The organism is Aquimarina callyspongiae, from assembly GCF_034322225.1.
GTDB lineage: Bacteria > Bacteroidota > Bacteroidia > Flavobacteriales > Flavobacteriaceae > Aquimarina.
Genome location: NZ_JAXLPA010000002.1, coordinates 865,072 through 1,095,757, shown reverse-complemented (window position 1 = coordinate 1,095,757; position 230,686 = coordinate 865,072). Strand labels below are relative to the sequence as shown.

At 31.9% G+C, this 230,686-nt stretch carries 212 protein-coding genes and 1 pseudogene (2 of these 213 running past the window's edge); 93 read left to right on the top strand and 120 right to left on the bottom strand.

Going from position 1 to position 230,686, the window contains the following annotated elements; all coding sequences use genetic code 11:
- A protein-coding gene (hutI, locus tag U0D62_RS11965) for an imidazolonepropionase (protein WP_322287525.1) crosses the window boundary here: on the bottom strand, nucleotides 1–1,119 show its 5' portion. The gene continues 132 nt to the left of window position 1, outside the view; the window shows 1,119 of its 1,251 coding nt (coding positions 1–1,119); it begins with the start codon at nucleotides 1,117–1,119; the stop codon falls past the left edge of the window.
- 46 nt (nucleotides 1,120–1,165) lie between these two features.
- Nucleotides 1,166–2,746: a histidine ammonia-lyase gene (gene hutH / locus U0D62_RS11960; RefSeq protein ID WP_322287524.1), complete on the bottom strand. Its 1,581-nt coding sequence runs from the start codon at nucleotides 2,744–2,746 to the stop codon at nucleotides 1,166–1,168.
- Between the two features lie 103 nt (nucleotides 2,747–2,849).
- Here hutH and U0D62_RS11955 point away from each other — a divergent pair, with 103 nt between their 5' ends.
- A complete protein-coding gene (locus tag U0D62_RS11955; RefSeq protein ID WP_322287523.1) occupies nucleotides 2,850–3,728 on the top strand; it encodes a LysR family transcriptional regulator in 879 nt (292 codons plus the stop codon).
- A gap of 66 nt (nucleotides 3,729–3,794) precedes the next feature.
- Here the strand turns inward: U0D62_RS11955 and U0D62_RS11950 are convergent, their stop codons facing one another.
- From U0D62_RS11950 to U0D62_RS11925, 6 genes are all read right to left on the bottom strand, one after another.
- Nucleotides 3,795–4,163 (bottom strand): SnoaL-like domain-containing protein, encoded by a 369-nt coding sequence (locus U0D62_RS11950; protein WP_322287522.1) that lies wholly within the window; start codon nucleotides 4,161–4,163, stop codon nucleotides 3,795–3,797.
- 104 nt (nucleotides 4,164–4,267) lie between these two features.
- Complete coding sequence (locus tag U0D62_RS11945; RefSeq protein WP_322287521.1) at nucleotides 4,268–5,575, bottom strand: cryptochrome/photolyase family protein; 1,308 nt, start codon at nucleotides 5,573–5,575, stop codon at nucleotides 4,268–4,270.
- The gene (locus U0D62_RS11940) at nucleotides 5,575–6,276 is read right to left on the bottom strand and encodes an SDR family NAD(P)-dependent oxidoreductase (protein WP_322287520.1); all 702 of its coding nucleotides are present in this window, start codon (nucleotides 6,274–6,276) and stop codon (nucleotides 5,575–5,577) included. Before U0D62_RS11940 ends, U0D62_RS11945 begins: the two co-directional genes overlap by 1 nt.
- Before the next feature lie 13 nt (nucleotides 6,277–6,289).
- Entirely contained in the window at nucleotides 6,290–6,784 is a 495-nt protein-coding gene (locus U0D62_RS11935; protein WP_322287519.1) for an SRPBCC family protein, read from the bottom strand.
- 79 nt (nucleotides 6,785–6,863) lie between these two features.
- Nucleotides 6,864–7,220, bottom strand: a complete 357-nt coding sequence (locus tag U0D62_RS11930) for a hypothetical protein (protein WP_322287518.1) — start codon at nucleotides 7,218–7,220, stop codon at nucleotides 6,864–6,866.
- Nucleotides 7,221–7,417: 197 nt separating this feature from the next.
- On the bottom strand, nucleotides 7,418–8,077 hold the full coding sequence (locus U0D62_RS11925; protein ID WP_322287517.1) for an MIP/aquaporin family protein: 660 nt from the start codon (nucleotides 8,075–8,077) through the stop codon (nucleotides 7,418–7,420).
- A 122-nt stretch (nucleotides 8,078–8,199) separates the two neighbouring features.
- On the opposite strand from U0D62_RS11925, the gene U0D62_RS11920 reads away from it, so the two are divergent.
- Nucleotides 8,200–9,042, top strand: coding sequence for a DUF2911 domain-containing protein (locus U0D62_RS11920; RefSeq protein ID WP_322287516.1), 843 nt, complete (start codon nucleotides 8,200–8,202; stop codon nucleotides 9,040–9,042).
- A gap of 61 nt (nucleotides 9,043–9,103) precedes the next feature.
- Here U0D62_RS11920 and U0D62_RS11915 read toward each other — a convergent pair whose 3' ends face one another.
- From U0D62_RS11915 to U0D62_RS11905, 3 genes are all read right to left on the bottom strand, one after another.
- Nucleotides 9,104–9,304 carry a helix-turn-helix transcriptional regulator gene (locus U0D62_RS11915; protein ID WP_322287515.1) on the bottom strand — a complete coding sequence of 67 codons (201 nt, stop codon included), beginning with the start codon at nucleotides 9,302–9,304 and terminating at the stop codon, nucleotides 9,104–9,106.
- Complete coding sequence (locus U0D62_RS11910; protein ID WP_322287514.1) at nucleotides 9,294–9,761, bottom strand: hypothetical protein; 468 nt, start codon at nucleotides 9,759–9,761, stop codon at nucleotides 9,294–9,296. The genes U0D62_RS11915 and U0D62_RS11910 overlap by 11 nt, the downstream gene beginning before the upstream one ends.
- Before the next feature lie 115 nt (nucleotides 9,762–9,876).
- Nucleotides 9,877–10,857: a Gfo/Idh/MocA family protein gene (locus U0D62_RS11905; protein WP_322287513.1), complete on the bottom strand. Its 981-nt coding sequence runs from the start codon at nucleotides 10,855–10,857 to the stop codon at nucleotides 9,877–9,879.
- Between the two features lie 218 nt (nucleotides 10,858–11,075).
- Here U0D62_RS11905 and U0D62_RS11900 point away from each other — a divergent pair, with 218 nt between their 5' ends.
- Complete coding sequence (locus U0D62_RS11900) at nucleotides 11,076–11,414, top strand: hypothetical protein (RefSeq protein ID WP_322287512.1); 339 nt, start codon at nucleotides 11,076–11,078, stop codon at nucleotides 11,412–11,414.
- Nucleotides 11,415–11,501: 87 nt separating this feature from the next.
- Here the strand turns inward: U0D62_RS11900 and U0D62_RS11895 are convergent, their stop codons facing one another.
- The 3 genes from U0D62_RS11895 to U0D62_RS11885 all read right to left on the bottom strand — a co-directional run bounded on the left by U0D62_RS11895 (nucleotide 11,502) and on the right by U0D62_RS11885 (nucleotide 18,232).
- Complete coding sequence (locus U0D62_RS11895; protein WP_322287511.1) at nucleotides 11,502–13,214, bottom strand: sodium:solute symporter family protein; 1,713 nt, start codon at nucleotides 13,212–13,214, stop codon at nucleotides 11,502–11,504.
- Nucleotides 13,215–13,412: 198 nt separating this feature from the next.
- On the bottom strand, nucleotides 13,413–15,911 hold the full coding sequence (locus U0D62_RS11890; RefSeq protein ID WP_322287510.1) for a PIG-L family deacetylase: 2,499 nt from the start codon (nucleotides 15,909–15,911) through the stop codon (nucleotides 13,413–13,415).
- A gap of 149 nt (nucleotides 15,912–16,060) precedes the next feature.
- The gene (locus U0D62_RS11885; RefSeq protein ID WP_322287509.1) at nucleotides 16,061–18,232 is read right to left on the bottom strand and encodes an endonuclease MutS2; all 2,172 of its coding nucleotides are present in this window, start codon (nucleotides 18,230–18,232) and stop codon (nucleotides 16,061–16,063) included.
- Between the two features lie 86 nt (nucleotides 18,233–18,318).
- Between U0D62_RS11885 and U0D62_RS11880 the strand changes: the two genes are divergently transcribed.
- Nucleotides 18,319–18,984 (top strand): uracil-DNA glycosylase, encoded by a 666-nt coding sequence (locus U0D62_RS11880; protein ID WP_322287508.1) that lies wholly within the window; start codon nucleotides 18,319–18,321, stop codon nucleotides 18,982–18,984.
- 17 nt (nucleotides 18,985–19,001) lie between these two features.
- Here the strand turns inward: U0D62_RS11880 and U0D62_RS11875 are convergent, their stop codons facing one another.
- Both U0D62_RS11875 and U0D62_RS11870 read right to left on the bottom strand, forming a co-directional pair.
- Nucleotides 19,002–19,181, bottom strand: a complete 180-nt coding sequence (locus tag U0D62_RS11875; RefSeq protein ID WP_322287507.1) for a hypothetical protein — start codon at nucleotides 19,179–19,181, stop codon at nucleotides 19,002–19,004.
- A 338-nt stretch (nucleotides 19,182–19,519) separates the two neighbouring features.
- Nucleotides 19,520–20,371: a substrate-binding domain-containing protein gene (locus U0D62_RS11870; RefSeq protein WP_322287506.1), complete on the bottom strand. Its 852-nt coding sequence runs from the start codon at nucleotides 20,369–20,371 to the stop codon at nucleotides 19,520–19,522.
- 156 nt (nucleotides 20,372–20,527) lie between these two features.
- On the opposite strand from U0D62_RS11870, the gene U0D62_RS11865 reads away from it, so the two are divergent.
- Nucleotides 20,528–20,674, top strand: coding sequence for a hypothetical protein (locus U0D62_RS11865; protein WP_322287505.1), 147 nt, complete (start codon nucleotides 20,528–20,530; stop codon nucleotides 20,672–20,674).
- Nucleotides 20,675–20,823: 149 nt separating this feature from the next.
- Here U0D62_RS11865 and U0D62_RS11860 read toward each other — a convergent pair whose 3' ends face one another.
- The 5 genes from U0D62_RS11860 to U0D62_RS11840 all read right to left on the bottom strand — a co-directional run bounded on the left by U0D62_RS11860 (nucleotide 20,824) and on the right by U0D62_RS11840 (nucleotide 25,628).
- Entirely contained in the window at nucleotides 20,824–21,885 is a 1,062-nt protein-coding gene (locus U0D62_RS11860; protein ID WP_322287504.1) for a hypothetical protein, read from the bottom strand.
- Between the two features lie 522 nt (nucleotides 21,886–22,407).
- Nucleotides 22,408–23,280 (bottom strand): nucleoside phosphorylase, encoded by an 873-nt coding sequence (locus U0D62_RS11855; protein WP_322287503.1) that lies wholly within the window; start codon nucleotides 23,278–23,280, stop codon nucleotides 22,408–22,410.
- 1 nt (nucleotide 23,281) lies between these two features.
- Nucleotides 23,282–24,220: a DUF1835 domain-containing protein gene (locus tag U0D62_RS11850; RefSeq protein WP_322287502.1), complete on the bottom strand. Its 939-nt coding sequence runs from the start codon at nucleotides 24,218–24,220 to the stop codon at nucleotides 23,282–23,284.
- Nucleotides 24,221–24,298: 78 nt separating this feature from the next.
- Nucleotides 24,299–24,631, bottom strand: coding sequence for a translation initiation factor (locus U0D62_RS11845; protein WP_322287501.1), 333 nt, complete (start codon nucleotides 24,629–24,631; stop codon nucleotides 24,299–24,301).
- 46 nt (nucleotides 24,632–24,677) lie between these two features.
- On the bottom strand, nucleotides 24,678–25,628 hold the full coding sequence (locus U0D62_RS11840; RefSeq protein WP_322287500.1) for an isopenicillin N synthase family dioxygenase: 951 nt from the start codon (nucleotides 25,626–25,628) through the stop codon (nucleotides 24,678–24,680).
- 278 nt (nucleotides 25,629–25,906) lie between these two features.
- Between U0D62_RS11840 and U0D62_RS11835 the strand changes: the two genes are divergently transcribed.
- A complete protein-coding gene (locus U0D62_RS11835; RefSeq protein ID WP_322287499.1) occupies nucleotides 25,907–27,889 on the top strand; it encodes an alpha-ketoacid dehydrogenase subunit alpha/beta in 1,983 nt (660 codons plus the stop codon).
- Between the two features lie 123 nt (nucleotides 27,890–28,012).
- Here the strand turns inward: U0D62_RS11835 and U0D62_RS11830 are convergent, their stop codons facing one another.
- On the bottom strand, nucleotides 28,013–29,125 hold the full coding sequence (locus U0D62_RS11830; protein WP_322287498.1) for a DUF3103 family protein: 1,113 nt from the start codon (nucleotides 29,123–29,125) through the stop codon (nucleotides 28,013–28,015).
- Nucleotides 29,126–29,508: 383 nt separating this feature from the next.
- On the opposite strand from U0D62_RS11830, the gene U0D62_RS11825 reads away from it, so the two are divergent.
- From U0D62_RS11825 to U0D62_RS11770, 12 genes are read left to right on the top strand one after another with little or no spacing between them, the layout of a single operon-like run.
- Nucleotides 29,509–30,507, top strand: coding sequence for an SDR family oxidoreductase (locus U0D62_RS11825; RefSeq protein ID WP_322287497.1), 999 nt, complete (start codon nucleotides 29,509–29,511; stop codon nucleotides 30,505–30,507).
- 35 nt (nucleotides 30,508–30,542) lie between these two features.
- Nucleotides 30,543–31,823, top strand: coding sequence for a nucleotide sugar dehydrogenase (locus tag U0D62_RS11820; RefSeq protein ID WP_322287496.1), 1,281 nt, complete (start codon nucleotides 30,543–30,545; stop codon nucleotides 31,821–31,823).
- Nucleotides 31,824–31,868: 45 nt separating this feature from the next.
- Nucleotides 31,869–33,383 (top strand): lipopolysaccharide biosynthesis protein, encoded by a 1,515-nt coding sequence (locus tag U0D62_RS11815; protein WP_322287495.1) that lies wholly within the window; start codon nucleotides 31,869–31,871, stop codon nucleotides 33,381–33,383.
- 5 nt (nucleotides 33,384–33,388) lie between these two features.
- Complete coding sequence (locus tag U0D62_RS11810) at nucleotides 33,389–34,669, top strand: hypothetical protein (RefSeq protein WP_322287494.1); 1,281 nt, start codon at nucleotides 33,389–33,391, stop codon at nucleotides 34,667–34,669.
- Between the two features lie 56 nt (nucleotides 34,670–34,725).
- On the top strand, nucleotides 34,726–35,706 hold the full coding sequence (locus U0D62_RS11805; RefSeq protein ID WP_322287493.1) for a polysaccharide pyruvyl transferase family protein: 981 nt from the start codon (nucleotides 34,726–34,728) through the stop codon (nucleotides 35,704–35,706).
- Between the two features lie 4 nt (nucleotides 35,707–35,710).
- Nucleotides 35,711–36,817, top strand: coding sequence for a glycosyltransferase family 4 protein (locus U0D62_RS11800; RefSeq protein WP_322287492.1), 1,107 nt, complete (start codon nucleotides 35,711–35,713; stop codon nucleotides 36,815–36,817).
- A complete protein-coding gene (locus U0D62_RS11795; protein ID WP_322287491.1) occupies nucleotides 36,814–38,028 on the top strand; it encodes a glycosyltransferase in 1,215 nt (404 codons plus the stop codon). The genes U0D62_RS11800 and U0D62_RS11795 overlap by 4 nt, the downstream gene beginning before the upstream one ends.
- A complete protein-coding gene (locus U0D62_RS11790) occupies nucleotides 38,029–39,117 on the top strand; it encodes an EpsG family protein (RefSeq protein WP_322287490.1) in 1,089 nt (362 codons plus the stop codon).
- A gap of 18 nt (nucleotides 39,118–39,135) precedes the next feature.
- The gene (locus tag U0D62_RS11785) at nucleotides 39,136–40,134 is read left to right on the top strand and encodes a glycosyltransferase family 2 protein (RefSeq protein ID WP_322287489.1); all 999 of its coding nucleotides are present in this window, start codon (nucleotides 39,136–39,138) and stop codon (nucleotides 40,132–40,134) included.
- Between the two features lie 12 nt (nucleotides 40,135–40,146).
- Nucleotides 40,147–40,551: a thiol-disulfide oxidoreductase DCC family protein gene (locus U0D62_RS11780; RefSeq protein WP_322287488.1), complete on the top strand. Its 405-nt coding sequence runs from the start codon at nucleotides 40,147–40,149 to the stop codon at nucleotides 40,549–40,551.
- Nucleotides 40,552–40,589: 38 nt separating this feature from the next.
- Nucleotides 40,590–41,057: a hypothetical protein gene (locus U0D62_RS11775; protein WP_322287487.1), complete on the top strand. Its 468-nt coding sequence runs from the start codon at nucleotides 40,590–40,592 to the stop codon at nucleotides 41,055–41,057.
- Between the two features lies 1 nt (nucleotide 41,058).
- A complete protein-coding gene (locus tag U0D62_RS11770) occupies nucleotides 41,059–41,976 on the top strand; it encodes a hypothetical protein (protein WP_322287486.1) in 918 nt (305 codons plus the stop codon).
- Nucleotides 41,977–42,039: 63 nt separating this feature from the next.
- Here the strand turns inward: U0D62_RS11770 and U0D62_RS11765 are convergent, their stop codons facing one another.
- Nucleotides 42,040–44,013, bottom strand: coding sequence for a right-handed parallel beta-helix repeat-containing protein (locus U0D62_RS11765; RefSeq protein ID WP_322287485.1), 1,974 nt, complete (start codon nucleotides 44,011–44,013; stop codon nucleotides 42,040–42,042).
- Between the two features lie 345 nt (nucleotides 44,014–44,358).
- Between U0D62_RS11765 and U0D62_RS11760 the strand changes: the two genes are divergently transcribed.
- The 12 genes from U0D62_RS11760 to U0D62_RS11705 all read left to right on the top strand — a co-directional run bounded on the left by U0D62_RS11760 (nucleotide 44,359) and on the right by U0D62_RS11705 (nucleotide 56,934).
- Complete coding sequence (locus U0D62_RS11760) at nucleotides 44,359–45,510, top strand: glycosyltransferase family 4 protein (protein ID WP_322287484.1); 1,152 nt, start codon at nucleotides 44,359–44,361, stop codon at nucleotides 45,508–45,510.
- Between the two features lie 28 nt (nucleotides 45,511–45,538).
- Nucleotides 45,539–46,591 carry a sugar-transfer associated ATP-grasp domain-containing protein gene (locus U0D62_RS11755; RefSeq protein ID WP_322287483.1) on the top strand — a complete coding sequence of 351 codons (1,053 nt, stop codon included), beginning with the start codon at nucleotides 45,539–45,541 and terminating at the stop codon, nucleotides 46,589–46,591.
- Between the two features lie 41 nt (nucleotides 46,592–46,632).
- Nucleotides 46,633–47,940, top strand: a complete 1,308-nt coding sequence (locus U0D62_RS11750) for a phenylacetate--CoA ligase family protein (protein WP_322287482.1) — start codon at nucleotides 46,633–46,635, stop codon at nucleotides 47,938–47,940.
- Between the two features lie 114 nt (nucleotides 47,941–48,054).
- Nucleotides 48,055–48,669 carry a sugar transferase gene (locus U0D62_RS11745; RefSeq protein ID WP_322287481.1) on the top strand — a complete coding sequence of 205 codons (615 nt, stop codon included), beginning with the start codon at nucleotides 48,055–48,057 and terminating at the stop codon, nucleotides 48,667–48,669.
- Nucleotides 48,647–49,246: a formyltransferase family protein gene (locus U0D62_RS11740; protein WP_322287480.1), complete on the top strand. Its 600-nt coding sequence runs from the start codon at nucleotides 48,647–48,649 to the stop codon at nucleotides 49,244–49,246. The genes U0D62_RS11745 and U0D62_RS11740 overlap by 23 nt, the downstream gene beginning before the upstream one ends.
- Nucleotides 49,247–49,252: 6 nt before the next feature.
- Complete coding sequence (locus U0D62_RS11735; RefSeq protein ID WP_322287479.1) at nucleotides 49,253–50,350, top strand: hypothetical protein; 1,098 nt, start codon at nucleotides 49,253–49,255, stop codon at nucleotides 50,348–50,350.
- A 15-nt stretch (nucleotides 50,351–50,365) separates the two neighbouring features.
- The gene (locus U0D62_RS11730) at nucleotides 50,366–51,865 is read left to right on the top strand and encodes an AMP-binding protein (RefSeq protein WP_322287478.1); all 1,500 of its coding nucleotides are present in this window, start codon (nucleotides 50,366–50,368) and stop codon (nucleotides 51,863–51,865) included.
- A 31-nt stretch (nucleotides 51,866–51,896) separates the two neighbouring features.
- Entirely contained in the window at nucleotides 51,897–52,136 is a 240-nt protein-coding gene (locus U0D62_RS11725; protein WP_322287477.1) for an acyl carrier protein, read from the top strand.
- Between the two features lie 30 nt (nucleotides 52,137–52,166).
- Nucleotides 52,167–52,778: a sugar transferase gene (locus U0D62_RS11720; protein ID WP_322287476.1), complete on the top strand. Its 612-nt coding sequence runs from the start codon at nucleotides 52,167–52,169 to the stop codon at nucleotides 52,776–52,778.
- 84 nt (nucleotides 52,779–52,862) lie between these two features.
- A complete protein-coding gene (locus U0D62_RS11715; RefSeq protein WP_322287475.1) occupies nucleotides 52,863–54,098 on the top strand; it encodes a GNAT family N-acetyltransferase in 1,236 nt (411 codons plus the stop codon).
- A 43-nt stretch (nucleotides 54,099–54,141) separates the two neighbouring features.
- Nucleotides 54,142–55,890: a NeuD/PglB/VioB family sugar acetyltransferase gene (locus tag U0D62_RS11710; protein ID WP_322287474.1), complete on the top strand. Its 1,749-nt coding sequence runs from the start codon at nucleotides 54,142–54,144 to the stop codon at nucleotides 55,888–55,890.
- A gap of 6 nt (nucleotides 55,891–55,896) precedes the next feature.
- A complete protein-coding gene (locus U0D62_RS11705) occupies nucleotides 55,897–56,934 on the top strand; it encodes a GNAT family N-acetyltransferase (RefSeq protein WP_322287473.1) in 1,038 nt (345 codons plus the stop codon).
- A 9-nt stretch (nucleotides 56,935–56,943) separates the two neighbouring features.
- Here U0D62_RS11705 and U0D62_RS11700 read toward each other — a convergent pair whose 3' ends face one another.
- Together U0D62_RS11700 and U0D62_RS11695 are read right to left on the bottom strand one after the other, a co-directional pair.
- Nucleotides 56,944–57,915 carry a hypothetical protein gene (locus tag U0D62_RS11700; protein WP_322287472.1) on the bottom strand — a complete coding sequence of 324 codons (972 nt, stop codon included), beginning with the start codon at nucleotides 57,913–57,915 and terminating at the stop codon, nucleotides 56,944–56,946.
- A gap of 6 nt (nucleotides 57,916–57,921) precedes the next feature.
- Nucleotides 57,922–59,373, bottom strand: coding sequence for an MBOAT family O-acyltransferase (locus tag U0D62_RS11695; RefSeq protein ID WP_322287471.1), 1,452 nt, complete (start codon nucleotides 59,371–59,373; stop codon nucleotides 57,922–57,924).
- A gap of 719 nt (nucleotides 59,374–60,092) precedes the next feature.
- Between U0D62_RS11695 and U0D62_RS11690 the strand changes: the two genes are divergently transcribed.
- The 4 genes from U0D62_RS11690 to U0D62_RS11675 all read left to right on the top strand — a co-directional run bounded on the left by U0D62_RS11690 (nucleotide 60,093) and on the right by U0D62_RS11675 (nucleotide 66,384).
- Nucleotides 60,093–61,226, top strand: a complete 1,134-nt coding sequence (locus U0D62_RS11690) for a DegT/DnrJ/EryC1/StrS family aminotransferase (RefSeq protein ID WP_322287470.1) — start codon at nucleotides 60,093–60,095, stop codon at nucleotides 61,224–61,226.
- A complete protein-coding gene (locus tag U0D62_RS11685; protein ID WP_322287469.1) occupies nucleotides 61,223–63,151 on the top strand; it encodes a polysaccharide biosynthesis protein in 1,929 nt (642 codons plus the stop codon). Before U0D62_RS11690 ends, U0D62_RS11685 begins: the two co-directional genes overlap by 4 nt.
- 81 nt (nucleotides 63,152–63,232) lie before the next feature.
- Nucleotides 63,233–64,024, top strand: coding sequence for a polysaccharide biosynthesis/export family protein (locus U0D62_RS11680; protein WP_322287468.1), 792 nt, complete (start codon nucleotides 63,233–63,235; stop codon nucleotides 64,022–64,024).
- A 5-nt stretch (nucleotides 64,025–64,029) separates the two neighbouring features.
- The gene (locus tag U0D62_RS11675; RefSeq protein WP_322287467.1) at nucleotides 64,030–66,384 is read left to right on the top strand and encodes a GumC family protein; all 2,355 of its coding nucleotides are present in this window, start codon (nucleotides 64,030–64,032) and stop codon (nucleotides 66,382–66,384) included.
- Here U0D62_RS11675 and U0D62_RS11670 read toward each other — a convergent pair.
- The 5 genes from U0D62_RS11670 to U0D62_RS11650 all read right to left on the bottom strand — a co-directional run bounded on the left by U0D62_RS11670 (nucleotide 66,381) and on the right by U0D62_RS11650 (nucleotide 70,211).
- Nucleotides 66,381–67,109 carry a tyrosine-protein phosphatase gene (locus U0D62_RS11670; protein WP_322287466.1) on the bottom strand — a complete coding sequence of 243 codons (729 nt, stop codon included), beginning with the start codon at nucleotides 67,107–67,109 and terminating at the stop codon, nucleotides 66,381–66,383. The genes U0D62_RS11675 and U0D62_RS11670 overlap by 4 nt on opposite strands.
- A gap of 159 nt (nucleotides 67,110–67,268) precedes the next feature.
- The gene (locus tag U0D62_RS11665) at nucleotides 67,269–68,003 is read right to left on the bottom strand and encodes a head GIN domain-containing protein (protein ID WP_322287465.1); all 735 of its coding nucleotides are present in this window, start codon (nucleotides 68,001–68,003) and stop codon (nucleotides 67,269–67,271) included.
- Nucleotides 68,004–68,026: 23 nt separating this feature from the next.
- A complete protein-coding gene (locus U0D62_RS11660; RefSeq protein WP_322287464.1) occupies nucleotides 68,027–69,118 on the bottom strand; it encodes a DUF4097 family beta strand repeat-containing protein in 1,092 nt (363 codons plus the stop codon).
- Nucleotides 69,099–69,659 carry a hypothetical protein gene (locus tag U0D62_RS11655; RefSeq protein WP_322287463.1) on the bottom strand — a complete coding sequence of 187 codons (561 nt, stop codon included), beginning with the start codon at nucleotides 69,657–69,659 and terminating at the stop codon, nucleotides 69,099–69,101. The genes U0D62_RS11660 and U0D62_RS11655 overlap by 20 nt, the downstream gene beginning before the upstream one ends.
- Nucleotides 69,660–69,662: 3 nt before the next feature.
- On the bottom strand, nucleotides 69,663–70,211 hold the full coding sequence (locus U0D62_RS11650) for an RNA polymerase sigma factor (RefSeq protein ID WP_322287462.1): 549 nt from the start codon (nucleotides 70,209–70,211) through the stop codon (nucleotides 69,663–69,665).
- Between the two features lie 219 nt (nucleotides 70,212–70,430).
- On the opposite strand from U0D62_RS11650, the gene lon reads away from it, so the two are divergent.
- Nucleotides 70,431–72,881, top strand: coding sequence for an endopeptidase La (gene lon, locus U0D62_RS11645; RefSeq protein WP_322287461.1), 2,451 nt, complete (start codon nucleotides 70,431–70,433; stop codon nucleotides 72,879–72,881).
- A gap of 73 nt (nucleotides 72,882–72,954) precedes the next feature.
- Here lon and mreB read toward each other — a convergent pair whose 3' ends face one another.
- Nucleotides 72,955–73,995, bottom strand: coding sequence for a rod shape-determining protein (gene mreB, locus U0D62_RS11640; RefSeq protein ID WP_322287460.1), 1,041 nt, complete (start codon nucleotides 73,993–73,995; stop codon nucleotides 72,955–72,957).
- Between the two features lie 346 nt (nucleotides 73,996–74,341).
- Here mreB and porQ point away from each other — a divergent pair, with 346 nt between their 5' ends.
- Both porQ and cmk read left to right on the top strand, forming a co-directional pair.
- Entirely contained in the window at nucleotides 74,342–75,361 is a 1,020-nt protein-coding gene (gene porQ / locus U0D62_RS11635; RefSeq protein ID WP_322287459.1) for a type IX secretion system protein PorQ, read from the top strand.
- Entirely contained in the window at nucleotides 75,362–76,075 is a 714-nt protein-coding gene (cmk, locus tag U0D62_RS11630) for a (d)CMP kinase (RefSeq protein ID WP_322287458.1), read from the top strand.
- Nucleotides 76,076–76,080: 5 nt separating this feature from the next.
- Here cmk and U0D62_RS11625 read toward each other — a convergent pair whose 3' ends face one another.
- A complete protein-coding gene (locus tag U0D62_RS11625) occupies nucleotides 76,081–76,437 on the bottom strand; it encodes a hypothetical protein (protein ID WP_322287457.1) in 357 nt (118 codons plus the stop codon).
- Between the two features lie 522 nt (nucleotides 76,438–76,959).
- On the bottom strand, nucleotides 76,960–77,337 hold the full coding sequence (locus U0D62_RS11620; protein ID WP_322287456.1) for a LysM peptidoglycan-binding domain-containing protein: 378 nt from the start codon (nucleotides 77,335–77,337) through the stop codon (nucleotides 76,960–76,962).
- A 170-nt stretch (nucleotides 77,338–77,507) separates the two neighbouring features.
- Between U0D62_RS11620 and U0D62_RS11615 the strand changes: the two genes are divergently transcribed.
- The 3 genes from U0D62_RS11615 to U0D62_RS11605 are packed head-to-tail and all read left to right on the top strand — an operon-like array spanning nucleotide 77,508 to nucleotide 80,082.
- Entirely contained in the window at nucleotides 77,508–78,296 is a 789-nt protein-coding gene (locus tag U0D62_RS11615; protein ID WP_322287455.1) for a tRNA pseudouridine synthase A, read from the top strand.
- A gap of 4 nt (nucleotides 78,297–78,300) precedes the next feature.
- Complete coding sequence (locus tag U0D62_RS11610) at nucleotides 78,301–78,951, top strand: MOSC domain-containing protein (RefSeq protein WP_322287454.1); 651 nt, start codon at nucleotides 78,301–78,303, stop codon at nucleotides 78,949–78,951.
- The gene (locus U0D62_RS11605; protein WP_322287453.1) at nucleotides 78,952–80,082 is read left to right on the top strand and encodes a flavin-containing monooxygenase; all 1,131 of its coding nucleotides are present in this window, start codon (nucleotides 78,952–78,954) and stop codon (nucleotides 80,080–80,082) included. It begins immediately after the preceding gene.
- A 160-nt stretch (nucleotides 80,083–80,242) separates the two neighbouring features.
- On the opposite strand, the gene U0D62_RS11600 is transcribed toward U0D62_RS11605, so the two are convergent.
- The 17 genes from U0D62_RS11600 to U0D62_RS11520 form a co-directional block, all read right to left on the bottom strand.
- Nucleotides 80,243–80,611, bottom strand: coding sequence for a nuclear transport factor 2 family protein (locus tag U0D62_RS11600; protein WP_322287452.1), 369 nt, complete (start codon nucleotides 80,609–80,611; stop codon nucleotides 80,243–80,245).
- Between the two features lie 10 nt (nucleotides 80,612–80,621).
- Nucleotides 80,622–81,365, bottom strand: a complete 744-nt coding sequence (locus U0D62_RS11595; RefSeq protein WP_322287451.1) for an SDR family NAD(P)-dependent oxidoreductase — start codon at nucleotides 81,363–81,365, stop codon at nucleotides 80,622–80,624.
- Entirely contained in the window at nucleotides 81,362–81,556 is a 195-nt protein-coding gene (locus U0D62_RS11590) for a tautomerase family protein (protein WP_322287450.1), read from the bottom strand. The genes U0D62_RS11595 and U0D62_RS11590 overlap by 4 nt, the downstream gene beginning before the upstream one ends.
- A gap of 119 nt (nucleotides 81,557–81,675) precedes the next feature.
- Complete coding sequence (locus U0D62_RS11585; protein ID WP_322287449.1) at nucleotides 81,676–82,239, bottom strand: Crp/Fnr family transcriptional regulator; 564 nt, start codon at nucleotides 82,237–82,239, stop codon at nucleotides 81,676–81,678.
- Nucleotides 82,240–82,392: 153 nt separating this feature from the next.
- Nucleotides 82,393–83,496 carry a S53 family peptidase gene (locus U0D62_RS11580; protein WP_322287448.1) on the bottom strand — a complete coding sequence of 368 codons (1,104 nt, stop codon included), beginning with the start codon at nucleotides 83,494–83,496 and terminating at the stop codon, nucleotides 82,393–82,395.
- A 245-nt stretch (nucleotides 83,497–83,741) separates the two neighbouring features.
- On the bottom strand, nucleotides 83,742–84,143 hold the full coding sequence (locus tag U0D62_RS11575; RefSeq protein WP_322287447.1) for a DUF3592 domain-containing protein: 402 nt from the start codon (nucleotides 84,141–84,143) through the stop codon (nucleotides 83,742–83,744).
- 48 nt (nucleotides 84,144–84,191) lie between these two features.
- A complete protein-coding gene (locus U0D62_RS11570) occupies nucleotides 84,192–84,581 on the bottom strand; it encodes a hypothetical protein (RefSeq protein ID WP_322287446.1) in 390 nt (129 codons plus the stop codon).
- A gap of 33 nt (nucleotides 84,582–84,614) precedes the next feature.
- Nucleotides 84,615–88,091 (bottom strand): T9SS type A sorting domain-containing protein, encoded by a 3,477-nt coding sequence (locus U0D62_RS11565; protein WP_322287445.1) that lies wholly within the window; start codon nucleotides 88,089–88,091, stop codon nucleotides 84,615–84,617.
- A 290-nt stretch (nucleotides 88,092–88,381) separates the two neighbouring features.
- Complete coding sequence (locus U0D62_RS11560) at nucleotides 88,382–88,954, bottom strand: hypothetical protein (protein WP_322287444.1); 573 nt, start codon at nucleotides 88,952–88,954, stop codon at nucleotides 88,382–88,384.
- 321 nt (nucleotides 88,955–89,275) lie between these two features.
- Nucleotides 89,276–90,046: a hypothetical protein gene (locus tag U0D62_RS11555; protein ID WP_322287443.1), complete on the bottom strand. Its 771-nt coding sequence runs from the start codon at nucleotides 90,044–90,046 to the stop codon at nucleotides 89,276–89,278.
- Nucleotides 90,047–90,313: 267 nt separating this feature from the next.
- Nucleotides 90,314–91,042 (bottom strand): LytR/AlgR family response regulator transcription factor, encoded by a 729-nt coding sequence (locus U0D62_RS11550; RefSeq protein ID WP_322287442.1) that lies wholly within the window; start codon nucleotides 91,040–91,042, stop codon nucleotides 90,314–90,316.
- Nucleotides 91,035–93,149 carry a tetratricopeptide repeat protein gene (locus U0D62_RS11545; protein ID WP_322287441.1) on the bottom strand — a complete coding sequence of 705 codons (2,115 nt, stop codon included), beginning with the start codon at nucleotides 93,147–93,149 and terminating at the stop codon, nucleotides 91,035–91,037. The genes U0D62_RS11550 and U0D62_RS11545 overlap by 8 nt, the downstream gene beginning before the upstream one ends.
- A 359-nt stretch (nucleotides 93,150–93,508) precedes the next feature.
- A complete protein-coding gene (gene cysE / locus U0D62_RS11540; RefSeq protein WP_322287440.1) occupies nucleotides 93,509–94,249 on the bottom strand; it encodes a serine O-acetyltransferase in 741 nt (246 codons plus the stop codon).
- Nucleotides 94,250–94,268: 19 nt separating this feature from the next.
- Nucleotides 94,269–95,333, bottom strand: coding sequence for a ribosome small subunit-dependent GTPase A (gene rsgA, locus U0D62_RS11535; RefSeq protein ID WP_322287439.1), 1,065 nt, complete (start codon nucleotides 95,331–95,333; stop codon nucleotides 94,269–94,271).
- An 11-nt stretch (nucleotides 95,334–95,344) separates the two neighbouring features.
- On the bottom strand, nucleotides 95,345–96,136 hold the full coding sequence (locus tag U0D62_RS11530; protein ID WP_322287438.1) for a GNAT family N-acetyltransferase: 792 nt from the start codon (nucleotides 96,134–96,136) through the stop codon (nucleotides 95,345–95,347).
- Entirely contained in the window at nucleotides 96,126–96,674 is a 549-nt protein-coding gene (locus U0D62_RS11525) for a TetR/AcrR family transcriptional regulator (RefSeq protein WP_322287437.1), read from the bottom strand. Before U0D62_RS11525 ends, U0D62_RS11530 begins: the two co-directional genes overlap by 11 nt.
- A 205-nt stretch (nucleotides 96,675–96,879) precedes the next feature.
- The gene (locus U0D62_RS11520) at nucleotides 96,880–99,534 is read right to left on the bottom strand and encodes a choice-of-anchor L domain-containing protein (protein ID WP_322287436.1); all 2,655 of its coding nucleotides are present in this window, start codon (nucleotides 99,532–99,534) and stop codon (nucleotides 96,880–96,882) included.
- Nucleotides 99,535–99,915: 381 nt separating this feature from the next.
- Here U0D62_RS11520 and U0D62_RS11515 point away from each other — a divergent pair, with 381 nt between their 5' ends.
- The gene (locus tag U0D62_RS11515; RefSeq protein ID WP_322287435.1) at nucleotides 99,916–100,707 is read left to right on the top strand and encodes an aldose epimerase family protein; all 792 of its coding nucleotides are present in this window, start codon (nucleotides 99,916–99,918) and stop codon (nucleotides 100,705–100,707) included.
- Nucleotides 100,708–100,724: 17 nt separating this feature from the next.
- Here the strand turns inward: U0D62_RS11515 and recQ are convergent, their stop codons facing one another.
- The 11 genes from recQ to epsC form a co-directional block, all read right to left on the bottom strand.
- Complete coding sequence (gene recQ / locus U0D62_RS11510; protein ID WP_322287434.1) at nucleotides 100,725–102,848, bottom strand: DNA helicase RecQ; 2,124 nt, start codon at nucleotides 102,846–102,848, stop codon at nucleotides 100,725–100,727.
- A 98-nt stretch (nucleotides 102,849–102,946) separates the two neighbouring features.
- The gene (locus U0D62_RS11505; RefSeq protein ID WP_322287433.1) at nucleotides 102,947–103,990 is read right to left on the bottom strand and encodes a hypothetical protein; all 1,044 of its coding nucleotides are present in this window, start codon (nucleotides 103,988–103,990) and stop codon (nucleotides 102,947–102,949) included.
- A 313-nt stretch (nucleotides 103,991–104,303) separates the two neighbouring features.
- A complete protein-coding gene (locus U0D62_RS11500; protein WP_322287432.1) occupies nucleotides 104,304–105,632 on the bottom strand; it encodes a cytochrome P450 in 1,329 nt (442 codons plus the stop codon).
- A gap of 218 nt (nucleotides 105,633–105,850) precedes the next feature.
- Nucleotides 105,851–108,340, bottom strand: coding sequence for a zinc-dependent metalloprotease (locus U0D62_RS11495; RefSeq protein ID WP_322287431.1), 2,490 nt, complete (start codon nucleotides 108,338–108,340; stop codon nucleotides 105,851–105,853).
- A gap of 115 nt (nucleotides 108,341–108,455) precedes the next feature.
- Nucleotides 108,456–109,001: a hypothetical protein gene (locus tag U0D62_RS11490; RefSeq protein WP_322287430.1), complete on the bottom strand. Its 546-nt coding sequence runs from the start codon at nucleotides 108,999–109,001 to the stop codon at nucleotides 108,456–108,458.
- Nucleotides 109,002–109,040: 39 nt separating this feature from the next.
- A complete protein-coding gene (locus tag U0D62_RS11485; protein WP_322287429.1) occupies nucleotides 109,041–109,790 on the bottom strand; it encodes an SGNH/GDSL hydrolase family protein in 750 nt (249 codons plus the stop codon).
- Nucleotides 109,791–109,848: 58 nt separating this feature from the next.
- Nucleotides 109,849–110,331 carry a TlpA family protein disulfide reductase gene (locus U0D62_RS11480; RefSeq protein ID WP_322287428.1) on the bottom strand — a complete coding sequence of 161 codons (483 nt, stop codon included), beginning with the start codon at nucleotides 110,329–110,331 and terminating at the stop codon, nucleotides 109,849–109,851.
- A gap of 42 nt (nucleotides 110,332–110,373) precedes the next feature.
- A complete protein-coding gene (locus U0D62_RS11475; RefSeq protein ID WP_322287427.1) occupies nucleotides 110,374–110,886 on the bottom strand; it encodes a GNAT family N-acetyltransferase in 513 nt (170 codons plus the stop codon).
- 83 nt (nucleotides 110,887–110,969) lie between these two features.
- Nucleotides 110,970–111,425, bottom strand: a complete 456-nt coding sequence (locus U0D62_RS11470) for a DinB family protein (RefSeq protein WP_322287426.1) — start codon at nucleotides 111,423–111,425, stop codon at nucleotides 110,970–110,972.
- Between the two features lie 215 nt (nucleotides 111,426–111,640).
- On the bottom strand, nucleotides 111,641–112,525 hold the full coding sequence (gene cysM, locus U0D62_RS11465) for a cysteine synthase CysM (protein WP_322287425.1): 885 nt from the start codon (nucleotides 112,523–112,525) through the stop codon (nucleotides 111,641–111,643).
- On the bottom strand, nucleotides 112,525–113,316 hold the full coding sequence (gene epsC / locus U0D62_RS11460) for a serine O-acetyltransferase EpsC (RefSeq protein ID WP_322287424.1): 792 nt from the start codon (nucleotides 113,314–113,316) through the stop codon (nucleotides 112,525–112,527). Before epsC ends, cysM begins: the two co-directional genes overlap by 1 nt.
- 187 nt (nucleotides 113,317–113,503) lie before the next feature.
- Here epsC and U0D62_RS11455 point away from each other — a divergent pair, with 187 nt between their 5' ends.
- The 4 genes from U0D62_RS11455 (at nucleotide 113,504) to U0D62_RS11440 (ending at nucleotide 118,000) form a co-directional block, all read left to right on the top strand.
- Nucleotides 113,504–114,181, top strand: coding sequence for a DUF2461 domain-containing protein (locus U0D62_RS11455; protein WP_322287423.1), 678 nt, complete (start codon nucleotides 113,504–113,506; stop codon nucleotides 114,179–114,181).
- Nucleotides 114,182–114,263: 82 nt separating this feature from the next.
- Nucleotides 114,264–115,253, top strand: coding sequence for a type I glyceraldehyde-3-phosphate dehydrogenase (gene gap, locus U0D62_RS11450; protein WP_322287422.1), 990 nt, complete (start codon nucleotides 114,264–114,266; stop codon nucleotides 115,251–115,253).
- Nucleotides 115,254–115,260: 7 nt separating this feature from the next.
- Complete coding sequence (locus U0D62_RS11445; protein WP_322287421.1) at nucleotides 115,261–115,617, top strand: hypothetical protein; 357 nt, start codon at nucleotides 115,261–115,263, stop codon at nucleotides 115,615–115,617.
- A gap of 157 nt (nucleotides 115,618–115,774) precedes the next feature.
- Entirely contained in the window at nucleotides 115,775–118,000 is a 2,226-nt protein-coding gene (locus U0D62_RS11440; RefSeq protein ID WP_322287420.1) for a DUF5916 domain-containing protein, read from the top strand.
- Here U0D62_RS11440 and U0D62_RS11435 read toward each other — a convergent pair.
- Both U0D62_RS11435 and U0D62_RS11430 read right to left on the bottom strand, forming a co-directional pair.
- On the bottom strand, nucleotides 117,990–119,096 hold the full coding sequence (locus U0D62_RS11435; protein WP_322287419.1) for a sensor histidine kinase: 1,107 nt from the start codon (nucleotides 119,094–119,096) through the stop codon (nucleotides 117,990–117,992). The two genes, U0D62_RS11440 and U0D62_RS11435, sit on opposite strands and share 11 nt — an antisense overlap.
- Nucleotides 119,080–119,871 (bottom strand): LytR/AlgR family response regulator transcription factor, encoded by a 792-nt coding sequence (locus tag U0D62_RS11430; RefSeq protein WP_322287418.1) that lies wholly within the window; start codon nucleotides 119,869–119,871, stop codon nucleotides 119,080–119,082. The genes U0D62_RS11435 and U0D62_RS11430 overlap by 17 nt, the downstream gene beginning before the upstream one ends.
- A 218-nt stretch (nucleotides 119,872–120,089) precedes the next feature.
- Between U0D62_RS11430 and U0D62_RS11425 the strand changes: the two genes are divergently transcribed.
- Together U0D62_RS11425 and U0D62_RS11420 are read left to right on the top strand one after the other, a co-directional pair.
- Complete coding sequence (locus U0D62_RS11425) at nucleotides 120,090–121,226, top strand: T9SS type A sorting domain-containing protein (RefSeq protein ID WP_322287417.1); 1,137 nt, start codon at nucleotides 120,090–120,092, stop codon at nucleotides 121,224–121,226.
- A 55-nt stretch (nucleotides 121,227–121,281) separates the two neighbouring features.
- Nucleotides 121,282–121,464, top strand: coding sequence for a hypothetical protein (locus tag U0D62_RS11420; protein ID WP_322287416.1), 183 nt, complete (start codon nucleotides 121,282–121,284; stop codon nucleotides 121,462–121,464).
- 97 nt (nucleotides 121,465–121,561) lie between these two features.
- Here the strand turns inward: U0D62_RS11420 and U0D62_RS11415 are convergent, their stop codons facing one another.
- From U0D62_RS11415 to U0D62_RS11395, 5 genes are all read right to left on the bottom strand, one after another.
- Nucleotides 121,562–122,311: an SDR family NAD(P)-dependent oxidoreductase gene (locus tag U0D62_RS11415; protein ID WP_322287415.1), complete on the bottom strand. Its 750-nt coding sequence runs from the start codon at nucleotides 122,309–122,311 to the stop codon at nucleotides 121,562–121,564.
- Between the two features lie 48 nt (nucleotides 122,312–122,359).
- Complete coding sequence (locus U0D62_RS11410; protein ID WP_322287414.1) at nucleotides 122,360–122,941, bottom strand: TetR/AcrR family transcriptional regulator; 582 nt, start codon at nucleotides 122,939–122,941, stop codon at nucleotides 122,360–122,362.
- A 73-nt stretch (nucleotides 122,942–123,014) separates the two neighbouring features.
- Complete coding sequence (locus tag U0D62_RS11405) at nucleotides 123,015–123,542, bottom strand: GNAT family N-acetyltransferase (protein WP_322287413.1); 528 nt, start codon at nucleotides 123,540–123,542, stop codon at nucleotides 123,015–123,017.
- Between the two features lie 14 nt (nucleotides 123,543–123,556).
- Nucleotides 123,557–124,306 (bottom strand): C40 family peptidase, encoded by a 750-nt coding sequence (locus U0D62_RS11400; RefSeq protein WP_322287412.1) that lies wholly within the window; start codon nucleotides 124,304–124,306, stop codon nucleotides 123,557–123,559.
- A gap of 125 nt (nucleotides 124,307–124,431) precedes the next feature.
- A complete protein-coding gene (locus tag U0D62_RS11395; RefSeq protein ID WP_322287411.1) occupies nucleotides 124,432–125,610 on the bottom strand; it encodes an acetyl-CoA C-acyltransferase in 1,179 nt (392 codons plus the stop codon).
- Nucleotides 125,611–125,791: 181 nt separating this feature from the next.
- Between U0D62_RS11395 and U0D62_RS11390 the strand changes: the two genes are divergently transcribed.
- Both U0D62_RS11390 and U0D62_RS11385 read left to right on the top strand, forming a co-directional pair.
- Entirely contained in the window at nucleotides 125,792–127,837 is a 2,046-nt protein-coding gene (locus tag U0D62_RS11390) for an HD family phosphohydrolase (RefSeq protein WP_322287410.1), read from the top strand.
- 150 nt (nucleotides 127,838–127,987) lie between these two features.
- A complete protein-coding gene (locus U0D62_RS11385; protein WP_322287409.1) occupies nucleotides 127,988–128,218 on the top strand; it encodes a hypothetical protein in 231 nt (76 codons plus the stop codon).
- 132 nt (nucleotides 128,219–128,350) lie between these two features.
- Here U0D62_RS11385 and U0D62_RS11380 read toward each other — a convergent pair whose 3' ends face one another.
- The 5 genes from U0D62_RS11380 to U0D62_RS11360 form a co-directional block, all read right to left on the bottom strand.
- Complete coding sequence (locus U0D62_RS11380) at nucleotides 128,351–128,641, bottom strand: DUF3817 domain-containing protein (RefSeq protein ID WP_322287408.1); 291 nt, start codon at nucleotides 128,639–128,641, stop codon at nucleotides 128,351–128,353.
- Nucleotides 128,642–128,670: 29 nt separating this feature from the next.
- A complete protein-coding gene (locus U0D62_RS11375; RefSeq protein WP_322287407.1) occupies nucleotides 128,671–129,912 on the bottom strand; it encodes a mechanosensitive ion channel family protein in 1,242 nt (413 codons plus the stop codon).
- Nucleotides 129,913–129,980: 68 nt separating this feature from the next.
- Complete coding sequence (locus U0D62_RS11370; protein WP_322287406.1) at nucleotides 129,981–130,595, bottom strand: YqaA family protein; 615 nt, start codon at nucleotides 130,593–130,595, stop codon at nucleotides 129,981–129,983.
- Between the two features lie 228 nt (nucleotides 130,596–130,823).
- Nucleotides 130,824–131,189 (bottom strand): hypothetical protein, encoded by a 366-nt coding sequence (locus U0D62_RS11365; protein ID WP_322287405.1) that lies wholly within the window; start codon nucleotides 131,187–131,189, stop codon nucleotides 130,824–130,826.
- Nucleotides 131,190–131,660: 471 nt separating this feature from the next.
- Complete coding sequence (locus U0D62_RS11360; protein WP_322287404.1) at nucleotides 131,661–133,355, bottom strand: alpha-amylase family glycosyl hydrolase; 1,695 nt, start codon at nucleotides 133,353–133,355, stop codon at nucleotides 131,661–131,663.
- Between the two features lie 229 nt (nucleotides 133,356–133,584).
- Here U0D62_RS11360 and menA point away from each other — a divergent pair, with 229 nt between their 5' ends.
- The 8 genes from menA (at nucleotide 133,585) to U0D62_RS11320 (ending at nucleotide 144,326) form a co-directional block, all read left to right on the top strand.
- Nucleotides 133,585–134,553 carry a 1,4-dihydroxy-2-naphthoate octaprenyltransferase gene (gene menA, locus U0D62_RS11355; protein WP_322287403.1) on the top strand — a complete coding sequence of 323 codons (969 nt, stop codon included), beginning with the start codon at nucleotides 133,585–133,587 and terminating at the stop codon, nucleotides 134,551–134,553.
- A gap of 30 nt (nucleotides 134,554–134,583) precedes the next feature.
- Nucleotides 134,584–135,264, top strand: a complete 681-nt coding sequence (locus U0D62_RS11350) for a metal-dependent hydrolase (RefSeq protein WP_322287402.1) — start codon at nucleotides 134,584–134,586, stop codon at nucleotides 135,262–135,264.
- Nucleotides 135,264–136,304 (top strand): o-succinylbenzoate synthase, encoded by a 1,041-nt coding sequence (locus U0D62_RS11345; RefSeq protein WP_322287401.1) that lies wholly within the window; start codon nucleotides 135,264–135,266, stop codon nucleotides 136,302–136,304. The genes U0D62_RS11350 and U0D62_RS11345 overlap by 1 nt, the downstream gene beginning before the upstream one ends.
- Before the next feature lie 9 nt (nucleotides 136,305–136,313).
- On the top strand, nucleotides 136,314–137,261 hold the full coding sequence (locus U0D62_RS11340; protein WP_322287400.1) for a CPBP family intramembrane glutamic endopeptidase: 948 nt from the start codon (nucleotides 136,314–136,316) through the stop codon (nucleotides 137,259–137,261).
- A 37-nt stretch (nucleotides 137,262–137,298) separates the two neighbouring features.
- Nucleotides 137,299–138,435, top strand: coding sequence for an AMP-binding protein (locus U0D62_RS11335; RefSeq protein ID WP_322287399.1), 1,137 nt, complete (start codon nucleotides 137,299–137,301; stop codon nucleotides 138,433–138,435).
- Between the two features lie 105 nt (nucleotides 138,436–138,540).
- Nucleotides 138,541–140,652, top strand: coding sequence for a YfbK domain-containing protein (locus U0D62_RS11330; protein WP_322287398.1), 2,112 nt, complete (start codon nucleotides 138,541–138,543; stop codon nucleotides 140,650–140,652).
- 102 nt (nucleotides 140,653–140,754) lie between these two features.
- Nucleotides 140,755–142,992: a TonB-dependent receptor plug domain-containing protein gene (locus U0D62_RS11325; protein WP_322287397.1), complete on the top strand. Its 2,238-nt coding sequence runs from the start codon at nucleotides 140,755–140,757 to the stop codon at nucleotides 142,990–142,992.
- A gap of 17 nt (nucleotides 142,993–143,009) precedes the next feature.
- On the top strand, nucleotides 143,010–144,326 hold the full coding sequence (locus tag U0D62_RS11320) for a M24 family metallopeptidase (RefSeq protein ID WP_322287396.1): 1,317 nt from the start codon (nucleotides 143,010–143,012) through the stop codon (nucleotides 144,324–144,326).
- Between the two features lie 87 nt (nucleotides 144,327–144,413).
- On the opposite strand, the gene U0D62_RS11315 is transcribed toward U0D62_RS11320, so the two are convergent.
- The 13 genes from U0D62_RS11315 to U0D62_RS11255 all read right to left on the bottom strand — a co-directional run bounded on the left by U0D62_RS11315 (nucleotide 144,414) and on the right by U0D62_RS11255 (nucleotide 160,292).
- Nucleotides 144,414–145,217: a hypothetical protein gene (locus tag U0D62_RS11315; RefSeq protein ID WP_322287395.1), complete on the bottom strand. Its 804-nt coding sequence runs from the start codon at nucleotides 145,215–145,217 to the stop codon at nucleotides 144,414–144,416.
- Between the two features lie 216 nt (nucleotides 145,218–145,433).
- The gene (locus tag U0D62_RS11310) at nucleotides 145,434–145,637 is read right to left on the bottom strand and encodes a hypothetical protein (RefSeq protein WP_322287394.1); all 204 of its coding nucleotides are present in this window, start codon (nucleotides 145,635–145,637) and stop codon (nucleotides 145,434–145,436) included.
- 250 nt (nucleotides 145,638–145,887) lie between these two features.
- The gene (locus U0D62_RS11305; protein ID WP_322287393.1) at nucleotides 145,888–148,107 is read right to left on the bottom strand and encodes a S8/S53 family peptidase; all 2,220 of its coding nucleotides are present in this window, start codon (nucleotides 148,105–148,107) and stop codon (nucleotides 145,888–145,890) included.
- 38 nt (nucleotides 148,108–148,145) lie between these two features.
- Nucleotides 148,146–149,156 carry a shufflon system plasmid conjugative transfer pilus tip adhesin PilV gene (gene pilV / locus U0D62_RS11300; RefSeq protein WP_322287392.1) on the bottom strand — a complete coding sequence of 337 codons (1,011 nt, stop codon included), beginning with the start codon at nucleotides 149,154–149,156 and terminating at the stop codon, nucleotides 148,146–148,148.
- Nucleotides 149,157–149,264: 108 nt separating this feature from the next.
- Nucleotides 149,265–149,888: a hypothetical protein gene (locus U0D62_RS11295; RefSeq protein WP_322287391.1), complete on the bottom strand. Its 624-nt coding sequence runs from the start codon at nucleotides 149,886–149,888 to the stop codon at nucleotides 149,265–149,267.
- Between the two features lie 254 nt (nucleotides 149,889–150,142).
- Nucleotides 150,143–151,738, bottom strand: a complete 1,596-nt coding sequence (locus U0D62_RS11290; protein WP_322287390.1) for a T9SS type A sorting domain-containing protein — start codon at nucleotides 151,736–151,738, stop codon at nucleotides 150,143–150,145.
- Between the two features lie 185 nt (nucleotides 151,739–151,923).
- Complete coding sequence (locus U0D62_RS11285; RefSeq protein ID WP_322287389.1) at nucleotides 151,924–153,648, bottom strand: AraC family transcriptional regulator; 1,725 nt, start codon at nucleotides 153,646–153,648, stop codon at nucleotides 151,924–151,926.
- Between the two features lie 185 nt (nucleotides 153,649–153,833).
- Nucleotides 153,834–154,538, bottom strand: a complete 705-nt coding sequence (locus tag U0D62_RS11280; protein ID WP_322287388.1) for a TapB family protein — start codon at nucleotides 154,536–154,538, stop codon at nucleotides 153,834–153,836.
- A 6-nt stretch (nucleotides 154,539–154,544) separates the two neighbouring features.
- Nucleotides 154,545–155,246 (bottom strand): VWA domain-containing protein, encoded by a 702-nt coding sequence (locus tag U0D62_RS11275; RefSeq protein WP_322287387.1) that lies wholly within the window; start codon nucleotides 155,244–155,246, stop codon nucleotides 154,545–154,547.
- Between the two features lie 26 nt (nucleotides 155,247–155,272).
- On the bottom strand, nucleotides 155,273–155,905 hold the full coding sequence (locus U0D62_RS11270; protein ID WP_322287386.1) for a hypothetical protein: 633 nt from the start codon (nucleotides 155,903–155,905) through the stop codon (nucleotides 155,273–155,275).
- 131 nt (nucleotides 155,906–156,036) lie between these two features.
- The gene (locus tag U0D62_RS11265) at nucleotides 156,037–156,789 is read right to left on the bottom strand and encodes a LytR/AlgR family response regulator transcription factor (protein ID WP_322287385.1); all 753 of its coding nucleotides are present in this window, start codon (nucleotides 156,787–156,789) and stop codon (nucleotides 156,037–156,039) included.
- 19 nt (nucleotides 156,790–156,808) lie between these two features.
- Nucleotides 156,809–158,653 carry a tetratricopeptide repeat-containing sensor histidine kinase gene (locus U0D62_RS11260; RefSeq protein WP_322287384.1) on the bottom strand — a complete coding sequence of 615 codons (1,845 nt, stop codon included), beginning with the start codon at nucleotides 158,651–158,653 and terminating at the stop codon, nucleotides 156,809–156,811.
- Nucleotides 158,654–158,663: 10 nt separating this feature from the next.
- A complete protein-coding gene (locus U0D62_RS11255; RefSeq protein WP_322287383.1) occupies nucleotides 158,664–160,292 on the bottom strand; it encodes an acyl-CoA carboxylase subunit beta in 1,629 nt (542 codons plus the stop codon).
- Between the two features lie 235 nt (nucleotides 160,293–160,527).
- Between U0D62_RS11255 and U0D62_RS11250 the strand changes: the two genes are divergently transcribed.
- The 6 genes from U0D62_RS11250 to U0D62_RS11225 all read left to right on the top strand — a co-directional run bounded on the left by U0D62_RS11250 (nucleotide 160,528) and on the right by U0D62_RS11225 (nucleotide 166,031).
- Entirely contained in the window at nucleotides 160,528–161,937 is a 1,410-nt protein-coding gene (locus U0D62_RS11250; protein ID WP_322287382.1) for a DNA/RNA non-specific endonuclease, read from the top strand.
- A 207-nt stretch (nucleotides 161,938–162,144) separates the two neighbouring features.
- Nucleotides 162,145–162,327: a CAL67264 family membrane protein gene (locus tag U0D62_RS11245; protein ID WP_322287381.1), complete on the top strand. Its 183-nt coding sequence runs from the start codon at nucleotides 162,145–162,147 to the stop codon at nucleotides 162,325–162,327.
- A gap of 51 nt (nucleotides 162,328–162,378) precedes the next feature.
- On the top strand, nucleotides 162,379–164,070 hold the full coding sequence (gene ettA, locus U0D62_RS11240; RefSeq protein ID WP_322287380.1) for an energy-dependent translational throttle protein EttA: 1,692 nt from the start codon (nucleotides 162,379–162,381) through the stop codon (nucleotides 164,068–164,070).
- An 86-nt stretch (nucleotides 164,071–164,156) separates the two neighbouring features.
- Nucleotides 164,157–164,849: an HAD family hydrolase gene (locus U0D62_RS11235; RefSeq protein ID WP_322287379.1), complete on the top strand. Its 693-nt coding sequence runs from the start codon at nucleotides 164,157–164,159 to the stop codon at nucleotides 164,847–164,849.
- Nucleotides 164,849–165,481 (top strand): chloramphenicol acetyltransferase, encoded by a 633-nt coding sequence (locus U0D62_RS11230; RefSeq protein ID WP_322287378.1) that lies wholly within the window; start codon nucleotides 164,849–164,851, stop codon nucleotides 165,479–165,481. Before U0D62_RS11235 ends, U0D62_RS11230 begins: the two co-directional genes overlap by 1 nt.
- Nucleotides 165,482–165,662: 181 nt before the next feature.
- Nucleotides 165,663–166,031, top strand: a complete 369-nt coding sequence (locus U0D62_RS11225; RefSeq protein ID WP_322287377.1) for a hypothetical protein — start codon at nucleotides 165,663–165,665, stop codon at nucleotides 166,029–166,031.
- 89 nt (nucleotides 166,032–166,120) lie between these two features.
- Here the strand turns inward: U0D62_RS11225 and U0D62_RS11220 are convergent, their stop codons facing one another.
- Both U0D62_RS11220 and U0D62_RS11215 read right to left on the bottom strand, forming a co-directional pair.
- The gene (locus U0D62_RS11220; protein WP_322287376.1) at nucleotides 166,121–166,699 is read right to left on the bottom strand and encodes a pseudouridine synthase; all 579 of its coding nucleotides are present in this window, start codon (nucleotides 166,697–166,699) and stop codon (nucleotides 166,121–166,123) included.
- Between the two features lie 167 nt (nucleotides 166,700–166,866).
- Nucleotides 166,867–167,988, bottom strand: coding sequence for a histidine decarboxylase (locus U0D62_RS11215; protein WP_322287375.1), 1,122 nt, complete (start codon nucleotides 167,986–167,988; stop codon nucleotides 166,867–166,869).
- Between the two features lie 295 nt (nucleotides 167,989–168,283).
- On the opposite strand from U0D62_RS11215, the gene U0D62_RS11210 reads away from it, so the two are divergent.
- The 3 genes from U0D62_RS11210 to U0D62_RS11200 are packed head-to-tail and all read left to right on the top strand — an operon-like array spanning nucleotide 168,284 to nucleotide 170,138.
- On the top strand, nucleotides 168,284–168,721 hold the full coding sequence (locus U0D62_RS11210; protein ID WP_322287374.1) for a GNAT family N-acetyltransferase: 438 nt from the start codon (nucleotides 168,284–168,286) through the stop codon (nucleotides 168,719–168,721).
- Nucleotides 168,722–168,773: 52 nt separating this feature from the next.
- The gene (locus U0D62_RS11205) at nucleotides 168,774–169,619 is read left to right on the top strand and encodes an alpha/beta hydrolase (protein ID WP_322287373.1); all 846 of its coding nucleotides are present in this window, start codon (nucleotides 168,774–168,776) and stop codon (nucleotides 169,617–169,619) included.
- Nucleotides 169,620–169,646: 27 nt separating this feature from the next.
- Nucleotides 169,647–170,138 carry a DUF7000 family protein gene (locus U0D62_RS11200; protein ID WP_322287372.1) on the top strand — a complete coding sequence of 164 codons (492 nt, stop codon included), beginning with the start codon at nucleotides 169,647–169,649 and terminating at the stop codon, nucleotides 170,136–170,138.
- A 22-nt stretch (nucleotides 170,139–170,160) separates the two neighbouring features.
- Here U0D62_RS11200 and U0D62_RS11195 read toward each other — a convergent pair whose 3' ends face one another.
- The 3 genes from U0D62_RS11195 to U0D62_RS11185 all read right to left on the bottom strand — a co-directional run bounded on the left by U0D62_RS11195 (nucleotide 170,161) and on the right by U0D62_RS11185 (nucleotide 172,096).
- Nucleotides 170,161–170,964 (bottom strand): MBL fold metallo-hydrolase, encoded by an 804-nt coding sequence (locus tag U0D62_RS11195; protein WP_322287371.1) that lies wholly within the window; start codon nucleotides 170,962–170,964, stop codon nucleotides 170,161–170,163.
- Between the two features lie 111 nt (nucleotides 170,965–171,075).
- Entirely contained in the window at nucleotides 171,076–171,831 is a 756-nt protein-coding gene (locus tag U0D62_RS11190) for a sulfite exporter TauE/SafE family protein (RefSeq protein WP_322287370.1), read from the bottom strand.
- Between the two features lie 82 nt (nucleotides 171,832–171,913).
- Nucleotides 171,914–172,096, bottom strand: coding sequence for a hypothetical protein (locus U0D62_RS11185; protein ID WP_322287369.1), 183 nt, complete (start codon nucleotides 172,094–172,096; stop codon nucleotides 171,914–171,916).
- Between U0D62_RS11185 and U0D62_RS11180 the strand changes: the two genes are divergently transcribed.
- A complete protein-coding gene (locus tag U0D62_RS11180; RefSeq protein WP_322287607.1) occupies nucleotides 172,020–173,684 on the top strand; it encodes a SulP family inorganic anion transporter in 1,665 nt (554 codons plus the stop codon). The genes U0D62_RS11185 and U0D62_RS11180 overlap by 77 nt on opposite strands.
- Nucleotides 173,685–173,700: 16 nt before the next feature.
- On the opposite strand, the gene U0D62_RS11175 is transcribed toward U0D62_RS11180, so the two are convergent.
- Entirely contained in the window at nucleotides 173,701–174,666 is a 966-nt protein-coding gene (locus U0D62_RS11175) for a peptidase associated/transthyretin-like domain-containing protein (protein ID WP_322287368.1), read from the bottom strand.
- Nucleotides 174,667–174,989: 323 nt separating this feature from the next.
- Between U0D62_RS11175 and U0D62_RS11170 the strand changes: the two genes are divergently transcribed.
- The 3 genes from U0D62_RS11170 to U0D62_RS11160 are packed head-to-tail and all read left to right on the top strand — an operon-like array spanning nucleotide 174,990 to nucleotide 177,464.
- Entirely contained in the window at nucleotides 174,990–175,319 is a 330-nt protein-coding gene (locus tag U0D62_RS11170; protein WP_322287367.1) for a helix-turn-helix transcriptional regulator, read from the top strand.
- A complete protein-coding gene (locus tag U0D62_RS11165) occupies nucleotides 175,313–176,599 on the top strand; it encodes a type II toxin-antitoxin system HipA family toxin (protein ID WP_322287366.1) in 1,287 nt (428 codons plus the stop codon). The genes U0D62_RS11170 and U0D62_RS11165 overlap by 7 nt, the downstream gene beginning before the upstream one ends.
- A 31-nt stretch (nucleotides 176,600–176,630) precedes the next feature.
- On the top strand, nucleotides 176,631–177,464 hold the full coding sequence (locus U0D62_RS11160) for a DMT family transporter (RefSeq protein WP_322287365.1): 834 nt from the start codon (nucleotides 176,631–176,633) through the stop codon (nucleotides 177,462–177,464).
- A 93-nt stretch (nucleotides 177,465–177,557) separates the two neighbouring features.
- Here the strand turns inward: U0D62_RS11160 and U0D62_RS11155 are convergent, their stop codons facing one another.
- The 3 genes from U0D62_RS11155 to U0D62_RS11145 all read right to left on the bottom strand — a co-directional run bounded on the left by U0D62_RS11155 (nucleotide 177,558) and on the right by U0D62_RS11145 (nucleotide 180,158).
- Complete coding sequence (locus U0D62_RS11155) at nucleotides 177,558–177,809, bottom strand: hypothetical protein (protein ID WP_322287364.1); 252 nt, start codon at nucleotides 177,807–177,809, stop codon at nucleotides 177,558–177,560.
- 181 nt (nucleotides 177,810–177,990) lie between these two features.
- Nucleotides 177,991–178,842 carry a 23S rRNA (adenine(1618)-N(6))-methyltransferase RlmF gene (gene rlmF / locus U0D62_RS11150; protein WP_322287363.1) on the bottom strand — a complete coding sequence of 284 codons (852 nt, stop codon included), beginning with the start codon at nucleotides 178,840–178,842 and terminating at the stop codon, nucleotides 177,991–177,993.
- Between the two features lie 119 nt (nucleotides 178,843–178,961).
- Nucleotides 178,962–180,158, bottom strand: a complete 1,197-nt coding sequence (locus U0D62_RS11145) for a hypothetical protein (RefSeq protein WP_322287362.1) — start codon at nucleotides 180,156–180,158, stop codon at nucleotides 178,962–178,964.
- A 230-nt stretch (nucleotides 180,159–180,388) separates the two neighbouring features.
- On the opposite strand from U0D62_RS11145, the gene U0D62_RS11140 reads away from it, so the two are divergent.
- Nucleotides 180,389–181,420 (top strand): sensor histidine kinase, encoded by a 1,032-nt coding sequence (locus U0D62_RS11140; RefSeq protein WP_322287361.1) that lies wholly within the window; start codon nucleotides 180,389–180,391, stop codon nucleotides 181,418–181,420.
- Nucleotides 181,410–182,189: a LytR/AlgR family response regulator transcription factor gene (locus U0D62_RS11135; protein WP_322287360.1), complete on the top strand. Its 780-nt coding sequence runs from the start codon at nucleotides 181,410–181,412 to the stop codon at nucleotides 182,187–182,189. The genes U0D62_RS11140 and U0D62_RS11135 overlap by 11 nt, the downstream gene beginning before the upstream one ends.
- A 9-nt stretch (nucleotides 182,190–182,198) precedes the next feature.
- On the opposite strand, the gene U0D62_RS11130 is transcribed toward U0D62_RS11135, so the two are convergent.
- Together U0D62_RS11130 and U0D62_RS11125 are read right to left on the bottom strand one after the other, a co-directional pair.
- Complete coding sequence (locus U0D62_RS11130) at nucleotides 182,199–182,909, bottom strand: LytR/AlgR family response regulator transcription factor (protein ID WP_322287359.1); 711 nt, start codon at nucleotides 182,907–182,909, stop codon at nucleotides 182,199–182,201.
- Nucleotides 182,906–184,150: a sensor histidine kinase gene (locus U0D62_RS11125; protein ID WP_322287358.1), complete on the bottom strand. Its 1,245-nt coding sequence runs from the start codon at nucleotides 184,148–184,150 to the stop codon at nucleotides 182,906–182,908. The genes U0D62_RS11130 and U0D62_RS11125 overlap by 4 nt, the downstream gene beginning before the upstream one ends.
- 201 nt (nucleotides 184,151–184,351) lie before the next feature.
- On the opposite strand from U0D62_RS11125, the gene U0D62_RS11120 reads away from it, so the two are divergent.
- Both U0D62_RS11120 and U0D62_RS11115 read left to right on the top strand, forming a co-directional pair.
- Complete coding sequence (locus U0D62_RS11120; protein WP_322287357.1) at nucleotides 184,352–185,239, top strand: ABC transporter ATP-binding protein; 888 nt, start codon at nucleotides 184,352–184,354, stop codon at nucleotides 185,237–185,239.
- A gap of 3 nt (nucleotides 185,240–185,242) precedes the next feature.
- Nucleotides 185,243–188,800, top strand: a complete 3,558-nt coding sequence (locus U0D62_RS11115) for an ABC transporter permease/M1 family aminopeptidase (protein ID WP_322287356.1) — start codon at nucleotides 185,243–185,245, stop codon at nucleotides 188,798–188,800.
- Nucleotides 188,801–189,107: 307 nt separating this feature from the next.
- On the opposite strand, the gene U0D62_RS11110 is transcribed toward U0D62_RS11115, so the two are convergent.
- The 3 genes from U0D62_RS11110 to U0D62_RS11100 all read right to left on the bottom strand — a co-directional run bounded on the left by U0D62_RS11110 (nucleotide 189,108) and on the right by U0D62_RS11100 (nucleotide 194,036).
- On the bottom strand, nucleotides 189,108–190,235 hold the full coding sequence (locus U0D62_RS11110) for a PQQ-dependent sugar dehydrogenase (protein ID WP_322287355.1): 1,128 nt from the start codon (nucleotides 190,233–190,235) through the stop codon (nucleotides 189,108–189,110).
- 331 nt (nucleotides 190,236–190,566) lie between these two features.
- Nucleotides 190,567–192,780 carry a hypothetical protein gene (locus tag U0D62_RS11105; protein WP_322287354.1) on the bottom strand — a complete coding sequence of 738 codons (2,214 nt, stop codon included), beginning with the start codon at nucleotides 192,778–192,780 and terminating at the stop codon, nucleotides 190,567–190,569.
- A 155-nt stretch (nucleotides 192,781–192,935) separates the two neighbouring features.
- Nucleotides 192,936–194,036: a hypothetical protein gene (locus tag U0D62_RS11100; protein WP_322287353.1), complete on the bottom strand. Its 1,101-nt coding sequence runs from the start codon at nucleotides 194,034–194,036 to the stop codon at nucleotides 192,936–192,938.
- Between the two features lie 271 nt (nucleotides 194,037–194,307).
- Between U0D62_RS11100 and U0D62_RS11095 the strand changes: the two genes are divergently transcribed.
- A complete protein-coding gene (locus tag U0D62_RS11095; RefSeq protein WP_322287352.1) occupies nucleotides 194,308–194,733 on the top strand; it encodes a hypothetical protein in 426 nt (141 codons plus the stop codon).
- A gap of 209 nt (nucleotides 194,734–194,942) precedes the next feature.
- On the opposite strand, the gene U0D62_RS11090 is transcribed toward U0D62_RS11095, so the two are convergent.
- Together U0D62_RS11090 and U0D62_RS11085 are read right to left on the bottom strand one after the other, a co-directional pair.
- Nucleotides 194,943–195,566 carry a hypothetical protein gene (locus U0D62_RS11090; RefSeq protein ID WP_322287351.1) on the bottom strand — a complete coding sequence of 208 codons (624 nt, stop codon included), beginning with the start codon at nucleotides 195,564–195,566 and terminating at the stop codon, nucleotides 194,943–194,945.
- Between the two features lie 29 nt (nucleotides 195,567–195,595).
- A complete protein-coding gene (locus tag U0D62_RS11085; RefSeq protein WP_322287350.1) occupies nucleotides 195,596–197,095 on the bottom strand; it encodes a matrixin family metalloprotease in 1,500 nt (499 codons plus the stop codon).
- 421 nt (nucleotides 197,096–197,516) lie between these two features.
- Between U0D62_RS11085 and U0D62_RS11080 the strand changes: the two genes are divergently transcribed.
- The 3 genes from U0D62_RS11080 (at nucleotide 197,517) to U0D62_RS11070 (ending at nucleotide 200,160) form a co-directional block, all read left to right on the top strand.
- Nucleotides 197,517–198,038, top strand: a complete 522-nt coding sequence (locus tag U0D62_RS11080) for a hypothetical protein (protein WP_322287349.1) — start codon at nucleotides 197,517–197,519, stop codon at nucleotides 198,036–198,038.
- A gap of 165 nt (nucleotides 198,039–198,203) precedes the next feature.
- Nucleotides 198,204–199,853, top strand: a complete 1,650-nt coding sequence (locus tag U0D62_RS11075; protein WP_322287348.1) for a hypothetical protein — start codon at nucleotides 198,204–198,206, stop codon at nucleotides 199,851–199,853.
- Nucleotides 199,854–199,977: 124 nt separating this feature from the next.
- A complete protein-coding gene (locus tag U0D62_RS11070; RefSeq protein ID WP_322287347.1) occupies nucleotides 199,978–200,160 on the top strand; it encodes a hypothetical protein in 183 nt (60 codons plus the stop codon).
- Nucleotides 200,161–200,365: 205 nt separating this feature from the next.
- Here the strand turns inward: U0D62_RS11070 and U0D62_RS11065 are convergent.
- The 4 genes and pseudogenes from U0D62_RS11065 to U0D62_RS11050 all read right to left on the bottom strand — a co-directional run.
- A pseudogene (locus U0D62_RS11065) lies at nucleotides 200,366–200,902 on the bottom strand (DUF4494 domain-containing protein); the annotation flags it as partial.
- 560 nt (nucleotides 200,903–201,462) lie between these two features.
- On the bottom strand, nucleotides 201,463–202,278 hold the full coding sequence (locus U0D62_RS11060) for a carbonic anhydrase (RefSeq protein WP_322287346.1): 816 nt from the start codon (nucleotides 202,276–202,278) through the stop codon (nucleotides 201,463–201,465).
- A gap of 7 nt (nucleotides 202,279–202,285) precedes the next feature.
- Nucleotides 202,286–202,996: a DUF2490 domain-containing protein gene (locus tag U0D62_RS11055; protein ID WP_322287345.1), complete on the bottom strand. Its 711-nt coding sequence runs from the start codon at nucleotides 202,994–202,996 to the stop codon at nucleotides 202,286–202,288.
- Between the two features lie 113 nt (nucleotides 202,997–203,109).
- A complete protein-coding gene (locus U0D62_RS11050) occupies nucleotides 203,110–203,490 on the bottom strand; it encodes a hypothetical protein (RefSeq protein ID WP_322287344.1) in 381 nt (126 codons plus the stop codon).
- Between the two features lie 177 nt (nucleotides 203,491–203,667).
- Here U0D62_RS11050 and U0D62_RS11045 point away from each other — a divergent pair, with 177 nt between their 5' ends.
- A complete protein-coding gene (locus U0D62_RS11045) occupies nucleotides 203,668–204,597 on the top strand; it encodes an FAD:protein FMN transferase (RefSeq protein WP_322287343.1) in 930 nt (309 codons plus the stop codon).
- 4 nt (nucleotides 204,598–204,601) lie between these two features.
- Entirely contained in the window at nucleotides 204,602–205,978 is a 1,377-nt protein-coding gene (locus U0D62_RS11040) for a Gfo/Idh/MocA family oxidoreductase (RefSeq protein WP_322287342.1), read from the top strand.
- A 265-nt stretch (nucleotides 205,979–206,243) separates the two neighbouring features.
- Here U0D62_RS11040 and U0D62_RS11035 read toward each other — a convergent pair whose 3' ends face one another.
- The 5 genes from U0D62_RS11035 to U0D62_RS11015 are packed head-to-tail and all read right to left on the bottom strand — an operon-like array spanning nucleotide 206,244 to nucleotide 210,400.
- Nucleotides 206,244–206,972 (bottom strand): LytR/AlgR family response regulator transcription factor, encoded by a 729-nt coding sequence (locus U0D62_RS11035; protein WP_322287341.1) that lies wholly within the window; start codon nucleotides 206,970–206,972, stop codon nucleotides 206,244–206,246.
- Between the two features lie 40 nt (nucleotides 206,973–207,012).
- Nucleotides 207,013–208,062, bottom strand: a complete 1,050-nt coding sequence (locus U0D62_RS11030; protein ID WP_322287340.1) for a sensor histidine kinase — start codon at nucleotides 208,060–208,062, stop codon at nucleotides 207,013–207,015.
- Between the two features lie 25 nt (nucleotides 208,063–208,087).
- Nucleotides 208,088–208,438, bottom strand: a complete 351-nt coding sequence (locus tag U0D62_RS11025; protein ID WP_322287339.1) for a DUF4907 domain-containing protein — start codon at nucleotides 208,436–208,438, stop codon at nucleotides 208,088–208,090.
- Nucleotides 208,439–208,497: 59 nt separating this feature from the next.
- Nucleotides 208,498–209,511: a Kelch repeat-containing protein gene (locus tag U0D62_RS11020; RefSeq protein ID WP_322287338.1), complete on the bottom strand. Its 1,014-nt coding sequence runs from the start codon at nucleotides 209,509–209,511 to the stop codon at nucleotides 208,498–208,500.
- Nucleotides 209,495–210,400: a DUF6268 family outer membrane beta-barrel protein gene (locus U0D62_RS11015; RefSeq protein ID WP_322287337.1), complete on the bottom strand. Its 906-nt coding sequence runs from the start codon at nucleotides 210,398–210,400 to the stop codon at nucleotides 209,495–209,497. Before U0D62_RS11015 ends, U0D62_RS11020 begins: the two co-directional genes overlap by 17 nt.
- 218 nt (nucleotides 210,401–210,618) lie before the next feature.
- Between U0D62_RS11015 and U0D62_RS11010 the strand changes: the two genes are divergently transcribed.
- From U0D62_RS11010 to U0D62_RS11000, 3 genes are read left to right on the top strand one after another with little or no spacing between them, the layout of a single operon-like run.
- A complete protein-coding gene (locus U0D62_RS11010) occupies nucleotides 210,619–211,929 on the top strand; it encodes a DUF4270 family protein (RefSeq protein ID WP_322287336.1) in 1,311 nt (436 codons plus the stop codon).
- Entirely contained in the window at nucleotides 211,922–213,172 is a 1,251-nt protein-coding gene (locus U0D62_RS11005; protein ID WP_322287335.1) for an OmpP1/FadL family transporter, read from the top strand. Before U0D62_RS11010 ends, U0D62_RS11005 begins: the two co-directional genes overlap by 8 nt.
- A gap of 12 nt (nucleotides 213,173–213,184) precedes the next feature.
- Nucleotides 213,185–213,547: a hypothetical protein gene (locus U0D62_RS11000; protein WP_322287334.1), complete on the top strand. Its 363-nt coding sequence runs from the start codon at nucleotides 213,185–213,187 to the stop codon at nucleotides 213,545–213,547.
- 24 nt (nucleotides 213,548–213,571) lie between these two features.
- Here the strand turns inward: U0D62_RS11000 and U0D62_RS10995 are convergent, their stop codons facing one another.
- Nucleotides 213,572–213,934 carry a DUF3307 domain-containing protein gene (locus U0D62_RS10995; RefSeq protein ID WP_322287333.1) on the bottom strand — a complete coding sequence of 121 codons (363 nt, stop codon included), beginning with the start codon at nucleotides 213,932–213,934 and terminating at the stop codon, nucleotides 213,572–213,574.
- A gap of 236 nt (nucleotides 213,935–214,170) precedes the next feature.
- Between U0D62_RS10995 and U0D62_RS10990 the strand changes: the two genes are divergently transcribed.
- Both U0D62_RS10990 and sthA read left to right on the top strand, forming a co-directional pair.
- A complete protein-coding gene (locus tag U0D62_RS10990; RefSeq protein ID WP_322287332.1) occupies nucleotides 214,171–216,141 on the top strand; it encodes an adenylate/guanylate cyclase domain-containing protein in 1,971 nt (656 codons plus the stop codon).
- Nucleotides 216,142–216,148: 7 nt separating this feature from the next.
- Nucleotides 216,149–217,576 carry a Si-specific NAD(P)(+) transhydrogenase gene (sthA, locus tag U0D62_RS10985; protein WP_322287331.1) on the top strand — a complete coding sequence of 476 codons (1,428 nt, stop codon included), beginning with the start codon at nucleotides 216,149–216,151 and terminating at the stop codon, nucleotides 217,574–217,576.
- Between the two features lie 113 nt (nucleotides 217,577–217,689).
- On the opposite strand, the gene U0D62_RS10980 is transcribed toward sthA, so the two are convergent.
- Complete coding sequence (locus tag U0D62_RS10980; RefSeq protein WP_322287330.1) at nucleotides 217,690–218,448, bottom strand: LytR/AlgR family response regulator transcription factor; 759 nt, start codon at nucleotides 218,446–218,448, stop codon at nucleotides 217,690–217,692.
- Between the two features lie 83 nt (nucleotides 218,449–218,531).
- Nucleotides 218,532–219,557 carry a sensor histidine kinase gene (locus tag U0D62_RS10975; RefSeq protein ID WP_322287329.1) on the bottom strand — a complete coding sequence of 342 codons (1,026 nt, stop codon included), beginning with the start codon at nucleotides 219,555–219,557 and terminating at the stop codon, nucleotides 218,532–218,534.
- A gap of 592 nt (nucleotides 219,558–220,149) precedes the next feature.
- On the opposite strand from U0D62_RS10975, the gene U0D62_RS10970 reads away from it, so the two are divergent.
- Complete coding sequence (locus U0D62_RS10970) at nucleotides 220,150–220,518, top strand: hypothetical protein (protein WP_322287328.1); 369 nt, start codon at nucleotides 220,150–220,152, stop codon at nucleotides 220,516–220,518.
- Nucleotides 220,490–220,678: a hypothetical protein gene (locus tag U0D62_RS10965; RefSeq protein WP_322287327.1), complete on the top strand. Its 189-nt coding sequence runs from the start codon at nucleotides 220,490–220,492 to the stop codon at nucleotides 220,676–220,678. The genes U0D62_RS10970 and U0D62_RS10965 overlap by 29 nt, the downstream gene beginning before the upstream one ends.
- A gap of 27 nt (nucleotides 220,679–220,705) precedes the next feature.
- On the opposite strand, the gene U0D62_RS10960 is transcribed toward U0D62_RS10965, so the two are convergent.
- A complete protein-coding gene (locus U0D62_RS10960; RefSeq protein WP_322287326.1) occupies nucleotides 220,706–222,067 on the bottom strand; it encodes a glycoside hydrolase family 113 in 1,362 nt (453 codons plus the stop codon).
- Nucleotides 222,068–222,246: 179 nt separating this feature from the next.
- On the opposite strand from U0D62_RS10960, the gene U0D62_RS10955 reads away from it, so the two are divergent.
- A complete protein-coding gene (locus U0D62_RS10955) occupies nucleotides 222,247–222,813 on the top strand; it encodes a hypothetical protein (protein ID WP_322287325.1) in 567 nt (188 codons plus the stop codon).
- Nucleotides 222,814–222,918: 105 nt separating this feature from the next.
- Here the strand turns inward: U0D62_RS10955 and U0D62_RS10950 are convergent, their stop codons facing one another.
- The 5 genes from U0D62_RS10950 to U0D62_RS10930 are packed head-to-tail and all read right to left on the bottom strand — an operon-like array spanning nucleotide 222,919 to nucleotide 225,556.
- Nucleotides 222,919–223,335 carry a DUF3995 domain-containing protein gene (locus U0D62_RS10950; protein ID WP_322287324.1) on the bottom strand — a complete coding sequence of 139 codons (417 nt, stop codon included), beginning with the start codon at nucleotides 223,333–223,335 and terminating at the stop codon, nucleotides 222,919–222,921.
- A 39-nt stretch (nucleotides 223,336–223,374) separates the two neighbouring features.
- The gene (locus U0D62_RS10945; RefSeq protein WP_322287323.1) at nucleotides 223,375–223,950 is read right to left on the bottom strand and encodes a DUF998 domain-containing protein; all 576 of its coding nucleotides are present in this window, start codon (nucleotides 223,948–223,950) and stop codon (nucleotides 223,375–223,377) included.
- A gap of 49 nt (nucleotides 223,951–223,999) precedes the next feature.
- A complete protein-coding gene (locus tag U0D62_RS10940; RefSeq protein ID WP_322287322.1) occupies nucleotides 224,000–224,578 on the bottom strand; it encodes an NAD(P)H-dependent oxidoreductase in 579 nt (192 codons plus the stop codon).
- A 5-nt stretch (nucleotides 224,579–224,583) separates the two neighbouring features.
- The gene (locus U0D62_RS10935) at nucleotides 224,584–224,922 is read right to left on the bottom strand and encodes a hypothetical protein (RefSeq protein ID WP_322287321.1); all 339 of its coding nucleotides are present in this window, start codon (nucleotides 224,920–224,922) and stop codon (nucleotides 224,584–224,586) included.
- A gap of 52 nt (nucleotides 224,923–224,974) precedes the next feature.
- A complete protein-coding gene (locus U0D62_RS10930; protein ID WP_322287320.1) occupies nucleotides 224,975–225,556 on the bottom strand; it encodes a Crp/Fnr family transcriptional regulator in 582 nt (193 codons plus the stop codon).
- 459 nt (nucleotides 225,557–226,015) lie between these two features.
- Between U0D62_RS10930 and U0D62_RS10925 the strand changes: the two genes are divergently transcribed.
- From U0D62_RS10925 to U0D62_RS10905, 5 genes are all read left to right on the top strand, one after another.
- Entirely contained in the window at nucleotides 226,016–227,317 is a 1,302-nt protein-coding gene (locus tag U0D62_RS10925; protein WP_322287319.1) for a cation:proton antiporter domain-containing protein, read from the top strand.
- 12 nt (nucleotides 227,318–227,329) lie between these two features.
- Nucleotides 227,330–228,010, top strand: a complete 681-nt coding sequence (locus U0D62_RS10920) for a helix-turn-helix transcriptional regulator (protein ID WP_322287318.1) — start codon at nucleotides 227,330–227,332, stop codon at nucleotides 228,008–228,010.
- Nucleotides 228,011–228,170: 160 nt separating this feature from the next.
- Nucleotides 228,171–228,485, top strand: a complete 315-nt coding sequence (locus U0D62_RS10915) for a hypothetical protein (protein ID WP_322287317.1) — start codon at nucleotides 228,171–228,173, stop codon at nucleotides 228,483–228,485.
- 161 nt (nucleotides 228,486–228,646) lie between these two features.
- Nucleotides 228,647–229,447 carry a DNA alkylation repair protein gene (locus U0D62_RS10910; RefSeq protein ID WP_322287316.1) on the top strand — a complete coding sequence of 267 codons (801 nt, stop codon included), beginning with the start codon at nucleotides 228,647–228,649 and terminating at the stop codon, nucleotides 229,445–229,447.
- A gap of 217 nt (nucleotides 229,448–229,664) precedes the next feature.
- A protein-coding gene (locus U0D62_RS10905) for a glycogen synthase (RefSeq protein ID WP_322287315.1) crosses the window boundary here: on the top strand, nucleotides 229,665–230,686 show its 5' portion. Its footprint extends 397 nt past the window's final position; only the first 1,022 of its 1,419 coding nucleotides appear in the window; the start codon lies at nucleotides 229,665–229,667; the stop codon falls past the right edge of the window.

Sequence of the window (230,686 nt, the reverse complement as noted above, 5' to 3'; positions counted from 1 at the left end):
GTTTCCTCTGTCTTTTAGGTTAAGTGCGGCAGCAGCTCTTATGGTTATACCTGCTAATAACTCGGCATTAGAAAGCTTTTGATAAGTCCCTAAGATACTTGCTTGTGTTAATAGATCACCCATAGGAGCAGAACCAGGGTTCCAATCACTCGCAATTGCTAACGCACCTCCAGCATCCAAAATCTTTCTGGCTGGAGTAAAATCGCATCCTAATCCTAATGATGCTCCAGGTAGTGCCACAGAAATAACATCACTTTTTGCTAACAACTGTACTTCAGAAGAGGTGCTAGCTTCAAGGTGATCTGCACTGATGGCATTAAATTTTACAGCTACTTCGCTGCCTCCTGTACTGAATTGATCTGCGTGAACCGTAATATCAAACCCGTTTTCTTTTGCGGTATTAAAATATGATTCTATATCAGAAGCTGAGAAAGCACTTTGTTCTATAAATGCATCGATTCTGTTACTTAAGCCTTCTTTCTTTAAAATAGGGAAGAGGTTATTGCTTATTTCTTGTAAATATTCTTCTTGGGTACCATCAAAATCTTTTGGTAGCATATGCGCAGCAAGACAGGTGGCAATTAGATCATTATTAGTTTTATCATTAGCTTTTTTAATTGCTCGAAGCATTTTTAGCTCTTCATCAATAGATAACCCATAACCACTTTTTACTTCGACTGTAGTAATGCCGTTTTTTAATAATTGATCAGCACGTTTTTGAGTGTTGTTTATTAATTCATCTAAGGATGCCTGGCGTGTTTTGGTTACTGTATCCCAGATACCACCACCAGCTTTTGCAATTTCCAGGTAAGACTTACCTGCATTTCTCATAGCATAATCGTTTGCTCTGGAGCCTGAAAAACAAATGTGGGTATGCGCATCAATAAAACCAGGAATTGCTACAAAATCTCCATTTAGAGATATAATCTCTGCATTGTTTTCTTTTGCTATTACCAATAAATTTGAGAATTTATCGATACTGTGGATATTTTCTCCTTCAATCAGGATACCTGCATCCTCAATGATTATAAGATCCGCATCTTTTATAGCTCCTTTTATAGCTATATCATTCATCGGGATCAATTGTTTTATGGGGCCTATAAGTTTATAGTTGCTCATGTCTGCTTTTTGTTTCGATTCGTTGTTATTAGAATGTAAAGGAGTCTTAATATACTTCGAATTCATTAGAAAATGAGGTCTCTAAGGATACGTTTTCTTGTTCCGCTATTTCTTGAGCCACTTTTATAATATTAGTGTTCTGGATCATTTTTATACCTTTTTCAATATCGTCGGCAAAGACACGGTCTTTATCTGCAAATGATACGTGTGTTCTGATCATTTTGTGTATTTCATCAAGTATAGCTCCTGATTTTAAAGGCTTTCTAAATTCAAATGCCTGGGCAGCGGTTAATAGCTCGATAGCTAATATTTTTTCTACATTTTTAATTACCCTTAATGCTTTTCTACCTCCTATAGATCCCATACTTACATGATCTTCTTGCCCTAAAGATGTAGGAATGCTATCTGCACTTGAAGGGAAACATAATCCTTTGTTTTCACTCGCTAATGCCGCTGTTGTATATTGTAAGATCATGTATCCTGAGTTGATTCCTGTATCTTCCATCAATAGTTTAGGTACTCCAGGAGAATTACCTTCTAAAGCGAGATAAATTCGTCTATCAGAAATATTGCCTATTTCTGAAGCTGCTAAACACGCATAATCAATAGCCATTGCTAGTGGTTGTCCGTGAAAACTACCACCACTAATGGTTAAATCCTCATTAATGATAATCGGATTATCGGTAACAGAATTTAATTCTACTTCTAACATTTCTTTAAGGTGTAGCCAGGCATTTCGAGATGCTCCGTGCACTTGAGGGATACATCGAAGTGAATATGGATCCTGAACACGATCACAATCAATATGATCTTCCATGATCTCAGAACCTTTAAGCAATGATTTTACTCTAGAAGCTACATGTATATTACCTTTGAATGGTCGAAGCTCATGTAATTCTTTATAAAAAGGTTTAATAGAGCCTTGTAATCCTTCAATCATCATAGCTCCTATAATATCGGCTTGAGAGAGACAACTATGTAGTTTTTCAACAACTTTTACTGCATGCGCGGCAATAAATTGAGTTCCGTTAATTAAAGCTAACCCTTCTTTAGGACCTAAATCAACTGGTTTTAATTCATGAATTTCGAATAAAGTAGCCGTACTAATTACCTGTCCTTTATACAATACTTTGCCTAATCCTATTAGTGGTAGAAATAGATGTGAAAGAGGAGCTAAATCTCCAGAAGCTCCTACAGATCCTTGACAAGGTACAATAGGAATAGCATCGTTTTCTATGTGCCATAAGATTCTGTCAAGGGTTTTTTCTGCAATACCTGAATATCCTTTAGATAAAGATTGTATTTTTAATATCAACATGAGTTTAGCAATCTCAGAGTCGATTGGATCTCCAACACCAACACTATGACTTTGTAGAATGTTACTTTGCAGGATGTTGGTTTCTTTTTTGGATATTTTTGTAGTACATAATGGCCCAAACCCCGTGTTAATGCCGTATACGGGATGTCCTTTTTCTACAATGTTTTCAACAATTTTGCGGCTTTCTTGAATTTTTTTTCGAGAAGTTTCAGAAATAATTCCTTTTGTTTCACCTCGAGCTATTCTTAAAGCTATTCCTGCTGTAAGGTGATCTTCTCCGTATGAAAAATGATGTGATATATCAGACATATGTATGTTTTTATAGTATTCTGGGTAATTTCAATTTGATGATACTAAATTAATAGTTACTTTTAATAATTGGAAATACCATTTAAATCAAGAATTAATAACTATGAGTTATCAGTTAGAACTACGGCATTTTACTTATTTTTTGGCTGTAGCCGAAGAATTACATTTTAGAAAAGCTTCAGAACGACTATTTATTTCTCAGCCGGGATTAAGTAGACAGATTAAACAAATGGAAGAGATTATTGGCGCAACTTTGTTTGTTAGGAATAAACGTAATGTTAGTCTTACAGTAGCTGGTCAATATCTTAAAAAGGAGCTGGAGTATATATTTAATCATATCGAGTTTACTGTAAAACAAACTCATTTAATTGATAAAGGAAGAGATGGAGAGGTACGTATTGGTTTTTTGGGTTCTGCAATGCAAGTAGTGATACCAGAATTATTGATAAAGTGTAATGAAGCATTCCCAAATATTCAATTTAGTTTAGAAGAGATGTCTAATTATCTTCAGGTAGAAGCAATAGAGAAGGATCAATTGGATATTGGGTTTGTGAGATTATCCAGAGTACCAAAAGGTCTGAAAATGAAAACAATACATACTGATACCTTTTCTCTGGTATTGCCTGAAGATCATCATTTAACAGAAAAAACTTTTAAAACCATAAAACAAGTATCTGAAGAAAATTTTATTTTATTTTCATCTGATTATAGTTCGTTGTATTATGATAAAATCATGAGTATTTGTGAAGATAAAGGGTTTACACCACGAGTTTCTCATAAATCTGTACATGCACAAACTATATATAAACTTGTAGAGAGTGGATTAGGAGTTGCGATTGTACCTACTTCTTTACAAGATGGATTTGATCTTGGGGTGAAGTTTCTTGAAATTCCTAAAATTAAACAAAAAGCAATGTTATCTGTAATATGGAAAGAAGATAACCGAAATCCAGCATTACATCAGATAATGAAGTTTTTGTAATCTTTATCATCAAAATCTACTTTGTTTAAACTCCCGATTTTGATGATAAAGAAATAGAATGTATGATTATTGTCCAGGCATTGCATAGAAGAATTGCTCTTCTACGATTTTTCCATTATTTACTTTGTAAACATTTACTTCTTCTATCTGCATACGACCTTGCTCTTTGAACGTACAGTCCATTTTCATTTTACAGGTAAAATGGTTTCCTGCTACAATTGGATCTGATATTTCACCGCCGTGAAATTCTTCTACCGATGCGTACCAATCTTCACTTTTTTTGATAACAGCATCTTTTCCAGAAACCACTTCATTAGGCATTCCGGGCATTTCTTTGCTTACGACATTTTGATCGTATAATTCGCTAACAGCTTGCATATTTTCTCCTAATCTGCATAGTTCTACTAAACGATTGGCTACTTCTTGTGTATTCATTGGTTTGAAGATTTAAAAAAATATTAATGTTCTAAATTAAAAAGTTCTTTTAAAATACAAAAAAGTTTAATTTACCAGATTAAAGAAATGTTATAATTTGTTTATTATAGAAGAGCTTCTTTGTAGGTTTTCAAACAACGTTCACGAGCAATTTTATGATCTATGATTGGTTGAGGATATGTAAAGTCATTAAGGTCTTTTACCCAGGTTTTGATATAGTCTAGTTTTTTATCAAATTTTGCGATTTGTGTGGTTGGGTTAAATATTCTAAAATAAGGTGCTGCATCTACACCTGATCCTGCTGCCCATTGCCAATTACCTATGTTAGCAGCCAGGTCATAATCCAATAACTTTTCGGCAAAATATGCTTCTCCCCAACGCCAATCTATTAATAAATGTTTACATAAAAAGCTAGCAACAATCATTCTAACGCGATTATGCATATATCCCGTTTGATTGAGTTGTCTCATACCTGCATCAACCAATGGATATCCAGTTTGTCCATTTTTCCATTTGTTAAACTCTTCTTCATTATTGCGCCATTGAATCCTATCATATTTTGGCCTGAATGATTTGTTCTTAGTATGTGGGTAATGCCAAAGGATTTGCATAAAAAATTCTCGCCAGATAAGTTCTGACCAAAAAACTTGATTTTCTTGCGAAATGGCAAGATTAACAATATTTCTAATACTTACAGTTCCAAAACGCAGATGAGGAGAAAGGAGGGAAGTGCCATTTGATAAACCAGGAAAATTTCTTGTAGCTTCATAATTTTGAATCAATCTTGCTGAAACATCATAATCTCGTACTTTTATAGAGGATTGAGTAAATCCTATGTCATTAAGTGTAAAAAAAACAAGGTTTTTATCCTTAATAAAGTTATGGGTGTTTCTTGTAATTGAAGAAGCCTCTAGTTGAGATTTGCTAAAAAGCTCTTTCCATTTATTTTTATATGGGGTATACACTACGTAGGGTGTACCATCAGATTTTACAATTTCATCTTTCTCAAAAATAACTTGGTCTTTAAATGTTGAGAATTCAATATTGCTTTTTGATAATATTGTTTTGATATGTATATCTCGTTCTGTAGCGTATGGTTCATAATCATGATTCGTATATACGCATTCGATTTCATATTTAGAAATCAAATGTTCAAAAACTTTTTTGGGTGTATCGTAGAATAAAGCTAAAGAGCTATTATACTTAGCTTGTAATTCTGTTTTTATTTTATGTAATCTTTCATAAATGAAAGAAACTCTGGGATCATCTTTGGGCAAATGATCGAGAATGTTTTTATCAAAGATAAAAATTGGTAATACGGGATTACTACCCTTTAAGGCTTCTGATAATCCAGTATTATCTTCTAATCTAAGATCACGTCGAAACCAGAAGATAGAAACTTTATCCTTCATTATTGATTGACTTGTAAAGTAGACATTCCTCCATCTACACCAATAACTTGCCCAGTAATCCAACTACTATCATCACTTAATAAAAATTTGGCAATGTTTGCAATGTCTTCAGCTTGCCCTACACGTTTCAAAGGATGACGGTTATTCATTAACTCTTTCTTTTTGTCATTACTTAATAAACGTTTTGCTAATGAGGTTTCAGTTAAAGATGGAGCGATTACATTTACTCTAAAATGTGGTGCATATTCTGCGGCTAGCGCTTTAGCGAATCCTTCTATAGCTCCTTTTGCGGCTGCAATACTTGTGTGAAAAGGCATTCCAATTTTTACTGCTACAGTGCTAAAGAAAACTAAGCTAGCTTGATCAGAGTTTTGTAACTTGGGTAATAATACGTGGATTATACGTACCAAAAACATAAAGTTTATCTGCATATCTTCTTCAAAAGTTTGTGGATCTAAACTTTTAAAAGGTTTTAAATTAATACTACCCGGACAGTATATAAAACCATCTATTTTTTCAGGAAGAAGAGAAATATCGATCTCATCTTTTGATGCATCATATGGGATGTGGGTTACTTCAAGATTACCAAGATTCTCGCAGGTTCTAGAAGCAATAAAAATATTATGCTGATCATATAGTTTAAGTGCAATTTCAAACCCAATTCCGTGACTACCACCAATAAGTAAAATGTTTTTGCGCATTGTATTTATAATGTTATATAAATGAAATTTGATTATTAGTTTTTGGTTCTAATTCACCATATATTTCGATTAATTTCTTTTTGCGATATTCAAAAATTTCTTTCAATTTTGGCTTTACAAGAAAAGGATGCATTAATTGACCAAGTATACCAAAAGGGATTTTATAATCGATAACATCTTCCATTTCAACGCCACCAGGTACTTCTTTTAAAAAATGTTTATGATGCCATAATGAATAAGGACCAAAACGTTGTTCGTCAACAAAGTACTCTTTATCCTTTACATGAGTGATTTCTGTTACCCATTTGTTTTTGATACCAGCAATAGGAGTTACTATGTATTGAATGATCTGACCTGGATACATGGTTCGATCTGCACCAGATATAATATTAAACCTCATATAACTGGGAGTAATCGTTTTTAGGTTTTTTGGATCAGAAAGAAACTCCCAGGCTTCATCGAGAGTTATTGGGAGGTTTTGCTTAGCAATTAGTGTGTATATTCTCATATAATATAAAAATGAACACTAAAATACTAATATTTTGTTTAACTTATGTGGTAAAATGATTAAACAAAATAAATATTATTTAAAAATAACCTTCAGCCCAAGATTTTGCTCCTTCTAAATTATTAAAAAATGCAAATGATTTACCGTAGAGTGGTTGCTCCATAATAGCTTTATCACGTTCTTCATCACTACTAGAAACAATAGCTAGCCCTTTCATGTTTGGTAATTGTCCTTGCTTATAAATATCTATAGAAACGTCATGTTTATATTTTCGATAACTTATCATTACAAAATCCTTTGATTTGTAATAATCTCGAAGTTTATCTCTAAGGATTGTAGCTTTTTCTAAAGTGAAGTTTACATTTTCATTTATTATAAGAATCGTATAACGATCATATAATTCCATTTGGCAAAATTCATTCGAGTAGGGCTCCATCTAAATCACATTAAATACTTTTATAAAGATATGTTAAATTAGACTAATTTTCCAAGTATAGTAGGCAAAAGAAATGGTTTGTTGAAAAAACAATAACTACACAATAAACATTTTAAATGCCGAAAGAGTTTAAAATTTAATAGTTAAAAAACTTTATAAAATTGATGTTTAAATATAGGATGTTGATAATGTGTTGTTTAACAATCATCACAACAATTATCTGGTTTTACTAATTTGCAAGTTAATACAGCGAGTATTGCTCCAAGTACAGGTGCTATAAAGTATAGCCATTGATGTTCCCAATGACCAGAAAGTAATGCTGGACCTAAAGATCTGGCTGGATTCATAGAGGCTTTGGTCATAGGACCTGCAAACATAGCTTCTAACAATACAACACCACCTATTGCAATTCCGGCCATAGTACCGATTTCTTTTGAACCTGTAGAAACATTAATAATAACAACCATAAGGAAATATGTAAGAAGCAGTTCTAAAATAAAAGCTTTAAAACTATCAAGTGCAGGTATTGTAGCTCCAAGATATTCACTTTCAGGAAATAAAAAGAGTAATACACTACTGGCAGCAATTGCTCCAATACATTGAGCTAGAATATATTTTGGTACTTCTTTCCATTCAAATTTTTTAGCATATGCAAAAGCAATAGTAACGGCTGGATTAAAATGTGCTCCGGATATTTCTCCAAATGCATAGATCATAGCCATAACAATTAATCCCCAAGTAATAGCAACTCCAACGTGGGTAATGTCTCCTCCGGTGACTTCGTTAATTGTCATTGCTCCTGTACCACAGAATATTAGACTAAATGTTCCTATGCTTTCTGATATATATGTTCTCATGATCACTATAAAATATGGGCAAATATACCATTCCTTATTTTAAGTTTTTGTTAACTCTAAATGCATGTGTATTCATTATTTTCGTTGTACATAAATTAAAATCACTAACTAAATTTAATACGATGAAAAAGATTATCTTATTTCTTTCTGTAGCTTTATTCTCTTTTGGAATTGAAGCTCAGGTAAAAACCCCACAACCTAGTCCATCATCAAAGATTGAACAGGTTATTGGATTGACAGACGTGACTGTAGAATATTCCAGACCTAGTGCACGAGGAAGAGCAATTTTTGGAAACCTTGTTCCTTATGATAAACTATGGAGAACCGGAGCGAACAAGAATACACAAATAACTTTTAGCGATGATGTAAAAATAGGAGGTACCGAACTTAAAAAAGGTAGTTATGCAATTTTTACGAAACCAGGAAAAGCTAATTGGGAAGTAATTTTTTATAGTGATACCAATAATTGGGGTACTCCTCAAAAATGGGATGACAGTAAAGTTGCTGCTAAAACTACAGTTAAAGCAAATGAACTACCATTTAATGTAGAGACTTTTACTATTATGTTCAGTGATTTTAAACTGGATGGAGCAACAATGAATATTGTTTGGGCAAATACTGAAGCTGCAGTTAAAATTGATGTACCTACAAAGAAAAAAGCTACTGCTAGTATAGAACAAGTTATGGCTGGGCCATCCGCTGGAGATCACTATCAAGCTGCTGTGTTTTTTAAAGACGTAGAAGAATATGCAAAAGCAAAACAACATATTGATAAAGCAATATCACTACGTAAAGAGCCTGCATTTTGGTACCATAGACAGCAATCTTTGATCTATGCAAAAAATGGAGATAAGCCTGGTGCAATAAAAGCAGCAAAAACTTCGTTAGAATTAGCAGAAAAGGCAGGTAATGCTGACTACGTAAAATTGAATAAAGATTCCCTTGCAGAGTGGGGAGCTAAATAATCACTCTTTTTCACACACAAATTATTAAGAAGCGTCTGCTATAGCAGACGCTTTTTTGTTTTTAATCATTCTCTTCTAAAAAGAAAATCTCTTCAACAGGTTTTTTAAACAATTTAGAAATCTTTAAAGCCAATACGGTAGATGGCACATATTTATTCTTTTCCATCGCATTAATGGTTTGTCTACTTACTCCAATTTTTATTGCCAAATCTGCTTGGGTCAGCTCATGAATTGCTCTTTCAATTTTTATCTTATTCTTCATGGCTATTTTTTTTATAAATCACATAATTAAAACGCAGTACAAATATGATTAATGGAGTAAACATATTAAAAACTAATACATTAAAATATTGGATATCATAAATGAAAATTGTTGCAAATAAGAGAATAAGATAATTTACCAATATTGCCCATACAAATGAGTCTAATCTTATTTGGGTAATAAATTCATCCTCAATCTTTTCTTTTGATAAACTTACTAAAAGACCTCCAATGATTATCATAAGAGTTATCAGTTCATCGACAATACTGTTTTCTAAGATACGAATGACTCCATCTTCGCTACCAAAAAAAGTATTCTTATGAAATAGAGAAATCACTTTTGTAGTTAATAAATCTGATTCAAAATCATCTATTAGATGTATAACTCCTAAAATGATTCCGATAATAAATAAAAACCAACCTGGTTTTTTGAATTTGTTTGATAATAGATATTTCATCTTGTTCGATTTTTGATTAACAATCCAAATGTATTAAATTTTTTACTAAAAGTAAAATAAACTTTACATTTTGTAATGTAAAATTGTCTAAATCCATTTTGGTATTTATTTTTAGTTACGTGTAATGTAACCCGATTTTGTTTCGAACGGTATCTAATAATTGAATCAACTGAAGACTTTTTTCAAAAGTCATAATGGTACTTTCAGTTTTATCATTAAGTAACATTTCCTGGGCATGAATGGCTTCAAAACTATACCCATTTGTCAGTACTTCGAAGTGAATAGTTTCTGATATACCATCTTTTTGAATTGTAATGGAGGAGGGTTCATGAAAACGACTATGAATATAAATACTTCCCTTATCAAATTGAATATTAGCGGTAGTAGTAGTTTCTTCATCGATGGCACTAAACAAAGATGCTTGAACTCCATTTTTATATTGTAGTGCCATAGTGCAGTTTTCATCAACACCGGTTTTTCCTATATGAGCTTTTGCTTCAATTTCTTCTGGGTAGCCTAAAATACTTAGCGCTGCAAAAAGAGGATATATCCCTACGTCTAGTAAACTTCCGCCTCCTAGTTTTTTGTTGAATACTCTACTTGTTGCATCAAAATCTGAAGCAAAACCAAAATCAGCTTTTAAACTTTTTACTTCACCTAGTTCTTTTGATGCGATAACATTTAGAACATATTGATAATGGGGAAGAAAATAAGTCCAAAGTGCTTCCATCAAAAATACATTCTTGTTTTTTGCTAAAACTATCATTTCTTCTACCTGTTTAATATTCATGGCAAAAGGCTTTTCACATAAAACGGCTTTGCTATGATGAAGGCACATCATGGTGTTTTCAAAATGGAATACGTGTGGAGTAGCAATGTATATAATATCTATATTTTTATCTTGAGCTAATTCTTGATAAGAACCATAAAAAACTACACTATTATATGCTTTCCCAAAATTTTTTGCTTTTTGAAGATTACGACTGGCTGTAGCATATATAATTGCATTAGGGATTGACATTAAGTCTTTTGCAAATTTATGCGCTATTTTACCGCATCCCAATATTCCCCATTTTACATTTTTATCCTGATTCATAATTTTTTATTGATCAAATCAAAAATAGTTAAAAGCTTAAATTTATAATACATTCTATTTTAGAGAAATTTGTACTGATTATTTTTTTGTCATAATGACAATAATTACCCCAATTTATTGATATACAGATAAATATTTCTAAGCAATTGATCTAGTATTTGATGTTTTGGGGATAATTCCCTATATTTATTTTACTCGCTAATTAAAACCTCACTGTAATGAAAAACATTAGTACCCCTTCAAAGACTTCGTTAAACAGAGAACCTCATTATTTAAAACTAAGTCTTATGGATAGCGAACTTTCTAGAATGTTATCCAGATTACACTCATATCGTTGTGCTCCCTGTACTTCTGATATGTATGAACAGTTTTTAGAACTAGATGATTATGGTCGTTTGCTCAAAAAAACCATTGATAAAACTTTAAATACCGTTCAAAACCCTGTGATATTCTCCAAGAGTATTGGTGATAATGAGATCGTTGATGTTATTAAGAAATATCATATATTTCAAAAGAATCTTTCTTTATATCTAAAAGAAGCAATAGTACATCATTAGTATTATAATTGTAATACATTAATTAGTACATCGCCTTTTCTATTTCTTAGCTAAAGGTCAATATCAGGCGTGTTTTTTTTTAATTCTTTATGCTGTTAATCCTTCTTGTTCTGGGCTTTGATTATTTGGAGTAACTCCTTGAAGAAGTATAGCTAAGAACATAACAATACCACATCCTAAAGCATTTAACCAAAGAAAAGGAAGCCAATCTTGCCACCATACAAAAATGATAACTACTTGAGTGATAATAGCAGCAATAAACGTAGCATTGCTTTTTACAAATTTGACAAAAAAGGCGAGTAAGAAAATACCTAGAACATTGCCATAAAATACGGAACCAATAATATTAACTAATTGTATTAAGTTGTCAAATAAGTTGGCAAAGCAGGCCACAAAAATAGCTAATAGTCCCCATAATAAAGTAAAAAGCATTGTAATTAATACATAGTGTTTTTCGCTCTTTTCTCCTTTTATATTGGGTTTATATAGATCAATTGCTGTAGTTGAGGCTAATGCATTTAGCTCTGAAGCGGTAGAAGACATTGCTGCTGATAATATTACTGCTAGTAATAAACCAACTAATCCTTTAGGTAGATTATTGAGGATAAAATGAATAAAAACATAGTCCTTATCATTAGTTTCAATTTCGGGATTAGCTTTAGTTATAAGAGCCTTAGCAGCTTCACGTGTTTCTGTTTCTTCTGTATTAAGTTTCTTGATATAATTTTTAGCATCAGATTTCCTTATGCTTTCTGCTTCTTTGGCAGAAATATGATTATTTATAAAATCTTCTTTCTCCTGTTGAATCTCAGTTAGTTTATTCTCTAATTCTGTATACTCCTGTTGATATGCTGAAGAACTTATGGCTTCTTTTGCTGCGGGGTTAAAGTTTAAAGGAGCATTGTTAAACTGATAAAAAACAAATACCATTATACCTACCAGTAGAATAAAAAATTGCATAGGTACTTTTAGTAAACCATTGAACAAAAGACCCCATTGACTTTCTTTTAAAGATTTTCCTGAAAGGTAACGTTGTACCTGGCTTTGATCTGTACCGAAATAGGAGAGGGCAAGAAAAGTTCCTCCAATGATTCCTGTCCAGAATGTATATCTGTTGTTTAGGTTAAAAGAGAAATCAAGAACCTCCATTTTACCACTAGCACCTGCAATATCTAATGCTTTAGAAAAAGTAATTCCGTCTGGTAAATAATATAAGATGATAAAAAAGGCGACGAACATTCCAAAAAATATAATCCCCATTTGATACTTCTGAGTAACACTCACAGCTTTTGTACCACCCGAAACAGTATATATGATAACTAGTAAACCAATGATTATATTGAGTATAGTAAGATTCCAGCCCAATACTGCAGATAGAATAATAGAAGGAGCAAATATTGTAATCCCTGCTGCTAAACTCCTTTGAATTAGAAAGAAAATTGCGGTAAGTGTTCTTGTTTTTCGATCAAATCTACTTTCGAGATATTCATAGGCAGTATATACGTTTAATTTATGATATAACGGTATAAATACTGTACATATAATCACCATTGCTAGTGGAACTCCAATATAGAATTGAACAAATCCCATTCCGCTATGAAATGCTTGTCCTGGTGTAGAAAGAAATGTGATCGCACTGGCTTGCGTGGCCATAACGGATAATCCAATTGTCCACCATTTTGCTTCATTACCTCCACGAATGTAGTCTTTTACGGTAGAGCTACCTCTTGTTTTCCAGGCACCGTATAAAACGATGAATAATAAAGTTCCGGCTAGTACTATCCAGTCTATAAATTGCATATGCTAATTAATCAAATGGTTAATGAATAATGAGATAATGAAAATGATATTATCATGAATATGCATTGGTGATTAAGTAGAATATCAAAATATAAATTGCATTAACAATAAGTAAAGCAGTATATATTTTTTTCCAAACAATTTTTCCACTAGGTCCGTTCATATTCTTATTGGTGTTGTTTTGTTCTTTTGTATTTGCTATTTCCCTAAGGATAGCATATTGGCAAATAGACGATAAGCTCCGGGAACTCCTGCAGGAAATTCTCTAAAGAAACTTAATCCAGTATATACATAATACCCTTTGCCATATTTTGCCACTAGTAATGGTCCTTTCTTTTCGGATTCTCCTTTATCATTAGATGCTAGAATAGGGATGTATTCTTTTGACCATTCATTAGGGAAATATAATCCACGTTCTTGAACCCATCCCTTAAAATCAGCTTCTGTAATTTTATTTGGCGAATTTAAAACCAGGTGCTCTGGAGAAAGAAAAGTTATTTCTGCATTTTCATCTGTAACTCGATCTCTCGATAGCTTTATAGGATATGGACCTAAATCTTCCTTAACTTTTAAACGGTGACTAGTATTGTATTGAACGATGAGATTACCACCATTTTCTACATATTTTAAAAGATACTGCTGTTTGAATTTTAATTCTTCAACGGTATTATAAGCTCTAATACCTACGACAATCGCGTCAAAAGATTGTAGCTTTTCTAGTGTAATAGATTCAGGATCTAATAAAGTTACCTGATATCCTATTTGTCGTAAACTTTCTGGAACAACATCTCCTGCGCCTTCAATATATCCAATGTTTTGACCTTTCTTTTTAATATCCAATCGTACAACCTTGGTTTCTGAAGGTAGTATTACTGTTTGAAAAGGAATGTGATCATAATCTATTGTTACAACGTCTGTTGAATAAGTATTTCCGTTTACGTTAAGCTTTGGAATGATATATCCTTCACTCTGATTTTTTGGAGCGGTAAGTGTAAATACAATTGTTTTTTCTTCTCCTTTTTGTGATAATTTAAAATCTATATTTTTTGGGGATACCTGCCAACCTTCAGGATGTGATAAAGAAGCGGTACCGCTTATTCCAGGTTTGCCAGCTTTTATAGTCACAGGAATTTGCTTAGATGGGCCATTTGCAAAAATGATCACTTTATCTTTTATCCTAGCTGAAACTTCAGGAATAATTTCAAATGGCTTGTATATTTCACCTTTTACTGGGTCATTAGTTTTATAAACAGCATTTTTGATGTAAGGTATAGTTACTCCTTCGATATCTATTGTAAAGGTTGCACTTAAGCTATGATCAGTTTCAGGTTTACCAATCATTTGTCGATCACTAACGTCATACATTCCTAAAGTACCTTTTTTATTAAGCCAGTAGGCATTAGTGTATTCATAATTAGCAGGAATTGATCCTTTAAATTCAAAGTTGTTTCTGATATTATTTATAAGACCTTTTTCTGAGACATCGTTTATACCAATAGCATCAATTGAGATAGACTTTAAAGTCATATTACACTCGCTTCGGTTAATAGCTTCAAGTCTTAGATTGATCTCACTTCCTTTGGTAGTATTTGGTTCAGTTACCACAGCTTCAAGATAAAGACCAGAAGCGGCAGCAATAATATTTTTAATTTCTCTGGATTTAATTTCTTTCCAATGTTTATCTTCTAATAGCTGAATTAATTGATACGCCTTTACTAATTGAGGGATAGAGCTAGAAGGTTTTCTGAAATCAAAATCCTTTTCTACCTGATATAAAATATCTCCAATAGCTTTTCCTCCTTTTACTCTGTTCCAGGAAGTGTCAATCCCTTCAAAAATATTGATTTTATCTTTTGGTAATTCTCCTTTTATTAACTCAATGTATTCAGTTTGTGCTCCTCTGGTACCTGTACTCCCAAATCCTTGAGACTTATGTTGACTACGACTTAATGATGCTATTTCTGTATTAGAAAGTCCAGAAGAAGGATAATATACTCCTGTTTCTAGCTCAAGAATGTTAGTTTTGTCTGCTTTTTCAAAGTTTTCTCTACTACCATAAAACCACCAGGAAGTATTAAAGAATAATCTTTTGGGTTGCCAGGTATCAACATATTTTAGTTGATCTTGATATACTGTTTTATCATTTGTTAGATCGAATGCTTCTATACTCAACATGGCAGAAGAGGTGTGATGTCCATGTGTAGTACCTGGAGTTCTGTGATTAAAGCGATTGATAATTACATCAGGCTGAAACTTACGTATTGCCCATACTACATCACTAAGTACTTCTTTTTTATTCCAAATACTTAAAGTTTCATCAGGATGTTTAGAATACCCAAAATCATTTGCTCTAGTAAAAAATTGTTCTCCACCATCTGTTCTTCGCGCAGCTAGTAGCTCTTGGGTACGAATAACACCTAATAATTCTCGTATTTCTGGTCCAATAAGATTTTGCCCACCATCACCACGAGTTAAAGAAAGATATGCGGTTCTCGCTTTTACTTGATTAGACATATATGAAATAAGTCTTGTGTTTTCATCATCAGGATGCGCTGCCACATATAATACAGAACCTAAAAAATTAAGTTTTTTAATAGATTCGTGGATTTCTGCTGCGTTCGGTTTCTTTGGTTTTTGCGCATTCGTTGTAAATGGCAATAGGATACAGATACTAACGATGAGAAGTAATTGTCGCATAATATTGGGTGCAATTTTTAATGGAATTTCGTCAAATATATAAAGATATAACTCTCAGAATTATGGTTTAAGGATACTTTAACAGGAATGATATGGCTACATTCTTGATATAAAAATTAGAATTAAGAGTTAACGTATAAAGCTAGTAATTACTTGGAACGCTCAACAAACTCAAGCTGGTCGACTGCAACATTTGTAGTAAAAATTCCATAGTTAACAACAGCTTTTCCTTTTTCTAAATTATCAATAGTACCAACAGATTTTCCGTCTATCATTCTAACACGATCCCCAATCTTTAATATTTTTTTTGGTTTTTGCTCTATAATTTTTTCTTCTCGCTTTTTCTCTTCTTTTTTCTTCTCTCGTATTACTTCAACTTTTTTCTCTACTTCTTTTACAATTCTTTGCTCTTTAGCTTTTGCTGCTTTACGTTTCTTAACGGGTTCTTTTTTGCGTTTAGAGTTTTCTACCTCAACAATTTTCAAGAATTCATTAATAAGATCTCGTTTCTTCTTATTGTTAAAATATTTTTCACTCAGATCATCTATTTTTTGTCCTAGATAAATCATACGTTGATTACTGTCATATAATTCCTGATAGCTCTCAAGCTTTTGCTGTATACGTTGATTCGTCTTTTCAAGACGTTCTTTTTCTTCTTCAGCTCTTTGCTCTTTGGTTTTAAGAGATGAAGTAGTTTTTTGAAGCTTAGACCTTTCTTTCTGGAGGTTGGCTATACTTTTATCAAAACGTATTTTGCCGCGTTCTACTTTTTTCTTGGCTTTGTTAATCAAACTATAAGGAATCCCGTTTTTTTGTGCTACTTCAAAAGTAAAAGAACTTCCTGCTTCTCCTAAGTAGAGTTTAAATAAGGGTTCTAGTGTTCTGGAATCAAACAACATGTTTGCATTGGTCATATTTGGAAGCTCATTTGCCAACATCTTTAAATTAGCATAATGAGTTGTGATGATTCCAAAAGATTCTCGATCGTAGAATACTTCAAGAAAAGCTTCGGCTAGGGCACCTCCAAGTTCGGGATCACTACCAGTGCCAAACTCATCTATAAGAAAGAGCGTTTTGCTATTACATTTTCGCAAAAAGTAATTCATGTTTTTAAGACGATAACTATACGTACTTAAATGATTTTCTATAGACTGGTTATCTCCGATATCTGTAAGAATAACGTCAAAAAGGCACATTCTACTGTACTCGTGTACAGGTATTAACATACCACTTTGTAACATTATCTGAAGTAAACCAATTGTTTTTAGAGTAATACTTTTACCTCCTGCATTGGGTCCAGAAATAACAATGATTCTATTATTTTGATTTAAAGAAATTGTTTGCGGATGTGTTTTTTCTCCTTTGGCTTTATTATTAAGATAAAGGAGAGGATGGTAAGCATCTTTAAGAGTAAGTTCTCGATCTTCAGAAATTTTTGGTAACGTAGCATTTAACTTCTCTGCATATTTTGTTTTTGCCGAAACGACATCAATATCACTCAGGTATTCTTGATATTGCTGTAGTAGTTCTATAAATGGGCGTAATTGATCAGTCAGCTGTTTAAGAATCTTTACAATTTCTTCACGTTCTTCATACTGTAAGTTACTTAGCTCTCTACTAAATTGTAATGTAGCTTCGGGTTCAATATAAACAATACTACCGGTTTTAGAGTTGCCCATAATTGCTCCTTTAACCTTTCTTCGATACATAGCTTTTACAGCTAGAACTCTTCGGTTATCAACAACACTTTCTTTGATTTCGTCTAGGTATCCCAGGCTATTGTATCTGGTTAAATCTTTACCAAAACTTCCATTTAATTTTCCTTGAATAAAGTTGATCTCCTTTCTTAGGTTACTAAGAGTAGGAGAGGCGTTATCTTTAATCTCACCAAACTTGTCTACGACGGCATCAATAAGATTAATTACTTCGTTAGTCAATCGTATTTGAGAAGAAGTTTGATGGAGAACAGGGTATAGCTCGGTATTTTTTCTAAAGAAGACTAATAGTTCATTAGTAGTTAAACTGATTGAAACTAATCGTTTTAAATTTGAAGCTTCTAGAAAAGTGTTTTCAATATTTAATAATTGAATTTCTCTGTCAATGTTGTCGAAACCATGGTTAGGAATTCGAGTGTCATTAAAATACGAAGATTTGTATTCGGCTACCTGTTGTAGTGCGACGTTAAGATGTTCTTTGGTGCTAAAAGGAACAATTTGTAATGCTTTTGATTTACCATAATCTGTATTACAGAATTCTGCAATATGATTTAATATAGTATCAAATTCTAAGTCATCAAGAGTTTTTTGAGAAATGCGGATCATACTTTTTTTTACCCTTTTTTTGGGTTATATTTCACTTTTTGCAACGAGGCAAAAGTACATAATTGCTATATTTTTTTACTAAGTGTATGAATGTAAATATCGAATCAGGTTGGAAACAGCAACTTACAGAAGAATTTAACAAACCTTACTTTACCCAATTGACGGATTTTGTAAAGGTAGAATATAAAACTCAAAAATGTTTCCCTAAAGGTTCTGAGATTTTTTCGGCTTTTGATTATTGTAATTTTGATGATGTTAAAGTCGTTATTATCGGACAAGATCCTTATCATGGTGTTGGACAAGCCAATGGTTTATGTTTTTCTGTTAATGATGGAATTGATATGCCTCCATCACTGATAAATATTTTCAAAGAGATCGAATCTGATATTGGTAATCCTTTTCCTTCAAACGGAAATTTGCAACGATGGGCCAAGCAAGGAGTTTTATTATTAAACGCAACACTTACTGTAAGAGCGCATCAGGCAGGATCACATCAAAAAAAAGGTTGGGAACATTTTACAGATGCTGTAATTCAAACTATCTCAAATAAAAAGGAAAATGTTGTTTTTTTGCTTTGGGGAGGTTACGCAAAGAAAAAAGGTGCAAAGATTAACAGTTCAAAACACTGTGTACTAACTAGCGGTCATCCATCACCATTAAGCGCAAATAGAGGGTATTGGTTCGGGAATAAGCATTTTAGCAAAGCCAATGCATATCTCAAAGAAACTAACCAGATATTAATAGACTGGTAGTGCAGTACGATTAAGTACTACGCAGCTTTAGGAATTCCAGTCGATTTAGTTTTCTGAGAATTAGCGTTGTTGTTAGTGATTTGATTGTTTTTAGTTTTTAGCTTCTTTTTATCAGCATCTACTGATTGCATACTGAATTTTAATAAAAGGAAGTTAAATACTATTAATCCACCTAGTATAAGCAAGAAAGTTACCATAATTGATTCGTTCGTTAATTATTAGATACATCGGTTGTTAATTGGTTGCGTATGTGTCAATAACTAATTTATTTTATTTGGGGGTAGGCACTGCAAATGTACAAAAATATTTTAGTTATTAAATACGGTAAAACCTTCAAACAACCGTTATTAGGGATTTGATCGACAAAATCCCTTTTGGTATTCGAAAATGTTAATGATTTTCTAAATTTTTTGAATACCTTATAGGTTATGTTCTATTTATATAACGGTTAAGAAGTGAAAAACCCTACTGTTTACAGTAAAAAAAGATGATTTTATAACCTCTGGGTTACAATTTGATCATATTTTGCATCCTTTTACAGTGAGAATTTGATGTTTTTTGGAGGAATTTTTTTATCAATAATATCAAGTTTGAATAATTGATCCTGAACTTCTTGTAAGATGTTATCATCAATTTGAGATTGACTCCACTCGGTTATAGTAAGCCATTTTTGAATATCCTCAAGTCTTTGATCATATCGATTAGCCAAAGTTTTATCGATATCCGGAATTTCTTTAAAATCAGAAGTAATAGTATTTATCACTTCCAGGATGGATTGTATTTGGTTTTTATTGGTTCTTAAAACATCTTCTCTAACAGCAACAACAAAACAAGGCCACGGCGTTGGACAATCTGCAACTCTTCTAAAAGTTCCTTCATCAACTAGAGGTTTTGTTGTAAAATGTTCCCACATAAAATAATCTGCTTCTTCATGAGTCAAAACTTTAATAGCACCTTCTAGGTTCTTAACAACTTCGAATTGAAGATCTGTTGTATCCCAATTTTGATATTGTGCATTAATATATGCCATTAAATGAGAACCCGATCCGTATCTGCTAATAGCAGCTTTTGTGTTTTTTAACTCCGAAAGATCAGTGTATTTTGATTTTGCTCCAACGTGAATTCCCCAAATCAAGGGAGTACCAATATATGTTTGAACAATTCTAGTGGTATTACCTTCGATAATTTCTTTTACAATACCCTCTGTTAATAATATAGCGATATCAATATCTTTATTTTCTAAAGCCTCACTCATGGCTCCAGTTCCTCCTGGATAGTCAATCCAGTCTAATTGAATACCTTTTTCTAAAAAATTGCCATTCTCAATGGCAAGATGCCAAGGTAAATTGAAATGTTCAGGAACACCTCCGATTTTAATTCTAAACATGCTTTTTAACTAAAAACGATTCTAAAATTGTATTTCGTCGATTATTTTTGTTTTTAAACGATGAAATATAATTATTTTGTTTATCTTTGAAATATTCTTCTTCCAAAAGAAGGTATATTTGGTATAAATTAAAAGCAAAGTAAAAACAATATTGCTATGAAAAAGAATCTTTTTAAGAATAAAAATGTTTATGTTAAAGTTGCAAGGTTAAAAAATAACCCTTTAGAGAATGGAATTGTTGTTTTTGTGGCTGTATTGTTACTAGCTAACTTATTGATTAGTCTTAAAATATTATTTGGATAATATTTCATCTTTTTTTAGGTGAATATTTCTATAAGATGCCCCTAAATACTATATTAAAAAAGGATAGATTAAGTTTCTATCCTTTTTTGTTATGTCGTTATCTGGTTAAACAGTGATAAATGTATTTGCCAGGAACAATTATCAATTTATTAAAAACTAACTGTAGTTCCTGCGGCATCATGACCATCGATCAACTGTTCTCCTTTTGAGAAGTTATCTCCGTTTTTAATTGCTTTATAGATATCTGTTCCAATATCTAACACTTCAAAACTTCCATTTTCCAGACAGGTTTCAGAAGAGGAGGAGCCTTTGTAAAAACATTTTTTGAATCCGCTATTATTTTCTAATATAAATACCTTCATTCCAGAACTTCTAACATAACCGGCATCTATGATTTGTTTCTTGTATAGTAATCGGCCTTTTTTATCTGCATTTTCTTTAGCTTTTCTATCTGCCCAGTATTTATTATTAGTTGCTTCAGTATCTCCATACCAACCCATTAATCTTCTATGGCGATTTAATTCGTCTTCGGTTGGAGTGTAAGCTTTTCTTTTTTTACGAATATTTGTTATATACTCACTAATGATATTTTTAAGATTTATACCTTCTAGAACTAATGTAGTTGATTTGTTTTTCTTTTTTTTACGTTTCTTTTTCTTTTTAGAATTAGTGTCGTCTGAGTTATCAGATGATGTTGTGTTTAATCTGTCAAAAATCTTATATCCTGTATTGCCTCCATTTGCTAAGTATACTTCGCCAATATCAAATGTTGAAGCATCTTCTGTTAAATTATACACACGAATAATAGCATCAGGAAGAACAATCCACCCAAAAGGATATGCTCTTTTTGTTTCTTTATGCCTTAAATAAGCAGGAAAAACATCATCATCATATTTGACAGTACCTCTTTGATCAACGTTTATGGTTCTTGAATCCATTGGCCCGTCAGATTTTGTAATCCCTCCAATGATATTGTCAAACTCTTTAGGCCCCGTTCCGCTGGTGACCCAGGTTCCAAAAGTAATTTCGTTATAATCCCCTTTTGATAAAATATCTTTGTTTTCGGTATCTGATTTTGTTTTGTTATAGTCAAAGTAGGTGAACAATGTCTTATTTGTCTCATGTTCTACAAGCATTTGATTGAAAGATTTTTGTGCTTGCAGTGTGTAACACATAAAAAGTAAAATAGATGATGCTAAAAGTTTTTTCATAATTTTTAATTTTTAAAACCCTAATTCTTTCACTTTTACTAGAAAACTTTATAAAAGATCTGGATTAAGATTTAGTTATTTGAGGTTATTTTATTATTTGATAAATCGTTTTGTTTTTGAATTCTTTCCTTACTGCTCCATCTTGGAGTAACCATTTGGGAAATAGTAAATGCATAACAGGTTTATTTGTAATACATTGGTAAAGATGTCGATTAGGAGCTGACCTGCTTTTCTTTTCTTTCTGAAAGTGTACTTTTTTCTTCTAAAAGATTCTTTTTAGAAAAACTCTTGCTAATTAAGAAGGGTTTGATCTTTTATCTATGATGATTTTATTATCACAGTGTTATGTGTTGATAATCAGGTAAAACCACTTTTTAATGATGATTTAGGATTTTGATTAAATGGTGTGGTAAATCAGACCAACATTAAATTGGGTTGAAATGAGGTAGAAATTATCAGTTAAAGGTTAGTTTTTGAAAACTATACCTTTAAGAATATTTTGTTTTTAAAATTATGATGGTTTTACAATCTTGAAATTTTGTCTAAAGTATATTGTATAAGTTGATCAACCACTATTTTTGGGTCTTTACTAAATTCTCCAGTGGATCGATTGGCAAGTATAGCATTCATAGATACCGCTCGGTGCCCTAGAAGTTTTGCCATTCCGTAAATTCCAGCAGTTTCCATTTCAAGGTTAGTTATCTTTTTATTGTTGTGAATAAAAGAGGCTATTTTTTGATTGAGCTTATCATCCTGAAGAGGTAATCTTAGTACCCGACCTTGCGGGCCATAGAAACCAACATTTGTTATAGTAACCCCTTTTTTAATTTTATCGCTTAATAAGTAATCAGTAAGATCACTATCAGATGTCACAGTATAAGGAACAGATTTGTTAGCATCCCAATCCAGGTGTTCTATAAGAGCTTTTGAAAATTCTGGTAGCTGTACATCAGTACTATCATAAAAATGTAAAAGACTGTCAAAACCTACTGCTATTTCTGAAATTATAAAACTATTGATAGGAATATCATTTTGTATAGCTCCAGAAGTACCGATTCTAATAATATCTAAACTAGTATGCTTTTCTTTCACTCTACGACTGTCCAAATCAATATTTACCAACGCATCTAATTCGTTAAAAACAATATCGATATTATCTGTACCAATACCTGTGGATATAACAGTTATTCTTTTTCCTTTATAAGTACCTGTTTGTGTATGAAACTCTCTTTTGTGAATACTAAATTCTACACGATCAAAGTATTGTGTTACCTGACTCACACGATCTGGATCTCCTACGGTTATGATAGTATCTGCCAGATGTTCTGGCTTAAGGTTTAGATGATATATACTACCATCGTTATTAAGGATTAGTTCTGATTGGGCTATAGCCATATTATAATTTTAATAAAGAGTGTGTTTGATCATTATAGAGGTAATCGTATTTTTTGACACCTCCATAATACCAATCCAGTTTTTGAGTATTGTAAAAGTTTTTTTGATGTTTTAGTGCTAATTTTCCTCTATCAGTTAAAACAAGACGATCTTTGGTTTGATCCAAAAACTGAAAAAGTCGAGCAATTACTCGTTTCATTTGCATATCACCATATCCATAGTACCCTTGATATTCTAATGCATATCCCATCAATTGTTTTACATTTTTAATTTGATATTTTTCGATCATTTCCAAAATGTTATGCTCTAGTACATTAAGTCCTGTGAGCATATTAGGAAAACGTTGAAGATGAGCTCTTAAGCAAATGGATAAGTATTCAAAAGAAGATTGTTTCTTGATTTGTCCTGCTATTTTTTTGGGGTTTGATTCACAATATAATGTCCAGACATGAGAAGCAAGTTCTAAATCATCAAGTGTGAGTTTAATTTTGTTTAGATAATGATTTTTTAGTTGATTATCAGATAATTCTGAAAGTCCTAGGCATTTTTTTTCATTTTCTATTCGACCGCTACAAACCAGATATATCGGGATTTCTTCAATTTTATGATCAAGTAAAATACTTATGGCGGCAATCATATTAATCTGACAAAAAAGATCATATTCAAACCATAATATAATTTGATCATATTCTTTTATTGTTTCTAACTTTTTAATTTGAGACACAAATTTCTCCTCATAATCATCAGGAGTAATTCTATAATATTTCTCAAAAAATGCTTTTCGTATCTGTATAGAGTTTTCTGATGCAATTTTAATTGTAGTTGGGCCTTCACATAACATTTCACGCCAAATGAGAAATTCTCCCTTTACAAGGTTTAATTCTTGCAAACGTTGCGTGATACTATCTCCATTGGTGATATGTAATGTTCTTTCCCCCAAAAAATATTTATTTAAATCTTCTTGTATTTTAAAATCTTCCCCAATAAAACTATTGGGGAATTATATAAACTTTGAATGTTATCCTCCTACACGTTTTACTTTAAACCCCATTTCTTTAAGTATATCCATGATTTTATCACGATAATCTCCTTGGATAATGATGCTTTCATTTTTAAAACTTCCTCCAACACTAAGTTTTGTTTTTAGTTCTTTTGCAAGTTTTTTAAAATCTTCATCAGCTCCTGTGTATCCTTCTAATATGGTTATAGGTTTACCTTTTCTTTTTTCATATTTGCATATGATTGGGTCATCCTGCATCCATATTTTATCTTCAGCATTATCATTAGAGATTTCTTTTTCTTCAAATTTATGATCAGGGAACAAGTTTTTAAGTTGATCTTGTATATCCATGAGAAAATAATTATTCTGTTATAAAGGTAATCTTCGAAACTACCAATTACTTTTTTATTAATCCAATTTCTACCAATCTTTGATGTAAAAATTCTCCTGCAGTAATATCATCATACTGTTTAGGGGTATCTTCGGTAATACATTCTTTTAAACAATTAAGTTTCATATCACTTCTAGGGTGCATAAAAAACGGAATTGAATACCTTGGTTTTCCCCATTGTTCTTTGGGAGGGTTTATTACTCTATGTATTGTAGATCTTAATTTATTATTAGTATGTCGCTCCAGCATGTCTCCAACATTGATCACCAATTCATCTTCTTGAGGAATTGCATCAATCCATTCTCCATCTTTACGTTGTACTTGTAATCCTCCTGTAGAAGCTCCCATTAATAAAGTAATCAGGTTAATGTCTCCGTGAGCTCCAGCTCTTACAGCGCCTTTAGGTTCTTCAGATATAGGAGGGTAGTGAATAGGTCTTAAAATACTATTACCATTACTTGCCCAATGATCAAAATAATGTTCATCAATACCTATATATATAGCTAAGGCTCTAAGAACGTATATCCCTGTTTTTTCTAACATTCGATACGTCTCCATTCCGGTAGCATTAAAATTGTCTAATTCATTGACAATAACATTAGGCGGATAATCTTCACTTAAATTAGCATCTTTATCTGGTTCTTGACCAAAATGCCAAAACTCTTTTAAATCACCTTCTTTCTTTCCTTTTGCATGTTCTTTTCCAAAAGAAGTATATCCACGTTGTCCACCTAGACCTTCGATCTCATATTTCTCTTTTGTCTCTACAGGGAGATCAAAAAATGACTTAATATCTTTATATAAATTTTCTATTAATTCATCACTTAAAAAGTGATTCTTAAGTGCTACAAAACCTATTTCTTCGTATGCTCTTCCTATTTCGTTGACAAATTTCTGCTTGCGTGAGGGGTCATCAGATAAAAAATCTGCCAAATCTACGCTCGGTATATTATTCATAATCTAGTGTCTTAAATTGAAAAACTAAAATAATTGTATTTGACCAAAAATACCTAATAGTCTTTCATAAAATTTAGTAATAGTTAAAAACTGATCAAATTAGTTATTTCTTAATATTTAAATTAAAAATCATAGTAAATTTAACTAATTCACAGAATTGTTTAAGTTAAATTAACAACTACTTAATAATATTACTATTTGAGATATATGAACTGAACTAAAAATAATTACATTTACGTAATTAATTTTATAGTATGAACCATATTTTAAAGGGAAAAATGCAAATTCAATTTGATAGAAAACATTATGATAATGATCTATTAATCTCTTTGTATAAAAATATGCTCAAGCCAAGGCTTATCGAAGAAAAAATGCTGGTATTACTTCGACAAGGTAAAATATCAAAATGGTTTAGTGGTATAGGTCAGGAGGCAATATCTGTGGGTGTTAGTAGTGTACTGAATAAAGATGAGTATATATTGCCAATGCATCGCAATTTGGGTGTGTTTACTACACGAGAAATCCCTTTATATAGATTATTTAGTCAATGGCAAGGAAAAGCTAATGGGTTTACTAATGGGCGAGATCGTTCTTTTCATTTTGGAACCCAGGAATATAACATTGTCGGAATGATATCGCATCTTGGCCCTCAGATGGGAGTTGCTTGTGGGATAGCTTTAGGAAACCTTTTAAAGAAAAACAATAAAGTTACTGCTGTATTTACAGGAGAAGGAGGTACAAGTGAAGGAGATTTTCATGAGGCTTTGAATATCGCATCTGTTTGGAATTTGCCAACATTATTTTGTATTGAAAATAATGGATATGGATTGTCCACTCCAACCAGTGAACAATACAATTGCGAAAACTTAGCGGATAGAGGAGTAGGGTACGGAATAGAATCACATATCATCGATGGGAATAATATTTTAGAAGTATATCATGTTGTAAATGAATTGGTTAATAGTATTCGCCAAAATCCAAGACCTATTCTATTAGAATTTAAGACATTTAGAATGCGTGGTCATGAAGAAGCAAGTGGAACTAAATATGTTCCTCAAGAGCTTATGGATCATTGGAAAGTTAAAGATCCTATTGAAAACTATAAAGAATATTTAATTGAAGAGGGAATACTTTCTTCGGATAAAGACCAAGAACTACAATCAATACTTAAGGAAGAGATAGAATCTCATTGGCAACAAACTGTAGAAGAAAAAAGAATATCAATTGATCTTGAAAAAGAGCTTGGTGATGTTTATAAAGATTTTGATTATAAAGAAATTAAACCTGGCCAAGAAACAAAAGAATTACGCTTAATAGATGCAATCTCGGATGGTTTAAATCAATCCATGAAACAATATGATAATCTTGTAATAATGGGGCAAGATATTGCAGAATATGGAGGAGTGTTTAAAATTACAGAAGGTTTTGTAGAAGTATATGGTAAAGATAGAGTTCGTAATACTCCGATTTGTGAGTCAGGTATTGTTTCTACTGGATATGGACTTGCTATTAATGGAAATAAGGCTGTGGTAGAAATGCAATTTGCCGATTTTGTATCATCAGGGTTTAATCCTATTGTTAATCTTCTGGCAAAATCTAATTATCGCTGGGATCAATCTGCAGATGTAGTGATTAGAATGCCTTGTGGTGCAGGAGTAGGTGCCGGTCCATTTCATAGTCAAACTAATGAAGCCTGGTTTACTAAAACGCCAGGACTCAAAGTGATTTATCCAGCTTTTCCTTTTGATGCAAAAGGATTGTTAATTACTGCAATAGAGGATCCGAATCCAGTATTGTTTTTTGAACATAAAGCGTTATATAGAAGTATTCGACAAGAAGTTCCAGAGGGATATTATAATTTGCCAATAGGTAAAGCTTCAGTTTTAAAAGAAGGAAGTGATGTTACTATTATTAGTTATGGAGCAGGAGTACATTGGGCGCTAGAAGCATTAGAGAAAAACCCTAAGGTATCAGCAGATTTAATTGATTTAAGATCTTTACAACCTTTGGATGTAGATACAATTTACCAATCGGTTAAAAAAACCGGAAAAGCAATTATCTTACAAGAAGACTCTATGTTTGGAGGAATAGCATCCGATGTTTCTTCTTTGATTATGGAAAATTGTTTTAAGTTTTTAGATGCTCCTGTTAAAAGAGTAGCAAGTCTTGAGACACCAATACCATTTGAGCCAGGTTTAGAATCTCAATATTTAGCAAAAGAAAGGTTTGAAAAAGAACTAATAGAGCTAATAGCATTTTAGATATAAAATAATTGTTTAAAAAGGATACCCCAATATTCAACTTCATTTGAATATTGGGGTATTGTTTTAGGTGTTCTTAATTAAAAAAAATCTGAGTGTTTAATGATTAAGAAACAAGGCCTTTTAGTTTTCTAAAACTGTAAAAGGACTCATGTTTACTTTTGCATTTCCGGAAGCTCCGTAATAATTGTTGTAGGATTTATTTTTTTCGATAGTATAAAAAGAATCTACATAGTCATCATCGTCAGTAAGCCAGGAATCAGGCAAAGCATTGATAATGGCAGAACCAATAGTTCCTAAGGCATTTACCCAAGATTGACCACTAAGAGTTCCGGCAATTTGAGCAACACCATCAATAATGATGCTTAATAAATCTCTGTAATTGTAATTAGAATCTTGTTCAAACAATTGAATGTTAGCAGCTTGGTACTTATATTCATCCCAGAATAATAAAATTTGATTTGGATAGTATGCTTGATCATCATGATCTAGATAATACATTGGGATTACTTTTAGCTCAGGTGAGTTGTTGGTATCTCTAATGCCAGAGGTAATTGCATAGATTTCAGCACCACCTTTGATCCAAGGCTCTTCATCATCTCTTAGTTCGATTCTATCAAGTTTTGTGGTTTCTAATGAAGCTTTTTCAAAAGAAGAATAAGTATCAAATGTATGAGCACCTTTTGATTGTAAACCAGCCTTTTTTAAAGAAGCATTCATAGCTTGAGATCTTAGCTGTAAAGCGTAGAAACCATTTTTTTCAATAACTATCACGGGTACGTCAGGAGCTTGTTTTGCATCAAGTAAAGTTTTGTTTCCCTGTAAATCAAAAGCAGTAATATGCTCTAAGTTTTCAGCATTTTCTGGAGCAATAGCAACTAGTACATTGTCAAAGTTGGTTATGCTTTTATTTGCCTGTAGCCAAAACTCATAGGATTCAAGATTGTTACTATTTCTGGTTCTTTGAATATTATCGACAAACGGAACACTTTTTTTTGAACTGATCTCAGTAGAGAATAAGGTTTCAAGAGAAACAGGTAGTGAGTTTTTTGATAATAGATCAATGACTTTGGTTTTGTTGTCGGATTCATTCATGATATCGATAAAATCCAGAACAATCTCATTGTTGAGTGATTGATTAGAATCAATTTCTGGTGTTACAGAATCATCTTGTTTTTCGCAGCTAGTAAAAAAAAGGCATAGAGCTGCGCTAATGGTTAGAAATGTTTTTTTCATTATTAATTTGGTTTTAAGATATATGCTAAAAGTAATTTTAAGATTTAAAAAATAAAAATTTATCTTCATTGTATATTTTAAAATAATTATTATAGTCCACGGCCAAAAGTGAGGTAGGTACAAACACCTGTTTTAATGTTACGAAAACGTTATTGTTGATAAAAATCGAATTTTATTTATCTGTGTGATTATCAGGTATTTGATGTGTTTTTGTTAGACGAAGTGATTACTTTTAACGTTAACGGAATAACCTTTACTTTATATAGGGGGTAAAATCCCCTTTAACATATGTTGCGAGTTCTAATCGGAAACCTTAATTTCGCGCTGTCTATGTTAAAAACATGGGCAAGGGGACTAAAAAACAAGGGGTTAATACAAAATTCATGAACACTATTCAACGAGAACATCTGCGTTCTTCGAAAATCCTGGTTACAGGTGCGGCAGGCTTTATAGGATCAAATCTTTGTGAAGCATTACTAGAAATTGGTAGTACCGTGGTTGGACTGGATAATTTTGCAACAGGACATAAAAAAAATCTTACAGCTATTCTAGATCATCCTAATTTTACCTTTATAGAAGGTGATATCAGGAATATAGAAGATTGTCATCGAGCTTGTAAAGGGGCTGATTATGTTTTACATCAGGCAGCATTAGGATCTGTACCAAGATCTATTAATGATCCTATTACATCAAATGATGTTAATGTCGGAGGTTTTTTAAATATGCTAGTAGCATCTAGAGATGCAGATGTAAAACGATTTATTTATGCTGCGAGCTCATCAACTTATGGAGACTCTAAAGCATTACCTAAAATAGAAGAAAAAATAGGTAAGCCATTATCACCATATGCAATTACCAAATATGTAAATGAACTCTATGCAGATAATTTTAAAAAAACGTATGATCTAGATACTATTGGACTGCGTTATTTTAATGTGTTTGGACGTAAACAAGATCCCAATGGTGCCTATGCCGCGGTGATTCCAAAATTTGTAATGCAGTTTATGGAATATGATGCTCCAGTAATCAATGGAGATGGTTCTTTTTCAAGAGATTTTACATATATCGATAATGTTATTCAAATGAACATTAGAGCAATGATCAGTGATAATGAAGAAGCACTGAATAACGTATATAATACTGCTTTTGGAGAGAGAACAACGCTTAACGAGTTGGTTACATTGTTAAAAGAGTATTTGTCAGACTTTGATCCGGCGATCAAAAATGTAGAAGTAAAGAATGGACCAGAACGTAGAGGAGATGTACCACATTCATTAGCCTCTATAGAAAAAGCTAAAACACTTTTAGGATACGAACCGGAGTTTGATATTAAATCAGGTTTAAAAGAAGCTGTTAAATGGTATTGGGAAAACTTAAAATAACACAATATTTTTGAGTAAATATAAATAACCAACTTATGACTAACATTAAAATTGCCGTTATCGGCTTAGGATATGTAGGGCTTCCATTAGCCAGACTATTTGCTACTAAGTATCCCGTTATTGGTTTTGATATCAATCAAAAAAGGATTGATGAACTTCGTTCAGGAACGGATACAACTCTAGAGGTCGAAGACGAGTTACTTCAATCTGTATTAAAAGATAATTCAAATATTGATTTGGGTTTATTCTGTTCTGCCAATCTTGAGGATATTAAGGACTGTAATTATTACGTAATAACAGTTCCAACACCAGTAGATAAAAATAACAGACCAGACCTTACTCCATTGTATAAATCCAGTGAAACTATAGGTAAAGTATTAAAAACAGGAGATATTGTTATATATGAATCTACAGTATATCCAGGAGTTACAGAAGAAGAATGTGTTCCTGTATTAGAAAAAATTAGTGGATTGACTTTCAATAAGGATTTTTATGCTGGATACTCTCCAGAACGTATTAATCCAGGAGATAAATTGCATACGGTAGAAAAAATCTTAAAAGTTACAGCTGGATCTACTCCTGAAATAGGAGAAAAAGTAAATGATCTATATGCTTCGGTTATTAGTGCAGGGACTCATTTAGCGCCCACGATTAAAGTAGCAGAAGCTGCAAAAGTGATTGAAAACTCGCAGCGTGATATCAATATCGCTTTTGTTAATGAATTAGCTAAGATCTTTAATCTTATGGATATCGATACCAATCATGTATTAGAAGCCGCTGGAACTAAATGGAATTTTCTTCCCTTTAAACCGGGACTAGTGGGAGGACATTGTATAGGCGTAGATCCTTACTATTTGGCGCAGCGAGCTCAGGAGTTTGGGTATCATCCTGAAATTATTCTGGCTGGGCGTAGGCTTAATGACAGCATGGGACAATATGTAGCCTCAGAAGTTATTAAACTGATGGTTAATCACGATATACGGATCAAAGGAGCTAATGTTTTAGTTTTAGGAATTACGTTTAAAGAAAACTGTCCAGATGTAAGAAATACAAGAGCTGTTGATGTAATCAATAACCTTAAAGAATATGGGACAGAAATTACAATTTATGACCCTTGGGCAGATCAAGATGAAGTAAGACACGAATATGGTTTAGAAACTGTAAATAAATTACCAGATGCTACTTTTGACGCAGTGGTACTTACGGTTGCTCATAAAGAATATCTGGATTTAGATCTTAAATCATTATTGATGCCTAATGGTGTTTTATATGATGTAAAAGGTATTATTACAGAAGAAGTTCACGGTAGATTGTAGAATTTACTTAAGCTTATAACAAATAACCTAAATAAATCAACCACTTTGAGTCAGTTAAAAAAGGGAGCTGTTCTAAATTATATTACTATAATACTAACCAATGTAATAGGGTTAGTGTTAACTCCTTTTATTATAAGTAAACTAGGCAACGCAGAATATGGTGTTTATACGGCTATTGGAGCGTTGGTAGGAACCATTTCGGTGCTGGATTTTGGGTTAAATAATACTATAGTAAGATTTGTAGCAAAATATCAGGCAGAAAAAGATAAAAAGAGTGAACAGAATTTTTTGGCCACAGTTTTATTAATTTACCTTTTTATTTCTGCACTGATTGTTATTATCGGTACCATATTTTATATGAATATTGATAATTACTTTGTAAAAATGTCTGCAGAAGAGATAGAGATCGCAAAAACTATGTTTTTGATTCTGATTTTTAATCTAGCTATTCGATTACCTGGTGGAGCGTTTACAGGAATCTGTTCTGGATATGAGCAATTTGTATTTCCTAAAACAGTTAATATTGTACGATATGTATTACGATCATTATTAGTTGTTGGATTACTATTTATGGGAGGGCGTGCTATTTCAATCGTGATTTTAGATACAATACTTAATCTTTTGATTATAATTATTACTGCATTTTTCGTGCTTAAAAAGTTAAAAGTAAAAATTAAACTTCACAGCTTTAATTATCCATTTATAAAGAAAATACTTGGATACTCTGTATGGGTATTCATATTTTCACTTGTTGGAATGTTTCAGTGGAAAGCAGGTCATGTAGTTCTTGGTGGTATTGTGATTTCTGAGGTATTGGCAATTTATGGTGTAGGTATTATGCTTGGAACTTATTACGGAGCCTTTTCTACTGCAATCTCTAGTGTGTTTTTACCGCGTGCTACCAAAATGTCAGTAGGTAATGTAACAGGAGAAGAGCTAACCGATATGATGATCAGGGTAGGTAGAATGTCATTTATTGTATTACTTTTTATATTAAGTGCTTTTATTCTGTATGGTAAACAGTTCGTATTTCTTTGGGTAGGAGAAACATATTATGATTCTTGGATAATAGCCATGTTAATTATGATTGCCTATACAGTACCATTGGTTCAAGGATTTGGAAATTCTATTCTGGAAGCAAAAAATAAACTTTCATTTAAAGCAATTTTATATTTGTCTTTTATGTTTGTAGGTGTGGGAATCGGGGCATTTTTAGCTAGAACACATGGCGCTATTGGTATGATTTCAGGTTCTGTAATCGGATGGCTTATCGTTCAGAATGTGATGAATTTCTATTATCATAGAGTCATTAAACTAAATATTTTAAGGTTCTTTAAAGAATTGTTTAGTAGAACTTTGTGGGTAGGTCTGCTCGCTGCTGGAATAGGTTATTTGATTAATTATTTACCAGGAGAAGGTTGGATTAATTTTATAGCCAAAGGAGTTTGTTATAGCATAGTATATGCAATTTTGATTTATTCTTTTGGGATGATAGCTTCAGAAAAGAAAATTTTCAGTGATATGTTTGGAGTGGTAACTAGAAAGTTTAAAAGAACTTAGAAAACATGTTTAAATTAGAAAACATACAAATAGAAGAGGGAAAAAAAATTTCCTATCAATATACTGTAGATAAACAGATTCAGGAATATTTTGATCTTAATAATTTATATTATGTTCTTTATGATCAAGACATAAGTCAAACTCCTATGAGTTTAGCTGTTATTCCTTTATTGGCTAATATTATGCCTATCTCATGGTTTGTAGGTTTTGATGTTTATATAGACGAGATAGATGAAACTTTTTATGAATCTCTTAAAGAGCTTAAAAAACAGTTTATTAAGTTTCATCCAGATAAAGAAATTAAAGGAACATTACATGTTAATACTATAGTCAAAAATGAATTTAAAGAAAATAATACTTCACTATTATTTAGTGGAGGGTTAGATTCTTATGATTCTTTGACAAGGCATTATGATAAGAATCCATACTATATTTCTATTCATGGAGCAGATGTGAAAATTGATGATACTGTGCGATGGAATGAATTCAAGAAATTTAATTCAGAAGAAGAGATTCTAGATCAGTCCAGGTTATTTTATGTTGAATCTAATTTAAGAGAGTTTTATACATACAAAATAGATTTGTTGGTTGATCATCTTGGATGGTGGGGTGCAGTTCAACACGGAATGGCATTACTAGGTGTATTATCTCCTTTAAGCTATAAATATGGAATAAGAGATATAAATATTGCCGCTTCTGCTACAAACGAAGTTACCTATAGCTGGGGATCATCACCAGCAATTGATGAAAATATGAAATGGGCAAATACAACAGTGACCCATGATGGATATCAATTTAGAAGAACTGATAAAACAGATAATGTTGTACGGTTTGTGAATAATTCAGAACATACTATAAAACTTAGAGTATGTTATGCAGATGAAAGAACGGGCTATAATTGTAATGTATGTCATAAATGTCAACGTACTACTTTAAGTTTGATCCTTTCAGGAGCTAACCCTAAAGATTATGGGTTAGATGTACCTGATAATTTTTATGATTTAATATTTAAGAATTTTGGTGAAGATTGTGTGATGACCAAAGGAATTAAATATCAATGGACCTGTATACAGGACAAAGCAGCAGAAGTAAATGATTTCTTTGTTATAAAAGATAAAGAAAAAGAACAGCAAGCTATTCAACGTTTTATTGACCTGGATCTTGACGAAATAGTCAATAAGAATGAGGCCAAAGTAAAACAGGATAAAAGAAGGAAGTTTGTGTTAAGACAAAAGTTTCCATTTTTATATAAAGTATATAGAATTATCAGATATCAAAAAATATAAACAGATGAAATCGTTAAAGATTCTATCTGACCTTTGAAAACAATAAATATAAACAGATGAAATACGGATTATTAACATATCAAGAAGGCAAGGAAAAATATAATGTTGGTGATTATGTGCAGAGTCTCGCCGCAAGACAATTTCTTCCTCAAGTAGATCAATTTATGAATCGTGAGAAATTAGGTGAGTATAAAGGAGATCCTATTCAGCTAATTATGAATGGTTGGTTTACTCATAATATTCATCATTGGGTACCTTCTGAAGAGATAGATCCTTTAATGGTATCTTTTCATATGAACTCTACGGCAGCTCCTTTTATGTTATCAGAAAAAGGAATAGCCTATCTTAAAAAACATGGACCAATTGGTTGTCGTGATAAGTATACAGTTAAGATTCTTAAAGAAAAAGGAATCGAGGCTTATTTTACTGGTTGCTTAACTTTAACATTAGATAATTATAAGGTTGATGATTCAGAAAGAGGAGATGATATTTACATCGTAGATCCATTTTATAACTATCCTACTTCTGATAAATTGTTTTTAACCCCAAAACATTTTGTAAAAGGTGTATTAAAAGGAGATGCATTTAACCTTAATAAAATTCAGAAACAGCTCAAGAAAGTAGTTGATGAAGATTTGTTGACTACAGCAAAATATGTAACTCAGATTCTACCAACAGGAAAACAAACCGATGAAGAGAAGTTTGAGTATGCAGAAGAATGTTTAAAAAAATATGCTAAAGCTAAACTAGTAATTACTTCACGAATTCACTGTGCATTACCATGTTTAGCAATGGGCACACCAGTAATATTCCTTAATGCGTTTAACACTTTTGTAGATACTTGCCGTTTTGATGGTATTGCAGAGCTATTCAATAGAGTAGATGTTGCAGATGATGGAAGTTTTACGGCAAACTTTGATCTTCCAGGCAAAATTAATAGAGATACGATGGTTACTAATTTAGGATTGCACCATGCATTGGCTGAGCCTCTAAAAGAAAAATGCAGAAATTTTATTAAAACAGCTTCTGCGGTATAGAGAAATGAAACTTCTTTATATAACAAATCAAATTTCTGGAGCTGCAGGCTTAGAACGAGTTCTTTCTATAAAGGCAAGTTATCTGGCTGATAAGTTAGGATATGAAGTACATATAATTACTTTAAATCAGGGTGATGTTCCTTTGTTTTATGATTTTAGTGATAAACTAATATATCATGATATAAAAGTATCAGGGAATCCTATCAAATACCTGAGAACTTATAGAAATGTATTGAGAAATAAAGTGAAAGAAATAAAACCGGATATCATATCAGTATGTGATGATGGTTTGAAAGCTTTTACCCTTCCATTTATTCTTAGAAAACCGTGTCCTATGATATACGAAAGACATGTTTCTAAAAATATAGAGGTACAGACTGAACAAGCATCGATTTTGAAAAAAATCAAAACCAAACTTGTATACAGTCTAATGAGTTTTGGGGGTAAACGATACGATAAATTTGTAGTCTTGACTAAGGATAATCTCCAGGAATGGAATCTACCTAATCTTAAGGTGATTTCTAATCCATTATCATTTTATCCAGAAGAAACCTCAAATGTGACTAATAAAAAAGTATTAGCGGTAGGGAGACAATGTTTTCAGAAAGGATACGATCGTTTACTAGAGAGTTGGAAAATAGTTTCTGAAAAATTCCCTGATTGGAAATTGGAAGTATACGGTAAATTTGAAGAAGGAGCACCTTATCACCAATTAGCAGAAAAGTTAGATATAGATAACAGTGTATCATTTCATAAACCGGTAAAAAATATAGGAGAGGTGTATAAAGAAGCTTCTATTTATGTAATGTCTTCAAGGTTTGAAGGATTTGGGATGGTACTAATAGAAGCTATGGCTTACGGAGTGCCTTGCGTTTCTTATAATTGTCCTTGCGGGCCTCAGGAGATTATTTCAGATAAAAAAGATGGATTTCTTGTTGATAATGGAAATATTACGGCATTTGCAGATCAAATAGAAACCTTAATAAAGGATCAGAGTCTTAGAGAAATTATGGGTAAAGAAGCTAGAGAAAAAGCATCTAGATATCTGCCAGAACAAATTGTTCCTCAATGGGATGCGTTGTTTACACAATTAACTAAAACAACATCATGAGAAATATTTTACTCATAATGCCATATGGTAGTGTAGGAGGTATGGAACGATTAGCTTTAACCTTTTATAATCATTATAAATCAAAAGGATATCAGGTTAAAGCCTTGAAATTTATTAAAATGGAATCTGATATCATCAATTTTGGTGAAGATGAATTGTTTTTTAAACCATACGATTTTGTAAAAATGTCAAAGGTAGAAAGAGCATTATTCTATTTTAAGGCACCTTTTTTAATACGTAAAATAATACGTAAACACAACATAACAGATTCGATCGCTTTTGGTGATATGGCAAATCTATTTAGCTCGTTGTCATTTACCAAAGAGTTCAAAGTAGGAAGTATCCATGCTCTTAAAAGTGTAGAATTTAGTAACCCTACTTTTTTTAACAAAATCTTCAAAAAAAGCTACCGCACTTCATATAAGTATCTTGATAAAGTTGTGTGTATTAGCAAAGCAATTAAACAAGATTTAATAGAGAATTGCCAGTATAAGTTTTCCAATTTGGAGATTATTTATAATCCTCATAATATAGATGAAATTGTTAAAAGAAGTAAAGAGGTTATAGATGATCAGAAGGAATTAGAAGTTTTTTCAAAACCTGTAATTCTTTTTTTAGGGAGAATGTCTGTTCAAAAATCACCTTGGCATTTAATAAGAGCATTTTCATTGGTTCTTAAAAAGAACCCTGATACTAATTTGGTTTTTATTGGAGATGGAGACGGAAGAGTTGTAGATCATATTGAGGGGTTAATAAAACAATTCGATTTACAAAATAATGTATTTCTTCTTGGTAGAAGAAGTAACCCATATAAATACTTAGCAGCGGCAAAAGTGTTAGTTCTTTCTTCTCATTATGAAGGTACTCCCAATGTAATTGTAGAATCAATAGGTGTAGGTACTCCGATTGTATCTTCATATTGCACTAAGGGAATTATAGAACTTATGAGTAGTTCTGATCATCCAGAAAGTGATCAAAATATTAAGACAGAATCGGGTATAGTTACTCCTAATCTTTTTAAAGGAATATTGGGAGTTCCAGAAACTGACCAATGGATTTCTGAAGAAGAAAAATTGGCTGAAGGCTTATCTTTGGTTCTTACAGATGATAATTATAAAACAGATTTGAAAAAGTTCAGATCGGATTTATTGTCTAAATTTGATTTAGAAAATGTAGCCAAAACCTATATAGAAAAAACAAAGACTGCGTAGATGATTGATTTTGTTCCATTAGAATATTACTACCCGTTATATATCAATGGAGCACTTGCTATTGTATTGTTTACAATGATTCATACCTGGATATTAGAGATGAATGATAGCAGAAATATATCCTATATCAAAGCTATTGGTCTTTTTATTCTTGTTTTCTTAATTATTTATATAGGATTACGCCCGGTAAGTGGTAAGTACTTTATAGATATGCGTACATATGCCAGGCATTTTGAGCATTACTTATATGGAGGCGATGTTATTGTAGATAAAGATGTCATTTTTCATATGTTTATGAAATTTTGTGCTACGTTTTTATCCGTAAATGGATTTTTCTTGCTCTGCGCTTTCATATATATTTATCCTATGTATAGGGTCTCTAAAGTGCTGTTTAAGGATTACTGGTTTTACTCTTTCTTTATGCTAGTGATCTCCTTTTCGTTCTGGACTTATGGCGTAAACGGTATTAGAAACGGAATGGCTACTTCTTTGTTTTTAATGGCATTATCGTATCCTAATAAAAAGGTAATGCAGATATTGTTTTGTGTATTGGCAGCACTATTTCATAAAACACTATTGCTTCCGATAGGAGCTTATATTCTTACATTCTTTTATAATGCCCCCAAAACATTTCTTATTGGATGGCTTGTTGCCATACCAATGTCTATAGCATTAGGAGGTTTTTGGGAATCTCTTTTTGCTTCAATGGGATTTGCAGATGATAGATTAGGAGGATATTTGACAGGAGGAGAAACTCAGGGGAGATCTGGTTTTAGATATGATTTTTTGATATATAGTGCTTTCGCCGTTTTTGCAGGATGGTATTTTATTTTCAAAAAACAATTTGAAGATAAGTTATATTTTCAAATATTTAATGTCTATGTAATGGCAAATGCTTTTTGGATATTGGTGATTAGAGCAAATTTCTCTAATAGATTTGCTTACCTGTCCTGGTTTCTAATGGCAGTAGTAATTGTATACCCCTTTTTAAAACAAAGATTTTTTAAAAACCAACATATATTGTTAGGTAGAGTAGTGTTCTTATACTTTGCTTTTACCTACTTTATGTATTTTATATATTATGATTAATAGAATCATAAAATGCTCATGAAAAAAATAAGTGTTATCGTACCTATGTATAACGTAGCTCAGTATTTACAAAAATGTGTAGATTCTGTATTGCAACAAAACGTAGGGCACGAAGAGATAGAGATAATAATGGTTAATGATGAATCGCCAGATAATAGTCTGGAGATTGCTAACCAATTAGCAGAGGAACATTCGTGTATTAAAGTAGTTTCTCAAAAAAATAAAGGATTAGGAGGGGCTAGAAATACAGGTGTAAGCAATGCAACAGGAGAGTATATTGTATTTCTTGATGCAGATGATTGGTTGGTTCAGAATTCATTAGATAAGTTGCTTAAGCTGGCATCAGATAACAATTTGGATATCCTTGAGTTTGGAGCAAACCTGGTAAATGAAGATGGAGAAATAACGAGTACGGTTGCCACAAATAGTGAAGGCAAATTGTATACTGGAGTTACGTATTATAATACTATAAAATACTCAGGTTCTGCCTGTAATAAATTATATTCAAGGTTGTTCTGGGAGCGTCATAATCTGGCTTTTCTAGAACAAATTTATGGAGAGGATTTTGAGTTTAATACTCGATCTTTCTTTTATGCTCAGCGAGTAATGGCCACAGAGATAATAGGAGCAGAGTTTTTACAAACTTTTAATTCTATTACCAGAAATAGTGATCGATCTAAAAAAGATAAATATGCCAGAGATTATATAACCATATTAACCAGTATACGAGACTTTTTTGAGACTCATAGAGATGATGAAAATAAAGAGATCATCAAATTCTTTACAGAAAGGTTAACCATGGTTAATGTAAATGCTTTTTATCTATTGTTTAAAAATAACTATTCTTTTAGAGAAATTACTAATTATAGAAGAACCTTGAGAAAGAATGGATTATTGTTTATAACGCATGAAATAGCTAATAAAAAGAAAAACCTTTTTAGAAAAATAATGATAAATAATAGTTACCTGTTTAGATTCTCTCAACCAATCAAAAAGTTACTCAAAATCACAGGTTAACCCAATCATACAATGGAAGAAAAGAAAATAATATTTTTTGACGGTGTTTGCAATCTCTGTAATAGTTTCATTGATTATGTGATCAAAAGAGATAAAGAAAAAAAGATTTTTTATTGTTCTCTTCAATCAGAAGAAGCACAAACAATTCTTAAGCCTTTTGAGATAGATTTAGAAAAAGGATTATCTACTATATATTATTATGATAAAGGCAAGTTGTACAAGCGATCAACTGCTATTTTAAAAATATATAAAGAACTATCAGGATTTCCAAAATTTGCATCCGGAATAGCTCTTATTATTCCAGCATTTTTAAGAAATGTAGTATATGATTTTATTGCAAAAAATCGATACCGGTTCTATGGCAAAAAAGAAACCTGTAGATTACCAAGCCTAGAAGAAAGAAACCAATTTTTATAAAACTAACAATATTAGACGATCATTTAAAAATTAAACTTGTGAAAAAAATAACAATACTTAAATACTTAGTACCAGCCGTTATGATATTCTTTTTTGTGAGAAATGTCGTTTTGGTAGAAACTGACGGAATGGACAGTTGGATGGGAGGAGGCATGAGAATGTTCGGAAAAGTAGATAAAATGCTATATAGAGTATCAGGATTTAATGTCGAACATAATGGTAATGTATATTTTGTAAACCTTCGTAATGTCCCTGAACTTGAAGATGAAGATGTAAAAGCACGTATTTTACCCAATGATAAAAGATTGAAGAGTATTTTAGGAAAAATCAAAACATATTCCTGGTGTTATGATAGTATTTCAGATTCAGTTGTTCTAAGGAAAGATGGTACCTGTATAAGCATTGATAAGGGTGCAATCAAATCTGTTGAAGTATATCGTATACAATATGATGAGTCTTCTAAAAAAATTAATTTAAATCAGATTAATGATGTTCAAAGCAAGTAACATGAAAACAAAAATAAACTCATATATAAATCTGATTGACCAAAGCCTTGGATTACAGAACCCAGAACAACTTTTGCATTTATTCTTACGCCTGATGCTGATATTGTTGTTATTGTTTATGAATGACAATGCGTACTTATCTATTTTTATGCCTGTATTCTTAGTGCCTGGTATATTGTTTAAGAGTATCGCACATAACAAATACTATTGGTTATTATTATCTGTAATAAGTGCTTTATTTTATCTAGTATTGGATTTAGTAGGATACGTTCCAAACCATAAACATATGTTTGCTTATGCAATTATTGCAGTAACAGCAGTTTTGTTTATGAATGAAAAGGCTCAAGTATTATCATCATTAGGATTACAATCCAGATTCATTATTGGATTATGTTTTTTGTTTGCTACAGCAGGAAAATTTCTGGCACCTGAGTTTCTGGATGGAAGATTCTTTGATTTTACCAACACTACAGATCCAAGATTTTTTGGAGTTACCTCTATAGTAGGAGATATAGATAAACAACAATTAATATTAAATGAATCAAATTTGAGGAATTTAATCAACTCTGGGAACCCTAATGGTTTTTTTACATTGAATATAAATGATAAAGTATCTTTTCTGGGGATGATACTTTCCTATTGGACCATATTTATAGAAGGAATGATTGCGATATCATTTTGTTTACCAGAACGATTTAAATTGTCAAAATATAGAAATTGGTTTTTAGTAGCATTTATACTAACGACCTATCCAATTGCAACTGTTGCAGGGTTTGCCATTATTCTTACCGCATTAGGTTTTATGCAATCTATAGAAGATAATAAAGTAACGAATTATTCTAGATTCTATCTTTTAGTTTTTCTAGTATTACCATTAATAGATATTCCGTTTTCTAGAATTTTTAAAATATTCCTATAAAATAAATAAAAGAGGCTGATCAAACTGATCAGCCTCTTTTATTATAATGTTATAATTTTTTTATTATCTAGCTTCACAACTATTATTAGATTCAGAAACTTCACTTGAGTTGGTAGTAGATTCAATCTTAATACACTCAGCATTACCTGTTACCTGAATCGAATTATTGGTTATAGTAATATCTTGATTAACATCTCTTAAATGAATACCATTAGAGCTTCCAGAGTCAATAGTATTTCCTGATAGACTAATATTAACCGAATCATAGATAGATGTGCTTACATTTACAATGTTCTCATTAAAGTTTAATCCAACAGTTTCTTCTATATTGGCTCTTCCCGAAGAGTCAAAATTGTTATTTCTAACCGTAAACTGGAAATTATTAGCTTCAGCAGCGGTATTAACTCTTACAAATTTATATGGATCAGCCGTAACATTGGTTTCATTGTCATAAATCTCAACATTATCTAGAGAGGTTACGTGTGCAAATATACCTTTACTACTAGCAACATTACTAGTAATCTTGTTTCCATAGATTTGAGAATCTATAAGTGACCTTAGGAAAATCCCTTGTTCACAGTTCTCAATTGTATTGTTGTATACTTTATTTTCTCTACTAAAAACTGTAATTCCGGATTCATATCCTCGGATTGTGTTTCCGTATATTTCATTACCAAAAGTAGTAGCGGTATTATCAGATCTACCACCAACGATACCAGATCTACCTACCCTGTTAGGATTAGCAGTTAAGGTATTGTTTCTAATTTTGGTTCCAGTTGTATAACTCCAAGAGATACTTGTTTCAATATCATTATCTTCTACGATTACATCTTCTCCAATATATACAGCAAACCCACCAGCAACACTAGCACGTTCAGTATTATTTCTTAACGTAATATCTCTAGCTCTCTCATAATATACAATCTCACCATTATCAGCTCTTTCTCTATGAGCTTCAATATCAATTGCAAATTTGGGAGGCGTTCCTGTAGAAGACCCAGTATCAATTCCTGCATTAAGAAAGGTGTTGTTTTCGATTAAAATATCAAAACCATCTGTAATGGATAAGTTATTTCTTCTGTTACCATCAAATGTACATCCGGTAACTACAATATTATTAGAAGGTTTATAATTACTTTGAAAAGTAAAATTAAGACTGTCTATTTTCATACCATCACCATTAGCATGAAACATCTTTAATCCGGTAATGGTAACATTTACTGCAGCGTGAAGATGCATAAGGTGACCTTTTTCATGAGTTCCTCCATTGGTAAAAATATGATTGTCTCTATCACCGTGTAGGTTACCACCTGTAATAGTAACATTAGCAGCATCTCTAATGGCTAATAAAGCATACCTGGGATTATCATTAGGAAAAACACGTAAATGTGTGTTATCCGTCATTACTAAGTTGAAATCTGACGGAACGTTAATTCCTTCTTCAGAAGGGTAAAAATTTTGATTTGTTGTAGTACTGGTTACTTTTCCAACTTCAAAATAAGCATCAAGCTCATCTATTTTAAATGTTGTTCCTTCTAAATTTTTGATTATTAAGAACAAGTTTTCTAAGAAATCATTGTTTTCCTGTGCCACACTAGAAGTGGTTTCTCCTTGAACAATATCCCAACGAGAAGCTACAAAGTTAAAAGTAGGATCTTTTAAACGAGCATCTCCAGAAACTGTTAATTTAGAGTTTAGTAGATCACCATCAATATAACCTCCAGAGAAGTTAAGTGTACCATTGATAATTCTTCCACCATCGTAATCAAAATTTACATTGGTTGGAAGATCAACAGTTCTACCTTCAAGATCTAATACACAATCAATTGTTATAGTACTATTGGCAGTAACATCAGATAAATCAAAATCACACGGAGTATCCGTTGCATTTCCATCCGGATCATCATTGTCAGGATCCGTTGTATCTGGATCAGGGTCAGTAATTTCATCAGAAATAATTTCTTCTATACTTTCATTACTACATGAAATAGAACATATAGCAAAAGTAATTAAGAGGTAATAAATTAAGGTTTTCATCGGGGGTTATTTAATTAAATAGTAATGAAACTTTTTTGGTTTTATAATTTTAAGAAACGTATTTTCGTCGAGACTATTGTGCATTATGTCGATAAAATAGTGTTAAAATTATCTTAAATATTTTATTTAACATAATAAGCTTTAAATTATTACGGAATAGCCGTAAAATCTATCCATTTCGCGTTCTTAGATTTAACAAAAGTTAAATTTATAAATTATTTTTTTCTAAAAAATTAAATCTATGTTATGCTATAAGAAAAGATAGAATAAGTCGTTAAACAGCTAGTCGATATCTCTATATTTGCAAACTAAATTAATAAAGGTATACCAAGTATTCATAGAAAAATGCACAAAATTATTAGAATTACCACAGTTCCTGTTTCATTAGGAGGGTTGTTAAAAGGGCAATTGAAGTTTATGTCTCAATATTATGATATTGTTGGTGTATCTAGTAAAGGAGGTGATGTGTTAGATTATGTTTCTGACCAAGAGGGGATTAGAGTGATTCCGGTAGAGATGACACGCAAGATTACACCATTTAAGGATATAAAAGCAGTATATCAATTATATAAAATTTTTAAGAAAGAAAAACCTGATATTGTTCATAGTCATACTCCTAAAGCAGGTACTTTATCCATGATTGCTGCAAAACTAGCCGGCGTACCTCATAGGTTACATACTATTGCTGGATTACCTTTATTGGTTGCAACAGGAGGAAAAAGAAAACTATTGGACGCTGTAGAAAAACTCACTTATTCTTGTGCTACTATGATCTATCCTAATTCATATGGTTTAAAAGATATAATCATTGAGAATAAATATACTAAAACAGATAAATTAAAGGTAATAGCAAATGGAAGCTCTAATGGTATAGATACTTCTCACTTTGATCCTTCGCATTATTCTGAAGAGGATAAGCAGGCTTTGCTTAATGAATTAAATATTAAACCCTCTGATATCGTATTTGTTTTTGTAGGTCGCTTAGTAAAGGATAAAGGGTTAAATGAGCTGATAGAAGCATTTATCAAACTTAATAAAGAATATTCTCAAGCAAAATTATTGTTAGTAGGGACTTACGAAAAAGAGTTAGACCCATTATTACCTGCTTCTGAAAATGAGATTAATACTAATAAGAGTATTATTTCGGTGGGTTGGCAGAAAGATGTGCGACCATACTTTGTGATATCTGATGTGTTGGCTTTTCCAAGTTATCGTGAAGGATTTCCTAATGTGGTTATGCAAGCTGGAGCTTTAGGATTACCATGCATTGTAACCGATATTAATGGATGTAATGAGATTATTTCTGAGGGAGAAAATGGTTTGATTATTCCTGTTAAAAATACTGATGCTCTGTATAATAGTATGAGAAAAATAATAGAAGATAAAAATTTATTACGTAATTTGTCAAAGAAATCCAGATCTAGCATTAAAGAGTTGTATGAAAGACAACATGTATGGAATGCACTCTTAGATGAATACAATGAATTGATGAATTAACCTATGCCGCAATCCCCATTTCCCCCAAATGAAACGAAAACTCTTTTTATTACAAAAAAGAATCAATGTAGTCCTTAAAGATAAAAATAAAAAAAAGTTTCTTCAGATTTTAAAAGAAGCGATTATCTTTTGGATAGTGAAAAAAGAATTTCCCAATTTTTATTTTGGTAAATTCTTGTATCGTGAAGATATAACTAACTATAAGGACTATTTGAGTAGCAAAGAAATTGATAAGGTTACGCTATCTAAAAATCTACATCATTTTCAGTACACATCTCTTTTAAGGAACAAATTAGCATTTGCCTATTATATGGAGCACAATAGTCTTCCTGTGCCTTCATTGGTTAGCCATAATTTAGAAAATCGCTTTTTTTTCAAAACTAAAGTGTTTTCGGTGTATAACAAATTAGATTTAGTAGCTTTTTTTGAAACCGTTTTTAAGGAAACGAAGAGAGAAAATCTTTTTGTAAAAGAGATTGATGAGATGTGCGGAAACGGTTGTTACCTTATTACAAAACAAACACTAAAAGAAGATATGGATCGATATGGTGATATGATTCTTAAAAGTGATTTTATTCATCAGGAGCGCGTGATACAGCATCCACATATAAATTCTATGTATGCACATAGTTTAAACACAATTAGATTTGATACTTATGTTGATGTAGAGAATGAGGTTCATATTTTGGCAGCATTTATGAGATTTGGTAGAGGAGGTAGTGTAGTAGATAATACTTCTCAAGGAGGTTTTTTTGTTCCTGTTGATGTTGAAAAAGGAAAGTTAAAAGGAAAAAGTCTTTTACAAATGAAGTACGGAGGGGAACAATTGACAGAACATCCAGATACCAATACGGTTTTTGATAATTTTGAAATTCCTTTTTATCAAGAATCATTAGAATTAGTAAAAAAGGCTGTTACATTTATCCCAGATCGAATAATAGGTTGGGATATTGCCATAAGCGAAAACGGACCTGTTGTTATAGAAGGAAATGATAATAACTCGTTTGTTACCTCTGATATGGCGTACGGAGGTTATTTGAAACACCCTATATTTAAAGAGATTATAGAAGAAGCATATTAGATTAGATAAAAGAATTATCAATTTTCAGAATTAGAAACCCCATGAAGATATCTGAGTTTTTGAGAAATAAAGTATTTTGGTCGATAGACAAAATTACTGGCAAAAGAAAGAAAAAGCATTATAATGAAATAAAATATATTGCAGAAAATCAGGATGATCCTGAGATTAAAAGTATAATAAAAAACAACTTGCAAAATATTTTACAACATGCACAAAGTTCAACTCCGTTTTATGCTTCAGTAAAAGCTAATTCTTCAATAGAAGATTTTCCTGTTATTCATAAAAACCTTATAAGAGAGAATTTTGAGGATTTTAGATCAGAGAAATTCCTTGATAAACCAAAATTTGAGGTTACAACTAGTGGTTCTACTGGTACTCCTTTCATGGTGTATCAGGATCAATTGAAAAAACTTAGAAATACTGCAGATAATATTTACTTTTCAGAACTGGCAGGTTTTAAAATAGGATACAAACTACTGTATTTTAGATTTTGGAAAGCTTTCGAAGAAAAGGGAGTTATCATGAAATGGCTACAGAATATCCAACCTATAGATGTTTTTAGTCTTAATAAGGATGATAAAAAGAAAGAAGTTTTTAATCAGGTACAGAAAAACTCATCTTCAATTAGTTGGTTAGGATATGCTTCTGCTTTTGAGGAGATGTGTAAGTTTATGGAGCGTAATAATCATGCTCCAATACGCAATAAAGTAAAATCAGCTATAGCTATATCAGAGAGTTTAAATGACTATACTATTGCAGGTTTACGTAAATATTTTGGAGTTACTGTAGTTTCGAGATATTCTAATGTAGAAAACGGAATTATTGCTCAGCAATTGATAGATAACGAAACTTCATACTTTATTATTAATCAAGCAAGTTATTATGTAGAGATTTTAGATATGAACTCGGATACACCAGTTAACGATGGAACTCCAGGTCGTATAGTTATTACAGATCTTTTTAATTACTGTATGCCAATAATTCGTTATGACACCGGTGATATAGGAACAAAAGATATTATCGATGGTAAAGCAGTGTTAACTAGAGTAGAAGGACGAAAAGTAGACCTTATTACCAATACAAAAGGAGAGATTATATATAATAACCTAATGCTTATTGTAATTAAGTATCCATTACTCAAACAATGCCAACTTGTTCAAAAAGAAATTAAAAAATATCTCTTAAAAATTAATGTAGAAAACGGGTTTTCTAGAGAAAATGAGTTAGTCAACGAGTTTAAAGAGTATTTGGGCGAAGATGCACAGATTACTGTAGAATATGTTGATGAAATTCCGTTACTTGCATCTGGTAAAAGAAGAGTGATCGTTAACGAAATGGTTAGCGTTTGACTTAGTTAATTGGGGGATAATCTGGGTACATTTGTTTCGCTTTTTAATAAAAGGTATATACCTTTGTTGACTTCAATTAAGCATAGATAATTAGAGAAGTAAAATTGCAATAAAGTGTATACTCATTTCCTTAAAAAAAGCTTAGATGTTGTTTTAGCACTCATTCTTCTTGTAATTATTTCTCCAGTTTTTTTTATTATCATTATCGTTTTAAGTATAGCCAATAACGGTAATCCTTTCTTTGTTCAAAAACGACCAGGTAAAAACGAAAAGATTTTTAGTATCTTAAAATTCAAAACCATGAATGATAAGGTCGATAAAGAAGGAAATTTGCTACCGGATAAAGATCGTTTAACATCCATAGGTAAATTTGTTAGAAAGACTTCATTAGATGAAATACCTCAATTGATAAATGTTGTTAAAGGAGATATGAGTTTTATTGGACCACGCCCTTTATTAATCCGCTATTTACCATATTATACTCCTGAAGAAAAAATACGTCATTCTTTAAGACCTGGAATCACTGGATTGGCTCAAGTTTCTGGTAGAAACCTATTGAATTGGAATGATAGATTAGCTGCAGATGTGAGTTATGTACAGAATGTTTCATTATTATTGGATATAAAGATAATTATAAGAACGATAAAAAATGTTATAACCTCAAAGGATATAGCAGTGGATCCTAACTCTGTAATACAAGATTTAGATGAGTACAGAAGAAAAAATTAATTGGGCAATACTTGTCACAGGTTGGGGGCGTAATGCTCACGATACTATTGAAGCTTTTAATAAGGGTAAACTTCATAAAAGCAATATTTCTCTTGTGATATATGAACAAGAACCTTGTGGAGCTGCAGAGTTGGCAGAAGAAATAGGAATTGAAACTATTCAGATTTTCAAGAAGGATTTTTCGAATCTATTCACCTATCAAAAAAAATTGATTTCAGAAATTGAAAAAAGGAATATTGATTATATCTTTATGCTCAATTTTAAGTACATTATAAAGGATGAAATGTTAACTGCTTTCCCTGACAGAATAATTAACATTCACCCTTCGCTTTTCCCCAGTTTTTTAGGTACTAAAACAGCTATTCAGGATGCATTAGAGTATGGAGTTAAGATCACAGGTATCACAACTCATATTATTGATGACAAACTGGATGAAGGAACGATTCTTTGTCAATCACCAATTAAGGTAAAAGACAACGATACCTTTGATACTTTGTACCCAAAGTTTGCCAAAAAAGGTAAAAAACTCATAGTAGAAACTATTAAAGAAATAGAAAAGTTACATTTTAAGAAATAAATTGGGATGAGTAAGGATTTTAGAACCATTCAGGTCACAAAATCAGATTTAGAAGAAGCATTAAAAAATAATACTTTTTGGAGTAAAAAAGCTTCCTTTATACCATTTACAAAAAGTAAAGCGCAGTGGTTACTGGATAATCCAAGAATGGATAAAAGCGATGTATGTGCAGTTATAGGGTACGAAGGAGATGAAATGGTTGCATTTGTTTATCAGGTACCTGATTGGATTAAAACTTCTCAAGGCAATAAAAAAGTTTATTGGTGTAGACGCTGGTGGGTAGCCGATCGATATAAAAACTCGGTCTTAGCAACATTTGTTATGAATGAAGCTGTAACAGCTGTAGATAACCAGGTTTTGATAAAATTTTTAGGTAAAGAGGTTGAAGAGTTTTATACAAAACAACCATATACCAATTTCTCAGAACGTATCAGATACTTTATACTTTTTAGCGTAGATGCAGATTTATTAGTAAGTAAAATAAAGCTATTTAGATTCTTTAGATATCCAATTAAAACGTTGGACGTTTGGTCAAAAAAAATAGTGCAGATCTTCAATAATCTAAAATTAAAAAAATTCACAAAAAACTTAGTGTATGAGTATATCACTAAGATTGATGAACCTACTTGGCAATTTATAGAAGAAGCCTGTAAAAATGATTGCATCATTAAAGATGCAACATATATAAGTTGGCAAATACGTAACGATCAATATACTCAAACACCAATAGAAAATAGATATCCATTTAAATGTCTAATAGCAGGAGCTTCCTATAGAATATATAGTACTAGTTTTAAGGTGTTGTTAGATAATAAGATCATTGGTTTTATTTCGGCAATTGTAAGAGGTAATGAATTTGATATAAAATATTTCATTGCGTCTGATGGGCATTATGATATATGTATTGCCGCTTTGATAGAAAACTTTAATCGTAGCGGAGCTAATACTATCCATACAGAAAATGAAACTTTAGGTAAAAAAATAGTCAAACAATATACATCAATCTATACCGATAAAAGAAAATTAAATGCATTAGCACATAATGATATAGATTTTGATTTTAAACAAGTTACCGTATATGATCAGGACGGGCATTTTGCATAAATAGTAATAGATAAAATGAATATAATAAACCAAATAGCAAAAAGTTTTGATCAACATCAAAATAGAGATGCGTTTTGTATTAATACTGTAAAATATACGTACGGGGATTTAAAAAATGCTATTTCTGGAATACGATTATTAATACAAAAGGAAATTTCTAAAGATCAAAAAAATGTTGGATTGATCGCTAATGATGATATTCAAACCTATGCTTCTATTTTTGCATTATGGTTAGAAGGTAAATCATACGTGCCGATAAACCCGGATGCTCCTTATGAGCGAAATTCTTTTGTGTTAAAAGAAACGAATAGTTTTGCAATTTTGGACTCTGCAAAATCTTCATTGTATACCACAGATTTCAAAGTTGTTGATACTTTAGAATCGCCAGAAACAGAAATTAATCTCGAACCATCTAATTTTTCTGAAGATAATTTAGCCTATATTCTTTTTACATCTGGATCTACAGGACTTCCAAAAGGTGTTCCTATTACTTTTAAAAACCTAGGTACATTAATGGGGGCCATGGAGGCAGATGAAAATCATAAGATATACCCTGATGACCGCTGTTTACATATGTTTGAATTAACCTTTGATTTTTCATTGGTAACTTTTCTAACACCTTTATTATATGGAGCTTGTGTATACACTATACCTAAGAATCAAATCAAGTATTTTTACATATACAAACTTATTGTAGAAGCAGAGCTTACATACCTTATTATGGTACCATCTGTTATACATTATTTAAGGCCTTATTTTGAAGAGATTAACGCGACATCAGTTCGTTATTGTTGTTTTGGAGCAGCTCCATTACATATTGATATAGCTAATGAGTGGAGAAACTGTGTTCCTAATGCTCAAGTCTATAATTCTTACGGACCTACAGAGTTTACGGTTACAACTACATACTATTCTTTTGCAGAAAACGACACGCCAAGAACAAGAAATGGTGTAGTGTCATTGGGAAAAGTATTACAAGGAGTAGAGGCTGTAATTATTGATCAAGAAGAAAATGTCTTAGGCGTTGATGAAGAAGGAGAACTTTGTTTGGCTGGTGAACAATTAACATCTGGATATTGGAATAATGAAAAGAAAAATAAAACTTCCTTTTTTTACCTGGAAATCAACGGAAAACAAACACGATTTTATAAAACCGGAGATTTATGCGTAAAAGATGAAAACGATTATTTAATTTTTATAGGAAGAAAAGATTTTCAAGTAAAAATAAGAGGATATAGAGTAGAACTCTCTGAAATAGAGTTTTATGCCAAAGAAAAATTGGATAAAATAAATGTTCAAGCAATTGATATCGTTAATAATCTTGGAAATACAGAAATAGGTCTGGTACTAGAATCAGAAGAGTTTGATACGAATACTATGATAACGCATATGAAAAATAAATTACCAGATTATATGATTCCTACTCACATACGATTTATTAACGAGTTTCCTTTAAACGGAAATGGTAAAATAGATAGAAAACAATTAAAAACATATTTTGATTTAAACTCGTAAAGAGTTAATTATTGACTAACATATAACCAATATGACTAAAGAAGAAATCTTAAGTAAAGTAAAAGAATCTTTTGTTTCAGTTCTGGAACACAATAATTTTCAACTCACAGATGAAACAACAGCTAATGATGTTGATGGATGGGAGTCTATCACACATATGATGATTATTTCAGATATAGAAAAATCATTTGATATTAAATTTAAATTGATGGATTTAATGAATATGAATAATGTAGGTGATCTTATTAAAACGATCGAGTCCTCGATTTAAATCAGTCAATAGGTTAATTAAAGTTTTGTTATGTACAAACTATTTATAAAAAGAATCTTGGATTTTTTTGCTGCATTAATAGGTTTATTAGTGTTATCTCCAGTTCTAATAACTGTAGTGATTATTCTGTTATTTGCTAATAATGGAAAACCGTTTTTCTTTCAAACCAGGCCAGGAAAGAATGGGAGACTGTTTAAAATTATCAAACTTAAGAGTATGAATGATAAAAAAGATGAACATGGAGAATTACTTCCTTATGAGTATAGAATTACCAAAATAGGAGCATTTGTAAGAAAATATTCTTTAGATGAGATTCCACAATTATTTAATGTTCTTAAAGGGGATATGAGTGTTATTGGACCAAGACCTTTATTGGTTCAATATTTACCATTGTATAACGATCAGCAAAAGCGTAGACACGATGTAAAACCAGGAATAACTGGATGGGCACAAGTAAATGGTCGTAATGCTATTAGTTGGAAACAAAAGTTTGAATATGATGTTTGGTATGTTGACAATATATCTCTAGGATTGGATATAAAAATCATTATAAAGACAATTAAGAAGGTTTTGATCAAAGAAGGAGTAAATAGCCAGGACAACCTTAATATGCCTGTGTTTACAGGAGGAGATGACGAATAGTCTATTTAAAATCACTTTTACCCCATAACAAGAACAAGATATACATGATTTGAACACATAATTACAGGAGTACGTACAAAAGCAATGAAGGATAACCCATTTAATTCAAAAATATTTATTGACAAATGGAATAAACATTTTAATAAATCCAAAACTATACACAGATTTGGTTTTATAAGTCAGTTGTCATTTGTAAGGCATACATTTTTTCCTGTATATATTAATGTTGGCAAAAACTTAACCAAAGGAGTATCTTACATTGTTTCCAGTACAATAGAAGAAAAACTTAAAAATAAAGTATTCCTGATATATGATGTGCCAGATTATTTTAATGTATCAGCTGTAGAGACAAGTTCATCTTTACAACAAATAGAAGTTGAACAGTATGAAGGATTTTTGGTAAATACTCAGAAATATTCTGATATTGAAAGTTATAGAAAAAGTAAATTTGGGAAGAGTAGCTTATATAAAATTAGAAAATATCAAAGAAGATTAGAGAGTTGCTTTGATATCAAATACAATATGTATTTTGGAGAGATTTCCAGAGAAAAATATGATTTAATATTCAGTACCTTTAAAAATTTGTTAGAACGTCGATTTTCTAATAAACAAGTTTATAATAATAATCTAGATCAGAAGGAGTGGGATTTTTACTATGATTTAATCTATGATATGGTGTTAGAGAAAAAAGCATCCATATTCGTGATCTGTGATAGAAATATCCCTATAGCTGGATCAATAAATTATCACTCTGATGAGATTGCTATAGGAGCTATTACAGCTTTTGATACTGATTACTCTAAGTTTTATCTTGGGTTTACTATTATCAATAAACTTTTAGAATGGTCAATAGATAATAAATTGAAGATTTTTGATTTTTCTAAAGGTAGGTTTGGTTATAAAACACAATGGAGCGATGAAGCATATAGTTTTAAGTATCATATTTTGTATAATCGAAAATCCTGGGTAGGAGCTTTCATTGCTTTCATGATAATACATTATTTTAGGTTTAAAGCATTTTTAAGATCTAAGAATATGAATGAAGTGTTCAATAGGATTTTGTTTACTTTAAAGATTAAAAACAAAAAGACATTTCAAGAATATAAGGTTGTAGAATATAAAGAAAACATAGAAAATAAAGACCTGATAGATGTAAATATCAATACGGAAACCTTTTCTTTTTTAAAAAGACTGGTTTATGATTTTTTATACTCATCATCAGAGAAAATAGAGGATATTAAGGTTTATAGAATGATAAATCAAGAAAAAACATACCTAATTAAAGGAAGAGTTAATGCACAAAAAGTGAGTGTGGCATGAAGATACAATTACCATTATAACAAGATTGTAAAAAAACACAGAAATGGATAAAATTCTGGTCATAGGAGCATCTGGTCATGCCAAAGTTGTGGTAGATACTATAGAACTTGGAAATGAATATAAAATCGAAGGTTTTATAGATTCATTTAAACCTGAAGGAGAAAAAGTGCTTGGGTATGAAATTTTAGGAAAAGAAGAAATAATACCAGACTTAATAAAAAAAGGTATTCGCAAGGGGATCATAGCTATTGGAGATAATTGGACGAGGTACTCTATGTATTCTAAAATAAATGAAATGGCACCTGATTTTGAGTTTGTTTCATTAATTCATCCATCTGCTATTGTAAGTAAATATGCAACTATAGGAAAAGGCACTGTAATCCTTACGGCAGGTAAAGTAAATGCAGATGCCGATGTTGGGGATTTTTGTATTATAAATACAAATGCCAATTTAGGTCATGATTGTATAATGAAAAACTTTTCAAGTCTGGCACCAAGCGTAACGGTAGGAGGTACAGTAACCATTGGAGAGTTTTCAGCAATATCCTTGGGAGCTAATATTATTCAAAATTTGTCAATAGGAAACCATACCGTGATAGGTTCTGGAGCAGTAGTTACTCATGATATAAGTGATCATAAGGTCGCCTATGGAATTCCAGCTAAAGTAATAAGAAAAAGAAAAGAAGGTGAAAGTTATTTAAATCACATGATTTTATCCACAAAATTCAAAGTACATAAGATTAAAGATGAAATAGGGTTAGAGAAGTATAAAGAGGCCCTTCAATCACTCAATAATTCTAATCCATTCTATAAAACAGAGTTACTGGATACTACCGATATGAATAAGTATCAATTGAATTATTTTGTTTTAGAAAAGAGTGAAAAGCCAATAATTGTAATGCCTTTTTATATAAGAGAAATTACAATTGAAGGTGAAGAAACGGTGCATTATGATATTACATCACCCTATGGGTATAGTGGTCCTTTGTTTGATACAGAAGAAGTAAATGATCATCTTATCCAATATTTTTGGCAACAGACAGATCAGTGGTATCGGAGAAAAAAAGTAGTGAGTGAATTTATTAGGTTTAGTCTCAATGATAATTTTAATGAATATTCTGGAGTACTGGTTCCTTCTTTAAAAAATGTAAAAGGTGTTATTCTTGATAAAGAAGAACAATGGAACAAGTTTAAACCAAAAGTAAGGAACAATTATAGAAAAGCAATTCAAGAAGGCTTGGAAATTGTAGTATATCAAAACCCGATTTCTGAAGAAATTATAAAAGATTTTTATGATATCTATATCCAAACCATGCAACGTAATAATGCTCATTCTCAGTATTTTCACTATATAGATTATTTCAGAAATTTTATTTTAGAAAACCCCGATTCAAGAATTATTGCAATGGTGTATAAGGATTCGGTTCCTATTTCGACAGAGTTAATATTGATTGGTGGGGATACCTTATATTCTTATTTAGGAGGGACATTATCCGATTACTTTTTTACCAGGCCCAATGATTTTCTAAAAATAGAAGTAATGAACTGGGCAAGAGATAATAATTATAAATATTATGTGCTAGGCGGTGGAAGAGAAAATGGAGATGGTTTATATAAGTATAAAAAGTCATTTTTTCCGAATGATGAAGATGCTATTTATTATACAGGTCGAAAAATTGTTGATCGTACCGCATATGATGAATTGATTGAAAAAAAATGCAACCCAGATGGTATGAAGTGCCTTGAGGATACGGATAAAAGTTTTTTTCCATTATATAGACAAAATGATTAATAAATAATGAGTTCGTTAGCAGCACATATTAATGTCCTGAAAAATAAAAAAGATTGGCATGATTTGCTAGAGAATGTTGGGTATTATGATTTTTACCATACATATGATTATCATCATTTGTCAAAATCTGCTGATGAGACACCAATATTGATTAAATATGAAAAAGAGGATAAAATTATAGGGCTTCCTTTGTTACTCAGAAAAATATTTGACACAGATTATTACGATATCACTTCGGTTTATGGATATGCAGGGCCAATCCAAAAAAATATAGATAATGCTTTTGATAACTTAGATTTTAGAAATCAACTTCAGCTTTTTTTTAAAGAGCAAAAAGTTGTTTCGGTATTTTCTAGATTAAATCCTTTGATTCAAAATCAGCAAGAAATACTTGATGGGTTGGGGGAGATAAAAAAATTAAGCCAGGTAGTTAATATTGACCTTACGTTGGATCCGCAAATTCAACGAAGTCTTTTTTCAAAAACTACTAAGCGATACATAAATAAAGCAAGAAAACTTTGTTCTATTAAATCAATAACATCAAAAGAAGATATTTCTATTTTCATGAAGTTGTACTATGAGAATATGGATAGGGTACAAGCTCGAAAATCTTACTATTTTGATAAAGATTATTTCTATAGTTTTATAAATAGTACAGATTTTGATACAGAAATATTATGTGCAGTTCATAATGAGACAGAAGAGGTCATTTCTGCTGCAATGATGGTTAAAACCAATGACATTATACAGTATCATATATCAGGAACTCTTAACGATTATCTACATCTCACTCCAATACGCTTGCTAATTGACGAAATGAGAATTAAAGGTACAGATAAAAAGTATCGATATTTTAACCTGGGTGGTGGTTTAGGTAGTTCAGAGGATTCTTTATTTAGGTTTAAATCATCATTTTCTAAAGATTATAAAGATTTTAAGATTTGGCGATACATTGTAAATAAAGAAGTGTACAAAGAGTTATCAGCTACGTATTCAAACATTGAAGAAGATAGCGATTTTTTTCCTAGATATAGAAAAGAATAGATAATTAGTCTATTTATTGGTAATACTATTTTTGCTTAAATATTCTGAAATAAGATTAGCAATAATATCTCTTCCATGATTGTTCCAATGTCTGTCATAGATGAGTGTAGTAGGCTTTTTTGATGCTTCCATTGCTTGAGAAAAATCTATATAATTAAAATCATTTTTATCAAGATAAGAAAGAAAGGTTTGACTAGTTACCTTAGAATCTAATAATAATGTAAACTTTTCTTTATCAAAGCCATATGTAGCAACTAAGCTTTTGAAATTTTTTATATATTTTTTTTCTTTTTCAGCTTTAATACGAGCCGTTTTTTCAGAATCTGTTTTAGTTTTTTTCTTTTTATTATTAACGGTGTTAATCACTTTTGAAATGAGTCTTTTAGGAGGATCTAATATTCCAATGCTCTTGCAATAAACAAGTAGTTTGCTCTTTTTTAATAATTTATTTAATGGAGATTCTAAAGCGAGTCTCTCATGAATCACTTCATATTTATTACGGGTTAAATCATTAGAAAATTTAAACCCCAGTATTACATGATCAATGAGTTCAAATTGATCTTTATATGCATTAATAAGATGTAACTGATCAGCCATATCATATCCAGCATACCCATATTCAAAGATATCTACTTCAGATAAAATGCTTTCTATTTTTTTTCCGATAGAATTATAATAATTTTGATGAAACCCTTCTATAAAAGAATCACCTACTAATGCAATCTCAATCTTATCTTTTGTCGGAGTAAATTCTCTGTAAGAGTTATACCCCGATTCATTAATACGATATTCGGCAAAGTTTTGTTTTCGATTTCCTGTAACCGAAACTCCATTTTGATTAGGCTTCCATTTTTCTACATTATACTCATCTAAATAGCGATTAGGAGTATCTTTTCCTAAATGAAAAACCCTTACTAAACCTTCTAACGAAAGAAGGATGAGTGTGCTATACAATATACTTTTGCCAATAAGTTTTTTCATTATTTACTAAAATTGAAAATATATAAAGGACCTATCTATTTGATCATCAAAAAATAGTAGCATTCCTAAAATTACTAATGTATATAGGATAAATCGTACAATCTTTGATTTAAATTTAAAAGGAGCTCGTTCATCTCTTCTAATTCTGAACTCATATAAAACAAAAAGTCCCAATAGGATAAAATAATCTATCATACGATATCCTAATGGGTGGTGATAAATTTCAAATGAAAAGTTGTTGTATAATTGTTTTAAAAAACCAAAAGCATCGGTAATAGATTCGGATCTAAAAAATACTCTTGAAAACGTTACCAAAGAGAAGGTTAGTAATATTTGTAATATTTCTTTAAAAGATGGAAACCAACTATTTTCTGCAACAACATTATTCATATAAATACGATTTCTACCCATCAAAAATACTGGAATGTATAATACAGCATGGATAGCTCCCCAGGTAATAAAAGTCCAGTTAGCACCATGCCAAAAACCACTTACCAAGAAGATTATAACGATATTTCTTACTGATTTAAGCTTGCTTACCCGGCTTCCTCCAAGTGGGATATATACATAATGTCTAAACCAGGTGGATAATGATACATGCCATCGTTGCCAATATTCTGCGACATTTCTGGAAAAGCTTGGAAACTTAAAATTTGATCTCAATTCAATTCCAAAAAGCTTGGCAGTACCGATAGCAATATCTGAGTATCCACTAAAATCACCGTAAACTTGAAAACTAAATAAAGATACCCCTAATACTAAAGTAGAAGCAGAGAAATCAGAATAGTTGCCAAAAATATCATCTACAATTGGAGCAATAGAATCTGCGATTACAATTTTTTTAAAGAGCCCCCAAAGTATAAGTTTTACCCCTTCCTTACATTGGATATAATTAAAAGATCTCTTTGAGGTAATTTGAGATAACAAGTTAGAAGCTCTTTCGATAGGTCCAGCCACTAATTGAGGAAAGAAACTAACAAATGTAGCAAATGAAATAAAGTTTTTGGTAGGTGTAAGTCTCTTGTAATAAATGTCTAATGAATAAGACATGGTTTGAAAAGTATAAAAAGATATTCCAACAGGTAAAATAATCTGTAATGTCCAGGAACTCTTTAATTCATACCCAAAAAATGAAATGAAATCTACCCAAGAATTTATAAAGAAATTATAGTATTTGAAGAATCCCAGAAGTCCAATGTTAAAAATAACACTTACCCAAAGCCAGGCTTTTCTCTTCTTCGTATTTTCATTAGCGTGTATTAACTGTCCTGCAAAAAAATCAACAATAGTGCTGGCAAGAATAAGAAATAAAAACCTCCAATCCCATAATCCATAAAACACATAGCTGGCCAGAAGAACAAAGCCGTTCTGAATCTGAACTTTTTTATTAAAAATATACCAGTAAAGAATAAAAACAACTGGTAGAAATATGAAATATTCTAATGAATTAAATAACATGTATTACTATTAAAATAAATTTCGGGGAGAGATTACTTAAACAAAAATCACTACATACATGATTTTTATTATTGAACGGGTGTAAATTTTATGTATTTAATTAAATAAATCAAACATTCTGCAAATTATTTTTTGATTTTATCAATTTTTAAAAGCATAAAAATAGGAATTAATAGAATTTAGAATAGGGGGAAAGAACCCAAAAATAATTAGGTATAAAACTTGTGTTTAACTGGATTATGATCACTATACTTGCCCTTGTAAAAATGTTAATTAAGAGGGGAATTAAGAATAGTAGAATAAAGATTACAAGGGTTGAGGATTTTTCTTATTAAAATTTGTTAAAAAGATTAAATGTTTAAGTAAAAGGGAGTTAATTGGCACTATTTGTTTATTTATACAAGTAAAATAAATGTAGGGGCTTGGATGTTTTTCCTACGAAACATAATTATTTTAGCAGGTTAATGAGAATGACTTGAGTCGTTAAACGTTTTTTTTAAGTATTCTGTCTAAAAAATTAAATTTTAAGCTGATAATTAATCCAACTGAACTATTTTAGCTATTGGAAAAAACAGTAAGAGTTTAATTCGATTTTTGGAAGTTTCTACCCCCTTCTTCCTAATATTTTTAGATTGTCATGAAAAAGAAATTGATCATGGGTTATTTTTTAATCTATTGATTGAACAGGTAAATTATTGTTCATTATTAATGGGGAGATTATGAATATAATTGATTCGAAAAGAATATGGCTTTCTTCACCGCACATGGGAGGAACCGAACAAGATTTTGTTAAAGAAGCATTTGACACAAACTGGGTCGCGCCATTGGGTCCTAATGTTGATGGGTTCGAGAGAGATCTTGAAACATATCTTGATGAAGGCGTTAACGTAGCAGCACTTAGTTCTGGAACTGGAGCACTTCATTTAGGATTGCAACTATTAGGTGTCTCCAATGGGGATGAAGTTTTGTGCCAAAGTATGACATTTGCTGCTTCTGCCAATCCAATAGTATATTTGGGAGCTAAACCTGTTTTTATAGATAGCGAACGAAGCACATGGAACATTTGTCCGGAGCAGTTAGAAATTGCTATTAAAGATAGAATTAGTAAAGGAAAGAAGGTAAAAGCAATCATAGCTGTGCATTTATATGGAATGCCGTATAATGTAGAAGCAGTACATAATATTGCTGCAAAATATAGAATTCCTGTATTAGAAGATAGTGCAGAAGCTTTAGGGAGTTCATATCACGGAGTAAAATGTGGTACTTTTGGAGATATAGCAATCTTATCATTTAACGGAAACAAGATTATCACAACTTCGGGTGGTGGAGCATTGGTTTCTAAAAACAAACAACATAAAGATAAAGCAATATTTCTAGCTACTCAAGCTAGAGATAATGCACCACATTATGAGCATTCTGAAATTGGATACAATTACAGAATGAGTAATATTATAGCGGGTATAGGAAGAGGGCAGATGCAAGTATTGGATACCCATGTAAATAGAAGAAAGAATAATTATAATTTTTACAAGAAACATATTGGAGATTCTTCTGAAGTTAAGTTTCTAGAAGAACCATTAGGATTTTATTCTAACCGATGGTTGACTTGTATAGAAACAAGTTCTTTTGAACTAAGAGAAGAAATAAGGCATTTATTAGCTCAAGAAAACATAGAATCAAGACCTTTATGGAAACCCATGCATCAGCAAGCTGTTTTTTCAGATTGTGATGCCTACCTCAATGGAATTTCTGATGACCTATTTGATCGAGGACTTTGCTTACCCAGCGGATCCAATCTCGAAGAAGAAGATTTATATAGAATTGTATCGGTAATTAAAAAAGTATTGAGATGATAAAAAATTTCTTAATCAATAATTCACATAAACATGCCTCTAAGTGGTTAGTGCTATCTATTGATATAGCAATTACGATGCTTAATTTCTTTATAGCGTATGTTATTAGATTCGGTATCACACTTGATTTTGATACTACGAATATGTTGTTTCAAATGCCAGTGATGGTAGTGCTTGCAGCAATTAGTTTTCTACTTGTTGGTTCTTATAAAGGAGTAGTTAGACATACGGGTATGAGAGATGCCTATAATCTATTTTTATCAGTTACAGTTCTAATTGCTTTAAGTGGAGGGTTAATGGTTTTTAGTAGATTATCATTAATACCAGAATTATTAAACATTCCTGTCTCAATTATATGTGTTCATTATCTATTGAACATCATTACTTTGACTACTAGTAGATTAGTGTTTAAATATTGTTATTACTATATAAAATCAAAATTAGGAGAGAATTCACGAATTATGATCTATGGAGCAGGAGACTCAGGTCTTATTACACTTGCTGCTATCACTAATGATTCTCAGAGATCTATTACTGTTGTTGGTTTTGTAGATGATAACCCACAAAAAGTAGGTAAAACAATTAATGGGATAAATGTTTATAGTTCTAATTCTGTGAGCGGGAACTTTATTTCTAAGCACAATATCAACGAGATTATTGTGTCTATACCACATATTAATAAAAAACGATTATCTGAAATCTCTGATGAATTATTAAAGTTACCAGTTAAAGTAAAAATAATTCCTGCAGTTAATGATTGGATAGATGGTAAATTAAAAGTTTCTCAAATAAAACAAATTCAGATTGAAGATTTACTTGATAGAGCTCCTATTTGTATGGAGAATGAAAATATTAAGAATGAACTTCATGATAAAATAATACTTATTACAGGAGCTGCCGGTTCTATCGGTAGCGAGATTGTAAGACAAGCTTCGTATTATAGTTATAAACATTTGGTTTTAGTTGATCAGGCAGAATCACCGTTATACGATCTACAGCAAGAACTTTTAAGTAAAGGAGTGTCTAATTTTACTCCAATTGTTGCAGATATTAGAGATCATCAAAGGGTTGAAACAATATTTGAGAAATTTAAACCAAATATGGTGTTTCACGCAGCAGCATATAAGCATGTTCCTCTTATGGAGAATAACCCTTGTGAAGCCATTAAGATTAATGTATTAGGAACACGTAAGCTTGCAGATTTATCTATAGAATATGATGTAGACAAGTTTGTTTTTGTCTCAACGGATAAGGCTGTAAACCCTACCAATGTGATGGGAGCAACCAAAAGAGTTGCAGAAATGTATATCAAATGCTTGCATAAAAGAAGCAATACAAAATTTATCACTACTCGATTTGGTAATGTGCTAGGATCAAATGGATCTGTAATACCTTTATTCAAGAAACAAATAGAAAAAGGAGGACCGTTAACAGTTACTCACGAGAGTGTTACTCGTTTCTTTATGACCATTCCAGAAGCTTCTCAGTTAGTTATTGAGGCTGGAACAATGGGTAATGGAGGAGAGATCTTTATTTTTGATATGGGAGAATCTGTTAAGATTTTTGATCTTGCTAAGAAAATGATACGTTTATCAGGGTTAAATTATCCAGATGATATTGATATTGAAATAACGGGATTACGACCTGGAGAGAAATTATATGAAGAACTTCTTGCGGATACAGAAAATACCTTACCAACATATCATAAGAAGATAATGATTAGTAAGTTTGATGATGCTGATTGCCCAAGAGTAAGAGATAAAATTGAAGATTTGTGTATTATGAATTTATTTAATCAGGATGATCTTATCGTTGGTAAATTAAAAGAAATAGTACCAGAATATATATCCAATAATTCTACTTTTGAAAGTATCGACAAGGAAAATAAAGAAAAGGAGCAAAAAAGACAAAAGACACTAGTATAATAATACTTTGTAAACTCTTGTCTAAAAAAATAATATTATATTTTTGTGACTTATTTGAAATATTTTAAAGCATTTATACCTATGCAATCCTATAAACCGTTACTTTTTCTTATAATTTCAGTTCTTGTTTTTTCTTGTAAAGCACCTGCTGATGTAGTGTACTTTCAGAATTCTAAAGATTTAGAACAAATTCCATCCAAAAATTCATTTACTCCAGTTTTTAAAGTAGATGATGTAATAAGTATTCTAGTTTCGGCATCAGATATGGATGCAGCACGTCCTTTTAATTTAATGCAAGGATCTTCGATTACAGCTGGTATTTCTGGAGAGAATGCAGCATCTTCTGGCGCAGGTACTGCAGAACCTACTTATCTGATTGATGAACAGGGAAATATAGATTTTCCCGTTTTAGGAAAATTAAAACTTGCTGGTTTAACAAGGGTTCAGGTAAAAGAAATGATAAAAGAAAAATTAAAAATTTATATTAAAGATCCTATAGTAAGTATTAGACTTAAGAATTTTAAGATTACTGTAATGGGAGAAGTAAATACTCCAGGATCTTTTACAATACCTAATGAAAGAATTACCATTATTGAAGCTTTGGGATTAGCAGGAGATATGACTATTAGAGGAAAAAGACAAAATGTAATGATAATTAGAGAAAATGATGGGGTAAATACATATCACAGAATAGATCTTACTTCTAAAACAATTTTTGATTCACCAGCTTATTATCTTGCACAAAATGACGTACTTTATGTAGAACCCAATGAATCACAGGTTAGAAGCTCTAGAACTAATAATAATGTTTTTGGGATCATTCTTAGTATAGTTGGGGTTACTTTAAGTGCTTTAGCACTGATTCTAAGATAATATTTATGATTAGCGATAATAATCAAACTAAAGATAATTTTTTACCACCTTCAACGGGATCTGGCTTCAATTTAAGAGATCAGATTATCAAATATCTAAGAAAATGGTATTGGTTTGTACTTAGTGTAGTGGTGTTTGGTGTATTAGCATATATGTATGTTAGATATACCATTCCTAAGTATAATGTTTCAGGGACTATTATGATTTCACAAGATGAAAGTATAAGTGAGTCTGAACTTTCTGCGTTTAAAGATTTGGGGCTTTTGGATAATACCCAAAATAAAATCGAGAATGAAATACAAATTCTAAAATCCAGAACCTTAATTACTAATGTGGTTAATAATCTGAATCTGAATGTTAGATATTTTTCTGAAGGCAGGTTGTTAGAAATAGAAAACTATCCTAAATCACTTGTTGAAATTAATTTTTTATCACCTGATTCTATTGTAGATACAAAAGATAAAATCTTTAGAGTACTAATAAATTCGGGAACTTCTTTTTCATTTGTAGATGAGAAAAAACAAAAAATAAGTGATCATTCTTTTGGAAAAACTATTAATACCAGCATTGGAGATATTGTTATAACTCCAAGTGTAGAAGATTTAGAATCTAATGTAGGAAAGGTCATAAAAATCAAAATCAGCCCTGTAAAATTTATAGCAGAGAGGTATCGAAGCAGAATATCAATTTCTACGGCAGGTAAGAATTCTTCTATTTTACGAATTTCTCTTAATGATGCAGTTAAAGAAAAGGCAAAAGATATCATTAATGACCTTGTAAAAGAATATAATAAAGCAGCGGTAGAAGATAAAAAGCAAACGTCTGCAAGAACAGCTGATTTTATAAATGATCGTTTGGATCTTATATCTGGGGATCTTTCAGAAGTAGATGATGAAGCCGCAGGTTATAAATCAAAATTCGGACTAACTAATGATGTGGCTGCGCAAACACAAAGAGTTGCAGATATAGATTCTAGAAATATCCAGGAGATTTCGAGATATTCTACGCAATTAAGTTTGATCGAATCTATGCGTAATTTTGTACTAAGTCAAGAAGGAAGAAATGATCCAATACCTTCTAATTTAGGTTTTGATGACCCAAATATCTCTAATACAGTAGCTCGATATAATGGGTTGATTTTTCAACGTAAACGACTTTTAAAAACATCTAGTGAGCAAAATCCAGTTGTTGTTAATATCGATGAACAATTAGATGGATTAAGACAAGTGCTGATAGGAAGTTTGAATAGTGTAAAAAGCACTATTAATATTAGATTAAATAGCTTAAGAACACAGGATAAATACTTTAGTGGTAAATTATATAATGCACCTATACGTCAAAAAGATTTAAGAGTTATAGAGCGAGAACAGACTATTAAAGAACAATTATATCTATATCTATTACAGAAAAGAGAAGAAGCCGAAATCACAAGTCATATAACACTTTCTAACGCAAGAGTGATTGATAGAGCTACTACCATAGGATCCTTTCCTGTTTCTCCTAATAAGAAGATGATCTATTTTGGAGCAGTGTTTTTAGGATTACTTCTTCCGTTTTCTATTATCTACTTAGGAGAATTGTTTAATGTTAAAGTAAATTCAAAAGAAGATTTAGAAAAAGTACTTTCTATGCCTATATTAGGATCTATACCTAAAACCAAATCTAAGAAAAGTACTATTGTTATTTCTCGTAACAGTAGATCAGGTATTGCAGAAGCGTTTAGAATTCTTAGAACTAACTTAGATTTCTTAATGGCTGGGATAAATAAAAATACAGGTAAAGTTGTATTTGTAACTTCTACAGTTTCTGGAGAAGGTAAAACATTAATATCTTCTAATTTGGCAAAAACCTTAGCAGTTTCTGGTAAAAAAGTTGCCTATGTAGGAACAGATTTTAGAGATCCTAAATTTCATAAGTTTCTGGAGCTTCCTAATGGTAAGGATACTATAGGATTCACAAATTATATTATGAATACAGATCTTGAACCAAAAGATGTGATTTATAAACAAGAAGGAGATGATCCAATATATATATTACCTTCAGGAGTTATTCCTCCTAATCCAGCAGAGTTATTGATGCAGGATAAGGTGAAGGATATGTTTAAGTATCTGGAGAAAAATTTTGATTATATTGTAGTAGATACAGCTCCTGTTAGTTTGGTTACAGATACTTTACTTATTGCTGAATTAGCAGATTTAAGTATCTATATAGTTAGAGAAAACTATTCTGATAAGAGAGTTCTACAAGTTCCTGAAAACTTTTATAGAGATCGTCGTTTGCCAAATATGGCTGTACTATTGAATGCAGCAGGTAATAGTACCGGTTATAACTATGGGTATGGTTATGGGAATAAAAGTTAGAGGAATTTTGAGTTCCTTTCCATTATAGGAATTATCTTTTTTGCATATTTTGGAAAGAATCCTTTTTCTAATAATTCTAACTGACTGTAATTATGAACATCAGTTCCACAAAAATCAATAGCACCTTTTGATAAAAGGTACATGGAGATATCTTGAACTTTCTCACCATAGAACCCAGAAAGAGACAATAAATTAAGTTGAAATAAGATTCCAGCTTCTTTAAGTTCTTCATATTTTTTTAAATCGTTATGATAAAAAGAATATCGTTCCGGATGAGCAAGAATAGGAGTATACCCAGTTAGTTTTATTTCAAATAAAATTTCTTTCAGATTAATAGGAGGGTTAAATGTAGACATCTCTACCAAAATATAATTATCATACAAAGGGATAATATCTTTGTTTTTAAGTAGTGTATAAAACAAATCATCCATCATATATTCTGCACTTACCGAAAAATCAATATCTGTCACATTAAGTGTCTTAAGAACACTTTGCATTTCCAGATGCTTTTTTCTTATAATTTCAGAACTATTTGGCCAAACCTCTTGCATCACATGAGGTGTTGTGATTATTTTTTTAAACCCAAGCTCTTTAAATCTTTCGATGATGTAGGTTGATTGATATATAGTTTTTACACCATCGTCAATACCTGGAATCAAATGTGAGTGGATATCTACATAATCATCTGGAACGATTTGAAAAAACGGAATTTCTTTTTTGGGCAAAAACAACAATACAATTACAATTTGAAATGAACGATACTATGCGTTTATAACGTATAGTATACTAAATAATTTGTAAAAATAGAGATTATTATAATTAAAAACTGCTTAAGAGCATATTACTCTTAAGCAGCTTTTAATTATTGAAGTATGGATATTGGATTATTTTTTAGTAATATCCCCTGATCCGCTTACACTTTTATCTTCTTTTTCCGGATTACCACGGTAATAAATATCACCAGAACCAGATACTCGTGCTTTTAAGGAATAAGTAGCAGTAACTTCTACATCTCCAGAACCAGCTACAGCCGCAGTTACACTTTTAGCTTTCAAATCAAATGCTTGAAGGTCACCTGATCCAGATACTTTACCCTGAAAGTTTTCTGAAGAACCACTAAGAACAAGATCTCCACTTCCTGAAACCTGACCCCAAGTATTTTGTGCATCTACCACTAAGGTTACATCACCAGAACCAGAAACCCCAGTTTTAAAATCAGAAGCTTTAATAGTATCTGTACTATAAATATCTCCAGAACCTGATAAAGTTACTGCAGAAACATCCTTAAAAGGTACAGTTATCACTAATTTTTTCCCTCTAGAAGGTTTTAAGTAATACCCTTTTTTTACGTAGATCTTTAAAGCATCACCTTCAACTTCTGTCATAATATATTCAATAAGGTTATTTTCTCCTTCGATCATAATATTACCTTCTGTTCCAGATATCAAGGATACATCAAGACTACCTTTTACTTTGATTTCATCATAGTCAGAAATATTTCTGTTTTTGGTAACCATGTTACCATCTCCTTGTATTTTTTTCCCATTTCCCCACCATTGTGCTTGTAATGAAGTAATACTGCATACGGCGAGACATAAAATAATTGCTACTGTTCTCATAATTGATTGAATGATTTTTGTTATTAGTTTTTTCTTAATTTGATTCCTCCGTAACTGGAGTATATATTGATAGTATTACCACTATTTTGTTGTCCGTTATAACCTTCATATTCTTTTCTAGAATCTTTTTTAGACTTTTTCTGTACCGTAATACTGTCATCTAAACTGATTCCTCCATATGAAGTTTTAATAATAAAATCGAAATTATAACCAGATTCATATCCCATATCTACACTGGTATAATCAGTTTTTATTGTAACATTTTTTGTAGAGGACTTTAAGCTTTTTACACGTATTGATCCATAGTCCGAAACGATACTCAATCCGCGTGATACATTACCAATTTTTGTATCTAAGTAATCTCCATTTCCTGTCATTTCGCCAACATTATCAACTTTTATTCCGCCATAATCACAATTGTAATCCAGGTTTTTAACCGAATTTATTTTGGATTGCGTATAATCTGCGTTAAGATCTAAGTCTAAAGATTCACCTAATTCAAAATCAGAATAATCAGCGTTGATTTTACCGCTTTTCATATACTTTATTGTACTATTATTGGTATAATCAATATTAATACTATTGTCAGAATTCAATAATTCTCCTATAATTATTTGTCCATAGTCACAATTAATTCTAGCAGCACCTTCTATTTTGTCTAAGGTAATACTTCCGTAGTCGTTATTCAAATCTACACGATTAGTTACAGGAACTTTTACAGTATAGTTGATTTTAAGATTTAAGTTATTGCTCCATCCGCTGGTAAACTTATCCCACCAGGATTTGTTATTTTTATTAAATGTAGTTCGAGCGCTAACCATTTGAGAAGTAGATTCAAATTCTACATCGATACTCTCAAGTTTTTTGATTACTTTTTCTTCGTCATTTCCACTAACTTTAATGCTAATTTCCATTACGACTCTATTTTCATTCCAAGAGGTAATATCAAGATTTCCGTAATCATTACTTATTTTAAGTAGTGCATCTCTATCAACAGAGAATTCTTTATTTAAGGTCTTCTCTTTGGTGTATTTGCCTTTTAGTTTCCCATTGTTGGCAACAACCATCGCTGGGAGGAGGAGAAGTATAATTAGGTTAAAGTATAGAGTTTTCATTTCCAGATAATTTTAAATTGTTAATGTCATTTATTTTTTGGAGTACATCCTCCAACAAATTAGCACGTTTTTGAAAGTTCTTGATCATAGCACTGATTACGCGTTTATCATTCCCGCTACGTACAAGATCTTTTTTCAACGTTTCGTAGTCAGATTCTAATTTCTCCAGTTGGCTCATAGCATCATTAACTAAAGCTGATGTTTGGGTAGATGAGGCTTTATCAATTTCTTCTAATTGAATTTGAATCGCAGAGGTGAAAAAACTTTGAGTTTCTTGCATCTGTGGCGAAACGCTTGCCAAATCTGCTTCATTTTTATCATCAAACATAAAGGTCATAGAAGCGATTCCAAACAATATTGTTATAGAAGCAGCAATTGCAAATACTTTATACCAATTTTGTTTTTCAGGTTTTAACTGTACAACTTTATTTTGTTGAGCAAGTTTTTCTAAAAACTTAGTTTGATGATCTGGAGAAGGTTCAAAAGTGTCTAATTGATCCTTCATACGATCGAATAAATTTTCTATTTCGTCTTTATTCATAATTCAAGCATATTGTAATTTCTTTCGTAAACTTTCTTTTGCGCGCGAAACAAGTGTACGACAATTCGAATATGATATATTCATAATTTGACAGATCTCTTCATAATCATACCCTTCAATTAAGTGTAACGATAATGCAGTGCTATAACTGTCTTTTAGTTCATTTAGTTTATTTAATACAGTATTAACTTTTACCTTAGTTAAATCCTCTTCTGCAACTCCATCAGTATCAGTAAGTGCATATTCTACAGTTTCTAGCGATACTTCTCGATGGGCATCATTTTTTCTTGAGGCTGTAAGACTCGAGTTAATAACAATCCTCTTTAACCAAGCACCAAACATTCTGTCATCTTCCAGCATTTGTAATTTGGTGAAAGCAGTCAAAAACGCTTCTTGCATAATATCTTCTGCTTCTGCAGCATCTTTTATAATTCTAAGAGCTGTATTAAACATTGCTTTGTAATAGCGATTGTAAATCTCAAGTTGCGCATTCTGATCTTGCTTGCGACACATGGCTATTAGCTGCTCTGTATTTTGTTGGGTTAGTGACAAAAAAATCGATTTACTTTTACATAAAGATATAGATACATATAGTTTGTTACAGTTTTTTAAATTTTTTTTTATGGTTTATGGCATAACAATTGAAATATACTTATCAGAAGTATTATAAATACCTTATTTTACAGGCATTAAATACTATTTGAACCAGTTTGAACAAATTTTAAAAAAATGTTATTAGGTCTTATGACAAAATGACTTTGATATACACATATGGCTAAAACCAAATTTACAACACTTGACAGTTTGTCATTCCAAGGAATTGATGAGGATGCAGAATTAATCCCTTTAATGACTCCTGAGGATGAAGAAGAGATTAATAAAGAAGATTTACCCGATATATTACCAATTTTACCATTACGGAACACTGTTTTGTTTCCTGGAGTTGTTATACCTATAACAGCTGGTCGAGATAAGTCTATTAATCTTTTGAATGAAGCTAATAACGGAAATAAAACGATTGGAGTAGTTTCTCAAATTGAAGAAGATGTAGAAAATCCTTCTGCAAAAGATATTAATAAGGTTGGGGTGGTAGCTCGTATTCTTCGTGTATTAAAAATGCCAGATGGAAATACTACTGTGATTTTACAAGGAAAGAAAAGGTTTAGTATTGATGGAATAGTTGAAGAAAACCCTTATCTGAAGGCTAAAGTAATTGAAGTTCCAGAGGCAAGGCCAGCCAAAGAGAATAAAGAATTTAGTGCTATAATAGATTCTATTAAAGATCTTGCTTTAGAAATTATTAAAGAAAGTCCTAATATTCCTTCTGAAGCATCATTTGCTATTAAAAATATAGAGAGTAATTCTTTTTTAATCAATTTTGTCTCTTCTAATCTTAACCTTCCTGTAGAAGAAAAACAAAAACTGCTAGAGATTAATGATTTAAAAGAACGTGCTTTGGCAACACTCAAGTATATGAATCTTGAGTTTCAAAAACTCGAACTTAGAAACGATATTCAGAATAAGGTTCAGAGTGATATGAGCCAACAACAAAGAGAATACTTTTTGCATCAACAGATGAAGACGATACAAGAAGAGCTTGGTGGAGTATCTCATGAAGATGAAATTGAAGAAATGCGTTTGCGTAGCAAGAAAAAGCAGTGGGATAAAAATGTTAAGAAGCATTTTGATAAAGAACTGGCTAAGATGCAACGTATGAATCCTCAGGTGGCTGAGTATTCAATACAACGCAATTACCTGGATTTATTCCTGGATTTACCTTGGAATGAATACAGTAAAGATAAATTTGATCTTAAACGCGCAAAAAAGATACTAGATAAGGATCATTATGGTCTTGATGAAGTAAAACGCCGTATTATTGAATACTTGGCAGTACTCAAGCTTCGTAATGATATGAAATCTCCTATACTTTGTCTTTACGGACCTCCAGGTGTTGGTAAAACATCATTAGGAAAATCTGTTGCAGAGGCTTTAGGTAGAGAATATGTGAGAATCTCATTAGGAGGTTTACGTGATGAAGCAGAGATACGAGGACATAGAAAAACATATATCGGAGCAATGCCAGGAAGGATTATTCAAAGCCTTAAGAAAGCTGGAACGAGTAACCCTGTATTTGTATTGGATGAGATTGATAAATTATCAGTAGGAAACCAGGGAGATCCATCATCTGCCTTATTAGAAGTTTTGGATCCTGAGCAAAACTCAGAATTCCATGATAATTTCCTTGAAATGGGATTTGATTTGTCCAAAGTGATGTTTATCGCTACTTCAAATAGTTTAGGTACAATACAACCAGCACTACGTGACCGTATGGAGATTATTAACGTAACGGGGTATACTATTGAAGAAAAGGTAGAAATTGCAAAACAACATCTATTACCTAAACAATTGGTAGAACATGGGATGAATAGTTCACATCTTAAAATTGCAAAACCACAGTTAGAAAAGATAATAGAGGGATATACCAGAGAATCAGGAGTAAGAGGTCTTGAAAAACAGATTGCTAAAATGGTTCGATTTGCTGCTAAAAATATAGCAATGGAGGAGGAGTATAATATCAAAAGTACAAATGAGGATATTATAGAAGTATTAGGAGCTCCTAAATTAGAACGTGATAAATATGAAAATAATGATGTTGCCGGAGTAGTTACAGGATTAGCCTGGACAAGTGTTGGTGGTGATATATTATTTATAGAATCAATTCTTTCTAAAGGAAAAGGTAGTTTGACAATTACAGGTAATCTTGGTAAGGTGATGAAAGAATCTGCTACTATCGCAATGGAGTTTATTAAAGCGAATGCTGATAAGTTAGGGATTGATTCAGATATTTTTGACAAGTATAATGTCCATATTCATGTTCCTGAAGGTGCTACACCTAAAGATGGTCCTAGTGCAGGAATTACCATGTTAACATCTTTGGTTTCATTGTTTACACAGCGTAAAGTAAAGAAAAGTATTGCAATGACAGGTGAGATTACTTTAAGAGGTAAGGTTTTACCAGTAGGAGGTATAAAAGAAAAAATACTAGCAGCCAAAAGAGCTAGAATAAAAGAAATATTACTTTGTGAGGATAATAAACGAGATATTGATGAGATAAATCAAGATTACCTTAAGGGCTTAACGTTTCACTATGTAAAGGATATGACCCAAGTGTTAGATTTGGCACTTACAAATAGCAAGGTAAAGAATGCTAAGAAATTATAAGAAACCATTCTATAATACTAAAAAAGCCAATCGATATCGATTGGCTTTTTTTATGTATACCCGTAGTAGACAATTATACCAATGGTTTTTTTACTAAAACCTGATTGTATTGGTTGATGTTTTTAAGAACAATCTCGCTACCTTTTACCACTGCTTCGAGAGGATATTCTCCTTTATGTACTGGTAATTCTGTAGTTCTTGATAAACGATCATCAAGACCACGTAGCATAGATCCACCTCCAGTAAGATAAATACCAGAATTATAAATATCAGCAGAGATTTCTGGTGGTACTTCTGATAAAGTCTCGATGATGCTGTTTTCTATATGAGCAATTGACTTATCTAAGCTTTTAGCAACTTCTCTATAGTTTATTCGTACTTGTTTCGGTTTACCCGTTAACATATCTCTCCCTTCAATTTGTATGGATTTTGGTGTTGTTTCCAATTTATTTACGGCAGAACCAATATTAATCTTTATTTTTTCTGCCATAGATTCTCCGATATGTAGATCGTGTTTATCACGTATGTGGCTGATTATATTTTCATTAAAAACATTGCCGGCAATTTTTACAGATTGACCACTTATGATTTTTCCAAGAGAAATTACAGCGACTTCTGTGGTACCTCCACCTATATCGACAATCAAATTTCCTTTAGGTTCTAATACATCTATACCACTGCCAATTGCAGCAGCTATTGGTTCGTGAATCAAAAAAACCTTTTTTGCTTTCAATCGTTTTGCAGATTCTTTTACAGCTCTCATTTCTACTTCGGTACTCCCGCAAGGAATAGAGATGATCATATTATATGATGTAGAAAATGAAAAAGGATGCAGGGTAGATAATTTCTTGATAAAAGTATTAAGCATTTTTTCTGCTGCATCAAAATTGGCAATAACTCCATCTTTAAAAGGATAAAGTGTTTTTATATTGTTATGTATTTTACCACGCATCATATTGGCTTCTTTACCAACAGCGATTATTTTTCCAGAGATTCTATTCATAGCAATAATTGAAGGAGTATTAATTGCTATTTTTCCGTTATGAGTGATAAGAGTGTTTGATGTACCTAGATCTATTGCAATTTTTTCAGTTAAAAAATCGAAAAAGCCCATAGTTATTGTGTTAAGTTAATTATTGATTTGTGTTATAAGTTGGTTTATTAATAATATATAATATTATCAATATTGGGGCACTAATATTGTATAACTCAAATAAGATTCAAATATTGTTTCTTGTATTTTAGTATATTGATAATCAGTGTTTTAGTTATTATCTGCATTTGATGTTAATGGCATGGTGTATATTTTGATGATATTTGTATTCTACTATACAATGTTTCAATAATTAAAAGGTAATAAATGACTTTAACAGGGTAAGTTTTTTCTTTTCTATGTATGACTGTAAAATTTTTTACCGTAACTATCGTTTTCCAGATAGTTTCTTTTATTTTTGCTGCTAATGATTCGCAATTATTTATTTCTAGTATTATTTTTTATAACAATAAGTTCCTTTGCACAGATAGGAGGTAGGTATACGTATCAGTTTCTGAATCTGGTTTCTTCACCTAGACAAGCGGCTCTTGGAGGTAAGTATGTAACAGGTTACAATACAGACCCTACATCAGCAATGCTTAATCCAGCTTCTATAAATAAAGAAATGGATCGACAACTAGCTGTAAATTATGTAAACTATATAGCTGATGTTAATTATGGATCAGTCGCTTATGTAAGATCATTTGGTGAAAAGGAAAGAGTATTTCACGCAGGAATTACATATATTAATTATGGTAGTTTTGATGGTTTTGATGAGTTTGGTAATGAGACAGAGGATTTTAGTGCAGGAGAGGTAGCTGTTTCTGTAGGATATGCTTATAATATTCCTAATTCTGATATCCATGTTGGAGCAAATGCTAAATTTATTTCTTCTAAATTAGAAGAGTTTACTTCTATAGGTGGTGCTTTGGATTTAGGACTGATTTATCATAATCCGGAAACCAAATTTGATTTTGGACTTGTAGTTCGCAACTTGGGGACTCAATTCACTACGTATGCTGATACTAGAGAAGATTTACCATTATCGGTAGATGCCGGAATAGGTCAAACACTTAGTGGTGTTCCTGTTCGTTGGAATCTTACATTAGAGAATTTACACGTATGGGATATAGCTTTTAGAAATCCAGCAAGAGATTTAACAGATCTTGAAGGAAATGTAGAGGCAGATGACCCTAGCTTTTTTAATAATGCGTTAAGACATGTTGTATTAGGTTTAGAATTATTTCCTGAAAAAGGATTCAATATTAGATTAGGATATAATTTTAGAAGATCTGAAGAGTTACGTATTGTTGATCAACGATCATTTGCTGGGTTGAGTGGTGGATTTGCGTTAAAGCTTGGAAAATTTAAATTTGCATATTCTTATGCTAGGTACAATTCTGCAGCAGCAACCAGTACTTTTGGTATTAATGTTAATCTTCAATAATTGAGCACTAAAAAAATTATTATCGCGATAGATGGGCATTCTTCAACAGGAAAAAGCACCGTTGCCAGGCAATTAGCCAAAGCTTTGGGGTATATCTATGTAGATACAGGAGCTATGTATCGAGCAGTGACTTTATATGCGATGAGAAAATCTTTTATTACTGAATCTAATTTTGATCAACAATCAATAGAAAATGTTCTTAAAGAGATTAATATCCGATTTGAAGTGAGTTCTAAAACGGGTCTTGCTGAAGTTGTTCTTAACGGTGAAAATATAGAGCGCGAAGTTAGAACACTTGCTGTTTCAAGACAAGTAAGTAAAATTGCTGCCATATCCAAAGTTAGAAGAAAACTTGTTGAACAGCAACAAGAGATGGGTAAGGACAAAGGAATTGTCATGGATGGTAGAGATATAGGAACTGTCGTTTTTCCAGAAGCAGAATTAAAATTGTTTATGACCGCTACAGCAAAAGATCGGGCAGAACGTAGGTTTATCGAACTCAAGGATAGAGGAGAAGATGTTACCTATGAAGATGTACTTAAAAATGTAGTGAATCGTGACCACATAGATAGCACAAGAAAAGACTCTCCGCTCCGTAAAGCAGAAGATGCTATAAAGATAGATAACTCAAATCTTACCCTTGATGAACAATTTGATCAGATATTAAATCTGGCAAAAAATACAATAGAAAGAACTCTAGAAAAATATAACTAAAAGAGTTATAGATCGGTTATATCAGTTTTTGGTGATTTAACACTACTTTTTGATTGTTTGAATTGATAGAAAGTGACTTTGTCTTTTGTCCATTCAATTAACTCTCTATATTCTTTGTCTTTATCGTTTTGAATTTTTAAAATACGATTTAGACTCATTATATTCCCATCAACTTTACGAAACCTTAGAATAGAAGTGTCCTTTATTTCATAAAAAGGAATTTGTCCTGTAACCTGGTACTGTTTTCCATTATTTAAAACAATAATATCCTTATATTCATAAATTATCTGAACCTTGGATAGACATTGTCCATATTGTTTGATCGAAAAAAGTATTAAAACCAATAAAGTAATTTTCCTCATAACTCCCCAATTTTATGTTTTAACTATTATTAAGTTAAGTGAAAACCGTAACATAAACAAAATTCTCGACGGTTTTAGCCCGTATTTATTATAAAATACAAGTATAGTTGATTGATTTGCAGGTTTTTACATGTATAAATACCATTGAAGACATCAATTTAATGGTATTTTTGATTTGTTAAGAGGCAACCCAAAAATATAAGATTTAGTTATTAAACCGATATATTTATTGAATTTTTTTTTAAATCAATAACTCAAAGGCATCGTTTTTTATGAGAAGATTGATTTGAGAGAACACTAAGCTTATCATGAATAAGCTTATAATTAATGATAATCGTGTTTTCATTATTAGTGATTTTCATAATTTAATATAGGTAAGAGATACTGTCTAGATAAAATCTCAAATTAGAATTGCTTTGGGATTAATGAAGATTAGAGAACTAAGAAAAAAATAAGGCAAAGTTTATATATAATAAAAGACTGCTTAATGCAGTCTTCTATGTATTATCGTGAATTAATATTTTACAAATTTGGGATCACAAGTTCCTGATCGGGGTGAATAAGATCTGGATTTTTAAGAATATTGGTATTAGCTTCAAATATTGCTTTGTACTTCATAGCATCACCATAATAATGCTTTGCAATTTTACTTAGTGATTCTCCGCTTTGTACCACATGTCTGTGATAAACAGAAGTATCAGCTACATTAATATCAGCCACAATATCTGAAGGAGATTCTCCTCCTATTTCTTTAATCTTATCCCAAAGTTGATTCTTTTCATACTGCGTACCAGCAGTACCTTTTATTTTTAGAGTTCCGTTATCTTCAGATACATCACCGTCTTGAATATTTAGTTTTTGTCCCAGATCAAGAACTTCTTGATATTTAGCTTTTACCATAACTAAGTTGATTTTAAATTATTAATTAGATTTAGAACTTGAGATAAGTTCCTTCTCAAATATAGCAAATAATAGAATGATTTTAATATAATTTTTAGATTAAAAAACGATGAAATATCGTTGAAATGCATAAATTATCTATATTCGGTTATTGATAAAACTAGCACTATATGTTTCGAAAACGATTCTATTATATTATAGAACTTCAATACCTGGGTTTCAGGTATCATGGATGGCAAAAACAACCTCAGGTAAATACATTACAAAGAATGGTAGAACGTACGATAACGTATGTTTTAGAACATAAAGATTTTAAAGTATTGGCTTCTGGGCGTACAGATGCCAAAGTATCTGCCAACCAAGCTTATGTTGAACTATTTGTAGACCATCAGCCATTAGAATTAAAAGACTTCTTTTTATTGTTTAATAAAAACCTACCACAAGATATAAAAGCGTTAAGTATAAAGGAGACTAATGAAGATTTTAATATAATCCAGTCTCCTAAGATCAAAGAGTATTTATATCTCTTTTCTTTTGGAAATAAAAACCATCCTTTTTGCGCTCCTTTTATGTATAATATTTTAGAGCCTATTAATATTTCTGCCATGCAAGAAGCAGCGGGTTTATTTGAAGGAAAACACAATTTTAGATCTTATTGTCATCGTCCGTCAGAAAAAACAGTGTTAGAAGGTGAAATTATCAATTGTGAGATAGAAAAAAATGATGTGTATACTGCCAGTTTTTTCCCGGAAGAGAGTTATCTTTTACGAGTAAAAGGAGAAGGGTTTAAAAGAAACCAAATACGATTGATAATGGGGGTTTTATTAGATTTAGGTAAGGGAAAGATAGATTTGGATTTTATAAAGAAAACATTGGATCCAGATGCTGAAGAAATAAGACTCGAGCATATTGTACCAGGCTCCGGATTAATATTAAATGCTATAGAATTTAAAAATTAAATAAATGAAAGTTATTTCTACCAATATTGGAGAACCAAAAGTTATTTCCTGGAGAGGAACTGATGTAAAAACAGGTATTTATAAATATCCTGTAGATAAAGGAATATTTTTGGGGTTAGAAGATGTCAAAGATGATCATGTGGTCGACAGAAAGGTACACGGAGGTGTTGATAAGGCATGTTATTTATATTCACTTGATCATTATCCTTATTGGAAAGAAAAATATCCAGATCTGGAATGGAATTATGGGATGTTTGGTGAAAATATAACTATTCAAGGATTAGATGAGAGTACAATTAAAATAGGAGCAATCTATACTTTAGGAAAAGCTGTAGTTCAAGTTTCACAACCCAGACAGCCTTGTTTTAAATTAGGAATTCGTTTTGGAACCCAATCAATACTTAAAGAATTTATAGGTTCTTTATTTCCAGGAGTATATCTTAGAATAATAACTCCTGGAGAAGTAAAACCAGGAGATTTGATGGTACTAAAAAAAGCACATAATGATGGAATAACGATACAAGAGATGTATAAATTATTTTATCATGAAGTAGAATCCGAAAGTTTAATAACTAAAGCGATTAATGATCCATTCATAAAAGTTAGTCACAAAACCAGAGTATTAAACAGGTTTGGAAGTTCTTTTTCAAAATAAATGGATATAAAGAATGTCAAAAATCTGATTATAGGAGCAGGCCCCGCAGGTCTGGCAGTAGCTGGTCGTTTTAGGAAAAGTAATATTTCGTTTGAAATAGTAGAACAAACAGATAAGATTGCCTGGAGTTGGCATAATCATTATGATAGATTATTGTTACATACAGTTAAAGAGCTATCATATTTACCACATTTAGAGTTTCCGAAGGAATACCCTAGATATGTTCCTAAAGACAGTCTGACGGCTTATTATGAGAGCTATGCAAAACATTTTAAAATTCAGCCACATTTTAATACAAAAGTTCAGAGTATTTATAAAGAAGGAGATCAATGGAAAGTCATTACAAATGATCAAAATTTCTTTGCCAAAAATGTTATCATAGCTACAGGAGTGAATAGAGTACCTTTTTCTCCGGTTTGGAAAAACCAAGATACTTATAAAGGAGTTGTGGTACATAGCCGGAATTATAAAAATGCGAGCCCTTTTAAAGCGCAAAAAGTTTTAGTGGTGGGAATGGGCAATACCGGTGCTGAGTTAGCGCTTGATCTTAGTGAGTCTGGTACAGATGTAACTATATCTGTAAGAAGTCCATTGTTGATTGTTCCCAGAGATATAAATGGAAACCCCGTACAAATTACTGCCAAGAAATTAGAGAAGTTACCTTTTGGATTAGGAAGATGGATAGGTCAGAAAGTTCGAAACATAGTTATCGGAGATCTCTCAAAATATGGAGTTTCTATTTCAAAAGAAGATCCAATAGATCATTTAAAACAAACTGGTAAAACTCCTGTAATAGATTTGGGAACTGTGCAAGCTATAAAGGAAGGAAAGATTAAAGTGATTGGTGATATAGTTTCTTTTTATGAAAAAGGAGTGGTATTAGATCAAGCAATACACAAAGAATTCGATAAGGTTATTTTGGCAACTGGATATAGAGCTATTATAGAAGAGTTTATAGATAATACTGAAGGATTGTTAGATTCTTATGGAGTACCAAAAGATGTAGTAGGTAAAGGGCAACATCAAGGTTTGTATTTTATCGGCTTTGATAATTATAAATTAGGAGGAATATTGGGAACCATTGTGGCAGATTCTAAAACAATATTAGATGAGATTATTAAAAGTAAATAGGAACTTTATTTTATGCTTTAAATTTGATCATTTTGATTTTGATTAAAATCCTTTCAACTTTTTAAGAATATAATTAACGTTTCTCTTCTGATTTAATGTTCTTTATAATAACAATGAGGACTAAAAATATCTTTTAACCCTCATTGTTATTAAAACTTAGTTATTCGACGTGAGTAAATAATTTATTTACAATTTTCCATTCATTATTGATTTTAGCTAATGATAGATAATCATAATAATTATATCCTAGCATAGGGAGATGTAATTTTGCTGACGCAATTTTGCCTATAACATCTATACCAATAATACTCATTTTTAAGGTTTCACCTTGCTCTTTAGGGCTCTGTCTATTTTTTACTCCTTCAAGGTATTCTTTTACACTTTTAGAATATTCATCACCTTTTATATCTCCATAAATATCTACGTTTTTATAAAAACAGTTTTCAAGCTTGAGGGTATCTCCATAGAAAATACCTTTGAAATAATTTTCTACTAATTTTTCGATTTCTATAACACTCTTTTTGTACATAATTGTCTTTTTAAGCAGTGTGTCCTACAGTATGACCACCAGCTACATTAATAGTTTCACCCGTTATAAAATCTGCTGTAGCCAGATAATATGCTGCCTCTGCAATTTCGTTTGCTTCTCCAATTCTATTTAATAAATGTAATCCAGCAAGGCTATCGGCGTTTTCAATTCCAATTTTCTCTTGCAATGGACTTCTTATTATTCCTGGAGCAATTGTATTAATTTTTATATTGTTTTTACCAAACTCGGCAGCTAATTGCCTAGTCAGTGTATGAATTGCTCCTTTGCTTACCAGCGGAGCTGTTGCCGGGAATCCATCTATTGCATGTTCTACAAGAACTGTCCCGATATTTATAATAGAACCGCTTTGCTGCTTTATCATTTGAGGAATAACTGATTGAGAAGTAAAGTAAGTTCCTTTGAGATTTACGTTCCAGTAAAGATCTAAATCTTCTTCTTTAACATCTAGAAAAGGTTTTGGAGAAAATATTCCTGCATTATTAATTAATACATCTACGACACCAAATTTTTCTATTGCCAGATGTACTAATCTTTGTCCAGTTTTTTGTTTACTGATATCTCCTGCGTGATATATAACATTTGATGGAGAACCAAATTCTTCATAAGTGTTTTTTAGTTTTTCTTCATTAGAAGAATTCATAATAACATTGCTATCTCTTTCTATAAAGTATTTTGCTATTTCTTTGCCAATACCTGTAGATGCACCTGTAATGATTACTGTTTTGTTTTTCATTTCTTAGTTCCTAAATATTGTTTTCCGTTTACTCCCCAATTTTCAATTGGTATTTCTTCGATAACCACATGAGTGGTTTCTGGATTTTTGTTGAGAATATCAACAACTAATTGTGTTGCCCCTTGTATTAATAGGCGTTTTTGATCTTTTGTTACTTGTTCATCAGTAACTTTAATATTAATGTATGGCATATTTATATTGAATTAATTACAATACAAAGTTGCTACTAAAGGGTAGAATATATAGAGGAGGAATGTCACTTCTTTGAAGTGATGTATATCACATAAATGAAGAAGTATAAAAACCGAAATTATGAATTTAACCTACTAAGTGTTTCTCTGGAAACCCCTAAATATGAGGCAATCATTTTCTTAGGGACACGTTGAAAAAGCTTTGGATATTGTTCCAGAAGTAACTCATATCGCTCTTTGGTAGAGTTTTGTAAAAGAGAGAGGATTCTATTTTGAAGCGCAATTCGACCAATCTTACTTTTTTTTGCCCAAAAACGCTCCATTTTATGCATTTTAGCAGATAGCTGTTCTCTATTGTCGTAAGTAATAAATAGTAACTCACTATCTTCAATACAATCTATAGATGTTTTTGACTTGGTTTTTTTAACGAAAGATTCATAATCAGTAATCCACCAATTTTCCATCCCAAACTGAAGAATATGTTCTTTATCATTATCATCTGTAAAATAACTTTTTAAACAACCTTTTATTACCCAATATTCTTTATCAACAATTTCTCCTTGTTGAACTATGTATTGATGTTTACGTTTTTTGATGGGTTCAAAATGACTTAAAACAAAATCGAATTCTTTATCAGTAAGGGTAACTATTTCTTCAATGTGTTGTCTAAGAGGATGGATCATTTTAATTATTTACAGAGCACTTTTTTGTGTCATCAAAGATAATTAATACCACTGAATAAAATACATCTTGATTCTTTCCTTACCAATAAAGTAAGGAAAGAGGTTCATCCGGTTTAATCGATAACTAACTATTTTAAAGGAATAAAATATTAGTTATAGAGTTTGTAATGCTTTTAATAACTTTTGGCCATTAGGAATTCCTAAACCAGTACAGGCATCCCATCCAGCTTGGGCAACATATCCATTACCTGCTTGATTTTGACCTGCCGGTGGAATGTTACAACCGTTGGTAATACTTTTAAAAGCTCCTGATGAAGAATCAAGAGAATATATTGTATCATGAATATCACCAACACGAGTTTTTAATTGACTATTAATGCGTACTATCATTGAAGCCATAGTTGGGGTGGCAGCACTAGTACCTTTATCATTATTTAAACCTTGTGCAAATGCTGCTATATCAGGAACACCTCTCCCATGTGTTGTAACTCCGTTTACAGGAAATGAAGTAGGATTTATTGATTTCTGATATGATGGTACATCATAAATTGTACTAACTCCACCTCCAGAACCCCACCAACTTCTAGAATTTTGTTTTCCTGGATAGTTCCACCATACTTGTTCTTCATTTATAGGCGTACTCCCACAAGTAGTAGGAGAAGCAGGATCTTCTGTTGGAATAAACGTACCACCAACTGCTAGTGCATTTGGGTGTCCAGCAGGAAATACAACGCTATCTACAAATTGCCCTGATCCTGCACCTGAATCACCAGAGGCAAAACATGTAGTTACATCATTCGAAGCTGCATACACTAATGCTTTATCGATGTCTTCTACAAGGTTTTTATCATGAATCCCAAAACTGGATGTAGTTACTGAACAACCATCTACTACCGCTTGATGAATAATTGTATGTACAGTTTCAGGAGTTGCCATGTAAATAATAATTGTTGCTTTAGGACAAAAATTACTCACTATTGATACATCCATATTAAGCTCTCCACCATTAGCTTTAATATGTGTTTGGCCACCTTCAAACTTTAATTGATAATTAGGAATCGGTAACCCACTATTTTTTAAGGATTTTTTGATGTCCTCAAGATCTAAATTTATACCACCTGGTGGTTGCCATGCTAAAATACCAATAGTAACGTCTTCTCCTTGATTATCAGGAAATGAGTAGTGGCTTGCAACTTCGTCAAACGTAAATGTTTTAACAGGTGTAGTAGGAGGTAAGCTATTTGTTATTGTTTTCATGGTTTTAAGAGTTTATTAATCATGACTTATGGATATGTAATGCTAATATAAAATCCCAATACAATTTTCTAAACCTATTTTGAAAACATAGCTTAGAAAGGTAATCAGGTAAAACACCTAAAATTAAAAAGTAACTTTAAAATGTTGTATAGGTATATGTACCTGATTATTCAAAAGTGAATTCCTTTCTTAAAATAATTTTATCTTTTTAATCCCTAAAATGGATAAGATACCTTGAAAATTTTTCAAGACTTGCTTCTAAATTTTTGAGCTTTTAAAATGTTCTTTGCAGAAAATATAATACCCAAAGCGATTAAAATATATAATCCATATTGCGAAATAAATTTGCCCGATTCTGTTTTTGCAATGGCTGGATTGTTTTTGTCATAATGTACACTGATCGTTTCTCCTTCAGATTTAAAACTTCCTAAAAATGGTATTCTAAATAGTTCTATATAAGTGCTAATGACCTCTTTGTTTTCTGTTTGAAACTCTACCGTTGCTATTTCTCGTGTTTTCCTTCCAGAACGCTTTACTTCAATTTCTTTTATCAGGCCTTCTGTCTTTACCCATTCTGTGGTATCTTGTGATAATAAGATGCACGGTAATAATAGTAGTATTGATACAATGATTTTACTATTTATCATCTTGTTTAATTTTATTGTTTCTTTTAGATTAATTATATTTTATTGCCTTTATTGTATCGTAATTTCTTCAAATACTTGTTCCATTTCATTAAATGCTTTTTTCTGAGAGTTAACAAGAAGCAGGTCCTTAATTTTTCCGATAACTATTTCATCAATCCTTCTATATTGTTGTTTGCTTTTCCCAAGATAAGCATAGAGTAGCATATTTGGTATGGTATGGCTAATTTCTATCTTGTTCTCACTCAAGAAAAAAACCTGAAGACCATGCATTGCACTTTTCTTGATAAGAATACATTGTTGAATCTTTCCATTAGAATCTCTTCTTACTTCCCATTTATCGTGGTTTATAGAGCAATCATATTCTGATTCTTTTTCCAGATATTTAAGTAATTTATCTAAAGAGTTATATTCGTTTTTAATCGTCGCTATTTTTTCCATGGTATAGATTTTTAAGTTTTGGATAGATTTTTTTTACTCTTTTATCAGCTTTCTTGAAGTGACTCCTTGAAGTGTTTTTATGTTTAGTATATATGTTCCTTTACTAAGTTTGGAGATGTTTACCGTGCTATTTTCTTGCAAGTTCTGTGATAACACCAATTTGCCATCCAAACTAAATACCTTAACTGTTTGCAGTTTTTCTTCTACACTAAAATTGATGCTATTTTTTGCAGGGTTAGGATAGAATGTGATGTTATTTGAATCCAATGCTACATCTTCAATATTTAAAAATGGATCATAATTTATACTGAATTGCGAAGCAGCCACGTTTCCGTTACCAGCATCATCGGTAACTCTGTTTTCTGCTATATCTACTGTAATTGCTCCTAGAACCGAAGGAATCACATCGATCGTATATATTGCTCCAGAACCGTTAAGGTTTCCAAAACTTACATTACTTGAAATATCTGTTAAAGTAAAGTCATTTACGGATTCAGAAAATGTAATAGTTATAGGAATAGGGTTTTCACCCGTTGGTCCTGGACTTAAAGGAGATGTAATCGTTACAGTAGGTCTGGTTTGATCTTCTATTGTAATGGTAAAGGTTTGATTAGCTGAGGTATCAACCCCACCATTAGCAGTACCTCCATCATCAGACAAATTTACAGTTACGGTCGCTGTTCCTGTTGTATTAATTGCAGGTGTATATGTAAGATTTCCCGTTGCAGTATCAATAGAAGGTTGCACGCTAAATAGTGAATTGTTATTATTAGATACATTAAACATTAATGCCTGAGTCATATCTGAATCACCATCATCAATTCCTGAAGCGAATCCGTTTACTATTTGTATACCAGCATTTTCGTTAACTATTTGATTGGGCACAGCAGGTAAATTAAATATCGGGGCATCATTTGTGGCTGTTATTTGTATTTGAAAAGTATCTGTTGATTGATTTACTCCTCCATTGGCTGTTCCACCGTCATCTGTTAATGTTACTGTTATGTCAATGTTTCCTATTACATCATCCGCAAGGGTAAATGTCAAATCTCCGGTTGTTGCATCAATAGCAGGAGCAACACTAAATGGATTGCCGCTAAAAGATGTATTAAATGTTAAAGCCTGAGTCACTTCAGGATCTCCATCATCGATGGATATTGCATAGCCTGGTATATTTGCACTACTAGATTCAAATACTCCAATATTTCCACGTAAAGCAAATACCGGTGTATCATTTACAGGATTTACTGTAATAATAAAAGTTTGATTTTCCGAAGTGTCTGCACCCCCATTTGCTGTACCGGCATCATCTGATAGATTAACTGTTATCGTAGCTACTCCATTTGCATTTGCTGCTGGGGTATAAGTTAGATTTCCTGTCGCTGGATCAATAGAAGGTTGTATACTAAATAAGGCATTATTGTTATTAGACACATTAAATGTTAATGCCTGAATCATATCTGTATCACCATCATCAATTCCTGAAGCAAATCCATTCACTGTTTGTACTCCTGCATCTTCGTTTACCGTTTGATTGGGTGCTGCTGGTAAGTTAAATACCGGAGCATCGTTTGTAGCTGTTATTTGTATTTGAAATGTATCTGATGATTGATTTACTCCTCCATTGGCTGTTCCACCATCATCTGTTAATGTTACCGTTATGTCAATGTTTCCTATTACACCATCTGCAAGCGTAAATGTCAAATCTCCCGTTGTTGGATCAATAGCAGGAGCAACACTAAATGGATTGCCGCTAAAAGATGTATTAAATGTCAAAGCTTGAGTTGCCTCTGGATCTCCATCATCGATAGATATAGCGTATCCAGGTATATTAGCACTACTAGATTCAAATACTCCAACATTTCCTCTTAAGGTAAATATTGGTGCATCGTTTACAGGTATAATGACAGGAGTAATCGATGCTGTATTAGAATTAGTGAATCCATTGTTAGAAACGAACTCTATAGTAGCTGCATTTCCTCCTGATAGGTTAGGAGTTGGAGTAAAAGTAGCTGCATCTAATGCAGTATTAATGGCAGCTAAGGTTCCTTGTGCTTTAAAGCTCGAAGAACCATTTGAACCTTCACTAAAAGTAATACCTACATCTCCAATAGTTAAAGCACCTCCAGTAATAGTAAAGGTTACTGTCTGATCATTATTATCTACATCTGTGATTTCGATATCATCTCCTAAAGGAACATCAGTAGTGTCTTCAAATAGGTTGGGAGGTATTGGAGCGATTGCCACAGGAGTACTGAAAAGTTTGTATATCCGTACATGACCTGAACTGGCTCCGTTACCATCATTTAATCTGGCTCCAATAGCTATTCTTTTGCCATCACCACTCATGCTAATCGCTGCTCCTGAAGCATCTGATTGTGCTTCACCATCAATATCAATTCCTAATTGTACCCATTGATTACTATTGGTTAATTCATAAATACGTACATGACCGGCAAAATCCCCATTACCATCATTAAACGGTGCACCAATAGCCACTCTAGTACCATCATTACTTATACTTACGGAAGATCCTGATTGATCATCTGCTGCTTCACCACTAATATTTCCTCCTAATTGTACCCATTGATTACTTGGGTTTAATTGAAATACACGCACATGACCAGATAAATTACCGCTATCATCATTAAAGGTAGCACCAATAGCCACTGTAGTACCATCACTATTCAAGCTTACAGAAGCTCCAGAACGATCTCCAGCTATTTCACCATCGATATCATCTCCTAATTGCACCCATTGATTTGTTGCGTTTAATTGAAATATACGTACATGGCCAGAACCATTTCCGTTACCGTCGTTGCCTGTTGCACCGATAGCTACTGTAGTGCCATTACTACTCATGCTTACAGAAGATCCAGAATTGTCGTTTGCGGCTTCACCATCGATATCACTTCCTAACTGAACCCATTGGTTACTAGCATTTAATTGATAGATGCGTACATGGCCAGAATCATTTCCATTATCGTCATTAATTGTTGAGTTAATGGCTACTATTGTACCATCACTACTCAGGCTTATAAAAGTTCCTGATTGATTTACTTCTGCTTCACCGTCGATATCTCCTCCTAATTGCACCCATTGATTACTGGCATTTAATTCATAAATTCGTACCTGACCTGATAGATTTCCGTTATCATCGTTAAAGGGGGCTCCTATAGCGACTCGATTACCATTACCGCTAATACTTACAGAAGCCCCAGCTTTATCTCCTATTGCTTCACCAGTAATATCTGCTCCCACTTGAATCCATTGATCACTTGCATTTAATTCATATATACGTACTGTACCGGATTGGTTTCCATTACCATCTGCATTGGGAGAACCTATAGCTACTCTACTACCATCCGTATTTATACTTACCGAAGCTCCTGATGTGTCTAATTCTGCTTGACCATCAATATCTCCACCTAATTGTTCAAAGCTTTGACCGTAGATTAAACTCATACTTAATAATAAGATGGTACTCATCAATTGTAATTTTGTTTTCATTATAACTGTTTTTGTTTACGTTATTTAAAAAATGGGTATTAAGATTTTTTGATTAGGGTAGTTTTATAATTCTTGTTTTAATAGAGACAAAACAACATCAAAATCAATGATTCAATGTCTCACTGCTTCTAAACAGACAAAAAGGTGACGGAATTATGTTTTTTGGTATGATCTTTAGAATAAAAAAGAATTCTCTCAATATTTTTATCGGGATGATTTTGAAATATAGATACTAATGGAGTAAAATTTGTGTAATTTTTAGATATATGATTATAGTTTTTATACTCATTTTAGTAAGTGAAATCTTTTAAATTACCATCAAAATCATATGTAAAATAAAATGACGTTCCTCCATTTTCAGGTTCTAATGTTAGGTTATATGCCATTTTGGATTTATCACCATTATCAGGCGCATCAATTCTAGCTAGACTTAATATTGCCTCTATATCTTTTTCTTCTTTTAATTTTTGTTTTGAGACTTCTAGTAATTCTCCCATTTTCGAGATACTGATTTGATCATTAAGTATAAACATGAAGTCTTTGGGTTTGCCACCAGTTATTTCTAGTGTTATTTCTGATTTTTGAGTCCAATCATTTTTGACCCAATTCCATTCTTCAAGTTTAAGAGAAGAGGGATCTTCTGTAGCAGCAGCATCTAGTAGTAAACCTAATTGTTTGGTATAAGCAATAGATATGTTCGTATAGTAGGCATCATCTCCAAACTTACTTTTTAATTCGCTTTCTATTTTTTGAAACCCTGCCTTATCATCAGATAGATTTCCTCCACAAGAGCTTAAAAACAGTGTTCCTAATGTTGCTATTAATAAACTTGTTTTTCTGATGTTTAATTTGATTGTTCTCATAATTAGTTTAGTTATTTTGATCAAAAGTAGATGCTATAACTGTCGAGTGAGACACCAAATCTATATTCGTTGAAGATGAATATATATTCGTTTGAGTTTTATATAATTATTGAATGGATATAAATTCGATATAATGAGATAGAGTAGTGTTAATACCTTATTAAAGATCTACTTATTTTCTGAATGAAAACATATAATTATGTAATAAACCACTGATTTAAGAGAGGTTAAAACTTAAGTCAGTGGTTTATGGTATCACTAAAATCTACTATGTATTTATATACGTACTATTATAAGTATATAATAAATTGGGTTATGTTCTTACCTTTTCCAGGTTCTTCCTCCAAATCCACCTGTTGCCTGAGTTCGTGATATGGTGTTAGCATCATCAACTTTAAGAACTAATTTTCCATAACCGCCATTATTCCCTTTAGGTACATCTATCCATTCTAAGTTTATTGTATTTCCTGATCTGATGCCAAAAGCTACATTAGACCAGATTGGGCGGCCATTTTTGTAATCCTGCTCTCCAAACCACATTATACGATTTCCGATCTGACGGATATAATAAAAACCTCCGTCATTTGCTTTCCATCTAGCGGTAAGGTCATTAATGTTATTATTATTTCCAAAACCTTGAATACGAGTGCCTGGTAATTCTGAAGGACGATTTGCTTTGGTTAATACATTACCTCCAAACCCAGGACCAAATGTTTTTTTTATTACATTTCCATCACTGCTGATAGAAAAGGTTAGTGCTCCGTAAGCTACATTTCTTCCTTTGGGGACATCGTAAAATGTTCCCGAAAGTGTGTTTCCATCAAGAGTACCTTTAAATGTGTTTGCCCAAATTCCTGAAGGATCTTCTCCAAACCAAAAAATATCATTCCCGATTTGTTTTATATAATAAAGACCTTTATCACTTCCGTTATAAAATCCGGTCAGATTGAATGTTTTCTTAGATAGCGATGAGGTTGTTTCCTGAAAAACATCTTCTTGATTTTCTTCTCTTTCACAATTGGTAAGTAAAAAAGCTGAGATTAAGATAAGAGATAATCTATAGAGTTTTGATAATGATTTTGTTATTGTCATTTTTGAATTTTTTTGTGTAATAATTTTTAGTGATATATAGTATGTATAACTATAAAACATGCAGATTTTAGTGATATTATCGCCTAAAAGTAGTTATAGAAGACCTATGAAGAAACAGGGAATTTATATCCGTTAGGAATGAATCGATATTCGTTATTATTTTATATCATTTGATAATTTCAAAAGCATAAAATAATACTACAAAAAAGAATGAATTTCTATAATAAGTGTAATTATAGAAAACTTATTTAGATGAAAAAATATTACTTAATCACGAGCCAGTAACCTGTTAAGAAACTCTTCTTTTTTACGAATCGATACTGGAATTTTTTGATTACCTCTTAAGATAACTACACCGCTTTTATCATATCTATCTACATAATCAAGATTAACTAAACAAGATTGATGTGTTCTCACAAACTTAGAAACCGGGAGTTTATCTACAAAGTATTTAATCGGTTTGGATGCTATTATTGATTTGCTATTGGATAGATAAAATGTGGTGTATCCTTTATCTGATTTACAAAACATCAACTCGTTGGTATTGATCACCTGATAACCATCGTGTAAGCTGACCACTAATCTATTAGTATCTAATTGTTCTTTTACAACGCGTATTTGCTCTTTATGAGTTAGAAGATTAGTATCTATAACTTTATCGATTGCAGTTTCAAGCTCTTCGATATCTACAGGTTTTAAGATATAATCTATTGCACCTAATTTTAAGGCTTGTAAAGCATATTGATCATAAGCCGTTATAAAGATTACCTTAAATTCTAATTCTTTGGTTAATTCTAAAAAGTCGAAAGCATTTCCATCCGGAAGATTAATATCTAAAAAAATTAGATCTGGTTTACAGGCCTTAACTACTGTAACAGCTTCTGCTACAGAACCACATTCTCCTATAATTGTAAGATCTTTATCTAAAGTATTGATAAGAGAGATTAAACCTTTTCTTATATAGGATTCGTCTTCAACCAGTATTGTTTTAATCATGTGTAACCCTTTTATATGGTAATATTAATGTAACCATTGTGCCTTTTTCATTACTATGTTTTCTATCTTCTATAGTAATATTTGTTTCTACTTTAAATTCTTTGGATAACATTTGTAGACGTTCTGCCGTGATTGTGGTAGCCAGTGATGTTTTATCAGTAAGTTCTTTATCTGTTTTTGCATCAATCCCAATCCCGTTATCTATAATAGAGCAAATGAGTTTATCATCAACAAATTTTAATATAATGGTTATTTGTTTATCATTATCTTCTTTACGAAAAGCGTGTTCAATAGCATTTTCTACAAATGGTTGAATCATCATAGGAGGAATGAGTATTCTATTTTTATCAATATCATCATCTATTTCTATGATATAATTATATGGAATTTCTGCACCTAAGTTTTGTACAATTAAATAATTTTCAATTGCTTTAATTTCATTCTCTAATACTACTGTTTTGTCTCTTGAATTTTCGAGAATGATGCGTAATAACTTAGAAAATTTTGACAGATAAGTTATTGCTTTTTTTGATTCTTTGTTAAGGATGATTCCTTGTAAAACTGATAATGAATTAAATATAAAATGTGGTGTCATTTGAGAACGAAGTAATTTCTGTTCGATCAAAATATTTTGATTAACTGATTTGATATTACGTATTCTTAGTAAGAATATTCTGGTTCCTAGAATGATAGTAACTATTAAAAATCCAATGACAGCTAAAAGCATATATCTTTGTGATTCTGCAAGGTTTTTATCTACAGTTTCAATTCTTTTGGTAAGTGTTATTTCTCTGCGACTGGCAGAATCCAGTTCTTTTTGATACTTGTATTCATATTCTAACTGGGTTAACTTTTGAATATTCTTTTTGTTAAAGATGCTATCATTCAGGGTTTTATATTCTCGATAGTTTTTATAAGCTTCTTTATATTTTTTTTGACCGTCATAAATCTCAGAAAGTAATCTAGAGATGCTTCTTTGTGGTTTTAAAGCTTTTATTGCTGTTGCTATTTTTTGTCCTTTTAAAGCATAGTCCAAAGCATTTGAATATTGCTCTCGTTTATAATAAATAGTCGCAATACCTATATACGGACGTAAATTACCAATTTCGTATCCTATCGCTTTATTGATGGTTAAGGCTCTATTATAATTTTGAAATGCCTTATCATATTCTTTAAGCAAGATTTGTACATCTCCTATATTGCTTAAGGATATTATTATTCTGGATTTCTCATTAATTTGCTCATTTATTTTTAGGGCTTCATTAAAAAAGGATAATGCTTTTGTATAATTAGCTTGCTCTTTATAAATACTACCAATGTTATTTGTGTATCGGGCTAAGGCATTTTTATTACCTTGTTTTTTATTGAATTCTAAACCTTTATTATAATACAATAGTGCTTTGTCCAGATCGCCATTAGCTTTGTATATAAAACCAATATTGCTTAATAGGGTAGGAGATTTAAGTTCGTTTTCAGGTTTCTCATATATATTTAGAGCCTTATGAAAATATTCTAAAGCTTTTGGAAAATTACCCTGCTCACCATAGATACTGCCTATATTATTATATCCCAAAGCAACACCATAATCATTATTTAATTGTTGTTTAACTTCTATTGTTTTAATGTAATATTCAATAGCTTGATCATAGTTTCCTTGATCAGCATATATATTGCCAATATTGTTATAACTACCTGAAATACCATTTAAATCATTACGTTCTTTATCAATATCTAAGGATTTCTTATAATACTCTAATGCTTTAGGAAAATCACTCTGATTATAATAAAGCATACCTATACCATTAAGACAGTACGATACTCCTTTTTTTTGACCCAAAGATTCATACATTTTTAAGGATTGATTAAAGTAATTTAATGAACTAGTAAGATCCCCTTTAATCAATTCTATATGCCCTTTCCTATAAATTATTTCGGCTTTTCCTTTTTTAAAATCTAGCTCATTTGCTAATATTTCAGCTTCTTCTGTCAATGTTTCAGCAAGAGCTAAATCAACATCATATATTTCATAAATTAGTGAGTTTAATAACTCAATCCTTATGGTATCTCTAGCAGTGTAACTAGCTAATTCATTTTTTAAACTATCCACTTTGGGTGTTTGTGCTAATATGAGGTGATTACTAAAAAAAACTAGGATGATCAGTTTTATTACTAAATCAAATGTTTTTGTTTTACTAAGAGTTCGGTTCATATATGAATGAAATAAAGAATTACTTATCAATATGTAAATACTAAGTGTTCTTACAAATTGAAGTGACGAATATACATTACTTTAATGGTTTGATTATTTATGTTGATTTTATTTTATTATCTATTAAATAGGAAAGAATGTTTAATTTAGGTTTATTAAGTATACATAATCTTGTATCCATTATAAACTAAAGAAAGACTGTTCTATTCTGAACAGTCTTTCTTTAGTTTAGTATTAGTTATTTTAACTAAGTCTTTCTATTGTAATTTTTTTGCTTTACCTATCACTTTAGCAGGAATGCCGGCTACAGTTGTGTTTTCTGGTACTTCTTTAGTAACCACGCTTCCTGCAGCTATATTTGCATTATCATTAATTACTATATTTCCTAGAATAGTTGCTCCGGCACCTATAAACACATTGTTTTTAATTTTTGGATGTCTGTCTCCTCCCTTATGACCAGTTCCGCCTAATGTAACATTATGAAAAATAAAGGCATTATCGCCAATTTCAGCAGTTTCTCCTATTACTAATCCTATACCGTGATCAATAACGATTCCTTGTCCTAATTTGGCATTTGGATGAATATCCATTCCGAAGACATCAAAAATTCTATTCTGAAAAAACTTGGATGTTAATTTTTGATTATTCTGATAATAATATCGTGCTATCCGATATGCTGTAACGGCTTGAAAACCTCTATTAAACAAAATAACTTCTATATATGTCTCACAAGCAAAGTCACGTTCGTAATATGTTTTAAAATCCGTAATAATTTGAGTTTGGATTTCGGTATTTTTAGTTAGTATTTGACTAATCAGGGTTTGTAATTCTGATTGAGATATATAATTATTAGCTAATAGATTACTCAATATGAATGCTATTGAGATCCAGAAGTTTTCTTTTTTATTAATAGTTTGATCAATTACTTTTTTTATGATTGATTCATCCTTTGATAAAGCTTCAGATTCATTCAATATTTTTTTCCAGATATCTTCCATTTATTTGTAAGCGTTACTTTTAGTATTTATTTCTTTTTCTTTGTTTTTGAACGTTTTTAATCAATTTCCCTAAGTTTTTATCTTTCTTTTTTCTTTCTTCTTCACTAGAATTAAAAAAAGCTCTTTCTCGCTCCATTTTTTGAAAGTTTTCATAAGCATCTATATCAATTTCTCCTGTTTCAATAGCCCTTAAGATAGCACAACCTTTCTCATTGATATGTGTACAATCATTAAATTTACAAGTTTGTGAGAGATTTACAATTTCATCAAAGGTTATTTCTAAACCTTTAGCATCATTTGTCATACCCACTTCTCTCATTCCTGGATTATCAACTAAAATTCCGTTTTCAGAAACTAATAATTCTCTATGTGTGGTAATATGTTTTCCTCGATCAATACTTTTACTAATTTCTCCTGTGGCCATTAACTCTTTTCCCATTAAATTATTGATAAGAGTTGATTTTCCTACACCAGAAGATCCCAGTAAACAATATGTTTTTCCGGTACTTAATTTAGATTTTATTTCATCTAACCCAATGTGAGAATGATTGCTTATTGCTACAATTGAAACATTCTTTATTCTTTTATGGATGTTATCAAGTATTTCTTCAAGATCTGATTGTTCAATCAAATCAATTTTACTTAGGACTATAATAGGAGTGATTTTGGCAGTATTACAAATTGTTAAATAGCGTTCTATACGATTAATATTAAAATCTCTATTTACAGATTGAACAATTAAACCATAATCAATATTTGCTGCAATTATTTGATTTTTGCTTAAGGTGCCTACTGCTTTTCTTTCCAGAATTGAACTTCTGGGGTAAACAGCATGAATTAAAGCTTTATTCTCATCATATTCAGAAAAGGCTACCCAATCTCCAACACAAGGGAGATCATATTTTGATTGGGCCGTAAACCTCAAATTTCCGATAAGTTCTGAATCATATTCATTCTTATCGTTTTTTACAACATATCTATCTTTGTGTTCTAAAATTACTCTCCCAATTTCAAAAGAATCTAAGTTAGATTCTTTTCTATGTTTTTCTATTTGAGTATTATACCCTAAATCTTTAAGTGTCATAAGATCCATTTTTAATTGGAATTAAAACGTATATCAAAAATGATATTGGAACAGTAGAAACCAGCTTTTTCGATTGCTTTTTTTGATCCTATATTATCAGTTGTGGTAGAACAAATAGGTTTTTTATTTGATTGAAGGACTCTTTGAGCTTGTAATTGCAAAATTTGAGTCGCAATCCCTTTTCCCTGATGTTTTTTGTGTACTATTACTCCCAAATCTGCAATATCAAGTTGGGTATCACTCCATCTGCACTCGCTTGTTGCGATAATCTCACCAGACTCTTCAAGCATATAGATTTCTTTTCTATTTACCAGATTTTCCGTATATCCAAAAGTATCATCCATTCCTATTTGTTCTTTAAGAAAAGATTTAATTTTTGAGATGTTATTTTCTGAAACTAATTTTAAGTCTATTGAAGTATCTGTTTTTTTAATGATGTTGGAATGCTGAAAACAATAGGTGTTAGGTTCAATTGATTTTGAATGTAATAAGCAACTGTTAAAAACTTTGGGCTCGTTAGAGCTTAGTCTTGCAGAATTAATCAATTTGGATTCTATTAATGATTTAATTGTTAGATCTACATGAACATTATATTCTTTTAGCAGAAATAATTGTAATAGGTTTTTGTCATTATCAATACAACAATATCCAATAGTTTCATCATTTTTTTCGATTATATAATTTTTTGAAGAACCTATATAAAGTAGCTCCCACATAGCATCAATAGGAGCGGTGAGTTGAAGATATAATTGAGTTCTTAAATGTTTTATATCATCTTCATTTTCTGTTATTCTAAAATTCATCACTAGTATATTTTTTTATTAATTTATCTTTAATTTGATCTAATGGATAGTTATCAAAAATTCCTAAAAAGTTTAAGGCGATTCCATCTAGCTCAGCAATAAATAGATAGCTGTCAATCAATGCATTTTCTGAATCAATTTGCTTAAAAATGGATTGAACCGAATCTAGTATAAAAGAGGATCTTTCTTTTATTAAATCGTTTAACAATTCCCTGGTTTTTGGTTGCGTCATAACATTCAGGTTTAATTGAAAAAACATTTTATCTTTTTTTAATTGCTCAAAAAAAGCTTCTAACAAATCTAATAACTGTTGAGTAGGGGGTTGAGTTGATTTTGTTGACTGATTCATTTCAACAATTAATTGCGTAGTACTGGCAAATATTTCTCTTAGTAAACCGTCTTTAGATTTAAAATGATGAAAAACAAGTCCTTTTGAAATGTCAGCAACTTCACATACTTTGGAAATTGGAGTGTTTTCATAGCCTTTTTCAGAGAATAGCCTTGTTGCGATTTCTATAATTTGAGATTTTTTATCCATATAATATTTGTTGACTGACCGTATAGTCAGTGCAAATATATTAATAATATTTGAACCGCAAAATATTAGTGATAGAGGAGTAGTTCTTTTTGTACAACGATACGTTAAGATGTAACTATGAATGAGTTAATAATATCTTGAGAAATAAAATGTATACTATTAATCGAAGTATATCTCAATTATTCAAATATTGATATGAATGTAATTAACGTATTAGTGCAAAATGATTGATATAGGTAGCAGATCCATCTAATAACTCGGCTTTGAACCAATACTCTGTAGAAGGCAGAATCTTGCCGTTATAAGTACCATCCCAACCTGATCCATTGGGGTTTAGTTGTTTTAGTAGCTTTCCGTGTCTGTCAAAAATAAATATATTCATATCTGGTAAGTCAAAATCAGCAATAACATTCCAACTATCATGAAATCCATCTCCATTTGGAGTAAAGAATTTAGGAAAACCTACCACAAATATTTCCTCTGTAATTGATCCACAACCATTAGTGTCAAATGCCGTAACTTCATGAAGCCCAAGCCCAACGTTTTGAAAAACATTACTCTCTTGTGGATCTCCATTGTCCAGAATATATTCATAATCTCCATCACCGGTAACCGTGGCAATAATATCATTATTTTCTGCAAATGCCCCCATCGACAATTGTAGATTTAAAGCAGTAGGAATAGTTGCCGTTTCAATAATAATACTAGAACTACCAGAACAATCTGAAGAAATATCTTTATAAGTAACTGTATACTCACCAGGGTTTTCTACTGTGATGCTTGAAGAGGTTTCATTAATAATAACGACTCCGTTATAGCTCCATACAAAAGAATACTCATTATCATTAAGTAATGTATTGATAACCGGAAAATCACCATTATCAATTGGGGTTCCATCACTATCAACACAAATCGATCCGCTTGATTCGAGGGTTATTTCAGGAATTAAAATGATATTGAAGCGTACGTCTACAATATCACTAACACATTCTGAAACGATATCAACGGCTTCTACACTATAAATATAATTTCCAGCTACATTATTTGTAGGAGTATAGGTCGTACTATTTGAAATTAGTAAATTACCTTCATCATCATACCAATTAGCAGTTTGACCAGTTAAAACATCGACTGACAACTGCGGAATAGTTTCTCCGCTACAAATACTCATATTACTTGGATTAGTAGGCACTGCTATTATAGGGCAATCGCAATCAGGAGATGTAACAGATAAAGAAGCTTCACAATTACTATTATTAGGATTGATTGCTGTTATTATTATATCTGTACCGCTTGCTATTTCTGTAATGGTAGTATTAGGAATATCGATAACTCCTGCATTTGGAGGATCAATGGTGATATCCCAAGACCCATTTGTACTAAATGTAACATTATAAGTAAGCTGATTATCGGCACAAACTGTAGTGTCAAGAGTTAGGGTAGGAGTAATATTTACTGTGGTCGTTACTGTTGCTGAGTCATCAGGACAGTTTGCAGATCCATCTCCTGATACTGTGTATGTATATACTCCGGCTGGATCAGCGGTGGGATCAAAAATACCAGTACCACTTTGTAGAGCTGGATTCCAGCTACCTCCAGCATCAGGGTTATCGGTTAGAATAGAAAAAAGATCAACTGCTACATCTTCTGAGCATAGTATAATTTCGCCAGAAGTTCCTGCATTAGGCGGAGTAATAACAGTAACAATAATCGTATCTTCAATTGCAATGCCTAAGTCTGTTACAATTACTTTATAGGTACCGCTTTGAGTTACGGTTAAAGTTGGAGAAGTCTCACCTGGTATGGTAACTCCATCTCTCTGCCATTCATAGGTTTCAGAACCTGAAAACGGATCATCGACATTGGTAGCTGTTAATATTTCTGAATCGCCTTCACATAATGAAAAATTAGCTTCAGAATCGTCCTCATCTAGAATTACTACATTAGACTTCACTGAGAATCCTCTTATAAAAACAGCAGAATCTAAATCTGCATCGCCGCGATCAGCAATAACAAATTTTATAGTATACGTTTCTCCAGGAACTACAATAGTTTCTGTGTTTAATATTTGAGTATATCCATCAAACTGCATGATATTGGTATTATTGGTCCCAGAATTACTAACGTATAGCTCGGGAAAAAAATTAACACCTAATACTTCACCACCACACCTGAAAGGATTTCCTTGCGCATCAGTATCCACATGAATTGATCCTGTATTTACTACAATATTATTAGAGCCTGGTATCGCAGCAATATTACTACCACCAAAAACAGTTCCGGAATCATCAGGTATTCCTGGACCTTTAATCAAAAAAGCAAAACCATCTCTTACACTGGCACTACATTCATAATCTCTTTCATATTCTTCTGATGCAAAAATAAAATCAAAAACCAGGGTGTTTCCTTCTGGGATAAAATCAAATTGAAATGTAGTTGCATTAAAAGTTTCAAAGTCATCTCCGTTTGTGTTGTCCAGTATTGTTTTAAGATCATCATCACCAATCCAGGATTGCAATCCGGCACCATTAAAAAAGCTATCATTTGGACCTTCTGATTCGACAGCTATTCCCGTGGTAAGAACTATTCCTTCGTCAAAAGGAAAATCGCTTTGTGCTTTGGTAAAATAACCCCAGCTTCTTCTTTGAGGGTCTCCGATGCTTTGTGGATCTTCTGCAACAATAATGGTGGTTGGGTCAAAAATGATTCCATCGTTAGCAATCAAAACATCACGTACAAGTTCTCCAGCAGTTAAATTAGTAATGGGGTTTCCTTCTGGATTTACATCTATAGATTCTTGTGAAAATGTAATATAATTGCATACCAAAATCAATAGTGTGAAAATTGATTCTTTTCGCATGTTGGTTAAGTGTTGAGTTTGTCTACACTAATCAACGTATATGATATGCCTATTAGTATTCATCTAATTTTTGGTAAATATTGAAGATGTAAGTCGTTGGTTTCAAGTTGTTTTTGTGAAATGTAAAAAGTGGTTATTGATAGATGAAACAGGTTGTTTTATCAGATAAAATAGATCACTTTTTATCTAATTTAAGACTAAAATAAATTGGTTTATTTTTATTCTTCTTACTCCACTTTTCTCTTTTTAAGAATGTGTTAACGATATATTTATATTTTCTTAAGAAATTTAAAATAAGGTTAATTGAAATTATTGAGAGATTTGTATTTTCAGTTTTTATTAGAAAACATAAATGCCTTAGTGATATTTTAAATTTAATGAATGAAAATACAATTAGTTAAGGAAGAAAGTAATGTTATTATTACAATCGATAAAGGTGAATTGATTAGCTATAAAGTAACTAGTATTGAATTGATGCATCAAAAAGATGATAAAGGATGGGGTAGTACCGAAATTGAAATGTTTCCTATTATTGGCCCTACAAAAGACAATGATTTTTTAGTAGAAACACCAAAGAAGGATGCATCTCTTGATCAACACGGAATACTAAGAGCCTTGTCTTATGAACTATATATTCAAGAAAATGATAAAGTAGTTTATCGTAAGAATTATAAAGTAGGTACTCTTATACCAAATCCAAAGTTTCCTAATAAGTCTACACTTGAATATATGTCTTGGCCATATGATTTTGAATTTTTTAAAACTTTTGAGTTAAAAGAAGATTCTCTTACAATTTCTTTTGAAATAAAATCTGAAAAAGAGATGCCTTATATGTTAGGGTTTCACCCAGCTTTTAAAGTATATAATGAGGATGTAAAAATTGTATCTAACAAAACAAAATTGACTTTAACCGATGTTTTGAATGTTGGAGCAGCTGCATATTTGGTTAATAATAGTAATCAAATTTCTTTAGAAAATAATGGCTCCGTTGGTGTTACCATAGAAACCATAGGATTTGATCATGTAATGTTATGGACTGAAGTGTCGAATATGATATGTATTGAACCTATTACCTTTTACCCATATAGTGTTCCTTCAAAAGAGTTACATAAGGGATTTCGAAAAAGTACGGGAAATGAGAAACTTGAAGTTAAGATTATTCCTGTGTTATAAGTAAATATGCTTAGAAATTAGTTATCTCCTTTGTTATTTAAAATTGCTAGTGCTAAACGTATCGTATCATACCTAATAGCTTCTTCAAAATATTCAAAATATGGTTTTAATCCTTCTGGGTTATTAAGAGTTTCTCTTGCTTTTTCGACCATATTAAGATCTTCTTTATCTATAAATTGACGAAGATCAATGTTCTCACCGTTTTCGTGTAATTTCATGATATGCGAAAAAATGGTAGAAGCAGCTAGTTTTCTTTTAACAGAAATTTCTTCTATAGATAATCCATCCTGGTAGAGTGCCAATGTTTCTTTAAGTGTTTCTCCTTTTTTGGCTCCTTTCTTTTTTTTCTTTTTAGTTTTTTCTGAAGAAAAATCAATAATCGCCTTGATAAACTGATACCCGTAATTTTGCATTTTTTGTCGCCCGACACCACTAATCTGCATAAACTCTTCATCTGTCATGGGGCTCGATTTTTCCATTTCTTTTAGTGTTGCATCACTAAAAATTTGGTAAGCAGGAATACCAGCTTCTTTTGACAATTCCAGTCTTAATAAACGAAGTTTTTCAAATAAATCAGGAGTAGATTTTTTACCTATTTGTTCGGCTATAACTTCTTTTTTCTTTTCAAACTCTACCAGATTGGCGAGACTTACTTTTTCACCTTCAAATAGTACTTTTTTTGACCTAGAAGTTAATTTAAGCTTATTGTTTTGATGAAAAGCTATTTCAATATACCCTTGATTAATTAATTGAATTATATATTGTTGCCAATCTTTCCAGGCAATATCTTTGGCAATACCATAGGTTTTTATGTGTTGATATTCTTTGTCAAAAACGGCTGCATTTTGCGCCCCGCGAAGAACATCTATAACAGTACCTATTGGTTCTTCTTCTTTGACTCTAACTATTGTAGATAATGCTTTTTGAGCAATAACGGTTCCATCTATAAAACTAGGAGGATTTTTGCATACATCACAGTTGCCACAATCTTCTGTAATGATTTCTCCAAAGTAACTTAATAAGATTTTACGTCTACAACTTAAAGAATCAGCATATTGTTTCATACGATCCAGTTTAGCCAACTGTACTTCTTTGTTACCTGACATATCAGCAAACTTTTGTAGTTGTACTACATCTGCATAACTATGAAAAAGTAAAGTAGAAGAGGGTAGATCATCTCTCCCTGCCCGACCTATTTCCTGATAATACCCTTCGATGTTTTTTGGTAGATTATAATGAATTACCCATCTTACATTTGATTTATCTATTCCCATTCCAAAAGCAATAGTAGCACAAACTATTTGGACAGTGTCATTAATAAAATCTTCCTGGACTTTGGACCTTTTTTGATGATCAATACCTGCATGATATGCTTCTGCCTTAAAACCTTGTTGCTGCAATTTCTCTGCAAGCATTTGAGTAGTTTTTCTACTTAAACAGTAAATAATTCCGCAATCGTTAGGATTATCTGCCAAAAAGCTAGTGATTTGCTCTATTCTTTTATTTCCAGGTCTAACTTCTAAGCTTAGGTTTTTACGATCAAAAGATGCTAAATGTTGTATCGCATTTGGGATGTTAAGTTGATTGCAAATGTCTTGTCGGGTTGCTTTATCAGCTGTCGCTGTTAATGCTATCAGGGGAGTGTTTTTAAATTTATCCTTAAGGTATCCCAATTGTGTATATGCTGGTCTGAAATCGTGTCCCCAAGCTGAGATACAATGCGCTTCATCTATAGCAATTAAACTTATTTTGATTTGAACAAGTATAGCATCAAGAAAACTAAGACTCTCTGGAGCAACATAAAGTAATTTGATCTCTTTGTCTAATAACTTTTGATAGATTTCTTGTTGCTCATTTTCAGTTTGGCTACTATTTACAAATGCAGCCTGGATTCCGTTAGCCAAAAGACCATCTACCTGATCTTTCATTAAAGCAATTAGAGGAGAAATAACCAAGGTTATTCCAGGTAATAATAGGGCAGGAAGTTGATAACAAATAGATTTACCACCACCAGTAGGCATAATGACAAGGTTGTCATTACCAGTAAATATTGAATCAATGATTTCTTGTTGTAATGGTCTAAATTGATCGTAACCAAAATACTCCTTTAATGTATGTAAGATCTCTTTTTGTTCTGGCATAAATGCAAAGAAAGGAAATACTTTAAAAATATGTGCTAATTAATAGTTTTGATTAATCCAAGGATCTTTTTTTTGTGATGTTTTTTATTCGATAACTGCTAAGAAAAAAAGGATTGAACTATACTGCTTAACAAGGGGATAATAATAGAAAATATTAGCTTTATATCATCAATAGATTCTTCACCCAATTTCCACCAGCTAGTTGGACTTTTTTTAACCTGAGAATAGGTTCCTTCTTTTTGTTTGTAATACTTTAGATATCCCAATGATGGTAGAAAAAATAGTGCTAAAATTAAGGTAAATGATATGCCATATCCATAAATAAACTCATCAGGAAAAATTTCTTTAATGTTATAGATTTGCTCTGCAATCATATCTCTTTGTAACCGTGTACTTATAATCGAAGAGCCAACTAAAAGCCCTATAAAAAGTGCAAAAACATTAAGCTTATCTTTTAAACGTTTATAATTGATTTGCCAGTTTTCTTTTTGCTTTGTTGTATTGAAATTAAAAGCATTTCTGATTGCTATATTGATAAAAAGTATACCGATGAGAGGAACGACTCCAACAGCAAAATATACTGTCAAAATACTGTTTACTATAGTTTTTGGATTATAAAAGATAATATCAAAGAGAGTCATTAGTTTTGCTCCTCCCATAATACGTTGATGATCTTTTGCAAAAAACATTAATGATAAAACGGTTAAAGTAATTAGTAATAGTATGGGAATTAGAGTTTTAAAGGATTTTTTAGAGAAAACAATGATATTAAATTGTTTTTTTATTCTATAGATCAAGAATATTAAAAATAGTATAGAAGCAGTAGCAAGGGAAAGAACGATACTGTGAAATAGTATCCAGGTTAGTGCAGCTGGATGCGTGTTTACATACAACTGGTTTTTTATATTAGTATGATCAAGGTTGGTATTACTAACTTCGATGCCTTTTATAGCTAATTCACTTACAGACAAAACGTGTTTTGTAGAATCTCGTTTTAGTACCAATTGTGTTTGTTGTCTATTTTCTTCAAAATCAGGATGAAATATGATCAAATCATTTAACAAGCTATTTGAAATAACGATATAAGTCAATAAACCGATAAAAATTGATAGTACAAGAAATGTTGGGATATGATTTTTCATGGTAATAACTTATTTACTCTTATTTATGCTTTTTTTGTTCATAATTAAGAACGTATTACTACTATTATTTTAAATGGGGTATTAACCTGGGGAAGGGTTTCGAATACTAAAATTAGGGGATTATTCGTAGAAAAAAAACAATGTTCGTATAAATTCTGGTTTTATGAGTTTTGAAAAGAGGTAGTTAGTACTAAATGACTATTGACTAATACAATGATCCTTAATAGTAAGGTGTTCAATTTTCATATTCCAACAAAAAAATGAATCCAAGAACACTACGGTAAAAGGCTTCATCTTTTGCATCGCATAATAATCAATTGATTTTTTTCATACTTACTGGTAACCCATCTTCTGGAACCTGTAAAGGAACCGGTTTCACAGGCATTTCATAATTTTCAGGAACAGACCATTCGTGTGTTAGTAATAGTTGACTAATAACATATTTTATTTGCATTTCTGCAAATGCAAAACCAATGCAGTAATGGGAGCCTGCACCAAAAGGAGTGTAGGTATAAGGACATTTAGTATGCTCGCTTCGTTCTTTTGAAAAGCGATCTGGATCAAAACTACCAGGGCAGGACCATACTTCGGGATTATGATGATTTTGATCAATATCAATAGATACTTGTGTACCTTTTTGAAGTTGATATCCTTTATATTCTAACTCTTTGGTAGCAACCCTTCCTATTGAGACCAACGGAGGAAACATGCGTAAGGTTTCTTTAAGAGCCAAATTCAGGTGCTCGAGTTTTCTCAGATCTTTTACCTTGAAATCATCTTTATGTTCTTTATAGAATAAACGGGCTTCTGTTCTAAGTTTGTTTTGCCATTCGGGATATTTGGCGAGAAAATAACAAAAACTAGTTTGAGTACTAGCTGTTGTATCGTGGGCCGCCATTAGAATAAATATTAGGTGATCTATAATTTGTTCATCATTTAGAGATTGTCCATCTTCATTTTTTGCAGTGGCCAGAATACTAAAAAGATCTTTTTTAGGGTGATTTTTTCTTTCGGGTAATAATTCCTTGAAAAATTTGACTAAATATTTCCTGGCTTTTATCCCCTTGTTATACGCTGTAAAAGGTAATTTAATGGGTAGGGCAGAGCTTGCATCGACAATATTACTAATAGCTTCATTAATTTTTGGAAATTGTTGATTTTTATCAATTCCGAAAAACACCTGTAAGGCTATTTTTAATGTAAACTCTTTTAATAATGGAAATATCTTGGGGTTAGGATTATTCCAAGAATTTATATGAGAAGGTACAATATCTTTCATCATCTCCAGATACCCTTCCATAGGTTCTTTTTTAAAAGCTTCTGCAATGATAGAACGATGGTCCTTGTGTGTATCACCATCCATAAGCATAAGTCCATTAGGGAACAAATCTTTTAGTATAAGCTCCCAAGCTTCTTTACTGTTAAAATCTTTTGCGTGTTGGACTAAAGTAAAATTTACAGATTCTTTATCATGTAAAGTAGAAATCTCTTTGTTTAGAATTTTGATTTTATATATCTCCCCGTATTTCTCAATTTTTTTCTGTTTGAATTTATGATAATCCTTAAAAAAAGACATAAGATCTCCCCAAGGAAGAATAGAAGTGGTTTTTCCGGGGATTTCTGATTGTACAGAATCTTTCATAGTTAGAGTTTGTGAGTTGTGTTATAATCTCATAAAGCTACTAAAACTAAAGGAAACCTGAAATATACTTTTGACTATTTAGACAATAAGATAAAAAGAAGTTTTTATATAATTATGGTTAAATACTTTATTTATGTTAACCATTAAATGTATACCAAGATTGATTTTATGGTATACAAAACCCTCCTGAAATTATAAATAACAGGAGGGTTTTATTTTTAGTTTTTAGGATCTAAAATTGATGAAATACGTTCGGTAATATCTCTAAGGTGATATCTAGTCATAGTATCAGAGGTTCTACCCACAGCATTTCTAACATCACGACGTAATGTATTAAGTTCTGCACGTACTAAAGCTCTAATATCACTTTGTGAAGCATTAACATTAGTTCTTACTACGAATCTTCTAAAGTTCTCAGGGATTTTAGGTTGATCTTTGGTCATTAAAAACTCCATTCGATCGATATAGGCTCTTTGCAAATTACGGCGATAAACATCAATAGTTTTTCCATTTCGTAATTCTGACCATAATCCAGATCTCAATTCACTCATCATATCAAGTAGAGAATAAGATTCTTGTGCATTTAATGCTTCTCCTTCAATTAACCTTGCCATTCTACCGTGATCTAACAGGTTATTTAATGTTCTTACCTGCATATTACGAATACGTTCTATATTTCCTGCAGATTCAATCTTGTCAAAAATAGTTTTATCGATTAACCAATTAGGAGTATCAAATAATTGTTGGTGTAAGAAATTCATCGCACGTTTTTGATTTTCTTTAGTAACGTGGGAGTAAACAGCACCTTCCTGATCATATGTTTTATAATATTCATATACTCCTCCGATATTAGAAGATACATGTCCCATATAACGATTAAACTGTCCTAATACTTGTCGGTACATGGTTCCGAGATCATCATAATTTTTCCCATCTTCTGAAGTCCAGGTAATAAGATTAGGAATGATTCTTTTTAGATTCTTTATTCCATACGTACTTGCATTTACTGCATCATCACCTAAATCTTCAGTTTGAGAACTTGGATCAATTACTCCAAATTGCTGTCTCCCAAATCTATACATTGGATCATTTTGATGTTTTAATATCCAGCTGTCCAAAGTTTTCTTTTCTCCTTCTGCAGTTTGATCAAGAATAGGACGATATCCCCAACGGATAGCATACTTATCATAGATACCAATATTTGGCATTAAAGCCACATCACCATCTCCTGGTTGAGCAACATAATTAAACCTTGCATAATCCATTATTGAAGGAGCAGTCCCGTATTTTTTAGTAAACTCAGGATCTCTTAAAGATTCTACGGGATATGCTACACTACTTCCCATATTATGAGGTAAACCTAGTGTGTGTCCTACTTCATGAGCAGAAACAAATCTAATTAGTCTACCCATAATCTCATCTTTAAAGGCTATACTTTGAGCTTCAGGATTAATAGCAGCTGTTTGTACAAAGAACCAGTTACGTAATAAGGTCATTACATTATGATACCAATTGATATCACTTTCTAATATTTCTCCAGATCTTGGGTCACTTACGTGTGGACCATTAGCATTTGGTATAGGTGATGCCAGATATCTTACTACAGAATATCTAATATCTTCTGGACTCCAATCAGGATCTTCTTCTGGAGTAGGAGGATCTTTTGCGATAATTGCATTTTTAAAACCTGCTTGCTCAAAGGCAATTTGCCAGTCTTCGATACCTTGTTTTATGTATTTTCTCCATTTCTTTGGAGTCGCTCGATCAATATAATAGATGATTTGTTTTTTAGGAATAACAAGCTCACCTCTCTTAAATTTTTCAAGATCTTCATCTTTTACTTCTAATCTCCATCTATCTAAGTATCGTACTGTTTTACTTTCTTGTGCTTCTAATCCATAATCCACCTGTCCACGGGCGAACCATCCTACACGTTGATCAAAATAACGACGTTTCATAGGAGTTTCTGGCAATAAAATCATAGAATTACTGATCTCTAATGAGATAGAACCTGTACTGGCATTTGAAGGTGGTTCTGCTGCATCATATGTTTTTACGTGACGAACCTCTATATTTAAAGGATAACTCCTGATAGTATCAATATAAGATCGGTTGTTATCTAGTTTTGAAATTTTAAATTGTTTACGTCTGGTACTAGGGAATCCTAATGCTTTTACATCTTTTTTGTACAAATCAGTAACATCAATTACCGTTGCATTGTTCACAGAGTCTTTATGAAAGGCTTTGATTGGAAAAGCATATAATATTGGTTCAAAATTAGAATTTACCACAGCTTCATGAATAGGAAGAGAATCTGATGCTATGACTTGATGAGAAACTACTCTTAACAATATTTGTTTGTTTTTTCGTTGCCATCGTAAAACTTGCGTGTTTTGTTTTCCTCCACCAAAACCAATGCCAGAAGCAGTTTTGGCAATACGAGTTACCATTAACATTTCTCTGTTTAGTAATGAATCGGGGATTTCATAATAATACTTATCGGTTATATTATGAACGGTAAATAAACCTTTATCAGATTTGGCTTCTTTGGTAATAACCTGATCAAAAGGTTTTATACCATCTTTCTTTTTACCAGGCTTTTTTGCCTCGGCTGTAGGGGTCTTTCCTTTTTGGGGTTGAAAAACGGAACAACTTGTAGTTGTTATTGCTACTGTAAATAGCAGTAGCTTCAGTGTATTCTTGAGCATGTGATGAATTTTTAAACGGCGGAAGGTAATAAAAGTTCAACAGCACATATGTGAAGGGAAGGTTAAAGCTATATACTATTAAGAAGGTTTTAACTGTTACCTTGATATATATAAATTAGAACCGTATTTCTGTAGTAGGAAGCATAATATCTTCAAAGTTTTTTTGCCATATTCCATTTACGAGGTTTTCTCCATACTCGTTAAATTCTCCATTATCAGTATTTCTAAAAATAAACCTTCTCTCCTCACTAGCCCAGATGGTCAAGGTTTTTCCTTTTACTTCACCTTTATACTGATTTGGTGTTCCTTTTCCTGTTAATGGTATGTATGTATAACTATCCTTTTCTTTGTCATATTGTATAACGGTGTGTAGACTTAATAAAGGTTTTCCGTCTTTTACAGAACGTAGTTTTAGTACCAAAAGTTCTCCAGTCAAATCATAATAAACCTTTGTCAAAACCGAATAAGATTCCCATTCTTTATTTTGATTTAAATATTTACCTTCTCCTTTCCAGTCCCCAATCATGAAAGAGAGTTTTGCCATTGCTTTTTGTTCAATACTTTGAGCATTTATTACATTTTTAGTAAATAAGAAAAAGACAATAGTTACAAATAAATAGATTCTATGGTTTTTTATTTGAGTATATTTAATGGAGTACATAGCAACTTTATTGGTTTGGAAATTGAATAGTCGGATTATTTATTGTTTTCTTTCTAAAAATGCATCGATCGCCTGATAATATCGATCTGCAATGATTTTTGCTCCTTCTTCATTATAATGTACATCGTCAGCCAGATAAGAATCCATCCAGTCAGTAGCCATATTAGTTATGATAACTCTTGAATTGGCATTAGTTTGTTGAGCCCCAATAGTAGCAATATTATTATTAAATTCATTAAACAATAAAGTACGTTCGGCAGTCATGATATCTGACCTTCCAGGAGCTATTTGCTCTAAAAATATGGTGATATTATTATTACTATTCTGTAAAATATCTATAATTTGATTTATATTATTAATTGCGGTAGAAACAGAAACCTCTCTTAATAAATCATTACCTCCAATACCTAACAAAACTACATCTGGAACTCCTGAACTAGCAATTGCATTGCTAAGGTTATTTAATATATCCTGAGTTTGAAAACCACCAACACCTGCGTGATCAGTGTCGAAATTCATATTCATAAATGTGGGATAACTAGCAATATCAATAATAGGTCCGATAAAATCAAAATCCCAATTATTGCTTACTAGGTTTTTCCATAACTCATAACGGTAACTTTCAAACAGTGGTCTGGCGCCTTGCACTCGAGAATCTCCTAATGGTAAAATTTTGATACCTGTTGTTTGAACAGGATCTATTGTTGTAGTTTCATCACTTTGCGAGCAGCCAAATAGAGTGATTAAACCAACGAATAATAAAAATTTAATATATGTGGTAGATTTCATAACTCAAGTAGTTTTAGGTATAACAGATCAAAATGTTTTTACCCTACCTTTTGATTCTTTAAAAATCTTGTAATAGTTCTGCTATTTTAAAATCTAAACGTAATAATGCATTGTTAGGATCAGATCCAAAAATAGAGTACGATACATTTCCGTTTTTATCGACTAAAACCCAATGTGGTGTACCTCCAGCGCCATAATCTAAAAATGTAGTATTATAATTAGCATCTTTGTAAAAAGGGAACCGAATATAATATTCATTTTTTGCACTAATAAACTGTTCTTTAGTGAAATCAACTCCTTCAAAATTAGTATGTATTCCTAAAACGTTAATCAGATCACTTTTTTCATAAACGATTCTATTGGCATAGGGTATGGCTCTTCCTAAACAACCCGGACATCCTAAACTAAAGAATAAAATGAGTAATGGTTTACCAATAAATTCGTTTTTCATAGGAACCTCATTGTCAAAAATCTTTTCTAACCACCAATCAGGTAGAGGTTGCCCAAGTGTTATTAAATTATATTGCAATCTGTTATTCATATTTTGAGAAATAAGATTATCTGGTGTTTAGATTGTTAGCTTTCACCAAGGTAAACCATTTAAGTTAATTTCTTTAGGATTTATTTTTTTAGAAGTAGACAAAAACATAGTATTAGCTTTCCATAATCTCTCACCACTTGACTGTTTAAAATATACTGGACAATTGACTTTGTACCAATTTAATCTTTGATAAAAAGCAATTAAATCATCTGCACAGAGCAAAACTCCTAAATCACATTTTAAATCTTTAAAAATTAGATATTCTGTAGTACTTAAAGCCTTTGAGGCATATCCTTTTCCTCGAAACTCTTTTGGGGTAATAACATTATTAATTCCTGCGGTTTTATACTTTTTATTATCAATTAAGATTTCTCTGAGTACAATATTATAGAAAGTAGCAATCTGTTCGTTTTCATAATAGATTATTGTCCAATCAGGTATGGCCCATTCTGTCTCGATTACAATTGGTATATGTCCAAATTCATTATTGATATAGAATTTCAATTCTTCAATAGTATGCTTAGATAATTCGGTATATTTTTTTACTTCAAGCACTATTCCTTTAAACTTTATAAGATTGTAATTTTTTTATAGTGTTGATTATTAGGTTTGCAAGTAAGATCAAAGGTGAATCCTGCTTATTCGTCTAATAACCTTCTATGATAATTTATCTGACCAAGATGATAGGTTAGGTGAGTGGCTAGATGTACTAACATATATTCTGTAGAAGCTTTTTCTTCTGCAATTAACCTGGGATATTCTTCTCTTAATTGTTCTATTGATAATTGATCTAATGATTTTTCAATTTCATTAATTGTTTCATCAATCATACTTTCTAATACAGACCTAGATACATTTTTATCTGTAAATTCGAGTTCCCTGTTTCTTATATACCCACTTTTTCCAATTTGAGCAGCTATAAATGTATTAAGATTTCCTATTAGATGTAGACATAAGTTACCGGCAGAATTAGTAACACCTTTTTCAACTTTCCAAAGTTGTTTTTCATCTTTATATAAGGCTATTTCTGTTTTTAGGCTCTCTAAGTTTCTCTTAAAAATTTTTCTAAATACGTCTATTATAGATTTATCCATTTATAAGGCTTTTTTTATTTATTATTAGGAAAAAGAATAAGATTTCATTTTCTAAATAAAAATAAATAATATCCTCTGTGTCTATTGATGAAAATATATATTTAACATATTATTTCCATTTTAAAGAAGGATGGCCACATCAATAAATAGATGAAAGGAAGTCTATATAAAAGGAATAAAGATTTAGGTTTTACTAACTTGCGGTTAGATAAAGTTTATTCGAATAAATCTGAACTCAAGTATCGATCACCTCGATCACAGATAATTGCCACCAAAACTCCACTTTTTAAAGTTTTAGCTAGTTTTACTGCTGCTGTTACAGCTCCACCGCTACTCATTCCAGAAAAAACACCTTCTTCTTTGGCTAATCGTTTTGCCATAGCTGTAGCTTCTTCCTGACTAACTTCAATAACTTGATCTACTTTGGAAGGGTTGAAAATTTTAGGTAAATATTCTTTTGGCCATTTTCGAATTCCAGGGATCCTTGATTCATCTGTGGGTTGTACTCCTACAATTTGTACTGCTGAAGATTGTTCTTTAAGATACGTAGAGGTTCCCATAATAGTTCCGGTAGTACCCATTGACGATACAAAGTGTGTAATCTTACCTTTTGTATCATTCCATATTTCTGGACCAGTGGTTTTATAATGGGCTCTCCAGTTGTCGTCATTTGCAAACTGATTAAGCATAATAAATCCATCATTATTTACTTTGGCTTCTGCATAATCTCTTGCTCCTTCTATACCTACTTGTTCTGAAGTCAAGGTTACTTTGGCACCATATGCTCGCATCGTTTGCACACGTTCTTTAGTAGAATTTTCTGGCATAACGAGCTCGATATCCAGATTAAAAATACCAGCAATCATAGCTAATGCGATACCCGTATTACCACTAGTAGCTTCAATAAGTTTTGTGTTTTGATCAATATCCCCTCGATCTAAAGCAGATTTAATCATATTATATGCTGCACGATCTTTAACACTACCGCCAGGATTATGTCCTTCGAGTTTTAAATATAAAGTAATATTTGGGTTATCAATTAAGGAAGTTGCCTTCACCAAAGGCGTATTTCCGATAAGGTCTAAAATGCTATGTGACATTATACCACTTTTTTAATCTTAATTTCAGATGTGTTTGAGATGATTGAATCTTCTGGAACAGAAGAAGTAATCCAGGCGTTACCTCCAATAGTACTGTTAGCTCCAATAACGGTGCTACCACCTAGAATAGTAGCGTTAGCATAAATGGTAACATTATTTTCTACGGTCGGATGGCGTTTCACATTTCGTAGTTTTCTATCTACATATAAACCACCAAGTGTAACTCCTTGATATATTTTTACATTATCTTTTATAATGGCTGTTTCACCAATCACAATACCCGTAGCATGATCAATAAAGAACGATTCTCCAATATCAGCACCAGGATTAATATCAGTACCGGTCAAACGATGTGAGTACTCCGTCATAAGCCTTGGAACTAATGGTAAACCAAATTTTAATAATTCATGACTAAGCCTATATATAGCTATAGCGTAGAATCCAGGATATGCTAGATAAATCTCTTCAATAGAGTTTGCTGCAGGATCACTTTGCATAAAAGAGGCAGCATCTTTATTAAGTTTATTGAGTATTTCTGGCAATTTTTCAAGGTAAGATTGCCATATAGTACTACAAGGTTTTTCAATTTCCCAACAGGCGAGATCAATTAGTTCTTCAAAGGTCTGTTCTAGTATATCGATGTTTTTCTCTACTTCGGTATCAGAATCAAACAAAGTGTAAAAAAGGAGGTTTGTAAAATACTCGGTTCTTTCTTTAAGTTTTAGCTTAAGATTAGGGTTTTTTTTCTGTTTTTTAATCTTAGCTATGATTTGATCTCTTTCTTTGGTCATAATGCTTTTTTCAAAAGTCTAGTAAATATATAGAATAAAGAGGACATAGGTCAAAATAAGTTTTAAATCCTTACATTTTTCTGATAAAAATAACAACTTAAGGTCAAAAGTAAGATATATGCATAAAATTAAGTTAAACTTGTATGAAGGATATAGAATTTAGTAATTTTAAAACAAAATCAATACTATGAGCATACCAAAGTCAGCATTCGATTTTCTGTTAGACTTAAAGAAAAACAACCACAGGGATTGGATGCAAGAGCACAAGAAACGTTACCAGGCTAATGAAAAGGAATTAAAGAAATTTTATGCTGAGATAGTAGAACGACTCAAAGAAAAGGACGAAATCGAAAAAACGAAAGTATTTCGTATCAATCGTGATGTTCGTTTTAGTAAAGATAAAACACCATACAATGTACACCGAAGTGTAAGTTTTAGTAGAGCAGGTGCGCATCGAAGAGGTGGGTATTATTTACGATTAGAACCGGGTAATTCTTTAATGGCGGGTGGTTTTTTTAGTCCAGAACCTAAAGATTTATTACGTATTCGTAAGGAGTTTGAAATGGATGATCAGGAAATAAGAGATATACTTGATCAAAAGGATTTTAAAAAAGCATTTGGAGGTTTTAATACAGAGTTTCAAGTAAAAACAGCTCCCAAAGGTTTTAGTAAGGATCATCCAGCTATAGATTTAATTAAAAACAAGTCGTTTTTTGTTTCTCATAACTTTACAGATAAGGAGGTTTTTACTTCAGATTTTATAGATAAGGTAGTATACCATTTTGAGTTATTAAGACCCTATTTTGATTATATGAGCGATGTATTAACTACAGATCTTAATGGTGTATCATTGATTGATGATTAATAGATAGAAAAGTAATTTTAATCCTTTTTTAACGACTTAGCCGTATATAAATTTTAACCACATTTAACCAACAAAAAAAGAAATGAAGAGAATAGCTATAAATGGATTTGGAAGAATAGGAAGAGCAGCATTAAAAGTAATAATGGAAGAACCAGGATTACAGGTTGTTGCTGTAAATGACCTAATGTCTATTGAAAATGCACGTTATTTATTAAAATATGATAGCGTTTATGGAATTTATAATAAAGATGTAAGTATTGAAGATGATCATCTCCAGGTTGATGGACAGAAAATATTATATCTTAATCAAAGAGATCCAGAACAATTACCCTGGAAAGAAAATAATATTGATATCGTAATTGAAAGTACTGGTTTTTTTACCAATAGAGAAGATGCAGAAAAGCACATTCACGCAGGTGCAACTAATGTTGTAATTTCTGGACCTACAAAAAGTAAGGATACTCCAACAGTAGTACATGGCGTAAATACGGCTGATGGTAAAGCTGCTATATTTTCTTGTGCGAGTTGTACAACTAATAACATTAGTCCAGTTGTTGAAATATTAGGGCGTACCATTGGTATAAAAAAAGCCATTCTAAATACTATCCACGCGTATACTGCATCTCAAACACTAGTAGATGGGCCTTCTAAGAAAAATCCAAGAATGGGTAGAGCAGGAGCAGTAAATTTGACACCTACTTCTACGGGCGCTGCTATTGCAACTACTAAAGCGTTACCTCAATATGAAGGAAAATTTGATGGAGTTGCAGTTCGAACTCCTGTACCAGTAGGATCCGTGAGCGATGTTACTTTTGTGGCAGAGAGAAATACCAGTGCAGAAGAAATCAATGAAATTTTAGAAAAAGAAGCAAAAACTGATCGATATCTTAAAGTATTGGATGTTACTTATGAGCCTATTGTATCCTCAGATATCCAAATGAATCCTTATGCTTCTACAGTAGATGCATCTATGACGAGAGTTGTTGATGGAGATTTAGTAAAAATTATGATCTGGTATGATAATGAATGGGGATTTACTAATCAAATGATAAGACAAATCAAAGAGTTGTAGTTAATCTATGGTATTTCCATATGATTTTATACTTGAAGAACTTTATCCACTTCAATTACGTCACAAAAAGATGTTTGGAGTGGATTCTTTTTATTATGGAGAAAAAATTGTTTTTGCATTACGTAAACAAGATAATTATCCTAATGATAATGGGATATGGATCGCTACCAAAATTAAATTTCATAAAGAGTTAAAACTTCTGATAAGAGATCTGAAAGCTATTGAGGTTTATGGGCTAAAAACCTGGCTAGTGCTTCCGGAAAGTTCTGATCATTTTGAAGAGGGAATAATTAAAATTGCAGAACTTATTAAACAGCATAGCTCTTTGATTGGTAACATCCCAAAGGTTAAAAAGAAAAAATGATCTGATTGATAAAAATTCAATAATTGAGGTTTTAATATAACAGATTATGATTTTGTTTGTAATAATTTTAACAAAAACTAAATTTTCATATTCTATTTTTAAGCCTTTAAAAATGTAAGAATTTTATGAGGTGTAACATCAATATGAAGATTTCTTTATGAGGTTTTTGATTTTTTTGATCTGCATTGGCTCAATTATGATGAGTCAGGCACAAGTAAATATCAATGAAAAGAAGTCATTTGTCGTAGGTACTACTACAGAAAGTATTGAGATTGATGGTGATTTAAAAGAAGCCATTTGGAGTAAACTAACACCTGCAAAAGATTTTATTCAGTATTTCCCTTCAGATTCTTTACCAGCAAAAGCAAAAACCGAAATATACATGTGTACAGATAAGAAAAATCTTTACATTGGTATAAAATGCTATTCGACCGGAAATGATTGGATTGTAAATTCTTTGCGAAGAGATTACCGTGCAGGCGGATCCGACAACATAACTTTATTGTTTGATACATTTGATGATGGTACTAATGCACTTTATTTTGGAGTAAATCCAGAAGGGGTACTTAGAGAAGGAATTATTAGTAATGGAGGAAGTGTAATAAGGGATTTTTCGACTTCCTGGGATAATAAATGGAGAGGAAATGCTAAAAAATATGATGGTTATTATACTGCAGAGTTAGAAATCCCATTTAGTACATTGCGTTACCCTACGCCATCAAAAAAATGGGGGTTTTCTTCTTATCGATTTGATAGTCAAACAAACGAGATTAGTACATATTCCCGAATACCGCGAAATCAGATTGTTTTTACGCTTGCGTATATGGCAGATATGATCTGGGAAGAAGAGTTGAATACAAAAAGTAGTGCTGTTTCTTTGATTCCGTTTGTTTCTTCAGGAATTAATAAAGACTATGAAGATGATACGCCTACAGATAATTTTTTTGAAGTAGGAGGTGATGCTAAAATAGCATTGACTCCTGGATTGAATCTTGATCTAACCGTAAATCCTGATTTCTCACAAGTAGAGGTGGATGAGCAAATTACTAACTTAGATAGATTTGAAATCTTTTTCCCCGAGAGAAGGCAATTCTTTTTAGAAAATGCAGATTTATTCGGACAATTTGGTTTTGCTAATATCAACCCTTTCTTTTCGAGACGTATTGGTGTGGGGAACGATGTTAGAACAGATGAATTAGTACAGAATAGAATATATGGGGGATTACGTATTAGTGGTAAACTGGATCCAGATACAAGAATTGGACTGTTAAATATGCAAACAGCTTCTAGCTCAACCCAAGGAATACCTAGTATTAATTATGGAGTTGCGGTAGCACAACGTAAGTTAGGAGCACGTTCTAATATTGGTTTTATCGCAGTAAATAAACAAACTGTTGATTTTGATGAAAACTTAGATACGCTGGATATTAATAGATATAACAGAATGGTAGGAGTAGATTTTAATTATGCTACCAGAGATAATACATGGTCAGGAAAAACTTTTGCTCATGGTACTTTTTCTCCTAATACATCACTTGCAGTTGCTCAAGGAAGCACATTAAATTATAATACCAGGAAGTACGGAGTACTGTGGAAACATGAATATGTAGATGAAGATTATAATGCCGAAGTAGGGTTTGTTCCTCGCAAAAATTATTTTAGAATCAATCCTGTAGCAGAATTACGATATTATCCGCAAAATGACTTGTTAAATCAACATAATTATCGAGCAGAAGCAGATATCTTTTGGCGTCCTGATTTTGGTAAAACAGATCATTTTCTCTCTGCAGGTTGGGGAGGAGAGTTTACTGAGCGATCTACATTTCGGCTTAATCTAAACCATAACTATGTATATCTTTTTGATTCGTTTGATCCTACAGGAACAAGTTCTTTAGAGTTAGATGCAGAACAGGATTTTTCTTATGTAAGTTTTACAGGAAACTACAGAAGTGATCGTCGCAAGGTTTTTAGCTGGAGTGTAAGTCCTTATATAGGAGAGTATTTTAATGGATGGCGATATGGTACCAGAGGTAGTTTTAATATTAGATACCAACCAAGAGGTTCTTTTTCTTTAAATTATGCGGTAAATTATTTTGATTTACCACATTTGGATGGAGGTCGAGAAACCTTCTTAATCAGCCCTAGAGTAGATTATACATTCTCTAAAAGTTTATTTACTTCACTTTTTGTACAATACAATTCACAAAGTGATAATACAAATATTAATGCCAGAATCCAGTGGCGATTTGCACCGGTTTCTGATCTAATTCTGGTATATACAGATAATTATTTGACTGGTGATGTGGATCCTTTGGATAGATTTGCTTTTAATGTAAGAACCAGATCTATTGTTTTAAAAATTACCTATTGGCTTAACTTGTAATCAATTGTTCAGTATTTTCTATAGGAATTTTGATAATGGTTTCAACTCCTACATCATTTTGTGATGATCTGAATACAAAATCATAGTTGTTGTTATACAACGTCAATAACCTTTCTTTAATGTTTTTAATCCCTAATCCTTGTGATGATTGATGGTGATCTAAAGCTTCACCATTATTTGTGATGTTAATTATCAATTCCTCTTCTTTTTTAGTGATTTGTAGTTTTACTTTTAAATCAGTTGTATCATAAGAATATCCGTGCTTAAAAGAATTTTCGATAATTGGTTGTATAATCATATTAGGAACCAATACTTCTTTTATGCCATCTTCAATTAAAATATCTATAGTTAAATGATCAGAAAAACGAATTTTCATGATATCTATGTATTTATTAAGTATAGAGATCTCTTTATGCAGCGGAATGAGATTTACGTCTTTGAGAATGAGCACTTCTCTTAATAAGTCACCTAGATATGCAATCATATCTTGTGCTTTCTTCTGATCTTCTTTAATTAGTGCAGAAATACTATTAAGAGTATTAAACAAAAAATGTGGATTTAATTGTGATTTTAAAGCTTCCATTTTAACCTGCAGAAGTTGTTCTGATAATTGAGTTCTTCGCAGTTCTGTTTTTGCGGTTTTTTCTATATAGAAATAAGAATAAATAATACTTACAAACCCTACATACCCAAGAAAGTGTAAGTTTGAGTATGTGATAAGCTCAATAAAAAAATCTTTGGTATCAAAAATATCCCAACCTCTTTTATCAACTACTGCGCGATACGTATATGAAAATATGTATAGTATAAACGTATAAATAAAGGAAAAGAAAAAATGAATACCAATAATATATTTCCATTTATAATTTTTATTAATCATCATTTTGGTTATAATAAGAATGATGATTACAATAGGAGGAATAACAATACTATTTCCTATAACTGGATCTAAAATAATTCTTTTCCAACTAGCATTATTATAGATAGCTACCTCACTTAATTTTAACAAGACATTTCTTAAAACATAAACAACATTATATGCTATAACATACCCTATCAGGATATAAAAAAGTTTTTTATCAATGTACTTTTTCATTTTTTAACCCCATTTTAATTAAGAACTCTTTTTTATAACTTTTACTAATTCTGAAAAGTTTATGATCTTTCATTTTAACATCAATTGCACCATATCCAGAACTGATTAATTCTTGAGCAAATTCTATATTAACAATCGTTGATCTATGAATACGAATAAAAAGATCTGGGTTTAATTGCAGTAGCATATTATACATAGATTCTCTGAGTAAGTATTTACCACTTTGAGTATATATCTCGGCATAATAATTAGAAGCAGTAATGTACATGATGTCATCAGGATTAATAAATATCGTTTTGTTTTTTAATGGAACAGGAATCCTTTTAATGAAATTGATATTAGAATTCTTGTCAGAATCCTGGATATAATTGAGGAGATCATCTACTTTTTTTTGAAGCTGTGAAGTATCTTTTTTATTAAAAGTTTCAATTGCTTTATTTACCGAAGTATAAAACCGTTCTTCGTTAAATGGTTTTAATAAATAATCAAATGCAAAAAAGTTAAATGCTTTTAAAGCATATGAATCAAATGCAGAGACAAAGATCACAATAGGAGTTTTTACCGAAATCTTTTCAAGAATATCAAATCCAGTCATATCCTTAAATTTAATGTCCAGGAATAACAAATCTGGACGTACTGTATCAATGGTAGTAATAGCTTCTTTCCCCGTTTTGCAATGACCAATTACTTCGATTTCAGAAACCGTAAGCAATAGATTTGAAATTAATTTTCGTGCCAATGGCTCATCATCAATGATCAATGCAGAAATTTTCATGTATAAATTGGTTATAAATGATAATAGATTTTGGAACAATTTAGAGAAAATAATATTGTTAATTTTTTAATAGTTCCGTTTACATCAAAATATGAGTTATTCACTTCAAAATAATAACGATATACTTCAAAGTGATTAAAATATAGTTGTTTATAAGATAATTTTAGAAAGGTAAATCATTGTCATAAACTGTTTTTTAACTCTTAAAACACAAAAAAATGAGGAAATTTTATCTTTTATTATTAGTAATAATTTCTATTGCAGGAAATGCGCAAGAGGTAACTACAATTTTGGATTCTCAAAATGCTGATGTAGATGATGCATTGATAATAGACTCTAAAGGAAATTTATATGGTTCTAATTTTATAGGTAGTACAGTATATAAAATTACACCTTCTGGAGAAGTAAGTGCCTTTATAACTGGATTAAAACATCCCAACGGACTCGCTTTTGATTCTGAAGAGAATCTTTTTGTATCAGAATACGGTGCGTCTATTATTCATAAATATGATAAAGACGGAAATTTAGTGCAAAGTTATCCAGTAGACGGTGTTCCCTCAGGAATGGTTAAATCAAGATATCGTAATACAATTATTTATACTGATGTTCGTAACAATAGTATCAATGAATTGCTGTCTGATGGAACCGTAAAAGAATTGTATAAAGGAGAACCTCTAAATATTCCAGTGGGTTTAACCTTTGATAGGAAAGGAACCCTCTATATCGGAAACTATTTGGATAGAAAAATTTATAGACTTACCTCTAGAAATTCAGAACCAGAATATGTAGCTACTGTTCCTGATTCGGGAACAGATTTTCCTTATTTAGCTTTTATAACTTATGCAAGAGGATATGTATACGGTACTAATTATGGAGAACACAAAATTTACAAAATCAACCCCAGAGCGGTAGATGATGTAGAGATATTTGCAGGGAGTACCAACGGAAACAATGATGGTGATATTTCTGAAGCGACATTTTCATATCCAGCTGGAATTATTGCTAATAGATCGGGTAATGCTCTCTTTGTATCAGAATTTAGTGGTGTAGGAAATATCAGGAAGATATCGAATAGGAGAGAAAGATGTGATTTTAATATTCGTCTTAAAACATACCCTAATCCAGTTTCTGATGAATTAAATATTGCTGTAAGATTGCCTGAGGTTGGTAGTTTTAATATCAAAGTATATGACTTTTACGGTAGAAATTTAATATACCAAAGCACAGAAGTTTCTGAAGAAGAAAATTTCTTAAAAACAATTTCTGTAAAAGACTGGTCTTCTGGTTTATATATTCTTCAAGTATCTAAAGGTAGTTGCAAAGGATATAGGATAGTACTTATAAAACAACCATAGTATATTTTACACACAACGATCAAATCATTAATATTAATCTAAATATAGTACACAAATGAAAAACATTTTAAATTTAAAGAACATCACATTGTTAAGTAAAGAAGATCAAGGTAAAATAACCGGAGCTGCGCGTTCTCAATGTTATCAAAAGGATTATAGATGCTGTGTAGGAACGCCACACGGAGAATTATGTGATGCTGGTATATGTAAAAGTAATGGATATTGTTTTTATTATTAAGAATTATTCATTTACTACTTTTTGATAATTTAAAAGCTGAATTCTATAGTATAAAACATTAGAATTCAGCTTTTTTAATATATAATTTGGTTTAGTCTTATATCTGACTCAATCCACCATCGACTTCCAATTCAACTCCATTAATATAAGAAGCATCATCAGAAGCTAAAAATAGAGCGGTCTTTGCAATTTCTTCAGAAGTTCCAAAACGTCCTAGTGGTACTTGCTCAGCAAAACCTTTACCCATCTCTGAAACCACATCTTCTGGCAACCCCATTTTTGCATAAATAGGTGTTTCAATAGGTCCCGGAGCAATCGAGTTTACTCGTATTCCTCTTGGTTTCACCTCTGATGCTAAAACTCTTTGATATGAACGTAAAGCTCCTTTTGAAGCAGAATATACTCCTAATCCATCAAAACCTTTTTGGTTTACAATTGAATTAGTAAAAAGGATGGTTCCTCCTTCATTAATGTGTGAAAGCGCTTCTTTTGTTGCCAAAATAGGTCCTTTAACATTAATATTAAAGGTATAATCATAATGATCTTCACTTACTTCATGAGCGGGAGTAGGGATTGCAACTCCGGCATTAAGAAATAAGATATCGATCTTACCATATTTATTGGTGGCTTCTTGTATTAAACGCTGATTATCTTCTGCTTTAGATACATCAGCTTTTACAGTAATAAAATCACCATCCAGTTCTTTAGCTACTTCATCAAGAGCTTCCTGACGTCTACCTGAAAGTACGACTTTTGCACCTTCCTGAAGATATAATTTGGCAGTTGCCAATCCAATTCCGCTATTAGCTCCGGTAATAACAGCTACTTTGTTGTTTAATTTTTTCATTTTGTGTAATTTTATTTGAAACAATCGTTTCAAAATAGGTTAAAAAAATTATAGAAGTACTTTTGTTGTTGATTTTACAATACTTCTAAGTTCGTTTTCATTTTTATTTAATATACCAACCATTCTTAATCCTTGGATTGCAGAGAAGAGATATAAGGCATATTGTGTTGCGGTTTGATCATTATTAAATACTTTTTCCATTTGTCCTTTATTTACAATATCTTCTAGCACCGCTAACATTCTATCTTGATTCTTTTCCATAAAAGCTTTGATAGATAGCTCCTGATTGGCCATTTCAGCTTTGCAATTGACTATCAAACAACCTTTTTGATTATCATCAGTTAGAATATCGTCTATATATAATTTAAATATAGTATCAAGTCCTTCTGCTGCATTATATACATTTGACAGTTCTGTACTAAATTTTTTATTATAAATAGATTGATAATGGGTAAGTACTTCTAGAAACATACTAAGTTTACTACCAAAAGAATTATAGATACTTGATCTGTTAAGTTCAGTAGCATCAACTAAATCCTGCATAGAAGTACCGTTGTATCCTTTATTATGAAATACTTCGGTTGCTTTTTGCAAAACTACTTTTCTGTCAAATGACTCTACTTTTGGCATAATCTTAATGAAATGATCATTTCAAAATTAAACAAAATATAAACTTGCAGATGTTATTAAAATCATAAAGTTTTTAGATAGCTAATTTCATCAAGATATCTGTCTGTAGATCAGTTCCTAACATAAAATCATGCTGATCAAAGGCTACGAACCCCTGTCTTTGATAAAATTTTATGGCTTCTAGATTCTTATCCCAAACACCCAACCAGATATATTCTAATTGTTTGTTTTTTGCCACTTCTAATGTTTTATTGAATAGGTGTTGACCGATCTTATTGCCTTGATACTCTTTTGCCACATAGATACGTTCTATTTCTACAGTATTACCAGGTACTTTTTCGGTCTGAGCATTTCCATAGTTTAGTTTGAGATATCCGGCAATTGTATCATTTAGTTTGGCAAAATAAAATTGAGACTCTGGGTTATTAAGTTCTTTATCGATTTGTTCTATAGTAAACTTATCATTCAAATACCTCTGAATATTATCTTCACTATTAACGGGAGGTCCAAAAGTATCATAAAATGTTTGCCAACCAAATTTTAATAGTTCTTGATTTTCCTGAGGTTGCACAGGCACTATTTTTAGTTCTTTAGAAGGCATATCCTTATTTAATATTATATAATACGTTTGATAACTCTTAGTTTATGAGTATGCATTCGTTTCTCATTATTGTAGATTCCGGTATGGTCAATACGATCTACACGAACTTTACCGTGTGCATGAATAATATAATTATCTTTCATCATAATCCCAACGTGGGTAATAGCTCCTTCTTCATTATCAAAAAAGGCAAGATCTCCTGGTTCGCTTTCTTCGATAAAGCTTAAAGGATCACCTTGTGTAGCTTGTTGAGAGGCATCGCGTAATATTTTATAGCCATTAAGTTTATACACCATTTGTGTAAAACCGCTACAATCTATTCCAAAATTTGTTTTACCTCCCCATAAATAAGGCGCATTAAGGAAGAGAAAAGCAGTTTCAACAAGTTTTTCTTTTGATTGTTGCTCTATAATTCTGGTGCCTTCATATTGATGTTTAAGAAAGTCTAAAGCTCCCAGAGAAGCACCTAATGGGATGGGCATAAGTTGATCTTGTTCGCAACTTACAAATTCTACCATATCTCCAACCAAAGAAAGAGGTTGGTTTTCAAACTGTTTATAATCACTTTCAGTGATTTCTATATATTGTTTATTATCAATCCAACCTTCATATTTATCAAATGCCAAACGGATACGGCTCCACTTTTTTCGTTGTTCAAGGACTTTAAAATGTTCGCCGTACAAAACTTGGGAAACCAGTTCACTGGTATCTTGTGGTTCGAAACGTAAAGGAATAATACTAAGATTACAAATACCGTATTGCATGAATTTTTAGTATAGAAACTAGATAGTTAGAAATTAGATATTAAACAAAAAAAGTTCAGAATTATAAGAAAAAGAAAAGAGTATCAATTTTTCTCATAATTCTAAACTTCGAAAGATTTATAATTTTAGATACGCTCAATAACCATTGCGGATGCACCACCACCACCGTTACAAATAGCAGCAGCACCTATTTTGGCATTATTTTGATCTAAAACATTTATCAAAGTAATTAAAATACGAACTCCTGAGCATCCTAATGGATGTCCTAATGATACAGCACCTCCATTAACATTAGTATTAGAATCATTTAATCCTAATATTTTCATATTGGCTAATCCAACTACAGAAAAAGCTTCGTTAAATTCGAAGAAATCTACATCATCAAGAGTAATACCAGCTTTCTCTATTGCTTTTGGTAAAGCTTTTGCCGGAGCTGTTGTAAACCACTTTGGTTCTTGAGCAGCATCAGCATAACTCTTTATTCTTACTAATGGCTCTAATCCTAATTCTGCAGCTTTTTCTGCACTCATAACCACTACTGCACCAGCACCATCATTAATAGTCGAAGCATTTGCAGCTGTAACTGTTCCTTCTTTAGTAAAAGCTGGTCGTAGTGCAGGAATCTTCTCCATTTTTACATTCTTATATTCTTCATCTTCAGTAACCATAACTGGTTCACCACGACGTTGAGGCACTGCTACAGGAACAACTTCATTATTAAATTTTCCATCAGACCAAGCTTTTGCAGAACGCTCATATGATTGGATAGCATAGGCATCTTGATCTTCTCTTGAGAAATCATGTTCAGTTGCACAAAGATCTGCACAAGTACCCATTGCATTTTGATCATAAGCATCTACTAGACCATCTCTTTGCATACCATCTTCAAGCGTTTGAGGTCCAAATTTATGCCCAGCTCTTAATCTTACATAATGAGGAATCAAACTCATATTCTCCATTCCTCCAGCGACAACGATATCTGCATCTCCCAATGCTACAGCTTGAGCAGCATGCATTACGGCTTTCATACCACTAGCACATACTTTATTAACGGTTGTACAAGGTACAGTGTCTCCAATTCCGGCAGCCAAAGCAGCTTGTCTTGCTGGCGCTTGACCATTTCCTGCCTGAACGACATTACCCATGAATACTTCTTGAACTAGTGAAGGATCAAGATTAATTTTATCTAATGCACCTTTAATAGCAGTAGCTCCTAATTGGGTTGCAGGAACAGTTGATAAACTTCCTAAAAAACTACCGATAGGTGTACGTGCTGCAGATACTATTACTACTTCTTTGCTCATTATCAATATTTTAAAAATGTGTGTATTGTTATTCTGCGAATTTAATGATTTTTAAAGGATATTAGAACTTATGTTTAGAGAGTTTTATGATCATAAAACTAATAGGTTCATAACTCTCAATCTGTAATACACAATTGTAAATTTGATTTATTACTTTTGAGTAATCTATAGCACGTTACTAGTGAAAATATCTTTAAACAATCTTTATAAAAAACAATCTTCTATTTATAGGGTTTTTCTATTTATATGTACCACGGCACTTATTGTATACTTATTTCCGAAAGGTGGGATTTTTAAATATGAATTTGCCAAAGGAAAACCTTGGCAGTACGAAAACCTATATGCTCCCTTTGATTTTGCAATTGCCAAAACAGATGAAGAAATAGAGGCTGAGAAAAAGAGGATCACCGATAATATTATTCCTTATTTTGAATATGATACCATTGTTGCTAATACAGCAAGAGATACATATGACTCGGCTTTTGCCAGTTATTTAAAAGTATTGGATCAAAGCAGTTCTAGTGAGCAGGCCAAGCTTTTTGGTAAAATTGTTTTGAATGATATATACAGATATGGCGTCTTGGCAGAAGGTTATTCTTATGGTAACAAACGACAAATATTTCTAAATAAAGGAAATAAAGCTGAAGCTATTACTTATGGGCAAATCCTTACTACCAGTGCACTTACCAAATTAATAGATTCTCGCATAGATAAAAGTGAGTATGTTAAGTTTAAAAGTGATTTTATTGCTTTGTTTTATGATTTGGTTAAACCCAATGTGCGATTAAATGATAAACTTACTGAAAGTACTTTAGAAAATGAATTGGCTAAGGTGCTAACAACTAAAGGTGGAGTTACAAGAGAAAGTAGAATTATTGCTAAGGGAGAAGTGGTCGAAGGTGATAAACTACAAATTCTAAACTCTTTAAAAGCAGAGTATGAATCTCAGGTATGGAGTGAAAAGAATTTTTACTGGATTGTTTTCGGATATATTATACTGGTTTCTCTGGCATTGATGATGCTTTTACTTTTTATAAGAAAATACAGGAAAGATATTTATCAGAATAATACACAGGTTACTTTTATAGCTTTTAATATTTTATTTATGGTATTGATAACCACTTTGGTGGTTAAGTATAAATCAGATTATATCTACATTGTACCATTGTGTATCCTTCCGTTGGTTTTAAAAGCATTCTTTGATTCTAGATTAGGATTGTTTACCCATGTTATTACCGTACTAATTCTTGGGTTTGTAGTACCCAATAGTTATGAATATACTTTTTTACAAATTATAGCAGGTATAGTTACGATATTGACTATTTCAGAATCTTTTAGGCGAGCTAATCTTTTTATTTCGGTTGCTCAGATTACATCTATTTATATTTTGGCCTATATTGCTTTTCATATAATACATGAAGGAAGTGTAGGTAATATTGATTGGATTACTGTAGGACTCTTTGTTCTTAGTGGATTAGCAACTTTAATAGTTCATCCTTTAATTTATGTGTATGAAAGGATTTTTGGACTAATCTCTGATGTTTCTTTATTAGAATTGAGCGATACTAACTCTAAACTGCTTAAGGAGTTATCTAATAAAGCACCAGGAACTTTTCATCATTCTCTGAATGTAGCTAATATTGCTGAAGCTGCTGCGCAAGAAATAGGTGCTAATGCAATGCTGGTAAGAGTAGGAGCCTTGTATCATGATATTGGTAAAATGGCAAATCCTATATATTTTACAGAAAACCAATCTGCATCGGGTAATGCACATGACGTATTGTCTTCAAAAGAAAGTGCTCGTATTATTATAAATCATGTGATTTTGGGAATAGAGATTGCTAAAAAAAATAAACTGCCAGATCGTGTTATTGATTTTATAAGAACGCATCACGGTACTAGTACAGTCTATTATTTTTATAAAAAAGAAAAAGAAAACAATGAGAATGTAAATATTGAAGATTTTCAATATCCAGGCCCTAAACCTTTTTCTAAAGAAACGGCTATTCTTATGATGAGTGATAGTGTAGAGGCAGCTTCAAAAAGCCTTAAGAATCCAACGAGTAGTCTTATAGATTCATTTGTAGAGAAAATAGTTAATAAACAAATGGAAGAAGGACAGTTTTTAAATGCTAATATTACTTTTAAAGAAATCCAACAAATTAAAAAAGTATTTAAACGAAAGTTGACAAATATCTATCACTTACGAATCGAATATCCTGAGTAATTTTATAATTAAATCATAATTTATGTTAAACTATCAACGTATAGGGTAACATATCTTATCCAATAAACATTAATAGTACGTTTTAGCTTTTATCATAGTATTAAAGCTAATATTATTATTTAAATATTCTTAAACCTAAAATTACTTATTATGTCAAAAAAGATTTTAAAATTAGAAACAGCTAGAAAACTATCTAGAGAAGAACAAAGAAGTGTTAACGGAGGAAGAGGTTTAGAGCGTTGTTCTGGTTCAGGAACCGGAGGAGTGTCTACCGTAGGATACTCTCAAGCTTGCGTGGGAAAAGCTAATGGAACTAGATGCACAATCAACGGTTACCAGGCTGGATGCACAGGTATAGGTGGTGGTTTTTGGTTTTATTAATGGCCATTGTATTATCTAGACCTTACTTGTTCTTAATTTGATAAAAAAGAACATAAGTTAGATAAGAATAGAAAAAGGTTATTGATTTGATATCAATAACCTTTTTTATATGATGAATTCTGAGGTAAAACTTTAAGAAGCTGAGGAAGACGGTTTTAGATATTTTTTATCCATCCAAAACGTTCCAAAAGGAATGATAGAGCAAAGTAGTACTATCCCCAGAGTTTTAGAATCCCATTTTTTTTCAGGCTTTATTACAATAGCAAAAACAATATACAATAGGAATAAAAGTCCGTGAGCCATCCCAATCACTTTATTGGGTTCTGGAGATGAAAAAAAATATTTTAACGGCATTGTTACAAAAAGAATAAGTAAGTAAGAAATACCTTCAAGGTAGCTAATAAGTCTAAAGCTAGTAGTCATATTATTTGTTTTTTTAACAAGAGAATATATTATTTATTTTCAATTTTATAATCAAGTTCGAATACTTCTAAATTGAAGTATGGTATTGCCGATAAAAGGTGATCAAAGATATCTGCCATAATATTTTCATAGTTCTTCCATATCTTATCATTACTAAAAGCATAAATTTCTAAAGGAGTACCTTGTGCTGTAGGTGCTAATTGACGGCTCATTATGGTCATTTCCTGATTAATGTATGGGTGGTTTTCTAGATAGGATTCTACATATTTTCTAAAAACTCCCATATTAGAAAGGTTTCGACCATTGAGTAATATACTTTTATCGATATTATGTTCTTGGTTATAAGATGTTATGGCACCGTGTGCTGTTTTTAGGTAATCCGTTATTAAATCAACCTTCATCAAGGTATCAATATCTTCTTCAGATAAAAAAGTAATACTAGAGGTTTTAATTAAAATAGACCGTTTAATCCTTCTACCACCAGAGTCCATCATTCCTCTCCAGTTTCTAAAAGATTCTGAGGTTAGGTGATACGTTGGTATCGTAGTGATAGTTTTATCAAAGTTTTGCACTTTTACCGAAGACAAATTAATTTCTACAACGTCACCATCAGCTCCATATTTACTCATCGTAATCCAATCTCCAATTCTTACAGTATCATTAACTGCGACCTGTATACTAGCCACAAATCCAAGAATAGTATCTTTAAAAATCAATAGAATCACTGCAGACATTGCTCCAAGCGCAGTAAGAAACGTCCAGATAGATTTACCGGTTATTGAAGAGAAAATAAAAATAGCTCCTATTGCCCAGGCAAAAATCATAAATACCTGAACATAACTATCAATAGGTTTGTCTTTGAAAGAAGGTAATGATTTCAAAAAATCTCTAAAAGTTCTTAAAATACTTCGAACAATCCATATGGTTAACACTATAACCATAATATCAAATAAAACTTCTATGTATTTTTCTGCTGTCGGAAAAGCAATAAAAAGCTTAGGAATTACCCATATAATTATGGATAGGGGGATAATATGTGCCAGATAATCAAAAGTCTTGTTTTTTACCAAATAATCATCAAAGGTATTTCTTGACTTCGAAGCGTATCCTTTAAAAATAGCAAGCAATACTTTTCTAACAACTAAATCAACAACATATACAATGAGCAGTAATATGCCAATACCGATTAAAACATTAAGATATTCTGCAAGAGTTTCAGAAACTCCATTTGAAACCAAAAGGTTATAAAAATATCGTGTCAATTTTTCCATAGGTACCTCAAATTTATTTTACTGCAAAATTCGGTGTAACCCTTTGTAAAAACAAATTTTATTTAGATTTAAATTAGATTAAAAATTGCAATGGCATATAAATAGAAACGAAGAAATCTAAGTAGTCCAAACAACAAATAATTAGTAAAAGGATATTTGATCATTCCTGCTGCAATACTGGTAATCGAAAAAGGAATTGGTAATAATGCACCAACTATAATTAGAAACCCTCCCCATTTTCTAGTATTCTTAATATGCTTGGCCATTTTTACTTCAAGGTAATTATGAACTGAAGGTATTTTGGTAATCCATTTTCCTAAAAAATAAGAAATAATACCACCCGCATATGATAAAGATGCTAATATGGATAGATATAATATAGGGCTAGTTGATTTATCCGTCCAGGCGATAAAGATTTCTGGCGGAATTAAACCTAACAGAGATTCTGAAGCAAAGAAAACTCCAAATACTACATAATCAGAATAATTTTCGGTTACATAAATCAATAAATCATTGATATTAATCACAAAATAATTAACTATCACTAAGGCGCCAATAAATAAAAGAATAGGAGGGAGTGCTTTTTTAAGACTAGTGCCTAAAAATTTATAAAAGCCAGTATAGCTATAATATTGATGTAATAATTGTAAACGCGTTTTCTTGACTGACGATCGAGACTTCATTTTCTGTAAATTCTTCAAAAAGGCTGTAAAAATAAGTTTTATATTGTTTTTATTCGTTTAAAAAATCATAAAGTTTGTCTATGAATACTAACAATTCTTACAAAAAAGGTTTAAATTTTATGAATAAAGGCTGATAAAAACAAAAAATAAAAACCTTAGAGAACATAAAAATTATTATCTCTAAGGCTTAATATAAATGTATATTGTTAACTACTTAAAATGACTTTTTTAAAATTCATTTAAGGCATTTCTATAGTCTTTAAGATCAGAAATATTCATTCTATTATTAAGATCTTTGATTAATGACAACATATAGGATAAACTCTCTACCGGATCTAAGGTAGTTTCAGAAACAGTTGCTACTTCTTGGTCTTCAATCGGTTCATCATCCGGGATAGGTATCATGAATGAATCATTTTCTTCGATATGTTCATAAGTAAGACGAAGTACTTTTACTACTAGAGGAACTTGTTGCTCCAAAGCATAAGTTCGCAGTTCTTTAAGATCATCGATCATTGAATCCGTATTAATTCCGGATGCATCCAGATTGGATATAATTTTATCAATTAATTTAAGTGCCTTTTTATTTTCCAAAGATTATAGAATTATTGAGATTAAAAAATGAGTGTGACAAATTTAGTGGTTTAGGTATATCTTTAAAATCTTTTAAGTTAATTTATTTTGATTTTGTTAAACAAAAGAGAGAAATAACAAAATTAACATATTAAATCATTTTATGTAATGTGTTGATAATCAACGTTTTAAATTGTAAATATTTGATTTATACTAGTATTCCTGCTAAAGTTTGAGGTAAAACCGTAACCTACATAACTACAATCCTTTTTATCTTTGAAAAGTATTCCAATTACAATTTTTCCCTTACTTTTTTTGTTTTCCCCAACACTTACCTCCTTGAATACAGGAGGTAAGTTCTTCTTATACCATTTCTAAATTAAAATAATTTTACTTTGTTGGTTGTTGTAAGTATCAGTTATATAATAAGTTAAAACGACTTAAAATACATTTTAAGCCGTTTTAAACATAATGATTTGATTAAATATTCTATTATTTTTGCTCCAAAAGAACGATCTGATATTCAGAATTTATACTTATTGTATTTCCTGATACAGTAGCTTCTTCACCAGAATAAAGGTCTTTTATTTTGGATCCTTCGGGAAAAATTTCCCCGATTCGTATCAATTTTTCTCCTTTTGGAAGATCTAATCCAATAATTACTTGATCAGAATATCCATTCTTTATATAAGATCTAGAAAAAATATAAGGCGAAGAGGATAATAATTTATGCTTTCCAGCTCCAATGGCAGGATGATCTTTTCTAAATGTACCTAGTTTTTGCCAATGTGATAATAACTTTTTAGTTTCTGGATTTTCTAATGCTTCCCAATTCATATAAGAACGTAAAGTTGCATCCCCTTCTGTATCTGCAATAATAAGAGGTCTGGCGGTTTCATCTCCATAATATATTTGAGATATCCCTGGCGTTAACAAAAGTTTGGTAGCAGATTCATATGAATTGAGTCGTTCTTTGTCAAAAGGATCTCCGTCATCATGAGATGTTATATAGTTCATTACACTTTTTCCAATTAGACTGGTGTGTAGTAATTCACTATACTTACTAAACAAATTATCATAATCACTTTGTCTGGCATCATACTTAAATTGAAAATTGATCATATTATCAAAACCATTGGCAAAATAATCAACTCTTTTATCGCTAAAGTGATAAAAACGCTTTCTGTTTACTCCATAGCCATATAATTCTCCTAGCATATAAAACTCATTATCATCTAATACTTTATTAGGGTTTTTAGATTTCCATTCAGAAAAGGCAGATTTTGCTTGTTCTGCCAAAACACTCCAAGCACTTTCTTCAACGTGTTTTACAGTATCTACTCGATATCCGTCGATACCTAATTCACGTACATAATCTGTTAACCATTTAATGATATAATTTTTTGGAGATCTTTTAAGACCTGTTTTAGTAAAGAAGATATCCAACTCTGCTATTTCTATTTCTAATCTACCTTCAGATTTCCATTTATTAACTAAAGCTGGCGGTAATTCAACATCTTCATTATTTTCTGTCCTAATATCTGGAAGGTTTTTTACCAGCGTACAAGAAACTGCGCTTTCATAATCTTTATAAGTACATTGTGGTGCAGTGCGTACCCAATTATCTGGCCAAACAGGATCCTGTTTTGTTACTGGACCGGTATGATTCATAACTACATCCATTAATATTCTAATATCATTGTTATGAGCAGTTTCTACTAATTGCTTAAGATCTTTCATGGTACCAAAATTGGGATCTATTTTTGTCCAGTCTTTTGCCCAATATCCATGATAGGCATAAGTATTTCCGGTACCTTCATCAACACTACCATGAATTTGTTCTACAACAGGCGTAAACCAGATGGCGTTAACACCAAGGTTTTTAAAATACCCTTCTTCAATTTTTTGAATAATACCTTTGATATCACCTCCTTCAAAACCTCTTAATTCGCCAGTTTTTTTGGTGCGATCTAGAACTTTATCATTGGTCGGATCACCGTTATGAAATCGATCGGTTAAAAGAAAGTATACATTTGCGCCTTCCCATACAAAAGGAAGTTCTTTTGCAGTAGTATTGTTTTCTTCAGAACTCTTAGGCTGTATATTTTCTTCCTTCTTAGTATCATTTTTACAAGCAATTACAGCACACAAGAGTAAAACAGTAATAATTCTTTTTAAATAGTTCATAGGTTATTAGTGGTTTAAAAAGGCTAATCTATAAAAAAGTCTTATAAAACGATAAATTGCGTAATTGCTAAATTCATAAAAATAGCCTACTTAATAACCTATTATTAAATAAAAAAAGTAGAATATTGCGTTTTAATAAAATCAAAAGGGTTTCCTTAACATTAATTGATTAATTAATTTTTATTTTTTTCTCAAAATGGTGTTCCTTTGAAAAACTAAATATTCTATAATGACTAAATTCAAAGCCTGGATTTCTGCTGCGCGATTGCGTACTTTACCTTTATCCGTTTCTGGAATAATCGTTGGTGCAGTTTTAGGGCATAGATATTATTTTAACCAGAAAATTGAATTATTAGATCGTGAACTTGATGGTTTGGCAAGTATGGCTCACGAAAGCTTTGTAGAAACTTTAATATTTTGGTTAGCTATAGCTACAACATTAGGGCTTCAAATACTTTCTAATTTTGCTAATGATTATGGAGATGGTGTAAAAGGTACAGATAATGAAGATAGAGTAGGACCACAAAGGGCATTACAGAGCGGCGCTATTACTAAAAAAGAAATGTTTAAAGGAATAGTAATTACTGCTATACTAACACTTATTGTTGCCATAGCATTAATTTATGAAGCCTTTGGTGCCACTTACTTCTTCTATTCTGTATTTTTCTTTGTATTAGGTTTGGCTTCTATAGCAGCAGCTATAAAATATACAATGGGTAACACAGCGTATGGATATAGAGGATTAGGTGATGTATTTGTTTTTATCTTTTTTGGGTTAGTAAGTGTTGTAGGTTGTTACTTTTTATATACCAAAAACCTGAACTTAATTATTTTCCTTCCGGCAATTGCGATAGGGTTGTTAAGTGCAGCGGTACTTAATCTTAACAATATGAGAGATCACGATAGTGATAAAAAAGCTGGAAAAAATACATTGGTAGTAAAACTGGGGATTCAAAGAGCTAGAACCTATCACTTTTCTTTAATTATATTGGCAATGATTGCTATGCTAACCTTTTTATACTTTACCTATGAAAACACAATGAATTTGTTATTTTTAATAGCTTTTATTCCATTATTGGTACATATAAGAAAAGTTGTTGTTACCAAAAAATCAGAATTATTAGATCCAGAACTTAAAAAAGTTGCATTGTCAACATTTTTACTATCTATTTTAATTAGCATAGGTCAAATTTTCTGATTAGTTCATATTAATTTAATATACCACACAATGAAAATTACATTTTACGGCCAGAATACTTTATTAATCGAAATAGAAAATACTAAAGTATTGGTAGATCCATTTATTACAGGAAATCCTCTATCCAAAGATATAGTAGATATTAATGACCTTAAAGTAGATTTTGTTCTTTTGACGCATGCACATCAAGATCATACGCTGGATGCAGAGGCAATTGCAAAAAACAGTAGTGCAACCATTGTGTCGAATTATGAAATAGCAATGTATTATCAAAATAAAGGTATCGAGGTACATCCAATGAATCATGGAGGTAGTTGGAATTTTGATTTTGGTAAAGTAAAATATGTTAATGCGATACATACCAGTAGTTTCCCTGATGGAACCTATGGTGGACAACCAGGAGGATTTGTGATAGAAGGAGAACATAAAACCATTTACATTGCAGGTGATACGGCATTAACAATGGATATGAAACTCATTCCTTTAGGTAATACATTAGATCTTGCAATACTACCTATTGGAGATAATTTTACGATGGGAGTTGATGACGCAATTATAGCAAGTGAATTTGTAGAATGTGATAAAATACTTGGAGTGCATTATGATACTTTTGGATATATAGAAATAGATCATGATGATGCTAAGAAAAAATTCTTTGAAAAAAATAAAGATTTGATGTTATTAGAAATAGGAGAGAGTATCGAGCTATAATGACTGCAACTTATCATAAACATATACTAGAGTTTAAAAGACCAAGTGGTACTTCAAGAGGAGTTCTAAAAACCAAAGAAACCTGGTTTATAGTGATTTCTTCAGAAGGTAAAAAAGGAATTGGAGAATGTGGGATATTAAGAACTTTAAGTATCGATGACAGACCCGATTATGAAGAAAAGTTAGAATGGACTTGTAATAATATTCATCTGGGAGTTGAGAAATTGTGGAAATCATTAATTGAATTCCCAAGTATTCAATTTGGAGTAGAAATGGCATTTCGTTCATTAGAAAGTGATTCACCATTTATATTATTTCCATCTGATTTTACCGATGGTATCGATCATATACCTATTAACGGATTGATATGGATGGGAGATAAGGATTACATGAAAACTCAGGTAGAAGAAAAACTAGGTCAGGGTTTTGATTGTATCAAGATGAAAATAGGAGCAATAGATTTTGATACAGAATTAAGCTTGTTATCTTCTATCAGATCTCAGTTTCCTTCTGATGTAATCGAGTTGAGGGTAGATGCAAATGGCGCTTTTAAACCAAATGAAGCATTAGAAAAATTGAAACAACTTTCTATTTATAATTTGCATAGTATAGAACAACCTATTCGCCAAGGCCAAACAGAAGAAATGTTTGAACTTTGCAAAAAAAAACCAATACCTATTGCCTTGGATGAAGAATTAATTGGGGTTTTTAATGTAACAGAAAAGAGAAAGTTGCTACAAACAATACAACCACAATATATTATTCTTAAGCCAAGTTTGATAGGAGGGTTTAAAGGAACCACAGAATGGATAGATCTGGCAAATGAATTAGAGATAGGATGGTGGATTACTAGTGCTTTAGAGAGTAATATAGGTTTAAATGCAATAGCACAGTTTACCTATATTTTAAATAATAGTATGCCACAAGGCTTAGGAACAGGAGGTTTGTATACTAATAATATCGAATCTCCATTGGCGGTAGAGCAAGGTTCTTTAAAATATAGAGCTAATAAAGAATGGAATATTAATTATATTAACTAAATAAGATACATGTACATAGCACAAGCTTTTAATATAAAACATGACTGGTGGAGATATTTTGTGGGAGCACTCATAATTTTTATTTTCTGGCAAATAATTGGACCTATACCTCTTACCATTACTGCATTTATAAAAGCAGGTAGCTTAGAGAGTTTTACCGAGGCGGCAACAACAAATTTTACTTCTTTGGGTATAGATTCTAATTTATTTTTATTCTTGGTAGTTCTTAGTTTTGCAATAGGGTTATTAGGAATATGGTTGGTAGCTAAACTATTACATAATCAAAAATTTAAAGAACTTACTACTTCTCGTAGAAAAACAGATTGGAAACGAATATGGTTTTCATTCTTCTTAGTAACTTCAGTGAGTATTGTATTTTTTCTTTTAAGCTATTTTGCTGAACCAGAAGTATATCAATTAAATTTTAAGCCTGTTCCCTTTTTAATATTGGCTGCAATCTCATTACTTTTATTGCCTTTTCAAACGAGTTTTGAAGAATATTTTTTTCGAGGTTATTTAATGCAAGGGATTGGAGTATTAGCAAATAATAAATGGATTCCATTGGTTATTACTTCTGTTACCTTTGGTTTATTACACGGATTAAATCCTGAAGTTGAAAAACTGGGTAGCATTATGATGGTGTTTTATATAGGGACTGGTTTCTTATTAGGAATTATGACGTTAATGGATGAGGGAATGGAGTTGGCACTAGGGTTTCATGCAGCTAATAACATTATTGCAGCGATGTTAGTTACTACAGATTGGAGTGCTTTTCAGACCAATGCTATATTTCTTGATACTTCAGAACCTTCAGCAGGAATAGATATCATTATGCCAGTAATTATACTTTATCCAATATACCTTTTAATAATGGCAAAGAAATATAAATGGACAGATTGGAAAGGCAAGCTATTTGGTAAAGTAAGAGATTATAATACAACCAGGGATTTAACGTAATTTTAATATATTCTTTACGTATTTATAACCTTATGGTATGATAGAAAGTAGAAATTTGAGTATGCAATCTATGAGTACATTTTCTATACCCAAAATACACGATAAATTTGCTATAAATCAGCAACTTGCAGATAATGAACTTCTGAAACGTATCGCTTACAATTTTGTTAAAGAGGGTGAGGTTTACGAACAGGAGGCAGGAAGTTTTTTGCTTGATTGGCTTAATGATAAAGATTATATACTTGTTAACACTTCAGGTTCTACCGGAACCCCCAAAAGAATTAAGGTGTATAAACAACATATGATTAATAGTGCAAAGGCTACCGGTAAGTTTTTTAAGGTAGAAGAAAGTACAACAGCTTTATTGTGTCTTTCTGCAGGTTATATAGCGGGAAAAATGATGTTGGTCAGAGCGATGGTTCTGGGATGGAAAATTGATATGGTTCCTCCACGTACAAACCCTTTGGATACGTTATATAAGCAATATGATTTTTGTGCAATGGTCCCTCTTCAGCTTGATAACTCCTTAAATAGACTACATCTTATTAAAAAGTTAATCGTAGGAGGAGGAAATGTTTCAGAAAACCTTAAAGAACTAGTGCAAGGTATTAAAACCAAAGTTTTTGAAACCTACGGAATGACAGAAACGGTTACTCATATAGCTGCCAGAAGGGTTAACCCTAAAAAAAAGGATAAAAAAGACGCTAAATATTTTAAAGCACTTCCTAACATTACTCTTTCAACGGATGATAGAGATTGTTTGGTTATAAAAGCACCTCAGCTTAATGATGAAACCATAGTGACAAATGATATTGTTACGTTAAAAACATATAAAAAGTTTATTTGGAAAGGTCGATATGATAATGTTATTAATAGTGGAGGTATAAAATTGTACCCTGAAGAGATAGAAACCAAATTACAGCAACTAATAGGACAACGGTTTTTTATTGCCGGTATTGCTGATGATGCTTTGGGGCAAAAAGTTGTATTGATTGTAGAACGTGATTATGATAAAATCGCATATCTCACATTAAAAGAAGCATTACATTCACTGAAAAGTATGTCAAAATATGAAATCCCAAAGGATATCTTCTTTATTTCACAGTTTATAGAAACTGAAACCGGTAAAATACAAAGGAATAAAACTTTGGAGTTGGTTTTAAGTGATATTTAAAAATAGTAGTGCTTTACTCATTGATAGTGTGTCTTCCCTCATTTCACGTTGTTATCTTGTGATGTGAAATTTAGTTTTAACTCATAATTATAAACTAATTGAATTATGAGACAACTAAACTACTTATTGATTTTACTGTTTATAACAGGAATATCATATGCACAGCAAATAAAAATTTCTGGTACTGTTAGCGATGAATCAAATATTTCATTACCTGGAGTAAATGTTGTAATTAAAGGGAGTACCATTGGTACGCAAACCAATTTTGATGGAAAGTACACAATTACGGCCAATGTTAATGATATCCTGCAATTTGGTTTTATTGGATATGAATTACAGGAAGTAAAAGTAACTTCAGAATCTAAGGTAATAGACGTTCAAATGGTTCCTTCTTTATCACTTCTAGAAGAAGTTGTTGTTACTACTAAAGCAGTGAAAAGAACAAGAAAATCTTTAGGGTATACGGTATCTAAAGTTGGAAATCAATCTATTTCCAGACGTAAATCAAACAGACGTAAAAAGCGTATAAAAACAAACCTCAATGGTAGAGTTTCTGGAGTAGCTATCTCCCAAAATTCAGATAGCAAAAGTGTAATGATCAGAGGGTTGAGTTCTATTTCTAATAATAAACAACCTTTATATATTGTAGATGGGGTACCTATAGAGAAGAAGGATATCGAAGCCATCAGAGTATTGAATCCTGATAAAATTTCAAAAGTCAAAGTTTATAAAAGAGCACAGGCTTCTTCTATTTTTGGGAGTAAAGCAAAACATGGCTGTGTGGTAATAACCACTCATGCAGGAAATTATAGAGTGAATAATGAATCTTATAAAGAGATTATTGAGAATGATTTTAAAAGAGTACATACAACGCCACTTTCAACCTTTTCTATTGATGTCGATAAAGCTTCTTATAGTAACATTAGAAGAATGATCAATGCAGGTGATAAAATACCTGCAGATGCAGTAAAGATTGAAGAAATGGTAAATTATTTTTCATATAACTATCCACAACCTACAGATGTTCACCCATTCGCAATACATACAGAATATTCTGCATCACCGTGGAATAAAGGAACGCAATTGGTAAAAATAGGATTAAAGGGGAAAGAGGTTCCAAAAAATGAAATTCCAGCATCAAACCTTGTTTTTCTGATTGATGTATCCGGATCAATGGGGAGTTCTAATAAATTACCACTTCTTAAAAACGCTTTTAAATTATTAGTAAATCAATTAAGAGAAAAAGATAAGGTATCGATAGTAGTGTATGCAGGAGCAGCAGGAATGGTTTTAAAACCGACTTCTGGAGCTCATAAAAATAAAATTATAGAATCTCTTCAAAACCTGGAGGCAGGAGGCTCTACAGCTGGAGGAGAAGGTATCAAACTAGCCTATAAAATTGCAAAAGAGAATTTTATTAAAAATGGTAATAATAGAGTCATTTTGGCAACAGATGGTGATTTTAATGTGGGTATGAGTAGTGATAAGGATATGAAAGATCTAATTCTGGAAAAACGTCAATCAGGAGTTTTTCTTACCTGTCTTGGCTTTGGAATGGGGAATTATAAAGACAGTAAATTAGAAACGTTAGCAGATAAAGGAAATGGAAACCACGCTTATATTGACACTATGCAAGAAGCTCAATTAGTTCTGGGGAAAGAATTTGGAGGTACATTATATACGATAGCAAAGGATGTTAAAATCCAGGTAGAATTTAACCCTGGTAAGATACAAGCATATAGACTGATTGGATATGAGAACAGACTATTAGCAGATGAAGATTTTATTGATGATACTAAGGACGCTGGAGAACTAGGTAGTGGTCATACAGTGACGGCATTGTATGAAGTTATACCAGTTGGAGTAAAAAGCGAGTATGTCAAAAATGTTGCTAATCTCAAATATACTGAAGCAAAAACAAATACAGCGTATGGAGATGAATTGCTGACCGTTAAATTTAGATATAAAAAACCTCAAAAAAATAGAAGTGTAGAGATGACACATGTCTTAAATATAAAGGAGAACCCAACAGTTTCAGAAGATTTTAAATTTGCTGCGTCTGTGGCTTGGTTTGGAATGCTATTAAGAAAATCAAAATATGTAAAAAACCAGAATATTGAAGATATTACTACTCTTGCTTCTTCTAATAAAGGTAAAGATGAACAAGGGTATCGAAGTGAGTTTGTTAGATTGATAAATAGTTATCAAGGATTGTAATACGATAGTGTAAGTAATCTGCTTTAATAAAGGAAGCGTCTGTATAGTTTTGCAGGCGCTTCTTTTTTTACCTATATTTATTTTTTAACACAAATTTATACTATGAAAAGGCTATTGATATTGTTAGTTATTTCTTTCTGTATTTCTGGAGTTATGGCTAATAACGGAATCTTAAAACAAAAAGTTAATAGTATAGTTGTCTATTGGGATGCTTCTCTTTCGCAAAAAGATAAGAACGTTCAAAAAGAATTTGAATTTCTTGATGCCTTTTTTAAAGCAAATACTATTTCAAAAGTACAGGTTGTTATTTTTAACTCCTCAGTAGTTTCTAATAAAGAAATCACCTTAAAATCCTCAGATTGGTCTTCTTTGCGTAACCAACTTAGTAATGTAATATATGATGGAGGATCAGATTTTAAATTAGTCAATACAGAATTAACCACAGATCTATTATTTTTATTTACAGACGGGAAAAGTAATTTTGGGGATTTTGAAGCAAGCCTATACAGTCCTAAAATTATTACGGTAAGTAGTCAAGCTAATATTAATAAAAAATTCTTGCACGAAACAGCATATTATAATAGAGGATATTATATTAATTTGTTAGAGTCTGATATTCCATCTTCTATTAAAGCACTTAAGGAAGAGAAAACGCTGCCAAAATTAAAATTCGTAACTAAAGTAGAAGTTGATAAGAACTATATTCAAGGTATAGTTAGTGATGAACTGGGAGTATTAAGAAACGCAAATGTTATTGTACAAGGTAAAAATATAACAACTATAACGGCAAGTGATGGTAGCTATACTATAACAGCAGAACCAAAAGATGTATTGACTTTTAGCTATCGTAACAAAAAAAACGCCACAATAGAGCTGGGAAATGAGAAAATAATTAACGTGCAATTACAGGATGTTGATAATGAGTTGGATACTGTATTTATTAAAACCGTAGAAAGTAAAGAAGAAGATAAAAAAGTTAATGTTGGGGATAGAATAGTTGATAAAAAATCATTGGGATATAGTGTACAAAGTATAGACTCTGATGATATTAGTGGCGATGAAATAGATTTAGGAGAATCTTTGGCCGGAAAAGTTTCTGGATTACAAATGGGTAATAACAATGATCCGGGACAGGCAATTATACGTGGGTTTGATTCATTTATAGGAAGTAATCATCCTCTATTTGTTATAGATGGTGTTCCTTTACCACAAAGTGGGGTAAGTCAAGCTAACAAGAAACCTACCGATGTTGTTGATCCCAATAATATTGCAAACATTACTGTGTTAAAGGGATTGGCAGCTACTAACCGTTACGGAACTACGGGCCGGAATGGAGTTATTTTAATTACTACCAAAACATCAGTAAACAAATATACAGGGGCAAAAGAAGAAACAGATGAACCTCTTAAAATAGAGTATAAAATGTTTACATCTCCACTTACGATTGCAAACCAACAAAACTCTGGTTATATCAAGATGTTAAAAAGTATTACAGATATAGATAAAGCATATACCCATTATCTTGATAAACGAGAGCAAAACATTGATAACATTACATATTATGTAGAATCATCTTTGCACTTCTTTGATGAAGGAGAGAAAGAAAAAGGAATAAGAATTTTATCTAATTTAGCCGAAAAATATCCTAATGATACTTCAGTATTAAAAATTATGGCTTTTAATTTAGAGAATCATGGATTATATGAGGAGGCTATGATGGTTTATAAACGTATTGTCAAAATTTCTCCTTCTTTATCACAAGCACATTTGGATCTGGCAAACATATATTCTAATGGAAAAGAATATCAAAAATCTATCGATTTATTCAAAAAAATAACAAATAATAAAATACAAGATATCATTTCATTTAATGGGTTACAAAATCAAATATCTAACGATTTTAAAGGTTTGCTATTCAAAAGAGATAATACTTGGAAAACAAAAAAAATTGACCCTAAATATTTTACGATTCCAAAATACGATCTTAGAGTAGTGGTCAATTGGTCTCATCCGCAAACGGAATATGAATTACAATATATCAATCAAAAAAAACAATATTTTATATTAAGCCATACGTTAGAAAAGAATAAAAATGTATTAGCACAGGAACTTAAAGAAGGGTATAACTCAGAAGAATTCGTGTTATCTGATGTTGAGAAAGGAGAGTGGTATCTCAATTTAATAATTCCTAATCAAAAGACTCCTGATATAAAATATCCTAAATTTCTTAAAATAAAAGTATATACTAACTATGGTTATAAAGAAGAAAAATTAAACACATATATCATCAATTTAGAAAGAATTAGTAATTCTAAACTTTTTGCCTCTTTTAAAATTTAACCTATACTCAATAACAAATGAAAAAACTCTTAATCATTACTTTACTTTTTATGTCAACTATGCAAGCTCAAATTCTTTCAGAAAGAGATAGAGCAGATGCTATAGATATGATTCTATCAGACAGGTTTAATACTCTTTTACCTCAATTGATGGATAAAACAGAGTTTGACATGTGGATTTTAATATCACGAGAGTATAATGAAGATCCAGTACTTAAAACGATGCTGCCAGCGTCTTGGTTAAATGCCAGGAGAAGAACTATTTTAGTTTTTTATAGAGATAAAACTAAAAATACAATAGAAAAATTGGCCGTCGCCAGGTATAACGTGGGTAAATATATCGATTCTGCCTGGGACAAAGAGAAAGAACCAGATCAATGGAAAGCTTTAGTAAATATTATCAAAGAAAGAAATCCTCAAAAGATCGGGATCAATTATTCTAAACATTTTGGTATTGTAGATGGTGTTGTAAAAACAGATTATGAAGAGTTTATGGCTGCTTTACCAGAAGATTATAAACCAAAAATCACTTCGGCAGAAAAATTAGCTATTGCCTGGATTGAAACCAGAACACCTCAGGAGATGGAGATTTATAAAGAATTGGTAAAAATAACTCATGATATTATTGCAGAAGCGTTTAGTACAGCTGTAATTAAACCAGGTACTACTACTACAGATGATGTAGAGTGGTGGCTTCGACAAAAGGTTACTGATATGGGGCTTAGAACTTGGTTTCACCCTACAGTAGATATTCAAAGAACTGGAGAGAATTTAGAAAGTCATATTGAATCTTTTTCAAATAGACCTGATGATAAAATCATTATAAAAGGAGACTTGATACATTGTGATTTTGGGATTACATATTTGAGACTGAATACTGATTGTCAACAACACGCATATATACTTAAGAATGAAGAAACCGCTCCACCAGGATTTTTAGTAAAAGCTTTTGCAGATGGTAATAGGGTACAGGATATTTTTACTGCCAACTTTGAAACTGGAAAAACCGGAAATGAGATCTTGTTAAAATCTTTAAAAGAAGGGAAAGAAGAAGGATTGAAACCAGCTATATATACGCACCCTTTAGGATTGTATGGACATTCATCTGGAACAACAATTGGGATGTGGGACTCTCAAGGCGGAGTTCCTGTAACAGGAGACTATCCATTATATGAAAATACAGTGTATGCTATTGAATTAAATACAACGGTCACCATTCCAGAGTGGAAAAAAGATATTAGAATCATGCTTGAAGAAGCTGGATTCTGGGGAGATAAAGGATTTAGGTATGTTAATGAAAGACAAACAAAATTAATTACGATACCTAAACGTTAAAACACAAGTATTAAAAAATCCGTAGTTTAAAAAAACTACGGATTTTTACTTATTTATCTAGAGGATGGCTATATCACCTTATTTGGTTTATAGCTCAATTTCTTCAGAAGTTCCATCAGGATAAGTTACCGTTGCTAAATTATCACAAGTACCATCACCAAAATTGATGGAAGCGGATACTCCATTCTCTGTCATAATTAGAGTACCAGTTGTAATATAATCACAGCTAAAAGTTCCTTGTAAAGAAGGATCTGTAGATAGAGAATAACTATCATCTCCAATAGTTACAGTCCAGTTACCAGTAATAGTATAACTAGCATCAACAGAATTTAGATCAGTAATTTCATACGTTTTTGTTCCACTTTCAGAAGCTGTTGTACCATCTTCAAAAGTAATAGACAGATCAGAAGTCACAGAATAACTAAAACTTCCTCCATCTGTGGTATTTAAAGTATATGATGTTGTTTTACTTCCGTTAAGAGTATTTCCACCAAATGTTAAGTTATCAAAGGTAATAGTAGAAGTAGTAGTGTTGTTATCAATAACAATGCTTACGTTAATGGTACCATTTATAATTTCACCATCACCAGCATCACAATTGTCAAAAGTGAGAGTATATCCATTTTCTGTAACACTAAAATCTGGACATCCTGGTTGACTAAATCTAGAATTTGTTTTAGAACTAGATCTATTCATAGAAAGATTGTCAATACTCAATCCATCGATAAAATTAGAAATTCTATCTACTTCAAGCCCTCTTTTTACCTCAGCTTGGGTAATCTCCTGTGATTGGGGGTTGTTGTTAGAGTCATCATCACTACAGCTAGTTACAAATAAGAAAGAAACCAGAATAGTTGCTAAGAAGCTAATTTTTAAAATACGTTTGTTCATTTTATTGCTTTTTTATGTATTCAATATTAACAGAATATTGAGATTTTTAGTATGCCAGCAAATGTGAAATTTTTATAATATCATGTTAAACAGTTGTTATATCCATATTAAAATACGTATGAAATTTGGTAGTTTTTCAAAAGATAGAGAAATAAAAAAAGGATAGTCCAAAAGTTTTTTGAACTATCCTTTTATTGTTTTTACGTTGTCGTGAATTTAGTAAGCGCAGATATCAAGAAAATAATCTACTCCATTAGCATTTATTGTCACTCCACAAGGCGTACAAGGACAATCACGATCAGAATTACATTGAATAATTTGTGGTTGGCAACCAAAACCAAATCCACCTCCATTTACAAATTTTTGCTCTTCTTTTCTAAGAATTTTTACTCCATTCAAGTTTAAAATGTTCTTTTTCATTGTGTATATATTTAATTATTAAAATTGGTATAAGCTAAATGTATAAATTTTGATTGTTAATAGGATTTAATGTTCCTTTTTTTAGCAACACTTTAGCAATTTTAATCCCTGCTTTTAAATAAAATTATATCAAAATGATAGAAAATTAACCTCGCTATTTTTGTTACAAGATAGTTCTGTACGGGTTTTGTAACATAATAGTTGTTTATCAAATTAAACAAAATGCGGTACTATAATCAATCAAAAAAAACTATCTGGAAATCAATATCTCTTTTGTGATTAATTTGGTATTATCAATAAATTTTACAAAGTATAAACCATTAGAAAGATCTGATAAATGTATAATGTTATCTTGCTTCTCTACTTTGTGAGATATTATTTTCTTACCTAAATAATCATACAATTCAACAGTATATTGATTATCATTTTTAAATGGGTAATCAATTACTATTCTGTCTTTTGCAGGATTTGGATATATAATTAGATCGTTATCGGTATTATAATTGACTGACGCTGACTTTTCATTTTCAATAAAAGCATACGTTATTTTGCTTTTTTGACGAGCACTTATAACTTCATTTTGAGTATTTGAGCATTCACCAATTAGAGCTGTAAAGTCTGCTCCAGAAGCTGCATCAAAATTTGGTAATAGAGTAACTTCGAATCCCGCTTTATAAGAAGCAGTTGCATTGTTAAAAATTGTGTTTTTAGCTATTATTGAGTTTGATGCTTCATGCGTATCGTTTTGTCCTGCGCTTACATTTTGCGTAATAATAATATTCTCTTCACATTCTGAAGTTTGAGCTGCCAATACTGCTTGATAAGCATCTACTAAACCGTACCCCAATTCATTATTCCAGATTCCATTGGGTCGACCTCCTGTATTAGTATAGACATATTGATCCGTTCTTATCTTTTGTGCAGATTGTTCTATGATTGTATTTACCTCTTGGACGGTTAAGCCTGGATTTTCACTTAAAACCAATGCTGCTACGCCTGCTACAAAGGGGCAAGCTGCAGAAGTCCCTCCGAAATCCAAAGTATAATCGTTATTAGAGTACCCTGCATTGCCTTGTAAATCTGTAGTTGGTACAGTAGTTCCACCACCTACTACATCAAGTGGAAGACCAAAACTACTTCCCTGGCGGCAATTTGAACACCAAGGATCGCAAGAATCAGGAACAATATCTATTCTTCCTGATCGTATTCCACATCGATCAATTGCTCCAACACATAATATCAGGGGATTTGAATTGGAAGGATACTGAGCACCATTTACATTATCATTTCCGCTAGAAAAAACCACAATACTTCCCAAGCCATTTCGTCCAAGAGCCAAGGCACTATCTACTGCGTCATCAAATATACTACTAGGTGTTCCTCCTCCCCAGGAGTTACTGATTACATCTGCACCATTTTGCCAGGCCCAATTCATGCCATCTGCTAACATCTGATAGGTAGTACCAGAAAAGCTCACACTTATTGAAATTAAATCTGAAGAGGGGGCAATTCCAGCGACTCCAAGTTGGTTATCCGTTATAGCACCAATAATTCCGGCACAGGCAGTCCCGTGATTTCCTCTTACCATGGATGGCGTAGAGTTAGTTTGTGCATCAAATCCAGCACCTAGTATATTAGCTTGGAGATCAGGATGCGTCATTTCGATTCCTTGATCTATTACTGCAACAGTAGTATTGTTACCGGTGGATAGATTCCAAGCTTGTTCAACATTAATATCAATACCCTTAACTCCACCATTTTGTCCAGTATTATTCAATGTCCATTGATTATTGAATAATGGGTCATTAGAATTTGCAAGGTCATGACATATAAATGCAGGCTCTGTAGCTTCAAAAACTCCAGATTCATAGAATATATTTGCCATATGTAGTGCATTCAGTTTTGAATCCTCCTTTATGGATATAGAGAACCAAAGTGGCATAAATTTATTGTGACCTAATATTTCTACATTTTCTACCTCTGCCATCTTATAAAGCTTGTCGATGTCCTTTTCCGTTTTTAGTTTGACGTAAAAATTACTTGACAAACCAATTTTATTCCCTTCTTTATTAATAAAAGTTGGAGAGGCATACAACACATTTGGATGAGATTTATAAGCCTTTATCTCCTCATAATAGCTGTTTTGGGATAATTGATTTCCATAAAGGGTTTCTAAATAAAAGGTTTTAATATTACTATGCTGACTCGCTAATTGATCTACAATAACTACATTACTCCTGGTGTAATCCTCAATAATTTCTGTGGTTTTTACATTTAAAGATTGATTTGAATTGAGAAAATTTACTTCTGGTTTTTTTAAGCTAACCGAAATGGTGCTATAATCAACCTCTAAATAAAATTTTTCTCCTTTGTAATAATAGAAATTCGTTTCAGAAGAAACTTGAGCTTGTATACTAGAACTCCCTAAAAAGAGAAACACAGAACACAACAAAAAAAATAGTTTTTTCATAATACATAATTTTAATTCATTATTAAATTATTCCAATCCTAGTTTCCTGTCTTTATGGAATTCATCAACGAAAGGTTAGATTTCTTTAGAGACTCAATATCTTTTTGTTGTTTGATAAGGTATAATGTAAGTTCCTCAATTTTTTCTAAGAGCTTAGCATTCATTTCTCCCACACTTATTCCGTTATCTTTAATTTCTTTTGCAGACGGTATATTAGGTAAATGACCATTTGTATTAATGTGGTTTTCTACTTCCTGTAGTGTTTTTAATTTATAATTGTGATTAAATACATAATCAGGCCAGTTTGCATATGTTCTTATTTTAAGTTCTTCTGCAAGTACCTTTCCTTTTACCGCCAATTTATAGTTACTGGTATCTGCGCCAGTTCCAATACCTACATTACCATTTTGATTAACAATAAAACGATTTCCAGCTGGTCCTACCTGTAGCTGTCCATCTGTTCTCATTACACCAGTATTATGATAAAAGTTCTTATTACCATAAGTCCTGATCCAATTACCATCAGTCATACGAAAACCACCTCCGTGAGATTGAAATAATATTCCGTTATTTCCAGATGCTCTTAACCAACCCCCGTTAGCATAGATATCTCCTTGGGCTTGAAATTTATAAACAGGATTAGAGGTTCCAATTCCTACATTACCGTTATTTTTAATTCGCATTCTTTCGGTTCCATTAGTAGAGTTTGAAGAGGCAAGAGTACCAATAACGATATCTCTTCCGCCGGCACTGCGGATATTAAAATCCCCAGAAGAAGAACTTGAATGATAATGTGCACTACTAGTTGATAAACCTATGGCTGCAACTCCAAAACTTGCTGTTGAAGTAGGAGAGAATAATATACCAGGAGCCGTTCCCGATAACAAGGTAAAAGAAGCAGGATTTATTGAGTGTACATGTAGTTTTTGTTTAGGACTTGTGGTTCCTATTCCAACATTTCCATTTGAAGGAAAAGTATTTTGTGCATGGATTTGTATCCCTGAAAATGTAATGAATAATACGATGATTATAGTGAATATATTTTTCATGTTTTGGTTATAATAAATGATCCTTACTCTGTTAAGGCTTTTCTGGAACCGCCTTTGTGTTTTCAACAACTTATACCAATTCTATTGGTATAAGTTGTTGAGTGTTTATTATGGACAAATAGGATCACAAGGTGGATCAATATGATCGTTAGGTCTTCTTACGGTTCTACCATCAGCCCATTTTCTGGCTTCTGGATTAACTACCCAAATTCGTAAACCACGACTTGCAAATTCTGTTCTTTCGAATGCACTTCCTAAACGCAATGTTATAACATCTTGCCCTTGAGCATTTACATATTGCTGGCGATTAGAACCTCTATAAGTACCAATGATACTAGAGCCTGTAGTAGTACGAATATCGACATAAGCATTGCTTTCAAAATTGTCTCCAACGATCCATATACAATAGTTGTCATCACATCCAGCACCTGCTCTAAATATTTTTGGAGTACCATCTCTAGAAACTATGGCAGCATTATATCTACCTAAGAATAAATTTACATTAGGACATCTGGGTATGGTTAAATATTCTTCAACCTTAAACCCTGGCGGAATTCCGTCAATAGAACATACAACTTGTACATCATTTGCACTTTTTTGCGAATCTAATTCAAGGTTTTCATTTTCAATAAGAGATTCATTTTCGATAAAAACATCATCTTCTTTTTGACAGCTGATAGCTCCTATCAGTAGTGTTATGATAAACACTATTTTGATTGCATTTGTTTTCATAATTTATAATTTGTGTTTTAAAAGTTTATGATTCTCGTCGACTAGAATGCTTTTGTAAAACTATATGCAAATCATTGATTTTAAAAGGGTAGGTGAGTCAGTTTTATAAATTTGACGTTATTGTTTATTGAGAAAAATTAAGGTATGAAATATGCTTTATGTATATTACTTAAAAAGGTTGTCTAATGATTTTTAGACAACCTTTTTAAGTAAATTTATAGGTAAATTAAATGTATTATTTAGTTCTATTTAAATCATTTTTTTAAAATAGATCCTTTATATAGTTTATCATCAATTTGTAAATGATAAAAATATAATCCTATGGGTAAATCAATATTTTGATACGTTATTAGTTTCCTCTTATCTAGCTGTTTTTCTGGAGAAAATTGATCAACAATCATCCCTTTTGAATCATAAATAGTAAGAATTATAGTGGATTTTTTGTTTAATACTTTAAATGAAAATGTAATTTCTTTTGTAAAAGGGTTTGGATAAGGCTGTTGTATAGTATTTGAAAGTAATTGAGGTTCTTCTTTTTCTATATTTGATAATTTAAAATTTGAATTTGCTTTAAAGTCGTTTTTGCCTCTAATAAATGGAGCATAAAACTTTTCAATGTTATTATTTTCATTTGTTTCAATAATTTGTTTATCACTATCAATTGTAATACTTAGTATATTTCCTGCCAAATAAGTGATATAATAATCTTTATCAATATAAAATATTACGCTTTGTTCATTATTTGCCATAACAGGTTCTAGTTTTTTGCTTTCTAGTAACTTAGGACGTGTAGAGTTAGAATCATTGAGGTATAAATTGGTTATAGAAATATCTAAAACAGGAAGTTCTTCGTTATTTTTTACTGTACAGATAATAGGTACTTTTGATCCTGTAGGGCGAGAAACCGTAATGTTTTTTATTTCTAAGTCTTTAAATGAAGTAATGAAGTGACTAAGTGTGTTGTTATTTTCGTTCAATTCGTCAATAATATCTTCTCCATCTAACTTGCAAATAATATTAAAACCTATTAGTTTTTCATGGGTTAATTTGTCTACCTCCAGATCCATTTCGACATAATCAGAATTACTAATTCTCCTTAAAACTTTGGTTTCAAACAATACATCTTGATTATCTAATTTTGTATCTACAGATTTATAGAAGTGAATTTTTGAAGATTGGTTAATAGGATCTCTTGCTCCATTAGCAATTATATATTTTATAATAAAACTGTCTGGAGTATCATGAGGAATCCAATAGCTTGAATCAAAATACAAATCTACCAGGTCATACACTTCAAAACGAGCGCTATTTCTATCGATTTCATTTTCTGGAGGTAAATCATCAGTACTATAACAATCTTTACGAATGTCGCATTTTTCTAGTATAAACCTCATAGTATGGTTACCTGCACTTAATCTGCTTCCATCAATATATTTTGTGAGCCAAACATTTGATGAGTCATTTTCATTATCAGCGGTATCAGCAATAAAAGTTGATGGCGGTGGAGGCGGAGGCGGAGGTGGTATTTTTACAGGAACCAAGGTGGTGCCAGGAGACCTTATCGCCAATCGAAAATCACCAAGATTAGTACTTGTTACTTTATAATCTAAAGATATTCTAACAGGAATATTATTGAGTCGCGCTATCCTTACGTTGGTATAATCAGGGGTAATAATTTTTGCTGTATTTTGATATATTTCAATTGTTACGTCTATAAACCTAGTTTCATGGTTGACAAATGGACTATTTGGTTTTAACGGTTCGAAACAAAATTCAGGCGAATTAGAAAAAGAATAGGGAGTTATTGCTAAAACAAGGAATAGCAAAAAATAAGAAATTCTTATTTGCATTAGACTTAAGTTTAGAGTTTGATATTGTTAAGCTATTGTAATGGAGTGTAGGTTAAAACACCACTTTAAAATATAATCATTTAAAAGTACAAGATTCTCAAAAACAGAAGATATATTCTATAATTAATTTCATCAATTTTATAAAATTGACACTATTTTGAATTAAAAAATACTCAAAATACTATCTAACTTTTTTGTATTTGCTTAATGTAGTATGAATGTGTCAAACCCGTATGTTTCTTGAAGGCAGAAGCAAAGGTGTTAACGCTTTTATAGCCCAATTCACCTGCTATAGCTTTAATAGTGTATGACAAAAATTTTTGATTCGTATTTAACTGTTGACAACAGTGTTTTATTCTTAATTCATTAATGTAATCATTGAATGATTGTTCTCTGTATTCATTCATGATTTTTGATAAATATGTAGTATTTGTATTTATCTTTTTTGCGGTTGTATATAAATTACAATCTTGAGCCAAGAAAAAATTAGTAGATTCTAATGTTTTAAGTTGGTCAAAAATTTCTCGAACCTTTTTATCTGTAACAAACTCTTTTTTTGCTGTAATAATCGGTTTGTTAATAGGTTCTTCTATTTTATTTTGTAGCTCTTTGAACGCTAATTTATTTTGGTACTGTTTTCTGTTATGATAAAATAATAGAACAATAATCAATAGGAGGGCAGTAATAAGCCCAATAATATATACGGAGTTTTGAGACAAAAGATCTTTATTTTTTTCTTCTAGGGTAATCAAATTGTAGTCATATAATTGATCTCTTGTTTGTATATCGTCCTTATGCCTTAGATCAATGATTCTTTTATATGCATTACCAAAATATATTTGCTGATTTACATCTCCAAGTTTTTCTGAACAACGCTGGGCTAAATCATACATGTCAGTAATTTTCTCTATTTGTTTTTCATTTTCTTTAGAATCAATTGATATGAAGTTTTTATTTAAATAATCGAGCGCTTTTTTGTATTCACCTTTTTTAAAAAATACAGTTGCCAGATGATAATTAAGTGTATAGAAATATGGATCAAATATTTTATGCTTACGATTTATTAGTTCTTCAGCTTTATTAAGATATGATAGTGCTTGATCATACATGGTTTTTTCTGTATATGCTTCTCCAATGGTCATATTAAAAACAACTTTGTAAATAGTTACTTCTAACTCATTAGATAACTTATAACCTTTAGAATAATATTCTATAGCTTTATCATAATTCTTTAATTTAAAATTGCATACTCCAGCTCCAAGAATAGAAGATAAATAGGTTCCATAATAATTATCAATAGTTTTATTTTCTTTTTTGTCTAATAGGTTTATGATTTCTTCATAAGAAGCTAATGATTCTTCGTATAAACCAATTTTTGTTTTAGAATTACTGATATTGGTGAGTAATTGAAATTTATGATCGATGAAGTTATTGTTCTCAACAATTTTATAGGCATTCAGGTATTCTTTGAGTGCATTTTCATAATATCTGATTTCGAAGTAAGAATTACCAATAAGATTATGAGCAGTTACTTTATTGAGATCGTTTTTTTGTTTTTCAGCTAGTTCAAGCATAGTCTTTCCATAACGTATTGCCAAAATATAGTTACCTTTTGTATACGCTATATCTCCCAAATAGTAGTTTGATATGAATTGTATGTGGTCATCATTTTCTCGAATACCTCGCTCTAAATAGATTTGAAAGTATTTTTGACCAAGATCTTGATCAGTTTGAATCACCTTTTCTAAGGCTTCTTGTACCTCTTTATAACTTTCTTTTGTAATAAAAGAAGAATCAATTTTAACCGAATCAGTCGCGAGTTGTTCATTTTGTGAATAGATATTTCCTAATGATAGATAAGACACCAACAAATGAGTAAAAAGAATTATAGGTATAGTAATCTTTCTCATGACGTGTGTGATTAGGTTAATAAGAATATATACAAAAGTATAAAAGCTCAAATTTCTATATAATTATATAGAGATTTGAGCTTTTAATGTGGTGCCTAAATTATAAAGAAAATATGAGTTTTAACCTCTTTTGATATTAGTAATTTATTATCATTAATTAAATCGTTTATAATAAAGTTTTATACTCATTGAAGTCCTGTTAATTCTGTATACCCAATGAGTTTTCCTTTTTTGTTATATGATTCTGATTTAATAATAACTACATTATCGTGATACCATTCTACACCTGTACCTTTTACTTTTATAATACCAAATTTACTTTCGAAATCAAAGGATACTTTCTGACATAAAAATGTGCCGGCGGGAGTAGTTATGTTTTCTTCACTAACTATTTTTCTATTAAAAACATTAAAAGTAAGAGTTACCAGAGTAAATCCCTTATTGTTAACTTTGATATTAATGTTTCCATCACCTAACTGATCACCTACTATACTGTTATAAGGAAACTCTAAGACATCTCCATCAATCTTGAGTTCTAAGCCTTTATCTTTATACTCTGCAAGTTTATCATAATTAAAGAAACGAAGCATATCCATTGTAAACAACCCATCTTGACAAGTAGCACCATATTGTGTACTAAAAGTTTCTTGGTCTTTTTCGTTTTTTACTTGAGCTTCAATAAGTATCTTGTACAGACCCTCATTTTCTGATACAGATAGTGTTTTATGAGTAGTAGAACTAAGTTTTTTTCCTTTTTTGTTATACTCTGTGTATGTTAATACAGCTCCTTCTTTTGCAAAAAGTGTTGCTTTACATTCTTGTGCTAATAAAGATGACTTTAATCCAAAAATGAATAGTATTAGAAAACCTGTTTTAAGTAAATTATTCATGTTTATCTACATTTTTGAGGTTACAAAAGTTCCATTGTTTTGCTGAGCAAGAGTTCTCATAAAATTATGATCAGCATCTTCACCAAATGCTATGGTATGAATAATAACATTATTAGTGTTTAGCACCTTGATTTCCTGTAATACTTGTTCAGGACCTCCATTGGGTAAACCATCACTCATTAATACAATTTCTTGAACATTGTTTACCAGCAATGCTTCTTTTAACCCTTCAAGAGTATCAGTTCCTCCTCCAGCTTTGAGATTATCGACAAAAATGTTAGCTGCCGTTCGATTTGTATTATTAGCTGCTGTAAATTCTTGTTTGTGTTTTTTTACATCATCTTCATAAGCAAAAACTACAAATTGCTTTCCATCAGGCAAACCTTTTATTGCCGGAATAAGTTTTCTTTTTACTGCTCCTAATTTGGTTGCTTGTTTAGTGATTTGTTTTCCGAGTAGGTTTCCTATTTTTCCACCTACTGCATCACTTACTACATTACCAGCTTTGTTACTGGCTTCTCTCATTACCTGATCTTTTACAGAGCCTTCATCAATTCCTTCCATACTTCCAGAAATATCTATTAAATATAGAGTATTGCTATTTGATGTATCAATACCATAAAAATCAGAAGATTTTTGCATTACATAACACGATTGAAATAAAGTAAATAGAATACAGATTGATGATATAAATTTTAATTTTTTCATTGTTTAATTCCCCCTTTGATAATTATTTAATTAGCTTTTCTTTCCAGTGTTTTAAGGTTAATCTCATCGACAGCCTTTTTTAATTGATTTATAGAAACTCTTTCTCCTTCTAGTGAAACCATAAAACGATTAGCTATCAAAAGCTCAATTTTAGAATTTTCGCTATCATCATATTGATTACGCTCTATTTCTTCCACAGCCTTATATCCTTGAATAGTTGTTGATTTTCTGAATCCCCAATCTGTTTGCTCTTCAAAATCTCTGGAGAATCCTAAACGTGCTAGTGTAATCATTGCGCTACCTGTTTCTCCAGCACCATCAATAATGGAGAAGGAGATGATAGCACCTTCTTCATCCTCATATTCGGCTTCTGCCATATTCATATCAGGCATAAACTGATTTCCTATAGAGAATTTTTTTCTGGATCTACCTAGAATAGTTTCTGGTAAAAGTGCTTTCAATTCATCTTTAGAAATTGGAGTTGCTTTTAATAACTTATCGTTTTCTTCTTCTATTTTTTCTGCTTCCTTAGCCACTTTTTTAAGGTCAGAAACACCTTCTATAAGATCAAATAATCCAGGTTCTTTTTCTTTCTCTTTATCCCTTCCGCAAGAGAATATAACCATTAGAACTATGGTTATGGTGATTGTTTTTTTCATTGAATTTTTTTGTGTTTGATAGTGTGAATAATTAGTTCTATGAACTAAATTAAGACATATCAAAGAGTGATTTTTTGTAAATGAGAATTCAATGGAAGGTTTTTAGAAAACAGCTTGTTTTTATGAGAATTCTAAAAAAGAGTATCTAGATAGTCAATTAAACTCTTTTTTCTGCTCTGCGCTACAGGGATGCGATGTGATTGTTTTAAGATTACTTCTTCATTACGTTTGTCAAATAAAGATATATGGATAAGATTAATCAGATAACTTTGATGAACTCTAAAAAAACCAGAGTCCTTTAGCTTTTTATCGTATGATTTTAAAGGTTGTGAGACTAATATTTCTGTTTTACCAGAGAGGTGGAAAGTGGTATAGTTATTATCTGATCTAGCAAATAAAATATCTTCTAGCGCTATTACGTGAATAGCATCCGCATTTTTAAGAACTATTTTTTTGAGAGTTTTAGAATTAGAAAAATTGTGTAGTAAAGTATCTAATTGTATCTGATAGTTCTTTTTATGAAGATCTTCAGAAACTTTTTCTAAAGCTGTTAGTAGTTCATTTTTATCATAAGGTTTTAAAAGATAATCTATTGCGCTAAATCTAAAAGCATCAATAGCATATTTTGCAAACGAGGTAGTGAATATAATTCTGAATTCTATATTGTCGAATGATTTAAGAAAATCAAAAGCAGTACCATCTGTAAGAAATACATCAAGTAGAATAAAATCAGGTTTTATTTTTTTTATTAGAGAAGCAGCTTCATGGATACTTTCTGAATGACCTAAAATATCAATTTGGCCATATTCTTGAATAATAGAAGTGGCGTATTGTAATGCTTGTGGATCATCTTCAACAATAAAACAAGATATAGGGTTGCTCATAAAGTAAATATACTACTCTTTATTTGGGAGTATCTGTGAAGCGTAAAACAATTTTTGTTCCAGAAGAAGAGGAATGAATAGAAATATCTCCTTGAAAACCTCCAGATGTTTTATTTAGATTTTTAAGTTGTTCTTCTATGATATTCATACTCATTGATTTGTGAAGTGTTTTGGATTCCTGATTTTTTATTTCAAACCCTTTTCCATTATCACTAATAGATACGCATAACGATGTATTTTCTTTATAATATTTAATTATAATCGTACCACCTGTAATTCCTTTGAGTCCGTGCAATACTGCATTTTCTACAAAAGGTTGCGTAATAAGCGTGGGAAGCATTTCAAAATCTTCATCAATATCATCTTGAACATCAATTGTATACGAAAAAGAATTATTGTGATTAAGCTGTTGAAGGTTTAGATAAGATTCTAATGCCAATTTATCTTCTGCCACATTAATAAAATGATCATCAGATTTTTCTAAAACAAGTCGTATTAACTTTGAATAACTAGCTAGATAAGAAGCGGATTTTTCTTTCTCGTTTTGATAAATAAAGTTTTGGATACTCTGGAGTGCATTAAACAAAAAATGAGGATTAAGTTGAGTCTTTCTTAATTTCTGTTGAAGTAAAACTGTATTTAATTTTTGTTTAGTTTTATAACTTTTAAATCCAAAATAGCTGATAACTATTATAAGAATAACAAAGGCTGAAATAATCAGTAAAAGATAGTTTTGTTGATTAATAGTAAGCTGTTGTAATTTGTTTTCAGTATCAAGAATGTCAATTTGTTGCTGCTTCTTTTCTGATTCAAATTTTTCAGTTAATTCTGCAACTTGCTCTTTTTGCTTTTTATCATTTATTGAATCTTTAACCTGATCCTTTAATTCTGCATAGGATAAAGCTTTTTTGTAATTGTTGAGACCTAGATACGATTCTTTTAAGTTATTATAAACATAGGATTTAAGCATTCCTTGTGAGGTAGGTAAGGCACTATCTAGGTAAGTAATAGCTTTTCTATATTCCTTTTTCTTTAAATAAGAATGCCCCAGATTATTATAGGTTACGTCAAGAGTTTGAATAAAATTCAATTCTTTTTTTAACAGAATAGCCTTTTCTCCATAAGTAATTGCACGATCATAATCAGCACCTTCTACAGCAAAATAAATAGACAAATTTGTATAGATTACAGATAAAGCATTTTTGGCCTTATATTTTATGGCTAGCTTTTCTGCTTCAAAAATGTTGTTTTTATATTGTTTAAATAATTTTTGTTCAAAGTAAATGTTACAAAGATTTACTAATATTTGAAGTCTTAGTATTTCATTAAAATCACTTAATGGCAGAGCTCTTTCTAAATAAATACGGGCATTATCAAAATTTTTAAGAGATGCGTTAATTGACCCAATATTTGCATAAGTGTTTACAAGTTGTTTAGAGTTTCTTGCTTTTTCAAGAACTTTGGCAGCTTTTAGATAAATATCCAGTGCTTTTTTAAAGTCTTGCTTATAATATTGTATGGTTGCCAAATTATGCAAGGTTTGCCCTTCGATATGTACAGGAAGCTTTTTACTTAAGTTATTTTGAAGTAAAGAGTCAGCATCAGAAAATTTTTTCTTATAAATAAGAGCGCTACTCTTTTGCAAATAGGATTTTGCGATAAGCGTATCATTTGCAAGCCGTTTGGACAATTGTAATGCACTATCAGAATAGTACAATGAACTATCTAGGTTCTTTTGAATAAGTTCTTTTGAGCGTTTTAAATCTTGCTCAACTTGTGTTGTTTCTTGTAGGTTTTCTTGTGCGTATATATAAATAGGCGTATTTATAAATACGCACACTAAGGCCAAATAGATTTTTTTCATTTATAATGAATTACACCTGGATAACACCTAGGTTAAATTTCTTTTCGATAGGAGCGTGGTTTGCTGCTTCTATACCCATAGATATCCATGTTCTGGTATCTAACGGATTAATAACTCCATCTGTCCAAATTCTTGCTGCCGCATAATAAGGAGAAATTTGTTTATCGTATCTGGCTTTTATTTTATTAAATAAGGCTTTTTCATCTTCTTCAGAAAGTTCTTGATTTTTCTTTTTCATAGAAGCTGTTTCTATTTGTAATAAAACTTTAGCCGCTTGTGCACCACCCATTACAGCCAGTTCTGCACTTGGCCAGGCACAGATTAACCTTGGATCATAAGCTTTACCACACATAGCATAGTTTCCTGCGCCATAAGAATTTCCAATTACAACTGTAAACTTAGGCACAACACTGTTACTTACGGCGTTTACCATTTTGGCTCCATCCTTAATAATACCACCGTGTTCACTTTTACTACCTACCATAAATCCAGTTACATCCTGTAAAAAGACTAATGGTATTTTCTTTTGATTACAATTGGCTATAAAACGAGTAGCTTTATCTGCAGAATCTGAATAAATTACACCTCCAAACTGCATTTCACCTTTTTTGGTTTTTACGATCTTTCGTTGATTGGCTACAATCCCTACAGCCCATCCATCAATGCGAGCATACCCTGTAATAATGGTTTGCCCATATCCTGCTTTGTATTCTTCAAAATCTGAATCATCAACCATACGTTTAATGATTTCCATCATATCGTATTGCTCGTTTCTGGCTTTAGGAAGGATACCAAATATTTCTTCTGGATCAAGTTTTGGCTTTACCGGCTTAATTCTGTTATAACCGGCTTGTTCAAAATCTCCGATCTTAGACATTATATTTTTAATTGTATCGAGAGCATCTGCATCATCTTTTGATTTATAATCAGTAACCCCAGAAATTTCGCAATGAGTAGTTGCTCCACCCAAAGTTTCATTATCGATACTTTCGCCAATTGCGGCTTTCACCAGGTAACTACCAGCAAGAAATATACTTCCTGTTTTATCTACAATTAATGCTTCATCACTCATAATTGGCAGATATGCTCCTCCTGCAACACAGCTTCCCATTACTGCAGAAATTTGAGTAATTCCCATGCTGCTCATTATAGCATTATTTCTAAATATTCTTCCAAAATGTTCTTTATCCGGAAAAATTTCGTCTTGCATAGGTAAATATACACCAGCACTATCCACAAGGTATATGATAGGTAACTTGTTTTCTATGGCTATTTCTTGCGCTCTTAGATTCTTTTTACCGGTAATAGGAAACCAAGCTCCTGCCTTTACAGTAGCATCATTAGCAACAACGATACATTGTTTACCGCTTATGTATCCAATAACTATAACAACTCCACCACTGGGACATCCTCCATGATCTTCGTACATATCTTCTCCAGCAAAAGCTCCAATCTCTATGCATTTTGCATTCTTATCTAAGACATATTCGATTCGTTCGCGAGCAGTCATTTTACCCTTTGCGTGGTGTTTTTCTATTCTTTTTTCTCCTCCGCCAAGTTTTACTTTTGCCAGTTTTTGACGCAGTTCTGATAATAAAAGTTTATTGTGATCTTCGTTCTTATTGAAGTTTATATCCATTTGTGTGTATTGTTTGCACGAAAATACAAAAAAGACTCATTTTATGAATTGCAGGACATCATTTTATCAAGCCTGACTCAAAGAGAGGTAGATGTAAAATTATTATACTTGTAATTATCTGATTAATAACATTTTACTAACATTTTATTGGTTAAAAATTAACAATAGCATGCTGACTTTAGGGTTACATTGAGTACTAAATTATAAAACAATTAACAATCAACTTTACTCAATTATGAAATACTCTAATCTAATTCACTCAGTTTTTATAAGTTTTACAGTGCTAATTATTACTTCTTGTAATACAGATGATCAAGAAATTTATTCCCCGGTTGAAGCAATTCCGTTAAAAATTGCAGGCGAACTAAAAACAGAAACTTTTTTTTACGATAACCAAGGACCACACGAACATAATCATTCAGGTAAGAGAATAGATGGTTTTACAGAAACGTATGAATCGGGTACCAAAGGTAGTTATGCAGCAGCAAGTGTTAGTCTTTCCTCAGGTACTTGGTATTTAAGTGATGCACTTTTAGGAACATTATCAAATGACAGAAAGTTTGGCTCCAAATCTGTACGTATTCGTAATACTGGATATGCGACTATGTCTTTTAATATGGATAATGGCGCAGAAACAGTCAGCATCCGCCATGCTAAGTATGGAAATAATGGAAACTCTACCTGGAGATTAATTGCTTCTTATGATGATGGAGCTTCTTGGTTTTATGTGGGTTCAACCATAACAACTAGTTCAACCACTCTAAATACGGTAACATTTAATGTAAACGAAACCAGTAGTGTAAGGTATGGGGTACAGAAGATTTCTGGAGGATCAAATAGAATAAATATTGATAATTTTGAAATTACTACTGCTACTGGAGGTGGAGGATCTGCTTCGCAAGACAGTAATTTAACTTTCGGTAATCCATCTGATGCTGGATCTAGTTCAAATAATTATTTTTTATCTAAACCAGATTTTACATTATCATATAATAATAGTAAAGGAACTGCTAATTGGGTAAGCTGGCATTTGAGTACTGCCTGGACGGGTAATACACCTCGTTGTAACTGTTTTAAAAGGGATACTGAGCTACCAAGTAGTTTTTACAGACCTACCTCTGGTGATTATACAGGTTCTGGTTTTGATAGAGGTCATCTTTGTCCTTCTGCCGATAGAAATGGTAGTGCAGACTCTAACGAGAATACCTTTTATATGTCTAATATCGCTCCACAAGCACCAGATAATAACAGGAGAACCTGGGCGAATTTTGAAAATTATTTACGATCATTGATTTTAGATGGTAACGAGGTTCATATTGTAGCAGGAGTAATTGGGAGTGGAGGTACAGGAAGCAATGGCTTTACATCTACTATAGACGGAGGAAATATAACGGTACCAGATTCTTTCTGGAAAGTAGCAATTATATTACCTAACGGAACGAATGATATAAATAGAGTCACTACTTCAACAAGAATGATTGCTGTAAATGTACCTAATGACCAGGGTATTAGTACTGATTGGAGTCAATTCAGAACATCGGTAAATACTATCGAAAATCTTACCGGGTATGATTTGTTTGAAAACTTGCCTAATTCGATTGAATCCGTTTTAGAATCTAATGTTGATAACGGACCATCCAATTAATAATAATTAATGACTTAATTAGACGGATATTTGTTGTTCAAATATCCGTTTTTTAATAAAACGTGATCTTTAAAATGCTGGTAAACAACATATAAACTATTTAAGGTTCTTAAGAACTCTATAAAAACATATATTTTGACGATAAAATACCGATATTTGTACTCGGTTTTGATTAAATTTTTGAAAAACCGAACTAAATGACACTTTATGGGAATGAATAAAAATACGGTATTGGCTTGGGCCACCTTCATTATGATTATAATGGGATTAGCATTGATAGCTTTAGGAGCATTTAGATACAGAGATGTATCTGGATATGGTTTTGCAGCTGTTGGTGTTGGCTTTTTTGCTATCGCCTGGGTTTTTAATGCTTTAAAAGGAAGGGTATAAAACTTTTCAGAAACACAAATAATAACTAATCAATAAATTATTAATGGGCTTATGGCAGATGATAAGAAAGTAATCTTTTCGATGTCGGGAGTAACAAAAACGTTTAAAACCGCAAATACTCCTGTTCTTAAAAATATATATCTAAGTTTTTTCTACGGTGCAAAAATTGGTATTCTAGGACTTAACGGATCAGGTAAATCTACATTGTTAAAGATCATTGCTGGAGTTGATAAAAACTACCAGGGAGATGTTGTTTTTTCTTCAGAGTATTCTGTTGGATATCTAGAACAAGAACCACAATTAGATCCCGATAAAACAGTTTTAGAAATTGTTAAAGAAGGTGTAGCAGAAACAGTAGCAATACTTGATGAGTATAATAAGATCAATGATATGTTTGGCTTGCCTGAAGTTTATGAGAATCCTGATAAAATGCAGGAACTCATGGATAAACAAGCAAATTTACAAGATCATATTGATGCGACTAATGCTTGGGAGCTAGACACTAAGCTTGAAATAGCTATGGATGCGCTTCGAACACCAGAACCTGATAAAAAGATAAGTGTATTATCTGGAGGTGAACGTAGGAGAGTAGCGCTTTGTCGTTTACTTTTACAAGAACCAGATGTCCTTTTATTAGATGAGCCTACCAACCACTTAGATGCAGAATCCGTTCATTGGCTAGAGCATCATTTACAACAATATAAGGGAACGGTAATAGCTGTTACACACGACCGTTACTTTCTTGATAATGTAGCTGGTTGGATATTAGAATTAGATAGAGGAGAAGGAATACCTTGGAAAGGTAACTATTCTTCTTGGTTAGATCAAAAAGCTAAGCGATTGGCTCAAGAACAAAAACAAGCTTCTAAACGTCAAAAAACATTAGAAAGAGAGCTCGAATGGGTGAAAATGGCTCCTAAAGGCCGACAAGCAAAACAAAAAGCTCGTTTGAGTAATTACGATAAATTAATGAGCCAGGATCAAAAGCAAGTTGATGAAAAACTTGAGATTTATATTCCTAATGGTCCAAGATTAGGTGTCAATGTTATAGAGACAAATGGTGTTAGTAAAGCATTTGACGATAAATTATTATATGAAGATTTAAACTTTAAATTACCACAAGCAGGAATTGTTGGAATCATTGGTCCAAATGGAGCGGGAAAAACGACCATTTTTAAAATGATTATGGGCGAGGAACAACCTGATAAAGGTTCTTTTACAGTAGGTGAGACTGCAAAAATTGCTTATGTTGATCAAAGTCATAGTAATATTGACCCAGAAAAGACAATTTGGCAAAACTTTAGTGATGAACAAGATCTTGTTATGATGGGAGGACGTCAAGTCAATTCCAGAGCATATCTAAGTCGTTTTAATTTTAGTGGTAGTGAACAAAACAAGAAAGTTTCTGCATTATCAGGAGGAGAACGAAATCGTTTACACCTGGCAATGACATTAAAAGAAGAAGGTAATGTTCTTCTTTTGGATGAGCCTACTAATGATCTTGATGTTAATACCTTAAGAGCTTTGGAAGAAGGACTCGAAAATTTTGCTGGATGTGCCGTTGTTATATCTCACGACCGTTGGTTTTTAGATCGTATTTGTACACATATTTTAGCATTTGAAGGAGATTCTCAGGTATATTTCTTTGAAGGTAGTTTTTCTGATTATGAAGAAAACAAAAAGAAACGATTAGGAGGAGATCTTATGCCAAAACGTATCAAGTATAAAAAGCTAGTTCGTTAATTACTTGGTAAATAAATTACTGTTTTTGAATGCCTATAATGCTCAGTGAGTTAATACTAATCTTATAGAGAAATACTAAAAAATCAATGCCACTTTCAAAAATTAAAGCTATTGCTTTTGATGCAGATGACACACTTTGGGTTAATGAAACTTTTTTTAGAAAAGCCGAAGAAGAGTTTTGCGAGCTTTTAGAAGATTATATGCCTAAAGAAGAAGCTAATAAATTGCTTTTTGAAGTAGAGATGCAAAACCTACCGTTGTATGGTTATGGTATCAAGCCTTTTACGCTATCGCTTATCGAAGCAGCCATCAAAGTTTCTAATGGAAATATGAAAATAGAATTGGTGCAGCAATTAATTGATAAGGGAAAAGAGATGCTTGATGAACCTATTGAGTTAATTGACGGTATTGATGAAACATTACGGGAGTTATCAAAAAAATACAGACTCGTTATGGCTACCAAAGGTGATCTCCTGGATCAAGAAAGAAAATTGATTAAATCTGGCTTAGAGAAATACTTTCATCATATAGAAATTGTATCAGATAAGACAGAAAAACAATATCAAAAATTGGTAAATCATCTTGATATAAAAGTAGAAGAGTTTTTAATGATAGGAAATTCTTTAAAATCGGATGTTTTACCAGTTTTGAATATTGGAGCACATGCATTTCACATTCCTTTTCATACAACTTGGGCTCACGAGGTTGTGAATGGGGATGTTGAACATCCTAATTTTAGAAGTTTTTCTAAAGCAAGTGAATTATTACAAATTTTGTGATGAGAAAAGAACTAGATCTTGATAATTGGAATAGAAAAGAACATTTTGAATTTTTCGGATCTTTTGACGAACCATTCTTTGGAATTACCACTACTGTAGATTTTACTATTGGATATCAAAAAATAAAGGATTTAGGATACCCTTATTTTTTATACTATTTACATAAATCCCTTGTTGCTGCAAATGCTATCGAAGCTTTTAGATATAGAGTAGAGGGTGATAAGATATATGTATATGATAAAATTCATGCTTCTCCAACTATAGGAAGAGAGGATCATACTTTTGGTTTTTCTTTTTTAGAGTTTGAAGCCGATTTTAAAGTATTTCAGGATAAAGCACAAAAAGAAATAAAAGAGGTTAAAAACAGCAAAGGCCTTCGACATACAGAAAATACTAAAAGGATAGATACTGTACATTTTTCTTCAATCCCTTGGTATAACTTTACCGGTATTACACACGCTAGACATTTTCAGTTTAAAGATAGTGTTCCTAAGATTTCTTTTGGTAGATATGCTAAAGACCATCTAGGAAAAATAAACCTTCCCATTGCTATTAATGTGCATCATGGGTTAATGGATGGGTATCATGTAGGCGAATATCTTGAAAAATTTCAGACTCTTTTAAATAGTTGATACCAGTTTTATTTATTGTAAAAACGGCAATTTTGAATTCTTTTAGGTTGTTTTAACATTTTTTTTATAACTTTATAGAAACGTAATTACCCCTCCTTATCTTTTGAAAAGTAATCTCGAGAGAGTTAAATCTTTTCGTAAAAGAATTGTCATTTACACATATAACATTAAAAACTGAATCATGATTACAAAGAAGTTTTTATTAATTGCATTTATTTTTGGGTATACCGTTATAGGTTTTGGACAAGATGAAACCGCTAAAACCGATGAAAATAAAAAGATAGAAAAACCCAAAAAAGTAACTGCGAAGGATGAAAAAAATAGTAAAGCAGTTATACTAACAAAAAATAACACTAAAAACAACATAAAAAAAGGAGTAGAGTTAACACAGTTAAAAGATCCTAAAAAAAACAGTGCGATATCTCAAAAAGATGAAGGAGTAAAGACCGAGGGAGAAAATTTAAAAAATAATAATGAAACCGAGAAAAAGGTTTCGACTGTTAAAAAAGCTAATAGAAGTAAGAAAAAATCTATCAAAAAGAAAAATTAAATTTTGGCTAATTAACTATTATATGCCTTGTGATTTTCAACTATGATCACAGGGCATTTCTTTTTGTACCTCTGTTATTAAATTTGTTATTAATATAAGATTTCATTCAGTTCTATAACTTCTCCTATTTGCATTTTGTTAAGATGAATATTTCCTACTCTTACTCTTACCAGTCGCAATGTGGGAAAACCAACGGCAGAAGTCATTTTTCGTACTTGTCTAAACTTACCTTCCTTAAGAGTAATAGAAACCCAACTAGTTGGTCCATGTCTATCATCTCGTATTTTACGCTCTCTTTCTGGAAAATTTGGTAGTGTTTCCAGAACTTTTACCGCACAGGGTTTGGTAATGTATTTTTTTCCTTCAAAACCAATTTCTATACCTTGAGCTAAGCTTTTAATAGCATCTTGTGTTATAATTCCGTCTAGTTGTGCATAATATTCCTTTTCAACATTACCACTACAAATTTCATTGCTTATTTTTCCATCGGTAGTAAGAAGTAGTAATCCTTCGGATTTTTCATCTAACCTGCCAATTGCCATAGTTCTATCAGGAAAATCATATAATTGTCCTAATAACCTTTTTGAGCCTTGTTTCTGACCATTATTGACAAATTGACTTAAGTATCTATAAGGTTTATAGATCATAAAATGTCTATGTCTTGTCATTATAAATATTTATTTACTGAGCGGGTTCAAGAATACACACTTTTATTTAGAAATACTATTATTGCTATTGGTTTTTCTTGAGCATTGAAGTGCTTATAAAGACTAGTATAAGAATGAATTATACTTGATTGTAAATGTTATTTCTTAAACCGAAATATTATGGTTAACTAAACAGCACACATTTCTAGCTCCATATCCTCGATAAATTTGTCAATCTGTTCATAAGAAACATTTGGCATACATATGATATGAGATTGTCCTTTTTCTGTTGCTAATTGCCATTTATCTATAATCTCTGGGTTTGGTGCTGGAAAAACTATAGTAATAGCATTAGGGTTTCTCCAGGCATTAATGCCCAGGTTTTTTAATCTACTTTCTGTATAAGAAGCTACTGCTAAACTATGTTCTGTACGTTTTTTAAACCCTTCAATTCCTAATTTTTTAATGGCATACCATAAGAATAGAGGAGTATGCCCATTCCTAGAGCCTGTTATAGTGGCATCAGAACTACCGATGTATGCAATTCTTCTGGCAATTCGATCTCTGTTATCTTTTTTTACAATTACTACTCCAGATGGCATCGGAGACCCTATAAATTTATGACCACTAATCGAAATACTATCTATGCCATCCTGAAAATCAAAACGAGGACGTGGTGTTATAAATGGTGCAAAACCTCCTGCCAGAGCTGCATCTGCATGAATATAGCTTTTTTCTACCGCCATATTTTCTAGTATTGATTTTATTTTCTTTGTATCGTCTTTGGCCTCTGTCATTGTGGTACCAATGTTAGCCACTATGATCGCAGGCCTGTGTCGTTGGTATCCAATAGCTTCTTTAAGATCATCATAATCCATCTCGCCATTGGCTTGTGATTTGACAATAACATAATCTATATTAAGTAATGTTACATTTTTTTGAATGCTATAATGAGTAGCTTCAGAAAAATATACCATTCCTTTAGGGTACAATTCTCGTGCTACATATAATCCATATAAATTCCCTTCAGAACCACCATTAGTAACATATCCCCATATATTATCTTGATGTGCTCTGAATAAATTTGCAAAGAAATTGACAACTTCACGTTCCATGCTTCTTGAATCTACACGATATGTGGATTCGCTAAAAGGATCTCCCAAATTGTTTAGGGGGAATTGAAGAAAAGGCATCAATTCTGAATAATCAAAATCTTTTGAAACCGGATACCCTAAAAAACTATGAGTTGTATTTTTAATAGTATTGTATAATTGCTCTAACTGTTGTTGCTCTATATTGTGTAGTTTCATTATCTTTTCTAATTTAAAGCAAAATTAAGTACTAAGGATTAATTTTCTATTTATGTTGCTAAAAACAGATTATTAATCTATAAGTGTTTGTTTTTTGTGCTTTTTATTCCTTTTATAAGCTCATTTTTTCGTTTTCACAGAAAATCATTCTGTTATTATAAATGTCATTGCTTGTCTTTATATTAAGAATTAGAAGTTGTAATATTGAATAAAATGTACAAACGTTGCTGATGTAATGACTAAATAATCAACTTTATTTTATATAATACGTAATTTCTAATGTAAAACCTTAATAATGATTAGAGCTTATAAAATCTCAGATAAAGATCAGTTAGTAGAAATTTTTAAACTTAATACTCCTAAATATTTTGATGTAAAAGAGGTTCATGATTTTATAACATACTTAGATCAAAAAAAAGAAACCTATTTAACGATAGAGGTTGATAATAAGATTGTTGGAGGAACCGGATATTATGTAAATAAAAATGATAATTCGGGAAGAATCACCTGGATCTTTTTTGATCCCGAATATTCAGGGAAAGGATTAGGTAAGCAATCTGTAAAACGTTGTTTAGAACTGCTATCTGAAGATGATAGAGTAGAAAAGTTTGTGGTAACAACATCACAATTGGTTTATAGATTTTTTGAAAAATTTGGGTTTGTTATTACAAAAACTAAGAAAGATTACTGGGGAGAAGGGCTTGATTTATATGAGATGGAAATGACTCGATAGTATATTACAAGAAAATAAAGGACTATTCAATAAAATAAACTGCTTTTAAATAATGAAAAACACTATATTTTTAATCATTTCCCTATTCTTATTCTTTAAAATTAATGCCCAAGATAATTTTTGCGTATCCCCTATAGATATGCATATTATTGACTCTAAAGAATTAGGAGAGCAAAGAGAATATTGGGTTAGCTTACCTATTGATTATAAAGATTCTTTAAACTACCCTGTAATTTATGTTTTTGATGCAGAATGGAGATTTGGTTTGATTCGAAACATTACGTTTGATATGGGAGGAAATAATAAAATAAATAAATCAATTGTAGTTGGTATTCCTCATGTAGAATGGGAAAAGAAAAGAGGAATAGACCTTACTTTTAGTCAATCGAGGATCGAATATGATGGAGATACAGTTGATGCTACCTGGTATAATGATTCTAATTCTGGAGGAGGATATAAGTTTTATTCTTATTTACTTAAAGAATTGATACCTGATGTTAATAAAAGGTATAGTACTAATGAACATGAAACTTTGGTCGGGCATTCTTACGGAGGCTATTTTGGGGGTTATTTGCTATCATTAGACCATCCTTTTGATGTTATTCATATGTATGATCCTTCAATATGGTTTAGTGATGGAGAGGTGATAACTCGATTAAAAGAAAAAAAACATAATAAGAAAAATGTAAAACTCCATATTACATACCAACCTGTCCCGGTTTTTCATAGAAATAAAATAGAAACATTGATAGAAGAACTAAAGAAAATAAAAAACTTTGAAGTATCCGTAGTAAGATATGATGATGAAACACATAACTCACTGTTTTTAGATAGTTTTATAAAAGGAATTCAAACAACTAATAAACTAGAAAACAATAAGAATTCTGAACAACATTAAATAAATACCATTATAAATATACTAAATATGAAATCCTTTAATGAATATATAGAAATATATCAAAAACAACTAGAAAAAGGGGATATAAAAGAAGCATATACAAGGTTAATGACGTATATGAGAGAATTAAAAACTCATTTTGCAACCCAATATCTTGATTATAATATCTCTAATAATGTATACCAGGGTGTTATGGATATTTCATATTTTTCTATAACATCTAATGCATTAAAGAATAAAAAATTAAAAGTCGCTATAATCTTTAATCATAATGAAATAAGGTTTGAAGCGTGGTTGGCTGGATATAACAAACAGATACAGGCAAAATATTGGAAGATATTTAAAGATACTTCTTTTGCTAAGTACCGTCTAACAGATGATATAAAACAACATATCTCTATCCTTGAACATGTTTTGATAGATAATCCTGATTTCAATAATTTAGAAACACTTACAAAAGAGATAGAAAGAGAAACACTAGAATTTATAAGTCAAATAGAAAATGAATTGTATTCATAACCTGATGTAAAAACTAAGTTCTCTATTTTCCTTTTTCAGGATACCAATGCAATTGTTCTACTTTAATATTTGGATCATTGGTGTTTACAATCTCTTTAAATTTTGCAACATCGCTATATTTTTCTTTTCCACGATAATGATATGGATATACAATTTTAGGTTTAAACTCCAGAACAGCGTCTGCAGCGTTTTCTACAGTCATTGTCCAAGGTAAATTCATACATACAAAGGCTCTATCAATATTTTTAAGATTTCTCATTTCTGGAATATCCTCCGTATCACCAGAGAAATAAAATCGTTCATCCCCTAAAGTAATTACATACCCGTTTCCACGTCCTTTTTTATGAAACTTTAAAGCTTCTTCTCGTAAATTATACATTGGGACCGCTTCAATCTTTATTCCTTTGACTTCCTGGGTTTCTCCATTATTCATAATTACCAGTTGGTTGGTGTATTCTGCAGGAAGTTTTTCTGCAACAGCAGCTGGGGTAATAATTTTGGATGTAGAAAGGTTTAGACTATCCAGAGTTTCAATATTCATATGGTCTCCATGGATATCTGTGATTAAAACCAAATCAGGTGCTTCAGAACCGTAACGCTTTACTTTTCCTGCTGGATCTATGTAGATTGTTATATCATTCCATTCCAGAACTAATGAAGCGTGTTCTATGGGGAGAATAGTTAGTGTAGATACTTTCTGAGTTACAGCACTGGTTTGAATATCTTCGGCAGAACTGTTTGAAGGAGTATTACTGTCTTTTTTTTCCGTTTTACAACTAAGAATACACAAGCTTAATGCAAGGAGTAATATAACGTGAAATTTCATTTTTAGTAGTTTTAGTTAGTGAATTCATACTTAGTAAAAACATTTCACAAAGATGAATGGAGAAAACAAGGTATAAAAAGAAGAGAATCTCCAAAAGATTTTAATGTAAGATTAACTATCTATCCATAATTTAATAGCCATCGCAACAACCATAATAACCAGGAATATTTTTACAATACCATCTCCTTTTTTTACAGACCATCTACTCGCTATCCAACCGCCAGCAGCATTACCGGAAGCTAATATGAGGCCATATAAATAATCGATTTGATTATTATAGATAAATATAGCCAAAGCTCCTATGGTATAGATAAAAACAACTAATACTTTTATTGCATTGGATTGAACTAATCCTAATCTGTTAATTGAGGTTAATGCTAATAATATGAATATTCCAACTCCAGCTTGTATAAACCCTCCGTAGATGCCGATAAAGAAAAATGCTAGTATTGATAACCAACGATATTTTCCACTCATTCGTTCAGTTACATCTTCAAGTTTTACTTTGGGTTTAAAAACCATAAATATAACTACGGTAATCATTACAACTGCCAGGATTTTATTAAAGGTATCTCCTTTGATATCAATAGCTATTTGCGCTCCAATCAATGAACCAATCAATGCAGATATACCCAGGTATATACTTAAGGAAGATGGAGAGATCCCTTTACTCTTGAAACCAGCAACTGAAGTAATACTTTGGATAAAGATTCCAATCCTATTAGTTCCATTAGCAATGGCAGGAGGGAGTCCCATAAATATTAACATAGGTAATGTAAGTAAAGATCCACCACCTGCAATGGTGTTAATAACACCAGCTATAAAGCCAATACACGCAAGAAGAATGAGAAGTAATGTTTCGTTCATTTTATAGTATGAGTTCCAAAAATAAAGAAAACAAAAGTTTATATGAATCTCATTTGGTATAAACAATCAAACTATCGTAGATTTACCATATCAACCAAAAACCAAGTACTGTTAAAACATTACATAAAATAGTTCCTATTCTGCAATCTCTTAAAGGGTATAATGCTTCTTTATTCGGATCTGATGCTATCGCAGGAATCACGGTTGGAGTAGTACTTATTCCGCAAGCAATAGCATATGCATTACTAATGGGTGTGCCACCCATTTATGGTTTGTATGCTTGTTTAATCCCTTTAATTCTGTATGCTTTTTTTGGTACATCCAGGCAACTTAGTATTGGTCCTGTTGCAGTAACTGCAATACTGGTAATGAGTGGGGTGAGCCAGCTAGCAACCCCGTTTACTGAAGAGTTTACAACACTTGTATTGTTTTCAGGTTTTTTGATTGGAGTATTACAAATTGCTTTAAGTGCAATGAGAATGGGCTTTTTGGTAAATCTTATCTCACAACCTGTGATTTCAGGTTTTATTTCTGCCGCAGCCATCATTATTATTGTATCTCAATTCAAAGAAGCTTTAGGAATTCATATTCCGGATTTTAAACATTTATATCAAACATTATGGTATACAATCACTCATATATCAGAAGTGCATTGGATTACTTTTGGGATGTGTTTGTTTGCAATTCTAACTATGGTAATTCTAAAAAGATGGAAGCGTTCATTTCCGGGAGCTCTTTTTGTGTTAGTAATTACTACGTTAGCAACATATCTGTTGAAATTAAAGGATAGAGGAGTTGCAGTTATTGAAGATGTGCCTAGTGGTTTACCATCTTTTAACATACCTCAAATGGATTATGATACTATGATTGCTTTAATACCATCAGTATTAACGGTGACATTTATAGGTTATGTAGGAAGTATAGGTATTGCTAAATCTTTGGAAATGAAAAATAGGGACCACGTAGTGCGCCCTAATCAAGAATTATTTGCTTTGGGTATTGCAAAAGTAATTGGCGCGTTTTTTCTATCAATTCCTTCTTCAGGAAGTTATAGTCGTTCTGCGATTAATGATGAAGCAGGAGGAAAGACTACCGTATCATCAATTATTACCGTAGTAATGGTTGTGATTTCTTTACTTTTTCTAACTTCATTTTTTTACTATGTCCCTAAATCTGTTCTTGCAGCTATTATTTTAATTTCTGTTTTTGGATTAATCAATATCAATGAGGCAAAATATTTACTTACGTTACGAAGAAGAGATTTTCTAGTAATGCTTATTACATTTATAGGAACTTTAATTTTTGGAGTAGAAAAAGGTATTTTTATAGGAGTTATACTTTCTTTTATTTTTCTTCAATATTATAGTTCTCGTCCTCATGTGGCAGAGTTGGTTAATATTCCTGGAACTCGCTATTATCGTAATATTAATAGATTTCCTGATGCTTTAAAGTCAGAAACATACCTTATCATACGATTTGATGATCAATTGTATTTTGGAAATACGAGTTACTTTAAAGATGCGATTTTAGAATACCTTTCAAAGAGAGATTCGTTACCTAAATTTCTAATATTAGATACAACGAATATACACGATATTGACAGTTCAGGAATTCATGTGCTTGAGGATATTCATCAATACCTTGAAGACTGTAAGGTGCAACTTATTATTTCTGGTACTATTGGACCTGTAAGAGATTTTTTAAAAAGATCTGGTTTTACAGATAAATTAGGGCCTCAGCATAATTTTCTAAATATTTCTGATGCTGTTGATTATACAGAGAATAAGACGGCATACAAAAAAGGACTTGAAGCAGCCGTTCAATATAACGAAAGAAGGTCATTTTTGGATTAAGGTAGCGTAACAACTTCTAATCATCATCATATAAGTGTAATTTTAATCCCATTCCGTAATTAGTATGATTACTTTGAATAAGTGTATTGTTCTCACTATATTCATTGTCAAACCGCTGCCATGTTCTATTCTTAAAAAAGATTCTACGAGTAAAAGTGAGGTAATTTTTGATTTTGTCAGTAAAAGGAAGTAAAGGTCTGAATGTAGTTGAAACTTTGACAATTCCTTTACGAGTTTCTATTTCGCTATATTTTTTTGTTTGTTGCAATTTCCCTTGCTTATCAGCATACCCTAGTACCTGGATTGAAACAAAAATACCTTCCTTTGGAATATATACCTTGTATTCAGAAATATCCAATTCAAAATTAGATTTGTCCTTGTTTGTGATATTAAAGATAATGTCATCATAAGATAATCGTTTTCCTGGAGTACCTTTATTGTTGCTGTAAAACTGCATTTTAAAAAGGGTCGAAAAAGATTGTTTTCTTGTTGAATTTCTGTTAGAGTTTTCCATTTTTACTGGCAAATAGACAGAAGCAATTTTTGTTGACTTATCGGGGTCTCTAGTAAAGAAAACAGCAATTTCAGATTCTACGGTTGGTAACCAACATTTAAAATAATTATCATGAATTGTAGAAGGTCGTTTTTTAGTTTTATATTTTCGTTTTCTTTCTGCAGTAATCAAAACCTCTTTGAGCTCAGATACGTCTTGAAGTAGTTGTATGTTTTTTGATAAATTATTGACGCTTACTGCCAGTTCTTTATATCCAATTGCCGAAATGTATAATGAATCTATATCTGGATACCATTTCTTAGAAAACTTAAATTGACCATCAGCATCAGCAAAGGAACCATTTCCGTTACCAAAAGAAATAGTAGCGTAAGATACAGGAGAGTTTTGAACAGAATCCTTTATGGAATAGGTCTGACCGTAGATAAACTGTGCTAAAAAAAGCAGTAGCGTAGGTAACAGCTTTTTCATGAATATGGGGATTAGGGATAACTAAATTAATAAATTATAATTTACTATTCCCATTTATTGTACCAAAGGTTTTAAAACCCGTAAGAATATAACGTAAATTCTAAAGATGATAATGTATGTTCTTATAAATATTATAAAATTAAATGTTATAATTAATGTATATTAAAATATACTTTGTGAGTATTTAATGTATTTTAAGGTATATTTTTGTATACTTTATGTGTTTTATTACTATCTTTGTTTTACAAAGTATAATTATATATACATTGTAATAATATTAAATATCTATCGTATATTAAATTATACGATATACGCTAAATGATATGAGTTTAAATAATCTTTCAGACGAACAAATTTTATCAGAACTAACGCAAAGGGTAAAACAGAAACGTCTTAATCTTAATATAACGCAAGAGGAACTCTCTAAGAGGGCAGGTGTTCATGTGCAAACGATTAAGAATTTTGAATCAGGGAAGACAACCACACTGTTGACATTTATACAAATTGTTAGAGCATTTGGAGAGTTAGATGCATTAGATTCCTTTTTTCCGGATCCGGGCATTAGTCCAATAGCATTACTAAAACTTAAAGGAAAAGAGAGAACAAGAGCTTCTGGTAGTTCCAGATCTAAAAAACAAGATCCGCTATGGTAGATGTAATAAAGATTACCTTATGGAATGAGGAGCTAGGAGCCCTAATCTGGGATAAAAATAGAAATTTTGGATCTTTTGAATTTTTCCCAGAGTTTCTAAAAAAGGGTTTAGACGTTTCACCGGTTCATATGCCTATTCAAAATGCAGCAAGAAAAATCTATAGTTTCCCAAATCTTAATGAAAATACATATCGAGGTTTACCAGGGATGTTATCTGATGTGTTGCCAGATGATTTTGGAAATCGATTAATTGATCAATGGTTGATTCTTAATGATATCCCAAAATCAGAGTTTACTCCTTTGGATCGTTTGTGCTATATTGGTTCAAGAGGAATGGGAGCTTTAGAGTTTCAGCCAGCAAAGGATGTTGGAGAGCCTGGTACCACACAACTTGAGGTAGATCAATTGGCACAATTAGCCGAAAAAGTATTGAATACACGAGAAAAGCTTGAGCTTAACCTTTCAGAAACAGAACACCTTAATGAATTGATTAAGGTAGGAACTTCTGCTGGAGGACAAAGAGCAAAGGCGATTATTGCTTATAATGCTGATACCAATGAGATTCGTTCTGGACAAACCGTTGCTCCAGAAGGATTTGAGTACTATATCTTTAAGTTTGATGGTGTTCAGGAAGCATCGCTCGGCGACCCTCAAGGATATGGTAGGATAGAATATGCCTATTACTTGATGGCTATAGATGCTGGAATTGAAATGGAAAAATCACGCCTCTTTGAAGAAAATGGAAGAGGGCATTTCATGACAAGACGCTTTGATCGCATCGGTAATCATGAGAAAGTACATATGCAAACCTTATGTTCATTAGCACATTTTGATTATAAATCTCCTGGAGCATATTCATATGAAAATGCTTTTGAGGTTATGCGTCAGCTTAGATTACCACATACAGATGCTATACAGCTGTATAAAAGAATGCTATTTAATATTATCGCTCGTAATCAAGATGATCATACCAAAAATATTTCCTTTTTAATGAATAAAGCAGGAGTTTGGAAACTTTCTCCAGCCTATGATATTACGTATTCATATAATCCTTCAGGTATATGGACTAGTTTACATCAAATGTCTGCAAATGGTAAACGAGATGAATTTACTATGAAAGATTTACTTAAAGTAGGAGAGAAAATAAGTTATAAAAATCGAAAGGAAGCTATACAAAAAATAAAAGAGGTAATCTCTAATTGGCATAGGTATGCCGAAAAAGCGGGAATCCCAAAAGAACAAGCAAGTAAATTACAGAAAGCATTTAGAATGAGTTTGTAAAACTTACAACCCCAGACATCCCAAAAGGCACATGAAAAAAGCCATTTATTATATGTTGCTCAGTGCAGTTAGTTTTACTGCAATGAATTTATTGGTAAAAGAACTATCAAATTTTGGAGGAGGACAACTGGTGTTTTTCAGAGCTATAGGTTCACTTGTTTTTACAATGAGTTATCTTCTATTGAATAATATTTCTGTTTTAGGGAATCAAAGAAAGTTATTAGTATTAAGGGGATTTGTAGGAGTAACTTCTATGGGACTATTCTTCACATCTGTTGAATACTTACCCATTGGTTCTGCAGTATCATTACGATATATTGCACCAATTTTTGCAACTATCTTTGCGGTGTTTTTGTTAAAAGAAAAAGTGAGGCCATTGCAGTGGTTGTTTTTCTTAATGGCTTTTGGAGGTGTATTATTGATTAAAGGTTTTGATACTAATATAGAGACTTTAGGTCTGGCGTTGGTGTTATCTTCAGCGGTATTTAGTGGTTTGGTGTATATTATAATTAATAAAATAGGAAAACGTGATCATCCTGTTGTAGTGGTTAATTATTTTATGTGGATTGCTGTAGTGGTAGGAGGAGTGCTTTCTATTTTTAACTGGACTACACCAAAAGGCCTGGAATGGGCATTATTACTTAGTTTAGGAGTGTTTGGGTATTTTGGGCAATTATTTATGACCAAAGCTTTTCAGTCGCAAGCAACAAACAAGATTGTATCACTCAAATATGTAGAAGTAATTTTTACTATGATATCAGGAGTGTTTTTGTTTGGAGATAGGTATCCTTTTCTGAGTCTTGTAGGAACGTTTCTTGTAATTACAGGTTTAATCCTAAATATATGGTACAGAAAAAACAGGTAGTAAAGAATGGGGTAAACGGGGGCTATTATAATGGTAAAAAATAATCCCACATTTCCTTACTACCGTTGTTGGTTATCTAGTATTAAATAGTATTTACGAAAAGTCTTCTTGTAAATAGAATAATAGCTTCTTGATATCTGTAAAACTCTTAATCATAATGATTTCATCATTAATTTTATTATAGACGACTTCTGCGAATAAAAAGTCTACATAAAAAACGCTGTAGTAAAAATCACGATTGCCATCATTAATCGTTTTGAGGTGGATACCTCTGTCCCAGATATTTTGGTATTTTCCTGTTAAGTTTTGGGCATTAAACTGCTCCTCCAAAGTAGTTTTTTGCATAGGTTATCAATTTTAGATTTAAGGGATGACTAAAGTATGGAAAAACCGTAGAATTTCAAAATAAAAACCGTATAAAACGTTGAAATACAGTTTAATGATGTGTAAACCAGTGTATTCTAGGGGGAATTATCCCATAAAATTGTTAAAAAAAGCTAAAAAAAATTCTAAAAAAACAAATCAATTAAAACTTCCAGGCGATAAATCGACTTCGTTTATTGCCTTGTTCCATTTCTATTGTTTTATGAATAGCATTTAGTTTATTGAGTTGTTTATATAATTTGGGCAGATTTTCTTTTTTTGATATTAAACTCGTAAACCATCCAACTTGTGTTTTAAAAGAAGTACTTTGTTTGATCATTCTTTTAACGAATAGAGCTTCTCCGCCATTACACCATAACTCATTTGCCTGGCCACCAAAATTAAGTCGGTCAGATTGGTTATTTAGATTTTTAATTTTTCGTAAAGTTCCTTTTGTTGCGGCTTCCTTTGAAGGATGAAATGGAGGGTTACAGATGCTAAAATCATAATATTCTCCCGGTTTGATGATCCCTTCAAAAATGTGGGAAGGATCTTTTTGGTGTCTGATCTCTAAAGTGTCTGATAGCTTTGGAGTAGCTAATATGTTCTTTTTTGCACTTTCTACAGCAATGGTGTTAATATCTGCACCCACCATTTTCCAATTATAGATTTGCGTTCCTAAAATAGGGTAGATGCAATTGGCACCTACTCCAATATCTAATCCGCGTATCTTTTCTTTTGTTTCATTCTCCTGTAGTAAATCAGCAATATGATGAATATAATCTGCTCTACCTGGAATTGGCGGACATAAATAATCCTTAGGGATATTCCAATCAGAAAGATGATAATGATGTTTTAGAATCGCCTTATTAAGATGTAATACTGCATCGGGATTAGAATAGTCAATACTTTGGTTTTTATATGAATTGACAATTATATAATTGCTCAGTTCAGGATGTGAAGCAATTAAAGCCTTAAAATCATATAATGAATTATGAATGTTTCTTGGATGCAAAATCTGGTGGAATAGCTTTTATAAGGCACAAAGATATATAAAGGTATTTTATCTCACTAAACCAACAAATCAATAAACTATAAAAAGCTCTGTGTTTTTAATAAACTAAAGAATTTAGATTAAAACCCTTTAAACGGTTCGCAATTACTAACTAATACCAGAACATCATAGCCAAAAATTACATTTTTAAAATCTTGTGAGAATTTTTTACCATATCCATGCTTTCTTAATGATACCAGATCCAGCACATAATACTTTTGGGTAATAGTAGGTAATACTTCTTTTATTTCGTCTGGAAATTTCTTAGTATTATCAAAAGGAATTACTGGATGCGGAATAAAAGGATTTCCGGTTGCAGCTTTCCCTGTGATCCCCATAACGAGGTAATGAACAGAATTTTTGTTATTGGTGGCTGCAATTTCGCTAACCATATTTGAAATGTCATAGATATTAGTTCGAGTTAGTCCTTTTGCTGCGTGATTAGCTCCAAGTTTAAAGATAACCTTGGGGATAGCTTCTGCTTTATTTGCTTCATTATAATAACGCATAAAATTACGTTTCATCAATTGCCCGCGAGTATTATTGTTTTTATAATATTCTTTAGTGTGGTTATAGGTATAAATCTCTTTGGTTTTCCAGAGTTGGTTTAGGATTTCAAGTTCCTTTGGATCAGTAGTTAATGTTAATAGCTCTCTATGTAAGGATTCGTTATACTTAAAAATGTAAGGAGCAGTAAAATCCTTTTTTTCAATGGCTTGGGTATAGGATAGATCAGCCTCTTGTTTTAAAACTATTAGTTTATTTTTTAGAAGTGTATTGCTAGTCGTATTTATTATATAATCAAAATTGAGTCGAAACTGAACCATAAAAGTTTGATCTATTCCCCAAATAGCTCCTTTTTTTGAGGTCACATTAGTAAACAATGTATAATCATCTTCATTATTATAAAATGGTATTGAAAACGGAAAGTCTTTATGAATACTCTTTGCTTGTTCAATAGGATTTCCAGAAGCAGCCATTTTTTCTATTTTTTCTGCGGCGATAGCGTCAGTCTCAATACATAATGTTTTATAGCCAAAAGGTTGTGATATATCATAAATAGCATTGGTTAATTCTCCTACTTCTTTGATGCCATGTTGTTCTCCTATCATAATAAACTGACTATTGTCTAGTTGTTTTTGATTAAAAGAGATGAATTTTTCATCAGTAAGAGCTGTCACCTCAAAACTATAATCAGATAAACTGATGGTATCCTGTGCATTGAGATGATAGAATGATAAAAAAATACTAAGGCAAAAAAGAATAGGACTTTTCATAACGCGTCGTTTTGTAATTGATGATTCAAAATTACCTTGTTTCAATATGCATTTTTAATGAAATATCCCGAATCGCTATATTATCCTTATGAACTTTTATATATAGTTATTCAATCTCGATATAATTTATCTGAAACCTATTATAAAACCCAAATATCAAAGAATAACAAGGGTTGATCAAAAGTATTTACAGGACAATTGCCTATTTTTATTCTTACAATATTGATTATATGGATATACAAACACCCAAACTACCCTTATTCTGGAGATGCACGGTTGTGATTACGGTTGGAGTAGTGATGTTCGGGATTATTGCAATTGCTTCAAGGTTTAGAGAGGCTCCTAAGTTTTATCCTGCTTTTGTTCTTTTATGGGGATTTATTATGTATCTGTGTTTTGAATCTATTAGATGGTTTCAGAGAAAGATGACTCAGACGAGTTATGGAAATGCAATGATGTTTTTCTTAAGTATTTTGGTAGGAACCATTGCCTATAGCATATTGTTTTATTTATATAAATGGTTGGATCATTTTGTTCTAGGAAGCGAGGTTCCGATGCTTCAGCATATGGTGTTTTCTGCATTGGTAGGACTGGCAATTTCTTCAATTTTTAGTTTGATATTACAGGCATTTAACTGGAAAAATCAATATTATGTTTCACACATCCAAAACGAACAGTTCAAAAAAGAAATCATAAAAGCGAATCTGGCATTACTCAAAAATCAATTGGATCCTCATTTTATGTTCAATAACTTTAATACGTTGTATTATTTAATAGATGAGGACAGTGATTTGGCACAAAAATTCCTTAAAAACATTTCATCTGTGTATAGATATATTCTTCAGAATAATGAAAAATCAATGATTCCGATATCACGGGAGTATGAAATGGCCAGGCAATATCTATTATTGATAGAGCAACGATACAAAAGTGCTCTTAAGGTAAATGATACTATAGATGAAGAATTATTTAGGTATAAAAGTGTTCCTCCATTGGTTTTACAGCAATTAATAGAAAATGCAGTAAAGCATAATAGAATTGATGAACAATTACCTTTACATATTCATTTTGAGATTAATGAAAGGTATTTTACTGTAAAAAACAATAACAACCCAAAACGCACTAAAGAAACTACTGGAACCGGATTAGAAAATATTACCAAACGCTATGATTTTCTAACAGATGATAAAGTGATTATATCAAATACTAACAAAGAGTTTAGTGTTTCTATTCCCTTAATTCCTACTGCATATGAAAATTAATGCTGTACTACTAGAGGATGAGGCAACCGCCAGGGATCATTTGATGAAACTTATTGAACAACTGGATAGTCAAATAACAGTAATAACATCTTTATCTACCGTTACAGATTCGATTCATTGGTTTCAATCGAACGAATCTCCAGATCTAATTTTTATGGATATTCATTTATCAGATGGTATTTCATTTGAAATTTTAGAAGAGGTAGAGATAAACGCTCCAATAATATATATTACTGCTTATGACGAATATGCTATTAAAGCTTTTAAAACTACTGGGATTGACTATTTGCTAAAACCTATCACAAAGGAAGATCTGAATATTTCTTTAGAAAAATTCTTTAAGACGATTGCTCAAAAACCAGTAGATTTTGAGATCGATAATATGAATCTGATTCAGTTGCTGCGCAAACATGATCGTCCATCATATAGAGATCGTTTTTTATTAAAATCAGGAAACAGCCTGGTACCGGTACAAACTTCAGATATAGCTTATTTTTATCGTGACGAATTGGTTTTTGCAAAATTAAAAGACGACAGATCATTCCCGATAGATTACTCATTACATCAGTTACAAACTTTGTTGGATCCGGCAAAATTTATTCGGTTAAACCGTCAGTTATTGGTAGGTGTTAATTCTATACAAAAGCTTATCCCGTCTAAACCAGGGCAATTATCTGTCACTCTATTACCATCATATCATACAGATATTTTACTAAGTGGCGAACGATCAAGATGGTTAAAGTTTATTATGGATGGAGGAGAGGTATAGCATATATCCTTAATTACCTAATAAACGATTAATATTTATTTTATATACTTTACCAATAGGTACCTGATATTTATCAATAAAGATCCTGTTACCTTCAATACTATGAATGTGTTTATGAGCAACTACAAAAGACTTATGAACTTGGGTGAAATCAGTTTCAGGAAGTATTTGCATCAGTGTAGATATTTTCTCTCTGGTTTTGATAGTATCATTTTGTGTATACACTTTTGTATAATTTCCATAAGCCTCCAGATACAGAATAGTATCAATAGCTAATTGTATATGTCTTTTATCACCTTTTAGAAAAATACGCTGAGAATCATTTACTATAATTGAAGGGTTTACAATCGTAGAAACATTTGATTGCTCAATGGAGTGAATAGTTTTATTTACAGCTTTTATAAAACGTTCAAAACTAAATGGTTTTAATAAATAATCAGATATGTTTAACTCATATCCTTCTAGGGCAAATTCTTTATAAGCTGTAGTGACAATTACTTTTGGGGGATGTGTGAGTGTTTTTAAGAGTTCAAACCCTTTTAACTTGGGCATATTAATATCGAGAAACATGAGATCTACAGGATGTTCATTCAGGTATTTCAAGGCTTCAAAAGCATCATAACAATGCTGTTTGAATTCAAGATTAGGCAATAGGTCACCATATTCTTTAATAATATCGTGGGCAATAGTTTCATCATCGACTATAATATATTTTATCATACTAATTGTATCTCTAATGTTGCTTTATAAATAGTATTGGTGGTTTCGATATGTAGCTTATGTCTTTCTGGATACATCAGGATTAATCGTTTTTTAAGATTTTTTATACCAATACCGGTCATTTGAGAACGTTCGGTATGATCATAATTATTTTCTATGTCAAATCTAATTGTATTGTTTTTAAGAGCTAAATGCATATGAATATAGGCATTCTTTCTTAAGTTTTCTACACCGTGTTTAAAAGCGTTTTCTACTAGAATAATAAATAATAAGGGCATTACGCGACAATTGTTATTTTCTATTTCGGTTTTAAACTGAATATCAATATGTTTATGATATCGTTTTTGATGAATGGTGATGAAATTTTTTAAGTAGGTGACTTCTTCTTGTATAGGTACGGATTCTTTTTGACCTTCATATATGGTATAACGCATCATATCAGAAAGCTCTAAAACAAGTTCACGAGCATCATCAGGGTTTTTACGAATCAATCCATAAAGGTTATTGAGTGTATTAAAAAAGAAATGGGGGTTTACCTGGCTTTTTAGATGTAGTAATTCTGCTTGTGCTTTTTCATTTTTAAGTTTTCGTATGGCTTTGTACTCCTTAAGAATCCAGGATAATACAATATATGCTATAGTTAATATGAAGATGATAGACCAGAGGTCAAAAAGGTATTCATATGTGGGATGTTCCTTATGACTTAGCATTAAAATAAAGCAGGCGAATAATAGAATACCTAGTATGATATTCTTGATATTATTTTTTATGAAAGCTAAGATTCTTAAAGGTTTGGGAATTGATATATTCCTGAAAAAGTAATACCAAACAAATCCGATTAACAATATAAATACACCCAAATAGATATAAAACATTATTGGATATAACTCATAAGTTTCATCTATAGACACAAACAAAACCAGGGCAAGTAGGAAACTTGCTAATAGTATTTCTTTCTTTCTCCAGCCTATTGACGGGTTTATCAGGTCTTTCTTTTCCATAAAAAAAACGAGTACTGGATAAAAAACCGTAATAAATAAACCCGCAAAATGATTATTAAACAAGGTATTTATAAAAACATTGACCTCTCCAATAGGACGATTAATAGTTTTTGCATATGCAATCCATTGATCAAACTCTACAAGTGTTTTATAATACCCGTTAATACATCCTACTACAAATAATAAGATCAGAAATATCCGGATTAAAAGGCGAGTACGTTTGCTTAATTGTGTAACCATAACCCAAAAGTAAACAAGTGGTACCAAGGAAACAAAACAGTTGGCAAACGACCCGCATAAGATGTCAAACGTTCATTAAATAGTGATCAAGGAGCTATATATTATTATTTTTTGATTGTAACATCATATAGACGTCGTTTATCCCAAATTATTGAAACTGAATAGAGGCAAGGGTAGATTCGTATTTAAAATAAATATGATATGAATACTCTCACGATCAAAAACCTTTCTAAAACCTATCCTAATGGTGTAAAAGCTCTTGATGCCATTTCGTTAACAATATCTGATGGTATGTTTGGGTTACTTGGGCCTAACGGAGCAGGAAAATCTTCTTTAATGCGTACCATCGCAGCTTTGCAGGAACCAGGAGAAGGAAATCTATACTTTAATGATATAGATATTTTACAGCAACCTCAAAACCTCAGGAATATCTTAGGCTATTTACCACAGGAGTTTGGTGTATATCCCAGGTTCTCTGCTTATAAATTATTGGACCATATTGCAATCCTTAAAGGAGTTCTTAATAAGGGAGAGAGAAAGGATCAGGTTGAGGCCTTATTACATCAAACCAATCTATATACTCATCGCAAAAAGTCAGTAAGTACATTTTCTGGTGGGATGCGACAACGTTTCGGAATTGCACAGGCATTATTAGGTGATCCTAAACTCATTATTGTCGATGAACCTACAGCTGGATTGGATCCTGAAGAACGCAATCGGTTTCATAATCTATTGAGTGATATAGCTTCATCAAGAATTATATTGCTTTCTACTCACATTGTAGAGGATGTTAGGGATTTGTGTACCCAAATGGCTATTCTTAAAGAAGGGCGCATTGTTGCCAAAGGAGTTCCTGCTGAATTAATCAAAACACTTAACGGAAAAATATGGTCAACAACTATTGATAAAGATAAATTGCCTGAATATCAAAACAGTTATCAGGTAATCTCATCACAATTGTTTGCAGGAGATACACATATCCATGTGTATGCTGATATGCAACCATCTTCAGAATTTGAACCGATCGTTCCGGGTCTAGAAGATGTCTATTTTTCAACATTATACAGTCACCAACCTCAAAAACTATAAGCCATGTTTATAAAGTTACTTCAATTCGAACTTGCATATCATAAAAAACAATTGGTGTATTATGTATTACTCATATTATTCTTTGTGATTGGCGCAAGTATGTATGTAGATCTTAATACGGGTGGTATTAATGATAATGCTCCTTATAAACTCAATTTTATTATTTGTGGTTTGAGTTTGGGTAGTATATTTCCGGTACTTTTTTTTACGATACAATCCTTACTTAGAGATACTACCTATAAATATGATGCTATTATTTACAGTACAGCAATTACCAAAACAAAGTACTATTTAAGTAAGTTCATAGGTGTTTATATTTCTTCATTAATGGTTGTCAGTTTTGGAGTATTGGGATTATATCTCGGTCAGTTTATGGATCATAATATACGTATGGGGGATTTTAGTATTTGGCATTATCTCTGGCCGTGGTTGCTGTTTATCGTACCTAATACATTTATTATAGCAGGTATTCTTTTTGTCACCACTTTGTTTTCCAGAAGTTCTGTTATTACCTATGTAACAGGAGTATTGTTATTAGTTGTGTTCTGGATAACCAGTTTTTATATCAACTCTCCGTTTACCGGTGGTCAGGTACTTTCTAAGCCTAATATCCTTGGTGTAATTGCAATTCTCGATTATTTTGGTCTAGCAGCTTTTGCAGAACAAACCCAATTCTGGACTCCGTATGAAAAGAATCATGAAATCATTGCATTATCAGGATCTGTACTATTAAATCGATTGATATGGAGTATAGCCGGTTTATTCATCTTGGGTATAGGATATCGTTTGTTTTCATTTAGAAAAGAGAATATCCAAACCAAGAAAACCGAGGTATCAGAAAATACAGTTACGGTACAGAAATATAAATCTGCATATACATCTTTTAACACCTTTACATCTAATTTAAGGGCTTTTTATACACAATGTAGCGCAGATACATTAGGAGTCTTTAAAAGCATTCCATTTGTTGTCCTGATGCTTGCCTGGATGACTCTTATTGCCTTGGGAATGTTTTTTATGGTAGAAGGTAGTGGAGAGTTTGGAGGTCGTTATCCCAACACTGCTTTATTAGTGAGCTTAATCTCTGAACCTTTTTATATGTTGGGAGTGTTAATTGTGATCCTTTATTGCGGTGAGTTGATTTGGAAACCCAAATCCTATAAATTCAATGAAATCCTTTATAGTACACCTACACCCAGTTATATTTTTTTATTATCAAAATATATGATCATTATACTGATAGTCTTCTTTATGCTTACTATAGGTGTATTGATTGGTGTTATTTTTCAGGTGATTCATAGTTATATCCCAACAAATTTTCAGCATTTTCTGTCTATATACTATTTTGCTGGGGTACCTGTACTTCTGGTAGCTTTCTTTGCGGTATTTATGCAAGTATTAATCCCTAATAAATATGCAGCTATGGCAGGAACAGGGATTATTATAATATTCTTTAAATTTCTGGCTCCAGAATTTATTTTGGAAGAACGATTACTTCGCTTTTTGGATTTTGGACGGATCTATGCTTATTATTCTGATATGAATGGATATGGGCAATATGCAAAACCATTCTATATATCCACAATCTATTGGCTAGCATTGACTATACTTATGATCTTTTTTAGTATCCGTTGGTTTAATAGAGGAACGACAAGTTCTTTAAAATATATTGCATCTTCATCCTCAAGATCTTTCTCAGGTATAGAAAAGGGAGTTATAACTTCTTCTATCATCATCTTTCTTATTAGCGGAATCTATATCTATTATAATGAACATATACTTGATCCGATAGCTTCTCATCAAAAAGACGAACATTGGTTTAACGAACAATATGAACGGACCTTTAAGAAATACGAATCTTTGTCTATTCCGGAAATAGTAGAAGTGAAAACCAAAGTAGATATTTTTCCCCAGGAGAAGAGATACGTTATTGAAGCAAATTATAAAATCAAAAATACGAGTGATGAAGTAATGAAAGAGGTATTTGTAACAACTCCTAAACACTTCAAAATACTTAAAATAGAAAATAGTAATTTAATATTAAAAGATTCATTGTTAAAATCTTATATGTTTCAATTTAAACAAAAACTTCACCCTGGAGATACTCTTGGTTTGCATTTTGTTTTAGAAGAAAAAATACAAGGTTTCCAAACAAGTCGATCTATAATGAACAATAGTACATACATTTCTCATAACCGATTTGATCCGTTATTAGGATATGTGGATTTACTAGAAATTAATGACCCTGAGGAACGTAAAAAGAGAGGATTGCCTGCACGAGAAAAACTTCCTTATAACGATCCTCATTTACAGGATAAAGGAAAGTTTTCTACCAATAGCGTACAATATGAAACTATCGTTTCAACCACTCAAGATCAAACAGCAATAGCCTCTGGAGAGCTAATAAAGCAATGGAAAGAAGGTGATAGAAACTATTTTAAATATCGAACGAAGACAAATGTCAAAAAAAACATGACATATTTCTCAGCTCGTTATCGAAAGAGAGATCTTTCTCATAATAACATAGATATTGAGATGTATTATCATGCGGGGCACTATCATAATATTGATTATATGGCTGGTATTGCTGGTAGGACCTTGGATTATATGACTAAAAACTATACGCCTTATCAACACAATCATCTTCGTATTGCCGAAGTATCCAAAGGAAGAAGTTTTGGTGGACAGGCCATGCCAGGAACGATTAGTATGAACGAAACGGCGATGTATACCAAGGATATTCGTAATCCCGAAAAAGGAATCAATGTCGTAGCACGTAGAACCATTCATGAGGTAGCACATCAGTGGTGGGGACATCAATTAACTCCTAAAAGGGTAGAAGGAGCCCATGTTATTTCTGAAGCGTTATGTAAATATACTGAGGCTGTCGTACTAGAAGAATTGTATGGCAAAGGGATGGTTAGAAAGCTATCTGATTATACGACTAGAAGATATTTTTCAGGACGATCCTATGCTCGTTCTGTAGAACCTCCTTTATATCTTTCATCCAGACAACCGTATTTGGGGTATAGCAAAGGGTATATTGTCTTAAATGCCTTAAGAGAGGTTCTAGGCGAAGAAACTATTAATAAGGCCTTAAATCAATTGTTAGAAGCTAATAGCGGTAGTTCTGAAGCTACTTCTATGGATTTGTTGAATGAACTTTATAAGGTAGCTCCTCAAAAGTATCATGCGCTAATTGATGATTGGATGAAACGTGTGATTCGTTACGACCTTAAAATAAAGAAGGTTAACTATGTCAAACGAACTGATGGAAAATATGAAATTATCATTGAAATAGAGGCGAATCGTTTTGAAATCCAGGAATCAGGCAAGGAAATAGCTATTGATATTAATGAACCTATTGGGATAGGCTTGTTTAACAAACATCCAGATGAGTTAAAAAAGGGTGATGATATTATATACTTTGAGAAACACTTAATTAATACTAATCAAACTACGCTAAAAGTTATCGCTGATAAGATACCTGAGTATGTGGGTATAGATCCTTTTCTAACCAGGCCGGATGAGAATAGAATCGATAATTTAAAAAGGTTTTAAAGCATTTAATGTGACGTTGAGGTATATAACAAACACTCCCGTTAGGTTGAGTCGCACGCGATAACGTGTTGTATCGAGATCTTTTTAGAGTATTATAGCTTTGATAACATCTCGATACAATTTTTCTTCATTGCATTACAAAAAATCACTCGATGTGACGATTAAGTATAAAACAAGAACGCCCGTCAGGTCGAGTGGCACGCGATAGCGGGTTGTATCGAGATCTTTTTAGAACTTGATAGCATCTCGATACAATTTTTCTTCGTTACACTTCAAAAAATCACTTGATGTGACGTTGAGGTATAAACTATTGGATTCTGTTGATTTCAATAATACGATGTGTATTGCTGGTATCGCCATATGAATCACCATTTGTGGCAATAAATACACGACCTGTAGGAGAAACTGCAATATCTCGTAAACGTCCAAAATCATCATTAAAGAATACTTCTTCATTAGTGATCGAGTTTCCATCAGCACTTAAAGTAAGTGCAATAATACGTTTCTCTTTTAACACTGTCATGATTAGTTTATTGGTCCATTGTGGTATACGATCACTGGAGTAATATACGAGATCAGAAGGAGCAATAGTTGGTGTCCAGTTAAAAATAGATTCCGTTACTGTTGTATTGGCAGCAAAAGCTTCTTCATTAGGTGTATCGATTAATCCACGTACTTCTGGCCATCCGTAATTGGCGGCAGGTACAATTTTATTAATTTCATCATCAGTACTAGGTCCATGTTCAGAACTATAGATAGTACCATTGGTATGTAAAGTCAATCCCTGTGCATTTCTATGACCAATGCTATAGATATAACTATTAGAAAATGGATTATCATTAGGGATACTACCATCGAGGTTTAATCGTAATATTTTTCCGGCAAGAGAATTCATATCCTGGGATAGGTTTGTATTTCCGGCATCTCCTGTTGTCATTAACAAATGCGAATCTGGAGTAATTAACAAACGAGATCCGTTATGGATAGAATTCGCAGGGATATTATCCAGTAGCGTTGTAGCTTGTGATAATGTATTATTACCATAGGTATAACGTACTAATCGCTCTAACAAACCACCACCACTATTGTAAGTATATACTATGTATACATATGGATTATTAGTAAAATCAGGGTGTAATACCATGCCTAGTAATCCGCTTTCTTGTACCTGAGCTACTTCTGCAATGGTTATTATTTGTTCTTGTACTCCTGTATCTGGATTAATCCTGCTTATGGTACCATTACGTTCGGTTACCCAAAGAAAATTATCAGGTCCCCATTGCAGTTCCCAGGGTACACTTAATGTACTTGCCAGGGTTGTGAAGTCATCAGTAGGTTCTCCTATATCTGGATCTTGAGTAGAATCATCACTTGAACAATAAAATAAAATAACCGACATGGCTAAAAATGGTAAGAATTTCAATACTCTTTTCATAGTATGAGGCTTTAAGTAATGAACGCGGATATATAGGATAACTCTTGGATCCTTAATTTATTATATCGTAGAAAAGACTTATGAGTGTTAAATGTATAATGAGCTGAAAATTTGTCTTTCAGTTACAAAAACCTGCTAACTTGAGTTTGATGTTAGTTAGAATGGTATAAAAGCGTCTATTCGAGTAATTTTTCTCTGTTGAATCACTCGAATAGACGTGATTCTCTTATATAAAATTCAGGTTACGGATAATTTTGAATCATAGATAGAAGCATTTCCCTTCCGAAGAAAGGAAATGTAATAATTATTATCAGAGTTAAAGTTTTTAATATCACTGCAGTTCTACACGTTGAGAGACTGCATCCAACCAGATATAACTTAGATCGGCACCAGCACTTCCGTGACAACTCATACAGCTTCGATTACTAAATTGTTTTGCTTTACCATTTTGATTGCAGTATGCAGACATGTATGATTCAATCACGCTATTGCGCAAAAACCGTGGAACCATGGTAAAACACTCATTTCCGATTCCATTGTCTTTACAGTTTAAGGAACTCACACTTCCATTTTGTTGTCTGCCGTTTAGAGGCCATTGTGTATTTACCAATATATAATTGGCAAAAGGAGAATCAATTTTTGTAAGTTCTTCCTGAAATGAAGCATTAAGTTGTTTTGCAGCATTATCTATAGGAACCAATCGGGTAAGTTGATTGGGGTGGTTTGTTAACTCTTTTACAAAACGATTAAGATCAACATTCGGGCATCCCGCTATGGCAGGGTTTTTATACAAAAAAGGAAGTTGATAACAGTCTTCAGGTTCCTTAAGTTTAGGGTTATAAAAAGTACCTGTTGGGTTTTCTTGTCCAGCATCTGGCACATTATCTTTATGTTCAAAGGTAATCCAGATCCATTGTGGTGCAAAATATGTTTTACGGGCGATATGGAGACCCACAAGAGCCATAGGAGCACGGCGACAGGAGGTAGAATCTGCATTATAAATCAAAGCATTGCGAACTAAGAACTTCTTTTTAGCCGCTTCCAGATTTTCTGCATCTCGTTGATTACAATCAGCAGTCAGGCATAACTCTTTCCAGGCAGACTTTATTTCCATAGCACCTTGTTTGTAGGCAGTGTCATCTTTGGTGTCAGGAAAATTAACCTTATTGGCTTCTCCTTTAGGACCACTAGGAGTAAGATTTGTTGTGGTTGCTCTTCCATTGCTTATCAGATACTCGAATTCGGTTCTATTAAAAAGCACTTCATATCGTACCCTGCTGCTATCCTGATCCACAAGATAGCCAAAGGTGCCCGCAAAGGCTTGCCCGGTTTCATTAACAACATCTCGCGCTTTGGATTCCATGGTAATTACAAAATCGTGATCCTGACGTTCGCAATCCGCTCCTTTAGGTGTCCTGGGAAACTGATTCCAAGGTTGATTTTTAGGGTCCCAATTTTTAATATTGGGTTGAAATACTTCAAATGTAGGTTTGTAGGTTTCCCAAACCGCAGCTTTATCTTTGTTATCCAGAAAAGAAAGTTGTTTATCTGGTTCGCCTCTTTGAGGTTTTTTGGTATTGGGGTTTATACCTTTATTGGGCCAGTTTAAGGCGATAAAAGATTTCCAGGCATAACTGTCAAACATTAATTGTGTAACCTCTGGACCCAAATATTTAAAAACCTTCGTAGGATCTACTGGTACATCTACCGGTAAATCCGGGCTAATAGTAGTGTTTTTTATATAATTCTCTACAGTTTGAGAAAATTGATCTGGATTATCTGGTTTTGTAACTGTGAGCAAAGCGGCATCTTTTGGAGGTTTGGTATTAAAAGCATCACAATAAGCTGTGGTACTTGGTTGTCCAAACGGATTGAGAATATTATCTAACGAACGCACATAATCTGTATTAAAACCAGGAGCATGACAGTTAACACAAAAAGTGTTTACATTTTGCTGTACTACCAGGGATTTATCACTAATAGCTCCATCATCCATATCTTCTTGAAAAAAGAAACCATAAAACCACTCACCACCTAAACAATCACTACCGTTATATGGATTAAGACTTGACGTCGCACAATAATTAAATGTAGGATCAGGTTTGTAGAGTACGGTAATAGCGCCCAATGTACTTCGATCAGGGCTAATACCAGGTATGGTATCAAAATTAGAACGATAATTTTGTTTAACAATAAATGAACCAATAGGAAAATCCAAAGGTTGCTGGGTAGGAGAGTCAATTACTTTTGTTAAAAATTTAAAAGCCTTATCGTTAACATATGTTCTAATCCAACGACCATGAACAGGTAATCCTAACCTTTTTAACGTATCTGATCCAGGAGAAACGTCTGTACCCGGAAACAAATGCCAATTAGGATTGTTGGCATAATGTTCCTTCTTCAGAAATTTCATTACAGAATCAATTTTAGGAGGAACATTTGCATAATCAATTGTTGTATACGTACTATCTTTTTTACAAGAAAAACAAAAAAGAAGTGCTGCGGTGATACATAATATTGATGTACCGATTTTTGGAGTTTTCATAGGATTAAAGAGTATGTTGGTTTAGTATATAACTTGTGTCAGGGTAATCCAGAATAAAAAATCCCCATTAAGTCAATATGAATTTACATCGACTAAATGGGGAAATTATCCTTTACAAGATACGTAATTTTTCTCAGAAAAGAGATAGGAGAGTATTACTTAATATATGACTTTCGGTTTTCGAAATCTTCTTTTTTCAGTGTATTTATCTTGATGTCTGTAAAATTGTATTGCCATAGCTGATCACCTTCTTCTATCGTTAATTTATAAAAGACCTTAGTGTCTTGTAGAGATTTCCAATCGTCAAAAATTACTTTGACCATATTTTCCTGGCTATCTGTAGCACTTTCGAATCCTAATGGCAGATACGATTCAAAATCATAATAAAAATAGGCATACCTACCTAAACCATCATCAAAACGTATTTTGAAAGCGGTTCTATTGGTAAACTCTGTAAATTCTATAAACACAGGATTACTAAAACGATCTTGAGGACGTAAACTTAACCAATGAAATTCATGTGCTTTGATAAAGTACTTGGTAAAATCCTCTGGGTTTTGATTTTCTTTTTGTGAATCTACAGAAAATGTCCAGGAGTTTGTTTTTCCGTGTTTACGTATAGAGTGACCGTTAACACTGCGTTGCTCCATTCTACCATCAGATACTCCAGAGAACAATAAGGTTTTAAAATCTCCTATAGGGCCTTTGCAATCTGCCATAGCATATACAGTACCTTCTTGGGGTATTATGCCTATAGCTTCCTGAGCTTTTTTTAGGATAACACTAGCATCCTTAGCAGATGCTTCGGTATTAGCTGTGCTAATGATTTTCCATTCATTATTTATTTTTTTCAGGACACTCTGCCAGGACACTACCCAAAATATAGGGTTCTTGTTTAATCTTCCTTTTACAACTATAGCACCAATATAACTAGCCAGAGTTCCATCATGGGAAACCTCGATAATGGGTGGATGTGTATCTTTGAGTTCTATGAATTCCATATTGTTGAGATAGGATTGAGTACCATCAATCTTATCGGCTTTAGATACACTTTGCACTTGTCCTTTTCTTACATCATACCAGCTATCAGAATTTGGAGCGAAAAATAGCACTGCATCTTTTTTGAAATGTGCTTCTCGTACCGATTCCATAAGATTGAGAATCTTTTTCTTTTCGGCCTCCTTATCGATAGATTGCTTACAGGAAACAGTAATTAATAATAAGGCGGTAATAATACTGATTAGATAGGGTTTCATATGTGTTTATTGATTGATTGTAACCAAATATAGTATTAGGATATAAGAGATTATGTTAAGCAATCCACAAAATAAGGATGATAGAATGGTACTGTACTTTAAAATTCGCTCGTATTTATTGAGGGAATAATCAACTTAGAGTAGCAAATAAATTAATTTCAATGCTGTTATGTGCAGATAAATTTGTAAATTATGACGTCTGTCCATCCCCTTAAAACTAAATTAAATGATTGCTTCATAATATCACTAGCGATATTGTGACTATATAAGTATGGGATATATTAGAGACTCTTCTTTTTATAAGGATGTGATACAGGAACTTGAATTTTCTTGTGGCACGTATTACCTGTTTGACACTTTTATTGTTTCTGAGGTTGATGAGGGTGTAGTATATACCTGGGAGGATCATGGGAAACCTATTGTAGAAGAACTGACTTATTTGTATGAAAATAATGGGGAAGACCTTGTATATATAGCCAATCGCGTACATTCATATTCTGTAAAAGCGAATGACTGGATTAAGTTTTTTACCAGCAACTACAAGCTTAAAGGCTATGGTATTGTTAACTATTCTTCTAAAGGTATGTTGGCAGCATTGGTAGAAAAACTCTTTATGCGCAATAGCTTTAAAAATTTTGATAAGCTCGAAGATGCCATTGCCTGGGCAAGGAGTCTATCAAAAAAAGAAGCTTCATAACCTCAAGTTATTATAATCAAAAAATTATCCTCAATACAATTTTCTTTCGAAAATCACTATTCTCGATACAATCCTCCTATGTCGGATCACTCGAATTGACGTGATTTTCTTACGTTGAATTCGGGTATTGTAAGGATTCCTCTTAAAAAAACAAAGAGGATATCGTTATTACAACATCCTCTTTACCTTTGGCTAATTCAAATAATATATTACCCTCTTTTGGGTCCTATGTCACGATTCTTTATTCTATCGGTTTCCTCTGTAGGCATTTCTAGAATTTCTGGTGTAGCATCAATATACTTCAGTTCTTCAGCTTCTATCTGGAGTAACTCTTTGGTATGATCCAAAGCTTTTTTCTCAAACTTCTGTATCCCTGATTTAAAATCCTTTAGTGTAATTCCCTCTTTGCTCGCTGCTAATTTTGAGGTATATAGTTGTTTATGTAGATCGGTAGACCCGTGTAACTGGTTATTTTTTCCAATTTCAAAACAACTGCAATACACTGGATTAAATTGTTTTTTGGTTTTGCCAGGACCTACATCTTTGCCCAAAAACAGTACATAGTTTTGACCTTCAGTAAGAAGCATAGTCTTTTCAGTCGTGTATCCTTCGGCTTCGCCGCCAACGATAGTAAGTTCTAATTCTTTGTTTTTATATTCACCAGATAGTACATCATTTACTGCAATTTTATAAGTAGTTTGTACAATCTTAGAGTCATCTTCACCTTCTATAACAGAAGTTGCAATACGATCAATAATCTGACCATTAATGATGATATCGGCTGTTTTTATCTGATCCTGGATGGATGGATTTTCGTTAAAATGTGTTGCCATTTTTATATTTTTTATTGTTTTTATATCGATTATTCAAAAGCATACCATAATACTAATTCTTCATTCTCATCAGAGTATGCAAGGGCAGGAGCTACATCACTACGTTTATCAGACAGATGTACTTTTCCAGACCAAGAGGTTGCTGTAGTACCTTTACTCACCACATTAAGCGTAGTATTAAAGTTCTGACCTCTCCAGGCCATAATAAATTTACTGAATTTACTGTCATATGCCACCGCGGGTTGTATTCTTGTTGTTTCGTTGGTCATAATAGTTCGATCAACTCTTAGTTGTCCGCTATTTATAGAGCAATTAAAGGTTCTGATCCTATTAACTTTGTGTTTTTGAGAATTACTATTAGGTGCCCAGGCAAAAGCCACTACAATGTGGTTATTGGCATCTGCCGCTACAGAAACTCCTGATAATACCTTATAAAAAGAACTCAATCGCACAGGAGTAGACCAGGAGCTACCATCATTGGTAGATATACTGGCATAGATATGCCCGGCTTTACTGCGGTCTGATCGGTCTAATTGCGACCATACCAGGATCCAGGTGTCTTGTCCGCCCACTTTGGTATGACACAATCCAGGTGTACCATAGGTATTGGCATTTGCTGGAGTACTGGCCCAGAACCAGGAGAAACCATGATTGGTGGATCGTACTAATTTTATGGTACCGTTATCATCGTTATCTACCCAGGCATATAACATATTGGCATCCTGATCAGATGCAAAAGCGGGGCCTAGGATAGAGTTTTGACCTCCGTATACAATCCAATGGTTAGTCATCATATGACCACCGGTTCCTCTTAAATAAATTGGTTTTTGGTTTAAAGAACTATACCCTAATACGTATAACCCAGAATTAGGAGTAGCCGCAACTCCAGGAGTAATATTGGTTCTGGCATCGTTGTGGTTATGGTTGGTTAGGTTGTTATTAACTGTGGACCAAGAAGTCCCGCCATTAGTAGAGCGTAGTTGTCGTAAGCGGTTTTTATTATATGGCGAATATACATTCTGTAAATCATCAACGTCTTTTTTATAAAGTCCGAATCGATGATGCCATCGATGTCCACCGGTCATTACATCATCAGTATCAGAAGAATGATCTAATCCCAGACAATGTCCAAATTCATGTACTAGTATTGTATACATATCAAATTCATTGGTATTACCATACCAGATAGAAAAATTCCAGGGTGTTAAATCACTTCCTCTTTTTCTGTGAAATACAATTTCTAACTTACCATATCTACCAAAGGTAGAAGCGAGCCGAGTCGAATTGGCATGTCGCTCATTCATTTTGATTAATAGTTCTCCATTTCTTGCGGATGTTCTTTCTGTGTAGTTCCAGAATTGAAAACGTAAATCCACACCTGCCATATTCATCCATCGGGTATAGGCATTGATTACTGCATTCTGAAAAGGAATTTTCCAATCTGAAGGAATTCCCCAATCTTCAAAAGATTTCCAATTGATGAAGACTTTTGGCCGTGTACCTTCATCGTACCATTTTTGATCTGCCATTTTGTATAATATTTATTGATTAATAATTAAAATGCTTATCAAGGTCTTGTTACTACTATTAGGGAGATCATAAACAACAAGAATGGGGATATTTTACCTTTAGTGTGCGTAGAAAAAAAAGGTTAACATATAAAGGGAAGTTTCTTGAGTATTTGTGGTATCAAGTGGAATAGAAGAGATGTACATTCTGGAAAATTTTGAAAAAGTAGAATTAGATACTAGAATGATTTTTTATAAAAGAAGAGCCTCTCTGTAGCGATATGACAAAACTAAAGGTGAAATTAAGTTTTTTAATATGCTTCGAAAGTATCCAATTAACAGAGAGGAACTAAAACCAATTAGGAAGGATTATTCGAACATATGTTTATAAAGAAGAATAGTTGTATACTTGTACAATTAACTCTTTATTTCACAAAATTAAATGTCTTTTAATCAGATCCTAACAATCCTCATAATTTTGGGAGTATTGATGAGTCTTACAGGATTAGGTTTATCAAACTTTACTGTTGAAACAGAAAATGATTTTCTAGGTGCTATTGGTTTATGGTTACTAGAAGTATCAGGCATGTTTTTATTGTTACGTAATGGTACATTTCTTAAAACCAGATACTTTAGTGTTGTTATAGGGTTGATCGTTATCATGCTTATCGGATCACTGTTTAAGATTATGCATTGGCCTTTTGGGATAGAAGTAAATATTGTTTTAAGTATTATTTGTATAAGTATCCTGATAATGTATTTTTTACACTTTATTAAAAAACCTATCAAAAAACGATTAGATTATTTAAAGCTAGCTTGGGTATTAGTATTGTACCTGGGTGCAACATTAAAACTACATCATATCATTTCCAGAGAATATAGAATTCTTACCACCGTATTAATGATCTTAGCTCTTATGGAATATATGTTACCTAGGATTAAGAATAAAACTTTATTTGAATGATAAATATATAAAATAAAAGAATTTTATGGATTTGTATTGTATAACCTAAAAACAAAAGCATATGTAAAACTTACTACACAAAAACGGTAATAACTTAACGTAAACCATACTTTTCAACCCCACATTGAAAAGAAAATCAATTATTAATCAATAAGCTATTACCAAATGAAAAAATTATATACTTTTTTTTTACTAATTCTTAGCAGTTCACTTTTTGCACAGCAATATACACTAGATTTTGATCTAATTGATCAATATACAGATAGTGATAAAGTAAATATTATTATTTCTGCGAATATTGATACTGATGGGTTTTATATTGTTGAACTTTCTTGTGAATGTTCGGATAATGAATCGTTTAAATTGAAGCCGTTGTCTTTTCCAAATTTTCAGGTAAAGTTGGAAGAGAAAATTAAAAAAATTATAAGATCTGTAAAAGATGATCAAAATGAACCCTTAACGATCAAAACAGAGCAAAATAGGACCTTAATAGAAAATAGAACAGCTCAAGTATTTGCTCGTATTGTGACGTTTTTTAATACAGAAGAAGAAAGACCTCATGTAGCTACTATTAAGTTAAAAAATGAAGAAATCCCAGTATACTTTAACTCTAACGATGACAATATACGTGAGATTCCTTTGGTTGATAAACTAAAAGACCTTTCAGTTGAAATATCTTTTTTTGGAGGGTTTATAGAAAAAATACAAGTAAACGGAACCTTTAAGGAAGAGGAATATTCCTTTAATAACAAATATTCTATAGGTATTAGTTCAACTAGAAATATACAGCAATTATCAGAATATAGTCTATACTCCAATGAAAAAATTCGAGCAATTATTAAGGAAGGCGAGGATATAAAACTTTTGGGAGAGAATGAACCACAACTAAAGAATACAGATAAAAGAAGCCTTTTTATTAAGGTAGATGATGTGATTCGATACATTAAAAAAGTAGATGTAAATGCGAATGATATCAGCCCTGTACCTCAAGTAGTGATTTTAGATAAAAATCAACGACAAAGTAAATTGTATCGAGAAGAATCTTCAAAGTTGTTTGAGGCAGTTGCGTATACAGATTTAATAGGATTATTTGATGAAGAAAACCCTAATGGACTTGTACAATTAGAAGTTAAAAAACGTTTTAATCTCAATACACGAATGTTAGAAGGAAGGTGGTTAAATGTAGTTTTTCCTCCATACTATTTTTTTGAAGGAATAGGATTTATTCAAAATATGGATGTTTTTTTTCAGTATTCAAAAATTGAAGAAAATAATAAGTTTCTAGTGCCCGTAAGTGTAGGGAATGATAATATTTTTACACCTATTTCACTCATGCAATATCGTAATTTTGCGGTAGGAGGTACTTTAAATTTAGTAACTTTTGAAAATCAAAATACTAAATTAAACATGTATCTAAATGCAGGAGTATTATATGGACGTACGGGAATTAAATCGGATTCTAATGCTGAAGTAGGGGAATTTTTTAATAACATAGAAGTTCCATTAGAAGCTTCAGTACTTATATTACCTGAGAAACGAGTGAGCTTTGGTTTTACAAATAGATTATCCTGGTTTGAAACCTTAAATGAGGATATTTCAATAAAATCTATTGAAAAAGGAGAAGCTGTTTCGAAAAACAGATGGATTAATAGCTTTAACCTTAATTTAAATGTAGATGTCTCTTCCTCTGGTAAATTATTTTTAAGATATAAATTGGTTCATGAATTGGATAATATCAATAATAACTTTTCACAGTTACAGTTTGGTTATAGTTTTTATATCCTTAAAAATAATGGCGTAAATAAAAAGAAGTAAGACTAATTGGGCGTGTTTCTACCCCCAAAAACTTTATAGAATAATTATAATAATCACACACAGGATTTTGAGCTGAATTAAGTATCTTGTTTTGATACGTTTAACTCTTAAAATAGCATAGATTATGGAGTTTATGGAAATTAAAGATGAGGATGGTAAAATGCATCTAATAAATCCCGGTCATATATCTGCCATCACAGAAATTAATGGGCAATGCAAGATTAATTTAATGGGGCAGGACTATATGCTTACCGCAGAAAGCCTCAAAGAAGTAAAGCTACACCTAATGTCCTTTAAGCATTGGTAAGATGAGACTAAATAAATTTTTCCTCTTGTTACTATCTACAAAGTTGTAACAAGAGGAAAGGTTATAGTATTTATTCTTCTTCATCAAATCCAAATGGAATTGGCTCCATATTATCATGGATAATCTCAAAAGTACTAGTGGATTCTTCTGTAGATTCACTTTCACTTTCAGTTTCAATAACTTCTTCGTCATCATCAGAAGAGCTTTCTAATAAAGTATCTACTGCTTCTTCTGATACTTCTTCAACTACTTCTGGAACAGAATCCTTTTTTGCATTAAATCGCTCTAGTTTAGATAAATCATCTTCTTCTCCAGAGAAATAAGGGAATACATCCATAATCGGAGACTCTGCAATAGCAGGTATAGTATAATCCCCCATCGTACCATTCATCACCGCATTGGTATTATCAAAAGCTTCTTTTACATCATTGGCTTGTATCAATAGATACATATTTGATTTTCGTTCTTTACCACTTTCTTCATCATAAGCGATTAAAGATACTTTGGATTTAAACCAACGGTCGGTATTTTCAAACGGGTGAATCTCAGCAAAATTAGCGACTTTTATGTTTGTGATTTTAAACTCATCACTTATATAGGCAGACATCTCTTCATTGATTCGGCTTTCAGCTTCAGTATAGGAAACTGCATCAACCAAATAAGGTTCTGTCGTTACCTTTTGTGCTCCGGATTCATCTATTTTTCTATATTTCACTTTACATTCGTACCAAGTTGCGCTCATATCTAATTTTTTAAGGAGGCCAAATATAGAATTTCCAGAAATTGGATTTACCGATTCTTAAAATAGATATTCACAATTTGTATTTAGGTTTATTATGCTCTTTATTTTAAGATAAAACAACGGATTTATTTATCACTTTGAACTTGTCGAGCAATGGAAGGTTTTAACTTCGACAAGTTCAAAATGATAAGGTTTTTATACAAATTCAATGATTTGGTTTAATCTTCTTTTCATTTTCTTTGCTTGCCCAAAGAAAACGAAACAAAAGAAAAGGCACTTTTTCAAGGTATTTTTCAGCTTCTCTGAAAACCAGAATTGTTTTGCTAAAATCTTTCCAAGGCTTCAAGATTTTTAACACAAAACAATTCTTATACTGGTGAAAAAGATTTTCAAAGCCCTGCTTTGGAACGTTATCCTAATTACTTTATGAAGTTTTGAGATAAAAGGATAATTGGATGTGATATTATGTCAAGCTCAAGATGACAAGGCTTTTGGGCCAAAATCACTTTGTTTTCGATACATTCTGAAACGAGTTCAGAACACTCAAACTGACTTGATTTTTAATAAGCTGTCATTTTTACAATTCTATCATTGAGCGGTTGCTCGTTTCTAAAATTATCCAAAGGCATCAAATCCCGTAAAATCACCACCTGTTTTAGTGAAACAGTAATGGGTTCTTTAAATACAAACCAATATACATCTTCTGTACAAGGAGGTGTGGTCAAAGAACCTGTATAGGTGTAATATCCTCTATTATTAGGGAGGTTTTGCGTTAAATCAAAAGCACTATTGATAGTTTTTGTTTCTCCTTTTTTGAGTGGTAGATAGTTTTCCAGGAACTCAAAAGGCTGGCTGTTCTCTCCTTCTTTTACCATCACTGCTAATACGAGATACTCTCCCTGTTTATTGGTATGTACCATATGGATAGCCAGAGGATAACGAATACCGTTGATCGTATGTTCTGCGCTTTCGTGAAAATGAATTTGTTTTAGGTCAAACCGATCCCCTTGATAATTGATATAATCGCCTTGCTCAAAATTATACTGGATAGAATGTCCGTTATTAATAACCTCATAGATTTTTGTTTCTTTAGAATACTGTATATCCAAAGGGTTTAGATTTGAATCTTTTTTTACATCAATCGTTACAATATTAATAGGAGATTGATGCTGACCACCACAATCTGCATCTTTTATAAGTTCGGCCCAATGTTCTGGACCTACTTCGCCACTATATTCCCAATGTGTTTTGTGGTCTTTGTTATCGGTAGATTTTTGTGCCTGAAGATTTGATGTCTCGGTACTATTCTGCTTGTGTTTACAGGATATACTGATCATTGTCAATACGATCCCTACTATGATCACTTTTGTTTTCATAAGTCTTTTAGTTTATATGATAATTTAATGTAGTTTGTAAAATGGTATTTGTTTTATGCGTAGCATCTGTAAGTGTTGTATAATCGCTCATAAAGCCTATCCCTAACTTTCCTTTTTTTAGAATAGGATAAGTGAGTCCAGCATACAACCAGTTTTGATTGAGTGATTTGGGAACAATTCCTTTATCTGTATTGAGCCATATCTCATCAAAAGCAGTAAAACCAATCTTTTTATGATCCGTTACTTTTAATAGGGGTAAACTGAAGGTAAATCGATACCTAAACCTGGTACTAAAATGAATACCATTACTATGATAAATTCCGGGAGACACTAATTGCACTTGTTCTATAAAACGTTCTTCATATCTAAAGCGATGTTTAAACTTTAGGATACTTGACTTGTGAGATAATAGTACTTGTTGCCAAAGATTGTTTTCATCAAAATCTTTAGCGGAATTATAATTCCTGGCATACGAATATCCTGTTGCCAAATCCACTTCATTGTTTAATTGATAATGAATAGAAGGACGTATGAGTATTTGTTGCCAATTACTTAAATAATTAGTTCGCCTGAAATGCGCTTCGTTCTTTATATAAAAATGATCATTGATATGGTAATCAAGGATTAAAGAATTCCAGGAACTGTATTCGTTGCCAGATTTTTGCGAATAACAAAATAACGGAAGATATAGCAATAGTATATATGCTATCTTTTTCATAATACGGTGTTTAATAAATTAAATAAATGAGAGCTTTGGAGTATGCAAAGTTCTCTGAATAGTAAATATTAGTATTTGGAGTGTGTCACAAATACCCAGTTAGTAGTACCGTATTATGCGCCTAGCTTTAACCGCAAATAAAGAATGTAGATTTTCTGCTTAGAACATCTGGGTGTCTGATATCCTAATTTACCAGAAGTGTCTTTAAAATGCTTTAGAGAGTGAGTAGAGGAGACCGAGTATATATTAACATCATCTTGATCTTCTTCTTCCTCTTTTTCGTCCTCAATATTCTCAGAATCTACAACAATATACCTGTTTTCCTGAAAGTCATCTTGATCCTCATTATTGGTTAAGGAATTGATTTCATCAAAATGTGATATGAGAGTTTGGTAAGGAGGTGTAGTAGAAGCATAGATCGAATTGTTAGTAAATACCAATACTAACAAATACGATAATCGAATGATATGATATAATCTATGTAAAGAATTCATACGTATTCTTATCTGTTACGCACCACAAAGTTAAGAACCTTTGCAGGTAACTAAAGTAATATTTAGAATATTTTATTATTTACAATGTTATAAAAGAAGATGTAATATTTAAATATTTCATAAACCCCCTTCATATCCCTTTGGTTTTTAGTAAATTTCAAGAACAATTCATCTTTAATGACTGTTCTTCACAAATTAACCAACCAACTATATAGCTTTGAGCATGCAGCTATGGCTACCCAGTTTTTTGTTAAGATACTACATCACGATAAAGAATATGCACAAAGTGTTGCAGATCAGTGTTTTGGTAGAATTGATGTTTTAGAACATACATTAAGTCGTTTTATACCTGATAGTGATATCTCCAGGATCAATAAATTAGAAGAAGGAGCTCATGTGCTGATTGATCATGAAACCCACGAATGCCTTAAAATTGCCATAGAAGTGATGGCACTTACTGAAGGGGTTTTTGATATTGGGATGGCAGAGGCGATTGATGTTTTTAGAGGATATAAAAAAGGAATTTTAAATGCTACAGAGTATACAGAAGCATTGAAACAGGTGTTTTTGAAAAAGAATGCCGGAAGTTTATATATAGATCCGGAAACTCCAAAAGTATATTGTGTTAAAGAAGGAATACAAATCGATTTGGGCGGTATTGGTAAAGGTTATGCTCTGGATCAACTTACTTCTATTCTGGATGCACACGATATAAAAACATATGCACTGAGTGCAGGAGATAGTACATTGTTATTACGTAATGACCCCACGCAAAAACCATACTGGAACTATACACTTAATAGCACAAAAGAAGAAAAGTTGCTTAATTTGAGTAATACCGTTATAAGCGCTTCTGGATTGTATTGGAGTGATAAGCATATTTTTGATCCCAAAACAGGAAGTAACGATATAACCACTTTATACCAGCGTATGTGGATCAGTGCAGATAAAGCGGTATATGCAGATGCTTTTTCGACTGCCTTTTTTTTAATGCCAATTCAACAGATTAAAGAAACTTGTAAAATTACTCCAGGTATTGATTGGGTTGCGTATAGTCAAGATGGAAACATCCAATATAGTAAACACCCTAACCACATAAGTCAATAATAGCATGAATACCAAACCATCAAAAAATCCGGAAGATCAAAAGGGGAGAAGAGACTTTATAAAAACTACCGCTTTGGCAGGTACTGGTATTATTCTGGCAAGACCTTTTGGGATCAGGGCAAGTACCTTTTCTGTTTTTGACCAGGTAAACATTGCCGTAGTAGGTTGTGGAGGACGTGGTAGTGGTATTATCTTTAATAACATTCCTAAAATTGAAGGATGTAACCTGGTGGCAGTTTGTGATGTGATAGAAAGCCGAAGAGATAATACAAAACGTCGATTTAAAGAACGACACGGTAAAGCGATTAATACCTATGAAGATTTTTATGAAATGCTGGATAAGGAAAAGCTGGATGCTATAGCACTTGCTACTCCCGATTTTTGGCATGCACGACATGCAATTGATGCGATGAAAAAAGGAATTCATGTGTATTGTGAGAAAGCAATGTCGAATCGTATTAAGGATGCAAAAGCCATGGCAACGACTATGAAAGAAACAGGAACATATTTGCAAATAGGAAGACAACGACGTAGTAATGATAGATACCGATTTACATATAAAAACCTGATCCAAAAAGAAAAAATGTTTGGTAGGTTGACTCATGCAACCGGTCAATGGAATCGCTCTAAAATATGGACACAACGTCCTAATAAAAATGATCAGATTGATCTTGCTAAGCTAAAGAAATATGGATTTGAATCTATAGATCAGGTATATAATTGGAGAAATTATAAAAAACTGGGTGGAGGCGTAGTATCTGATCTGGGGTCACATCAGATCGATATTTTTAACTGGTTTTTTAATGCTTTTCCTAAAACGGTCTATGCTACCGGTAACAATTCTTATTTTGGTTTTGAACAAGCAGATACTATGGCTACTATTTTAGAATATGATACGCCTAATGGTCCAGCAATCGCTATGTATGAGAATATATCAAACTCGAGAGCTATTGGCGTATATGAACGTTTTATAGGAGATCAGGGAGCTTTTATCATTTCTGAGGGTAAAGAGAATAAAATATATCGAGAATCTAAAGTAGCTGCAGAAAAGTGGCAACAGTATATTGATAAAGGGTATATACAAAATGAAGCTGGATTGGCTAAATATAAAGCCAAAGAAGTGGGAGACTCTGGTATTAAAGAAACTGCTCCTCAGGTAAGTTATCAGATTGATAAAATTAAAGATATGGATGTGGTGTATAATTTACCGGCACATACTGCACACCTTAAGAACTTTATAGAAACGGTGCGAGGTAATGAAACCTTAAACTATGATGCCATAGAATCTTATAGGAGCGAAGTATGTATCTATAAAATCCATGATGCGATTAATAACGGTGGTAAAAAAATAAAGATCAAACCATCAGAATATATGATTTAAAGTTCGTTGTAAAAATATTTAAACCCTCTCAGGAAAAGGAGAAGCTGATTACCCTGTATTAATAATTAATATATAAAACCTTTCTTTTTTCCTTCTTGAGAGGGATATTACTTTAAACCAGTCAATGCCTGGCATGAAGTTTTTGGCATGCTATCGAAAAAGCAAGAGTGGAAGTATGAAAAAATTAATTATTACACAAAATAATTAAGGTGCACACCGTAACCCCTCTCAATGGGGAAAAACTAAATCTATCTGTAGTTGTTGTTTATATACCTATACGTTTAGTAAATTCTACTTTATAACTATCACCTATAGGAATTCTTACATCACCAATCACAATCTTACTGCGTTGGATGGTATCTATACTGCGGATATTAATTATGTAAGATCGGTGTACACGAATAAAATATTCTGGTGGTAATTTTGATTGAATATCCTTAAAGGTCATCAGGGTGAGAATAGGTTTCTCATCGATAGTGTAAATCTTAAGATAATCTTTTAACCCTTGAACATAAGTGATATCACTTAGTTGAATTTTAACCGTGTCATATTCTGATTTTACAAATATAAACTGACTTGTAGTGTTACTAGAAATAATGTCTTCATTATTTTGTGTTTCAGTAGTTTGACTTGTATTTTTTAGGTCGTAGATTTCTTTAGCCCTATTTACAGCTTTTACAAACCTTGGAAAAGGAATGGGCTTCACCAAATAATCCACAGCATTGATCTCAAACCCTTCGAGAGCGTATTGAGAATAGGCAGTAGTAAAAATAAAAAGAGGTCTGTGATCTAGTGTTTTTATAAAATCAATTCCATTAATCTGGGGCATTTCAATATCAGAAAATACCAGGTCTACTTTTCCGGCATTTAGTAGTGGTATAGCTTCCAGAGCATTTGTAAAAGTGCCTATAATCTCTAAAGTCCCTACATCTTCGCAATAGGACTTAACAATTCCTAAAGCCAACGGTTCATCATCTATAATAATGCATTTCATAAGCATTAATTTTAATCGTTTTTGAGCATTATTTTCATATTCATACTTCAGACACTAAAGTACCTTCTAAAATTAAAGTAAGGTTTACTACATATCTTCCGTTTTCTTCTCTAATATCAAGGGTATACATGTCCTGATATAAAAGCTCTAATCTGTTCTTTATATTGCTTAACCCAACTCCAGAACTATTTTTGTTTTTGCGATACACCCCAATAATATTGCTGACCATAAAATGAAGGGTATTCTTTTCGACTTCTATCCTGATATCTATATCTGTTACTCCTTTAAAATCGGTACCATATTTAAAGGCATTTTCGATAAAGGAAATCAAAAGTAGGGGATAGATATTCTTTTTTTCATAATCCCCTTTTATACATATCGTTACATCTTCACTATTAGAAAGTCGCAATCGCTGTAGCGAGACATAGTTTTTTATATAATCAATTTCTTTGATCAAGGGTACAATTTCCTGATTTGCTTCATATAACATATATCGCATTAACTCTGATAGGGTTAAAACGGCCTCTGGTGCATCATTAGATTTATTTCGTACCAAAGAATAAACACTGTTTAAAGAATTAAACAAAAAGTGTGGATTGAGTTGTGCTTTTAAAAACTGTAACTCTGTTTCTGTGCGTTGTGCTTCGGTTTCTTTAGAAACCTTATCTCTTTTATAAAAATCTACAATGAGACAAAAAATACCACCTAATAAGAAAAATGCAAAAGAAAAAACACTTCTAAATACATATCGTGCACCTCTACCTTGCGGAAGACCATTGCGAAATGGTTTAAAGTTTTCGATTTCTTCTACAGGATTAAAAAATTCAATGTTATGAATAATAGTATTTAAGATCACTAAAAACGCAATGGAGGATACGATATACGTAACTATCTTTTTCTTAAGTAATAGCTTGGGAGCAAGAAGTGAATAGTTTGCATAAAACACAATGGGATTTACAAAGATTTGTAATATCTTACCTATATGAATAGTTTCTACCTGCGTTAAGATAATTCCAATAGGAAGAGACAACAAGCATACCCATGAGATTACATGAATCCATATTTCTTTTATTTGAAATGTCTTTTTCAAACCGATAGCATTTATCCTAATATAACTAATTTTTGAAATCAACGTTACAATTTTCTAAATCGATTTTTGTAATAGAAGGTATTATCATTCGTTCTAGTTTATTTACTACCAAAGCAGCTACTTTTTGAGCATCTTCCTCTGAAGAGAAATGTTGAATGCCTGCAACTCCTGGTATATGTTCTTGTTTAATAATCAGTCTATTTCCTTTATATATCTCATAATACCATCCGGGATCATCAGAAAGTTCCTTAACCTGTACTTCATAGATATATACTTCTCGATCAGATGCTATATCTTTTTGCATTAAATAGGTGGTGAGCATTACACCTACGGCAATGACTACAGAAACTAATAAATATTGCAAAATCGGTTTCATAAATTTTAATTCATACAGGTTAAAGGAACTAGCTGATGGTAACACAATCAATCAATCACTTAATCATCTTCATCTTCTTCTTGTAATGGGAAAAACTCCCAATTATCATCTAGATATAAAGTACCACTTCTTCCTAGAGCTACAAATGCTCTGGATCCATTACTAAAGGAAATAGCATCACGCCTGGTCACACCTTCAAAAGATGTTTTTTCATCCCATTCATCCGTAGCAGTATTATATTCCCACACTGATGTGGTAATACCTACTCCTGTATCGCCACATGCCAGATATCCTCTGCCATTAATACTAAAAGCAACTGCATTACTACGTGTTAAATCATAGTCATCCGTATCAAGATCTGTTAATGCTGACCATATCTCTGTGTTTGTATCAAATACCCAAAAATCATCCTGGTTAATACCATTAGAAATACCGGTACCCATATATACTTTATCATCGATAGTAAAGGTGGTAGCGTCTCTTCTTTTATTACCACCAAAACCGACTATTTCTGTCCAGCTATCCGTATCAGGATTATATTTCCAAAAATCTTTTTTATCATTATCGCCATCAAACCCTGTACCTACATACCCGGTTGATGATCCATTAAATCCTATAGCTCCACGTCTGGGTGTTCCTCCAAAATCAGCAATAGTACTCCAGGTATTACTTGCAGGATCATAAGTATAAAAATCACCCAATTCATTATCACCGTCAAACCCTAATCCTATATATCCCTTACCATTTACAGTAAATGATGAAGTAGAGCTACGAGCACTACCTGAATAGTCTGCTAATTGACGCCAAAAATTTCCTTCTAAATCATACACCCAAAAATCTTTGAGATAATCATCTCCGTCAAAACCAGTACCCATATATCCCAGGTTTCCTATAGTAAATGCAGTAGCACTACTTCTGGGAGTCCCATCAAAGACTGAGCTATCTACCCAATTACCTAATTTATCATCATCATCGTCATCAGAACAACTAGTAGATAGAATACCTATACATGTACCTATGATGATTTTGGAGACAGTACGATACTGCCAAATTTGCTTACTTTTTATTTTCATTGCTTTTGGTTTTTAAATTAAATCGTAATCCCATACTTATAAATAATGAACCATTGGTTTCAAATTCATATACTTCATTAAAATCGTTATCAAGTATTCTTAGCTGATTCCAAGGTGAATATCCCAAACGAATTAAGGTGGTCCAGTTAGGTTGTATTTTAAAATGGTGCTCGAGCCCTAAATTCAAGCTATTGTATTGTATTTTGGTGTCGGTCAAAGATTCTGTATTAGAGAAAGTTACCGAGGAGGAGTTGTTGGCAAATAATCCATTAAAACCTGCAAATGCAACAAATTCGTTTTTGGGATTTAATTGATATTGTACATTGGTTTTTGGTGCTCCTAATCCATAACTCCATTGATCATTAATTTTCTTGCGATAAGAAATCACCGGAATAAATCGTGGTTTTCCCAACATGGTTCCATACCCAAGTCCCATAGTTAAAGTAGCTAATGATTCATCCTTTCTCCATCGTTTGGATACGCTGGCAATAGCGTTTATAAAGAAATCTTCACTACTGATTCCTGATTCAAAATTAGATGATAGTACTGGTGATACTACCAGATTTCCACTCCAGGAATTACCCAAAGCACGTCTATAAAACAAATTACCTCTAATGGTATGAAAAGTTTCATAAGAGGAAGTATCAAAATTTGTTGTTGCATTATTAAATGTAAAATTGCTATGAGTGTAATTAACTCCAAACCCTATCATTCCTTTACCTAGTCTTTTTCCTATAGCTGCCTGCGCATTGTACTGTTGCATACTTACATCTCCAATATCAGGAACCATAGTATATTCTATACCAAAAGGTTCTCTATCGGGAGCTTGACTCCATACTATATGTGTTATTCCTACTGTAAGAAACATTGTAATTATATAAGATCGCATTCTGAATTTTTGGTAAATGTATTTGTGAATGATAGTGGTTGGAAATAAAATATACTGGACGTCTATCTCTATAGACCAAACCGTTCATTGTATCTATGAATACCGAATAACTTTTTAATCCTGCTAAATAACTGATTGGTCTATACTTTATCGATGTAAGTATAATATAGTTTCAGATGGTGGGCTTGTCCATTTCTTTTGTCTGAAACTTTGATTATATGAAATATGCTTTAGCCATTTTAAGCATTAGTATTATGCTAATCTCTTGTTCTCAAGAAGAAGAAATCCCAACATTAGAAGTGGGGCAGGATTTTACAGATTCTAATGTAAGAGTTGTATCTATTGATACGTTTAAAGTAGAGCTTTCTACCTATAAATTTGATAGTATCAATACCTCTTCTTCTAATAGAATATTATTAGGACAATATACTGATGCTATCTTCGGAAAAACAAGGGCAGAGAGTTATATGGAGTTAACGACTTCTATTTATTCGATACCCGATGATGCAGAATTAGATAGCATTGCACTGATCCTTAATTATGATCAATACTTTTATAATGATACTACACAAGTCTCTACTATAAATGTTCATCTTTTAACAGATGAATTACGACCTGATGATGATGTATTTTATAATACCAGTAGTGTTCCTTATGAAGAAAACCCGATTGCAAGTCGTAGTTACTTCCCAGAACCCATTGACGAAGATTCTTTACATATATCAATACCAATAGCGGTAGGAGAACTTGTCTTTGATAAAATCAAAGAAAATGATATTAATGATAATGACGAACTAAGAAATGAATTTAAAGGCTTTGCCCTGATTCCTGGAGATAATGATGATTCATCTGTTATTGGTTTCTCTACAGATATTACAAATACATATTTGCGTTTTTTTTATCGTGTTCCAGGAGAATTTGAAGATGATGAACGAACCTTTGATTTAAGTATTATCACCAATCAGAACATTCCACCATTTTTTAATAAGATCGAAAGTAATACCGAGGGAACTTTTTTTGATACACTTACGGATCAGGAAATCAACCTGGCCTCAGAAGATGCAAACAATAGAAGCTATATTCAATCAGGAGTTGGGATGGTTACCAGAATTCAATTTCCAACAATAAAAAAGATTTTTGAAATCCCTGGAACAGGAACTGTGCTGGATGCTACTTTATTGATAAAACCACCACCGCAGGAATTTTCTGAAATACTACCGATACGAGATTCTCTCGCTGTGTATAGAGTAGATCAAAACAACTTACTTAATAATCAATTGTTTAATGGAGAAGGAGCTGTTTTTGCCAGAGTTAATGAAGATGATAAAGAATTTAATGAGATTGTATATGAAGTTCCGGTAGGTCCATACATCGAGAATGAATTAACAGAATCTCCAGAAATTGATGATGCGCTTATACTATTGCCGATAAACTTCAATAACACAGTAGACAGAACTGTTCTGGAAGGAGAAGGAAGCACCGATTTTGAAGTAAAACTGGTAATCACTTACGCTATTTATGATGAATAAATTATTAGTATCTATAACAACCATGTTTTTGCTAGTGGTAGCAAATGCATACACACAAACAAATAATCTCACTGGATCTCCTTATTCTTTATTTGGATTAGGAGTGCAATCCAATGCTACCATCGGTAGTACTAGTGCACTTGGTAAAGGAGGGATTGCTCTGGAAAGTAAAAATTCTATCAATAACCTGAATCCTGCCTCATTTACTTCAGTTCCCAAAGAAAGCTTCCTGCTGGACATAGGTTTTCTGGGAGAACTTAATGGCGTATCCAATAATAATGACAAGGATGAATCAAGAATTGCTGCTAATTTTTCAAATCTTGCTTTTGCCTTTAGTATTAATGATAAATCTGGTATGGGAATATCTCTGGTGCCATTTACTGATGTAGGATATGCATTGATCGGAATACGAAGCAATATTGAAGGCTCACAAGATGAGTTTATTAGTAATATTACAGGATCAGGAGGATTGAATGACCTAAAACTTAATTATGGTTATACACTCAATGATAAATTAAGTGTAGGACTAAGAACCTCATTCTTGTTTGGTAATATTGACGAAAATGAACAGGTATTGATCGGAGATACCTTTTTAAACATCAATGAAAAAAGCTACTATAATGGTTTTAGATTGGGAGCAGGGTTTCAATATCAACTAAACGATAAATACACGTTTGGATTTACTACAGATTTACCTACTCGATTAAACGGTTCGCAAGATCGATATGTAACCAAAACACTGGATTTTGTACTTACCGAAGAAGAAGATGAAGAAGGTTTAAATATAGATGATTTTAAACTACCTCTGGAAATCGGATTTGGGATGAGTGTTAAACCAATAAATGGACTAACACTTAATATGGATTATAAAAGAAACCTTTGGGGATCTACCGATCAAAGAGATAATATAGGAGAGTTTACAGATCAATCTATATTCAGTTTGGGAGCTCAATATAGAGCAAGAGAACGTGGACTCAAGTATTGGCAAAACATGGAGTTTAGAGCAGGATTTAATTATGATTCAGGGTATTTAAAAGTAAATAATGAAACTATTGACAACTATAGTTTTAGCGCCGGAGTAGGAATCCCGATAAGTCTTAGAGGTACATCAATGCTCAATATATCTTTTTCAAAAGGAAATAAGGGAGCTGTACAGGGAATTTTAATAGAAGAAAATTTTAATATGATCAATGTCAATCTGAGCCTTAAAGATATTTGGTTTAGAAAAGTAAAGTTTAATTAAAATCTAAAAATTATGAATTTAAATGTAATAATAACCGTGATGATTATGGCAGTTACATCATTTGTGAGTGGCCAATCCAAAGCAGATGCGGCAGAAATGTCTAAATATCAAACAGAAAAGATGGAAGAAGTGCTAAAGTTAGATGAAAACCAGGTAACTGAAATTACTCCTATAAACCTTAAATATTCTGAGAAAGCTGTTGCTGTTATGGAATCCGATGAAGGTATGTTTAGTAAAATGGGGAGTATGAAAAAAATGCAACATTCAAAAGAAGAAGAATTGGAAAAAATATTGACTGCAGATCAAATGAAGAAATATATGACCGATCTGAAACCCGAATTCAGGAAATATTTTAAAAGTCAATTTATGAAATAGCAACTCAGAGACTATTTTTACTGCTTAGTAATCTAAAAAAAACAGTAAAGATTTAATATTCAGATACGTAATATATAGAGTTACTGTATGGATTAGCTGATCCATCCCTAATATAGGAAAGAAAATACGTGGGGTTTCCTGATATTTCGCAGATAATTTGCTTGTGAAAAAATCGGTAATCCCATGTAAAACCCCGTTGATTAATACATATGTGATTGCCAGTTTAAAAGAAAACACAAAAAGGGCAAATATTAATAACACTGCAGTATAGGTTATCACATGAATAGATAACCATTTTAATTGCTTACTTTTTTCAGTAGCCATCCTAGAGGTTTGAAAAACAAAATCTCCCACCCAATGCGCCAAAAGAATCCAACTAAATACCATAGCTAAAAGATATCAATTCAGTGACTTATAACCTAATTGTTAACATAAAGTTTTTGTAATTAGTAGCGTTTTATTAGAAAAAAAACCATAATCTTGAGTATATTGTAGTAAAAATACTATAACATCCAGATAATTAATCGGGTGGCTCCAATCATACAGAACTTTACTCTTTTTGCGAGGTGAGTTGTACGCAATACGTACAGATTAAGATATGTTTCCAATTTAAATACTATCAGATGTTTCGCACGTTTCGTCATCGATTGTTATTTTGGTTTATGGTTTTCATTAGCTTTAGCTTTGTGATTATCATACTTTCTATATTCTATCTTAAACGCAGAGAACATATCGCTCAACGTACTATAGCCATAGAACAATCCTATGTAATGTTACTTAAAAGTGTCAAAGCACAACAGGACTTTTTTAGTTATGCTACAAAAGATCAACAATTCTTTAGAACAGGAGATAATGAATATCTGGAGATATACCTTAAATTATTAGATAGTACGAGATCACATCTTATGCATGTGGATTTTGAGACAGAAGGCGCATTAGCAGGAGGAATAGAATTTATTAGATCTGATATTACAGAGATTGATGCAGTTTTTCTGGAACTGATTGAACAAATACAAGCAAGAGGATATAAAAATTATAATCTAGAAGGGTCGATGCGTAAGGATGCACATTGGCTGGAAGGAATTAGTGAAATCCCAACAGAAGACATCCTGTTTCTCAGAAGGCATGAAAAGGATTATATTATGCGTAATGAGAAAGAATATGTAACTAAATTCACTACACGTATTTCTTCAATCCGGAAAAGAATTGCCAATAGCAGAAGGATAACCAAAGCTCGAAAAAATAGAATATTGTATTACCTGGATGGGTATCATAATAAATTCGTTCAATTAGTACAACTAGATAAACGTATTGGGATCAAAGATAATTCTGGATTAAAACAAAAACTGGATCAGCATATAACTATCTGTGAAGAAGATTTTGCCAATATCGTACAACACACAAAAGAGTGGGCAAAGGCAGAGTTTAGACAACTCACTATTTATTTTATTTTGATCGCTTTTTTCTTAATGATAGTGAGTCTATGGATTAGCTCAATGATCTCTCGAAAAATTACAAGACCATTAACAGAACTTACAAGGCATATTACTCGATTTGTAGATAGTAATTTTACACTTGAAACAGAACATCCTATTGTAAGAACTGATGATGAAATTGGAAGTTTGACCCGTAATTTTTCTTTTTTAAAAGATGAAGTAATCACTCGATTACGATTTTTTAAACAAAAAGTTGATGAACGTACAGAAGAGTTAGCAACTGCAAATAAAAGATTATTGCGGTTAAGTGAAGCGAATAGTCGTTTTGTACCTCAGGAGTTTTTACAAAACCTAGGTAGGGATAGTATTGAGCAAGTGCAACTAGGAGATCATGTAGAAAGAGAAATGACTGTTATTTTTTCTGATATTAGAGGGTTTACCAAAATATCAGAATCATTGAGTCCGCAAGAAAATTTTGATTTCATCAATGGATATTTAAGTGGTATCGTTCCTATCATTAGAAAAAATGGAGGATTTATAGATAAGTTTATTGGGGATTCTGTTATGGCTTTGTTTCCTGATGATCCGGATGCAGCAATCCAAACTTTATTTGAATTTGAGAATTTCTTAGTAGAGTTTAATGATAAACTAAAGAAAAACACCCAATTATCTGTACAAATAGGAACAGGTATTCATACTGGAAACCTTATTTTAGGGACAATTGGTCACGATCATAGGTTAGAAACAACAGTGATTTCTGATGCAGTAAACACGGCTTCTAGAGTAGAAGGCCTTACAAAACATTATCAAGCAAAAATCATAGGAACAGAACATACATTATCTAAATTAAAAGATAAAAAGAAATTCAATTACCGATTTCTTGATATGGTAAAAGTAAAAGGAAAAACTAAAACCTTATCTGTATATGAGTTTTTATGTCCTGGAGAGAAAACCAAATTGGCATACCTCAAAAAATATAATGAGGGAGTGAAATGTGTGAAGAGTAAAAAAATTACTGAGGCTTCCAAAATCTTTTTAGAGTTGAATAATCAATACCCAGAAGATAGGGCAGTAAAGATATTTTTAGAAAAATGTCAAAATTTTTTAACTAAAAAAACATCCTCTTGGGATGAAATAACACATATGATCACAAAATAATTATTTAATGGAAAGAAAGTTTGATCTCATTGTGATTGGCTCAGGACCTGCTGGTGAAAAAGCAGCTGCAAAAGCAGCGTATTTCGGTTATAAAGTAGCATTGATAGAGAAAAATCGCAAATATGGTGGAGCGGGTGTGCAGACTGGTACATTGCCCTCTAAAACATTAAAAGAAACGGCTTTATACCTTTCTGGTATTTATCAAAAAGGGATTTTTGGCGTTGATAAAGAAATAGGTAGAGAAACCGGAGTTCATGATTTTCTGTACCGAAAAAATGTAGTCGCCAATCATATGCATAAAACAGTAGCACACAACCTTAAAAAACACGGTATAGAAGTGTTTGAAGGTTTTGCTAGTTTTATTGATAAGCATCACATAAAAATATCAGGAGAATTAGAACTCACCATAGAAGGTAAATATATCCTTATCGCAACGGGATCGTATCCGTATCATCCTGAGCATATTCCTTTTGATAACAAACGTGTGTTAGACTCGGATACGGTACTAAATATCAAAAGATTCCCGAAATCTATATGTGTACTTGGGGCTGGAGTTATTGGCTGTGAATATGCGACTATTTTTGGAGCCATGGGTGTTAAAACATTTATTGTTAATGATCATGATAAAATTCTGGGCTTTTTGGATTCTGAAATTTCTGAAGCTCTGGTCGAACAAATGCGTAAAAACGAAATCAAAATATTGTTTAAAAACTCGGTTACAGAATTTGAAATACCAGAAGATGAACAACCACTAAGGTTAACATTAAGATCAGGAGAAATTCTTAATGTTGATATGTTTTTATTTGCCGCAGGAAGAAGCGGACAGATAAAAGGACTTAATTGTGAAGAGATTGGTCTTAAAACCGGTAAAAGAGAAACGGTCTTAGTAAACGACAAGTTTCAAACCAATATCGATAATATTTATGCAGTGGGTGATGTTATTGGATTTCCGGCATTAGCGAGTACAAGTATGGAACAAGGTCGTATCGCAATAACACATATGTTTAATACTGCAGATTTAGAATCGTTGGCTGATATTTTTCCGTATGGTATTTATACAGTTCCAGAAGTTTCTATGGTTGGAATAACTGAAGAAGAAGCCAAAAAAGAGGAAATCGATTATGGAGTAGGGTATAGCTATTTTAGAGATACAGCCAGAGGAATGATTATGGGAGATACAGATAATGGGTATCTAAAATTAATTTTTGATAAAAATACCAAAGTAATTGTGGGAGTTCATATCATAGGACACCTGGCAACAGAATTAATTCATTACGGTATGCAATTAGTACAAGAAAAGAAAACACTGGATCACCTTATTGCAACTGTTTTTAATTATCCCACGCTTCATGGTTTATATAAATATGCTAGTTATGACGGCCTGGGAAATATTGCCGGTAAAAAAGTGAAAACAGCAGGAGAAGTTATTAAATAATTTTAATTGAAATACAAATATTTAAAAAACCCTACAAATGTGACTTGTAGGGTTTGAGTATTATTTAGATAGGGTAAACATTTAAAAGCTTAAATAAGCAGGAATTGTTTTTTTTATTCTAAATACCCATGGGTTTTAATAAAATTTAATAATTCATCTTTTTTACCCCTACTTACCGGAATAGCAGTGTCTCCCATCACAACTTGATTGCCTTCTAGATGAGTAACAAAACTTATATTAATGATATATGATCTGTGAATTCTGATGAATTGTGTTGAAGGTAAAGTTGCTAATATTTTACTTAAAGCAAGTCTTGAAACTACTCTGCTTTCTTCAGTAAAAAATTTTGCATATTCTCCAAAACTTTCGATATATCGTATATTAGAATGATCTACCTTAATGATCTTACCATCCTGTTTTAAGAAAATATAATTGTTCTTCTTCTCTTTGGTTTCTGGTAACGATATATTGTTATAAGAATTAGTTCCTTTACTGGCATTGTTATCTTTATTAATTGTAGTAATCAATCGATTGGCCGTTTTTACAAATCGCTCAAAAGCAATAGGTTTAATCAGGTAATCTACAACATTATTAAGTTCATAACTCGTAGCAGCAAACTCTGAATATGCCGTAGTAATAACAGTATAAGGCGGATTATTGAAAGCTCTTAGAAAATCTATACCATTAATATTTGGCATTTCTATATCCATAAATAATACATCGATTTCATTTTTTGAAAGATAGTTTTGAGCTTCGATTGCACTATTACAAACTCCTGCTACAGTAAGTGTAGGATGTAGTTTTTTTATATAATCTTTTATAAGGCTACTTGCCAATGGCTCATCATCTACAACTAGGCATTTTAATTTCATTGGTTGTTTTTCCTTAGGTTGATTTTTATTGTTAAATGTACGTAGATTATTATCATTACTATATAAATTTATGATGATTCATCTTATAGCTGAATTGTTAAACTTAATTGATAATCTCTATCATTATCTTCTATATTAATATCATAGCAATCGGGGTAAATATAATTAAGCTGTTTAATTACGTTTTGATTCCCTATATTATTTGAGATAATTTCTGAAGGGTTTTCAGTTTTGGTATTCATTGTTGTAAAATAAAGAGTATCATTATTTACAACCATCTCAAACCTCACCCATGCGTTTTCTTTATTAAATATGTTACTATGTTTAAATGCATTCTCAACAAACGGAATTAGTAACATTGGGGCGATTCTATGATGAGATTGAACATTTTCGTGGTAAAAATCTATATGATGGTGTTCTACAAAACGAGCACCATATAAATCAATATAATCCTGTATCAACTTGACTTCCTTACTCAAGGGCACACTTTTTTGATTACCATCATACATTAAATAACGCATGATTTCTGATAATTTATCTACCATATGAGCAGCCCTAGGGCTTTTTTTATGAGAAAGAGAATAGATACTATTTAAAGTATTAAAAAGAAAATGAGGATTGATTTGACTTTTTAAGAACTTGAGCTCTCCCTCTAATTTTAAATTATCTTTTTCTAATAATGCTTCTTTGTCCTTGGCATCTACCCATTCACTAGAAAATCGCATAGTACCACTAGATATAATTAATATGCAGGTGGTAACAACTTCAACAAATATTCTATTTCCTAAAGAAATATCGAAAAATTCTCCTTTTAAATAAAATTGGTAAGAAACGATTTCTCCTACAACGGATAAAGATATTACAAAAGCAATGCTGGTAAAATATAACCAGTACTTTCTATGCGGAAGAAATAAGGGCATTAAGTATTTATAATGTATAAAAAAGATAACCGCATCAAAGATCAATCTACCCAAAATAGTAGCCTGTAAATTGCTTCTTTTTAATTGATGGTTTAGTATATACTCGGATAAAATAAAAAGTAAAAAAAATAAAGACCAGAAAACAAGCTGTATACCTAATTTGTATTGTTTCCCAGATATTCTTTTCATAGAGTAGAGATAGAAGACTATTTGTCTTTTTTTAAAAAATAAAAATAGCAATATATCCTGAGATTTTATAAAGAGTTAGTATAGATGCAACGACTGCTCTTCTTCTTGCAGTGAATGGTATAGAATATACTATGAATGTTTTATATAATTAATAAACACACATAATCAGTGGGTTGAGAAGCTATTGATACAGTTTAACTATCGATATTGTTCATTGGTTGCATTAATTTAATTCAATGGTCAATAACCTATACGTTTGAATTGAATTTTTAAAAAGTGCTATGAAAAAGAATGTAAATTTTAAAAAGAAATCGCTAACCACGTGTTCTCTAATATTATTACAACTATCTCACAACAAATTAATAACCCTATACAGTATCTAAACAAAAGACAAATTAAAATCTCAAGTTAATATAATGATTGGATTGTTTTGATTGCCCCACCCTGATTGTAGATACTGTTCTCTAGTATCAATTAATCTTTGTTTGTTTGACAAGTAGTGGTAGTATTATTTCCCCCATAACTTCATAATTACTGCTACTTGTCTTTTTTATCGATACAATCTATTCATCAAAAAAAATGTATAAATAGTATGCTAACTATAGAAGAGTTTATAATCAAATCAGAGATAAAAACAGCGATCTCTATCCAGGTTTATCAAAAACTAAAAACACTTTTAGACAAAAGGTTTATGGATAAAATAGAGGTCGATATTGTTATAGAAGATTTTAAAGGCAATATTCTTATCATCACTGATATAGAAACCTCTATAGCACAAGCAAACTACTTCAAGAACATATATCATACTCTGAAAGAGGCTAAATATTTAATAAAAAAATCAAAAAAAGAGTGTGATCTCTATTTGAGAAAAATCAGAGAAAACTATAATTATTGGACGTATATGTTAAACCAACTTAAAATTATAAAGCAAGATGAAATATACAGAAATAGTAGGGTTTGATGATCTTAACTTATACCAGAAAAACGAGCTTGTCGTACTTATAACACACTATAATGATTATTATAGCTGGACCAGGTTAATGGTTGATAGACCAAGTGCCGTATGCTACGATAATAAAATAGTAGCATTTATTGGAGTATTAAGTAAAGCCACTGGATAAAAAGAATTCGTATAAAGTAAGAAGTTGTTAAAAAGAAACGGTGCCATACCATTTTGCGATAATATTTTCTGCGGGTTTAAACCGTGGAGAAAATCCAAGACTTTTATAAACATTTTCTTCTTCAGAATTTATATTCCATTGCCAGATATACATACCAGAAAACCAATCTTTATCCCATAATTGTTGAAACAAAGCTTCATATGCCAATTGTTGTGTTTTGTTAGATTTCTTCTTGTGTAGTATACTAAAATATGACCCCCATTCCCATGGTTTTATAGTTGCAGAAGCTTCACTTTTATATCCTACCTCGGTAAATAGAATGGGTTTTTGATGAGTTTCAGATAAATCTTTTAATTTTTTAATATGTATGTCCCAGCCTTTTTTAAGGGTTTTTAGGTCTGGATTTGCTTTTTTACTAATCGGAAAATACGCTTGTATCCCAATATAATCCATCTCATCCCAGAACGAAACATCATTAAACTCACCATCCCAGTTAGCAGCGTATGTAAGTTTTCCGGAGTATACCTTTTTTATTTCCTGTATAAGTGATTTCCATTGATCTGGTTGATGTTGCAGAGATGTTTTTAGCTCAGTTCCAACACATAATAATTCAACACCTGTTTGCTCGGCCATTAGGGCATAATGCATCATATTCTTACGATAGGATATAAACCACTGATCCCAATCTTTCTTTGAATTAAGGTTTATATTAGAACGCCATCCTGTATTCATCCATAAATGTGGTTTTAACTGAATATGAATTCCTTTACGTCTCATTTCAGTAATGTTTTTAATAAATACAGAATCTCTTCTAGACCAATGTCCAGGGTTTTTGGGAGTTGTAATATTTACTGTCTGTTCATCTTTTTGGTATAAAAAAGGAATAACTGCCACCCATTCTATATGATCTTTGACCAATAGTTCAATGGCATCCTTATTATCATTTTTCCAACCAAAAACACTCATGCCCCGATGTTTTTGATCTTTAGAATAAAGGTTTTTTACTTTACCACTAGTATTTTCTATTGCATAATCCCATTGATAATCATAGTCTTCATAACTATTTTTAAATACGATTATCTTATAAATAGAAATCAAAACGACTACTGGAAGAAGAATGTACAAAGACATTCTTTTGATCATGATACGATTTCCTTTTATGTGGTATACTCTAATAAAATATCGTATGATCAAAAAAAGAAGATAGATGATGATAAATACCACTTGGATTGCTATAACAAAAGAAGAGTAGGTAAGGGATTCTAAAAAGTCGCTTAAAGCTCTCTTTATAGTAATCTGATCGCTGAATGCTCTCGATAACATCAGTGTAAAAATCAGTAACCAACTGAAAACATATACCTTAAAAGCAGTAAAAAGCTCCTTTTTCATTGATAACAGTAGTTTATAGTATTAGAAGAACAAATACAGGATTTGTTACAATATTTAATATTGATATGATCAAACAAGTAACAAATCATTTTCAAAATTTCATCATAGCAATTTGTTAAAAACTTGTTTTCATTTTCTAGAAAATTTATGATTTCTTTGCCGTGGGAAAAAACAATACATTGGAAGAACAAGTAATCGAAGTTAAAAAGGTATATACCAGAAATAACTTTTTTAATAAAACATATTGCGTATTTAGAGGTGTTTCTTTACGAGAGATTTCACGTAGAAAACCTAATTACAGAAGTGAATCGGGGAGTAGTTATTATTATACAAAACATGGAGTATATCGCCTTTCTAATCATTGGGGACGTGCTGCAAAATGTAATTGGAGACTAGCTTCTGATTTTCCTGCTGAGATTGATAATTTACGACTGGGATATGCTGATTGGATGGATTTTAGAGAAAATCTTGACGGAGATGTAGATGCATATTATATATCAGTTGATTTTGAAAATAAAAAAGTACAATACACCCATAGAGATAACCCTAATTATGACGGAGTTGCTGTTTTGCGTTCTTCTGATGCTACTCGTAAACTTATTAAACAAATCAAAAACCTTTTAGAAACTCATAAATGGGCAAAATACTATGATTATGATAATCTGGAAGATTTCCGTGAAGAGGTAATTACAAAATTGATCAATAGTAATATTACCTTAAATGAGCTAAGAAGAGAATTGGTATAGCTTTTTTATAAAAAAAAATATCTAAAAAACCTGATGTTTTAGGCTGTATAATAATAAAACAACTATCTTTTATTTTTAGAAACTAACACTGTGTCTTTGCACTTATTATATACACTCAATTATAATTCCGGTTACCCCGATTGCCAGGCATAAAGGCGAATAGAATTTGGTGTCTAATTTCCCGAAATTAGTTTGTTTAATTCGCTTAAAAAATCCAACGTATTTAAATTCTCCAATTGAACGAAGTATAAAGATGACTGGAATAATCCAGCCACCATATTTTAAAATCCATTCTGGCAGGTTGTAATTTATTATTCCTGATTGAAAAAGATAAAAAAACCCGAATGTCATTAATCCAGTCCCAACTATGGCACTGTCAATATTTTTGGGGTTCAAGGCTCTTTCTCCACTTTCTTTAGTAGGCATGGATGCTTCAAACCCAAATGTACCTCCAATTACCCAGTTGAAGTGAATTATTCCAAGAACTATTAGAATCAGGCTCAGTAAAATAGAAAATACCATGATTTAATTTCATTATTTATTATTGCTAAGCTTTATTTTTTATTTGATCGCTTTTAACCTACTAGTAATATATGCGGTATAAGATATAAACCCAAAAGTAAAACCTCCAAAGATTCTCTGTGTTAATCCTCTATATTCTGCAGGATCTAATCCTGCTATCATAGCCCATAGATAAAAGAATATTAATATAGTTGATAAAATTGAAATGTTTTTGGTGAAACGGTTTATATTCTCTCTTTTCAATTCATATAAAAAAGCTAATGGAAGCATTATAATAGAAATTCCGATTCCGTATAGTCCGTGCCAGGGCGAGCCAATTTTATATATAACACCGAACAAAAATGTAATACCAAATATGATAATTAATATAGAGGTTATTGAGAATTGTGCTTTATGATTTAGTCGTAAACCAATACCATATAAAACAAGTGAGATACCAGTAAGAAATATTCCAATATTAAAAATATCTCCTGCTGTTTGATTTTTGTTAATTGCCAATTCGCTTGCGTGTTGTTCTATATTACTATATCCTTCAGCAAAAAAACTGGCCAAAATTATAGTTCCAAAATATAATATTGGTAAATAGATTATTTGTTTTAATAGGTTGTTCCTCATTAGTTTTTAATTAATTTTAATTATACAAAAATGTTATTGTAGTTAGCTGTTATTTGTTCAATTGTCCTAGTCTTTCGACTTTTTTCAACCATTTTTCTCTAAATTTTTCTTTAGACAATCTTATCGGGCCAATTGTTGTGATTTGTACTTTTTTTATTCCAATAAAATTTAGGGTTAGTTTTTTCATAGCATTGTGGCTTGGATTTCTATAAAACCACTTGTAATACCAGGCAGGTTGATCTAATGTGCAAATTATTCTTGCCGTTTTACCAGAAAAGTAGGTATCCCACCATAAGGAGTTTTCTCTTTTTTTAAAAGCAAACCCAGGAAGTAAGACCCGGTCCAAAAAACCTTTCATTATTGCAGGTACAGAACCCCACCAAATAGGATATATCCATACTAAATGATCAGCCCATTTTAGTTTCTCCTGAGCTTTCAATAAGTCAGGTTCGAGCTCTGTTCGTTTTCGATATCCGAATTGAAGATTCGGATTAAAGTTCAATTCTCTGATAGTAATTTCTTCTATCTTTGCCCTCGATTTTTGAATTCCTTTCTTATAAGATTCTGAAAGTCCAAAACTAAAACTTTCCTTATCGGGATGTCCATTTATAATGACTATTTTTTTCATAACTTTTAGAAAAAGACTTTTATTTTTTGTTCGAATTGAGTGCTTGTTAAATTTTCTATTTTGAAGAATTTATATAGAATAAAACAAGCAGGAACCGTTAAAAAGAATACACAGATAACAAAAGTAGCAGCACTACAAAAAATGTTTAGAGCTTGAGATCCAATTTCTCCAATATATGATGCAATATCATGATGTTGCTTTATAAAATAATTATAAACCGACTGTGTGTATCCATAAAAACGAATTAAAGTTTCATATAGTAGCCAAGTCGGATAAAACCATTTTCTAAGTGGCTCCCACCATTTACCCCAAATTGATTTAAGTTGTTTATGATTGTCTTTCATTTGTTTTTTTTACAAATGACCTATTAAAGGAAGAGTTATCATTTGATATATATCAAATTCGATTTTTAGGATTTCTTATTCTACTTAAAGTTTCAAGGGTTATCCCAAGATAAGAAGCTATATGAGTAAGAGGTATTCTATTTGTTATATCGGGATATATACTTAATAAGTGTTTATATCTCTCTTCTGCTTTATTAAACTGAATTGTATACAATCTTTCACATAGACCTAACATAGTTTCAGTAACTACTTTGCTAATAAAACGTTCAAAATCATGGTACTTATCTGTAAGGTAATCCATAGTCTCTTTTGAAAACTCAAATACTACTGAATCTTCAACGAATTCAACATAATGTGGACTGGGTTCTTCGCTAAAAAAACTAACGATTGCAGCCATGAATTGATTTTCGAAAGTAAACCAATCTGAAATATCTTTTCCGTCTTTCAAATAATAAGCTCTGGCACAACCTTCAACAATTAGATATGCTTTTTTAGAAAATTGCCCTTCACGAACGACAATTTCTCCTCTTTTGAATGTATTTATTTTCGAATTGGCAATGAAATCTTGCTGACATTCTATAGATAATGGAGTATATATTTCTCCAATTCTCTGTATTATTTTTTCACTATTCATTTTCTAATTAACAAGAAGGGACTTACTATAATTATCATAGTAATTATATCCACATTCATTAAATATATCATATTAATAAGTACGCGAAAGTACGAATTAGACCTCTTTGATTTGCAATCTGCAGGTAAAATAAAAAGGGAAAAATTACCGGGATTGTATTCTTAAAACTTATGAGCTTATACTCTCTGATGTTTCTTTATTCATTTAGAGTCTTTTGATCGGAAAAAATCACCAATATCTCGACTTCTTTCGGAGATAATCAGACCCATATTTGACATAAAAATTGATTTTTGACGTTTGTTGTATTTAAAAGTACTGTTTTTCAATAAAGATTTAGTTAAATAAATACTAACCAAAAATTTGCGAATAAAAGTTGATATATAGTATTAATAATACAGCAACTTCTATGGACTTTTTATTATCTTTTCGCAACTTTTAACCTAATCACCCTTACCCTGCATGGAAATTTTTTCTTCGTACAATGTCATTATAGGAATTTCTTTAACCATTATTTTATCATTTATATTTAATGGAATTGCCAAAAAAACCAATGTTCCTGCAGTATTAATGCTGATAATTCTGGGAGTTGTTATTCAATATGTATTGAAAGCATTTCCTGGAAATTCGATAGATTTTTTCCCTATTCTCGAAGTTCTTGGGATCGTTGGGTTAATCATGATCGTTTTGGAAGCTGCTTTAGAATTAGAATTGAAAAGTGAAAAATTAATCCCGATTTTAAAATCTTTGGCAATAGCACTAATAGGTTTGGTGGCATCTACATATATCGCAGCATTAATTCTATACGGGTTGGTAGAAGGAATGACCATGCAATCAGCATGGTTGTATGCCACACCTTTGTCTATTTTATCAAGTGCTATTATTATCCCTAGTGTAGCAGGATTGAGTGATGCAAAAAAAGAGTTTCATATTTATGAAAGTACGTTTTCTGATATTCTTGGGATTATGATGTTTTATTTCCTAACCGGTAAACTTAATCCTGCCGAAGATAATGGTGTAACAGGTTTCGCCCTTAATCTGGTTCTTACCATAGTAATCTCTCTTATTGCCAGTTATGGTATTATTTTGATCTTTCAGAAAATCAAAAGCCAGGTAAAACTATTTCTTTTAATTGCAGTTTTACTATTATTATACGGATTAGGAAAAAAGATGCATTTGTCTTCCCTAATAATTGTTTTGATTTTTGGATTGGTCATTGCCAATATGAAATTGTTTTTTCAAGGACCACTTAGGAAATTTCTTGATTTTGAAAAAGCAAAATCTATTTATCACGAACTTCATGTCATTACAGCAGAAACAGCCTTTGTTGTGAGAACTCTCTTTTTTGTGATTTTTGGTATAACCATTGCGTTATCGTCTTTATTGGATCTAAAAGTTACCTTGGTAAGTGTATTAATTATCATTTCTATATATGCAATTAGATATGGGCTGTTGCGCTTATTTATGGGTAAGGATATTGCTCCTCAGGTTTTTATTGCTCCAAGAGGACTCATCACAGTACTGCTGTTTTTTGCTATTCCTGCAGAGGCGATGATAGAAGGTTTTAATCCTGGGATTTTATTATTTGTAATAATTGGCACGAGTTTAATTATGACCGGAGGAATGATTCGGGATAAAAAAGTTGAGCGTTTAGCTGAAGAAATTCAGGAACAAGAGGACACAGAAGAAGCTGAGTTTTATATTAATAATACAACTGATCTTAGTGAAATAGAAGATTCTTCTATGGATGAAGAATATGAATAATCTATCTATGATATGAAACGATTACATAGATTAACTGCAATATTAGTAAAGCTACAATCCAAAAAAGTTGTTCAAGCAGCCGAGTTATCAAAAAAATTTGATGTAAGCCTGCGTACAATTTATAGAGATATTCAGGCTTTGACCGAAGCTGGGGTACCGATTGGAGCAGAGGCAGGAACGGGTTATTTTCTTGTAGATGGATACTCTTTGCCTCCTATTATGTTTACAGAAATTGAAGCTAATGCATTACTAACAGCTTCAAAAATCATAAACACTAATAATGATACCTCTTTGATTAATGCATATCAGGAAGCAGTAGAAAAAGTAAAAGCAGTCTTAAAAACTACACAAAAAGAAAAGTTAGAAATTCTAGAACAACGAATTTTTACTTATAATAAAGATCAAATCCAACCTAGTAATTCTTTATCAATCATTCAACAAGCTATTACTGATTGTAGAGTCTTAGATATTCAATATACTGCAGGGTCAGGAGAATATACGAGAAGATCGGTTGAACCTTTAGGAGTATACTTTACTAATAATATATGGGTAATGATTGCTTATTGCCGATTGAGAAAGGATCATAGGCAGTTTAGAACAGATAGGATTATACAACTGATAGAAACCCAAGAACTCTTTCCTCCAAAACATTTTAGCCTCGAAGATTATTTTGGGCAATACCTGGAATACTAAAAAAATTAAGTTTTTTCTCTTTTTTTTAAATTCCCTTGACATACTGTTGTCAGTGTGTGGTCTTAATTTTGAACATCATTAATAATCACAATACTATTAAATCATTATGATGAGTGTATTATTTAGCGCAAGTATCACATCTAATCAAAAAGAACCACACATGAAAAACCAAAAGTCAGTTGTAGAAGTAGTTGTATTTAATTCTAATCCAGATTATTCAAAAGCAGAAGTTAGAACTGCACTAAAATCTTTAAATGATGTCCTTAAATTATATTATGGTTTTATCGAGAGAACAACAGCGAGTAATGCTGCTGGAAAATTTATAGATATTGTACACTGGGCAGATATGAAATCTGCAAAAGATGCTGCTGCAGATATTATTAAGAATCCATTGGCAGCAAAAGCATTTACCGTGATTAAGCCAGAATCTGTACAAATGTATCATTTTGATACATTCAATTATTTTGAGGAGTAATAAGTTTCATGAACCTGGATTCTGTTATTTTAGAAACAAACTATTGAATCCGGGTTTTTATGATAGCTACTGTACATTTTTTACCAAAAACAGAAATAGAAAAGTCATAATTAGTTATCAGTATCTTTGAAAAAACAGATGACAAAAACATTCATATTTATATGATTCCAGAACATATACAAAATAGAAAAGGAGCCAGAAGTTTTAAGGATCTTAATCCAGAAGTTATAGAATATCTAAATAAAGGATTGATAGAAACAGCCAACCTTATGGAGTGGCTGGCAGTAGACCAATTAAAATTGTTAACTATCATATTAAATGATTTAGATAAACAAGAGTGGTACGATAGTTTTTATGAAGCTGTTTCTTTTCAAAAGAAAGCATCAGCAAATTCTAATGCAAAAGTTATCGGTATCACATTCTCACAATTAACAAATGATAAAAATATTATTGAATCTCTCTCTAGTCATACATCAGATGTGGTTAGATGCTGGGCAGCACAATATAGTGTGGGATTAGAGTTAACAATTTCTGAACGCCTACAACTAATAAAACCTTATGCAGCAGATCCACATTTTGGAGTTCGTGAGGTAGCGATATTTTCAGCAAAGGAGTTTATTATAGAAAATCTAGAAGAAGCTGTTAATATATTATCTGAATGGACTTCAAGTGAGGATGAGAATATCCGGAGGTATGCTATAGAAGCTACACGACCTATAGGAGTCTGGACAAAAAAGATAGATGCCTTAAAAGAAAACCCTGAAAAAGGAATCTCTATTTTAGAACCACTTAAATCAGATACTTCTAAGTATGTCAAAGACGCTGTGGGTAATTGGTTGAACGATGCCAGTAAAACAAGACCCGAATGGGTTCAAATCTTATGTAACAGATGGAAAGATGAATCTCCAACAAAAGATACAGCTTACATAATCAAAAAAGCATTGCGTACAATTAATAAATAATCAGACAAGGTTATTAACATTGCTAAACTTTTCTTTTATTTAACAATTATGAAAAATAAAATGATATTGCTAAAAAATTATTAAATAATCATTAAGACTCTTTCTTTTTGAAATTTATTTAGTAGTTACTAGTATTGTTTTTTTTAGTTTTAAAACTTCTTAGAAGATATCAACAATTTTGAGATACTTTTATGGAGTAATGTGCTAAAAACCAACAATGAAAATACTTCACACAAGTTTAGAATGTTATCCACTGGCAAAAGTTGGCGGACTTGCAGACGTGGTAGGTTCTTTACCAAAATACCTCAATAATTCTGATACTGTTGCAGAAGTTATTATACCTTACTTTGATAATGATTATTGTCAAAAATTAGAGGTAGTAACAGTTTATTCCGGAACCTTAAATCTTGGTACTAAGACATTTGATTTTTCAATTAAAAAGGCAGAGACCAAAAAGAAATTAGGTTTTCAGATATATCTGGTTCACATAGAAAGCTTATTGCATCGTTCTAATGTTTATGGTTATGAGGATGATACAGAAAGATTTGTTTCATTTCAATTAGCAGTATTAGATTGGTTACTTCAAGTAGATGAAAAACCTGATGTAATACATTGTCATGATCATCATACCGGATTAATTCCTTTTATGGTATCACAAGTAGATAAATATCAATTTTTAAGTGATATACCTACGGTTCTTACGATACATAATGCACAATATCAAGGGCAGTTTTCATATGAAAAACTAAACTATATTCCTCAATTTAATGAATCTCATATCGGGTTATTAGATTGGGATCAATGTATAAATCCTTTGGCAGCAGGAATTAAATGTGCGTGGAGAGTAACTACAGTTTCACCTAGTTATATGCTAGAGCTGCAACAACAAGCAAATGGATTAGAAAGATTACTTGCCCATGAAAATGATAAATGTATAGGGATTCTTAACGGTATTGATCACGATACCTGGGATCCTGAAACAGATCCCATGGTTATAGAGAATTATAATATAGATACATTTATTTCTGGCCGTAGAGTTAACAAAGAATGGATTTGCAACAAATTTGATTTAGATATAGAAAAACCATTATTCGCTTTTATTGGTCGGCTAGTGTATGAAAAAGGCGCTGATTTATTACCAGAAGTTGTTTCTGAAACGCTAAAACATTTAGATGTTAATATGCTAATCTTAGGATCGGGAAACAAAGAAGTAGAAAACCATTTATTAGCACTTAAAGA

Coding starts and splice junctions, on each gene's coding strand:
- U0D62_RS11155 (WP_322287364.1), bottom strand. CDS start 177,809: ATGCAAAAAACTACTTTGGAGGAGCAGTTTAATGCCCAAAACTTAACA.
- U0D62_RS10995 (WP_322287333.1), bottom strand. CDS start 213,934: ATGGTATTTAGTTGGATTCTTTTGGCGCATTGGGTGGGAGATTTTGTT.
- recQ (WP_322287434.1), bottom strand. CDS start 102,848: ATGCCAGAACAAAAAGAGATCTTACATACATTAAAGGAGTATTTTGGT.
- U0D62_RS11005 (WP_322287335.1), top strand. CDS start 211,922: ATGAATAAATTATTAGTATCTATAACAACCATGTTTTTGCTAGTGGTA.
- U0D62_RS11715 (WP_322287475.1), top strand. CDS start 52,863: ATGAAGGATAACCCATTTAATTCAAAAATATTTATTGACAAATGGAAT.
- U0D62_RS10950 (WP_322287324.1), bottom strand. CDS start 223,335: ATGGTATTTTCTATTTTACTGAGCCTGATTCTAATAGTTCTTGGAATA.
- U0D62_RS11855 (WP_322287503.1), bottom strand. CDS start 23,280: ATGGCTATAGCCCAATCAGAACTAATCCTTAATAACGATGGTAGTATA.
- U0D62_RS11360 (WP_322287404.1), bottom strand. CDS start 133,355: ATGAACTATTTAAAAAGAATTATTACTGTTTTACTCTTGTGTGCTGTA.
- U0D62_RS11600 (WP_322287452.1), bottom strand. CDS start 80,611: ATGTACAAAAAGAGTGTTATAGAAATCGAAAAATTAGTAGAAAATTAT.
- U0D62_RS11045 (WP_322287343.1), top strand. CDS start 203,668: ATGACTGTTCTTCACAAATTAACCAACCAACTATATAGCTTTGAGCAT.
- hutH (WP_322287524.1), bottom strand. CDS start 2,746: ATGTCTGATATATCACATCATTTTTCATACGGAGAAGATCACCTTACA.
- U0D62_RS11655 (WP_322287463.1), bottom strand. CDS start 69,659: ATGAATAAAGACGAAATAGAAAATTTATTCGATCGTATGAAGGATCAA.
- U0D62_RS11340 (WP_322287400.1), top strand. CDS start 136,314: ATGTACATAGCACAAGCTTTTAATATAAAACATGACTGGTGGAGATAT.
- U0D62_RS10920 (WP_322287318.1), top strand. CDS start 227,330: ATGAAACGATTACATAGATTAACTGCAATATTAGTAAAGCTACAATCC.
- U0D62_RS10945 (WP_322287323.1), bottom strand. CDS start 223,950: ATGAGGAACAACCTATTAAAACAAATAATCTATTTACCAATATTATAT.
- U0D62_RS11680 (WP_322287468.1), top strand. CDS start 63,233: ATGCAATCCTATAAACCGTTACTTTTTCTTATAATTTCAGTTCTTGTT.
- U0D62_RS11090 (WP_322287351.1), bottom strand. CDS start 195,566: ATGGCAACACATTTTAACGAAAATCCATCCATCCAGGATCAGATAAAA.
- mreB (WP_322287460.1), bottom strand. CDS start 73,995: ATGGGCTTTTTCGATTTTTTAACTGAAAAAATTGCAATAGATCTAGGT.
- U0D62_RS11230 (WP_322287378.1), top strand. CDS start 164,849: ATGAGAAAAGAACTAGATCTTGATAATTGGAATAGAAAAGAACATTTT.
- U0D62_RS11860 (WP_322287504.1), bottom strand. CDS start 21,885: ATGAAAAAACTTTTAGCATCATCTATTTTACTTTTTATGTGTTACACA.
- U0D62_RS11480 (WP_322287428.1), bottom strand. CDS start 110,331: ATGAATAACAGATTGCAATATAATTTAATAACACTTGGGCAACCTCTA.
- U0D62_RS11905 (WP_322287513.1), bottom strand. CDS start 10,857: ATGAATCAGGATAAAAATGTAAAATGGGGAATATTGGGATGCGGTAAA.
- U0D62_RS11880 (WP_322287508.1), top strand. CDS start 18,319: ATGAATGTAAATATCGAATCAGGTTGGAAACAGCAACTTACAGAAGAA.
- U0D62_RS11325 (WP_322287397.1), top strand. CDS start 140,755: ATGAAAAGGCTATTGATATTGTTAGTTATTTCTTTCTGTATTTCTGGA.
- U0D62_RS11430 (WP_322287418.1), bottom strand. CDS start 119,871: ATGAAAATTTCTGCATTGATCATTGATGATGAGCCATTGGCACGAAAA.
- U0D62_RS11175 (WP_322287368.1), bottom strand. CDS start 174,666: ATGAAAAAGCTGTTACCTACGCTACTGCTTTTTTTAGCACAGTTTATC.
- U0D62_RS11685 (WP_322287469.1), top strand. CDS start 61,223: ATGATAAAAAATTTCTTAATCAATAATTCACATAAACATGCCTCTAAG.
- U0D62_RS11400 (WP_322287412.1), bottom strand. CDS start 124,306: ATGCAATACGGTATTTGTAATCTTAGTATTATTCCTTTACGTTTCGAA.
- U0D62_RS11750 (WP_322287482.1), top strand. CDS start 46,633: ATGAAGATATCTGAGTTTTTGAGAAATAAAGTATTTTGGTCGATAGAC.
- U0D62_RS11195 (WP_322287371.1), bottom strand. CDS start 170,964: ATGAAATTTCACGTTATATTACTCCTTGCATTAAGCTTGTGTATTCTT.
- U0D62_RS11955 (WP_322287523.1), top strand. CDS start 2,850: ATGAGTTATCAGTTAGAACTACGGCATTTTACTTATTTTTTGGCTGTA.
- ettA (WP_322287380.1), top strand. CDS start 162,379: ATGGCAGATGATAAGAAAGTAATCTTTTCGATGTCGGGAGTAACAAAA.
- U0D62_RS11250 (WP_322287382.1), top strand. CDS start 160,528: ATGAAATACTCTAATCTAATTCACTCAGTTTTTATAAGTTTTACAGTG.
- U0D62_RS11720 (WP_322287476.1), top strand. CDS start 52,167: ATGTACAAACTATTTATAAAAAGAATCTTGGATTTTTTTGCTGCATTA.
- U0D62_RS11830 (WP_322287498.1), bottom strand. CDS start 29,125: ATGAAAAAAACATTTCTAACCATTAGCGCAGCTCTATGCCTTTTTTTT.
- U0D62_RS11895 (WP_322287511.1), bottom strand. CDS start 13,214: ATGCAATTTATAGACTGGATAGTACTAGCCGGAACTTTATTATTCATC.
- U0D62_RS11015 (WP_322287337.1), bottom strand. CDS start 210,400: ATGCGATCTTATATAATTACAATGTTTCTTACAGTAGGAATAACACAT.
- U0D62_RS11225 (WP_322287377.1), top strand. CDS start 165,663: ATGATTACAAAGAAGTTTTTATTAATTGCATTTATTTTTGGGTATACC.
- U0D62_RS11615 (WP_322287455.1), top strand. CDS start 77,508: ATGTTTCGAAAACGATTCTATTATATTATAGAACTTCAATACCTGGGT.
- U0D62_RS11395 (WP_322287411.1), bottom strand. CDS start 125,610: ATGAGCAAAGAAGTAGTAATAGTATCTGCAGCACGTACACCTATCGGT.
- epsC (WP_322287424.1), bottom strand. CDS start 113,316: ATGACCAAAGAAAGAGATCAAATCATAGCTAAGATTAAAAAACAGAAA.
- U0D62_RS11295 (WP_322287391.1), bottom strand. CDS start 149,888: ATGAAAACAAATGCAATCAAAATAGTGTTTATCATAACACTACTGATA.
- U0D62_RS11220 (WP_322287376.1), bottom strand. CDS start 166,699: ATGACAAGACATAGACATTTTATGATCTATAAACCTTATAGATACTTA.
- U0D62_RS11055 (WP_322287345.1), bottom strand. CDS start 202,996: ATGAAAAAGATAGCATATATACTATTGCTATATCTTCCGTTATTTTGT.
- U0D62_RS11260 (WP_322287384.1), bottom strand. CDS start 158,653: ATGAAAAAAATCTATTTGGCCTTAGTGTGCGTATTTATAAATACGCCT.
- porQ (WP_322287459.1), top strand. CDS start 74,342: ATGATTCGCAATTATTTATTTCTAGTATTATTTTTTATAACAATAAGT.
- U0D62_RS11935 (WP_322287519.1), bottom strand. CDS start 6,784: ATGAGAATATACACACTAATTGCTAAGCAAAACCTCCCAATAACTCTC.
- U0D62_RS11095 (WP_322287352.1), top strand. CDS start 194,308: ATGGGATATATTAGAGACTCTTCTTTTTATAAGGATGTGATACAGGAA.
- lon (WP_322287461.1), top strand. CDS start 70,431: ATGGCTAAAACCAAATTTACAACACTTGACAGTTTGTCATTCCAAGGA.
- U0D62_RS11330 (WP_322287398.1), top strand. CDS start 138,541: ATGAGACAACTAAACTACTTATTGATTTTACTGTTTATAACAGGAATA.
- U0D62_RS10990 (WP_322287332.1), top strand. CDS start 214,171: ATGTTTCGCACGTTTCGTCATCGATTGTTATTTTGGTTTATGGTTTTC.
- U0D62_RS11945 (WP_322287521.1), bottom strand. CDS start 5,575: ATGAAGGATAAAGTTTCTATCTTCTGGTTTCGACGTGATCTTAGATTA.
- U0D62_RS11500 (WP_322287432.1), bottom strand. CDS start 105,632: ATGAAAGATTCTGTACAATCAGAAATCCCCGGAAAAACCACTTCTATT.
- U0D62_RS11420 (WP_322287416.1), top strand. CDS start 121,282: ATGAAAAACATTTTAAATTTAAAGAACATCACATTGTTAAGTAAAGAA.
- U0D62_RS11085 (WP_322287350.1), bottom strand. CDS start 197,095: ATGGCAGATCAAAAATGGTACGATGAAGGTACACGGCCAAAAGTCTTC.
- U0D62_RS11145 (WP_322287362.1), bottom strand. CDS start 180,158: ATGAAAAGTCCTATTCTTTTTTGCCTTAGTATTTTTTTATCATTCTAT.
- U0D62_RS11100 (WP_322287353.1), bottom strand. CDS start 194,036: ATGAAACCCTATCTAATCAGTATTATTACCGCCTTATTATTAATTACT.
- U0D62_RS11310 (WP_322287394.1), bottom strand. CDS start 145,637: ATGAAAAAGAACATTTTAAACTTGAATGGAGTAAAAATTCTTAGAAAA.
- U0D62_RS11135 (WP_322287360.1), top strand. CDS start 181,410: ATGAAAATTAATGCTGTACTACTAGAGGATGAGGCAACCGCCAGGGAT.
- U0D62_RS11550 (WP_322287442.1), bottom strand. CDS start 91,042: ATGATTAAAACAATACTGGTTGAAGACGAATCCTATATAAGAAAAGGT.
- U0D62_RS11875 (WP_322287507.1), bottom strand. CDS start 19,181: ATGGTAACTTTCTTGCTTATACTAGGTGGATTAATAGTATTTAACTTC.
- U0D62_RS11165 (WP_322287366.1), top strand. CDS start 175,313: ATGGTAGATGTAATAAAGATTACCTTATGGAATGAGGAGCTAGGAGCC.
- U0D62_RS11915 (WP_322287515.1), bottom strand. CDS start 9,304: ATGAAGAATAAGATAAAAATTGAAAGAGCAATTCATGAGCTGACCCAA.
- U0D62_RS11075 (WP_322287348.1), top strand. CDS start 198,204: ATGAAAAAATTATATACTTTTTTTTTACTAATTCTTAGCAGTTCACTT.
- U0D62_RS11125 (WP_322287358.1), bottom strand. CDS start 184,150: ATGGTTACACAATTAAGCAAACGTACTCGCCTTTTAATCCGGATATTT.
- U0D62_RS11555 (WP_322287443.1), bottom strand. CDS start 90,046: ATGACAATAACAAAATCATTATCAAAACTCTATAGATTATCTCTTATC.
- U0D62_RS11370 (WP_322287406.1), bottom strand. CDS start 130,595: ATGAAGTCTCGATCGTCAGTCAAGAAAACGCGTTTACAATTATTACAT.
- U0D62_RS11190 (WP_322287370.1), bottom strand. CDS start 171,831: ATGAACGAAACATTACTTCTCATTCTTCTTGCGTGTATTGGCTTTATA.
- U0D62_RS11700 (WP_322287472.1), bottom strand. CDS start 57,915: ATGAAAAAACTTATTGGCAAAAGTATATTGTATAGCACACTCATCCTT.
- U0D62_RS11735 (WP_322287479.1), top strand. CDS start 49,253: ATGAGTAAGGATTTTAGAACCATTCAGGTCACAAAATCAGATTTAGAA.
- U0D62_RS11675 (WP_322287467.1), top strand. CDS start 64,030: ATGATTAGCGATAATAATCAAACTAAAGATAATTTTTTACCACCTTCA.
- U0D62_RS11200 (WP_322287372.1), top strand. CDS start 169,647: ATGAAATCCTTTAATGAATATATAGAAATATATCAAAAACAACTAGAA.
- U0D62_RS11520 (WP_322287436.1), bottom strand. CDS start 99,534: ATGCGAAAAGAATCAATTTTCACACTATTGATTTTGGTATGCAATTAT.
- U0D62_RS11660 (WP_322287464.1), bottom strand. CDS start 69,118: ATGAAAACTCTATACTTTAACCTAATTATACTTCTCCTCCTCCCAGCG.
- U0D62_RS11275 (WP_322287387.1), bottom strand. CDS start 155,246: ATGAAAAAATTAAAATTTATATCATCAATCTGTATTCTATTTACTTTA.
- rsgA (WP_322287439.1), bottom strand. CDS start 95,333: ATGACACTTAAAGATTTAGGGTATAATACTCAAATAGAAAAACATAGA.
- U0D62_RS11785 (WP_322287489.1), top strand. CDS start 39,136: ATGAAAAAAATAAGTGTTATCGTACCTATGTATAACGTAGCTCAGTAT.
- U0D62_RS11730 (WP_322287478.1), top strand. CDS start 50,366: ATGAATATAATAAACCAAATAGCAAAAAGTTTTGATCAACATCAAAAT.
- U0D62_RS11920 (WP_322287516.1), top strand. CDS start 8,200: ATGAAAAAGATTATCTTATTTCTTTCTGTAGCTTTATTCTCTTTTGGA.
- U0D62_RS11495 (WP_322287431.1), bottom strand. CDS start 108,340: ATGCTCAAGAATACACTGAAGCTACTGCTATTTACAGTAGCAATAACA.
- U0D62_RS11580 (WP_322287448.1), bottom strand. CDS start 83,496: ATGAAAACAATAACAAATAGCTTACCTCCTACTACACCTGTTAAAACA.
- U0D62_RS11280 (WP_322287388.1), bottom strand. CDS start 154,538: ATGAATAATTTACTTAAAACAGGTTTTCTAATACTATTCATTTTTGGA.
- U0D62_RS11025 (WP_322287339.1), bottom strand. CDS start 208,438: ATGAAACCGATTTTGCAATATTTATTAGTTTCTGTAGTCATTGCCGTA.
- U0D62_RS11265 (WP_322287385.1), bottom strand. CDS start 156,789: ATGAGCAACCCTATATCTTGTTTTATTGTTGAAGATGATCCACAAGCA.
- U0D62_RS11130 (WP_322287359.1), bottom strand. CDS start 182,909: ATGATAAAATATATTATAGTCGATGATGAAACTATTGCCCACGATATT.
- U0D62_RS11800 (WP_322287492.1), top strand. CDS start 35,711: ATGAAACTTCTTTATATAACAAATCAAATTTCTGGAGCTGCAGGCTTA.
- U0D62_RS11835 (WP_322287499.1), top strand. CDS start 25,907: ATGCAAATTCAATTTGATAGAAAACATTATGATAATGATCTATTAATC.
- U0D62_RS11070 (WP_322287347.1), top strand. CDS start 199,978: ATGGAGTTTATGGAAATTAAAGATGAGGATGGTAAAATGCATCTAATA.
- U0D62_RS11840 (WP_322287500.1), bottom strand. CDS start 25,628: ATGAATAATATACCGAGCGTAGATTTGGCAGATTTTTTATCTGATGAC.
- U0D62_RS10935 (WP_322287321.1), bottom strand. CDS start 224,922: ATGAAAGACAATCATAAACAACTTAAATCAATTTGGGGTAAATGGTGG.
- U0D62_RS11595 (WP_322287451.1), bottom strand. CDS start 81,365: ATGAAAAACAAAACAGTAATCATTACAGGTGCATCTACAGGTATTGGC.
- U0D62_RS11470 (WP_322287426.1), bottom strand. CDS start 111,425: ATGGATAAATCTATAATAGACGTATTTAGAAAAATTTTTAAGAGAAAC.
- U0D62_RS11315 (WP_322287395.1), bottom strand. CDS start 145,217: ATGAACAAACGTATTTTAAAAATTAGCTTCTTAGCAACTATTCTGGTT.
- U0D62_RS11505 (WP_322287433.1), bottom strand. CDS start 103,990: ATGAAAAATCATATCCCAACATTTCTTGTACTATCAATTTTTATCGGT.
- U0D62_RS11930 (WP_322287518.1), bottom strand. CDS start 7,220: ATGGAGCCCTACTCGAATGAATTTTGCCAAATGGAATTATATGATCGT.
- U0D62_RS11900 (WP_322287512.1), top strand. CDS start 11,076: ATGAAAAACATTAGTACCCCTTCAAAGACTTCGTTAAACAGAGAACCT.
- U0D62_RS11290 (WP_322287390.1), bottom strand. CDS start 151,738: ATGCAAATAAGAATTTCTTATTTTTTGCTATTCCTTGTTTTAGCAATA.
- U0D62_RS11625 (WP_322287457.1), bottom strand. CDS start 76,437: ATGAGGAAAATTACTTTATTGGTTTTAATACTTTTTTCGATCAAACAA.
- U0D62_RS11585 (WP_322287449.1), bottom strand. CDS start 82,239: ATGATCCATCCTCTTAGACAACACATTGAAGAAATAGTTACCCTTACT.
- U0D62_RS11215 (WP_322287375.1), bottom strand. CDS start 167,988: ATGAAACTACACAATATAGAGCAACAACAGTTAGAGCAATTATACAAT.
- pilV (WP_322287392.1), bottom strand. CDS start 149,156: ATGAAAAATATATTCACTATAATCATCGTATTATTCATTACATTTTCA.
- U0D62_RS11770 (WP_322287486.1), top strand. CDS start 41,059: ATGAAAACAAAAATAAACTCATATATAAATCTGATTGACCAAAGCCTT.
- U0D62_RS10910 (WP_322287316.1), top strand. CDS start 228,647: ATGATTCCAGAACATATACAAAATAGAAAAGGAGCCAGAAGTTTTAAG.
- U0D62_RS11405 (WP_322287413.1), bottom strand. CDS start 123,542: ATGCCTTCTAAAGAACTAAAAATAGTGCCTGTGCAACCTCAGGAAAAT.
- U0D62_RS11110 (WP_322287355.1), bottom strand. CDS start 190,235: ATGAAAAGAGTATTGAAATTCTTACCATTTTTAGCCATGTCGGTTATT.
- cysE (WP_322287440.1), bottom strand. CDS start 94,249: ATGGAAGATATCTGGAAAAAAATATTGAATGAATCTGAAGCTTTATCA.
- U0D62_RS11810 (WP_322287494.1), top strand. CDS start 33,389: ATGTTTAAATTAGAAAACATACAAATAGAAGAGGGAAAAAAAATTTCC.
- U0D62_RS11560 (WP_322287444.1), bottom strand. CDS start 88,954: ATGAGAACAATCAAATTAAACATCAGAAAAACAAGTTTATTAATAGCA.
- U0D62_RS11440 (WP_322287420.1), top strand. CDS start 115,775: ATGAGGTTTTTGATTTTTTTGATCTGCATTGGCTCAATTATGATGAGT.
- U0D62_RS11345 (WP_322287401.1), top strand. CDS start 135,264: ATGACTGCAACTTATCATAAACATATACTAGAGTTTAAAAGACCAAGT.
- U0D62_RS11950 (WP_322287522.1), bottom strand. CDS start 4,163: ATGAATACACAAGAAGTAGCCAATCGTTTAGTAGAACTATGCAGATTA.
- U0D62_RS11725 (WP_322287477.1), top strand. CDS start 51,897: ATGACTAAAGAAGAAATCTTAAGTAAAGTAAAAGAATCTTTTGTTTCA.
- U0D62_RS11845 (WP_322287501.1), bottom strand. CDS start 24,631: ATGGATATACAAGATCAACTTAAAAACTTGTTCCCTGATCATAAATTT.
- U0D62_RS11255 (WP_322287383.1), bottom strand. CDS start 160,292: ATGGATATAAACTTCAATAAGAACGAAGATCACAATAAACTTTTATTA.
- U0D62_RS11620 (WP_322287456.1), bottom strand. CDS start 77,337: ATGGTAAAAGCTAAATATCAAGAAGTTCTTGATCTGGGACAAAAACTA.
- U0D62_RS11825 (WP_322287497.1), top strand. CDS start 29,509: ATGAACACTATTCAACGAGAACATCTGCGTTCTTCGAAAATCCTGGTT.
- U0D62_RS11865 (WP_322287505.1), top strand. CDS start 20,528: ATGAAAAAGAATCTTTTTAAGAATAAAAATGTTTATGTTAAAGTTGCA.
- U0D62_RS11115 (WP_322287356.1), top strand. CDS start 185,243: ATGTTTATAAAGTTACTTCAATTCGAACTTGCATATCATAAAAAACAA.
- U0D62_RS11780 (WP_322287488.1), top strand. CDS start 40,147: ATGGAAGAAAAGAAAATAATATTTTTTGACGGTGTTTGCAATCTCTGT.
- U0D62_RS11820 (WP_322287496.1), top strand. CDS start 30,543: ATGACTAACATTAAAATTGCCGTTATCGGCTTAGGATATGTAGGGCTT.
- U0D62_RS11415 (WP_322287415.1), bottom strand. CDS start 122,311: ATGAAAAAATTAAACAACAAAGTAGCTGTTATTACCGGAGCTAATAGC.
- U0D62_RS10975 (WP_322287329.1), bottom strand. CDS start 219,557: ATGAAAAGAATATCTGGGAAACAATACAAATTAGGTATACAGCTTGTT.
- cysM (WP_322287425.1), bottom strand. CDS start 112,525: ATGTCACATAGCATTTTAGACCTTATCGGAAATACGCCTTTGGTGAAG.
- U0D62_RS11515 (WP_322287435.1), top strand. CDS start 99,916: ATGAAAATACAATTAGTTAAGGAAGAAAGTAATGTTATTATTACAATC.
- U0D62_RS11925 (WP_322287517.1), bottom strand. CDS start 8,077: ATGAGAACATATATATCAGAAAGCATAGGAACATTTAGTCTAATATTC.
- U0D62_RS11080 (WP_322287349.1), top strand. CDS start 197,517: ATGTCTTTTAATCAGATCCTAACAATCCTCATAATTTTGGGAGTATTG.
- U0D62_RS11350 (WP_322287402.1), top strand. CDS start 134,584: ATGAAAATTACATTTTACGGCCAGAATACTTTATTAATCGAAATAGAA.
- U0D62_RS10965 (WP_322287327.1), top strand. CDS start 220,490: ATGAAATATACAGAAATAGTAGGGTTTGATGATCTTAACTTATACCAG.
- U0D62_RS10925 (WP_322287319.1), top strand. CDS start 226,016: ATGGAAATTTTTTCTTCGTACAATGTCATTATAGGAATTTCTTTAACC.
- U0D62_RS10970 (WP_322287328.1), top strand. CDS start 220,150: ATGCTAACTATAGAAGAGTTTATAATCAAATCAGAGATAAAAACAGCG.
- U0D62_RS11490 (WP_322287430.1), bottom strand. CDS start 109,001: ATGTACTCCATTAAATATACTCAAATAAAAAACCATAGAATCTATTTA.
- U0D62_RS11170 (WP_322287367.1), top strand. CDS start 174,990: ATGAGTTTAAATAATCTTTCAGACGAACAAATTTTATCAGAACTAACG.
- U0D62_RS11020 (WP_322287338.1), bottom strand. CDS start 209,511: ATGAAAATAAAAAGTAAGCAAATTTGGCAGTATCGTACTGTCTCCAAA.
- U0D62_RS10960 (WP_322287326.1), bottom strand. CDS start 222,067: ATGAAAAAGGAGCTTTTTACTGCTTTTAAGGTATATGTTTTCAGTTGG.
- U0D62_RS11425 (WP_322287417.1), top strand. CDS start 120,090: ATGAGGAAATTTTATCTTTTATTATTAGTAATAATTTCTATTGCAGGA.
- U0D62_RS11305 (WP_322287393.1), bottom strand. CDS start 148,107: ATGAAAAAACTATTTTTTTTGTTGTGTTCTGTGTTTCTCTTTTTAGGG.
- sthA (WP_322287331.1), top strand. CDS start 216,149: ATGGAAAGAAAGTTTGATCTCATTGTGATTGGCTCAGGACCTGCTGGT.
- U0D62_RS11140 (WP_322287361.1), top strand. CDS start 180,389: ATGGATATACAAACACCCAAACTACCCTTATTCTGGAGATGCACGGTT.
- U0D62_RS11410 (WP_322287414.1), bottom strand. CDS start 122,941: ATGCCAAAAGTAGAGTCATTTGACAGAAAAGTAGTTTTGCAAAAAGCA.
- U0D62_RS11570 (WP_322287446.1), bottom strand. CDS start 84,581: ATGGAAAAAATAGCGACGATTAAAAACGAATATAACTCTTTAGATAAA.
- U0D62_RS11320 (WP_322287396.1), top strand. CDS start 143,010: ATGAAAAAACTCTTAATCATTACTTTACTTTTTATGTCAACTATGCAA.
- U0D62_RS11445 (WP_322287421.1), top strand. CDS start 115,261: ATGGTATTTCCATATGATTTTATACTTGAAGAACTTTATCCACTTCAA.
- U0D62_RS11940 (WP_322287520.1), bottom strand. CDS start 6,276: ATGCGCAAAAACATTTTACTTATTGGTGGTAGTCACGGAATTGGGTTT.
- U0D62_RS11035 (WP_322287341.1), bottom strand. CDS start 206,972: ATGAAATGCATTATTATAGATGATGAACCGTTGGCTTTAGGAATTGTT.
- U0D62_RS11335 (WP_322287399.1), top strand. CDS start 137,299: ATGATAGAAAGTAGAAATTTGAGTATGCAATCTATGAGTACATTTTCT.
- U0D62_RS11740 (WP_322287480.1), top strand. CDS start 48,647: ATGAGTACAGAAGAAAAAATTAATTGGGCAATACTTGTCACAGGTTGG.
- U0D62_RS11385 (WP_322287409.1), top strand. CDS start 127,988: ATGTCAAAAAAGATTTTAAAATTAGAAACAGCTAGAAAACTATCTAGA.
- U0D62_RS11565 (WP_322287445.1), bottom strand. CDS start 88,091: ATGAAAACAAAATTACAATTGATGAGTACCATCTTATTATTAAGTATG.
- U0D62_RS11890 (WP_322287510.1), bottom strand. CDS start 15,911: ATGCGACAATTACTTCTCATCGTTAGTATCTGTATCCTATTGCCATTT.
- U0D62_RS11270 (WP_322287386.1), bottom strand. CDS start 155,905: ATGAAAAAAACAATCACCATAACCATAGTTCTAATGGTTATATTCTCT.
- U0D62_RS11375 (WP_322287407.1), bottom strand. CDS start 129,912: ATGGAAAAATTGACACGATATTTTTATAACCTTTTGGTTTCAAATGGA.
- U0D62_RS11210 (WP_322287374.1), top strand. CDS start 168,284: ATGATTAGAGCTTATAAAATCTCAGATAAAGATCAGTTAGTAGAAATT.
- U0D62_RS11870 (WP_322287506.1), bottom strand. CDS start 20,371: ATGTTTAGAATTAAAATCGGAGGTGTTCCTGAACATTTCAATTTACCT.
- U0D62_RS10940 (WP_322287322.1), bottom strand. CDS start 224,578: ATGAAAAAAATAGTCATTATAAATGGACATCCCGATAAGGAAAGTTTT.
- U0D62_RS11380 (WP_322287408.1), bottom strand. CDS start 128,641: ATGACTACTAGCTTTAGACTTATTAGCTACCTTGAAGGTATTTCTTAC.
- U0D62_RS11040 (WP_322287342.1), top strand. CDS start 204,602: ATGAATACCAAACCATCAAAAAATCCGGAAGATCAAAAGGGGAGAAGA.
- U0D62_RS11245 (WP_322287381.1), top strand. CDS start 162,145: ATGGGAATGAATAAAAATACGGTATTGGCTTGGGCCACCTTCATTATG.
- U0D62_RS11760 (WP_322287484.1), top strand. CDS start 44,359: ATGCACAAAATTATTAGAATTACCACAGTTCCTGTTTCATTAGGAGGG.
- U0D62_RS11525 (WP_322287437.1), bottom strand. CDS start 96,674: ATGGATAAAAAATCTCAAATTATAGAAATCGCAACAAGGCTATTCTCT.
- menA (WP_322287403.1), top strand. CDS start 133,585: ATGACTAAATTCAAAGCCTGGATTTCTGCTGCGCGATTGCGTACTTTA.
- U0D62_RS11120 (WP_322287357.1), top strand. CDS start 184,352: ATGAATACTCTCACGATCAAAAACCTTTCTAAAACCTATCCTAATGGT.
- U0D62_RS11590 (WP_322287450.1), bottom strand. CDS start 81,556: ATGCCATACATTAATATTAAAGTTACTGATGAACAAGTAACAAAAGAT.
- U0D62_RS11755 (WP_322287483.1), top strand. CDS start 45,539: ATGAAACGAAAACTCTTTTTATTACAAAAAAGAATCAATGTAGTCCTT.
- gap (WP_322287422.1), top strand. CDS start 114,264: ATGAAGAGAATAGCTATAAATGGATTTGGAAGAATAGGAAGAGCAGCA.
- U0D62_RS11765 (WP_322287485.1), bottom strand. CDS start 44,013: ATGAAAACCTTAATTTATTACCTCTTAATTACTTTTGCTATATGTTCT.
- U0D62_RS11105 (WP_322287354.1), bottom strand. CDS start 192,780: ATGAAAACTCCAAAAATCGGTACATCAATATTATGTATCACCGCAGCA.
- U0D62_RS11060 (WP_322287346.1), bottom strand. CDS start 202,278: ATGAAAACAAAAGTGATCATAGTAGGGATCGTATTGACAATGATCAGT.
- U0D62_RS10980 (WP_322287330.1), bottom strand. CDS start 218,448: ATGAAATTAAAATGCCTAGTTGTAGATGATGAGCCATTGGCAAGTAGC.
- U0D62_RS11885 (WP_322287509.1), bottom strand. CDS start 18,232: ATGATCCGCATTTCTCAAAAAACTCTTGATGACTTAGAATTTGATACT.
- U0D62_RS11285 (WP_322287389.1), bottom strand. CDS start 153,648: ATGAGAAAGATTACTATACCTATAATTCTTTTTACTCATTTGTTGGTG.
- U0D62_RS11575 (WP_322287447.1), bottom strand. CDS start 84,143: ATGATAAATAGTAAAATCATTGTATCAATACTACTATTATTACCGTGC.
- U0D62_RS11710 (WP_322287474.1), top strand. CDS start 54,142: ATGGATAAAATTCTGGTCATAGGAGCATCTGGTCATGCCAAAGTTGTG.
- U0D62_RS11790 (WP_322287490.1), top strand. CDS start 38,029: ATGATTGATTTTGTTCCATTAGAATATTACTACCCGTTATATATCAAT.
- U0D62_RS11160 (WP_322287365.1), top strand. CDS start 176,631: ATGAAAAAAGCCATTTATTATATGTTGCTCAGTGCAGTTAGTTTTACT.
- U0D62_RS11435 (WP_322287419.1), bottom strand. CDS start 119,096: ATGAAAAAGTACATTGATAAAAAACTTTTTTATATCCTGATAGGGTAT.
- U0D62_RS11805 (WP_322287493.1), top strand. CDS start 34,726: ATGAAATACGGATTATTAACATATCAAGAAGGCAAGGAAAAATATAAT.
- U0D62_RS11910 (WP_322287514.1), bottom strand. CDS start 9,761: ATGAAATATCTATTATCAAACAAATTCAAAAAACCAGGTTGGTTTTTA.
- U0D62_RS11235 (WP_322287379.1), top strand. CDS start 164,157: ATGCCACTTTCAAAAATTAAAGCTATTGCTTTTGATGCAGATGACACA.
- U0D62_RS11705 (WP_322287473.1), top strand. CDS start 55,897: ATGAGTTCGTTAGCAGCACATATTAATGTCCTGAAAAATAAAAAAGAT.
- U0D62_RS11010 (WP_322287336.1), top strand. CDS start 210,619: ATGAAATATGCTTTAGCCATTTTAAGCATTAGTATTATGCTAATCTCT.
- U0D62_RS10930 (WP_322287320.1), bottom strand. CDS start 225,556: ATGAATAGTGAAAAAATAATACAGAGAATTGGAGAAATATATACTCCA.
- U0D62_RS11205 (WP_322287373.1), top strand. CDS start 168,774: ATGAAAAACACTATATTTTTAATCATTTCCCTATTCTTATTCTTTAAA.
- U0D62_RS11665 (WP_322287465.1), bottom strand. CDS start 68,003: ATGAGAACAGTAGCAATTATTTTATGTCTCGCCGTATGCAGTATTACT.
- U0D62_RS11000 (WP_322287334.1), top strand. CDS start 213,185: ATGAATTTAAATGTAATAATAACCGTGATGATTATGGCAGTTACATCA.
- U0D62_RS11455 (WP_322287423.1), top strand. CDS start 113,504: ATGAGCATACCAAAGTCAGCATTCGATTTTCTGTTAGACTTAAAGAAA.
- U0D62_RS11690 (WP_322287470.1), top strand. CDS start 60,093: ATGAATATAATTGATTCGAAAAGAATATGGCTTTCTTCACCGCACATG.
- U0D62_RS10915 (WP_322287317.1), top strand. CDS start 228,171: ATGAAAAACCAAAAGTCAGTTGTAGAAGTAGTTGTATTTAATTCTAAT.
- U0D62_RS11485 (WP_322287429.1), bottom strand. CDS start 109,790: ATGAAATCTACCACATATATTAAATTTTTATTATTCGTTGGTTTAATC.
- U0D62_RS11610 (WP_322287454.1), top strand. CDS start 78,301: ATGAAAGTTATTTCTACCAATATTGGAGAACCAAAAGTTATTTCCTGG.
- U0D62_RS11185 (WP_322287369.1), bottom strand. CDS start 172,096: ATGGGTGGCACACCCATTAGTAATGCATATGCTATTGCTTGCGGAATA.
- U0D62_RS11530 (WP_322287438.1), bottom strand. CDS start 96,136: ATGAATTTTAGAATAACAGAAAATGAAGATGATATAAAACATTTAAGA.
- U0D62_RS11695 (WP_322287471.1), bottom strand. CDS start 59,373: ATGTTATTTAATTCATTAGAATATTTCATATTTCTACCAGTTGTTTTT.
- U0D62_RS11050 (WP_322287344.1), bottom strand. CDS start 203,490: ATGAATTCTTTACATAGATTATATCATATCATTCGATTATCGTATTTG.
- U0D62_RS11795 (WP_322287491.1), top strand. CDS start 36,814: ATGAGAAATATTTTACTCATAATGCCATATGGTAGTGTAGGAGGTATG.
- U0D62_RS11605 (WP_322287453.1), top strand. CDS start 78,952: ATGGATATAAAGAATGTCAAAAATCTGATTATAGGAGCAGGCCCCGCA.